At 44.4% G+C, this 230,686-nt stretch carries 151 protein-coding genes, 2 tRNA genes, 6 pseudogenes and 1 riboswitch (1 of these 160 cut by a window edge); of the genes and pseudogenes, 90 read left to right on the forward strand and 69 right to left on the reverse strand.

The window, feature by feature from the left end:
* Positions 1–233: 233 nt before the first annotated feature.
* Entirely contained in the window at positions 234–3,413 is a 3,180-nt protein-coding gene (locus C9I99_RS00005) for a chondroitinase family polysaccharide lyase (RefSeq protein ID WP_107346804.1), read from the reverse strand.
* A gap of 55 nt (positions 3,414–3,468) precedes the next feature.
* A complete protein-coding gene (locus C9I99_RS00010; protein ID WP_107346805.1) occupies positions 3,469–5,829 on the reverse strand; it encodes a hypothetical protein in 2,361 nt (786 codons plus the stop codon).
* A gap of 493 nt (positions 5,830–6,322) precedes the next feature.
* Here C9I99_RS00010 and C9I99_RS00020 point away from each other — a divergent pair, with 493 nt between their 5' ends.
* From C9I99_RS00020 to C9I99_RS00065, 10 genes are all read left to right on the forward strand, one after another.
* Complete coding sequence (locus C9I99_RS00020; RefSeq protein WP_107347799.1) at positions 6,323–7,249, forward strand: porin family protein; 927 nt, start codon at positions 6,323–6,325, stop codon at positions 7,247–7,249.
* A gap of 44 nt (positions 7,250–7,293) precedes the next feature.
* A complete protein-coding gene (locus C9I99_RS00025) occupies positions 7,294–9,495 on the forward strand; it encodes an autotransporter family protein (protein ID WP_107346807.1) in 2,202 nt (733 codons plus the stop codon).
* A gap of 58 nt (positions 9,496–9,553) precedes the next feature.
* The gene (locus C9I99_RS00030; RefSeq protein WP_107346808.1) at positions 9,554–12,655 is read left to right on the forward strand and encodes a chondroitinase family polysaccharide lyase; all 3,102 of its coding nucleotides are present in this window, start codon (positions 9,554–9,556) and stop codon (positions 12,653–12,655) included.
* A gap of 251 nt (positions 12,656–12,906) precedes the next feature.
* Positions 12,907–14,157, forward strand: a complete 1,251-nt coding sequence (locus C9I99_RS00035; protein ID WP_244916295.1) for an anaerobic sulfatase maturase — start codon at positions 12,907–12,909, stop codon at positions 14,155–14,157.
* Between the two features lie 36 nt (positions 14,158–14,193).
* Positions 14,194–15,798, forward strand: coding sequence for a sulfatase family protein (locus C9I99_RS00040; protein ID WP_107346809.1), 1,605 nt, complete (start codon positions 14,194–14,196; stop codon positions 15,796–15,798).
* Between the two features lie 58 nt (positions 15,799–15,856).
* Positions 15,857–17,350 carry a DUF2264 domain-containing protein gene (locus tag C9I99_RS00045; protein WP_107346810.1) on the forward strand — a complete coding sequence of 498 codons (1,494 nt, stop codon included), beginning with the start codon at positions 15,857–15,859 and terminating at the stop codon, positions 17,348–17,350.
* Positions 17,351–17,459: 109 nt separating this feature from the next.
* On the forward strand, positions 17,460–18,314 hold the full coding sequence (locus C9I99_RS00050; RefSeq protein ID WP_107346811.1) for a tagatose bisphosphate family class II aldolase: 855 nt from the start codon (positions 17,460–17,462) through the stop codon (positions 18,312–18,314).
* Positions 18,315–18,445: 131 nt separating this feature from the next.
* On the forward strand, positions 18,446–19,411 hold the full coding sequence (locus C9I99_RS00055) for a sugar kinase (protein ID WP_107346812.1): 966 nt from the start codon (positions 18,446–18,448) through the stop codon (positions 19,409–19,411).
* A gap of 16 nt (positions 19,412–19,427) precedes the next feature.
* Positions 19,428–20,003 (forward strand): DJ-1/PfpI family protein, encoded by a 576-nt coding sequence (locus tag C9I99_RS00060; protein WP_107346813.1) that lies wholly within the window; start codon positions 19,428–19,430, stop codon positions 20,001–20,003.
* A gap of 176 nt (positions 20,004–20,179) precedes the next feature.
* Complete coding sequence (locus tag C9I99_RS00065) at positions 20,180–21,652, forward strand: C69 family dipeptidase (protein ID WP_107346814.1); 1,473 nt, start codon at positions 20,180–20,182, stop codon at positions 21,650–21,652.
* A 98-nt stretch (positions 21,653–21,750) separates the two neighbouring features.
* Here C9I99_RS00065 and C9I99_RS00070 read toward each other — a convergent pair whose 3' ends face one another.
* From C9I99_RS00070 to C9I99_RS00080, 3 genes and pseudogenes are all read right to left on the reverse strand, one after another.
* Entirely contained in the window at positions 21,751–22,722 is a 972-nt protein-coding gene (locus C9I99_RS00070; protein WP_107346815.1) for a TAXI family TRAP transporter solute-binding subunit, read from the reverse strand.
* A gap of 60 nt (positions 22,723–22,782) precedes the next feature.
* Positions 22,783–22,992 (reverse strand): annotated as a pseudogene (locus tag C9I99_RS00075) (3-keto-5-aminohexanoate cleavage protein); the annotation flags it as partial.
* A 318-nt stretch (positions 22,993–23,310) separates the two neighbouring features.
* Positions 23,311–23,946 (reverse strand): alternative oxidase, encoded by a 636-nt coding sequence (locus C9I99_RS00080; protein ID WP_107346817.1) that lies wholly within the window; start codon positions 23,944–23,946, stop codon positions 23,311–23,313.
* A gap of 649 nt (positions 23,947–24,595) precedes the next feature.
* Here C9I99_RS00080 and C9I99_RS00085 point away from each other — a divergent pair.
* Positions 24,596–25,957, forward strand: a complete 1,362-nt coding sequence (locus C9I99_RS00085) for an ethylbenzene dehydrogenase-related protein (protein ID WP_107346818.1) — start codon at positions 24,596–24,598, stop codon at positions 25,955–25,957.
* 126 nt (positions 25,958–26,083) lie between these two features.
* On the forward strand, positions 26,084–27,091 hold the full coding sequence (locus tag C9I99_RS00090; protein ID WP_107346819.1) for a substrate-binding domain-containing protein: 1,008 nt from the start codon (positions 26,084–26,086) through the stop codon (positions 27,089–27,091).
* A gap of 97 nt (positions 27,092–27,188) precedes the next feature.
* Here C9I99_RS00090 and edd read toward each other — a convergent pair whose 3' ends face one another.
* Positions 27,189–28,985, reverse strand: coding sequence for a phosphogluconate dehydratase (gene edd / locus C9I99_RS00095; RefSeq protein WP_107346820.1), 1,797 nt, complete (start codon positions 28,983–28,985; stop codon positions 27,189–27,191).
* Positions 28,982–29,521, reverse strand: a complete 540-nt coding sequence (locus C9I99_RS00100; RefSeq protein ID WP_107346821.1) for a gluconokinase — start codon at positions 29,519–29,521, stop codon at positions 28,982–28,984. Before C9I99_RS00100 ends, edd begins: the two co-directional genes overlap by 4 nt.
* 214 nt (positions 29,522–29,735) lie before the next feature.
* Here C9I99_RS00100 and C9I99_RS00105 point away from each other — a divergent pair, with 214 nt between their 5' ends.
* From C9I99_RS00105 to C9I99_RS00115, 3 genes are all read left to right on the forward strand, one after another.
* A complete protein-coding gene (locus tag C9I99_RS00105; protein WP_107346822.1) occupies positions 29,736–30,353 on the forward strand; it encodes a bifunctional 4-hydroxy-2-oxoglutarate aldolase/2-dehydro-3-deoxy-phosphogluconate aldolase in 618 nt (205 codons plus the stop codon).
* Positions 30,354–30,478: 125 nt separating this feature from the next.
* Positions 30,479–31,966: a PTS cellobiose/arbutin/salicin transporter subunit IIBC gene (ascF, locus tag C9I99_RS00110; RefSeq protein ID WP_107346823.1), complete on the forward strand. Its 1,488-nt coding sequence runs from the start codon at positions 30,479–30,481 to the stop codon at positions 31,964–31,966.
* An 86-nt stretch (positions 31,967–32,052) separates the two neighbouring features.
* Positions 32,053–33,483 carry a 6-phospho-beta-glucosidase gene (locus C9I99_RS00115; protein ID WP_107346824.1) on the forward strand — a complete coding sequence of 477 codons (1,431 nt, stop codon included), beginning with the start codon at positions 32,053–32,055 and terminating at the stop codon, positions 33,481–33,483.
* An 81-nt stretch (positions 33,484–33,564) separates the two neighbouring features.
* Here the strand turns inward: C9I99_RS00115 and C9I99_RS00120 are convergent, their stop codons facing one another.
* Complete coding sequence (locus C9I99_RS00120) at positions 33,565–34,479, reverse strand: D-alanine--D-alanine ligase family protein (protein ID WP_107346825.1); 915 nt, start codon at positions 34,477–34,479, stop codon at positions 33,565–33,567.
* Positions 34,480–34,952: 473 nt separating this feature from the next.
* The gene (locus C9I99_RS00125) at positions 34,953–36,539 is read right to left on the reverse strand and encodes a Na+/H+ antiporter NhaC family protein (RefSeq protein WP_107346826.1); all 1,587 of its coding nucleotides are present in this window, start codon (positions 36,537–36,539) and stop codon (positions 34,953–34,955) included.
* A gap of 82 nt (positions 36,540–36,621) precedes the next feature.
* Positions 36,622–36,792: riboswitch (Lysine riboswitch) on the reverse strand.
* 187 nt (positions 36,793–36,979) lie between these two features.
* On the opposite strand from C9I99_RS00125, the gene C9I99_RS00130 reads away from it, so the two are divergent.
* Positions 36,980–38,896: a BCCT family transporter gene (locus C9I99_RS00130; RefSeq protein WP_107346827.1), complete on the forward strand. Its 1,917-nt coding sequence runs from the start codon at positions 36,980–36,982 to the stop codon at positions 38,894–38,896.
* Between the two features lie 126 nt (positions 38,897–39,022).
* On the opposite strand, the gene C9I99_RS00135 is transcribed toward C9I99_RS00130, so the two are convergent.
* Entirely contained in the window at positions 39,023–40,519 is a 1,497-nt protein-coding gene (locus C9I99_RS00135) for an alkaline phosphatase (protein ID WP_107346828.1), read from the reverse strand.
* 295 nt (positions 40,520–40,814) lie between these two features.
* Positions 40,815–41,939, reverse strand: coding sequence for a M14 family metallopeptidase (locus tag C9I99_RS00140; protein WP_107346829.1), 1,125 nt, complete (start codon positions 41,937–41,939; stop codon positions 40,815–40,817).
* Positions 41,940–42,113: 174 nt separating this feature from the next.
* Here C9I99_RS00140 and C9I99_RS00145 point away from each other — a divergent pair, with 174 nt between their 5' ends.
* From C9I99_RS00145 to C9I99_RS00155, 3 genes are all read left to right on the forward strand, one after another.
* On the forward strand, positions 42,114–42,557 hold the full coding sequence (locus C9I99_RS00145; protein WP_107346830.1) for an NUDIX domain-containing protein: 444 nt from the start codon (positions 42,114–42,116) through the stop codon (positions 42,555–42,557).
* A gap of 129 nt (positions 42,558–42,686) precedes the next feature.
* Positions 42,687–42,777: transfer RNA gene (locus C9I99_RS00150), tRNA-Ser, on the forward strand.
* A gap of 40 nt (positions 42,778–42,817) precedes the next feature.
* Positions 42,818–42,894 (forward strand) — tRNA-Asp (locus C9I99_RS00155).
* A 281-nt stretch (positions 42,895–43,175) separates the two neighbouring features.
* Here C9I99_RS00155 and C9I99_RS00165 read toward each other — a convergent pair.
* A pseudogene (locus C9I99_RS00165) lies at positions 43,176–43,734 on the reverse strand (IS110 family RNA-guided transposase); the annotation flags it as partial.
* A gap of 420 nt (positions 43,735–44,154) precedes the next feature.
* On the opposite strand from C9I99_RS00165, the gene C9I99_RS00170 reads away from it, so the two are divergent.
* Complete coding sequence (locus tag C9I99_RS00170) at positions 44,155–44,826, forward strand: MBL fold metallo-hydrolase (protein WP_107346833.1); 672 nt, start codon at positions 44,155–44,157, stop codon at positions 44,824–44,826.
* A 315-nt stretch (positions 44,827–45,141) separates the two neighbouring features.
* On the opposite strand, the gene C9I99_RS00175 is transcribed toward C9I99_RS00170, so the two are convergent.
* Together C9I99_RS00175 and C9I99_RS00180 are read right to left on the reverse strand one after the other, a co-directional pair.
* Complete coding sequence (locus C9I99_RS00175; RefSeq protein ID WP_107346834.1) at positions 45,142–45,687, reverse strand: GyrI-like domain-containing protein; 546 nt, start codon at positions 45,685–45,687, stop codon at positions 45,142–45,144.
* 584 nt (positions 45,688–46,271) lie between these two features.
* Positions 46,272–47,540 carry an IS4 family transposase gene (locus C9I99_RS00180; protein WP_107346835.1) on the reverse strand — a complete coding sequence of 423 codons (1,269 nt, stop codon included), beginning with the start codon at positions 47,538–47,540 and terminating at the stop codon, positions 46,272–46,274.
* 339 nt (positions 47,541–47,879) lie between these two features.
* Between C9I99_RS00180 and C9I99_RS27640 the strand changes: the two genes are divergently transcribed.
* From C9I99_RS27640 to C9I99_RS00245, 12 genes and pseudogenes are all read left to right on the forward strand, one after another.
* Positions 47,880–48,068 (forward strand): helix-turn-helix domain-containing protein, encoded by a 189-nt coding sequence (locus C9I99_RS27640; RefSeq protein WP_107346836.1) that lies wholly within the window; start codon positions 47,880–47,882, stop codon positions 48,066–48,068.
* Positions 48,069–48,608: 540 nt separating this feature from the next.
* Positions 48,609–49,391, forward strand: a pseudogene (locus C9I99_RS00190) (transposase).
* An 881-nt stretch (positions 49,392–50,272) separates the two neighbouring features.
* Positions 50,273–52,606, forward strand: a complete 2,334-nt coding sequence (fabD, locus tag C9I99_RS00200) for an ACP S-malonyltransferase (RefSeq protein ID WP_107346837.1) — start codon at positions 50,273–50,275, stop codon at positions 52,604–52,606.
* A 55-nt stretch (positions 52,607–52,661) separates the two neighbouring features.
* Complete coding sequence (locus tag C9I99_RS00205) at positions 52,662–55,766, forward strand: type I polyketide synthase (RefSeq protein WP_107346838.1); 3,105 nt, start codon at positions 52,662–52,664, stop codon at positions 55,764–55,766.
* A gap of 90 nt (positions 55,767–55,856) precedes the next feature.
* Positions 55,857–71,489 carry a non-ribosomal peptide synthetase gene (locus tag C9I99_RS00210; protein ID WP_166645331.1) on the forward strand — a complete coding sequence of 5,211 codons (15,633 nt, stop codon included), beginning with the start codon at positions 55,857–55,859 and terminating at the stop codon, positions 71,487–71,489.
* 182 nt (positions 71,490–71,671) lie between these two features.
* Positions 71,672–85,921, forward strand: a complete 14,250-nt coding sequence (locus C9I99_RS00215) for an SDR family NAD(P)-dependent oxidoreductase (RefSeq protein ID WP_107346840.1) — start codon at positions 71,672–71,674, stop codon at positions 85,919–85,921.
* A gap of 26 nt (positions 85,922–85,947) precedes the next feature.
* Positions 85,948–102,345, forward strand: coding sequence for an SDR family NAD(P)-dependent oxidoreductase (locus C9I99_RS00220; protein ID WP_107346841.1), 16,398 nt, complete (start codon positions 85,948–85,950; stop codon positions 102,343–102,345).
* Positions 102,335–102,931 (forward strand): DUF6434 domain-containing protein, encoded by a 597-nt coding sequence (locus C9I99_RS00225; RefSeq protein ID WP_107346842.1) that lies wholly within the window; start codon positions 102,335–102,337, stop codon positions 102,929–102,931. Before C9I99_RS00220 ends, C9I99_RS00225 begins: the two co-directional genes overlap by 11 nt.
* Before the next feature lie 122 nt (positions 102,932–103,053).
* A pseudogene (locus C9I99_RS00230) lies at positions 103,054–103,332 on the forward strand (transposase).
* A 183-nt stretch (positions 103,333–103,515) separates the two neighbouring features.
* Complete coding sequence (locus C9I99_RS00235) at positions 103,516–104,382, forward strand: 3-hydroxyacyl-CoA dehydrogenase (protein ID WP_166645332.1); 867 nt, start codon at positions 103,516–103,518, stop codon at positions 104,380–104,382.
* A gap of 3 nt (positions 104,383–104,385) precedes the next feature.
* A complete protein-coding gene (locus C9I99_RS00240; RefSeq protein WP_107346844.1) occupies positions 104,386–105,162 on the forward strand; it encodes a HEAT repeat domain-containing protein in 777 nt (258 codons plus the stop codon).
* A gap of 127 nt (positions 105,163–105,289) precedes the next feature.
* A complete protein-coding gene (locus C9I99_RS00245) occupies positions 105,290–106,012 on the forward strand; it encodes a 4'-phosphopantetheinyl transferase family protein (protein ID WP_107346845.1) in 723 nt (240 codons plus the stop codon).
* On the opposite strand, the pseudogene C9I99_RS27370 reads toward C9I99_RS00245, so the two are convergent.
* The 8 genes and pseudogenes from C9I99_RS27370 to C9I99_RS00285 all read right to left on the reverse strand — a co-directional run.
* A pseudogene (locus C9I99_RS27370) lies at positions 106,012–106,344 on the reverse strand (IS481 family transposase); the annotation flags it as partial. The gene C9I99_RS00245 and the pseudogene C9I99_RS27370 overlap by 1 nt on opposite strands.
* Positions 106,345–106,405: 61 nt before the next feature.
* Positions 106,406–107,556 (reverse strand): IS3 family transposase gene (locus C9I99_RS00255; protein WP_107346846.1). Its coding sequence is split into 2 segments (ribosomal slippage): positions 106,406–107,304 and positions 107,304–107,556, totalling 1,152 coding nucleotides; the frame shifts between segments, so codons are not numbered across the junction.
* A gap of 28 nt (positions 107,557–107,584) precedes the next feature.
* Positions 107,585–109,120, reverse strand: coding sequence for an IS66 family transposase (tnpC, locus tag C9I99_RS00260; RefSeq protein WP_107346847.1), 1,536 nt, complete (start codon positions 109,118–109,120; stop codon positions 107,585–107,587).
* 67 nt (positions 109,121–109,187) lie between these two features.
* On the reverse strand, positions 109,188–109,541 hold the full coding sequence (gene tnpB, locus C9I99_RS00265) for an IS66 family insertion sequence element accessory protein TnpB (RefSeq protein ID WP_107346848.1): 354 nt from the start codon (positions 109,539–109,541) through the stop codon (positions 109,188–109,190).
* A complete protein-coding gene (tnpA, locus tag C9I99_RS00270; RefSeq protein ID WP_107346849.1) occupies positions 109,538–109,861 on the reverse strand; it encodes an IS66 family insertion sequence element accessory protein TnpA in 324 nt (107 codons plus the stop codon). The genes tnpB and tnpA overlap by 4 nt, the downstream gene beginning before the upstream one ends.
* A gap of 331 nt (positions 109,862–110,192) precedes the next feature.
* Positions 110,193–111,224: an IS110 family RNA-guided transposase gene (locus C9I99_RS00275; protein ID WP_107346850.1), complete on the reverse strand. Its 1,032-nt coding sequence runs from the start codon at positions 111,222–111,224 to the stop codon at positions 110,193–110,195.
* A 145-nt stretch (positions 111,225–111,369) separates the two neighbouring features.
* Positions 111,370–111,450: pseudogene (locus C9I99_RS00280) on the reverse strand (helix-turn-helix domain-containing protein); the annotation flags it as partial.
* A 171-nt stretch (positions 111,451–111,621) separates the two neighbouring features.
* Entirely contained in the window at positions 111,622–111,834 is a 213-nt protein-coding gene (locus C9I99_RS00285; RefSeq protein WP_107346851.1) for a helix-turn-helix domain-containing protein, read from the reverse strand.
* 133 nt (positions 111,835–111,967) lie between these two features.
* Between C9I99_RS00285 and C9I99_RS00290 the strand changes: the two genes are divergently transcribed.
* The 3 genes from C9I99_RS00290 to C9I99_RS00300 are packed head-to-tail and all read left to right on the forward strand — an operon-like array spanning position 111,968 to position 113,626.
* A complete protein-coding gene (locus tag C9I99_RS00290) occupies positions 111,968–112,177 on the forward strand; it encodes a hypothetical protein (RefSeq protein ID WP_107346852.1) in 210 nt (69 codons plus the stop codon).
* Between the two features lie 10 nt (positions 112,178–112,187).
* Positions 112,188–113,360 (forward strand): site-specific integrase, encoded by a 1,173-nt coding sequence (locus tag C9I99_RS00295; RefSeq protein ID WP_107346853.1) that lies wholly within the window; start codon positions 112,188–112,190, stop codon positions 113,358–113,360.
* Positions 113,357–113,626, forward strand: a complete 270-nt coding sequence (locus tag C9I99_RS00300) for a hypothetical protein (RefSeq protein WP_107346854.1) — start codon at positions 113,357–113,359, stop codon at positions 113,624–113,626. The genes C9I99_RS00295 and C9I99_RS00300 overlap by 4 nt, the downstream gene beginning before the upstream one ends.
* An 86-nt stretch (positions 113,627–113,712) precedes the next feature.
* Here C9I99_RS00300 and C9I99_RS00305 read toward each other — a convergent pair whose 3' ends face one another.
* From C9I99_RS00305 to C9I99_RS00330, 6 genes are all read right to left on the reverse strand, one after another.
* Positions 113,713–116,730 carry a tyrosine-type recombinase/integrase gene (locus C9I99_RS00305; protein ID WP_107346855.1) on the reverse strand — a complete coding sequence of 1,006 codons (3,018 nt, stop codon included), beginning with the start codon at positions 116,728–116,730 and terminating at the stop codon, positions 113,713–113,715.
* Positions 116,723–118,951 carry a hypothetical protein gene (locus C9I99_RS00310; RefSeq protein ID WP_107346856.1) on the reverse strand — a complete coding sequence of 743 codons (2,229 nt, stop codon included), beginning with the start codon at positions 118,949–118,951 and terminating at the stop codon, positions 116,723–116,725. The genes C9I99_RS00305 and C9I99_RS00310 overlap by 8 nt, the downstream gene beginning before the upstream one ends.
* The gene (locus tag C9I99_RS00315; RefSeq protein WP_107346857.1) at positions 118,932–119,525 is read right to left on the reverse strand and encodes a hypothetical protein; all 594 of its coding nucleotides are present in this window, start codon (positions 119,523–119,525) and stop codon (positions 118,932–118,934) included. The genes C9I99_RS00310 and C9I99_RS00315 overlap by 20 nt, the downstream gene beginning before the upstream one ends.
* Positions 119,526–119,867: 342 nt before the next feature.
* Positions 119,868–121,001, reverse strand: a complete 1,134-nt coding sequence (locus C9I99_RS00320; protein WP_107346858.1) for an S-(hydroxymethyl)glutathione dehydrogenase/class III alcohol dehydrogenase — start codon at positions 120,999–121,001, stop codon at positions 119,868–119,870.
* 95 nt (positions 121,002–121,096) lie between these two features.
* Positions 121,097–121,357 (reverse strand): hypothetical protein, encoded by a 261-nt coding sequence (locus tag C9I99_RS00325; protein WP_107346859.1) that lies wholly within the window; start codon positions 121,355–121,357, stop codon positions 121,097–121,099.
* 175 nt (positions 121,358–121,532) lie between these two features.
* The gene (locus C9I99_RS00330) at positions 121,533–122,441 is read right to left on the reverse strand and encodes a LysR family transcriptional regulator (protein WP_107346860.1); all 909 of its coding nucleotides are present in this window, start codon (positions 122,439–122,441) and stop codon (positions 121,533–121,535) included.
* A 162-nt stretch (positions 122,442–122,603) separates the two neighbouring features.
* On the opposite strand from C9I99_RS00330, the gene C9I99_RS00335 reads away from it, so the two are divergent.
* The gene (locus C9I99_RS00335; protein ID WP_107346861.1) at positions 122,604–123,860 is read left to right on the forward strand and encodes an adenylosuccinate synthetase; all 1,257 of its coding nucleotides are present in this window, start codon (positions 122,604–122,606) and stop codon (positions 123,858–123,860) included.
* 86 nt (positions 123,861–123,946) lie between these two features.
* On the opposite strand, the gene C9I99_RS00340 is transcribed toward C9I99_RS00335, so the two are convergent.
* Together C9I99_RS00340 and C9I99_RS00345 are read right to left on the reverse strand one after the other, a co-directional pair.
* Positions 123,947–124,876 carry a universal stress protein gene (locus C9I99_RS00340; protein ID WP_107346862.1) on the reverse strand — a complete coding sequence of 310 codons (930 nt, stop codon included), beginning with the start codon at positions 124,874–124,876 and terminating at the stop codon, positions 123,947–123,949.
* 233 nt (positions 124,877–125,109) lie between these two features.
* On the reverse strand, positions 125,110–125,589 hold the full coding sequence (locus C9I99_RS00345; protein WP_243734261.1) for an Lrp/AsnC family transcriptional regulator: 480 nt from the start codon (positions 125,587–125,589) through the stop codon (positions 125,110–125,112).
* 161 nt (positions 125,590–125,750) lie between these two features.
* Between C9I99_RS00345 and C9I99_RS00350 the strand changes: the two genes are divergently transcribed.
* Positions 125,751–126,347, forward strand: coding sequence for a LysE family translocator (locus tag C9I99_RS00350; RefSeq protein ID WP_107346864.1), 597 nt, complete (start codon positions 125,751–125,753; stop codon positions 126,345–126,347).
* Positions 126,348–126,373: 26 nt separating this feature from the next.
* On the opposite strand, the gene C9I99_RS00355 is transcribed toward C9I99_RS00350, so the two are convergent.
* Positions 126,374–127,024 (reverse strand): Qnr family pentapeptide repeat protein, encoded by a 651-nt coding sequence (locus tag C9I99_RS00355; RefSeq protein WP_107346865.1) that lies wholly within the window; start codon positions 127,022–127,024, stop codon positions 126,374–126,376.
* Between the two features lie 50 nt (positions 127,025–127,074).
* Between C9I99_RS00355 and C9I99_RS00360 the strand changes: the two genes are divergently transcribed.
* Positions 127,075–127,287: a hypothetical protein gene (locus C9I99_RS00360; RefSeq protein ID WP_107346866.1), complete on the forward strand. Its 213-nt coding sequence runs from the start codon at positions 127,075–127,077 to the stop codon at positions 127,285–127,287.
* A gap of 205 nt (positions 127,288–127,492) precedes the next feature.
* Positions 127,493–128,641, forward strand: coding sequence for a conjugal transfer protein TraF (traF, locus tag C9I99_RS00365; protein ID WP_107346867.1), 1,149 nt, complete (start codon positions 127,493–127,495; stop codon positions 128,639–128,641).
* Positions 128,642–128,904: 263 nt separating this feature from the next.
* On the opposite strand, the gene C9I99_RS00370 is transcribed toward traF, so the two are convergent.
* Entirely contained in the window at positions 128,905–129,294 is a 390-nt protein-coding gene (locus C9I99_RS00370; RefSeq protein ID WP_107347801.1) for a universal stress protein, read from the reverse strand.
* A 130-nt stretch (positions 129,295–129,424) separates the two neighbouring features.
* Between C9I99_RS00370 and C9I99_RS00375 the strand changes: the two genes are divergently transcribed.
* On the forward strand, positions 129,425–132,727 hold the full coding sequence (locus C9I99_RS00375; RefSeq protein ID WP_243734262.1) for a mechanosensitive ion channel domain-containing protein: 3,303 nt from the start codon (positions 129,425–129,427) through the stop codon (positions 132,725–132,727).
* Between the two features lie 21 nt (positions 132,728–132,748).
* Here the strand turns inward: C9I99_RS00375 and C9I99_RS00380 are convergent, their stop codons facing one another.
* Together C9I99_RS00380 and C9I99_RS00385 are read right to left on the reverse strand one after the other, a co-directional pair.
* Positions 132,749–133,693 carry an endonuclease/exonuclease/phosphatase family protein gene (locus C9I99_RS00380; RefSeq protein WP_107346868.1) on the reverse strand — a complete coding sequence of 315 codons (945 nt, stop codon included), beginning with the start codon at positions 133,691–133,693 and terminating at the stop codon, positions 132,749–132,751.
* A 162-nt stretch (positions 133,694–133,855) separates the two neighbouring features.
* On the reverse strand, positions 133,856–134,545 hold the full coding sequence (locus tag C9I99_RS00385; RefSeq protein ID WP_107346869.1) for a VIT1/CCC1 transporter family protein: 690 nt from the start codon (positions 134,543–134,545) through the stop codon (positions 133,856–133,858).
* Between the two features lie 424 nt (positions 134,546–134,969).
* On the opposite strand from C9I99_RS00385, the gene C9I99_RS00390 reads away from it, so the two are divergent.
* From C9I99_RS00390 to napC, 7 genes are all read left to right on the forward strand, one after another.
* Positions 134,970–135,806: an alpha/beta fold hydrolase gene (locus C9I99_RS00390; RefSeq protein ID WP_107346870.1), complete on the forward strand. Its 837-nt coding sequence runs from the start codon at positions 134,970–134,972 to the stop codon at positions 135,804–135,806.
* A gap of 295 nt (positions 135,807–136,101) precedes the next feature.
* Positions 136,102–136,362, forward strand: a complete 261-nt coding sequence (locus C9I99_RS00395) for a chaperone NapD (RefSeq protein WP_107347803.1) — start codon at positions 136,102–136,104, stop codon at positions 136,360–136,362.
* Between the two features lies 1 nt (position 136,363).
* Positions 136,364–138,850: a nitrate reductase catalytic subunit NapA gene (gene napA / locus C9I99_RS00400; RefSeq protein WP_107346871.1), complete on the forward strand. Its 2,487-nt coding sequence runs from the start codon at positions 136,364–136,366 to the stop codon at positions 138,848–138,850.
* A gap of 17 nt (positions 138,851–138,867) precedes the next feature.
* Positions 138,868–139,635, forward strand: coding sequence for a ferredoxin-type protein NapG (gene napG / locus C9I99_RS00405; protein ID WP_107346872.1), 768 nt, complete (start codon positions 138,868–138,870; stop codon positions 139,633–139,635).
* On the forward strand, positions 139,635–140,492 hold the full coding sequence (napH, locus tag C9I99_RS00410; RefSeq protein WP_107346873.1) for a quinol dehydrogenase ferredoxin subunit NapH: 858 nt from the start codon (positions 139,635–139,637) through the stop codon (positions 140,490–140,492). Before napG ends, napH begins: the two co-directional genes overlap by 1 nt.
* A complete protein-coding gene (locus C9I99_RS00415) occupies positions 140,482–140,916 on the forward strand; it encodes a nitrate reductase cytochrome c-type subunit (RefSeq protein WP_107346874.1) in 435 nt (144 codons plus the stop codon). Before napH ends, C9I99_RS00415 begins: the two co-directional genes overlap by 11 nt.
* Positions 140,917–140,924: 8 nt before the next feature.
* Positions 140,925–141,521: a cytochrome c-type protein NapC gene (napC, locus tag C9I99_RS00420; RefSeq protein ID WP_107346875.1), complete on the forward strand. Its 597-nt coding sequence runs from the start codon at positions 140,925–140,927 to the stop codon at positions 141,519–141,521.
* A 294-nt stretch (positions 141,522–141,815) separates the two neighbouring features.
* Here napC and C9I99_RS00425 read toward each other — a convergent pair whose 3' ends face one another.
* Positions 141,816–142,940, reverse strand: a complete 1,125-nt coding sequence (locus C9I99_RS00425) for a multidrug effflux MFS transporter (protein ID WP_107346876.1) — start codon at positions 142,938–142,940, stop codon at positions 141,816–141,818.
* A gap of 296 nt (positions 142,941–143,236) precedes the next feature.
* On the opposite strand from C9I99_RS00425, the gene C9I99_RS00430 reads away from it, so the two are divergent.
* The 4 genes from C9I99_RS00430 (at position 143,237) to C9I99_RS00445 (ending at position 150,495) form a co-directional block, all read left to right on the forward strand.
* Complete coding sequence (locus tag C9I99_RS00430; protein ID WP_107346877.1) at positions 143,237–145,450, forward strand: bifunctional metallophosphatase/5'-nucleotidase; 2,214 nt, start codon at positions 143,237–143,239, stop codon at positions 145,448–145,450.
* A gap of 217 nt (positions 145,451–145,667) precedes the next feature.
* The gene (locus tag C9I99_RS00435) at positions 145,668–146,423 is read left to right on the forward strand and encodes an SDR family NAD(P)-dependent oxidoreductase (protein ID WP_107346878.1); all 756 of its coding nucleotides are present in this window, start codon (positions 145,668–145,670) and stop codon (positions 146,421–146,423) included.
* A 641-nt stretch (positions 146,424–147,064) separates the two neighbouring features.
* Entirely contained in the window at positions 147,065–149,284 is a 2,220-nt protein-coding gene (locus tag C9I99_RS00440) for a bifunctional metallophosphatase/5'-nucleotidase (protein WP_107346879.1), read from the forward strand.
* A gap of 62 nt (positions 149,285–149,346) precedes the next feature.
* Positions 149,347–150,495 carry a YibE/F family protein gene (locus tag C9I99_RS00445; RefSeq protein ID WP_107346880.1) on the forward strand — a complete coding sequence of 383 codons (1,149 nt, stop codon included), beginning with the start codon at positions 149,347–149,349 and terminating at the stop codon, positions 150,493–150,495.
* 80 nt (positions 150,496–150,575) lie between these two features.
* On the opposite strand, the gene C9I99_RS00450 is transcribed toward C9I99_RS00445, so the two are convergent.
* From C9I99_RS00450 to C9I99_RS00465, 4 genes are all read right to left on the reverse strand, one after another.
* Positions 150,576–151,889 carry a DUF1501 domain-containing protein gene (locus C9I99_RS00450; RefSeq protein ID WP_107346881.1) on the reverse strand — a complete coding sequence of 438 codons (1,314 nt, stop codon included), beginning with the start codon at positions 151,887–151,889 and terminating at the stop codon, positions 150,576–150,578.
* Positions 151,889–153,841 carry a DUF1800 family protein gene (locus tag C9I99_RS00455; RefSeq protein ID WP_107346882.1) on the reverse strand — a complete coding sequence of 651 codons (1,953 nt, stop codon included), beginning with the start codon at positions 153,839–153,841 and terminating at the stop codon, positions 151,889–151,891. The genes C9I99_RS00450 and C9I99_RS00455 overlap by 1 nt, the downstream gene beginning before the upstream one ends.
* 335 nt (positions 153,842–154,176) lie before the next feature.
* Positions 154,177–154,965, reverse strand: a complete 789-nt coding sequence (locus C9I99_RS00460) for a GGDEF domain-containing protein (protein WP_107346883.1) — start codon at positions 154,963–154,965, stop codon at positions 154,177–154,179.
* A gap of 156 nt (positions 154,966–155,121) precedes the next feature.
* The gene (locus C9I99_RS00465) at positions 155,122–156,000 is read right to left on the reverse strand and encodes a LysR substrate-binding domain-containing protein (RefSeq protein ID WP_107346884.1); all 879 of its coding nucleotides are present in this window, start codon (positions 155,998–156,000) and stop codon (positions 155,122–155,124) included.
* 99 nt (positions 156,001–156,099) lie between these two features.
* On the opposite strand from C9I99_RS00465, the gene C9I99_RS00470 reads away from it, so the two are divergent.
* The 17 genes from C9I99_RS00470 (at position 156,100) to ureG (ending at position 171,042) form a co-directional block, all read left to right on the forward strand.
* Complete coding sequence (locus C9I99_RS00470; RefSeq protein ID WP_338069651.1) at positions 156,100–156,411, forward strand: putative quinol monooxygenase; 312 nt, start codon at positions 156,100–156,102, stop codon at positions 156,409–156,411.
* Complete coding sequence (locus C9I99_RS00475) at positions 156,408–157,409, forward strand: Gfo/Idh/MocA family protein (protein WP_107346885.1); 1,002 nt, start codon at positions 156,408–156,410, stop codon at positions 157,407–157,409. Before C9I99_RS00470 ends, C9I99_RS00475 begins: the two co-directional genes overlap by 4 nt.
* Positions 157,410–157,594: 185 nt before the next feature.
* Positions 157,595–158,500, forward strand: a complete 906-nt coding sequence (locus tag C9I99_RS00480) for a VirK/YbjX family protein (RefSeq protein ID WP_275937907.1) — start codon at positions 157,595–157,597, stop codon at positions 158,498–158,500.
* A gap of 108 nt (positions 158,501–158,608) precedes the next feature.
* Positions 158,609–159,028: a GNAT family N-acetyltransferase gene (locus C9I99_RS00485; RefSeq protein ID WP_107346887.1), complete on the forward strand. Its 420-nt coding sequence runs from the start codon at positions 158,609–158,611 to the stop codon at positions 159,026–159,028.
* 349 nt (positions 159,029–159,377) lie between these two features.
* Positions 159,378–160,661 (forward strand): urea ABC transporter substrate-binding protein, encoded by a 1,284-nt coding sequence (urtA, locus tag C9I99_RS00490; protein WP_107346888.1) that lies wholly within the window; start codon positions 159,378–159,380, stop codon positions 160,659–160,661.
* A gap of 125 nt (positions 160,662–160,786) precedes the next feature.
* Entirely contained in the window at positions 160,787–162,412 is a 1,626-nt protein-coding gene (urtB, locus tag C9I99_RS00495; RefSeq protein WP_107346889.1) for an urea ABC transporter permease subunit UrtB, read from the forward strand.
* A 10-nt stretch (positions 162,413–162,422) separates the two neighbouring features.
* Positions 162,423–163,619 (forward strand): urea ABC transporter permease subunit UrtC, encoded by a 1,197-nt coding sequence (gene urtC / locus C9I99_RS00500; protein ID WP_107346890.1) that lies wholly within the window; start codon positions 162,423–162,425, stop codon positions 163,617–163,619.
* A complete protein-coding gene (urtD, locus tag C9I99_RS00505; RefSeq protein WP_107346891.1) occupies positions 163,616–164,467 on the forward strand; it encodes an urea ABC transporter ATP-binding protein UrtD in 852 nt (283 codons plus the stop codon). Before urtC ends, urtD begins: the two co-directional genes overlap by 4 nt.
* Position 164,468: 1 nt before the next feature.
* The gene (gene urtE, locus C9I99_RS00510; RefSeq protein ID WP_107346892.1) at positions 164,469–165,164 is read left to right on the forward strand and encodes an urea ABC transporter ATP-binding subunit UrtE; all 696 of its coding nucleotides are present in this window, start codon (positions 164,469–164,471) and stop codon (positions 165,162–165,164) included.
* Positions 165,161–166,072: an urease accessory protein UreD gene (locus tag C9I99_RS00515; RefSeq protein WP_107346893.1), complete on the forward strand. Its 912-nt coding sequence runs from the start codon at positions 165,161–165,163 to the stop codon at positions 166,070–166,072. The genes urtE and C9I99_RS00515 overlap by 4 nt, the downstream gene beginning before the upstream one ends.
* A gap of 61 nt (positions 166,073–166,133) precedes the next feature.
* Positions 166,134–166,436, forward strand: coding sequence for an urease subunit gamma (gene ureA / locus C9I99_RS00520; RefSeq protein WP_107346894.1), 303 nt, complete (start codon positions 166,134–166,136; stop codon positions 166,434–166,436).
* A gap of 51 nt (positions 166,437–166,487) precedes the next feature.
* Entirely contained in the window at positions 166,488–166,826 is a 339-nt protein-coding gene (locus tag C9I99_RS00525; RefSeq protein ID WP_107346895.1) for an urease subunit beta, read from the forward strand.
* 41 nt (positions 166,827–166,867) lie between these two features.
* The gene (gene ureC / locus C9I99_RS00530; RefSeq protein WP_107346896.1) at positions 166,868–168,571 is read left to right on the forward strand and encodes an urease subunit alpha; all 1,704 of its coding nucleotides are present in this window, start codon (positions 166,868–166,870) and stop codon (positions 168,569–168,571) included.
* A gap of 26 nt (positions 168,572–168,597) precedes the next feature.
* Entirely contained in the window at positions 168,598–169,050 is a 453-nt protein-coding gene (gene ureE / locus C9I99_RS00535; RefSeq protein ID WP_107346897.1) for an urease accessory protein UreE, read from the forward strand.
* Between the two features lie 36 nt (positions 169,051–169,086).
* Positions 169,087–169,659 carry a HupE/UreJ family protein gene (locus tag C9I99_RS00540; protein ID WP_107346898.1) on the forward strand — a complete coding sequence of 191 codons (573 nt, stop codon included), beginning with the start codon at positions 169,087–169,089 and terminating at the stop codon, positions 169,657–169,659.
* Between the two features lies 1 nt (position 169,660).
* Positions 169,661–170,374, forward strand: coding sequence for an urease accessory protein UreF (locus tag C9I99_RS00545; RefSeq protein WP_107346899.1), 714 nt, complete (start codon positions 169,661–169,663; stop codon positions 170,372–170,374).
* A gap of 41 nt (positions 170,375–170,415) precedes the next feature.
* Positions 170,416–171,042 carry an urease accessory protein UreG gene (gene ureG, locus C9I99_RS00550; RefSeq protein ID WP_107346900.1) on the forward strand — a complete coding sequence of 209 codons (627 nt, stop codon included), beginning with the start codon at positions 170,416–170,418 and terminating at the stop codon, positions 171,040–171,042.
* 86 nt (positions 171,043–171,128) lie between these two features.
* Here the strand turns inward: ureG and C9I99_RS27095 are convergent, their stop codons facing one another.
* From C9I99_RS27095 to C9I99_RS00560, 3 genes are read right to left on the reverse strand one after another with little or no spacing between them, the layout of a single operon-like run.
* A complete protein-coding gene (locus C9I99_RS27095) occupies positions 171,129–171,293 on the reverse strand; it encodes a hypothetical protein (protein WP_166645333.1) in 165 nt (54 codons plus the stop codon).
* 54 nt (positions 171,294–171,347) lie between these two features.
* On the reverse strand, positions 171,348–171,803 hold the full coding sequence (locus C9I99_RS00555; protein ID WP_107346901.1) for a hypothetical protein: 456 nt from the start codon (positions 171,801–171,803) through the stop codon (positions 171,348–171,350).
* A 4-nt stretch (positions 171,804–171,807) separates the two neighbouring features.
* Complete coding sequence (locus C9I99_RS00560; RefSeq protein ID WP_107346902.1) at positions 171,808–172,305, reverse strand: ElyC/SanA/YdcF family protein; 498 nt, start codon at positions 172,303–172,305, stop codon at positions 171,808–171,810.
* 516 nt (positions 172,306–172,821) lie between these two features.
* On the opposite strand from C9I99_RS00560, the gene C9I99_RS00565 reads away from it, so the two are divergent.
* Complete coding sequence (locus C9I99_RS00565) at positions 172,822–173,199, forward strand: hypothetical protein (protein WP_107346903.1); 378 nt, start codon at positions 172,822–172,824, stop codon at positions 173,197–173,199.
* Positions 173,200–173,203: 4 nt separating this feature from the next.
* Complete coding sequence (locus C9I99_RS00570) at positions 173,204–173,686, forward strand: invasion associated locus B family protein (protein WP_107346904.1); 483 nt, start codon at positions 173,204–173,206, stop codon at positions 173,684–173,686.
* A gap of 339 nt (positions 173,687–174,025) precedes the next feature.
* On the opposite strand, the gene C9I99_RS00575 is transcribed toward C9I99_RS00570, so the two are convergent.
* From C9I99_RS00575 to C9I99_RS00600, 6 genes are all read right to left on the reverse strand, one after another.
* Positions 174,026–175,492, reverse strand: a complete 1,467-nt coding sequence (locus tag C9I99_RS00575; protein WP_107346905.1) for an EAL domain-containing protein — start codon at positions 175,490–175,492, stop codon at positions 174,026–174,028.
* Between the two features lie 320 nt (positions 175,493–175,812).
* On the reverse strand, positions 175,813–176,328 hold the full coding sequence (locus C9I99_RS00580) for a DUF819 family protein (RefSeq protein WP_275937904.1): 516 nt from the start codon (positions 176,326–176,328) through the stop codon (positions 175,813–175,815).
* A gap of 124 nt (positions 176,329–176,452) precedes the next feature.
* Positions 176,453–177,811 (reverse strand): alpha-glucosidase/alpha-galactosidase, encoded by a 1,359-nt coding sequence (melA, locus tag C9I99_RS00585; RefSeq protein ID WP_107346907.1) that lies wholly within the window; start codon positions 177,809–177,811, stop codon positions 176,453–176,455.
* Positions 177,812–178,110: 299 nt separating this feature from the next.
* Positions 178,111–179,001, reverse strand: a complete 891-nt coding sequence (melR, locus tag C9I99_RS00590; protein WP_107346908.1) for a transcriptional regulator MelR — start codon at positions 178,999–179,001, stop codon at positions 178,111–178,113.
* A 79-nt stretch (positions 179,002–179,080) separates the two neighbouring features.
* Positions 179,081–180,814, reverse strand: coding sequence for a solute:sodium symporter family transporter (locus C9I99_RS00595; protein ID WP_107346909.1), 1,734 nt, complete (start codon positions 180,812–180,814; stop codon positions 179,081–179,083).
* A gap of 3 nt (positions 180,815–180,817) precedes the next feature.
* Positions 180,818–182,302 carry a sulfatase family protein gene (locus C9I99_RS00600; protein WP_107346910.1) on the reverse strand — a complete coding sequence of 495 codons (1,485 nt, stop codon included), beginning with the start codon at positions 182,300–182,302 and terminating at the stop codon, positions 180,818–180,820.
* Between the two features lie 181 nt (positions 182,303–182,483).
* On the opposite strand from C9I99_RS00600, the gene C9I99_RS00605 reads away from it, so the two are divergent.
* On the forward strand, positions 182,484–183,407 hold the full coding sequence (locus C9I99_RS00605) for a LysR family transcriptional regulator (protein ID WP_107346911.1): 924 nt from the start codon (positions 182,484–182,486) through the stop codon (positions 183,405–183,407).
* 40 nt (positions 183,408–183,447) lie between these two features.
* Here the strand turns inward: C9I99_RS00605 and C9I99_RS00610 are convergent, their stop codons facing one another.
* A complete protein-coding gene (locus tag C9I99_RS00610) occupies positions 183,448–184,605 on the reverse strand; it encodes a DUF819 family protein (protein WP_107346912.1) in 1,158 nt (385 codons plus the stop codon).
* Between the two features lie 106 nt (positions 184,606–184,711).
* Between C9I99_RS00610 and C9I99_RS00615 the strand changes: the two genes are divergently transcribed.
* The 3 genes from C9I99_RS00615 (at position 184,712) to C9I99_RS00625 (ending at position 187,173) form a co-directional block, all read left to right on the forward strand.
* Positions 184,712–185,125, forward strand: coding sequence for an OsmC family protein (locus C9I99_RS00615; RefSeq protein WP_107346913.1), 414 nt, complete (start codon positions 184,712–184,714; stop codon positions 185,123–185,125).
* A 258-nt stretch (positions 185,126–185,383) separates the two neighbouring features.
* On the forward strand, positions 185,384–186,772 hold the full coding sequence (gene dbpA, locus C9I99_RS00620; protein ID WP_107346914.1) for an ATP-dependent RNA helicase DbpA: 1,389 nt from the start codon (positions 185,384–185,386) through the stop codon (positions 186,770–186,772).
* Positions 186,773–186,921: 149 nt separating this feature from the next.
* Positions 186,922–187,173 carry an HPr family phosphocarrier protein gene (locus C9I99_RS00625; RefSeq protein ID WP_107346915.1) on the forward strand — a complete coding sequence of 84 codons (252 nt, stop codon included), beginning with the start codon at positions 186,922–186,924 and terminating at the stop codon, positions 187,171–187,173.
* Between the two features lie 82 nt (positions 187,174–187,255).
* On the opposite strand, the gene melB is transcribed toward C9I99_RS00625, so the two are convergent.
* From melB to prsT, 8 genes are all read right to left on the reverse strand, one after another.
* Complete coding sequence (gene melB, locus C9I99_RS00630; protein ID WP_107346916.1) at positions 187,256–188,683, reverse strand: melibiose:sodium transporter MelB; 1,428 nt, start codon at positions 188,681–188,683, stop codon at positions 187,256–187,258.
* Between the two features lie 223 nt (positions 188,684–188,906).
* Positions 188,907–190,253: an alpha-glucosidase/alpha-galactosidase gene (gene melA / locus C9I99_RS00635; protein ID WP_107346917.1), complete on the reverse strand. Its 1,347-nt coding sequence runs from the start codon at positions 190,251–190,253 to the stop codon at positions 188,907–188,909.
* A gap of 189 nt (positions 190,254–190,442) precedes the next feature.
* Complete coding sequence (locus C9I99_RS00640) at positions 190,443–191,246, reverse strand: ferredoxin reductase domain-containing protein (RefSeq protein WP_107346918.1); 804 nt, start codon at positions 191,244–191,246, stop codon at positions 190,443–190,445.
* Between the two features lie 2 nt (positions 191,247–191,248).
* Complete coding sequence (locus C9I99_RS00645) at positions 191,249–191,836, reverse strand: cyclase family protein (protein WP_107346919.1); 588 nt, start codon at positions 191,834–191,836, stop codon at positions 191,249–191,251.
* 296 nt (positions 191,837–192,132) lie between these two features.
* On the reverse strand, positions 192,133–193,035 hold the full coding sequence (locus C9I99_RS00650; protein WP_107346920.1) for a hypothetical protein: 903 nt from the start codon (positions 193,033–193,035) through the stop codon (positions 192,133–192,135).
* Positions 193,036–193,317: 282 nt separating this feature from the next.
* Positions 193,318–194,190, reverse strand: a complete 873-nt coding sequence (locus C9I99_RS00655; protein WP_166645334.1) for a glycosyltransferase family 2 protein — start codon at positions 194,188–194,190, stop codon at positions 193,318–193,320.
* Positions 194,191–194,323: 133 nt separating this feature from the next.
* Positions 194,324–194,803: a VanZ family protein gene (locus C9I99_RS00660; RefSeq protein WP_338069654.1), complete on the reverse strand. Its 480-nt coding sequence runs from the start codon at positions 194,801–194,803 to the stop codon at positions 194,324–194,326.
* 4 nt (positions 194,804–194,807) lie between these two features.
* A complete protein-coding gene (gene prsT / locus C9I99_RS00665; protein WP_166645335.1) occupies positions 194,808–197,567 on the reverse strand; it encodes an XrtA/PEP-CTERM system TPR-repeat protein PrsT in 2,760 nt (919 codons plus the stop codon).
* 170 nt (positions 197,568–197,737) lie between these two features.
* Here prsT and C9I99_RS00670 point away from each other — a divergent pair, with 170 nt between their 5' ends.
* From C9I99_RS00670 to C9I99_RS00690, 5 genes are read left to right on the forward strand one after another with little or no spacing between them, the layout of a single operon-like run.
* Positions 197,738–198,856, forward strand: coding sequence for a GNAT family N-acetyltransferase (locus tag C9I99_RS00670; RefSeq protein ID WP_166645336.1), 1,119 nt, complete (start codon positions 197,738–197,740; stop codon positions 198,854–198,856).
* Between the two features lie 33 nt (positions 198,857–198,889).
* The gene (locus tag C9I99_RS00675; protein ID WP_107346925.1) at positions 198,890–200,620 is read left to right on the forward strand and encodes an arsenate reductase/protein-tyrosine-phosphatase family protein; all 1,731 of its coding nucleotides are present in this window, start codon (positions 198,890–198,892) and stop codon (positions 200,618–200,620) included.
* The gene (locus C9I99_RS00680) at positions 200,610–201,575 is read left to right on the forward strand and encodes a polysaccharide deacetylase family protein (protein ID WP_107346926.1); all 966 of its coding nucleotides are present in this window, start codon (positions 200,610–200,612) and stop codon (positions 201,573–201,575) included. The genes C9I99_RS00675 and C9I99_RS00680 overlap by 11 nt, the downstream gene beginning before the upstream one ends.
* A gap of 10 nt (positions 201,576–201,585) precedes the next feature.
* A complete protein-coding gene (locus C9I99_RS00685) occupies positions 201,586–202,608 on the forward strand; it encodes a glycosyltransferase family 2 protein (RefSeq protein WP_107346927.1) in 1,023 nt (340 codons plus the stop codon).
* Position 202,609: 1 nt separating this feature from the next.
* Positions 202,610–203,392 carry a hypothetical protein gene (locus C9I99_RS00690; protein ID WP_107346928.1) on the forward strand — a complete coding sequence of 261 codons (783 nt, stop codon included), beginning with the start codon at positions 202,610–202,612 and terminating at the stop codon, positions 203,390–203,392.
* Positions 203,393–203,465: 73 nt separating this feature from the next.
* Here C9I99_RS00690 and C9I99_RS00695 read toward each other — a convergent pair whose 3' ends face one another.
* Positions 203,466–204,914, reverse strand: a complete 1,449-nt coding sequence (locus C9I99_RS00695; RefSeq protein ID WP_107346929.1) for a right-handed parallel beta-helix repeat-containing protein — start codon at positions 204,912–204,914, stop codon at positions 203,466–203,468.
* Positions 204,915–205,128: 214 nt separating this feature from the next.
* Between C9I99_RS00695 and C9I99_RS00700 the strand changes: the two genes are divergently transcribed.
* From C9I99_RS00700 to C9I99_RS00725, 6 genes are all read left to right on the forward strand, one after another.
* Entirely contained in the window at positions 205,129–206,049 is a 921-nt protein-coding gene (locus C9I99_RS00700) for a hypothetical protein (protein ID WP_107346930.1), read from the forward strand.
* Positions 206,050–206,057: 8 nt separating this feature from the next.
* The gene (locus C9I99_RS00705) at positions 206,058–207,524 is read left to right on the forward strand and encodes an oligosaccharide flippase family protein (RefSeq protein WP_107346931.1); all 1,467 of its coding nucleotides are present in this window, start codon (positions 206,058–206,060) and stop codon (positions 207,522–207,524) included.
* Positions 207,525–207,622: 98 nt separating this feature from the next.
* Complete coding sequence (locus tag C9I99_RS00710; protein ID WP_107346932.1) at positions 207,623–208,963, forward strand: putative O-glycosylation ligase, exosortase A system-associated; 1,341 nt, start codon at positions 207,623–207,625, stop codon at positions 208,961–208,963.
* A 65-nt stretch (positions 208,964–209,028) separates the two neighbouring features.
* The gene (locus tag C9I99_RS00715) at positions 209,029–210,057 is read left to right on the forward strand and encodes a GHMP family kinase ATP-binding protein (protein ID WP_107346933.1); all 1,029 of its coding nucleotides are present in this window, start codon (positions 209,029–209,031) and stop codon (positions 210,055–210,057) included.
* Positions 210,045–210,635, forward strand: coding sequence for a D-sedoheptulose 7-phosphate isomerase (locus C9I99_RS00720; protein ID WP_107347805.1), 591 nt, complete (start codon positions 210,045–210,047; stop codon positions 210,633–210,635). The genes C9I99_RS00715 and C9I99_RS00720 overlap by 13 nt, the downstream gene beginning before the upstream one ends.
* Positions 210,619–211,344, forward strand: a complete 726-nt coding sequence (locus C9I99_RS00725; protein WP_166645337.1) for a nucleotidyltransferase family protein — start codon at positions 210,619–210,621, stop codon at positions 211,342–211,344. The genes C9I99_RS00720 and C9I99_RS00725 overlap by 17 nt, the downstream gene beginning before the upstream one ends.
* A 71-nt stretch (positions 211,345–211,415) precedes the next feature.
* Here C9I99_RS00725 and C9I99_RS00730 read toward each other — a convergent pair whose 3' ends face one another.
* The 9 genes from C9I99_RS00730 to C9I99_RS00770 form a co-directional block, all read right to left on the reverse strand.
* Complete coding sequence (locus tag C9I99_RS00730) at positions 211,416–212,519, reverse strand: glycosyltransferase (protein ID WP_107346935.1); 1,104 nt, start codon at positions 212,517–212,519, stop codon at positions 211,416–211,418.
* Positions 212,520–212,583: 64 nt separating this feature from the next.
* Positions 212,584–213,750: a glycosyltransferase family 4 protein gene (locus tag C9I99_RS00735; RefSeq protein ID WP_107346936.1), complete on the reverse strand. Its 1,167-nt coding sequence runs from the start codon at positions 213,748–213,750 to the stop codon at positions 212,584–212,586.
* A complete protein-coding gene (locus C9I99_RS00740) occupies positions 213,747–215,000 on the reverse strand; it encodes a glycosyltransferase family 4 protein (protein WP_107347806.1) in 1,254 nt (417 codons plus the stop codon). Before C9I99_RS00740 ends, C9I99_RS00735 begins: the two co-directional genes overlap by 4 nt.
* Before the next feature lie 2 nt (positions 215,001–215,002).
* Positions 215,003–216,883, reverse strand: a complete 1,881-nt coding sequence (locus C9I99_RS00745) for an XrtA/PEP-CTERM system amidotransferase (RefSeq protein ID WP_107346937.1) — start codon at positions 216,881–216,883, stop codon at positions 215,003–215,005.
* A gap of 55 nt (positions 216,884–216,938) precedes the next feature.
* The gene (gene xrtA / locus C9I99_RS00750; protein ID WP_166645338.1) at positions 216,939–218,357 is read right to left on the reverse strand and encodes an exosortase A; all 1,419 of its coding nucleotides are present in this window, start codon (positions 218,355–218,357) and stop codon (positions 216,939–216,941) included.
* Between the two features lie 23 nt (positions 218,358–218,380).
* Positions 218,381–219,592, reverse strand: coding sequence for a TIGR03087 family PEP-CTERM/XrtA system glycosyltransferase (locus C9I99_RS00755; RefSeq protein WP_107346939.1), 1,212 nt, complete (start codon positions 219,590–219,592; stop codon positions 218,381–218,383).
* A gap of 3 nt (positions 219,593–219,595) precedes the next feature.
* Positions 219,596–220,636, reverse strand: coding sequence for a FemAB family XrtA/PEP-CTERM system-associated protein (locus tag C9I99_RS00760; RefSeq protein WP_107346940.1), 1,041 nt, complete (start codon positions 220,634–220,636; stop codon positions 219,596–219,598).
* Complete coding sequence (locus tag C9I99_RS00765) at positions 220,581–221,507, reverse strand: XrtA system polysaccharide deacetylase (RefSeq protein ID WP_107346941.1); 927 nt, start codon at positions 221,505–221,507, stop codon at positions 220,581–220,583. The genes C9I99_RS00760 and C9I99_RS00765 overlap by 56 nt, the downstream gene beginning before the upstream one ends.
* A 2-nt stretch (positions 221,508–221,509) precedes the next feature.
* Complete coding sequence (locus C9I99_RS00770) at positions 221,510–222,910, reverse strand: TIGR03013 family XrtA/PEP-CTERM system glycosyltransferase (protein ID WP_107347807.1); 1,401 nt, start codon at positions 222,908–222,910, stop codon at positions 221,510–221,512.
* Between the two features lie 173 nt (positions 222,911–223,083).
* Here C9I99_RS00770 and C9I99_RS00775 point away from each other — a divergent pair, with 173 nt between their 5' ends.
* Genes C9I99_RS00775 through C9I99_RS00795 form a run of 5 tightly spaced genes read left to right on the forward strand, consistent with a single transcriptional unit; the run spans position 223,084 to position 229,064 of the window.
* Complete coding sequence (locus tag C9I99_RS00775; RefSeq protein WP_107346942.1) at positions 223,084–223,731, forward strand: XrtA/PEP-CTERM system exopolysaccharide export protein; 648 nt, start codon at positions 223,084–223,086, stop codon at positions 223,729–223,731.
* Positions 223,732–223,743: 12 nt separating this feature from the next.
* Entirely contained in the window at positions 223,744–225,288 is a 1,545-nt protein-coding gene (locus C9I99_RS00780; RefSeq protein ID WP_107346943.1) for an XrtA system polysaccharide chain length determinant, read from the forward strand.
* Complete coding sequence (locus C9I99_RS00785) at positions 225,285–226,451, forward strand: AAA family ATPase (RefSeq protein ID WP_107346944.1); 1,167 nt, start codon at positions 225,285–225,287, stop codon at positions 226,449–226,451. The genes C9I99_RS00780 and C9I99_RS00785 overlap by 4 nt, the downstream gene beginning before the upstream one ends.
* Positions 226,426–227,877, forward strand: a complete 1,452-nt coding sequence (locus tag C9I99_RS00790; protein WP_166645339.1) for a TIGR03016 family PEP-CTERM system-associated outer membrane protein — start codon at positions 226,426–226,428, stop codon at positions 227,875–227,877. Before C9I99_RS00785 ends, C9I99_RS00790 begins: the two co-directional genes overlap by 26 nt.
* A gap of 2 nt (positions 227,878–227,879) precedes the next feature.
* Positions 227,880–229,064, forward strand: a complete 1,185-nt coding sequence (locus C9I99_RS00795; RefSeq protein ID WP_107346946.1) for an ExeA family protein — start codon at positions 227,880–227,882, stop codon at positions 229,062–229,064.
* Positions 229,065–229,136: 72 nt separating this feature from the next.
* Here C9I99_RS00795 and C9I99_RS00800 read toward each other — a convergent pair whose 3' ends face one another.
* Both C9I99_RS00800 and prsK read right to left on the reverse strand, forming a co-directional pair.
* Positions 229,137–230,477, reverse strand: coding sequence for a sigma 54-interacting transcriptional regulator (locus C9I99_RS00800; protein WP_107346947.1), 1,341 nt, complete (start codon positions 230,475–230,477; stop codon positions 229,137–229,139).
* Positions 230,459–230,686: the final stretch of an XrtA/PEP-CTERM system histidine kinase PrsK gene (gene prsK, locus C9I99_RS00805; protein WP_107346948.1), read on the reverse strand. The gene runs 1,851 nt beyond the window's last position; only the last 228 of its 2,079 coding nucleotides appear in the window; the start codon falls outside the window, past its right edge — the gene reads right to left on this strand; its stop codon occupies positions 230,459–230,461. The genes C9I99_RS00800 and prsK overlap by 19 nt, the downstream gene beginning before the upstream one ends.

Genomic DNA, 230,686 nt, shown 5'->3' on the forward strand with positions numbered 1-230,686 from the left:
CTCACTGCTTTATAAGTTGCTGGGTGCCAATTGGTGCTCTCGTGAAGGCTTGAGCCTAGTGCGGTGAAAGTTGCACGCTGGGTTCTTAGAGGGACGACACTTGGTAACAGGTGTCGTCTACTCGACAAAAACGAGTTAAAAAAGCAGGTTTATTAGCATTGTTATTTTAAGAACAGGCTTAATGCCGAGGGTATTGTGAATAAAGGGGCAACATTATTGCCCCCTAATTATGGTTATAGCTTTGCTCTTCTTGCGGCCAATATGGCTAGTATGAGCAGGCCATAGGCAGAGCTGGTTCCGCCGCTGCTGCCACCAGTGGCAGGTTGACCGGTGTTGCCATCGCCGTCTCCTCCATTGCCACCACCGCCGCTGTCACCTCCGCCGTTATCACCACTTCCGTTTCCATCATTGCCGCCATCTTGGCTCAAGGCGACGTTGACCGCTTGGCCGAATAGGCTTGAAACCGTCACAACGGTATTGTTGCCTTGGTAGTAGTAGCTGATCCCCTGGGTATCGACATCCCATTTCCCGGCCAGCTCAATGCGAATCGAGACCGGCTGGGTGGGGGCGTCATCTTCACCGATGTTGAGCGTCAATGAGGAGACGCTGAGTGACATCTCTTTTTTATCCTGCAGCACCAGCAGTTGGCTTGCACTATCCAGGTGTTTTACCGGTCCTTGTGTAAAATCGGTAGCCGCAAAGCTGGTGTAACCGTATAGGTTGTTAGCACGGTCATTAATGATGTGCCCGTTTGGGGTACGCTCGAGGGTACTAAACCGAGGTGTTGTGGCAAACGCACTGGCGAGGCTGGCCATCTCGGCAGGCGTGGTATCCATGACCATGACATATTGGTAGCTGGCATTGTTGGGCGCAGCGCCGTGATCTATCCATGCTGAGGAAAACTGCCCGCTAGTGTCTGCCTTGGTCTTGTTGTGGCGAGACTGCTGGGTGCCGCGGCGGACTTTCACCTTGCCAGCTTCGATCAAGTAATAGCCAACCCCGTTGTCATCAATGATCCAGTCGCCGCTGTTTAGCTCGGTGTTAAAGGTCGCGGCGTCATGGTGCTGGCCGTTGATCCAAATACCTGTCGTTTGCGGCGTAATTGCCAGCTGGAACAGGGTCGTTTCGGTAGCATTATGGCCGTCTTGGTTGCTGATCCCGTTGCCGGTCAGGTACAGCTGGTTGCCAGCGGCGAGCACATGCTTTTCAGCGACAAAAGTGGGCTCAAACTGGGCGAGGTTTTGCGGTGCCTTGTGCTTGAAACTGAACAGGGTATAGCGGTTGTCGAACGTGGTAGCCCCGCTCAAGCCCTCATCGGATCGCACCATGACAGTGGAAGACTTCGGGCTTTCAAGCTGATCATAGTCAAGGTGAATGGTGGTGGCACCGGGGTTGCGGTTCCAGTCCCAGCCGTCTTGCTGATAGCCACTGTCGACCGGGTTGCCTTCAGGCATAACGTGGACGCTGCCGTGACTTTGGTAGCGGCCGTAGCGGTTGTCGTTGGTATAGATTTCTGCCGACCAGACATCTTGATTGTAGCCTTTGATAACGGCCATGTTGTCACCGCTGCGGTGGACCGCAAATGCCCCCCCGTTGAAGCTCCAGCTACCTTGTGGCAGCAGAGCGGGCTCAACCTCCTCACCAAAAATAGCCTTGCTCTGCGCTTGGCTGTAACCACCGACTTGCAGGTGAATGGCGGCGAGGGTGTGATCCAATACCGGATAGCTCTTGGCCAGCCATTTGATGCCATTGTTGTAGCGACCGACACTGAGATCCGTAAACGGGTGGCGGCCTGAGAGGGCGAGGGGCACATACGGGTTGCTGTAGTGCCAACCGGCCACCATGGCATTTTTCAGCTTGTCCATTGCTTCAGCGCTGACGCCATATTCAGTGCCTTTGAGCATGTAAATAACATGGGCAGCGTGATCAAACGCTGGGAAGGCATAGCCGGGGTAGTGGCCGTGATGACGCCAGGCGGTCCCATCGTTACGCAGCCCGTCGTGGGTGCCTGGTGGGGTTTGAGCCAGTGCGCCGGAAAAGAAAGTGCTGAACTTATGCAGTAGGGCGACACGCTCCTGATCATCAGGATTGAGCAGTAACAACGCGAGGTGCTGGCGCGACAGGGTGTTGAAGTAATCCAGGTTAGAGCTGTCTGGCCGCAATGCCATATCAAAACTTTCTTTGAACTCGCGGGAATACCACAGCAGGGCTTGGTATACCGGTGCCAGCAGGTGACCGGAGGCCAAAGGCTGCTCCATCATCAGCGCAGAAATATACCACCACCGTCCGCTATACCCCCAGTGGTGGGTCGTGACAAGGCTGCTGCCATAGGTATAGCCTTGATCCAGCAAATGCTCCGTCATCAATAGATACATTTCTGCGATTCGAACCCTTTCGCTGACGAAGGCAGCGTGGTGATAGGCTTTGCCGAGATCTAACATCAGCTCTGCGTAGCCGGAGAGCTTATCGCCATTGCTGTCGCTCTCGCCAAGCACGGCATATTGGTCAAAGTCTTGTTTGTCGGCTGCCGAAAGGTGGCTGGGTTGGTAGATGACTTGTTGTTTGTCGGTAATGATATGGCGACCAGAGATGACGCCCTGCGGGCTTTTTTCAATGTTAAATTGGGCAAAGCGTGACTCTAGGCTGTCAATCGAGCCGGGATTGCCGGAAAACTCGTCGATCAGGGTTGCTTTGATCTGCTCGGCATCATCCAGTTCGGCTTGGCTGACTGCCGGCAAGGGTGAGCTCAAGTCAAAGTCAATTTCAGGTACGTCATAGCGGGTTGTGATCTGATTATCTGACCACTGATAGCGGTTGTCATCAATTGAAACCATAACGCGGTCGATGATCACCGAGCCGCTGGCAACGCCCCTTGGTGCCTGGAAGCGCAGTTGCTGGAGATCCATTGTTGCAGCGTGGGAGCCGCTGCTAGCAAGGTTGAAGTCATTGTTGAGCGAGACGCCGACAGCGCGCCAGCCGGTGAAGTTTAGGTTGACCGGAAACTCGTCGGTAAAGCTGGTGGCGTTCCCCAGCTTTATGCGTAAATCTTTGTCTTGCGCAGTGTCGTTGTAGATCCAGAAAGACAATACTTGGGTATAGCCGCTATAAACCCCTTTGGCATCGTTGGCCTGTTGGTCGCTCAATCGTGGAAAGTGACGTTTAAGGGTGATTGAGGCATCGGCCTGATCCCACGACCATGCGAGCGCTTGGTCACCCATTATGGCTCGCTCTGTGGTGAGGGTTGTGCCTTGGCCGCTTAAATCATTGGGTAACGTGCTGGCTTCAAAGCTTTCTATATGGGCGGTGAGTCCGGTATTGGCCTGGGTTGTCGGGGCCCATAATGCTGCGGCGACGCATAGTGACAGTATCTGGATAGCTCCCGGTAGGGGACGGGAGAGGGGATGTGTTTTCATTATTATTGTTCCTAGATGAAGAAGGGATGGCGCTGGCCATCCCTGTCGTTTTTGCTTAGCCTGCCGCGCGGATACAGGTAACAAAGCGGCCGTTACCGACGGCGTTGTTGCCTGATGAGCCGCTGTCGTAGAACTTAACTGAGTTAGCTTGCTCTAGGTTGGCGTTGGGCTTGGTTGCACTCCAGAAAGGGGTATTGCCTGCACTGTTTGTTACCCAACCAAATACTGGAGAGGCCGTATCTTGCAGGTTGCCCACGAGCCCTTGGCCGACGACCTGATCTTTGGTGTTGTAGATATTGGCCAGTTTGATGAGGTAGGTATTTACATCATCAACAGGGAGTTGGTTCCCCTGACCGTCAAAGGCATTTGGTGTGTAAGCACTGTCACTGCGGCTTGCCGGTAGGAACCAGGTGCTACTATCTTCTGGCTGTTGCTTATAAAGGTTAAGGCACACTTCCAGGCCTGGTTTCGTGCCGTCAGTGTGTTCCAGTTTTAGGCTCGCCCAGTCAATGCCCATTGCTGACTGGCTGTAATGGGCTTTTGGCATTAGCGGGCCGAAGTCACTGTCTGAGCCCGTTTCCATCTCTGCGATGGACAGCGGACGATGGTAAACGGCCCCTTTGAAGGTCACTTCACGAACCGGTTCAATAGCACGCAGGCTAAAGTCATCTTTGTTATAGAGCACCCCTCCGCTGACACCCGGTTGTGCAGATGCTAACAGGCATTGCTCGGCGGCTTCATCGGTGGTTACACACAATTGAACATCTTTACCGACATAATGGGCGGCATTAACGGTGCTGTCATTGACCACGCCTTGGCGCAATGCTTGGTCCCAGTCGGCATCGTCTATCATGCCGTTGTTATTGCCCTGTGTGCTTTCAAATTCTGGGGTAATGTGGGCCAAGACATCATGTCCGATGCTATAAACGGATGCCGTTGCTTTTTCTGTTTTGGCGGTATCACCGGCAGGGCCATCGGTGCTGGTCGTATCCACTTTCCATGAAAATTGTGGGTTGGTATAGCCGAAGGTTTCCGCTTCGAGGTTTTGCCCGAACTCCAGTTTGCCACTGATACGGATACCAAAAGTATCCATGGCCGGTGAGCACTGCTCTGCGCCTGTTTGGCTATCGGTCGCTTTAGGTGTCACACAGTAGGTTAGGGATTGGCCTAATTGCTGTTCGCCAATAGTCAGATCACAAGCTTGGCCGGTGGTGCAGGTTGCGCTGGCAATGACTTGGTCACCGGCCTTCCACACGGCCTTCGAATCATCGGCGGCACCTGAGCTTGATGGCTGATACTGGTAACTGCCGGTTAGTGTATCGCCGACTTGGGCGAGCTGAACATCACCGTCGCTGGTGACAACACCAAGGGTGATGGTTGGAACGTCGCCGACCGGCTCTGTCACATCGGTAATTGGGTCGGCACAGGTTTCGTTTCCTTGGGTCGGTAGGCCAGTTGCCGCGACCGGGGTAACACAAAATTCAACGCTGGCACCTTTATCACTTGCGGCCAGGGTATAAGTTGATGCGGTTTCGCCAGGCAGTTCGACACCGTCTCGCTTCCAGCTCCGCTGAGACTGGCCTTCTTTGTCGTTATCTGCATCTTCATAGCTGTACTGCCCGGTGATGACCGAACCCACGGTGTGATCGCCCGACGTTGTCACATCCGTCGCAACAGGGGCTGAGCCTGTTTTCGGCTTGACGGCAGCCGTCGCTTCCGAACAAGCCTGATCGCCCGTTACTGGGTAGTTAGGTAAAGCATCCGGGTTTTCTGAAATAGGGGTAACGCAAAACTGGATAGAGATACCTTCTTGGGTGGCTGTAAGGGTGAAGCCTTGCTGGTTAGCGCCATCAATGTCTTTGCCATTGCTCTTCCAGACAAACTGGCTAACGGCTTCTGTATCGCCGTCAGGATCACTGTAGGTGTAGTCACCTGTCAGGGTATCACCGACGGTCGGCTCCATGTTGTCGATAGAGACATTGTCCGCCTGGGGCTTTTCGCCGGCACCACTCTGTACGTTAACCGACGCCGAACACTTTTCTTCCCCAATGATATTCACGTTACCTTCCGCGGCTGGGGTAACACAGAAGTAGACATTCTGACCGAACTCACTATCCGCCAGGGCAAGTGTCTGGCTGTCACCGAGAACCTTGTCATTGCTTGTGTCTTCGTCTGCATCTGCCTGACGCCACTGGTATTGGCTTTCACCTTCAGGTCGCGGTGAGTAGTTGGGGTCGGTAAACGAGTATTTACCTGTCAACGTTGAGCCGACAAGTGCGTCCCCGCTGATAGCAACCGAGGAAGCAATCGGCGCTTTGAAATCTTGTCCGTTATTGCCTTGTGCGGGATTTTCACTGTCGGAATTACAGCCAGCTAATACTGTTGCGATGGCCAATGCGCAATATCTGAGTTTCATATTTCCATCCATGCAGAGTGAATTGCTTTGAAAGTAAGATGAAAGCCTAGGCTTTCGTTTTCTTTTGCATTGAGGTGAGTCTAAAGGGTAAAACTTGAACAGTGAATGCTTTCAATTGCTTTTGTTTTCAAAGTGTGATTCAGCTTTGGTTTTCGTTGTTAGAAAGGTTAATAGTGCTATATAGGTATGACAATTGATGTTGATTCAATAATTTCGGTATATACCATCAGTTTCATTGATGGTTTAACGTCTGGCTTGTTTCGTTTTTTCATCTGTTTTTCCATGTTAGGAAAAACGCGAAAGTTTGATTTGTGTTTTTGTTTTCTTTCGTTTGTTTTCGTAACTTTGCCCTTCATCACAGTTGCGATTAGAAAATAAACGTAATATCCAACTCGTCAATAGTGGCATTGAAATGCTATGGAAAGCAGCAGGACGAATAAAAATTTACGGCTGCTAATTGGATGATATTAAGTGGAAGGGCATTAGCATCGTTATGAAAACAGGATTGAGACCAACGTCGAGGGTTGTTTTGTGTGCAGTACTGGTTGCTGCAAGTATTCCTATGGTCGCACAAGCCGCTAAGGTGAATGCAACCTTGAGTTACGAGTCAGGGGATTACGGCAGTGATTATGACTATGCTGGCCCAAGGCTGGACATGAATATTAACCCCGATGGTTCTAACTGGTATTTCGACTTGGGCTATCGTAACCGGACGCACGATAGCAAGCAGGTCTATACCCGAGCAGAAATTCAGGCGTCATACCGGTTCCGGTTTGACGGTGGGTGGATTCAACCTAGCTTCAAAGTGAGACAGGATGTGACCAACTATGACAGTGGTTCTCGCCTGACCAATGACATTTACAGTAACGAAACCAAGTATATCTTTGACCTCAGCGATAAGTGGTCACTATGGGGTGAAGCGCAGTTTGGCCTGGAGCGTCAGGAGGATAAGAATGTCAGTGGTACGGTACGCGACAGTGATTATCTGGCGTGGGAAATCGAACCGGGGGTTCGTTATAACCTGACATCAAACCAGCGTTTAACCCTGTCTTACTACAACACGGGTAAGCGCAGTGATAAAGGGGAAACTTGGGGCCTGACCGATCATACCTACAACCAGCAAGCGCGTCTGTACTACTACTGGAATACTCCAATTGGCTTGGTGGTCTCACCGTACGTGCGTTACGCATTGGGCTACGGCGAGAGTTCGGCCTGGTATGACAGCGCTTACTACGATGAAACCAAAACCCAGAGCAAAGTGTCCCGCTATGCCATACAACTGGCCTACCCACTGACCGATTATCTGCGTATCCAAGCGGAATATTACATCGAGGATGTGGAGTACAAGGAAGGCTTCACCATGGGCAAGGAAGACTCTCAAGTTAAATATCTCAAACTCGGTGCCCGAGTGAGTTTCTAATTGTCCTTTTCATCTAATAAAACAATTTCTTGAGAGTATTTGATATGCAAATTATTCCAGTTTCTCAGCGTACAACGTTATCGCTGCTCATCGCTTCGTGCCTGATGTCTCCGCTGGCGGCTAATGCCGCAGATTGTCCGGAAAATACGGTCTGTGAAACCGTGGTAAAAACCGACGGTGATACCAGTTATAGCGGTGGCGACATCTTGGTTGCTAACGGTAACGGCCTTGAATACCAAGGGGGCGGCACCGCTTTTTCCAACCTGTATTTAAAAAACAATATCCGTGTTTCCGGTGAAGGGGCGAGCGGTATTTATGTGGATGCGGATTCAGTGTTTACCGGTAACCTGAATATTGAAGGTAGTCAGGTTGTGAGTGAAAACGGCACCGGGATCAAAATCGACGGTGATTTTGAGCAGGGTACTCCTACCAACCCGAACCGGGGGATCTACATCAAAGACGGTGGCTTGGTTAGCGGTGGCGACAGTGCCATCGACTTTAGCGCCAGCTCTAGTTCAGTGCGTATCGATGTCAACGGTACGATTAAAGGCGATATTAAAGGTAACGGGGTTGAAGGTAACAAAATCAACTTTGGCTACCAAGGCGGTGCCGGTAAGGATGCCACCTTTGATGGCAACAGTATCACTGGGGTCGACAAGATTGAAAACTACGGCAACCTGACGATTATTGGTCAGGATCAGACCATTGTTTGGGAAGCGGACTATACCAACAAAGCTGATGCGTCGATGGAGTTCAAGGTCGGTGACAATAGTGACTTGAATGATCCGATTTTGCTGGTAACCGGTAAGACGACGTTCAATGAAAACAGTACCGTGGCTTTCTCGTACACCGGCAGCAACGTCAATGACTTGCTTGGTCAAGATGTGGTGCTACTGGAATCAGAGGGCGGGATCACCGGTGGCGAGAACGTGACGGTGGAAGCCGGTGAGGGATTTGATAACGCGGAGTCGTTTGATACTTCACCATTACTTACGGTGGACGAGTCTTGGCTGGAGCAAACCCCGCCTGATGTAAACGGTGGAGTGGACGGTGATCAGCTCATTGCCCGCTATGCCATCAACTATGAGGGCGGTGACGAGTTTGTCGGGCAGGCTGCACAAGGCGGCGCGAATTCCGGTGAGGTCGTTGTTGCGGACTACATGGTCAACTACGCCTTGGATCAGCATAACAAAACGGGATCGGACGAATCTGGTGAACTGCTTGCACTATTGGCGTCTTCTGGTTCGGATGCTGAAGCCACGGCGAAGCTGGCTGACGAACTGACGCCGGATGCCGAAGGTAGCGAAGTCCGTGCCGCGATGCTGGTGGTCGATAAAATGCGTAGCCATGTTGATGATCGCACCAATGTATTGCGTAACGAAAGCCACTTGGGTAATGCCCACAACGGCTGGAACGCTTGGTCGAGCTTGTTGCTTGGCTACGGCAGTCAAAGCAGCGGTGATATTCACGGTTATGATCTGAACACCTATGGGATCAACGTGGGTATCGATCGGGTATTCGACAGCGAGAAGCTGCTGGGTTTCTCTTTTGCTTATGCCCGCTCTAACTCTGATATCAAAGACACCGGTAATAGCAAAGATATCGACAGCCTGCAGGGGATGATCTATGCCGGTTGGTTCAACGAGCGCTACTTTATCGACGGTAACGTCAACATTGGTACCAACACCATTGATAGTACTCGCTCAATCGGGACATCCACCGGCTATGAAGGCAACACCCAAGCCAAAGCGACATACGATGCGAACCAAGTGGGATACCAGGTCATGGCCGGGATGAAGTTCGACTTGGATATGGTGAAGATTGAACCTCGGGTTGCCTATAACTATCAGTGGCTGCGGATAGAAGATTACAACGAGACCGGATCGCCTGCGAGTCTCAAGTACGACCGTACTTCCTATTCAGTTAAGCAGTTGGGGGCCGGGGTAACCGCATTCAACACTTACGATATGGCCTACGGCCAGTTTACCCCGTTGTTCTCGCTCATGGCGTATTTCGATATGGATGACGATGAGAGGATCCGTGAAAGTGCGGCACTGACCATGGATGCGTCTACCGATCGTTTTGTGATTTATGGCGATGCAGTCGGCGGCGATATTATCGAAGCCAAATTCAATGCCAACCTCAACATGGGCAAAGGGCTGAGTGTGACAACCGGCCTGACTTACTACCAGCGTGATGACTATAAGGAAGGCTTCTTAGGCCTGGCTGTTTCTAAACGTTTCTAAGTGCTAAGAAGACGGGCGGCGACGCCCGTTACTGCCAATCATGAATAAAGGTTACGCAATGAATTCTCTACATAAATTCAGCAGGTTGCCACTGCTTATTTCGGCGGTACTTGGCATGACTGCATGTTCAGGGGTCACTGTTACCCAACCGCTTGAGCAAGCATCTCCACTGCCGGTGATGCAATCCCAGATTCTGGCGATGACCGGGGAAACTATGCCGGACTACGCCGAAGCTGGCAAAGGATCGGTCCTGTCACTGAGCAAGGCCCGTTATGTACTGGGCGAACAGTCCCTGCAGTGGGACTGGACATCGAACAGTACCGTGATTTTCCATCAGCCGATCCAACTGGTTACTGATATGGAAGGGCGTCGGGCATGGGGCCGGGCAGCGACACAAGTCCTGTCATTTTGGATTTACAACGAAGTACCGGTCGATGACTACATGGTGGTCGACTTGGGCCGAGGGCTAAGCGGGACATCGAATGCCGATGCTGGCTTCAAGGTGTACATGAACTTTACCGGTTGGCGTGCAATCGGGGTGTCGCTGCAGAATGACATTCAGGGCCGTGAGGTCGAAGGACTGGGGATCACCGACAATGCCGCCGGTGAAGGGCGCGGGTTGAACAGTATGCCGGGTGGCCCTCGGAGCGACATGGATAGTATACGCTTCACTGCGCCATCAAAGGCCAAGCAAGGCACATTCTACGTTGATCGGGTGATGATCTCGGTGGATGATGCCCGGTACCAATGGTCTGATGATCAGGTTACTACCCGTTATGATATTCCTGAAATCGACTTTGGCCTGCCAGCGCAACTTGAAAGCGCCCAACCGGAAGAAATTGCGGCTGCGGAATCTATCCGCGAGTCGTTGGTCGATGTCTTTATTGATGCCAAGCGGCTAAAGGGAGTTAAAGCCTTTAATAGCCTGGAGACAGTGCGTGATCAGTATGCTTCGCTGCGGATCAGGCGTGATGACCATGGGGTGCTGTCAGGCCGCCATATCATTACGGGCAAGCAGAAAGTGCTTTACCAGCCTGAATTTATGAAGGAAGAAGATAAAGCGCTGTTTGCCGATTATGTCACCTTGTCGGAATACTCCAATATTTTGTTCAACATCGGGCGCTTCTGGCACAACACGGATGATCCGGCGGTTAAGCAAGAGTTGGCCGATATGTATGTGTTGATGACGGAGCATATCCTCGATCAGGGCTTTGTGGATGGAAGCAGCTTAGTGACCACCCACCACTGGGGATACAGTTCTCGCTGGTGGTATATTTCAGCCATGCTGATGTCCGATGTACTGACCGAAGCCGAGCTGCGCCAGCCGATATTCGATGCCTTACTGTGGTATTCACGTGAGTTCAAGGCCAACTTTGATATGGTCGCAGGACCGGAAAGCTCGGATCTGGATTACTTCAATACGCTTTCTCGTCAGCATTTGGCCCTGCTTATGCTCGAACCGGATCAGGACCGCCGTATCGCACTGCTGAAGAAGTTCGGTAATTACATCAATATCGCCCTATCACAAACGCCGCCGGGGGGCTACGACGGTTTGCGCCCTGACGGAACCGCATGGCGCCATGAGGGGAACTATCCGGGGTATTCATTCCCGGCATTCAATAATGCCGCGCAGCTGGTGTATATGTTGCAGGGTACGCCTTTCAGCGTCAGTAGCGAAGGGCGTGCGGCACTGAAAAAAGCCATGCTATCGGCGTGGATCTACAGTAACCCAGAGGTTGGCCTTGGGCTGTCTGGGCGTCATCCATTCAACCCGCCGGCAGTGAGGCACCTTGATGAGTCCTACCGCTGGCTGGCGCTGACCGGTAACCCGGAAACCGGGGAAAAAGTGGATAAAGCTTTGGCTGCCGCTTATTTGCAGATCACCGGCAAAACCCAGGCCGATTCAGTTGCCCTGTTTGGTGAAACGATCACGCCTGCGGCCTTGCCTCAAGGTTACTGGGCCTTTAACGGCGGGGCGTTTGGTATCCACCGTTACAACGACAACATGGTGACCATGAAGGCATACAACAGTAATGTCTGGTCGTCGGAAATCTATTATCGCGACAACCGTTATGGCCGTTACCAGAGTCATGGCGCGGTGCAAGTCGTGCCGTTCGGCAAGCAGGCAGATATTGGCTTTAGCCAAGAGGGCTGGGACTGGAACCGCAACCCGGGGACGACAACAATCCACTTGCCGCTGGAGCAGCTTGATAGCCCGAACTCGCACACACTGATGTTGCGAGGTGATCAGCCATATAGCGGTGCCTCTTCACTCGACGGGCAATTTGGTATGTTCGCATTCAAGTTCAAAGCGCCGTCGATGGATAAGTTTGATAGTAGCTTTACCGCGAGAAAGTCGACCTTTTCTGCAGCCGACAGGGTGGTGATGCTAGGAACCGATATCAGCAACTCGAGTGCGGATAACGCGACCGAAACGACCTTATTCCAGCACGGAATTACCCCACAGGCCAACGCGATTTTGATTAATGGCGAGGCGGTTAGCGAGATGCCTTATCAAGCGCAGCTTGGCCAAGGCGATTGGTTGATGGACGGCCACGGCAATGGTTATTTGATCACCAGTGATGTGACGGTAGAAGTTAGGCGCCAGCATCAGCAGTCGGCCAATGATAAAAACCGTCAGCCTACCGAAGGGAACTTCGCGGTGGCTTGGATAACCCATGGCAATGCTCCGTCGGGTGCGGGTTATGAGTACCTGCTGGTGCTTGATGCGACAGCGGAGAAAATGACGTCGCTGGCAAGTGCTTATCAGGCCACCGGTGAGAAGCCTTACGAGGTGCTCCGCGATGATAGCAGTGTGCATGTGTTACGGGATAAGCAAACGGGTGTGACCGCCTATGCTGCCTTTGAGGGGGTTAGCCTAGATGGTGGCGTGGTCACCCAGGTTGCGCAGCCTGCCATCGTCATGACCCGAGAGTTGGCGAACGGTCAATTGCAGGTATCGGGGGTGACACCGGATCTCAATATGACTCGCTATACCGCAGCCAAGCCAACCAGTATCAGTGTCACACTGGCAGGGCAATGGCAGCCGGTTACGCCAAATGACAAGATCACGGTAAGTGCGGGCGCATCGTCGACCACCCTGACGTTTGAGATTTACTTTGGCATGGTGCAGGAGCTAACTCTGCAGCCTGTGCTATAACCCCGTTACCTGCCAAGCCGGATAAGAGGACTTATCCGGCTTTTTTCGTTCTAGCCTTTCCACTTCTGCGGTTTTGCGGTTCTTGGCACTGTAAGCAGGGAATTACCTTTCGGTTTGCGGTGTAAAACGCGTTGTTTTTTCTTTTTGCTTCATTTTGTGATCTTAACTGTTTTTGAATGTGCCTTTTTCACGTATATTTTCTTTCGTTTTCTTTCTTTTTGTTTTGTATGCTTTCAACGGTGCAGGAGTTTATGATGCCTACCTTTCGAACTAACCACTCTCGCTTTCATATGATGGCGAAGCCTGCCAGTTACCGCTGCAACCTTAAATGCGATTACTGCTTCTATTTGGAAAAAGAGCAGATGATGCAACCGGATATTCAGGAGAAAGAGGCCGCGTCCGATCAAATGTCAGATGCGATGCTCAAACGTTATGTGCGTGACTACATTCGCTCTCAAGATAGCGACATGGTTGATTTCGCCTGGCAGGGTGGGGAGCCGACGTTGGCTGGCTTGGACTTCTATCGCAATGCGGTCAAATACCAGCAGCAGTATGCAGACGGTAAAACCATTACCAATAGCTTCCAAACCAATGCCATCGCAATTAACCGTCAATGGGCGCAGTTCTTCGCAGAGCATCAGTTCCTGATTGGCGTATCGGTCGACGGCGCTGCTGAAGTGCATGATACATACCGTATTTCAGTCAACGGGAAACCGACATTTGAGCGGGTGAAGCATGCCATTGAACTGCTGAAAGAATACCAGGTGCCATTCAATACCCTAACTGTGATCAATGATCAGAACTGGGACAAGGGCAAAGAGACTTATCGGGCGCTAAAGGCACTTGGCTCCGAGCACCTGCAGTTTATTCCCATTGTCGAAATAGAGCCGCATTGCCAGTTGAGTTCGACGGGTCACTATTCACCGGCTGCTGATGCGACGTTGACACCGTTCTCGGTACCTGCCGAGGGCTACGGTCGTTTCATGACCGAGGTCTTTAATGAGTGGGTAACACAGGATGTGGGCACTATTTATGTCCGGATGTTTGACAGCATCCTGGCCACCTGGATGGGTTACCCCGCTTCGGTTTGTATCCAGTCGAAGAATTGCGGACAGGCGATGGTGATTGAAGCCAATGGGGATGTGTACTCATGTGACCATTATGTCTACCCAGCCAATAAATTGGGCAATATTACCCAAACCAACATCGCCAAGTTGGCACTGAGCAAACAGCAGCAGCGGTTTGGTCAAGCGAAATCGACCCGGCTTACCGAGCAGTGCAAGCAGTGTGAAGTACGTATGCTGTGCCACGGCGGGTGCCCGAAGCACCGCATCGTGCCGCAAGCCGGTGAAAAAAATCGGCAAAACTACCTTTGCCAGTCCTATCAGCAGATTTTCAAGCATACCGCACCGGCGATGCACCATATGGTACAGGCCATTAGAGGCGGTGGCATTGCGGCAGATGCCATGCCGGCAATGTCGACTATTTATACCCAAAGATAACGCATAAATTCTATTAAATTAATCAAGGAGTGAACCATGGCACTGTCCTCAAACAAGAAGACGGTATTGGCCGGTCTCGTTGCCGCGGCATGTGTGGCGACGCCAGCTATCTCGATGGCAAGCGAGTCGGTAAAACCGAATGTGTTACTGATTGTGATGGATGACCTCGGTACTGCCCAATTAGATTTCGCCCTCGACAACATTGATAAGCAGGCATTGGCGAAACGCCCATCACCGGAGCGGTATGACGGGGATTTCGACAAGCTGTATGACGCGGCTAAGCGCTCGATGCCGAATATCACCCAGTTGGCCAATGAAGGCGTACGTATGACCAATGCTTACGTGGCGACTCCGGTGTGCGGCCCTTCCCGTGCCGGTATGATGACTGGTCGCTTCCCTCATAGTTTCGGGATTTACAGCAACGATGATGCACATTCTGGGATCCCTCTCGATATCAAGCTGTTACCGGCGCTGCTTAACGAAAATGGCTACGCAACTGCCAATATTGGTAAATACCATAATGCCAAGGTGAGAAAAGAGTTCATCGACGAAGGTATCCAAACCCGAGATTATCACGATAATCAAATTTCGATTCCGGAGCCGGGCTACGGGCCGGAAGAGCGCGGTTTTGACTTTGCTTATAGCTACTTTGCCTCAGGGGCCGCGTTGTACAACTCGCCAGCGATCTTCCGCAATGGTGAAAATGTCCCGGCACCGGGCTTCATTACCCATAACCTGACCAACGAAACGTTGCAGTTTATCGAGCAGGCTAATGAGCAAGACAAGCCGTTTTTTGTCAACCTTGCCTACAGTGTGCCGCATATTCCGCTAGAGCAACCGGCACCGGCCAAGTATATGGATCGCTTTAATACCGGTAATGTTGAAGTCGATAAATACTACGCACACGTCAATGCCTCTGACGAAGGGATCGGCCAGATAATCGCCAAATTGAAAGAGATGGGCGAATACGAGAATACGATGATCTTCTTCTTGTCCGATAACGGGGCAGTGCATGAGTCACCGATGCCGATGAACGGCATGAACCGTGCTTTCAAAGGCCAGCGTTACCGTGGTGGTGTCCATGTTCCGTTTATTGCCCATTGGAAGGGCGTGTTGCCTGAAAACACCCAGAACAGCACCATGATTTCGGCAATGGATATACTACCGACTGCACTGGCGGCGGCAGGTATTACGATTCCGGCCGAAATGAAGGTTGACGGTAAAGATATATTGCCGCTGATGAAAGGCGATAAGCAACAGCCGCACCAGTACCTCTACTGGGCGGGTCCTCGCGCATTGCATTACGATGTGAGCAATGTGGATTTCTGGAACCATTACTGGAAATGGATCAGTTTCGAGGAGCAGGAATTCATCCCGAGCAAGCACATTGAAAGGCTGTCCAAAGGTGAGTGGGCGATTAAAGATCAGGAATGGTCGCTGCATTACTACGATGACGGTAATGACGGGTTCGAGCTCTACCACTACGCAGAGGATCCGGCCGAGTCAATGAACTTGGCGGCCAAGTACCCAGAAAAAGTCACCGAACTGAAAGCGGCGTTTTACGATTGGATCAAAACCAAACCGGCACCGTTGGGCTGGGGGCAAGACAGATACCAAGTACTGACCGACTCAGCCAAATAACCCTCTCTTCGTTATTTACAGGGCCTCATTCGAGGCCCTTTTCGATGGACACAGACCTATGCAAAAAGTCATCACTGCGACCGAGCGCCCTAGCATTCCTTACGAACACCCTGATGCGGCTATGTACTTAAAATTGATGAAGGAAAACCTGATTCGATTGCGCTACCGCAAACCGGCTTACTCCCGCCACGATGCTTATATTCGTCAGCAGTTTGCGGCCACGGGGCACTTGCAGCAGCAGTGTCACGATTTGGTACGCTACATTGCTGAAGCGTTCGAACACTATGCGGTGTGGGATTTTAGCCATGCCTATTACCCGGGCAGGCCGAGCCAGCAGAGCGCCAGAACGGATGCGATGGAAGGGTGCAGCCGGGTGCTACCGACACTGGCTGCTTGGTTGTCTCAGAATGAAGGCGTAACCACGGTACTCAATGGTTTGAATGGACAGCCGATGGACATCGGACTGTGGCTGAAAAAGGCGTTTTTGGCAGGGACGGATCCCCGTCATCCGGGTTATTGGGGCGAGCTTCATGATTATGACCAGCGGATTTGCGAAAGCGCTGATCTGGCGTTGGCACTGTGGATGAGCCGTAAGGTGGTGTGGGAAACCCTGAATCGCGAACAGCAGGGGCAGGTTATTGCTTGGTTCAAGCAGGTTAACCATTGCCAGACGGTAGACAACAATTGGCATCTCTTCCCGCTTACGGTGCAGTTGGTTGTTAAGGCCCTCACCGGAGATGATCATGTTGAACTCCAGCGTTATCAACGCATCAAGGAATTCTATGTCGGTGATGGTTGGTTCCGTGATGGCGCGAAAGGCAATTATGACTTTTATAACGCCTGGGGGTTTCACTATTCGCTGTATTGGCTACATCAAATTGACCCGTCGTTTGATCCCGAGTTTATTCGCGACAGCATGCAGTTATTTGCCAAAAGCTATCGCGCATTCTTTACTCCGGCGGGCTTGCCGTTTTTCGGCCGAAGCGTGTGCTACCGGCTGGCTGCTTCCGCGCCATTGTTAGCCGCGGCTGATATTAATTGCCTGCAGGCCCATCGTGGTGGTTTGCCGCTAGGGGAAGCCAAGCGGGCTTTTCGAACCAGCCTTGAATACTTTATCTCTCATGGCGCAATGCAGCATGGTGCTCCAACTCAGGGGGTGTTCGGGGATGATACCCGGTTGGTCGATAATTACAGCGGACCAGCCAGCAGCTTTTGGTCACTGCGGGCTTTAAATATTGCCCTGTATCGCGGGCAGCAACTCAACCTGTGGCAAGCGGATGAATGCCCACTGGAAGTTGAAAAGGGGGATTTTGCCTTTAATATCCCGTCCATCGAAGCCAAGGTGATAGGCACTTTCAAAACGAAAGAGGTCGTGGTGATTTTTCAGTCTGACTATTGCGAGTGGCAAGATCCGTTATCGCGCCGGTTAGAGCGGCAGCCATTGGCGAGAAAAGTCCAGGAGATCCTGACTGGCCGTGCTGAAAGACCGAAGAACAACCTGCTTCGTAAGGGGATTACTTGCTATAGCTCGAAGATGTCACATTTCTTTTAGTTTCTATTGCTTTCGATTTGAAAGGGTTTTTGTGATCTAGATCTTTTCTTTTGCTTTTGTTTTCGAATATCATCAAAGTGAAAGCTAACGAAGGTTTTGAGGTTTTTATATGTTTCTGGTTTCTACGCGCGAAATGCTCCATAAGGCACAGTTAGGCGGTTACGCAGTACCTGCTTTTAACATCCATAATCTAGAGACGGTTCAGGTCGTGGTTGAAACCGCGGCTGAGATGCAGTCACCGGTGATCTTGGCGGGTACTCCCGGCACATACTCCTACGCTGGGACTGATTATTTGGTTGGGATTTGCCAAGAAGCGGCTAAGCGATACCAAATGCCAATTGCTCTTCATCTTGATCACCATGAGTCATTTGGTGATATTCGCAATAAGGTGGAGGCTGGTATTAAGTCTGCGATGATTGACGGCTCGCATTTGAGTTTTGACAAAAATATTGAGTTGGTTAAGCAGGTGGTGGCGTTCTGCCATCGCTGGGATTGTTCTGTGGAGGCAGAATTAGGCCGCTTGGGCGGACAGGAAGATGATCTGGTTGTCGATGCCAAAGATGCACTATTTACCGACCCGGATACCGCTGTTGAGTTTGTGACCCAAACCGGCATTGATTCACTGGCCATTGCAATCGGTACGGCTCACGGCATGTATAAAGAAGAGCCATGCTTGGATTTTGACCGTTTGGGTATCATTCGCAGCAAAACCGATGTACCGCTTGTACTACACGGTGCGTCGGGCGTGCCAGATGCCGATGTACGTCGATGTATCGAGCTGGGTATCACTAAGGTCAATGTTGCCACTGAGCTGAAGATTGCCTTTTCTGATGCTGTGAAGCAGTACTTTATCGACAACCCTAACGCGAATGATCCTCGCCATTATATTGTGCCGGGTAAAGAAGCGATGAAAAAAGTGGTAATGGACAAGATTGCAGTATGCGGTAGTGCGGGCAAGCTGTAACCAAGCGTTCAATCGAACGTGAAACTATGCCCCCGTCTTTTTCTGGCTACATCGAATAGTGCTCTCTCAATTTATCGATGTAGCCATTATTTCCCCCTCTTTTAACTGCTTTATGTGATGGATAACAAGTAATGCCTTCGTCTTTGACGTTCAAAAAGAAAAAAATAGCCTTGATCGGTGAATGCATGATTGAGTTGAGTGGCCAGCCATTCGCTCAGCAAGCGCCGCTCTTTGGTGGGGATACACTTAATACCGCGTTGTATTTATCCCGTCTTGTCCCAGACATGCTCCCTGCTTATGTGACTGCATTAGGTAACGACAATTACAGTCGTCATATGCGTCAATGTTGGCAGCAAGAAGGTATGGACACTCAGTTTGTACTAACGGTTGACGGGAAGTTGCCTGGTTTATATGCAATTGAAAATACGCCCTGCGGTGACAGCCGCTTCCATTATTGGCGCCATGATTCTGCAGCTCGGTATCTGTGTCGCCATGAGCAGTTTTCAGCGGTTGTTGAGCACTTGCAGTCCTTCGATTTGGTTTACCTCAGTGGGATATCATTGGCTATCTTGCCGGATAAGGACAAACACTTATTGCTGAGGTCGCTGGCCACACTCAAAGAGGCTGGGGTACACATTGCGGTCGACTCCAATTACCGCCCAGCACTATGGCCGTCATCATCCGATGCCTGTGAGTGGATCGGTAAATTGTATCAAATGGCTGATATTGCACTGGTGACTGCTGATGATGAGGATCGGTTGCTTGGTATGCGCAATTCCCCGCCGGCAATCATTGCCAAACGTATGCACTCGATGGGCGTCAAGCAAGTGGTCGTCAAATTAGGCGCTGAAGGAGCACTATGGTCTCAATGTGGGCTTAGCGGTACGGCTAAGGGTAACAAAGTTGATCAGGTCATTGATACGACGGCTGCCGGTGATGCATTTAATGCGGCCTATCTGGCAGCGTGGAGCATGGGAATGGACATTGACGAATGCTGTCATTGGGGAAATAAGCTGGCTGCCCGGGTTATCCAGCACAAAGGTGCGATCATTTCGCAAAATTTTACCCGTTATATTACCGATCTAATGAATATTTGATTTGCAAGGAGATGTCATGAGCGAAAAACACGTTGCGGTGCTATTGGCTGACGGGTTCGAAGAAGCTGAGGCTGTTGTATTTATAGATATTATGCGCCGCTTAGACATTAAGGTCGATGTACTGTCATGCATGGACACCACTGTACTCAATAGCTATTTTGGTACACGCATAACGGCAGACGATACACTTCAAAATTGTTATGACAAAACCTACGATGCAGTGATGATGCCCGGAGGCCCGCAGGGAACGGACAACTTGTCGGCCAACCGGATGGTGATCGCGTTTATCAAGCGTCACATCGAGCAGGAAAAATGGATCTGCGCCTTGTGCTCTTCTGGTGCCAAGGTACTCGCGGCGCATCACTTGCTGCAAGGCCGTTGTTATACCACTGGAGATAAACTGGCCGATAAGTTTGATGATGGTGATTTCCAGTTGAAGAAAGTGGTCGTTGCTGACAACTTTATTACCGGCAGAGGGCTCGGGGTGAGTTTTGAGTTTTCGTTTACTGTCGCCAAAAAGCTGTTAGCAGACAACCCAGAGAAAGTGGATTGGCAAGCTTATCATATTTACTTTGATCATTGGCCGCTGTGAGTTAATTCCATCGTATCTCCTTATTCGTGATCTTATCAGCAAACATTCTGCTGATTTGCAATTACACTGCATTTTGATTAATAAGTCGATATTCGTGCTGGATTAATCGAAATAAATAGAATAAGTGAATAATATTTCATTCTTCCAGTAGGTGCTTACACCATAGGAGAGATACGATGAATAAAATGTCTATTACGCTGTTAAGTGCAGCGGTTCTGTCTGCACTGAGCCTGAGCGCCAATGCTTGTACTGGCCTGATTGTCGGTAAAGGGGCGTCGGTTGATGGCAGTATCATGATTGCCCGTAATGAAGATTTTGGTATTAACAACTGGAATAAACACCTTGCCTATCGTCCACAGCAAATAAATGAAAAAGGCGACTGGACCTTGGGGAATGGCTTGGTTGTGCCAATGCCAACGCAATTTTATGCCTATTCGGCGATTCCAGATTGGGATGCGCTAACGGTCGATAAAGACGGCAAATATTACGAAGAGCGGGGAATAAACCAATATAACGTTGCGGTTTCTGCCACCACCAGTGCCGAGGTGAACGACAAAGCGGCGAAGGCTGATCCATTGGTAAAACCGGGGATCATTGAAGCGGTGATCCCAACACTTATCCTGCCGCAGGTGAAAACCGCTAAGGAAGGGGTAGAGTTGCTTGGCCAATATATTGAAGAGTACGGCGCAGGTGAAGGTAACAGCCTGTATATTGCGGATGTTAACGAGGCTTGGTTGTTCGAAATTGGTTCCGGCCATCATTGGATTGCGGTAAAAGTGCCGGATAACAGCTACGCAATGATTGCCAATGGTTTGCGGATCCACGGTGTTGATCTGGATGCGAAAGGCGTGATGCACTCGACTGGGCTGTTGGATTTTGTTGAAGATAACCAACTGCTAGATAAGCCAGATTCACGTTCGTTCAATTTCGCCAAAGCCTTTGGTGTGATTGGCGATACCTATAATGTTGATCGCGAGTGGTTGGGGCAGGCGATGCTGACACCATCACAGGTACAAGATGTCCGCGAGCAACAATACCCGCTGTTTATGAAGCCTGATGATAAGATCTCGGTACAGGATGTGGCCAGCGTGCTGGGCTCGACCTATGAGGGGACCAAGTTAGCTGACAAGGGCGAACGACCTATCCGCGTCGAACGTCAGCTTGAATCGCATATTATCCAGCTTCGTCCAGACATGCCGAAAGAATTCCAAGGTGTTATCTGGCAAAGCTACGGCGTGCTGTCTGAGTCGGTATTAGTTCCGTTATACACTAGCCTGCAAGAATACCCAACGCCATACACCGTGGGGACTGATACTTACAGCGATGACTCGGCTTACTGGCAATTCCGTAGTCTGACGGCGCTGGCAACGGCCAACCCAGATAAATACTTGCCGATGCTGAAAGAAACCTGGGATAAGGAAGAGTCCAAACTGTATAAGCAGGTTAGCAATATGGATATGTTGCTAAAAGACATGTACAGCCAAGATAAGGCGACCGCAGTAGAAATGGCATCCGATTTCTCTTATGGCCAGCTCCAGCGTACATTGAGCATGGCAACGGAGATCCGCTATAAGATGATGACGGACATGACCAAGAGTACTGAGAAAAAATACAGCGAAGAAGAGTTCAAAAAGATCATGAGTCTCTGATTTCGTCAGCCCATAAAAACAAAGAGCGCATACGCGCTCTTTGTTATTCTAGCTACTATACAGCAGTGTTAACCCTGATCTTGCTTGTAATGTCGTCATTACATCAAGCCGACTTCTTTGTAGTATTTCGCGGCACCAGGATGAATAGGTGCAGACAGGCCGTCTCTGATCATCTCTTCTTTCTTCAAATGAGCAAAAGCTGGGTGAAGTTTCTTGAAGTCATCGAAGTTCTCAAACACGGACTTAACGATGTTGTACACCACGTCATCTGGCACAGAGGTAGAAGAAACAAATGTGGCACCAACACCAAAGGTGGTGACATCAATGGCGTTACCTTTGTACATACCGCCAGGTACTGTCGCAACACGGTAGAAGCTGTTGTCTTCAATCAGCTTATTCACTTTGTCGCCAGCAACGGTGATGATTTTGCTCTCACAAGACGTGGTTGCTTCCTTGATCGCGCCGCTTGGGTGGCCCACAGTGTAGATCATGGCATCAATCTTATTGTCGCACAGTGCTTTTGACTGCTCCGACGCTTTTAGCTCTGATGCCAGTTTAAAGTCCTCCATGGTCCAGTCATACCTTTCCATCAGTACTTCCATAGTACCGCGCTGACCTGATCCCGGGTTACCTATATTGACGCGTTTGCCCTTGAGATCTTCAAACGTTTTGATGCCGGAGTCGGCTCGGGCCACGATGGTAAACGGTTCTGGGTGGATGGAGAACACAGCACGAAGATCTTTGTACGCACCGTTATCGGCAAATTTACTGGTGCCGTTGTATGCATGATATTGCCAATCTGACTGGGCGATACCCAAATCGAGTTCGCCTGCTCGAATAGTATTGATGTTGTAGATAGAGCCGCCGGTGCTTTCTACCGAGCAGCGAATATTGTGATCTTTTCTGTTTTTATTGACCAAACGGCAAATTGCTCCGCCTGTTGGGTAGTAAACCCCTGTCACCCCCCCGGTTCCGATGGTGACAAAGCGACTTTCAGCAACGGCAAATGAAGATGCACCGAGCAGCACTGCGGCACCGGTGACAGCAAAAAGTTTGTTGATAGATCCCATAGAAGTCCCTTCATAATGAGTTTTACGCAATAAAGCTAAGCCAATGGATACGGCGTCTGGCTAAGCCGTGAGGAGCTGGCGAAAATGGTTAGCATCAAGGATCCCGAGGCCAAGGAGCTTGGCGGTATCGGCGATGTTAGCCACTTGTTCTGCGTTGCTTAAGGCTAATGTACCTTGATGATTAACATGGTTATTTTCAAAGCCAACTCGAATATCTCCACCCATAATCATAGACGCTGCTAGGCAAAGATGTTCATATTTTCCAAATGCACAGACTGCCCAGCGGCATTAGAGTCCTAGCTTATCAATAGATTGTTCGATTGCTGGACTAAAAGGGAAAGCGAGCAAACGAATAAAATTACAGAGGTATGAGAAAAAGGAATAGGGAGCGGAATGTATGTGTTGGCCGATAAGCGTTGAGTGATTTGGTCATTGAAACGACATAAAATCGTCCTTAATCGGTCATTCAAGACTGACAGGATAAAGGGGCTAAGAACCAGTGCCTTAAAGGTGCACTACGAAGACTCATAACGTTAAGGTTCCTTTCCGTTGGCCGCCCTTGGGCGGCCTCTTTTCTTAAATGTTACCTTAGTGCTGGTGCGCAGGCAGCGATTTGCTTTCGTAGGCATCAGCAAAGCCATGATTTCTGTCCCTGTGGCCTGCTTCGTCTTCGCGGATGCGCAAAATAACATCCCGCAGTTTGGCATTGGCTGCGAGCTGGTAGTAGTCAATTGCAAGAGCTGGTGCCGGGGTGTTTTCCACTTCACCTGAATCAATTTTGTCTAGGTACTCGGTGTAGCTTTTGCAAGCTTCTTCCTCAAAATAACCAACGACCCGGTGGGCTACTCGGGATGACAGCAAATAGATAAAACTGTAGACCACAATAAAGACGCCTTGGCCGAGCAATACCAGCATGCGTTCAATCCAGCTCGGCTTGGCAATATCAAGGAAAATCATCAAGTGCATCCGCTCGTTTTGCGCTTCATCCAGCAGTTCTTTGATCCAGCCTTCATCATCTTTCATTCGGCGTAGTGATTTGAGGTGGTTGAACATTCCCGCGACCATGCCGGGAACAGCGGCAATGGTTTCCAGTATTACCGCTCTTTTCGCATATTTTGTGCCATAGAACAGATTTAGGGAGAACTTGAGAAATTGCGTGATTTGATACGCGATACGCTCAGAGATCTTGGTGGCGCTCTTATGGGTAAGCTTGAAGCCTGACATGGTGACTCTCCTATTTATTATGAGGTATTTTATTGCTCGGCAATTAAAATACTTTCACAATATATAAAATAATCCTGTAACCATCTGTATCGATAAAATAATTGACGTGGAACACAGTAAGTTATTATGTCAGGTGTAAATAACCACTTGAAAATAAAGGTTTAAATTTTCAGGTAAATGTATGAAGAGGCTGGGGAAAGTGTTTTTTTTAAATGTAACACGTGTTTTGTGGTATGCTTTGCGAGTATAAAGATACGGTAATTTCCATGTTATCTCAATGGTTGTTTAAAAGCGCTAAGTACAGCTACTCCATAGCCATCAATGAATGTCATCACTATTCCTCATTAGCATATGTTTTATTATATTGCGTTAATAGTTTTGTTACATTACGGACGAGTCAAAAATCAACCTGTGAAATTTATTTATCTGGATTCTTTAGAGTATATTTTAATTGGTACTGTGCTTTAAATTGGCCACTAAATAAACTCAATTACGCCATGAAACATGCTGTCCGGACGATTGATTTCTCTTACCAGTTACATTCGATGATGGAAATTCTCTGTTACCTGCTTATTGCCCTGCACACCTGTTTTCCATCGACTAGTGTTTAAAGACGGTACTTTGGGTCGCATGATGGGAGTAAATAACGATGCGTAAGATTACTTTTACCCGTTACGCGCTAGCTGCAGCCTTTGTATCGGGTACGGCATTTAGCGCTCATGGTTATAATATGAGCGTTAATGATGTCGAGCCTGACATTGACTGGAATAAAGTCCCCGTTGTTGAGAAAACCATGTTCTTCCCCGGCTTGATCACCTATGACTGGATTAATTCGCCCGAGCACAAAGGGACGCTAAACAAGGATTTTAAAACTAAAACGTGTACCCATTGCCACCAAGGCGAAGAAAAAGCGATGGGTGAAATGCTCATCAAGCATGATCGCTTAGATACAATGGCCGATAAGCCAAGCTTTATCGATGTTGAGTTCCAGTTTGCTAATGATGACGAAAATCTCTACGTGAAGGCTACATGGGAAACCCAGTCACCCTTTCCAGCCCGTATGCATGACACTTTGTTATTCGAGAATGGTAAGTGGACGGTGATTGGTGGCGACAGGGGGAAGAACCCCTATACCCCGATTTATGAAGACCGCTTTTCTGTCATGATAGACGATGGCAGTGTTGATCAATTTACCCAGCAAGGTTGCTGGATGTCTTGCCACCGCGGTATGCGGGATATCGGTCAGGCGACCAAGCGTGATGTCCTGGCGTTGGATGTCATTGGTTTTGGAGGACTGAATAAAAAGGATGTTCGTAAATATCTGCCAGATACTCGTACCGAACGGTACGGTGTGAATTGGGACAAGGTAAAGACCCGCGATCAAATTGACCAGCTCAAAGAAGGCGGCAAGTTTGTTGACCTGATGCAGTGGCGCTCGACTCGTTCGGCACCGACTGGCAGTGCTGATGATGGGTATGTTCTGGAATATCGCCTGAGTGATGCCGGTACCACGGTTTTTACTTGGAACTTGGACAGAACTGCAGGACAGCCAAAGTACATGTACGATAAATCAGTAACGGGATTTTATGCTCTCAACAAAGCAGACTTCACTGATTTGAACATGAATATTGCGATGATCGAAGGTGTGAATACCATGTCGTACGATCCAAGCAAGATAGAAGACGGTCAGTACCTGCAAGGACGCTTGAACCGCCAAGGCGTTGGCTCGGCAGGGGATAACAGCCAAGTCCATTCGTCATGGGAAGACGGCAAGTACACCGTGGTCTTTACCCGTAAGCTTGATACCGGTAACCCCGAAGATGACAAGATCATGGCAGTCGGTGGGACGTATGATTTCAACATCGCCATCCATGACGGTCAGACGACGACCCGATTCCATCATGTGACTTTCCCCTTTACGGTCGGGATCGGTGACGGGGCAACTGGCGATGTGGTGACGACGCCAGTTAAGTCGCCAATCTACGATAAGCATCGCGGAGAAACGCAATAAAAGCTAGCAGGCTAACCCGACTCGCTTTTTTCCATGACTATCTTGTGTCTTACCATTGCTTTGATACAGAGGTAAGTGATATGTTACTGTAACATTTAAAGCCTGCCTGTAACGTATCTTATTGTTATGACACAAGAACAACGAAAAGCTCGCCCAACGCTGCAAGATATTGCTGACCGTGTTGGCATCACCAAAATGACCGTGAGTCGTTATATGCGCAACCCTGAGTCGGTCTCTGCTAAAACACGGGAAAAGATCGCCGAAGTGGTGGAAGATCTGGGGTACATTCAAAACCGCGCACCCGCCATGCTGTCGAAGTCTTCCAGTAAGGCGATTGGGGTATTGCTTCCTTCGTTGTCGAATCAGGTTTTTGCCAGCTTTGCCCAAGGTATCGAAGCTGTGACCAATGCCAATGGTTACGAAATTTTGATTGCCCATTTCAGTTACGATGAAGATGTAGAAGAGCGTAAGATCGCCTCCCTACTTTCCTATCAGGTTGATGGTCTAATTCTTACCGGGACGGCACATACTGAGCGTACGCTTCAAATGATAAAAACGGCAGGGATCCCTGTCGTTGAAGCGATGGAATTACCAGAAGAACCGGTTGATATGGCGGTAGGACTGGATCACGTCAATGCGTCGTACACCGCGGTTAAAACCATGCTCGACAAAGGCAAACGTCATATTGCCTACTTTGGCGCACGCTTGGATACCCGTACCAAGCTACGTATGGAAGGCTACGATAAAGCAATGGATGAAGCGGGGCTGGAAAAGTACCATATTCTGACCCATGAACACTCTAGTTTTACCCTAGGTGGGGAGCTATTGAGTCGAGCATTGGCCGAGTGTCCTGAGCTGGACGGCGTGTTCTGTACCAATGATGATATTGCGATCGGTACTATTCTGGCGTGTAACGAGCGGAACATTCAGGTACCGCAGAGCATTAGTGTTGTGGGTTACAACGCACTGGATATCGGTCAGGCCATTACCCCACGCTTAACCAGTATCTATACGCCGCGTTACCAAATTGGCGAAAAGAGCGCAGAGTTGCTGCTCCAGGCGCTGGAAGGCAAGCGTAGCGAGCGGAATGTGTTTGATATGGGCTTTACGATTAGCCGGGGCGAAAGTCTTTAGTTAATAGCTTGAACTAACGCATTGTTATTAAAAGGGAGTACTGTTTTCACAGGCTCCCTTTTTTACTTTGGCTTTATGCCTGCGTTTACAAATGGACTTAGAACAAGAAACTCGCGCCTTCATCGGCACCGCCGACATTTTCGCGCATGACTTTGAAGATATCTCGTCCCCAAGTAATTTGGCTGGCTTCTGTGTCTAATTGAACCGGTTGGCGCTGGTCAAACTGTGCAGCCACTTCCAGTAGCCCGGTTTGGCAATCGAGTTTGACGATATCGCCATCTTCAATCAGGCCAATCGCGCCGCCACGCAGTGCCTCTGGGGTGATATGGATAGCCGCAGGGATCTTGCCTGAGGCTCCGGATAGGCGACCATCAGTAACCAATGCCACTTGGTGGCCGGCTTTTTGGATATTGCCAAGGATTGGCATGAGTTTGTGGAGCTCTGGCATACCGTTGGCGGCAGGACCGTTGTGGCTGACCACAATGACACAGTCCCCAGTAAATTCCCCAGCTTGGTAGGCCGCTTCCACGTCGTGCTGGCAGCGGAATACTTTTGCAGGAGCTTCAATGAACTGGTGCTCTGCTTTTACCGCAGACACCTTGATAACGGCTTGGCCTAGATTCCCTTTTAGAACCTTGGTACCACCGGTTTGGTTGAATACTTGCCCGCTGGTCGCGATCACGTCGGTATTGCTACTTTCGCCAACGGGTTGCCATACCAGTTGGCTGCCACTCAACACTGGCTGGGCCAGTTGATCGGCAAACTCACCGAAAACGGTTTGTACTTTATCATTGAGTAACCCACGCTCATGCAGTGCTTTCATCAATGCAGGTACACCACCTGCCTGTTCGAAGGCGTTGATATCAGCCGGGCCATTAGGGTACATCTTGGCAAGCAGAGGCACGATGTCAGACAGTTCGCTAATATCGTCCCAAGTTAGCAGCAAGCCGCCAGCACGGGCGATTGCCAACATGTGAATAGTGTGGTTGGTACTGCCGCCAGAAGCGAGCAATGCGACCACGCCATTGACCAAGTTCTCAGCGGTAAAGACATCAACGAGCGGACGGTAATTCGGTGAATCGGCTGTCATTGCGGCAAGCGCAAGGCTGGCATGCTCGGTCAGTGCCGTGCGCAGTTCTGTGTTCGGTGGCACAAACGCGGATCCCGGCAACATCAGACCCATGGCTTCGAATACTAATTGGTTGGTGTTGGCCGTGCCATAGAATGTACAAGTGCCACCTGAATGGTAGGCTTGGCATTCCATTTCTAGCAGTGCATCTTTTCCGACTTCACCTGCTACATACTGCTGTCGTACCGCAACTTTTTTGTCGTTAGTGATCCCGGTTGGCATAGGCCCTGCTGGAATGAACGCCGTTGGTAGGTGGGCGTAGCTCAACGCGCCCATTAGCTGTCCCGGGGCTATTTTATCGCAAATGCCCAGTAGCAAGGTTGCGTCAAACACATTGTGGCTGAGCGAAAAAGCGGTGGATTGGGCGATCAAGTCACGGGAGAACAGTGACATGTCCATGCCCGGCTGGCCTTGAGTGACACCGTCACACATGGCCGGCACGCAACCCGCCACTTGTGCGGTATGGCCTAGCGATTTGAGCGTTGTTTTAATATGGTCTGGGTAGTTTTTATACAGCTGGTGGGCACTGAGCATGTCATTGTATGACGAAATAATGGCAAGGTTAGCACGGGTAAAGTCTAGGAGCTGGCCTTTTTCTTGCTGGCATGATGCGGCCACTGCGTGTGCGAGGTTGCCGCAGGAAAGGCTGGCACGCCCTTTTCCTTGTTCTGCTTGTTGCGTGGTCTTGGTTTCAAAGTTAGCGCGAAGTGTTTGGCTCCGGCTTTTGATACGCTCGGTGATAAGGGTGATCGTTGGGTGGATCATGCGATGATCTCCAGAGAAGTGACTGGTTCTGCTTGCTCAGTTAACGCTGACACAGAGCGATCCAGTATCGCTTCAATGCTTTGGTCAATATCGACAGTAATGACATCCGCTTCATCAATAGGCGTTTCAAGTACTGCAAACTGGCTGGCAATCATATTTTCTTTCATGAAGTGGCCCTGACGAAGGCGAATGCGCTCAAGGATCACCTCTTGCGATCCGGAGAGATATAAAAAGGCCAAATTGTGATTGCCTTCACGAATTTGTTCCCGGTAACATTTTTTTAATGCCGAACAGACAATCACACCGGTTTCATTTTTGCTTTCGATGCTGAAGGCCGCATCACGGATCCGTTCAAGCCAAGGCTCGCGATCGTGATCGTTCAGTGGCTCGCCTTGGGCCATTTTTAGAATGTTGGCTTTCGGATGCAGGTCATCACCATCAATGAACTTGCCGCCAATACGCTGGGCAAGTTCATAACCAATAGTACTTTTCCCTGATGCAGATACCCCCATCACGATGATGCTTTTTCCCGCCATGTAAGCTCCTTGAATCTTTTTCTGATCTAGATCTCATTTCTCAGATGATCTTCAAAATCGGGTTTATTTTATCGATGTTATTGGTAACATGTTACCCGTAACTTGATTGGTTGTGAACCACTGAATCAAGAATTCATTAAAACACCATGTTATGCACAGCGACAAAGTTGCTCCGGTTTTAGAGAGCGGGTTGTGCCATGGGTAGGGGAGAGAAATGGAACAAACTATCGAAAGTAAATTGAGTGCGATGAAGGTCGTGCCTGTGATTGCAATCAAAGATGCAGACAACGCACAACCATTAGCTAAGGTGCTGGTTGAAAACGGTTTGCCGTGTGCCGAAATTACATTTCGTACCGAAGCTGCAGCAGAGTCAATCCGTCTGATGCGCGAAGCTTATCCTGAGATGCTAATTGGTGCCGGTACCGTTTTGACGACAGAGCAGGTTGACCAAGCTGTCGAGGCCGGCGCTGATTTCATTGTGAGCCCGGGGCTGAATCCGACGACAGTAGCGTACTGCCAACAGAAGAGTGTTGCTGTTATCCCGGGTGTGAATAACCCGAGTCTGGTTGAACAGGCGATGTCGCTTGGCCTGAAAACACTGAAGTTCTTCCCGGCGGAGCCTTCTGGTGGTATTGGCATGCTAAAAGCGCTATCGGCGGTTTATCCGGTTGAGTTTATGCCTACTGGCGGAATTAGTCCTACCAACGTGGCTGACTATCTGGCACTTGAAAAAGTGATCGCCTGTGGCGGCACCTGGATGGTACCGAATAATTTAATTGACCAAGGCGACTGGCACGCCATTGGTCAACTGGTGAGTGAAATCAACCAGTAAGCAAAACAACAAATTATTGGTCACCAGTATTTACATTTTATCGGGTGACATTTAACGCATTTTATTGGGGAATAGGCGCAAAATACGCTAGCCAATTATTCTCCGTACACGCAGGAGTTTTGAAGATGTCTAAAGGTTTCAGCGCGGTAGCCCGCTCGGTTGTCGAAAAAGTGGGGGGAGCAAGCAATGTCGTTGCATTGACGCATTGTATGACTCGTCTACGTTTTGTTTTGAAAGATGAAGCGAAAGTGGATGCCGCCGCCTTGAAAGGCGTAAAGGGTGTAATGGGCATCGTTCACAACGGTGAGCAGTGTCAGGTTATCATTGGTAACAATGTGGCTGCTGCCTACAAAGAAGTGATGAAGCTATGTCACGTTGATGGCGTTTCTTCTGACGACACACCGGCACCGAAGGTAAAGCTAACACCTAAAGTCATTGGGGCAAAAATGCTGGATGCATTGGTTGGCACCATGTCACCGTTGATTCCGGCAATTATCGGTGGCTCGATGGTGAAACTTGCCGCAATGCTACTGCTGATGTTCAATATCTATGAGTCCGATCACTCAACCATTATCCTGCTGAACACGATTGGTGACGGTGCCTTCTTCTTCCTTCCTATTATGGTAGCGGCATCGGCTGCGATTAAATTTAAAACCAACATGTCACTGGCTATCGGTATTGCCGGTGTGCTGGTTCACCCAAACTTCATCGACCTTATGGCACAGGCGGCCGACGGCCGTGCAGTTGAACTGTTTGGTATCCCTGTAACATCTGTACGTTATACCTACACCGTAATCCCAGTTCTGATCATGACTTGGCTCCAATCGTATATTGAACGTTGGGTTGATAGCATCACGCCTGCTGTGACGAAGAACTTCTTGAAACCAATGCTGATTGTATTGATTGCCGCGCCGGTTGGTATCTTGCTAGTAGGTCCAATGGGTATCTGGATTGGTACTGCAATTTCTACGCTTGTCTATACGATTCACGGCGCACTGGGTCCACTGGCCGTCGCTATCATGGGGGCATTGTGGCCTCTATTGGTACTTACCGGTATGCACCGCGTATTTACGCCAACAATCATCCAAACTATTGCTGAAACAGGTACCGAGGGCATGGTAATGCCGTCAGAAATCGGTGCAAACATCGGTATGGGCGGTGCGTGTTTGGCTGTTGCTTGGAAGACCAAAAACATTGCACTTAAACAAACGTCAATGGCTGCGGGTGCATCAGCACTGATGGCTGGTATCTCTGAGCCTGCGCTTTACGGTGTTCTGGTTCGCCTGAAACGTCCTTTGATTGCTACGCTGATCACTGGCTTTATCGTTGGTGGTCTGGCGGGTATGGCCGGAATTGCGAGCCACTCAATGGCGGCACCGAGTTTGTTCACCAGTGTCCAGTTCATTGATGTGAATGACCCGATGAGCCTAGTGTGGGTGTTGGGCCTGATGGCACTGTCTGTTGTTCTTTCTTTTGTACTAACACTTGTCCTTGGTTTTGAAGATATTCCGAACGAAGAAGATGGTGAAAACCCAACGGCGAATAAAGAGTCGGCGAAAGAAGAAGCAGAAGAGATTGATACACCAGCCCCAGCAAAACCTGCCACGGCTTAGTGTTCCCCGACGCGTAATTTGAGCCACCTCTTTTGAGGTGGCTTTATGACAATTTGCGGTAATTTGCGATAAACAAGAGGCAAACCATGTCTGATACTACATTCCCAGAAGGGTTTCTATGGGGCGGCGCGATTGCGGCGAACCAATCTGAAGGTGCTTTCCGCGCAGGCGGCAAGGGGCTCACCACGGTAGATATGATCCCTTACGGTGACAACCGGATGCCGGTAAAACTGGGTCAGGTCGATTCGGTTGAATTAGACTCGAACGAATTTTATCCAAGCCATCAGGCAATTGATTTCTATCACCGCTACAAAGAAGATATTGCGATGTTGGCCGAGATGGGCTTCAAAGTTTTCCGCATGTCGATTGCATGGGCGCGTATTTTCCCGAACGGCGATGAAGAAACCCCAAACCAAGCGGGCATCGACTTCTATCGTTCTGTGTTTGAAGAGTGTAAGAAATACGGTATCGAGCCTTTGGTCACCCTTTGTCACTTTGACGTGCCTATGCATCTGGTCAATGCATATGGCTCTTGGCGTAACCGCAAGATGATCGCATTCTTTGAGCGCTATGCCCGTACCTGTTTCGAAGCGTTTGATGGCCTGGTGAAGTACTGGCTGACCTTTAACGAGATCAATATCTTGCTGGCGAGCCCTTTCTCTGGTGCCGGTATCTTGTTCCAAGAAGGCGAAAACCACGATCAGGTGAAATATCAAGCAGCCCACCACGAGTTGGTTGCGAGTGCCTTGGTGACCAAAATTGCCCATGAGATCAACCCGGAAAACCAAGTGGGTTGTATGCTAGCGGGCGGTCAGTTCTACCCTTATTCATGCAAGCCGGAAGATGTGTTCACGGCGATGCAAAAAGACCGCGAAAACCTGTTCTTCATTGATGTGCAGTCACGCGGTTACTACCCGTCATATGCTCAGAAGGTGTTTGATGAAAAGGGCGTGAAACTGGAAATTCATGAAGACGACGATGAAATCCTAAAAAATACCGTCGATTTCATCTCGTTCAGTTACTACGCCTCACGCTGTGCTTCGGCTGATATGAACGAAGGCAATACCAGCGCAGCCAACGTGGTGAAGTCGATCAAGAATCCCCACTTGGATGCCAGTGACTGGGGCTGGGTAATTGACCCGCTTGGCCTTCGTATCACCATGAACTCATTGTTTGACCGTTACCAAAAGCCATTGTTCTTGGTAGAAAATGGTTTGGGTGCCAAAGACACCATCGATGAGAACGGTGAGATCAATGATGACTACCGCATTGATTACTTGCGCTCTCACGTCGAAGCGATGAAAGATGCGATAGCTGATGGTGTGCCGTTGATGGGTTACACGCCGTGGGGCTGTATTGATCTTGTGGCTGCCTCAACCGGTGAAATGAGCAAACGTTATGGCTTTATCTATGTGGACCGCGATAACGAAGGCAACGGTAGTTTGGATCGTACCCCCAAGAAATCCTTCTACTGGTATAAGAAAGTCATTGCGAGCAATGGCGAAGATCTCATTTAAATGTGTTCTGTTGTCTGAGGGGAAACTCTGACAGTTTGCCGGTAAGTCCTCGTCAATCTAGGATTTACCGGCTTTTTTCGCTTAATTCACCTCGTCAAACGTTGCACTATCGAGTAGTGCGCCGATAGTCTCTTCAAAGTTGAGGCCTGCTTCCTTGGCCGCCATTGGAAATACGCTACGGGTGGTCATGCCCGGTACGGTATTCATCTCAATTAGCCAGATTTTTCCGCTGTCATCCAAGAACGTATCGACCCTTCCCCAGCCCCGGCATCCCAGGGTTTCGTACGCGGCCTGTGCGGCTTCTTGCATTTGCTTTTCCTGATCATCGGCTAAGTCTGAGGGGCAGTGATAGGTTGCACTTTGATCACCGAACTTGGCATCCCAGTCAAAGAATGTATCTGATTTGATTTGCACAACAGGTAGTGCTTTGCCGTTAAGGATGGCGCAGGTGTACTCTCTGCCGGTGATAAATTGCTCGACGAGGATGTCATCGTCATACTCAAAGGCATCAATCAAAGCTTGGTAGAGCTCCTCTGGGGAAGATGCTTTTGACACACCGATACTGCAACCCTGATTCAATGGTTTGACTACCACTGGGTAGGTAAGATCTGTCAGTGTCGTTTTGATAGTATCAGTTGGAGTGTGTTTATTTACCTTGATCCAATCCGCTGTTCGAAGGCCGTTAGAGCGCCAGATTTCTTTGGTTTTTAATTTGTTGAGGGAGATCGATGAAGCAAGCAGCCCACTGCCGGTATAGGGGATTTTGAGCAAATCTAGCAAGGCTTGAATATGCCCACTTTCACCCATGCCGCCATGCAGGGCAATGAATACTTTGTCGAGGTTGAAGAAGCCCTGCAAAGTGATATCAATATGGCGAGGGTCAATCTTGATAGCTTCGTGGCCCAGCGACTCAACCGCATCGGCAATACAATTGCCAGATTTTAATGAGACTGCTCGCTCACTAGAATCTCCGCCGTATAAAATTCCAATTCTCATGGTTGTGGTTCCGATTAAGCTTTGCCGTATAAAAAATTTAAACGGAAAGTGCAAACGATTTTGCTGTGAAAATGTTACATATCCAAGCAGGTAGGGATATAAAAGTGCTTGTATAGTGTTTAGTAGTGTATTGTAACGATGTGAATATAATTCTGGGCTTATATGTACTGAAAGTATGACAGTGAGCATAACTTTATTTTCATCATGGAAAAGGTTGTCTTATTTTTGAACTGGGGATGGAGTTGTTTTCAGCTAACACGAAATAAATATCCGGCTTGGGAGTGTTCAATAAACTGGCAATACTGGATTATGACACTTTCCCGTGGATACCCTGGGCAATATGGTTGCGAAAGGTAGGGCTATCGGATTAATCCCACAGGTAGGCATGATGTCATGGTCGTTTAATAGAGCGACAGCAAAAAAAAAAGAGCAAGGCCATAACCTTGCTCTTTGTCGTTGAACGGTTCCGTGTATTAACTTGTCACAGGTTCGGCTGCCATAACCGGCTTGCTCTTGCGAACAGCAAAGGCACAGAAGGCCAGGAACCAAAGACCACTCACAGCAACACCCGCCCAAGCAGAATGAGTGTAACCGATAGCGAGGTAACCCAATAGGGCACCGAAAGCAACCGAACATGCGTACGGTAGCTGGGTCATAACATGGTCCATGTGGTGACAACCTGCACCGGTCGCCGACAAGATACTGGTGCTTGAAATTGGCGAGCTGTGATCACCAAATACCGCGCCTGCCAACACCGCTGATAGCATCGGAAGCAGTAATGCGATGTCACTGGCAGCAGCAATATCACCGGCTAGCGGTAGCATAATACCGAAGGTGCCCCAGCTGGTACCAGTGGCAAATGCCATGGCACAAGATAGCAGGAAGACAACCGCTGGAAGCAGTTCAACAGGCAGGTTGCCGTTTGACATGGAAGCTAGGTAAATACCGGTTTGCATGTCACGGACAACGGCACCAATGGTCCAGGCAAAGAACAGGATGATGATCGCTGGCATCATGGCAGAAATGCCCTGTGGTGCCGCTTTCATCCAGCTGTCCGTACCCAACTTCAGGCGAAGAGCCAGTGTAATAGAAACCACTAGACTGCAAATCGCACCGTAGACCAGTGATGAACCGACATCGGTGTTTTCAAAAGAGCCAATCACGCTGAAGGCTTCGCCATTGGCAGCAAGTACATCTGCGCCCGATTGCACCATGAAAAAGACTGTCGCCATTGTCAGGGTCAGGATAGGCAATACCATATCGATCATACCGCCTTTGGCAGATTCTGGAACGTCAACCTCCAAACCTGCTGGCTTACCTTTGGATTCATCCCATAGCTTACCTTCCAGCGCCCATTTCTCATGCTTGCGCATTGGGCCGATATCAAGTTGGAAAGCGATAACGCACAGTACCATGACCAAGGTGAATACCGCATACAGGTTCATTGGCATCATCTCGACAAAGGCCGAGATAGGGCTCTGATCTGTCACGCCATGTGCCATCATGATACCGCCTACCAATGCGATGATATAGGCGCCCCATGACGAGATAGGCATCAGTACACAAACCGGAGCGGCTGTGGAATCAAGTAGGTAGGCCAGTTTTGCGCGGGAGATATTGAAACGGTCGGTAACCGGACGGCAGATAGCACCCACAGATAGGCTGTGGAAGAAGTCATCGATGAAGAAGATAAAGACCATCAAACCGGTAAGGGACTTAGCACTGCGGCGATCTTTGCAACGCACCGCCGCCCAGTCGGCAAACGCTTGGGTTGCCCCGGATACACTCATCAGGCTGATCAGTGCACCAAGCAGTAACATGAAGATGATCATGTTGACGTTGTCGCCATTCATGGTGCCGTCGACCCAGACAATTGCCAACACTTTTTCAACCAAGTACTGCAGTGACGCTAGCGGTGAGTAATGGTTTAGCATTAGTGCGCCAGCGGTAATACCTGCCCCAAGGGAGAGCAGCACGCGCCGGGTGGTTACCGCGAGGATAACGGCCAACATGGCGGGGGCAACGGACAACAGGGAGTCCGAAAAATCTACAAGGTTCATGATCTCATCACACCTACAACTTAAAGGTGGAGATCTACCGAAAGGAAGTGTAACTAAGACGCAGAAGGTATGACTTGTTACCCCTTCAGGTAGCGCTCCATAGGTAAATACTATGGCAGTTCTGTGCCTATTCGACACAGACCCAGCGACTGAGTTGATAGCTGCAGTCACTTCGGCGCTGACTCCTTTCTCCGGCTTCACAGGTATCACCCTCTGCTCGGTTACTCTTAGGCAGCGCGCCTCTACTGATTTAGGGAATATCACCGTTAATCCTACTGGATTTTGATGATAAGTCGAACATTATATACGGCTGAATAATTATGTCAGCTAATAATCAGCTTTTTTCATCGTGTTCATTAGAATCTTGGTTTGTACAGTTAGCCCCTTTTCTCTGATTATCTCATTTACCCATATCAGGGTTTAAATTTTAAGGAGCTACCGTGTTTTCTCGTAAACACTTTGAATTGATCGATAAGCCGACGTTTTTCGGGGCGTTGGGCATGCTGATCTCGGTTGTGGTGCCCTTGCTGCTGTTTCCAGTGCAAGGTGCCGAATGGATTGCCATCGCCAAAACCTTTATGACCGATAAACTCGGTTTCCTTTATTTGTCGCTCGGTGTCGCCGCATTTTTCTTTATGATCTACATCGTTTTTTCCGACATCGGCCAAATCAAGTTAGGTGATCCTGATGAAAAGCCCGAATTCACCACGGCATCCTGGGCAGCAATGCTGTTCTGTGGTGGTATCGGTGCCAGTATCCTGTACTGGGGTACGATTGAGTGGGCGTATTATTACCAATCACCGCCGTTTCAGCTTGAACCGGGGAGTGAAGAGGCGGTGCGCTGGGCGGCAACGTATGGCTTGTTCCACTGGGGACCGATAGCTTGGTCTATCTACTTGGTTCCAGCCTTGCCGATTGCGTATTTCTTCTATGTCCGTAAGCAGCCGGTACTGAAGGTATCGGCGGCGTTGATGCCGGTTATCGGTGAAGCCCGCAGCTATGGTTGGTTGGGTAAAGTCATTGATGTGTTGTTTATCTTTGGTCTGCTCGGTGGCGGCGCGACAACACTTGGTCTTGCTGCTCCTTTGATCACTGAAGGTGCCAACTACTTGTTTGGCGTACCAAAAGACACTGTAACCCAGATCATCGTTTTGATGCTCTGTACTGCAATCTTTGCGTATTCGGCCTATGCCGGAATGGAAAAAGGGATCAAGTTCCTCAGTAATATCAACTTCTGGGGTGCACTTGGTTTGTTGGCCTTTGTGTTGATCTCCGGCCCAACCATTTTCATGCTGGAAACCGGGCTTGATTCATTGGGCCGTATGCTGTCGAACTTCTTTGTGATGGCGACATGGGCCGAACCGTTCGGTGGCTATGGTTCGTTTGAGAATACCCACTTCCCACAGGACTGGACCATTTTCTACTGGGCGTGGTGGCTGGTGTTCGCACCGAGCATGGGCTTGTTTGTTGCTCGAATTTCTCGTGGCCGCACCATTAAACAAATGGTAACGGGGTCGATCTTCTTTGGGTCGATGGGCTGCTTTTTGTTCTTCATGATCTTGGGTAACTACGGTCTGTCGCTGCAACTGTCAGGCGCACTGGATGTTGTTGGTATCCTCAATAGTGAAGGGGCAACCAAGGCTATTTTCTCAATCCTTGAGCAACTGCCTTACAGTACTGCTGTTATTGCCGCGTTCACGTTATTGTGTTTGATCTTCACTGCGACCACGTTTGACTCGATTTCATATATCCTGGCATCGGTGGTACAGAATAATGTGACGGAAGACCCAATGCGCTGGAACCGTTTGTTCTGGGCCTTTGCATTGTCATTTATGCCGTCGGTGCTGCTATTTATGGGAGGCTTGTCGACCCTACAGACCGCAGCCATTGTTGGTGGCCTGCCGCTGTTGGTTATTGCGGTGATGCTGATGATATCGGCGGTGAAGGCGGCGAAGCTTGATCTGACCCACCAGGAAGGCTACGAAGATCCGGTGATTAATATCGAGGAACTGCCCGATGTTGACCCTTGGTCGAAAGAAGGAATGGCGCTGACCAAGTTTGACGAGCTGAAAGACATCGCGATGGCCGCTGCAGAAGCTGAACGTGAAGCCTTGTATAAAGTGTGGAAGCTGAAGAAAAAGATGCGTGCCGAAGCCATGGCGAATGGCGAGTCTGCTTTTGAACTTAGCGAGGCGCCACAAGAGCGACTGGATCAACTCCAGCAGTTGATGGACGACGCCATGTCAGCAAAAGAGAATAAACTGGCGGCTTCGGAAGAAGCACAGGAAGCGCGTAAGGTGTTTGATGAACTGATGCGAAGCCGTATTGAAGCGATGGTGGATCAAGCCGTTAATTAATGGGGCCGCCCTTTGAGCTGGAGGGCGGCAAGCAATCAGAATGTTATTCATCGTTGTGATTGACGCCAGCAAATGCTCTGATAAGGCCCACTGTTTTTACCAAACAGTGGGCCTTTTTTTTAACGGTTATTGACTGATGAGTGTTTTCATTAGGTCAAAAACGTTAGTGTTATCGATATAGTCACCCGTTGCGCCAGTGTTGTTATATTTATCAGCATATTGCGGGTCATTGCCGTTGATATATTGATTGATCAACTCAGTGCCAGCACCTCTGAGGTAGACACGAACCAGTTCATTGGTGTGGTCACCACTGTAGTATTTCACTGTTGGCATGACGTGCTTGCCTGGGTTTTCTACTGGGGCATAAGCATTTTGGTCTGAGCTACCACCCAGCACATAAGAGTTGCCGTGGTCGGTAGTCACGATAAGCAGGGTCTCCTCCCAGCTACTCTCTTTTTCGACCCAGTCTGCGACGGCCTGCACCGAGTTATTGAAATCAACCTGCTCTTCAATAATTCGAGCAGTGTCATTAGCATGTGCCGCCCAGTCTACAGCCCCACCTTCAACCATCAGGAAGAAGCCCTTTTCATTCTGGCTGAGATAATTGATAGCTCCCTGAGTCATTGTTTTCAGGCTGGGTTGGTTTGTCAGGAATGGACAGCCGTAAGCCGTTTGCTTTTGTTCGGTGGTACAGTTTGAACGGCTCTGTTGCAGGGTCGAGTCATTTGGTACCAAGCCAAAAAGCGGTCCCTCCATCGTGTTGTTATCCGCGGTGTTGTTCGCCAGGCGTTCAAACGCCTCTTTTGTTTCGATTAACGTCCAAGGCTGGGAAGCACCTTCGGCAAACATAGCTCCCTCTTTGACCATGCGCCAGTCACTTTCGCTGAGGTATTTGTGATTATGAGTCGCGCGCGGTGTGCCGTTGTTATCAAATTCAGGGTGGCCTGCGCCCATGATCAAGTCGGCCATACCGCCGGTCAGCATCTTGCTACCCAGGGTGGCGTATTCATTGCGGCTGGTATGTTGGGCTCCAAAGACTGCTGGTGTGGCATGGTTGAATTGAACGGATGTCACGATGCCGGAAGAACGGCCACTGCGGCGTGCTATTTGCGCGATAGTCTCAAGTGGCTGGCCGCAGTAATCAACACTGATCGCACTGTTATAGGTTTTTCGGCCTGTTGCCAGCGCAGTGCCTGCGGCGGCGGAGTCTGTAGCCCCTTTGTTGATATAGCTGTAACCCGAAAATGGTCGGGTATAGTTACCAGAGACTTCATCAACGATGGTTTCATCCCACACCTTTTCAGCTTCATAACTGATTTCAGGTGTTTCATCTGTCGTACAGTCTGCCGGATTGCTAGTGCTGCTTAGTGGGAAGGTAGTCATTGCCAAGCGCGTATCTATATCAACGTAGGGCGCTACATCGTTCAGTTTCTCGCCGTGTGTCCAATAAGTCGAAACATCCCAAGCCCCATCACTGGCACCATCAGTAATCATCAGAATGACATTTTTAACTGCGGGCACTGTGCCATCTTTCGCGTTGTTGTCACTGCTGGAGTTACACCCTGTGATAAGAGCGGCGCCAACCAATAGTGCGATGCATGATTTATGTGTTTGAAAAAACATATCTTTTTACTCCCTGTTAAGATGGTGGGAATTTAACCTTAGGAGTGTGACGGTTATATTAATAATAGAGCTGGTGATGTTGCTAAAGAGACTCTTGTTGAGCAAGATCTTCTGATTGGCGAAGTTCATCAAATTGACAAAAATCATTAATTCGGTGGTAACAGGCTATGTATTCTCGTTTGCGGCATGTTAGGGATACGGTGCTTTATAGATACCCAGACGTAGCCAATAGTCTTAATCGAAAAATGCCGAGTCACCATGACTCGGCATTTTTAATTGTTCAAGATAATCGGTGTTAGATTTGGTCTATTACCGACCTCACCGCAGCTAACACATCTTGGCCGAAGGCGACGCTGCGCTCTGGTGACCAGCCATAAAATTCATCGGGATGGCTGATGTGCTCCTTAAATGGCATCTCGATAGTGTAAGACAGGCACTTGAATTGCTCGGCGACCCAGTTCGAGCCAATGGTTAGGTTAGCTTTGCCCGGTTCGTCTTTGTCATAGCCGTGTGCGACCTGAAACTCAGGAGTGATGGTTAGCAAGGCGGCCTTGAAAGCATTCTCCAGTGCTGCGTGACGTTCATTGTATGACGGGATCCCCTCGCTACCTGCAACGAAGTTATAGGGAATCGCCTCATCACCATGGATATCAAGGAACATATCCACACCAGTGTCGAGCATGCGTTTGCGAACAAGGAAAACCTCAGGGCTTTTCTCCATTGATGGCGTTTGCCACTCGCGGTTGAGGTTGACGCCAATGGCATTGGTGCGCAGGTGGCCGCGGATACTGCCATCAGGATTCATGTTCGGTACGATATGGAACACCGCTTTATCGAGCAGGGCTTTGGCGACAGTATCGGTATCGTCGAGCAGGCGTTGCAATAGACCTTCGATAAACCACTCCGCCATGGTTTCCCCTGGGTGCTGGCGGCCAATAATCCAGATGTTTTTCTTCCCCTCCGATAGCTCACCAATGTTGAGTAAGCTCATATCGTTGCCATCCAAGGTTGCGCCAAGGGTCTCTAGTTTACAGTTGAACTGGGTTTGGGCTTGGTGCAGTAAATCTTGGTGGCGGTCATAACTGAATGGGGCGAAGTAAGCGAAATACATCGAGCCGTATTCCGGAACCACTTTAAAGCTTAGGGTATCACCATCAAACTCGGCCGGAATACGGAACCATTCTTCCCGATCGTAAGAGGCAACCACATCATAGTCTTGCCATCCTTCGGGGTAGGCAGACTTTGCTAAGTTTAAGATTGAAAACTGGTGCTGAAGCTGGGGTTGGCTTTCTAAGCGGAAATGAAACCACTGAGAGATCTCTGATTGGTTATCTGCAGGGATGGTCAGTTGGATGTTGTCTGGCGAATCGGCACTGACGATATGGATGTTACCACTTTCGAAATTGCTGAAAATTTTCATTGTTATCAATCTTATGTTTGTTGAGGTGAAAAGAGGTTAGCAATAACTATAGTCTTTCTGAAGCAAATAACCGTTACAGAGCTTTGATAACCCGACGAGTAAATACAATACGGGCTTCGGCCTAATTGCTTGCTGGAGTAACATAGGCATAAAAGTGATAGACAGGAAGGTAAGGTGGCTTTTCATTATGTTGCGCGTGGGTTGATCCGTGATGCTGACCATATCCTATTGGTCAGGGCGATTGGCGATACCATGACGTTCTTGCCCGGTGGTCATATTGAGTTTGGCGAATCAGCGTCGGTTGCTTTGGCGCGGGAATTGAGCGAAGAAGCGTCGATTGACGCCAAGGTCGGGACTTTTGTTGGGGCTGCGGAAAATGAATGGTTCCTTGATGGCCAGCTCCAAGCTGAGATCAATTTGATTTTTGACGTTGAAACGGACTTAACACACCAAAAGCCAGTGGTATCGAATGAAGCCCATCTTGAGTTTTTCTGGGTGCCTTGTGGATTAATTGACCAGTGGAACCTATTTCCTGAGTCTCTTCGTTCTTTGATAAGATCAAATCAACTACCTGAACACACATTTTGGGGGTCAGGAATCAAATTGAAATCAGGGTAATTGCTCTTTATTTTGTATTTTTTTGTACTTTAACTGAGTTATTTGCCCTTGTTTGTATGATGTGTGAGCAAACAAACGTTTTAGGGGTTTACAGGCATCAGTAGGCTTTATATTATACGCCGCACTTACGGAGAGATGGCTGAGTGGTTGAAAGCACCGGTCTTGAAAACCGGCATACGTTTGTAGCGTATCTAGGGTTCAAATCCCTATCTCTCCGCCACATTCTAAAAGTTTGACCAAGTCGAGCTTGGCAAAGAATTGGAGCGGTAGTTCAGTTGGTTAGAATACCGGCCTGTCACGCCGGGGGTCGCGGGTTCGAGTCCCGTCCGCTCCGCCAACACAACGAAGCCTCAGCAGAAATGCTGGGGCATTTTTGTATGCGTTGTTTGGTGGAAGTAACCACTTACAGATTTCATCGCTAAATCCCTTTCTCTATTCATAATTAAATATCGCAGTGACCAAAATGTGACCATCTGGTGACCAACAACGGGCTTGAGAAGTTACTTATCATAACTTACCGATCTCAGATGCAACTTGATGTTTGTAGCTCAAAGATGTTGTATCTTCGAGAGTGAATATTTCAGAAAAATCTTGAGTTTGAGCAGCAGTATTGTATTGGTCACCTATACTGGCAACAAGAGCGGTGGCTGTTATGGGGCCGATACCAGGGATCTCAGCTAATTCTCTTCGAATCAACATTCGTATTGTGCCAATGTTCAGTTTCTTTGGTTAAGGCACTAATTCGTATAGAAAAATCATCAATCAGCTCTTTCAAGTGAGCAACTAAAACCCGAACTGATAGCGTCAGGTTATTTTCAGCATCTTCTAGAATTAGGGGAATTTGTTTATTAAACGATGCATTACCTCTAGGAATAGCGATACCAAATTCAGCCAGTATTCCACGAAGTTGATTGGTTTGACCCGTTTTCATCGAAACGAGCCTTTCTCTAGCCTTGTGAACCGAGAGGATAGATTGTTGTTCAATTGTCTTAACGGGAACGAAACGCATGTTGGGGCGAGTCACCGCTTCACAAATAGCCTCGGTATCAGCGGTATCATTCTTATTCGACTTAACGTAGGGCTTAACAAACTGCGGAGGCATAAGCTTTACGTCATGACCAAATAGCTTGAACACTCTTGCCCAGTGGTGAGCACTAGCGCAAGCTTCCATACCAATATGTGCTGATGCCACCTTGCTCACGAACTTGTATCAAAGCGATTAAAAGTTGTTTTAAAAGAGATTGTTAGCAATTAAAAAATTGCTGTTTTAGAGGGGGTATTCCATATACAACATGTTAATGGATATAACAGTACGCTAAAGCGTTGGATTAATTGTACGCTCTGTAGTGTAGCGACGAAGAACCTGACCAAGTACTTAGGATGGCGACGCATACTGAGTGATGATTCACTATCTAAGGCATCATTCACAGAGAGAATAGCTAGATACTGGGCTCTCAACTAAGCTGCTGAACAGAGCCCGAACCAATTATAAAAAATCACAAAGTCAGGTGTCCGTTTGTGCTTGACCAGAATAGTTTGTCCGGTGACAGCGAAATGGATATAATTATAAATATCTGATAAATAGAAGCAATCACAAATGAATACAAAATTACACATAGTGAAATCATCTTTTAACTCGATTGTTAATTATTCCTTTCTAATACAATCTACTAGTGATAATACGGCAATTGCGATAGACCCAGCATGGGATCTTGATAAGTTTGTAGCCATTATATCGGAGAATAAGCTTAACTTAGAGGCAATATTGCTAACTCACTCTCACGTCGATCACGTTAATTTGGTGGGAGATTTAGCGAACATATTTAACTGCGATGTATATATGACTGCTGAAGAAGTGGAATACTACGATTTCTCTTGTAAAAATTTGAGATACATCACAAATGAAGATTCCTTAATAGTTAATACAATTAAAGCAGATGTGCTACTTACTCCCGGGCACACGAAAGGCGGATGTACCTATATCATTGATGGTAGAGCCTTTACTGGAGACACTCTGTTTATTGAAGGCTGTGGGCTTTGTGACGGTTACGGCGGTGATCCTCTTGAAATGTATAATACCCTACAGAAGATGAAATTCAATTTTAGCAATGATACACAAATATACCCTGGCCATAGGTACGGTAAAAATCTAGGATTAACATTTGAAGAAGTCATGAAACACAATGTATACTTGCAAATTGATGAATTCGAGGTCTTCAGGAAATTTAGAATGAGGAAAAACGCTAAAAATCAATTTAAATTCATATAAATATCAAAAGGTAAGCCGGGATGGTTTATATTAGATTTTTCCCCACTTGCGAACGTCTTTGCTTTCACAGTAAGGGTAATGAGGATGACTGCAAAAGTTTTCCTCAATGCGATCGAATAGACTTTTGGACTGGTCAGGTGAATGATTGTTTGGTTCCAACAGCTCTTTAATACACTGTTTTTGCTCAGGTGTAAGTCGTTGGATAGACTCTAATAGTTACGTAAAGTTGAAATCTTCTATGCAGGTAGCCTCAAGGAGTTAGCATATCTATCTATAATATAGTTTATCAACTTAAGTACTGAGCAGAGCCTATATTTAACGTTGCGAACGAACTAGTTCTGGTTTTGAGAGATTTGGATTTGAAGATCGGAATCCTACCGGAATAAGAATTTTAAGTTCTGAGTCATGTCTTTTCCAATGAAACCCCTTGCCGTATTCCTCAAAATGATTGACTCCTATTCTCTCTTGGTCTAGTGGCTGAATATTCATTTCCTTCAGATGTTTTCTATAAATCACTTTAACCGATGAATAAATGTCTTCAATGCTGCCTGTATGAATAAACTCGAGATAGGTCAGAGAAGGAATCTTTTTTTCTATGAAACCAGGCGGTGTTTGTTCGAATTTCAGGACAGGGATACATGCCATATAGTTGAAGTTTGTTCCTGTACTATTATAATATATGCCGAATTTCTGCCAGCTACTTCTATTTACTCTATTTTTAATGTTCGATAACTTGCTATTGAATTCTTTCCAAAGTCGCGAAACTTTAAAATAATTGCTTTTCTCATTCCGCGAACAGACAGCTTCCATACCGACAATGTTCATCTCTAATCGGTGTACTTGTCCATTATATGTAAGCATAATGACTAGAATCCCTTTCAATCATTGGTAGTAAAGTACTGAACTATTCGTTCTTTCCTTCTAGACTGACTGCATTATCAGGTATTTTTTTTTCTGTTGCAACAGAAAAAAATTAATAATATAAGCGGCCATTCCGCCCGTATTCTCTAAAAAATAGAAGATTGGTATCGATACCGCTCCTTTATAAGTGGATCTAAATTATGACACCCGAAGACAAGAGGAGCTTATGGAATCAATGTTTGCAACAGCAGGCTTAAAGCGGCCAGACTGTAAAAAGCTGGTGCGACGAAAATCAGATTGCTAAATCGCAATTTTATTACTGACAAAAAAATTACTAATCCACCGCAAGAAGCCGATCATGTCATCATTCCTATTTCGACGTCGTCATCTTCTGTTGCTATTGTCATCGAGACGCAATGATTACCAGGGCAGGAAAACACTTTGTAAAAAGCTGTAACAAGTGCTTAGCGTTTGAACATTCTGTCTCTTTCCGTTTCAATTACTGCAGGTATTAATATGGGAAATTACATATATAATCTCAATAGCTCGATATGTAATGTTAATGTGATTTCATAGACTGGACCTTAAGCATTAAGTTTCTTGTAAATGCCATCCAAGCTACTGTCTTGCCTAGATTTTCTTTGCTTCGATTTAACAGCGTTCTTCGATATATATTGAATAGCCCACTTCAGCCGGGCCATTATTTCTGACCAAGCTTGATGGATAATTGCCTCCAGAATCGGAAGTAACCATACATCCACGTTTTTGGCTGCCTTGAAGAGGGATACTGTTGGCTGTATTTGCATCGCGAGACTGCGCCTGACTATCAGCGCTAGCAGGCTGGCCCAGATAAGGCCTTCAACTATCGCTTTTTTCCCTGTCGCAAAACGCTTCCAGTTGGTATGTGATTTCAGCTCCTTGAATAGGAGTTCGACCTGCCAGCGGCAGCGGTACACGGCCATCACGTCATCTGCCGTGAACTCTGATATCGGCAGGTTGGTCAACCATAAGCAGTAGCGCTTTTCCTCGGCGAACCACCGTCTGATCAGGCGGAACTTGAACCTGCCGCGTTGGCAAGTCAAGTCGAGCACCTCGGAACGATTGTTTTTCCGGTTGATATCCCTGAGCTTTCTGCCTGCCAGTTTCGGCAAGAGTCGTCCCTTGCCATTGCGGGCCTCGATAATGAGAGGGTTGAGCGATTTTCCGCCCCGGACCACGAACGCCCCTCCATGTTGTGTAAGCGCCTCGAAATAGTCGAAGTCTACATAACCGGCATCGGCCAACAGAAGCTTGTTGCCAAGTGACTGGGGCTCAGGCAGAAAACTGCGCTCTGAGGTGGTGTCAGCCGTGACTGCCATTGCTGTGGGAGACTGGCTGGACAGCGACATGGTCATATGGCACTCAACAGCCGCTTTGGATTGCTTAAACCGGCTCGGAAAGACTCCGGCTAAGTCTGGATGTACGGCGAACGAGCTGCCGTCCTGCAGCAACACTTCATCGAACAGTGCGAGCTTTTTTGGTAGTGAGAGGGACGCCTTTTCGACAAACTGAATCATGGCGAACTTGACCAGTTCCTTCATGAAATCGGCAAAGGTCTCTTTGCGCAGCTGGTTATGGAAAGGTTTGTATGCCACATTGTCATTTTCACTCAAGCACATGCCATTGAACTGGCGATGCAGGTCAGCGATGGCGGTACAGTTCCCCTTACTCAGTGCCGCGAGCAGGCTCAGTACCAGTGGTTGTGGCTGAATTGCCCTTTCCCGCTGGATAAATCCACAACGTCTGGCAGTTCTGCCAAGAAAGTCTGCATTAAAGAATTGCGCTAACTGGTCTTTCAGAGAGATAATCGTCATCGGCTTCACGGTTGGTTAAGGTATTGAGTTTGGCGACGATTATCTGATCATAAGTGAAGCCTTTTTTCTATCTAAAATACAGAGTTAGCGCTTAAGATCCTGTCTATGAATGTGATTTAGCAAAGTATGCTCCTGCCCTGCAGTGGTTACCGGATCTCCGTCAATGACGGTACTGTTATGGGGTTGCTGCCAGACATCATCAAGACCTTACCATGATCCCGGCACTTGCTGGCAATGGGAGTGATCGACATGAGAAGTCCATCAATATTATGAATCAACACAACAAACAGTACCAACAGCTAACCCAAGTGCCACGATACCAGATTCACCCTCCGAAAAATGGGGATGGTGCTGAGAGAAATCGCCAAAGAGGTTGGCGTACACTACAGTACTGTTAATCGGGAGCTGAGGAGAAATTCGACCGAAACTGGATACGAGCCTATTACCTTACCGCTCACGAGCTTAATGATATACAAAAACGAACGTCGCTCAAAGTCAACAAACGAGATGACAGAACAGATGAAATAATTCGTAATTTTGTCATTTTAAAGTGGTCTCTATAGACTATCAGTCAGTGGATGGAGGTTGAATGTAAGGCCGGAGAGAAGCTTAGCCATACGACGATCTACAGGCGTATTGAAGAGAATAGGTTACAAGATGGCGCCCTGTACTGCCACCTTCCGAGGGTTTGGAAAATCCCGATGGGAAGGCGGAAATGCAATAATAAAAGCGGTGGTTAGGTTGATTACTGATCGAGTAGACATAGCAGACCGACTGATGTTGTAGATGCTCGGGAGCGACGAGGCGATTGGGAAGGTGACACTGTGGATGGCCAAAGGGCGCACCTTGTGACATTAGTTGATCGCACAGCCGCTTTACGCTAGCAAAGACGTATAATTAGCAAAACCAAAGATGAAGTTGCGTATGCGATGTTCGATTAAGTTCACTCAGTACTGACCGTGATGTTAGATAGTGGTGGATAATTTGCTGGTTACGTTCGGCTTTGTTGCCTAAATCAGTTTGAACCATTTAACTACTTACGGATCAGATCTTACTCATAAAACAGGAATGAGTAAGTTTAAATGGGCCAAAATTAAGTACAAAACCTCAAACTGGAAGCAGTACAATCAAGCGCTTGTTAACCGGGGGCGATTACTTTTTGGATAGATGAAGAGGCGATAGCCTCTTGGTGTTGTACTCAACATTGCCATCGACGTGGGTGAAGATATCAGTACTCAGATACTGCGATTACAACCGCATTACTGCTCAAGAGTATTTTTAAGCTGGCACTCCGCTCATCAGAAGGTTTCCATAATTCGATATCTTCGCTTATGAAATTACCCCTTCGTTCTCCTGGCTATAGATGTATCAGTAAACGAGCAAAAACCGTTAATGCTGACACGCATCAAATTATTGCAGTAGAGCTCTCTTTATCAAGTGTTACTGACGGAGAAGTACTGCCTAACTTACAAAACAAACATACCGTAAAATCAAAGCAATATCAGGTGATGGTGCCTCTGATACTCGGCGGTGTTATGAGGCGATAGCCAAGGAAAAGCATTACCTTTAATTACTCCACGATCGGGGGCCGCTTATTGGGAGGACAGTCATCCTCGTCACCGAGGTGTCGCTAATCAACGTATTCATGGCAGTAACGAGCATTGAAAAAAAATCAATGGATACCATGATTAGTCATTGTCAGAAACTGCGATGTTCAGTTATAAAACGCTCATTAATTCACCACTGACATTGAGAGATTACAATGCACAAGTAGGTGAAGTATACGCAGCTACTCGAGCTATGGCTAAGTTAACAATGCTGGGAATGCCAGTCACGCAGGCCGTCATCTAAGATATAAACGAAATGAAGTGATCTATCTGATTTTTAATTTAGGTAACAAAGCCGTTACGTTTGAGTATCAGAGGCAACGAGGAATCAATGAAAACACCAACGGCCGAATTAGGCGTTTCTGGTGGAAGAAATCCGACATGGTGACTCTTACAGAGAAGGAGATTGAGGATAGGCTCTGATCTGAACCTCACTCCTAGAAAATTTTTGTTTATGAGAGGAATAACACCCTTTTAAGTCTTTACTGACAAGCGTGTTGCACTTATTGCTTGAACCCTGCTGTGATTGAAAACAAACGCTTACTAAAAAGCAATTTTCGGCTTTCTTGCTGGATGCCTATGAGCTACGGTGCGTATATGCGGTCGATAATGGAATCAGTTCTGTGCTCGTTTCAGAAATATCCATTATCGTGAAGCTCGGCATCAGGAAATAAGGGGAATACCTCTTTACGTATTTAGGGTGAATACTGCATAACGATAATAGCTATAGCCTTTAGTAGGATGTTGGATGAAAGTATTGATTCGGTCAGGTGATAAAATAGTGAATTGAGCAGTTTAAAGGATTGAATCAATAAAATGCAATGCTAAGATGGATAAAATCAAATCATAGTTTTGTATACCATGGATTCGAGAAAATATTCTGTAGAATCATTAGATAAAAACTTAACGCCTCTTTATTCGAATAGAAAATAACGTATTTCGCTAATGCTACCCTCTAAGCCTACTCATCAGAGAATGTGTCGTTCCAACCGTTGTGACTTAGATTCAATATGTTACATGATGTAAGGCAGAAGTATAACATTATAAGTCGGTGACCCTCACTAGCATTCCTATGAGCGGTTCATTTACCTGTTAACAGGCCACAAGAATTCATGGAGTCGGAATATGAAGTGTGTGATTTTTCCTGGACAAGGGTCTCAGTTTCTAGGAATGGGAAAGGATCTATTTGATAAATTCCCAGAGGAAGTTGAGTTATACAACTCAATTCTCGGGTATTCCTTGAAGGAATTGTGCTTAAGTGACCCCAAGCAACAATTAAAGCAAACTAATTACACTCAACCATCTATCTTTGCTGTAAATCATCTCTCCTATCTAGAATATCTTAAAGAAAATGATGCCCCCGACTATTTAGCTGGTCATAGTCTAGGTGAATATAACGCGCTACTCGCAAGTCAGGTTTTCGACTTTGAAACAGGTCTAAGACTGGTAAAGAGAAGAGGGGAATTGATGGCAAATGCGACCGAAGGTGGAATGGCCGCAGTCCTAGGTATGCCACTTGCAAAAATAGTAGAGTTAATTGAGAAACATAGTTTAAATGATATAGAAATTGCGAATATAAATACCGATTTGCAGGTAGTCATTTCAGGTAAAAAGAAGGCCATTGAAGAGAGTGCAGAACTTTTCACATCTAACGGCGCACGATATGTTGTGCTTCCTGTTAGTGGAGCATTTCACTCTACTCTCATGCAAGAATCAAAGATTACGTTCCAGTCATTCCTGACAGAATATACGTTCAGCAAACCACAAATCCCCGTCATTTCTAATATCACAGCAAGGCCATATAAAGAAATAGCGATAGACAAGACACTGTCCGAGCAGATTACTAGCAGTGTTAAGTGGAGTGAAAGTGTTCAATTTATGATGTTCAAGGGTGTTAATGGTTTCGAGGAAATAGGACCTGGAAAAGTATTAACAAGCCTTGTTTCTCAGATCAAGAATAATGCAGTTGGTTTAGATCTATACTTCGATGAAGATGAAGAAAAAAAAGAATCAGAAATACAATATAGGTCAGAACTCCCAGAGACCAAACCAAAAGCTAACGTTGCTAGTGATTCAGGCAAATTATTGTTGGAGCTTACTCCTAATCAGCTCGGTAGTCCCAAGTTCTTAGAAAGATATAACGTAAAGTATCCCTATGTCAGCGGATCTATGTATAGGGGAATCGCTTCCAAAGAAATGGTTGTCGCTATGGGGCTGAATGGGTTTATAGGGTTTCTTGGGACTGGCGGCCTATCCGATAGTGTCATTGAAGAGTCTATTGTTTTTATTAAAGATCAGCTAGGTTCATCTCATCCTTTCGGAGTAAACCTACTGCATAACGAAGATAATCCGGATTATGAAAACAAGATGGTTGAGCTATATTTAAAACACGATATAAGAAATATAGAGGCATCAGCATTCATAACGATATCTGAAGCGCTGGTTCTTTATCGTTTAAAAGGCGTCTCAAGATTCCTCGATGGTTCAATTAGGATTAGGAATCATATTTTGGCAAAAGTATCGAGACCCGAAATAGCCGAGCTTTTCTTAAGGCCTGCACCTAAAGACATTGTAGATAACTTAGTGAGCACAGGCAAACTTACTAAGGAGGAGGGCGAATTATCGACTCATGTTTCTCTAGCTGGTGAAATTTGCATTGAAGCTGATTCTGGCGGGCATACGGATGCGGGGAATCTTTGTGTGTTGCTGCCGGCAATTAAATATCTCGAAGACAGGATCAGCAGAAAATATAATTATTCTGAAAAGATATTAGTAGGTGCCGCAGGTGGCATTGGGACTCCGTCAGCTGCGGCTGCTGCATTTATTCTAGGGGCAGACTTCATTTTAACGGGATCAATTAATCAGTGTTCGATAGAAGCAGCCATTAGCGAAGAAGTAAAAGATATATTAGAGACAATCAACGTCCAGGATACGGCATACGCACCCGCAGGGGACATGTTTGAAATGGGGGCTAAAGTGCAGGTATTAAAAAAAGGTGTGCTTTTCCCATATCGAGCAAATAAGTTGTACAACCTCTACAAAGAACATAATGGCATTGATGACATCGACAAGCTCATCCTTACACAATTGGAAAAACGTTTTTTCAAGAAAACACTTGACGAAGTATGGGCCGAGATCTCGACATATTTAATTCAGGGAAAGAAAGAAGAGCTTGAGATGGCAGAAAGAAGTCCCAAGTACAAAATGGCGCTCATCTTTAAATGGTATTTTAATTACTCTACGAAGATCGCACTTAGTGGATCCGTGGACGATAAGGTGAATTACCAAGTCCATTGTGGGCCTTCGCTCGGGGCTTTTAATGAGTGGGTCAGCGGTACAGGATTGTCATCCTGGAGAAATAGAAATGTTCATGTCATGGCACAGAAAATACTGAAAGAGACATGTTTGCTGCTGAAAGAACAGATTAAAGCTATGTCTTCGAAGAGCGAGCAGTATTAAATTAGTTAGTCATATCTAATGCGCTGGGGAAAAATGTAAGAAAGGTGTTTTACAGATGCACAAGGAAAAAGAAGTTGTAGTTACAGGATTATCTTTACGTTTACCGAAGACAAAAGATAAACAGCAGTTTTGGGATATGTTGACCGAAGGTAAGTCTTCAATAGCAAATTGCCATCTAAGAGAAGACAAACATAAAAAGGACGGTCTTTTCTCGCTGCTGGAGGATATCGATCTATTTGACAATAAGTTTTTTAATACTTCAGAGCGTGAGTCAGTAGCAATGGATCCTCAGCAGCGGTTACTACTAGAGGAATCCTATCAATGCATTCTGGATTCGGCTATTCCGTTAACAGAATTAAGTAAAGACATAACTGATGTGTATGTCGGTTCAATGGGCAATGACTATGCAGCATTGACTATGGAAATCCCTGAATTTAATTCATACAGTTATCTGGGTAATAACGCTAGTATCCTAGCCAATAGGGTTTCTCACTTTTTTGACCTCCAAGGGAAAAGCGTGCCGGTACAGACCGCTAGCTCTTCATCATTGGTAGCAATCGATTCAGCCATTAGAAGTATCAAAAATTCTAAATGTGAATATGCATTGGTGGCGGGGGTGACTTTAAACTTTCATCCCTGGAAGGCTAGATGTTTTGATGAATCAATGATGCTGAGTCATAAAGCAGGTAGCAGGCCATTTGATGGTGATGGGGATGGTTATGCTATTGGTGACGGAATTATAGTGATGCTCCTTCAGTCAAAGCAAAAGGCATTAGAAAACAATCAGAGGATATACGGTGTTCTTAAGGGTAGTGCGGTCTGCCATGGCGGGAAAGCATTGAGTCTGCAAACGCCGCAACTACACGCGCAAGAAAAAGTAATTCAACAGGCGCTTGATTCGGCACAAATAAATCCATCGATGATCAGTTATGTTGAGGCGCATGGTTCAGGTACTTCTGCTGGAGATCCTGTGGAATATGAATCCATAGTGAATCGCTATGGGAAAAATAGGAAATTACACTTAAATATTGGGTCCATTAAAGCAAACTACGGACACCTTGAGGCTGCAGCGGGAATATTAGGTTTAGCCAAAGTTCTGCTCATGTTGGAAAATGAACAAATTCCTCCAACGTTGAACCACGACGTTTTAAATCCATTATGCTCATTTTCTGGTCACAAGGCGAAAATATGCACTGAGCAGGTGGCTTGGCGAAGTAGCTCCAAGAAACAGGCATTGACCGCAGCAGTCAATTCTTTCGGGATCGGAGGTGTTAATGCTCACGTTATAGTGCAGCAATATAAAACTCAACGAGCAGTTAATCGACAGGAACCAGGAGTGCTTTTTGTTCCACTTTCAAGTAAAACAGAGAACAGCTTAAAAGAAGCTATTGAAGTATGGTCTGAACATCTACTAGACAATCATAACAATCAATATGACATCACGGGCAATCTTGTAGCCAAAAGAGAACAATTATCGTGGCGTTCAGGATGCTTAATAAGAAAGTGTGATGAAAAAGCTAAATTGATTTTCTCAAAACCAATTCATACCGGCAAACCAAGCGAGATGACGTCAGTTGAGCTTTGTTGCGATGATAAACACGATCATGAATCTTTGACAAAGTTTTCTGATGGTTACACGTGTGTAGAAAAACTGACGCAAAAGACACTAAAAAATCTAGAATCATGTAGTACTCTCAAAGAAGCACTAAAAGACTTTAATAGTGGTAAGCCATGGCCTGATGAAAGCCGAGTTATTTATTCTTTTCTATCAAGATATCTTATGTATTCGGTGCTGTTACAGGCTGGTGTAAAGCCTGAAGTTGCAAAAGGAAAGACAAATGATACTCTGCTGTTGCTTGTCTTAGCTGAGGTTATTAGTTTAAAAGAATCTCTGTGTTATATTGCTGATACACAGTATAGTATTGAAAACTATCACGCGCCTAAGTTCCCTATATTGCTATCTAGCAGCGATGCTGTAATAGATAGCTACCGTGTATCGTCTGCCTATATATCACATTTACTTAAAAGCGGAGTGTTTAGAAGCAAGGCAAATCTCCAGGAACTTATTCAGAATTTTAATACCCTTTACGATCATTCGGAGGGATTTAGAAGACTGACAGCTGAATTGGTAATTGAAGACATAACATTTAATTCATGGCTTGGATTTAAAAAGTCAACAAAGAAGAAATATGAAATGTTACATCAATATATGTTGTTCGGTGGCATTTTGTCTCTAGTGAAATATACAAGAAAGTGGGGTATCAGATATGAGGAAAAATATTTAAGTTCATATGGAATAGAACTCATTTCTTTGCTGGAAGATAATATAATTAACATGAGCCATGTCAAGGCTGTGCTAAGAAATGAAGGCTACAATGGCACAGTAATCAAAAGAATACCAACCTCACAATATAAGAATTACTCAGAGCTATACAGGTTTAATGAAGCAAGCACTGTGAAAACATTGAAAAGACTCATTGAGGCTAGTCAATCGAGTTTGGATCTCGATGAAACAAATAGTATTGAACACTACTTAAAATTGACAAAGCAGGGGCGTAGTCTTTTGTTTTCGTCGAGATTATCTCTTATTGAGACTCTGGGAACTTTTTGGGAGTTAGGCGTAGATATCGAATGGAATTATCTATTTCCAAGAGAAACGTATAATCATAAAGATATACCTGGCTATGTATTTGAAAGGCAGTCTTTTTGGCTAGAAAACAGTTACACTCAGTCAAATACCCATGAAATAATTAAGTCAGAACGAAATCCAGATCCTACTACGGATGAAACTGAGAATCTACCGCTGCAAGTTCTTAATATAGTTTCCCTGCTTATTGGAAGAGCTCCAGCTGAGTTACAATATGAACAGAGATTATCCGATATTGGTTTTGATTCAATTTTAGAGACAAAGTTGAAATATCAGCTTGAAAATCAATTTAACACAAAAATACCGATATCGTTACTTGCTAGTGACCTTACTATCAATGACTTAATGCAATATATCACATTAAATAGCAAAACTAGTGCCTCTGGTGACTCATTGACAGAGCAGTTTCTTAATAAAAATCTAAATATTGAGAATCTTACTGAGAAGCAAATGGACACTTTGTTAGTAGATGTCCTTAGCAAGAAAAGTGAGTTAATGGAAGAACTGCAATAACGTCTTAAAATGTAGACTGGAAAAGTGTAGAGAAATAATATGGACATAAGCACATACACATTGCAACAGAAAAAACAGCTACTACGAAGAATGCAAAAGAAGCTGGCTAATACAGGGAAACTAACAGACTCATCTACCTCTACATCATTCCCACTTGGTGAAATGCAAGAAGCCTATCTCATTGGCAAAAAACTTGGATTAGGGACCGATCCTGTTGGTTGTCATATGTATTATGAATTTCACTTTCAAAACCTTGATACTGAGCGGCTAAAAAATGCGCTAACAAAAGTTGTTGAACGACATGAGATGCTCAGAACGCTCATTAATAGTAACAATCAAGAGTTGAAGTCCGAATTTTCTATCCCAAATATAGAAGTATTCGACAAGAAAAACGACTCAATTGAAAATATTCATCGACATATTGCCCATATCCGAAATAACTTGAGTCATAAAGTTTATTCTATAAGTGAATGGCCATTAATGACAGTTAAAGTCACGCATTTGTCCGAGGTTAACAGTCTTATCCATTTTAGTATTGATGGATGGATAGTTGATGGGAAAAGTTTAAGAATACTTTTTCAGGAATGGTATGCATTATATGAAAACCCAACAGTAAAGCAGCCAACATTAAACTACCGTTATCGACAATTTTTAAAAGACAGCTGCATAGAAGAATGTGAGAAAAAAGAGGCTGAGAAGTATTGGTTGACGTCATTAAGCGATATTCCTCGTTCGCCATTTCTATCTATAAATACGCAGAGTAAGGGCTGTAGGCGAACACGAATTAAAGGGGGATTGGGATCAACTCAGTGGGACGCCTTAAAGAAATTAAGTAATGAAATTAAAGTGTCACCTACCGTCTTTATATATACTCTTTTCACGGAAACTATCCGGTTAGTGAATGGAGGAGACGATTTTGCTATTTTAATGACTTTATATAATCGAAAATCAACCGTGATTGAGATTGACAAGATTATTGGTCCATTTATATCGACAAACATTATAGAGACGTTGGGTAAACGTGCCGAAAACGGAAATATTGATCACCTATCTGTATTATATCAACAAAAAGTATGGGATAACCTAGATCATAGTCAAATCAGTGGCATCGAAATACTAAAACTTATAAAAGCAAACAAAGCAGTGCCGCGAAAATTCTCCATACCGATTGTATTTACAAGCCTAATTGGCGAATCCATTTCAAACAACCCAGAAGCAAGCATGATGGATCACCAGAGTTTTGGCGTGAGTCAAACACCCCAGATTTATTTCGACCATCAAATAGAAGAGAAAAATGGTACATTGATCTTTACTTGGGATGTGTTGTTGGATGTATTTCAACCGAATGAAATTGAGAATCTGTTTAAAATTTATAACAGAGTTTTAGCTGTTGTTGCAAAAGAACCGGAGACCGTAAGATTAACAATTAATGATATTTTTGGACAAACGATTAATAAATTCAGTCTTGAGTCGACGGCAGATATGCTGGAACATTATTCTTATAATAGCCTTCAAAAAGCATATCTATATCATAGGATCAGAAACCCCGACAAGCTATATCCCTTGGTCTACCAAGAAGTCCACATTAAGAACTTGGATAAAAGTAAGCTTGTAGAAGGATTTCGAAAATTACTTGTTATTCATCCAGTTCTCAATTGGGATAATGATAGTAATGAAGGAATACAGCAATTAACCGATGCTTATTACGACGATCTGACACTAGAAGATTTGTCAATGTATTCAGACGTTGATCAAAAAGACAAGTTGGTGTCCATTAGAAAGTCTGAATCAGAAAGAAGGTTTGATAAGAAGGCTCAACCATACATTCATCTATCGGTAACCAAGATAAATAAAGTAGATTACTTAATTCATATCACAGTGGATATGATGTTGGTTGATCTAAATAGTGCCTATCATATTATTAATGACTTTATAACTCTGTATTATAACCCAAGCGAGGCATTATGTGTCAATCGTAAATTTTTACAACATGCGCATGCGTTAAATGAATCTAATCATAATGCATCAAAGTCCGCAGAAAATTACTGGGAAACAAAATTCAAACGGATCCCAAGAGGTGCATTTAACCTTATTAAAGAATCAACTCAAGCTACGAAAGTCCGTCAAAGCATTATATATAACCATTACAGATTATTAGAATCGGTAGCTTGGTATAATGGGTTAGATATTGGTGTTGTCCTATTTACCGCATTTATGGAAGCTATTTTAAGAGAAAATGACAATACACCTACGACGGTCATTTATGTAAATTGGATAAGTGGAAATGCTCAAACACAAAGGGAGTCCGGAGAGTATACTTTTCTTAGCTGGATCACATCATGTAATAAGGATTTATCCTTCTTAGAGAAAGCGAAGCAGTACCAACTTCAACTCAATCAAGATGAAAGCAACTATCCTTATTCTGGATTGGATGTGCTAAGCAAAATGGGGATGGAAAATACGAAAGATCCTTCGTTTCCTCTTGTTTTTACCAACCTCATTTCTGCGCAAAAGCAAGGTAATAAATGCGAAAAACTTGGATATGCAAGCACTCAAACACCTGATGTATTTCTAGATAATGTCACTTATTATCGGGGTGATGATCTGGAGATTGGGTTCGATTTCATTAAGGAGCGATTTGATGGTATTTCGATAAAGAAAATACTAACAAATTACAAAAAAATATTGGAACGGTTTGTTGTGAAACCTTTCAGCTCCGAAGTAGTTAGAAATCAGGAGATTGATCATATAAATCAGGCAGGCACCCGATCAGAGTCGTCTGACTCAGTATCACCCAGCTCCTTGATTGAGACAATCTCTGGAGAAAAAAACAAGTTGCTTTACGAATGGAATGACACAAAAACGCCTTATGACAGCAGTAAGCTGATGCATCAGTTTTTCGAGGAACAAGCCGCGTTGTATCCGGAAAAAGTAGCAACAGTCAGTAAAGACTCGGAAATGACTTTTGGTGAGATAGAGTCAATGGCAAATCGCCTTGCCTGTCATTTGGAATATATAGGAATTAAACCAAGGCAATTTGTTGGTGTGTGCTTAGATCGCTCACACCAAATGATCATTACATTGTTTGCAATCCACAAGCTTGGTGCGGCGTATATACCAATTGAAACATTTTACCCAAGAAATAGGGTGGTTTCAATTGTTGAAACGGCTTCACTAAAGCATGTTGTTACCCAAGACAAACATATTCAAAAAATGGATGGACTTGGCTTAAATACTATATCTTTGGACCAATCCAAAGAGGAGATCATTACACGTGATCCGACGATAAAACCAAAAATTAAAATTACCTCAGAAGATATTTCATACGTTATATTTACCTCGGGCAGTACTGGGAAACCAAAGGGGGTTGTGGTTCAACACCGACCTGTCATTAATCTAATTGAGTGGGCAGCAAGTGAATTTAGTTTTTCCAATGATGACTATGGGATTTTTGTAAGTGCACTAGGCTTTGACCTTTCAGTTTTTGATATCTATGGAATTCTGGGCATGGGCGGAAAATTGTTCATTGTTAGTGATGAACAGACTGGAAACCCTGAAGCATTAAGCAAAATAATCACTGACCATGAAATCACATTTTGGAATTCGACTCCGGCAACTCTTAATCTAATAGTTCCTTATCTACAGAAAAAGGAATATATACATAACACGGCGTTAAAAACCGTTTTTTTAAGTGGTGACTGGTTGCCTGTTAGTCTACCAGATGCTATCAAAGACTTATATAAAGATGTAGATGTAATTAGTTTAGGCGGTGCAACAGAGGCGACGGTGTGGTCCAATTTTTATAGAGTTGGTGAGGTCTTACCTGAATGGAAAAGCATCCCTTATGGTAAACCAATTAACAATGCAAAGTACTATGTTCTAGATAGCAATATGCAGCCGCAGCCAATCGGCGTTGAGGGTGATTTATATATTGGTGGTGACTGTCTAAGTATGGGTTACCTAAATGCACCTGAAATTACGAATAAAAGTTTTTTACCTAATCCGTTCGAAGGCTCAGAGGGTGAAACACTTTACCGCACTGGCGATTTAGCTAAATACTACCCCGATGGAAATCTAGAATTCTTGGGTAGATCTGATTTTCAGGTGAAGATCAGGGGATACCGTATAGAGTTGGGAGAGATCGAACATTGTTTACGTAAGCATCCAGCTATAAAGGATGTCATCGTGGTTGTAAAAGAAGCAACCCCTGGCGATCAAAAGCTCATATCTTATTACATAAAATCAGATATGGAGCAGGTTAGTAGTCGAGAATTAAGGGATTTTGCCAAAAAAGACCTATCCGCTTATATGGTACCCAATCTGTTCTGTGAAGTGAGTACTTTCCCACTGACGTCAAATGGAAAGATAGATAGAAAGGCCCTACCGTTTCCATTACTGACTAAATCTAAAGTTGAGGAAAAAAGTAGTTTCCTTTTACAAAGCACGTTACTGACGCTTATAAAGGAAGAGTTAAATGTAGAGGATATACCACTGTCGGAAGATATTTTTGAATTAGGGGCAACTTCGCTCAATATTATAAATGTTGTTCAGAAATTCAATCAAGAATACCCCCAAATAAGTCTAACAGCGGACCTATTTCTCGAACAGTTTAACATTGCTGGCATTGTTGAACATCTTGATAAGCAAGTCTTTGTTGGCGATTTAAGCCAAGCAGTGTCTACAGATAATAAAGATGATCAGTTAAAGGAATACCTAGTTGATGTGTTCAAGCAGGAGTTAAACCTAGATGATATCTCAATCGAAGAAGATTTTTTTGATAGAGGAGCAACATCGATCAATGTTATTAATGTGATTGAACGAATTGCTCAGGACAAGTCATTAAGTGTTTCACTTGAAGCGGTTCTCGATGACTCTAGCATTCAGGGGATCGTGAACTCCTTTTCAGAGCTGGATATGGTTGTTATTGAACCTCAAGTTGTTGAGCGAACGCAAAAAGAAGATGCTGAATCATTACCTAATTTGTTGAATGTTCTTGACTTATTCAGGGCTTATGGTGAAAACAAAAATATCTATCATTATCCAGAGTTTGGTGGGACTCAACCAATTCAAGTTTTTGTGCAAATTCACTCAGAGAGCAAAAACCGATTTTCTCCCGGTGGATATTATTACAATCCGATTGAACATAGATTGGTTCAGGTTAGCGATCGACTACCTCAACAAATGCAGCCACTAGGGGAGTACACAATTTATTTTGTTGGTGAGAGTAAATCTCTAAGTCCTCTTTATGGTAAGCGAACGCCACAACTTCTATTGCTTTCATTTGGATATGTACTGGAAACCTTGTTCGAAAAAGCAGCTGAATTAGAAATAGGGCTATGTTCAGTTAAAGAGCTTAATAGAGAATTAATGAGAGATTACTTCGGACTCGAGGCATCTCAAGTTTGTATAGATGGATTTACTGTCAGTACGGATTTATCTGAGGCTGAATCATTTTCTAACGACGATAAATATTGTAGGGTACTAGATCAACTAAATTATACTCAATCGAATGTTAACTTCTTCTCGAAATCTGAGAGAGAGGAGTTTTATTCGACAAATCCTCATATATTTAAACCTAGACACATACTATCAAACCACAAGCTACTTACCAGAAAACTAGCAAACACAAAGTTATACACTGAAGCTATGCGTGCGGATTGGGACGCTAGGCCAGTATCTTTGCGAAAGTTGCTCGGTTTACTGGGTGAGGGGAACTATTCTGACTTTGGCCCATTAAGATTACTGGTCAGCATTAATACCAATATGGTTGATGAAATATCTTCAGGCATATATGAATACAATTATCTATCAAAAGAGTTAATCCAAGTTAATAAGGAGCAGCATGTCACTGCGACTGCACATTATCCGTTTTATAGACAGTTTAGCCAGTCTTCTGCGTTCAGTGTTTATGTAGTTATACCACAGAAGCTGTTAGATAGTCGGTTGGTTGAGTATTACCATATAAAAGCCGCAAGATTTTCGAAAGGGCTGGCCCAGTATCAGAACAAATCTGGAATTAAGCTGTATCCAATAGGAGATGTTAAGTTTGAGAAAGTAGCTTCGATATTACCAAAGAATGAGAACTATCAATTCATTCATTGCCTTTTTGGTGGTTCTATGAAGATGTTAAGTGAGACATGTTCTACAAATAAGTTAAAGAACCAAAAGACAGAGTTTGCAATTATAGGAATGAGTGGCCGATATCCTCAATCGGACACACCAGATGAATTCTGGGATGCGCTTCTGAATAAGAAACAGTGTGTGACCACTCTGGAGGAAAGATGGGGTAGTAGCCAAGACTCAACGAGGTATGCTGCTCTTATAAATAATGTTAAAAGGTTCGACAGTCTATTCTTTAACATCAGCCCTGCAGAGGCCAAAACCATGGATCCGCAGGAAAGGATTCTATTAGAAGTTGTCTGGGAATGCATTGAAGATGCAGGGTATATACCTCAAGCGTTAAATGATTCTTCTGAACGGGTGGGGGTATTTGTTGGTGCAACGTGGAGCGACTACAAGAATGTTGGTTTAGAAGCATTCAGTGAAAGCGGGAAAGCGGAGGGATCTGCTTTTCATTCCTCCCTTGCTAATCGAATTTCACATTTTTACGATTTTAAGGGGCCCAGTATTGCGATTGATACTTCGTGTAGTTCTGGGCTAACAGCTTTGCATATGGCATGTTCGAGTATCACAATGGGAGATTGCGACTCTGCTATTGTTGCAAGCGTAAATATTGTGTCGCATGAGTACCATTATGAGCTACTTAAAAACCTAGATTTGTTATCCAATTCGAATGAAAGCAATGCATTAAGTAGTTATGCATCCGGCTGGGTTCTCGGCGAGGGAGTGGGATCGTTCCTCATTAGAGGCAGAGGTCAAGCTGAACAGCTATTAGATAACATTCATGCAATTATTAAAGGAACTTCAATTGGCCATGGCGGCAGAACGTCAAGATTTTGGTCTCCAAATGCAACCGAACAATCGATTAATATACAGCGAACACTGGATAGAGCCGGTGTTTCATCTGATGATATTGATTATATCGAATTGGCAGCGCCAGGCGCACCTTTGTCAGATGCATCGGAATTTCAAGCCATTAAGAAAGTCTTTAAACATAGATTTAATGGGAAGAAAATATATATTGGAACAGTTAAGCCTAATGTTGGTCATGCAGAATCCGCTTCTTCATTAGCCCAAATAAGCAAAGCCATACTCCAATTAAAACACGATAAAATTGCACCTACTATCGTCCGTGGAGAAATAAGTCCGCTTGTTGACATTAAAAACACGCCATTCGAAATCAATAAAATGCTTGTTAAATGCCAACGAAAGGAAAAGCCATTTAATATTTTAGTCAATTCTTTTGGAGGAACTGGTACGTCTTCGCATGTGATCTTGGAGCAATATAAAGAGAAAAAGAAACGGTTAGAATCAAGCAAAGTAAGACTATTTCTTTTCTCAGCGAATTCCGATGAAGAGCTACTTAACGTTCTTGACCAATATATTCGTTTTCTAAACAAGAATAGGAACCTCGATGTAATCAACCTCGCTTATACTTTACTCTTCGGAAGGGCAGAGCTTCCTCATAGGTTTGCGGTTTTTGCTGATAATATTCCTACTCTAGTAGATCGCATGCTTAATTGCGTGAAAAATCGAGTAATTCATGAGAGAGTTGTTAATAGCGAGGCGTTTTCTATTGGAATAGACTCTGAAAATAATCTTGTGGCGTTAGCTACAGAATGGGTGGAAGGGAAGGAAATAGCGAAACACGAGAAATTTACGGAGCCCTACAAAAAAGTTTCGCTCCCCACCTATCCGTTTCTAAGAAATGAGCATTGGTTAAATGATGCGAAATTCAGTAACACTAACAGCAAACCAGTAAACAATATGGTGCCCCCTTCTAACTTAGAAGGGGATGTTCTATCAAGGACTGAGAGCTACCTTATTCAGTTATTTTCAGAAGCATCAGAAATACCCGAAGCTCAAATAAACGCGAATACGACACTCGATAAGTACGGAATTAACTCGATTATAATCCAAAGCATCAATGAGAAATTATCTCAATATTTTAGGAAACTGTCTAAAACATTGCTGTTTGAATATCAAACTATCAGTTCATTGGCTTTATATCTCACTGAGGCGTGTTTTAGTGAGTTACAGGACATGTTATCCTTAGACAGTGATGCAACCAAGTATCAGCCTTCAAAAATGTCGAAAAAAGGTCGCGATGTTCCGGCATTGCTTAAACATGATCCAAAGCAAGAGAATGTCGTTCTTGTTGGTCTATCGGGTATATATCCGAACTCAGAGAATATGGATGAATTCTGGTGCAACCTTAAACAGGGAGTTGATTGCATCAGCGATATTCCAAAGAAGCGATGGGAACTCCAATCGTTTAAAGCTAAAAATAAAGATGAGCAGATAGATTATAACCGGGGAGGTTTTATCAACCATGTTGATACCTTTGACCCATTATTTTTTGGTATTTCGCCAAAAGAGGCGATGTATATTGATCCGCAGGAACGCCTATTTCTGCAGGAGTCATGGAAATCACTTGAAGATGCAGGTCTGACAAAGGAGATCATTGCCAATGATTTAAACAACGAATTGGGTGTATTTGTCGGTGTTACCTATGGGGAATATCAACTGCATGGAATCGATGAAACCAATAAAGGTAATCAGATATCCTTAGGTTCCTTCTATGGGTCTGTTGCACATCGAGTTTCCTATTACTTAGGGGCAACTGGTCCTAGTATGGCTATAGACACCATGTGTGCTTCTTCGCTTACTAGTATGCACCTTGCGGCCGAAAGTATAAGGAGAGGTGAATGTAGTGCAGCCATTATTGGTGGTGTTAATTTATCCTTACATCCAAACAAATTCGTATTCCTTACGCAGGCTAGTATGTTGTCTGCCAAAGGACAATGCACGAGTTTTGGAAAAGATGGTGGGGGATATGTACCTGGGGAAGGTATAGGAGCGGTAGTTGCTATCAAAGAAAGCATTGCTAAGAAATTAGGCTGTCATATCTATGCCACTCTCAAAGGCTCGAGCATTAATCATGGAGGTAAAACAAACGGATATTACGTACCTAACCCTAATGCACAAGCAGAACTCATTAAAGCAGCGTTGAGCCAGGCGAATGTTAACCCGGAAACCATAACTTATGTTGAGGCACATGGGACGGGTACTAAACTGGGTGATCCGATTGAAATCAGTGGACTTAAAAAGGCATATGAACCTTATACGTCGGCGAAACAATATTGTGCAATTGGCTCTGTAAAATCGAATATTGGGCATCTGGAGGCTGCCGCCGGAATTGCAGGTGTGACAAAAGTCTTACTGCAGATGAAGCACAGAAAACTAGTACCTTCTCTACATAGTCAGGAGACCAACCCAAATATTGATTTCGAGGATTCTCCTTTTTATGTATCTCATGATTTAAAGGATTGGTCTAGGTTGGAGGGTGAACAGATAACAGATAACCCTTTAAGAGCATCGGTAAGTTCTTTTGGAGCTGGTGGGGCCAATGCGCATGTAATACTTGAAGAATATCAACAACCGCGAATCAACGATAACAATAAGTTAACCTTTGAGGCAGAATACCCATTTATTCTGTCTGCAAAAACAAATGAGCAGCTTAAAGTATATGTAGGCGACTGGCTGCAGTTTCTGCAGAGTAGGTCATTGAATCAACAAACATCGTCAAATCACACAAGCTTATCCCTTTTAAAAACCATTAATCTGGTGTTGGAAGAGGCGTCTCAGATCATGTTGCTACCAAGAGAAGAGCTAGACATGGATGAGCCGTTCGTGGATCAGGGTTTCTCCTACTTTGCTCTTCAGACGCTGTTAGACAAGATTAACCGCATTTTCTCACTTGACCTGTCCATGCAAGTGTTTAGGAAATACCAGAATGTTGGTGCAATTGCCAGGTATATTGTTGAAGATAGTAACCAATTAAGCACCAAAGGAGCGGAGAATAGCCAAGAAATAAGTAATCTAGTGTATACGTTGATCTGCGGCAGAGAGCATATGGATTATAGGTTTGCCTGTAAATTCAGTTCACTGGATGAGCTTGGTCAAAAGCTGGCTGATTATATGGCAGACAAGGTTATTGGCGATATATTCGTATCAAAAACCAAACCTAGTGACAATATTGTAAGTAATCTGACTAATATATCACTTAATGAGAAATTACAAGCATGGGTTATCGGGAATAAAATCGATTGGAGTAATGGCCAAACAGAGTTAAAAGGTAAGCGAGTTTCGCTTCCTACATACCCTTTCGCCAGGGAGCAATACTGGATACCTCAAGGTGTGGCTTTACAGAAACCAGCGTTAGCTAGCAATGGTGTCGCTAAAAGTTTAATAACTGAACTATGTGGTACACGAGAATGTCCAAAGAGCATAGTAGAATTGCGACATGATGAGTTCTATTTAATGGATCATGTTCTTGGGAAGGAACATATCTTACCTGGCGTAGCATTCATCGAAATGGCATTTCAAACATACGCGCTTACAACATTAAAAAAGAAAGTTGAACTGAATAATATTGTATGGGTACAGCCAATCAAATGTTCTCAAGGTGAGGAGAAGATAAGAGTTAACTACTCGGAGGAACAGGGACGGCTTAACTATACAATTTCGTCTTATGAGAACTCTGGGTTAATACATGGTCAAGGGCAAATTGGAAAGAGTCTTGAAAACGAAGAGTTGCCTGAAATCAATATTGCCAATGAATTTGTTGGTCTAAACCAAAGAATATCCCATGATGAGTGTTATGCATCACTTCAAAGTCAACAATTAAACCTAGGCAGCTCTTTTAAAGTAATTAGGGAAATATCGACAAACGGCAAGAAAGCAATTGGGAAGTTGTCCTTAAATGGTTTAGCTGATACTGCAAATTATCACTTACATCCAACACTGCTTGATGGCGCTTTACAGACTGCCATTGTAGGGCTTAATGTGGATTTGGAATCAGGACTCTTTGTGCCTTTTGCACTTAAATCGGTAAAGATTTACAACAAAATTCCCAGCGAATGTTACGCGATAACGAAAACAATATCGGCTGATTCCATGTCAAGGAAATTCAGTGTTGAAATAGTTGATATGCAAGGGCATACCGTATTATCCATTGTTGAATGTACTTCTCGCTTGTATCGCCAAAATACTTCCGAAAGGATTGATGACCATCAATTATTGTGTAAACCAGTATATACACATGAGCCTGTTTCTATGGATTTCTCGGTAAAGCCATTATCCATCGTTTTTACTTCCAAAGAGAGGGCAGAAAAGCATGGTTCCAGTTATTCTAATACTCGGTTTATCGTACTTGAAAACGGGATAAGTGAAAATAATAATGTTTATTACTTCAATGGGGTTGGCTCGCCAGAACTGAACCAGTTTTTAACATCTCTTAGTGATCCGATTAGTATGATTTGGTGGGATGGTATTGCACTCAAGTCGTTGTATGAATACATGGATGACTTAGTGGAACATGAAGTGCTCGATTTCCTAGAGCTATACAAAAAACTGGTATCTAATACAATAGAAACTTCGCTGTTCTATTCATTTTCAGAAGATAAGTCGTCGTTGCCTGTGCAAAGTTCTATTAAGGGATTGATTAATTCATTGCAAAAAGAGACGACAAAAATTAACTATTGCAGTATTTCTTTTCAACAGAAGTTGTCCTTTAATAAGTTATTTAACATTATCTCGTCAGAGGTAAATAGGGTTGAAAGCCATAAACTGCTACACCTCCACTATGAAGGAACCAAGCGACATGTACGGAATTTAGTGCCAATCGATAAGGTAAAGGCTAATTCATTGGCGATCAAACGGAATGGAGTGTATCTCATCACTGGAGCGTTTGGTGGCCTAGCAAAAATTTTCGCCCAGTATTTATTTGAAACATATCAGGTACAGCTTGTTTTGACGGATCTTGCTGAAGGAATTGCTGAGGACGATAAGGTCTATCACCAATTAGAAGAGCGAGGTTGTAGTATACGATACAGAAAATGTGATCTTAGCCAGCCGACGGAGGTGAAATCGCTTTTTGATGGATTGACTAAATTAGACGGAATTCTCCATTGCGCGGGAATAATCGATGATGGGTACGCACACAAAAAGGAACGTCGCGATTTCAGACGGGTCATTCAGCCTAAGATGAATGGTACTATCTATCTAGAAAAGTATTGTATAAACCTCGATGTTGATTTTATTGTTTTGTTTTCATCCATGGCATCAGAATTGGGTAATCAGGGACAATCGGATTACTGTTATGCCAACAGCTTTCTAAATGAATTCTCTCGTAGTCGTGAAAAACTCTATCAACAAGGCATTCAAAACCATAGAACGATTTCGATTAACTGGCCTCTTTGGAAAAATGGAGGATTAAAAGTTGATGCAGAAGTGGAGAAATACCTGGAATCCTCCATGAAGATGAGAGCGATATCAAATAAAGATGGTCTAAATGTATTTGAGCAGTCCCTGTATTACGCAGAAGCAGAGACCATGGTACTCAATGGTGATAAGGCCGCTATTCAGACACATATTATGGCAACGACTGCTTTAGCGAAAACGAAATCAGCGCCGCTCGTATTAATCGACAAAAACGAAACATCTAGGGTCTCAAAAGTCATTGAGGATATCGTAATAGATATCGCAGCGGTACCAAGGGCAAGATTAGATGTCGATGATGATTTAAATAACTATGGTTTTGACTCGATCTCATTCACGAGTTTAGCCAACAGGATTAATACAGCATTTTCTATCAATATTACCCCCGCACTATTTTTTGAACTTCAAGTGACCTCAATTAAGGGAATTACCACTGAATTAACCAATCAATTTCCAGAGTCATTCATAATAAACAAACAGCCACCAAAATTTGTGCCGGATCATCAAGAAGGAGAAAATAAACCTATCGAAATGACGCCACCGACACAAAAAAGTCTGCCAGTATCGGGAAAGGTGGAAGAGGACATTGCCATTGTTGGTATGAGTGGTGTATTACCCAACTCAGCAAGCTTGGATGAGTTTTGGAATCACTTAGTTGAAGGGAATAATTTGGTATCTGAAATACCAGAACAAAGATGGAAGTGGAAAGACTACTATGGAGATCCTAACAAGGAGATCGGGAAGACCAATATAAAGTGGGGCGCATTTATGCCCGATATTGACATGTTTGATGCGGAATTCTTCAATATATCGCCTAGAGAGGCTGTATTAATGGATCCTCAGCAAAGGAAGTTCTTGGAAACTGTCTGGAATGCAATTGAGCATTCAGGACATTCACCTAAGGAATATTCTAATACTCGAACTGGCTTGTTTGTAGGTGTTTCTACTTCAGAATATAGCCAAAAAATCAAGGCGGCGAATCTTCCGATTGATGCCTACACTTCAACGGGAAGCTGTCATAGCATTACGGCAAACAGAATCTCTTATCTTCTCAATTTACGCGGACCCAGCGAGCCCGTTGATACGGCATGTTCATCCTCATTGGTTGCTATTATAAGAGCAATTGAGTATATAAAAAAAGGAGAATGTGATTGTGCAATCGTTGGAGGAGTTAATGCGCTAATTTCACCGGATTATTACATTTCCTTTAATAAGGCGGGAATGCTTTCAGAAGATGGGAAATGTAAAACGTTCGATGAAAATGCCGATGGTTATGTGAGAGGCGAAGGTTCTGCGGCCCTGATATTGAAACCGATCAGTAAAGCGGAAGCAGACAATGATACCATTTATGGTGTTATCAAAGGGAGTGCTATTAATCATGGGGGTCATGCAAACTCCTTAACAGCACCGAATGCGCAAGCCCAAGCAGATCTACTGACTAAAGCGTATTCGAACGCAGAAATAGATCCAAACACGATTACCTATATCGAAGCGCATGGAACGGGCACGCGAATTGGTGATCCTATTGAAATCAATGGGATTAAAAAAGCATTTGCAACACTAGAGAGTGTGACAAAATCCGAAGTGGATCAGCCGCTTGCTTGTGGTATTGGTTCGGTAAAAACTAATACAGGACACCTAGAGACAGCAGCTGGAATTACTGGGCTAATTAAGATTCTCTATGCGATGAATAAAGGAGTGATTCCAGCTAGTATTCACCAAAACAAGAAGAGTTCGTATATCGAGCTAGATAATACCAAATTCTATATTGTGGACAAAAATACTGCATGGAAGACAGGCATTAATAAGCACGGGCAAACAATCCCGAAAAGAGCTGGTATTAGTTCATTTGGATTCGGTGGGGTGAATGCCCATCTCGTGATAGAAGAATACAGAGGGTTGTCATCAGAAGTCGCTCAGGAAATAGGAGACCAACTTGTTGTGCTTTCTGCCAAATCAACCGCTGCTCTGTATCGCAGTGCAAATAATCTAGACAGATTTGTAGCAGAAAACCAAAAACTGGGCCTTGCTGATATTGCTTATACGACCCGAGTTAGAGATGCAGGTTACGCATATCGACTAGCCATTATCGTGAACAGTTTAGATGATTTACGAGAAAAACTTAAGAGCTACCTCATTGGTGATGGTAAGTACGGTTCGTCTATTTTCTACAACAAGCAACTTGAACCGAATCAGACGATTTTGCGTCTATTAGAAGGACCGGAAGGTGAAGAATTTACTAAGATCTTAGTTGGAAGAAATAAGGTTTCGAAACTTGCCCAGCTTTGGGTAGATGGCGCGGGAATTGATATTCTTCTTAGAAGGTATAAGCGAGTAGGACTTCCTGGGTACCCATTCGAAAAAGAGTCTTACTGGATTAAGGAAGATGTTAAAAAGCACGCCAATAATGCAGTGATCAGTGCTATTAATCCACTAATTCACAAAAATACATCAACATTATCATCACATCAATATGAGAGCACATTTAATAAGGATGACTTCTTTTTGAAAGATCATCGACTTAATGGCGTTTCTATTCTTCCTGGTGTTGTCTCGATTGGCATGATGGGGGTAGCGCTAGAGAATGCATTACCTGATCGTAATTTTGTAATACGTGACACCAATTGGTTGCGACCCTTATTTGTGGATGAGGATAACGTGAATGTTTATGTTCGCATTAAAACTAACAGCACATCGTTTTCTATTTCGGTCTTTACCAAAGAGACAGACGGAAATGAGGTTGTTCATGTTAAGGCCAAGATTGATGAAATTCAACAATCAGTGGCTGGACGAGTTGATATCGCAGCCATAGAGGCCTTGTGTTCGAAGGAATTGAATGTTGACCAACAGTATAGAGAGACTCTAAGAAAGGGACTGAACTTAGGCAGTAGTTTCAAGGTCATCAATAAGATTAAGATAGGCAGTGGCATGGCACTAGCGCGATTAAAGCTAGCGGATTCGATGGATCTATTCGATTATCATCCCAGCTTATTAGATGGCGCCTTACAGTCGGCTATTCTGTCAGGTAATTTTTCCCAATTATGCGTGCCTTACGAAGTTAAGGCAATTGAACGATTTCGCCCGTTAACTCGTGATTGCTGGGTATATATTGAGGAGCAAACGGGATCCAATTGTTTCAACATTTCAATCACGGATCCTGAAGGTAATTTGCTTGTAAAAATACATCGATTCTATCCACAAGTGATTCAAGATGAAAAAGAGGTGACTTCTGAACTGGCTCATATAGAGGCTATGTTGATCGAATGTGCGGATGGTCGCCGAAGTGAGGAAGAATTGAAGGCCGAGCTTGATGCTTTATAGATCAAGAAATTATCATTTTGTGAATTTGATGAGGGTGTAATTCACAACATGAGGTAGAGACAATACATGCTAATTCATCCCTTCAATACTGAGATGACAGTTTACAAGAAGGACATGGGTCCTAGATCTGAAAACACTGATAATAATTAGGGCGCCATAGAATAGCGTTAAGGAGAACAAACATGATGAAACGGATTGTCAAACTTCTTAAAGAGGCATTGGTCTCTTCTGAGGCAGCGGCTCACCTTGTGGCATTGGCAAAACACAAATGTTCCGATAGTGCGACTTATCTTGAAAAGCAATGGGTGCGCACTGAAGTGAATAGCAATACTACCGATGGTGTGCTGCTTGTTTTTTCAAATAACGAACAAAAACACGACGTCTGGATGGAACAGCATTCAGGCATTGTCATTACCATTCTCCACAGTGAGCAATACGAACAAGTAAGAGAAAATGTTTTTGGTCTCAATTTAACAGACGAATGTCAAGTCAAACACCTGTTAACCGCTCTAGTAAAAGAAAAAGATACAGAATTCAACATTATTTTCGATTATAGAACGGACAGTCGATCTGATGCTGAGCACATTATTTCTGGATGGTTACAATTTCTGCATGCAATGACACAAGAGCATAGTCTGCTCAGTATTAATGGTGTAGTACCCGTTGCTGATGATATTACTGGGCCTAATTTACACTATTTATCTTTGTCTGCCTTATTCAGAGTTATGCAGAAGGAGCATCATGACTACATACTCAGAACTGTAAAGCTTTCTAGTGAGTCAACAGAAGAAGATGTGATTCAAGAGTTATATTCAAAACAGACTTCCAGCCTAGAAATAAAATATGCCAAAGGATCAAGGTATGAACGGCATTTAACACCGGCCACTATTCCAAAGAATACGCATCCTACACTGACGATAAGTGAAAATCAGACAATACTTATCAGTGGTGGAGGTGGCAAAATTGGCTTCTTAATCAGCCAATGGCTGATAACGACCTACAATTGCAGTGTTGTACTGATAGGAAGGTCGCCCGAAGCTGATGTAAACAAGCACTATCCGCTCATAGAAGCCAGTAATGGCGTTACCTATATCCAGCAAGATGTCACGGCAAAGAATCCGAGCTTGCCCCTCAGAAAGGTGTTAGATCGCGGTATTCATGGCGTTATTCATTTAGCTGGAAGCCTTAACGATGGTCTATTTCGACATAAAGAATTGTCAAATTGGAATGAAGAGATAAGCAGCAAAATTAAGGGGATAGAAAATCTAGATGCATGGACCGTGAGTCAGCCACTTAGGTTTTTCATTGCGGGATCATCACTCAGTGCAGTACATGGTTTTAGCGGACAATCTTCTTATTCATATGCTAATGCCTATTTGGATCACTATATTGAATGCAGAGAGCAACTAGTCAATAGAGGTGAGAAAACGGGTGCTAGTATCAGTCTTAACTGGAGTCTTTGGAAAGATGGAGGTATGTCAGTCTCCGATGAACAGAAGAGGCAATATAAAGCATTATATGGGATTGAAGATGTCTCATTGATAAGTGGAATCACTTCAATTGTAATGGCAATTAGTCAGCAGAAATCACAACTCGTTGTGATTGATGGTGATGGTTCTAAAATTCTGAGTTCATTTAACACCACTCCTGCGCACGTAATGGCAACAGGAAGTAGACCTTCTAATACATATACTAAGGAGGATGAACACTATACTGAATTGCTCTCCGGATTATATGATATCGTGGAGGAGTTAATGAATGTTAAACGGGAGAAACTAAAGCCGAAAACAGAGTTAGCGCACTATGGTTTTGACTCAATTAGTTTTGCGGATTTGGCTAATAAAATTAATCAGCGGTTCGCGATTAATATTACACCTTCTGTATTCTTTCAATACCTTCATTTAGACGCGATCACGCGTTACCTATTAGCCGAATGTGATATCGCATTGGAGGCTGAGCAAGACAGTATCGATGAAAGTCCATATAGAAACAGGGGGACACGCTCTGCAGATTTCGATGAGGATCAATCTGTATCCGATGACGCCGTTGCCATCATTGGAATAAGCGGGCAGTTTCCAGGTGCTAACAATCACGAAAGTTTATGGAGTCGACTTGTCGAGTCTGCCGATTTGGTCGGCGAAATACCGGAAGATAGATGGAAGTGGAAAGAAATATTTGGCAATCCCAAAGAGCGAAATAACCAAACCAATATTAGGTGGGGTGGATTTATATCGGATATAGACAAGTTTGATAGAAATTTCTTCAAAATATCCGCACGTGAATCTGAGTTGATGGACCCTCAACAGAGACTATTTTTACAGTGCTCGTGGTCGGTTGTGGAGGATGCCGGCTACAACATCAATGAATTAAGGGGAAGTAATACGGCAGTATATGTCGGTGTGGCATCAACAGACTATACCGATTTGATCATTCGAAACAATCTAGAATTGGAACCTCATTATTCTACTGGTACTGGGCATTCTATCGTTGCTAATAGAGTATCGTATTTATTCGATTTTCATGGTCCAAGCGAAGCAATCGATACGGCTTGTTCGAGTTCTTTGATAGCCGTTCATAAGGCCGCAGAGAATATACGTAGTGGTGAGTGTGATTTAGCCATCGCCGGAGGGGTGAATGTGTTGCTAAACCCTAATCTCTTCATTTCATTTTCTAAAGCTGGCATGCTTAGCTCAGATGGTAAATGCAAGCCATTTGATAAGGATGCCAATGGCTATGTCAGAGGTGAGGGGGTAGGAGCGGTACTATTAAAATCCTATAAGCAAGCCTTGATTGATCATGATCATATTTATGGTGTCATTAAAGGATCAGCTGTCAATCACGGTGGGAAAACCCAGTCGCTGACGGCACCGAATCCTGAAGCTCAGGCAGAAGTGATCCGCACGGCGCTTCGGAAATCTAGACTAGATCCTTCTGCAATATCTTATATAGAAGCACATGGAACAGGCACTAATTTGGGAGACCCTTTAGAAACGGAAGGTCTAAAAAGTGCGCTATCAGCTTCTTCTTTTGGCAAAAAGTCTATAGGTATAGGATCAATAAAGAGCAACATTGGACATTTAGAAACAGCTGCAGGTATAGCCAGTGTGGTGAAAGTGTTAATGTCATTCAAATATGAGCAAATACCCTCCACAATACATTTTAAAGAACTAAATCCTTATGTGAATTTGTCCAATTCACCGTTATATGTGGTTGACCAACTTCAACAATGGGTGCCTCAGCATTCAGAGCAGTCTCCTCTTACTGCTGGCATTAGTTCTTTTGGGTTTGGGGGGGCAAATGCCCATATCATTCTTCAGAAACCAGCCCGAACTCAAGCATCATCAAATGAAGCGCAAGATCAACTTATACTTATATCAGCAGAATCATCATCATCTTTAAGAAATAGTATAAGAGACTTACGACACTATTTACTAAAATATAAGAGCACTATTTCACTTGTTGATATTGCATTTACCTTACAAAAGGGAAGAGTGCATCATCAGAAAAGGCTGGCTTTAGTTGTTAGCTCTGTCAACGATCTCATTGTGCAGCTTGAATCACAAGATGAAAAGATTCAGGAAAGCGAATTATCGTTTGATTCATGTTGTAGTACAGGAAAGCTGGCGTCTACATATGATCGTAGATCTCAGCTTTATGGTATAGCTAAGCAATGGATGAACGGGGAGACTTATCGATGGGAGCAGCTCTATGATATACAACCCCATCGCATATCATTGCCAACATATCCGTTTGATAAAACAAAGTGTTGGATAGATACCAATAACTCACTTGAGAGTGTTCAACACTCGTCATATAAATCTTCACTATCAAATGAAGAACATCAGGTTGTTCGTATCAATCAAAAACTAGTTGCTGCATCTTGCGACAGAATCAGTAATGGCGTGTCTAGGAAATTACTCGTTATTCGTTTTTTGCAGACGCAAGAAAGCAAGCTGATTGAAGAATTGCGCAACAGTTTTAACACTATAGAGGTACTGTTGTCCTCACTTTTATCGGATGCCTATGTAGACCAATTGCTGCGCTCCTTTATAAATGACGATGAAGTATTAATACTAGTTGAGAATAATGAATGCCAAGATCTTCAAGATGAGGGGCGGGCATATTACGGTTTACTAAAGCAGCTATCAAATCTAGCGCGATACGCAAACAGTGGGCGAAAGAGGACAAAGCGACTACGTTTTAAATTCCTACATTATTTTCTAGAAGATGCTCCTAGATATCAGAATCCACTTACCTCACTGTTCAAAAGCTTTGTTTCTGAACAACCATCTTTTTGCTTTAAAAGCGTATCACTAGATGTCTTGGACCCCACTATTCTTGAAGCAGAGCTATCAGCGCACTTCAACAATGATGAGATTATTTACACAGCTGGAAAGCGACAAAACAGGCAACTGGTTCTTGATGAACCGCTTCAGGTACCTGTACTTGATGGCCGCTTTGTAGAAAGGGGGGTCTATCTGGTCACCGGTGGCACTGGTGGTATTGGAAGATCTATCTGCAAAGATATTACGATGAAAGGTGGAATCGTTATCGCGGTTGGACGTTCAACACTAACTAGTCAAGCAATCAATGAACTTAAAGAGAACGCGATCATTGCTGACTATATTTCATGTGATATTTGCGATCACAAGTCTATCTCCATCATCGAAGAACATGTAAGCCATCATTATGGGCAATTGACGGGTATTGTTCACGCCGCTGGCATTAATATTAATCGGACTATTAACAACTCAATTGATACGGATTGGGAGCCCATAGTGGAGACCAAAGTCTGCGGGTCCCAGCACCTATTGACGTTAGCTGAACACTTTCGAACCGATTTTTTGGTGTTGTTTGGCTCAATGGTTGGTATTACTGGAAATGCTGGACAATCCATCTATGCCTATTCAAATGCGTGTTTAGACCGGATTAGTCGTTCGATCAATGAGCGTGACTTACATCTTGATTGTTATGCGATCAATTGGCCGTTGTGGGATTCTGAAGGAATGAAAATGCCCGCTTCTGTTATGCAGAAATACAAGGAAGAATATGGTTTTATTGCACTATCAGTGGAAGAAGGACTGAGAATATGGGAGAAAGTGCTGAAGGCGGCTCCTGGCAACTACTCCTTTCTTTTTGGAGAATCACAAAAGATTAAGCAGTATGTGCAAATGGTGAATGCGGGTCTCAATGTTAAAAGCGACCATATCAAAGAGGAGTGGTCAAATGATAGAGAGACGTATATTCAATTGTTTGTAGAGACGTTAGCTGGTGTGTTGCGCGTTTCCAAAGCAGAAATTGACATTGATGAGACATTTGAAAACTTGGGGCTTGATTCACTACTTATCAATCAATTTTGCGACCAAGTCCAGATAGAGATAGCAGATTTCCAAGTAACATTAATGTTTGAATATACGACGCTTCGATCTTTATCAGAATACTGTGAAAGTCAGGGCATGATCCAAAAGAATATTCGAATTAACAATCAAGCAGATAATCAAAGATGTCAATTACGTGGAAATGTAAATAATGGCCCGGCTCCCGATGATATTGCCATTATCGGAATACATGGGCGATATCCAGATGCAAATAACATGGATGAGTACTGGTTAAACTTGAGCGCGGGCAAAGATTCAGTGTCCGTAGTGCCAGAGGGCAGATGGGACAATGCGGCGTATTTCAGTGAATCAGTACAAGAAGCGGATTGTGATAAGTACTATTGTCAGTGGGGTGGGTTTCTTAGTAATCCGGATTATTTTGACCCTGGTTTTTTCGGTATATCTCCAAAAAATGCTGAAGTAATGGACCCACAAGAGCGGCTGTTTATTCAGTCTGCTTGGAACGCGCTAGAGGATGCGGGCTATATACCGTTGTTAAAGGGATCGGAAGATTCAAAAATTGATCGCAATATTGGCGTTTTTACGGGTGTTACTACGCATACTTATTCATTGTACAATGCCGATTTTAACTCACGTGGAAGCTATGCAATTCCCAACAGCCAGCCTTGGTCTATAGCAAATCGAGTCTCCTATCTGTTTAATTTAACAGGGCCTAGTGTACCAATAGACACGGCTTGTTCATCTTCACTGGCAGCGATCCACTTTGCCTGTAAGAGCATTCAGAGCGGTGAATGTAATTTGGCAATAGCAGGCGGCGTTAATCTCTACCTCCATCCCCAAAAATACATACACCTTTCCAACTTGAAGATGCTTTCACCTACCGGGAAGTGCCATGCTTTTAGCGAGAAGGCGGATGGTTTTGTTCCCGGAGAGGGAGTCGGAAGTATTGTTCTTAAGCCTCTAAAAAAGGCCATTCGGGATGGGGATCACATTAGAGGAGTTATAAAAGGATCTGGGATCAACCATGGTGGAAGAACGAATGGTTATTCGGTACCAAGTACCACTTCACAGGCAGATGTAATTGAAATAGCCTTGAAAAATGCCGATGTAGAGCCAAACAGCATTCGTTTTATTGAAGCGCATGGCACGGGAACTTCCCTCGGTGATCCGATAGAGATTGCTGCATTAAATAAGGTTTTTCACAAGCATTCGCGTGATAGTGAGTTGTATGTTGGTTCGGTGAAATCGAATATCGGCCATGCTGAGTCAGCAGCTGGTATTGCCGGCGTTTCAAAAATAGTGCAAGAATTTTCTCAGGAGCAGTTAGTGCCGAGTATCAACTGCACGAACTTTAATCCGAAAATAAAATTGTCTGGTGGATCGGTCCATATTCAGAGAGACGCACTTTCCTTTGATGAGTTGAGGAAAGACACAAAAGTACCTTTGCGCGCTGGTGTTAGTTCATTTGGAGCCGGCGGTACGAATGTACACTTAATCTTGGAAGAGTATATCGACCATCGTTTGCATAGCAAGCAGGATGCGGTGCCCGTAGCCATTATTCTCTCTGCAAGAGATAAAAAAAATCTGAAACAATACGCAAAAGACATACGTGATTTCATAGTTAGAAGAAGCGATAACCAGCTAAAGCAAAACAGCCTCAATCTGGACAACCTTGCCTATACATTACAATCAGGTAGGCTGCATATGAAAGAGCGCTTGGGGTTTGTTGCCAAGGACCTCGGAGACGTTATTAGGCAATTGGAGAAATACTACAATGACGTGCAGGATGATAGGATCTTGCAATCCACTCTCGTAGATAAAAGGAAAAAAGGAAAGATTGTTCAGGTAGAGACGATACAGGATGCACTAAGTTCCTGGCTAGAGGGTGACTTCCCGTCTTGGGAGAGGATGTCGACAGAGAGCCATATGATCTCATTGCCAGGTTACCCGTTTGTTGGTAAGTCGTATTGGTACAACGGTGAGCCAGCATTTCAAGATCGTCAAACAAAGCAGTGCCAAGGTAATCACTATTTCGATAAACGCGTTATCGTTGTAGAGCCGAATAAGGAATACAAACTATCGTTGAGCGATGATGCATTCTTTGTAGAGGATCATATTGTAGATGGGGAGAAAATACTGCCTGGATCTGTCTATCTTGAGATGATGCGTTTTATCTTTGAGGAAAGTACAAGAAAGTCCAGGCCTGTACTGAAGAATATTATGTGGTCACAGCCGCTTGTATTCATGGATACGCAACACCGACTTAAAATTGAGTGTAAGGGAGATGAGGAAGACCAAAAGTTAACGATTAAAGGTTCAAATGAGAGTACAGGTGAAAGCATTTATGCACAGGGTCAAGTTGTGTATGAAAAGCAGTCAATTCAACCCGAACCCATAGCGGTGCTTAACAAGCAGAAGTATCGGGAGAGCCCGTCGTATAACAGAGAAGATATTTACAGTTTCTTTAATAGAATGAAATTGCAGTATGGCCCTGCTTTCCAGGTGATTGACAAACTGTGGAAACAAGAGAATGCGGTAATTGCAGAGCTCAATGTTCGTCCCGCGACAGAAGATGAGCACTTCGTGTTTCATCCTGCCATTTTAGACGGGGCACTACAGGCAATCATAGGTTTCTATATAGAAGACCAAGAGTCGATTGCTAAGGATACATTCCTTCCCTTCCTCATTAAAAAGATACAGATTTTTAAACCAGTCAATCCCACTTGTTTCGTATACATAGAGGAGTCGACCGTTGGTAAGGATCAATGTTCTTTCAATATCAAAATATGCAACAAACAAGGCGATGTATGCATCTCCATCCAGGATTTCGTTGTTAATAAATTAAGTAACAACAATAAAAGGCAGCATCCTCAAGAGTTGCTGCATTTAAAGCCAATATGGGCCAGTAGTAAGTTAACTATTAATAATCTGCAAGAAAAGGCGCATAAAATTGTGGTGTTTAGTGATAGCAAAGACATCATGACTGCATTAAATTTTAAATTGCCAAGCGATACGAAATTCACACTCGTCACTCCAGGTGAGCGCAACAAGCGGATTTCAACTGATCATTTCGAAGTAAATGACAAAGATTACGCACACTATGATGAATTATTACGGATGCTTAAGTTGGAAGGGTTTATTCCAACAGCAACCATCTTTTTACAACAGAAGGGTACTCAATCCGAGAATATTGAAGATAAGCTGTTTACAAGTTTTTATCGCCTATTCAATTGGTCAAAGTGCATAATAAAATCAGATCAAAAGTCGGAAGTAAAACAAATTGTATTGTTTGAAGATTGTTCTAATACTGATTTCTTCAGTAGCGGACTGTTTGGCCTGGCAAAAACAATATCAAGAGAATATCAGAAATTGGCCACAAAGGTAGTTGAGGTGGCGCAATCAGATAAGCTGTCATCAGATGATATTGCGGATATCATTTCTCACGAGCTAAAAGACAATGCTTTGCATGAGATACGATATGAAGGAAAAAATCGCAAGAAACTGCAAATGACGCCTGTCGTCCTATCTGGCGACGACAATCGAATAATGAGACGACAAGGAACTTATCTCATAACCGGTGCAATTGGGGGGCTAGGTAGAATGCTTGCTTTTTATCTAGCAGATAAATATCAAGCGGATGTTTTGCTTACCGATATCGTTGAACCGGGTAGTAAACGAGTTGTAAGCCATTTAGCCAAGTTAAGAGATAAGAATGTAGCGGTTAACTATATTCAAGCGGATCTATCGAATAGAGTGTCAGTAGAAAGCCTATTTAAGAATGTCGCTAGGAACGACATCAACGGTCTATTTCATATAGCCGGGTTTATCAAGGATGCTTTGGTGCATGACAAAACAGAACAAGAGATTCAGTCAGTCTTTGCACCAAAGATCAATGGGACCATGCTGGTGGATGAGTGTTCTAAACATTTAGATATTGATTTCTTTGCGGTGTACTCATCGATAGCCGCTTTCAGTGGTAACGTGGGTCAAGCAGACTATTCTTACGCCAATCGTTTTCAAAATGCGTATTGTGAATACAGAGAACAATTACGCGAAAAGGGACAGCGCGTTGGCAAGACGGTTGCCATTAACTGGCCTTTGTGGGAAGAAGGTGGAATGCAAACCAGTGCAGAAACACAAGAATATTTTGTAAAAAGCACAGGGATGCAAGCGCTATCAACAGAAAGTGGTTTAAAATCATTGGAACTGGCCTTAAACAGTGATGAAAGTCATCTTATTGTCGTGGAGGGTGACAGAGACAAAATCTACCAAACATTGCAGGTCACGCAACAACAGACTACGAAAACAAGCTGGCCGTCGCCCATCAATAAAAGAAACCACATCACCAAAATCGTAAAGGCACAGTTAACAGCAATCACGAATGTTGATGAAAAAGACATAGATTTACGAACAGAAATCAGTGACTACGGACTTGATTCGGTAGCATTGACCAGTTTTTCAAACCGCTTAAACGAAGAATTTAAGTGCGATTTAACACCAGCTACTTTCTTTGAGTACTCCTACATCGATGAGCTAATCCAACACTTAGAGACTGTGGTAGAAGCGGTCTTAATTGTTGAAGAGCATGAGCAGCAAGGGTCCATGGAGAAGAAGAGTCTTATTCAAGACGGCTTGCAACCGGAATCTAAAAAAAACTGGCCGTCGCCCATCAATAAAAGAAATCACATCACCAAAATTGTAAAGGCACAATTAACAGCAATCACGAATGTTGATGAGGAAGACATAGATTTACGAACAGAAATCAGTGACTACGGACTTGATTCAGTAGCATTGACCAGTTTTTCAAACCGCTTAAACGAAGAATTTAAGTGCGATTTTACACCAGCTACTTTCTTTGAGTATTCCTACATCGATGAGCTAATCCAACATTTAGAGACTGTGGTAGAAGCGGTCTCAGTTGTTGAAGAGCATGAGCAGCAAGGGTCCATGGAGAAGAAGAGTCTTATTCAAGACGGCTTGCAACCGGAATCTAAAAAAAGCTGGTCGTCGCCCATCAATAAAAGAAACCACATCACCAAAATCGTAAAGGCACAGTTAACATCAATCACGAATGTTGATGAGAAAGACATAGATTTACGAACAGAAATCAGTGACTACGGACTTGATTCGGTAGCATTGACCAGTCTTTCAAACCGCTTAAACGAAGAATTTAAGTGCGATTTAACACCAGCTACTTTCTTTGAGTATTCCTACATCGATGAGCTAATCCAACACTTAGAGACTGTGGTAGAAGCGGTCTCAGTTGTTGAAGAGCATGAGCAGCAAGGATCCATGGAGAAGAATTGTCTTATTCAAGATAACTTACAACCGGAATCTGTCACTGTGTCTAAGGATGAAAATCAAGCAATAGCCATTATTGGTATCAGCGGTAAATTCCCGTCAGCTGACAATATTGATGACTTCTGGGAAAACATTGTTTCAGGAAAAAGTCTGATGAAAGAGATTCCTAAAGAACGGTGGGACTGGTTGAAATATTTCGGAGACCCACAAGAAGAGGTTAACAAAACATTTGTTAACAAGTGTGCATTTATGGACGACGTTGATAAGTTCGATGCAGGCTACTTTAAGATTTCGCCAAGAGAGGCAGCTCTGATGGATCCGGTTCAACGAATGTTTCTGGAGTGTTCAATATCGACTATAGAGAATGCGGGCTATAAGGTATCCAGTTTTGCAGACTCAGATACCGGACTTTACGTTGGATTAATTAATCCAGAATATGCTGATCTCATGGTAGAGCAAGATCTTCCCATTGAAGCACACATGGCTACTGGCGTGTCTCGGTCAATTGTCGCCAACAGAGTGTCCTACCTACTTGATATAAAAGGCCCCAGCGAAGTTATTGACACTGCGTGTAGCAGCGCACTAGTAGCTATTGATAAGGGTGTAGATAGTATCCGTAATGGTAGATGTAAAATGGTACTTGCTGGCGGGGTCAATGTCATACTGAGTTCGAGAGTACACTTGTCATATAGCAAAGCAGGCATGCTAAGTCCTGATTGTGAGTCTAAAGCATTCGATGATAGTGCCAATGGATATGCGAGAGGTGAAGGGGTTGGTGCAGTATTGCTGAAATCATTGGATCAGGCAGAAAAAGATGAAGATCACATTTATGGCATTATTCGAGGTAGTGCAATCAACCATGGTGGACATGCAAATGCACTAACTGCGCCAAGTCCTAACTCTCAAGCGGCACTGCTTATAGATGCGTACTCACAAGCCAACATTTCACCGGAGACAGTAAGCTATATTGAGGCTCATGGAACCGGTACGAGCTTAGGTGATCCGATTGAAATGAACGGCCTAAAAAAGGGCTTCCAATATCTTTACAAAAAGCATAATTTAGACTTTGGTTCTGGTCACAAAATCGCCGTTGGTGCGGTAAAAACCAATGTAGGACATCTAGAAGCGGCTGCTGGTATCGCCGGACTGTTTAAAACCCTCCTGAGCATTCAAAACAAGACGATTCCAACGAATCGTAATTTTACTAAATTAAATCAGTATATCGATATTGCAGATACCCCCTTTTATGTTTCCGACGAAACCGTAGCATGGCCCGCGCTTGAGGATAAACACGGAAAAAAACTTCCACGTAGAGCTGGTGTGAGTTCTTTTGGGTTTGGTGGTGTTAATGCTCATATGGTCATAGAAGAACATATGTCAACTGATACATCAGAAGACAACGGAAAACCACAACTGGTCGTCTTATCTGCCTTGACGCAGGCAGGACTAAAAGACTACGCCGCTTCTATTGTTAAATATTTGTCTGTGAGGGAAATTGAGTTTAGGGAACAGGGTCTCGAAGAAGAGCTTATGCTTTCTTTCATTGATCATGTGGTGAGCCAGATCAGCATTATCACCCAATTACCCATTGATGAAATTGATGTAAATGAAGGTATAGAAAATCTGGGGCTAGATCAAGTAACGGTAGAGACAGTAATAAGCGACATTAACAACACGTTCAATTTAGCCATTAAATCGAAACAATTCTATCAATTAGAAACCATCGAGAAATTCTGTCGCCATTGTGTCAATTCTTATGCCGATGAAATAGGTAGCCGTTTGACGCAGGGACTGGACAAAGTGAAGAGTACTGGTTATAGCATTAAATTGGTCGACCTTGCTTATACACTCTATCACGGTAGAGATCATCGTTCAGAGAGGCTAGCTATCATAGCCACTTCGATTCAGGAATTGAGAACGACTCTCGAGGATTTTCTTTTAGGTAACGTTGAGAGCGGTCTTCTTATCCATCATAGCAGTTCGAAGGAATCGATTCGAGGCTCTGTCAATGCTCCGCTACAGGAGATTGCTCTATCATGGGTGGCAGGAGAGGATGTATCTAATGCAGTGCAGGGGATAGTGTCTGCAGGAAGAAAGGTGCCTTTGCCAACGTATCCTTTCTCTAAAGTCAGGCATTGGATAAAGGCAAAGGAATGTACGCCAGAACAGGAAAAATCAATCAATACCGCTGCACCGATTAGTAATAAGAGCGCAAGGATAATTCAATTTGAACAAGAAAGTTCTTGGGTCGAAAGTAACAGTATAGAGTTACTTATTCTTGCTTTAGACAAAACAGACCTTTTTCGCTATTTACTAACACCTCATCATATAGATGACATAATGCACCAACAAAAAATAAAGGCGAAATATATAAGACTAGTCCAGGCAGTCATCAACATTCTTGAGAAGGAAGGCGTGTTGTTGACTAATGGAGAAAAGGAAATTGTTTTACACAGTAATTTTACGCCAGAAATACTTCGGCAAAGAGCAAGTGATGCCCAAGCGCGGTTGGGCTCTATTCTTACTGATAAACCTAAATATAGAAATCATATGCGTTTGCTACAAACGTGCACAGAAAATCTACTCAGAATACTCCGAGGTGAGCTACTTCCAACCGATGTTATTTTCCCAGACTCGAGAATGGATTTGGTAGAAGATGTGTATAAGGGCAATATCAGCGCAGATTACTACAATAATCAATTAGTCAATAAGCTGAACGACCTGATCCTAGCGAAGCAGTCAGGTCATCGTTCAGGTGACAAAATAAGGATCTTGGAAATTGGTGCAGGCACGGGTGGGACATCGGAGTTAGTTCTTAACCGGATACAGCATTTCCAGAACATGGAGTACTTTTACACTGATATTTCTCTTGCCTTTGTGAAATACGGGAAGAATAAATATGGAGCGCATCATCATTTCCTACACGCACAAACACTTAATGTTGAAGACATCGAAGACGTTAAGAAATTTCGAGGCAATGGTTTTGACATAGTAATTGCTGCGAATGTCTTACATGCAACGACGGATATGAACCGAACTCTAACCAATATTAATTATTTGTTGAAAAGAGGTGGGGATCTGGTCGTTAATGAGTTGGTCAAAAAGAAAAATTTCTTAACTCTTACCTTCGGGCTACTAGATGGGTGGTGGTTATTTAAAGATGAAAACATTCGCATCGCCGATACGCCTCTGATTAAAATAGACCGTTGGAGTTCCTTGCTTGATAATTTAAGATTTGACAATACTGTATTTCTTGGTGTTGATGATTTAGAGAATGCCGATCAGGCGATTATCGTGTCGACAAAAGTGGAAGACTTAATTGCCATTGAAGACGACATTGAAACTGAGTCTATATCGACCAACGTCACGAACAATTCACGATTCGATTCAGAATACAACTATATTACCTCTAGTATTGTGCAAGTTCTTGCAACAACATTAGACCTCGATCCACAGGTTGTAAAAACTGATAAGCCTTATATTGATTTCGGAGTAGACTCGATATTGGCTGTAGAAGGTGTAAACCGAATTAATAAAAAGCTAGGGATAAAACTGAGAACCACAGATTTCTTCAATTACGTCACGGTACAAGATTTAAGCCAATACATCCGTGAAAATTATTCTATTTCGAGTCATGAGGTAATCCAACAAATAGCTGAGCCGGATGATTCTGTGGATCGTGAGGCGAGTAAGAAAGTTGAAGATGTAGAGCTATTAAATTTGTTATGTGATCTACAAAATGGAACAAAGTCAGTTGAGGAAGTTGATGAAATAATTTTATCGACGTCGTAATTCACTATTTTTTTGGTAAAGGTCGTATGGAAACGAAAAGCAACAGGAAAAAATTACTTGAACTTATCAAAAGTGGTGAACTTTCGCCGGAGAAAGGATATGAACTGCTAAAAGTATTGCTGCAAGAGAGCCGTGAAGGCAATGTAGACATGAGCGCTAAAGTCGATAATAAGGAAGACATCGCCATTATAGGGATGGCGTGTAAATACGCTGGCGCTGATAATATCGATGAATTTTGGGCTAATCTAAAGAATGGCGTTAACTGTATTACAGAGATACCAAAAGACCGATGGAATGTTCAATCGTTCTATGATCCAAAAGGTGAGAGACCTTTCACTAGTATTTCTAAGTGGGGTGGGTTTGTAAACAACATTTATAACTTTGACTGTGGTTTCTTTAATATATCACCACGCGAAGCTGAACTAATGGACCCACAACAGAGACTTTTTCTTGAGGAATCATATAAGGCGTTAGAACAGTCTGGTTATGGTAAAAGCACCAAAAAAGGGCTTAATTGCGGTGTTTTTGTTGGTTATAGTGATGGAGACTACAAAAATGTGCTGTCTGATTACAACATTCCGCCAGATGCCCATTATTTTATGGGGAATTCTGGGTCCATTCTCGCTGCACGTATTTCATATCACCTCAACCTAAAAGGTGCCAGTATTGCTGTTGATACGGCTTGTTCATCTTCGCTGGTTGCAATAAATCTTGCCTGTAGAAGTATCGTATCAGGTGAAACGGATATGGCTCTTGCGGGTGGAATCACGTTATTTACTACGCCAAACATATACTACCTTACTAGCAAGTCAGGCATGCTTTCAATTGATGGGAAATGTAAGACATTTGATAAAGAAGCCAATGGATTTGTGCCAGGAGAAGGTGTTGGAGTCGTTGTTCTTAAGAGGCTAAGCAAGGCGCTGGAAGACGGCGATTGCATTCACTCTGTAATTAAAGGCTACAAACTTAACCAAGATGGAAAAACAAACGGAATAACAGCACCCAATTCCAACTCACAAACTCAGCTAGAGATGGATGTATATCGGGAATTTAACATTAATCCAGAAACAATCGCTTTTGTCGAGGCTCATGGTACTGGAACAGTGTTAGGAGACCCGATAGAGATAAATGCATTAACGGACGCATTTGCTAAATTTACGTCAAAGAAGAACTTTTGTGGCATAGGGAGTGTAAAGTCCAATATCGGCCATGCGCAATTGGCTGCCGGAGTTGCAGGTGTAATTAAAGCATCGCTGAGCCTCAAACACGAGGTAATAGTACCCACGCTTAATTTTAGTCAGCCGAATCCACACTTGAACCTGGAAGACAGTCCGTTTTATGTAAACACCAAGCTAGAAAAAATTAATGTAACTCAAACAAACAAAGCGACAGTAAGCGCATTTGGTTTTAGCGGCACAAACGCTCATATTGTTATCGAATGCTCCCCTCATAGTGAGAAATCACAAAGTAGCCCCGGCCATTGGCCCATTTGTATTAGTGCTCGAAATGAGGAATCACTGAAACAAAAGGTCTTCGACCTTCTTAGTTGGATTCATGGTGCTGATCACAATGAGGTTAACCTAGCCGATTTGTCTTACACCTTGCTGGTTAAACGAGAGTTATTTCGGTTTAGGAAAGCTTGGGCGGTCAATACGCTAGAAGAGCTGAGGGCCTGTTTGGCGAAAGAGGTGGAGAGCATTGCTACCACGGAAGTAAAATCAGTTGATAGCCGAGACCCTGATAGGCAGCAGATTGCTGAATTCGAACAGCTAAGTAATGCGAAGAATAGCAATTACAAAGAAGTGACACGAATATGTGATCTCTTCAATGAAGGGATTGATTGCCCCTGGCATCTATTGTTCGCAAGTCAATCCGCTCGAACCCTCAATATTCCTACGTACCCGTTTTCTGGCAAGGTGCACAAGATTCAGCAGAATGTCGAGGCTCTGACAGTTGCAAAGCAATTGCAGCATAGGATTGAGTTTAGTGGTAATGAGTTCTTTCTAGAAGATCATACGGTAAACCAGGCTAAGGTTTTGCCTGGGGTATTGTACCTGGAATACGCGCTTCAAGCGGCAAAACGACTTGGATTGCCGGTTGCTGATAAAATTGAAAATGTCGTATGGTTACAACCCTTTATTGTTAACAATACGTCCAACGTGATAACTGTGGAGTTCGTTAAAAAAACACTGGGATGGAATTTCAGGTTTTTTAGCGGCGCAGACTCACAGGTTATTGATCATGCACAGGGGCTTCTTAGCAATGAAGAGAAGCGTTCTGATAAGTCAGAATTACTAGATTTTAATATCCTACGTAAGAATTGCATCGCCAAAATATCCAGAGAGGAACACTATCGGCAATTCAAAACAAGAGGAATAGAACACGGACCACGTATGCAAGGTGTTCAGGTTCTTCTTTGTTCCGATGATGATGCACTTTCTGAGATATCGGCTGTTGGTTGTGCTGATCTCGAGGAGTCAGACTTTCTACTGCATCCGACAGTTTTAGATTCCGCTTTGCAATGTATAACTGCAACTCTGGACAATGAAGAGAGGCAACAAAGGCACTTATATTTACCGTTTGGCATGAAGAATATAGTCGTCTACAAGAAACTCAGTACTATTGCGCTTGCACATGTAAAACCGAACGTCAAGAAAGCAGGCTCGTCCATTTATTCCTATGACATCACGCTTGCAGATAAAAACGGAGTAATACAGGCAACTATTAGCGAATTTACAATGAGAAAGGTGCAGGCAGAAGTAACCGCTGATAAAAAGGAGACTGCGGAATTAGTGACCTACGAGCGTCGCTTTATGCCGGAAGCTGCTAGAAAACGGGAATCGGCTTTAAGTAATGTGATTGTTTATGATCTGAGGTCAGAGGCTAAAGACCGTGACATCGGGTTCGATAAATCCAGCTATGTACTGACCGAAAGTGTTAGTTTTTCTCAATCATCTAACATGTTTAGTGGGGCGTGGCGTAATCCGAAACACATTCGACGGCTTGTTTCTAATCTGGGTCTGAAAGAAATCAATCTTTTGCTAACTGTTACGGACGAGGGTTGTGACATTGATGCAATTATCAGCCTGATACTGGCTTGGTGCCAATACGCCCATACTGAACGGAATAATCTACCTCTAACTATCGTCTGTAGCGTTGAACAGTCCCAACCGGGTTTAGCAGTAAATTTAGCTGCTCTTGAAAGCTTTGCAAAATCCATAAAACTAGAGAGAAAGAATATTCATGTCAGTGTTGTTTTCCATAAACAACCCTTGTCTGAGATAGTGGAAGAAATTGGTGGAGAATTTCGGGAGCACGTACATCACTTAGTTAAGTATTCCAACGGAAAGCGATTTATACAGCGTTTAGTTCCCATTACCCTGCCAGAAGATACTATTGAGTCGTCAATAGAAGATGGAAAACTGTATCTCATTACGGGAGGGGCCGGCAGTCTAGGCCTCATTCTAGGGCAGCATATTGTTCAGCACTATCATTCAAACGTCGTTCTCGTCAGCAGAAGTTGTAGTGAAGAAACTAAAGCTACCTTAAGTGAATTAAATAGTAACGCAAAAGGTACAATCGAATTTCTGGAGGCAGATGTTTCCAATGATGCGCAGCTACACAGCGTAGTTGACAATTTAAAGAAAAAATATGGTGTGATTCATGGTGTGTTTCATATGGCTGGCGTTATTGATGATTCCTACTTTTGGAATAAATCGATGGAAGCTTTTGCGAAGGTGGTCAGCCCTAAAGTAGTCGGCGTCCAGAATCTAGATAGATGTACTACTGGCGAACCTTTGGATTTCTTTGTTTGCTTTTCATCTGTTACGGCCATTACGGGCAACGTAGGGCAAATCGACTATACCTATGCAAATGGATACTTGGATTATTGGGCAAGAGAACGAAACAATGATGTCAGCAAAGGTTTAAGTAATGGAAAAACAATTTCTATTAATTGGCCTTTTTGGGGTGAAGGAGGAATGCAGATTGATGAGAAAGTGGAAGAGCTCCTCAAAAATAATGCAGGAATTCACCGTCTACAATCGGATGATGCTATTCACTTCCTCAAACAGTGCATTCAATCAGACTCTAGCCAAATAGTACTCTATAACGGAAATAAAGAGAAAATACAGCGCTTATTAGGACAACAATTGGAGCAGAAAGTAGTGAAGGTTTCAGCAAATCCCCGTAATGATTTCAATCAATCACAACATCTACGATTGGCAATACAGAGTCAATTAAAAGAAATAATTACTCAACTACTAAAAGTTAGTGATGATGAATTCCGCTTGAACAAAGAAATGAGCGAATACGGGTTTGACTCGATAAGTTTTACAACTTTTGCTAATTCCTTAAACGAAAGATATAGCTTGGAATTAATGCCATTGGTGTTCTTTGAGTACCCTACGATCCAAAAATTAACGGAGCATTTGCTTTCCAATCACCATAAGCACGTAGAACAAGTTCACGGGCAGGTAACGGTGGATTCACAACAAGAAGCGACACCGATAGTTGATAGTCAGCAGGCAGATCGAGAAGAAGCATGCCCGGGGACGCTTAATAATGGCAAGTATGATGCGGATGATATAGCCATTGTTGGTATGAATGCGGTACTACCAAACTCTGCTAATATAACAGAATTTTGGAACCATCTCGTCAACGGAGATGACATGATTAGTGAAGTTCCAAGTGATCGTTGGAATTGGAAGGAGTATCAAAAAGAAACAAGCGAGGATAATTTTCGAACCGAAATCCATTGGGGTGCATTTATGGATGAAATCGACAAATTTGATGCGCCGTTTTTTAATATCTCCCCAAGAGAAGCTCAGTTGATGGATCCGCAGCAACGTCTGTTCTTGCAAACGGTATGGTCTGTGATCGAGGATGCAGGCTATAAAGCCAGCGATTTGGCCGGCTCCAAGACGGGTCTCTTTGTGGGTGTTTCAACACTGGATTACGCGCAATTACTCAATCAGCATCAAGTGCCCATTGATGCCTACACGACGACAGGAAGAGCCCATTCGATTCTTGCCAACAGAGCATCATATTTTTTCGATTTTAGGGGACCAAGTGAGCCTGTTGATACTGCATGCTCTAGTTCACTCATCTCTGTTATAAGGGCGGTAGAGGCTATCCGCAGCGGGAGTTGTGATCAAGCGATTGCGGGTGGGGTTAATGTAATTGCTTCTCCGGAATTGTATGTCGCCTTTAACAAAGCGGGTATGTTGTCTCCTGATGGAAAATGTAAAACGTTTGATGAGTCAGCAAATGGTTATGCAAGAGGAGAGGGTACGGGAGCTCTGTTTCTAAAGAAGTTGAGCAAAGCCACTGAGGACAAGGATCAAATATATGCTGTCATAAAGGGTGGCGCCATTAATCACGGTGGTAAGGCTAATTCATTGACGGCACCAAACCCAGCGGCTCAGAAAGATTTGCTAGTTGATGCGTATTCAAAAGCGAACATATCTCCAGAGAATATTACCTATATCGAGGCGCATGGTACTGGTACAGCACTGGGAGATCCGTTGGAGATTGAGGGATTAAAAAAGGCCTTTAATGAGCTGTTCTTGCGCAGCAATAGCGAAAAACCATCACAAGCTTATTGTGGTATCGGTGCTGTTAAGTCGAATATTGGTCACCTCGAAGCCGCAGCCGGTGTTGCTGGACTCATAAAAACCGCGCTTGCCATCAAATCTAAGACTATTCCACCATCCATCAATTTCCATAGGATCAATCCTTTGATTGATCTGGAGGGGTCTCCTTTCTATATTGTTGATAAATTGAGACCGTGGGATAAGCCTGCTAATTCGCCACGAATTGCTGGTGTTAGTTCATTTGGTTATGGAGGTGCAAATGCTCATGTGGTGCTACAAGAGCACACCCAGTTAACGAGTAACAACGGGGCTTTAACGACGCAACTTATCCCACTATCAGCAATAGAGCCCGAACAATTGCAATCTATTATTGAAAATCTTTATCACTTTCTTATTGATGATAGGGATGCTCTTCAGGAGGAGGTGCTGTCTGATGAGCATAAGGATATTCAACTATTCTTAAGTCAAACGATTCAAAGGATAGGCAAAGTACCTTCTGTTAACGCTAAACAACATCTCGTACAGATAATAAAGGGCCATAAGAACATACAAAAGCTTTGCAAACTAATAGAAGTGGAATATGACATAAGTGTGGATACTACGCTTATTTTTGATTATCCCACCATTGATGATTTAGTCGGTTATATCACGCAAGAGACAACTGGTCAGGAAACATCCATTACAGATAAAAACACTCAAACAAGCTTGGATAGCATCGCTTACACCTTGCAAGTTGGTCGAGAATCAATGGAATACAGACTGTCTATCATTGCCTCTAGTATTGATGAACTAATTCAGAGACTAGGGGAATACGTTAGTGACGCTTCGTTACTTAAAAGAGACTATAGCGACCTAGTGAATTTTGATAAGTCAGAGCAAATGACGTTAGAACATCAAAATGAAATTGAAAAAGCGTTGGCCGACAGTAATATGCCGTCGATTGGTAGATTATGGAAGTCTGGCTGTAATATTGATTGGTCGAAGCTCTATCAAACAATTGGCACGCCAGTGAAAATGAGTTTGCCTACATATCCTTTTGCAAAGGAGCGATATTGGTTCACTATGCCAGAGAATGTGAATAGAACAACCGTTATGCCAACGGTAAGTTCTATACATCCACTTTTAGATGAAAATATTTCTAATATGAACCAACTTTGCTTCAGGAAGACTTTTGCTCCTGAACAGTTCTACATTCATGATCATAATATTGACGGCAATACGATATTACCGGGCGTTGCCTATTTGGAAATGGCCAGAGCCGCGGGAGAACAGGCTGCTTCCCACTCCATTAACCTCATCAGTAATATTATCTGGGGCAATCCAATATTAATACAAGATGAGCCGTTGGATGTGAAGATAGAACTAGTTCAAACAGGTAATAACCTGGCCTTTTCAATAAAGAAAAATGGGGTTGAAAAGGATGTTCTCTATTCGAAGGGTTTGTTGACCAAGTCAGCAGAACTATCGCCTCTGGCAGAACTTGTTAATATCGATGCTCTCAAAGAGAAATGTCAGACACACCATGATCACAATAAACTCTATGAATATTTTTCATCAATGGGCTTTCACTATGGACCCGCTTTTAAGGTATTAGAAGAAGTCTATGTCGGAAACACTGAAGCACTCGGTAAACTCAAGTTTCCAGATGCGGTGCTTGATTTAGCAAACCAGTTCAAGTTACACATTCCGCTTATGGATGGTGCTCTACAAACTGTTTTGGCTATAAATGCAGGCAATACGACGGGGGCAGCTAAAACCTACATTCCGTTTTCCCTTGAAAGACTAGAAATACACAGGGAAATAACGTCTGATTGTTATGCGTTGGTCAAGCTTACGCATGATAAAAACGACATCAGGAAATTTAATATAACCTTGCTTAATAATCGAGGTGAAACCTTAGTACAGTACATCAACTTTACCGCACGTGCGCTTGTGAAGCCTGGTACGACATTAGAGAATAAAAATAATACACAGAACAATGCAGATACATATCTATACAAAAAAGTACTCGAGAGACAATTCATCCAAGCTGCGGACAACTACGACAGTCAGTTATTGTGGTTGGAAGGTATAAATACAGAAGATAATGAGATCGTGTCAGAATTGAGTGGAGATGTATGGCATCTGAGGTCTGACTCCACCCCACTCACGTCTGGTAGAGTATTCGTTATCGATTCAACCAGTGTATCTAAGTACGAGCTACTTCTTGAAGAAATAGTAGAAAACGGTCAGACTAAAATCGACATTGTTCAGGTTTTCAACAACCTTTCAGGTGCAGGTGATAACAGTTCGGACTTCCCTGATTTTGAAAATAAAGTAATGAATAAGCTTTTCTTTCTATCACAACGGTTCACCAAAGACACACCAGATTTACGTATTAACTTTCTATTTGTGGATATCTCGGGTCATGACCAGCACACACCAGCTCATAGTATGTTAGCTGGATTCGGAAAATCGTGTCGAGTTTTTAATCGAAATATTACTAGCAGGAATGTAATAATATCCTGTCAGGAGTTTGATGCGGGTCAGGTTGCCGAAATCATCCGAAATGAACTTATTCAACAGAATGCAAAGACAGGGGAAGAGATCGTATATCACAACGGGAATCGGTTTGTGACTCTTTTGCAAGAGACCGTTGCTGCGACGACCCAGCCGTCGCCAATTAAAGCAGGTGGCACTTATATCATTACAGGTGGAGTAGGTAAGATCGGACTAGCGTGGGCTAAACAAATGACGAACCTATACAATATCAATCTGATTCTGACGGGACGAACTGCACCGACCGGGCAGCAAAATGAACTAATACAAGAAATGTCAAAAAAAGGCTCATCCGTTATATTTCGTGTTGCAGATATCAGTGATAAAAAGCAGGTTAGCAGTTTAGTTCATGCGGTAGAATTAACTCACGGGTCGATCAACGGTATTTTTCATGCCGCCGGTAGCATTTCCGAAGTTCAATTACCTAATATGAAGTTAGAAGAATTTAAGGCGATATGGAAGGCAAAAATATACGGTGCGCAGAACTTAAGTGAGGTTTTAGCGAATAAAAACATAGATTTCTTCGTGATGTTCTCGTCAGTGTCCTCAATTATCGGCGATTTTGGAGCCTGCAATTATGCTATGGCTAACGCATATTTAGATGCTTTCTGTCTTAAACGAAATAGTGATCCACAAAGCAAAGGGATAACGATATCATTAAGTTTACCACTCCTAGATGAAGGTAACATGCAGATACCAGAAAGGTATAAATCTTCATATGTAGCATCTACTGGAATGACGACTATGAAGGTAGCTGAAGCTTATTCTGCATTTAATCATGTTTATGGTTCTGACAACCGTCACGTAATCATCGTAAAAGGCAAGAAACAACAGATAGAGAAAATGTTGCTTCCTGCAAGGAAGTCTACTGACGTGCATGAAGCAGAGAGTGTTCAAGCTCCGGCCACTAAGCAGATACCATCAAATCAAAATCTTACACTAGACGATGTTTTGACATATTTAAAGGATCTGTTTGCCAAGACCCTTAAAATGAGCCCTGACTCATTTCAGATAGGAACCCCTTTTGAAAAATATGGAATTGACTCAATGATGGTCATGGAGCTCAACGACATATTAGGTAAGCATTTTGAAGCGTTGCCACAAACGCTATTTTTCGAGTATTTCAACTTAAAAGAACTCGCTGGCTATTTCTTTGATGAGTATCACACGGTGCTTGTTAAGCTGATTAGCAAAACTGGTGAGGGTAATAATGAGATAACTGTGGATGTGCCGGAAAAAGCAGAAGAGAAAGCCGGCTTCTCAGATGAGGATTTGTTTACTAAGAGCCAAGAACTGTTGAGTGGTTTATTGGCGGAAACGTCAAAGTTACCAATTAATAAAATCAAACCGAATACACCTTTTGATAAATATGGGATCGACTCCATGATTATCATGGACTTAAATACCAAACTTGAGAGTTATTTTAGTGAGGTTCCGCAGACACTATTTTTTGAGTACCAGACTATAAAGGAACTAACAGCGTATTTTGTTAATAATGAAAGAAGTCGTCTCTGTGAGATATTTGACATTAATACCCAGAGCGGCAGTCATCCGCAAACCGCAACAGATACTTCCAAAGAGAGTACTAGCGAAGCTACGATGTCATCGACCCCCGCTTCTAATAAACCTGGTATGGGACTGAAGAAAAGTAACAAGTTGGTTGACCGCGAAGTAGGAGATATCGCAGTTATCGGTATGTCAGGAAGATACCCAATGGCTAAAGACCTTGAGGCGTTCTGGGACAACCTGTCGCAAGGGAAGGATTGCATCGAAGAAATCCCAATTGAACGGTTTGATCACCGTGAATATTATGATCCAGAGCCGTACACGCGCGGTAAGAGCATAAGCAAATGGGGTGGTTTCATAAACAACATAAAGGATTTCGACGCAGATTTTTTTAATGTTATCCCTCGTGTCGCTAATATGATGGATCCCCAGGAAAGGCTATTTCTGGAGACGGTGTATTCAACGATTGAAAACGCAGGGTACTTTCCAAACAAACTAGTTAACATCCCAGATTCCACCTACAAGACAAACGTAGGGGTATATTTGGGTTTTATGTACGATGACTACAAGATGCTGGAAGCTGAAGAAGTAATGAAGGGGAACCTAGACGCTATTACAGGGTATTGGAATGCGTCACTTGCTAACAGAATATCGTATCAATTTGATTTCACAGGACCTAGTGTCGTGTTAGATACTGCTTGTTCATCATCACTTATCGCAATTCACATGGCGTGCGAAAGTATTCGCAATAAAGAGTGTTACCAAGCGGTTGCAGGAGGGGTAAACCTGTCTTATCACCCTTCTAAATATGTCCGTTTGTCGCTAATGGGGATGGCTTCGTCCGATGGTAGATGCAGAAGTTTCGGTGAGGGTGGAGATGGTTACGTTCCTGGTGAAGGTGTTGGTGCTGTTTTACTCAAACCTCTTGATGCGGCCATTAGAGACAATGATAACATTATGGCTGTCGTAAAAGGATCTGCAGTGAATCACGGCGGTAAAACAAACGGTTTCTCTGTACCTAACCCGAATGCGCAAGCAGAGGTTATAGAGATTGCTCAGCAAAATGCGCAGATTAAGCCGCGGGAAATAAGCTACGTAGAAACACATGGAACGGGCACGCCTCTTGGGGACCCGATTGAGATTCTTGGGCTTAATAAGATATTTAAGAAAAGCACAAAGGACACGGAATTCTGCTATTTGGGGTCAGTGAAATCAAACGTAGGCCACTGTGAGGGTGCTGCTGGTGTTGCTGCTTTCTCCAAAACAGTGCTACAACTTAAACATAAAAAGATAGCACCATCCCTGCATTCTTCTGAGCTCAATAAAAAAATCGATTTTCGTAAGTCGCCTTTCACCATTAACCAGAAACTAAAAACATGGAACAGACCCGTTATTGTGTCTGATGGTCATGAGCCAAAAGAATTGCTACGTACGGCCGGTATAAGCTCCTTTGGTGCCGGAGGCGTAAACGGTCACATCATCATACAAGAGTGGCAACAAGAGGCTTATCGTCGGATTGCAGGGGAAGAGAAAACGCTCATTGTACTATCAGCCAAGAACCAAGACCGGTTAATTGAATATGTAAGAAGCTGGGATAAGCATATATCTAAGCACCAAGAAGAGTTGAGTTTAGAGCAGGTTGCCTATGTCGCGCAGACGGGAAGGGAGTTCTTTAAATGTAGACTGGCTGTAATCGCAAGCAGCCTAGAGGAGCTGCTGAGCCTACTAAGGGACTACTTAAATGACGAAAAGAAGAGTGACCTCCTTTATGGTGAAGCTGAAGACGGCGAAGAGTTGGAATCAGGCATCTATGATGGCGCAGTAAGCTCAGATACCATTCGATATCTCGCTGAAAGGTGGGTTAGTGGTGCCAATGTTGATTTCAATAAGCTCTACACTCAGGGGCAACCGAGGAAAGTAGAATTACCGGGTTATCCTTTCACAAGGAAAGAATACTGGATCCCTATTGCCGGAAAAGTTGAATTACAACCTGTTGAGGACAGAGTAAAGGCAGCCGAACTCATTCCGAAAAGGAAGTCAACAACTAATACCCAATTAGAGGAGCAAAAGAGTGGAACAACTACAGATACATCCTTATTGGAGATTAAAAATAAGCTAAAACACATTCTTGGAGAGATAACTCAAATGCCTGCAGATGAGATATCAGACACCATTGAATTCTCCGAACTGGGCATTGACTCCATTACGATTCAGCAGTTTAGTAAGAAATTGCTTGGTGAGTATAGCGACTTAAGTGAAACAGCCGTTTTTGCCTATCAGAGTATAGGGGAGATGGGCGGTTACATTCTGGAGAATATGAGTCAGACGGTCATTGAGAAGCCGCAAGCAATTGCAGCGCAGGAGAAAGTGGACGTACAGATTAGCAAAAGTACGAATAACTCGCTTGAAGGTACAAAGAAACGGCTTACTAATATGCTCGCTGAAATAATTGGTCAAAGACCGGAAGAGATAGACTCAGATACGCCTTTCTCTGAATATGGTATTGACTCCATTACGATTGCACAATTTACAGCAAAAATACTGAAGGTATTCGAGGACGTTAGTGAAACTGCCTTGTTTGCTTACCAGACTATCATTGAGCTAGCTGAGTATTTGGTACTAACCGAAGCATCGACTCTTGCAGAGAATGTTTCGGTCGACGCACCGATGGAAGAAACAGTTGCAGTTGAGCAAATGACAGAAGTGGCTCCAACAAAGACCGTTAACAGTTCGTCTAATGACATTGCCATTATTGGTGTATCGGTGAAGGTACCAGGGGCCAATGGAATTGACGATTTGTGGGCTAATTTACTGAATAAAAAGACCAGTATTAGTGAGATAAAAGAAGATAGATTGAACCTAAAAGGTAGCTTCTCCAAAGACAAGGAGGACGGAAAAACATATTCACGTTGGGGAGGGCTGATTGAAGACGTTGATAAGTTTGACCCGCTCTTTTTTAACATTTCCCCTAAAGAGGCAGAAGTTGTTGATCCACAAGAACGATTGTTTCTTCAGTCGGCGTGGGAACTACTTGAAGATGCCGGGTACACGAAAGATAATATATCAAAATCGAGAAACGTTGGAGTATTTATTGGTGTTACTACGCCAAGTTACAATGTCCTGGGATTGGAAGAACAATTCAAAGGCAAAAAAAATGTGTTTTCGAGTGTTTCATTTGCATCCATAGCGAATCGTGTATCTTATGTTCTAAATCTTAACGGGCCTAGTGTTGCAGTCGACACAATGTGTTCATCATCGCTGGTGGCAATTCATGAAGCATGTGGAAAATTATTATCCGGTGAGTGTGATACTGCAATTGCAGGCGGAGTCAACCTCTATCTTCATCCTTCAAGAATAGTCGATCTTTGCAGAACAAAATTGCTTGCTGATGATGAGCTAAATCGTAGCTTTACTTCGGGGGGGATCGGCTTTGTACCGGGTGAGAGCGTTACTAGTATTTTGCTAAAGCCACTCAAGCAAGCAGAAATGGATAATGACCATATCTATGGCGTTATCAAAGGATCCGCGGTGAAACATACTGGTAGAACTAACGCGTACTTCACGCCCAACCCAAAAGCTTATGAACAAACTATTAAAAGTGCGCTGGAAAATGCACAAGTTGATCCAGCTACCGTGAGTTATATAGAGGCACAGGCAACAGGATCTGAATTGTCAGATGCCATAGAACTAGAAAGTATTCAAAATGCTTATGCTTCTGGTCGAAAAGGTACAATCAAGATTGGGTCCCTAAAACCAAACCTTGGTCATTCAGAAGCGGCATCCGGAGTAACGCAGCTTGTGAAAGTCTTGTTGCAGTTTAAACATGAACAACTGTTACCAACTATTCTTCACGGAAAGCTCAACCCAAGATTCAACTTTGGCAAGTCAATTGTACATATTCAAAAAGAAACAGAGAAGTGGAGTACCTTTTCGTCTGATTCTACTCGGTTACGAGCTGGGGTGAGTTCGTACGGTGCAGGGGGGACTGGTGGCCACATTATCCTTGAGAGGTACAACCAACAAGAAAAACATAGTTCCGCTTCCTCAAATATATTCAATTTCTCGGCCAAAACAGCTTCCTCTTTGAAAGCTTACCTAATTCGTTTCCGCAATTTCTTGGAAAATAACGAGGATATCAATTTATCAAGGGTAGCAAGAACGCTTCAGGTGGGAAGAGAGCAATTCAAATGCCGAATCGCTGTTGTGGCAGATGATATATACGAATTATTAGGAAAGCTAAAGAAGATAATCGACCAAATACAAGCAGGCGATGCTAAGTTAACACCGGTTAAAATGGTGAGAAAAACAGTAATTGATTGGAGTATCTATCGTCAGCAATTTATTAATGCAGAGTTCGATGATTTAATTAAACTTTGGTTGGATGGCGATAACATAGATTGGCAGAGTATATATGGAGAAGAAGAGATCACACGAATATCGCTTCCTACATATTCATTTGATGAAAGAATATGTTGGGTAACGCAGAGCAAGGACAGCGATACCAATGTCAGAGCCGAGCTAGCTACTAGCAATCATAACGAAGTTAAAAAACCGGAAGAGAGTTACCTGTCAACAGAACTGGTATCCGGTGAGAGCATTGATGAAACAATAGAGTCCAATCTTTCTGACGAAGAAAAGCAACTGTTGCAAGGTCAGTTTATGATTTCCAACTATTTAGGCTTATATTTACTTCAGAAAATGCAAGATAGAAGGGTATTGTTTGGCAGCGGTATGTACAACTTGGACGAAATAATCGAAGCACTGCAAATGCCTGGGCAGTATTGGTACGTCATAAGAAATTTCCTGAACTTACTCGAAAAAAATGGACTTGTGGAACAGGATAATGAGCAGTACACATTAACAGCATTGGCCTTATCTAAAGAATGTAAGGACCAAATGAGGAACATTAACTCAAGAGATCAGCTTATTTTAAGAGCTATGCCTGAATTCACACCATTCATTCAGCTCTTCAAAGCATTTAATGGCACCATTGGTGAACATAATGCAGAGGAGAAAAATGTTGTTAGGTTACTTCAATCAGAGGAAGTACAGGCAGCTATACCTCATGTATTGAGTGGAGAGCATAGGCTTTCAGCTGCTCTAAAATATCAGCTGAATCTGCTATTGAGTGAAAAATATTCTAATGTTGATAGCGAACTTGCAATCGTTGATTTTGGTATTCAAACATCAATGATAGGCAATACAATAATTAATGCACTATCTGAGAAGTTTAATTCAATCCGATATCATGTAAAGGATCATCCGCTGCCCAATATTAGTGCTGCTCTATCGATAGGTAAGGAAAATGTGTTGATTACACCATTAAATGAAGAGTTTGGTGAAATTAATGCCCCACATAAAATACTGCTGTTACCATTCAAATGTGACGAAGACATTACCATGTTTGTCGACTCCAATACGCTCGTTATTAGCTATATGCCTATTGAGACTGAGTTGTTGGCACTTACTTTGGGATGGCAACGAGAGTCTTATGCTTCAATTCCTATAGTTGGTGCTGAGAAAACGTATTTCACCAGAAACCGCTATTCAGCTTTGCACTTGCAAGCCAGACTTAAAATAGGAAATTGGTTGACAGTTTATGACTCCGAAACAATTGATTCAGATAACGATGAGTTAGTCCATCTGGTGTTAGAAGAGTTTGCAGGCGTTCTTAATATGGATGCATCTGAAATTGATGAAAACGCTGATTTAAGTGAATATGGCGTCAATTCCATTCTCTTCACCAGGATTTTCAGCTCTTTGAATGAGAAAAACGGGAACAATTTGGATGCATCAGCGTTCATTGAATGTAAAACCGTTGCGGAAGTCGCAAATGTCATAGCGCTGACGGAATCAACTATGGAGGTTGCTAAAGATATCATACACTCGGTGCAGCAAAATACATCAATGATCGATATCCAAAGTGATTTCTTCCAGGCAAAAAGTGGCATCAATTATGAGATCCATGTTGAAGGTAGCGGCCAACCAGTCGTGTTTCTTACTGCGTTGGCATTCACGTTTGGCATCTGGGAAGAACAGCTCAACTATTTCAAGGAAACGAATCAAGTCATTCTGCTTAACTTACCTGCTCACGGAAATAGCGGCTATGATGGGCAGAAACTGACTTTCGATCTTATTGCAGATGATATTGCCTCTCTTTTAGATAGCTACAGCATTGTTAAAGCACATGTCGTAGGCTGGTGTATGGCAGGCAATATAGCGCAAGTATTTGCAAATAAATATCAATCGAGGATTTCGTCATTGGCGTTGCTGAATACAACGGCAGAAGATGCGGGGTTACGAGGTATCAATGGGGAAGATCTAAAGAGCTACTCTAACGATCCGTTAGCCACTTATGATCTCGAATTTCAAAATATTTATCAAGGAGAATACTTTACCAACCCCGGTAAGATCCAAAAATATCTAGGAAAAATCAGATGCGCGCATAGTTCAGTAAATCTCACCGCTCTAATGTATTATATAGATAGTCTTTTCCAATTCGATTTCCTCTCTCAATTGAAAGATATTAACGTGAGAACACTTGTTGTTGCGGGATCGATGGATATCACATACCCACCCGAACAAGTTAAGGCGCTACACAATGAGTTACCTGATTCTGTATATATTGAATTTAAGAAAGGGGGTCACATGCCATTTCTAAATGAGTATACAGATTTCAATCAAGTGCTAAGCAAATTTATTCATGATGATGCTGTAGAAGCCTTTGCGGATAATTCGGTAAATCTTCTGATCGAAACAGCGAAGAGGATGGAAAATGAGTGCTAATTATCAGAAGCCTGCATTAGACAACAGGATATCGGTAGAAGACTTTCAGCAACATTATTGGCTGAAAAAAGAGTTGGCAAAATTTTGTGTGGAAAACAATCTTGGGACGTCAGGTTTGAAAATGGAAATGGAAACAAGGATTATTACTTTTTTAAAAACCGGTGAAAGAGTTGCTGTCAAACCGGGAAAGATACATAGCAGGAATGAGCCCATTGTTAATTATCACAAAGGTCCATTTTCAAGGGCAACACCGATTACGTCTACTCTTAAAAGGACTCGGGTAGTGCGGGAGTTCTTTATCCAAGAAATCGGTACCAAGTTCCATTTCACCATTCGTCTGAATAAATATTTAAGAGAAAATATAGGAAAAACATTTGGAGACGCTATAGAGGACTGGTTGAAAGAAGATCACCTTAAAAACCAACCTGGCTATAAATCGGCCATTGTACCTCAATGTCAATATAATCAATATATCAGAGACTATATGGCAGAGAAGCCAGAGAGTAGTTTTAAAGAGGCTGTTGAGAGCTGGAACAGTATTAGAGACCAGAAAGGGGATCACAAATTTAGAACTACCGTTAAATGAAAAGAATAAATAGCTTTATGGGTGTGATTATTATTGCAACTCGAGATTCTGAACGCGTTTGTATTATCCATTGATAAACCCCAGCTTCGCTGGGGTGACTCGCATACCGATAGGTTTGGCCCATACAGGTTGGGATTATCCCTAAGAAGGGGAAATTGCTCTATGGTACAATAAGAAAGCATCTAGGTACGACTTGTAAAGTATTTGATAACAAATGTTGTAGGTTACTCAAAAGGGAAGAGTGCAATTTTAATTGCAAAGAATCTCCGAGGTAGGCATAGAAATTTTAAAGGAGAATGGCTTTGGCTCGAGGGTACTTTGTTTCAACAGTTGGCTAGGATGAATATGAGGTTATAAAAGGTATACGGAAAGAAGAACAAGACGATGAGCAACGAGATTAACTGAAGTTAGGTATATAGTGGCGCCTTTTAGCCCTTGAATTGCGTAATCAAATAAGCCTCAGGCTTGCTGGCGGTCATTAAACTATCGTATCGAACAGGTAGAATTCAGGAATGAACAATGGGACTGTGATCTGTGATCAAAGCAGAAAAATAACAGTCTACCTAGAATTAGGAGAGGGAAGAATGTTAGGAAATATTACTTGTATTGGTGCAGGCCATATGGGACAGCAAATCGCTTTACAATGCGCTGTAAACGGATTTAACGTTTCGCTTTTCAGCAGAAAAAAGGAAGGGCTAGGTAAGGCAAAAAGCAGCATCCAAGCCTTTTGCTTACGATTGGTTCACTTAAAAATTATTGAGCAGAATCAGATTAATGAGATAGTACAAAGAATTAATTTCACAACCGATCTAATCGAAGCTACCTCAGATTCCGATATACTAATCGAATGCGTTGTTGAGGACTTGGAAATAAAGCGCAAGCTTTTCAAGCAGCTTGAATCTATCTGTCCCGAGAAAACCATTTTCTGCACAAATACATCAGCCATTGTACCATCTAAAATAGCAAGCGTATTCAACACCCCTGGACGCTTTATTGCAGTTCACTTTCATACTTATGTATGGGAAATGAATTTCGTCGATATCATGCCGCATCCCCAGACGGACCCAGAGACATTGAAAGTCATTAAACAGTTTGTAATTAAGATTAAACAGATTCCTATCGTAATGAGCAAAGAATCAGCCGGATATATATTCACAGCCCTTCTAAGCTCTCTCAATAATACCGCGATTAAGTTGGCAAGAGAAGGCGTGGCCAGTGTGGGAGAGATTGATAAATCCTGGAGAGCTGCCATGAAAATGCCTATGGGACCTTTCGGTATAATGGATTACATCGGTCTTGATACGCTTCGTGATATTTGCCAGTATTGGGGGGAAGAGCGGAATGATAGTGAAGCTCTTAAGAATGCAGATTACTTGAATGAATTTGTTTCTGAAGGCAATTTGGGAATCAAGTCTGGTAAAGGATTTTATGATTACACGAAGAAGAGATAAAGTATGATTTCTGAAGCAAGAAAGAAGCGAGGCGAAATCGACGCGAGTTACATTAAATACCATCAAAGTTTGTTCAGTAATCAGTTGGTGTTACTTATCAATGATAAAGATCCGCAGAAAAGAAGTGTTGCCGCCACAATCTTAGGAGAGCGAAAATGGCAACAAGCTACACCCATACTATGTGAAAGATTGAGCAAAGAAAAATCACTTTATAGCAAAATCGCAATTTCTGATGCAATCGTAGAATTGGGCTCGGGGAGCATTCCCGAGCTTGTAAGCTATATTGGGAAAGTAGGTAAGAATCAACATCACAGATTACCTGATGGTATTTTTAGAAAAAAAAGTTATCCACTACCCAGAGATATCATTATAAGAACAATTATCAGGATGAAAACGCCTGCGCTACCTCATCTTCAGGCGCTGCTGGTTAGCAGTGAGCCAAAAGTATTATTAGAAGTTGTGGATGCTATTGGCTTTATTACCTTTTATTCAAAGGATTATCGGGCTTTAGATGACATGTTGTCAACGTTTGACCTCAGTTTTGATTCAGAAATTCTGCGTTGGAAAGTCATTAGATCTTTTCAGAGTTTCCCAAAGAAGGAAGTTGTTCATAAATTGGATCGGATATTCAGAGAGAGTGATATCGCAGCTCATCGTTGGGAAGCAGTTAGAAGTTTGGCTCAAATACGTATTCATGGAGCGTTAGACATTGTTCGAGATGCTCTGCAAGATTCCGATGAATTCGTGTCAGAGATGGCGGAAATAGCGTTGAGGTGGTAGAAGGTTGCTATGTTCATAAAACGTGTTGGCATGCTTTGTATCTAGTGATCAAGGATTCAATGTTAGCTCGCAGCCGACCGGATACTAGCGTGCAATTCCTACTTTATAATTAAGCTCGGCAAATAAAATGATGATATTAGGTACAAAACCATTTATTTTAAATACGCAGCGTTTTAGAAAGTTTGCTACAAGTGATGCGATCATATATCTGAGCGAATTTAATAAGGACTCATATTGTGATTCAATGTTTAAACGACTTGGAGTACATTTCCCTCATCGTTTAAATAATGCTGTTGATAAACGGAAAGCCGAGTTTTTAACTGGACGCTACTGTGCAAGCAAAGCGTTGCAAGAAATTGGAGTTAAAAACTACACAGTGTCTGCTGATGAGCATCGGTGTCCGTTATGGCCAGAACACGTTGCTGGCTCGATATCACATAGTCACAATATTGCAGTTGCTGCAGTTGCGTTTAAAACAACTATATTTGGTATTGGCATTGACATAGAGAAAATACTTTCTGCAGAGATGGTGAATGGTATTAAGGAACAGGTTCTTTTTGGTCACGAGAGTGGACTACTTGATATAGACTATATATCTAATGAAATAATGGTTTCACTTATATTCTCAATCAAGGAGAGCTTTTTTAAAGCGGCATACCCTTCAACTGGCCATTATTTTGGTTTTGATGCCGTCAGTATCGATTACTTGGATTTCACTTCCAATATTTTCCGACTGACTTTGTTGCAGGATCTAAACAAATTACTAAGGAAGGGTGCTACATACGCAGGTAAATTCACTTTTCTTAACGGACACGTTTTTTCGATATTAACCATTCAGAAGCAATCATAATGACCTGGATGGACGGTTTCTATCTCACCGCAGGCTTCCTCATCATCCTTTTTCTTCTCAAGGGCTGCGACTTGAGACTCGGTTAGGATGATGCCTTCCTTAGCGACTTTGCGTTCCAGAGCTAAGAGGCGTTGGTTCATATTGGCAAGACCGTGCCTTAACCAAATGCTACGAACACCGCTAGGTGACACAAAAATAGTTTGTTTACGAAGTTCATTGCTAGTTCTAGTCTGGCCGTGAGTGAGTTCTTCAAGTGAGTAATCTAAGACGGCTTTTCCGACGACTTCGTCCACTCGGTTTTTATGATTTGGTTTACGTCTGTTCTTATGTATGCGCCCCATGATCCCACGGGCGCAATATTAATGATCTGCACCAGTAAAATTGGACACTCTGCTAAGCGATATGTTTAAGTTCAAAGTTAGCTGGGCTTAAATACCCAAGAGCACTGTGCCTTCTTGTTCGATTATAATCAACCTCAATATATTCAAAAACAGTTCGTCGCATTACGTCACGCGTCATGATCGGTTCGTATTGGATCGCCTCTACTTTCAGTGAATGGAAAAAGCTTTCAACGCAGGCATTGTCCCAACAGTTCCCTTTACGACTCATGCTTTGTCTTAACTGACATGAAGTTATGATGTCGCGATAATCTTGCGAGCAGTATTGACTACCACGATCACTGTGGACGATTACATTCTCAGGGAAGCCCCTGCGGAAGAGAGCCATCGATAACGCATCACAAACTAAGCTTGCTGTCATTCGAGTATCCATTGACCAGCCAATCACTTGCCTTGAGTACAGGTCAATGATCACAGCAAGGTACAACCAACCCTCGCTGGTTGCCAGATAGGTGATATCTCCAGCCCACTTCTGATTCGGCGCATCAGCACTGAAATCTTGCGCAAGTAAGTTAGGCGCGACTGGCATCGTATGTTTGCTATCTGTCGTGCTCTTAAATTTACGCGCAGCCTTTGGTACCAAATTTTGACGCTTCATGCTTGCAGCAATCGTCTTAATATTGTGCGTATCGCCATTCTCTGCCAGCTCTTTTTGAATGCGCCTTGAACCATCACGCTCCTTACTCTCGTTGAAAGCGTCGTGAACCTTCGAGTCGAGTTCTTGTTGGACAACCATACGTGGTGGCGTGTTGTGCCGATGCTTAAGCCAATAATAAAACCCACTTCGCGAGACCTGGAGCACCGCTGTCAAACGCGTAACACTGAAGTACAGCAAGTGCTCAAGGATGAATTCGTAACGCTCTACTTTAGATTCTTGGCGAAGTAGGTGGCGGCTTTTTTTACGATATCTAGCTCCTCCGCCTGTTCGGCTAGAAGCCGCTTTAATTTTGCATTTTCAGCTGCCAGTTCTTTTTCACGATCACTGACGCTGCTTGTCTGTCGAACCGCCTTACGCCAATTGTAGAGCTGAGATTCGTGAAGAGATAACTGCTTGGCTGCTGTGGTCACCCCAACTGTTTCAGCTAGCTTGAGGGCTTCAGCTTTGAATTCAGGGGTATGCATTGTTCGTTTTTTCTTGTTTGTCATAATTCACCTCGTTAGTGATTGTACTCACTTAACGCGGTGTCCAAAACTGTTGGGGCGGATCATAATGTGAGAAGTTCCAGGGAAGAAGTGATTCGATATCTGGATCAGGCTTGGCCATCTCTTTCATACACTGGACGAGGTAATCGTAAAGGATAAGATCATTGGCTTTGGCCGTTTCGATGATGCTGTAGAGCATTGCATTGGCATCCGCACCCTTAGGCGTATCGGCGAAGAGCCAGTTCTTTCGCCCGATAACCATGGATTTGATTGCACGTTCCGCTCGATTATTGTCGATAGATAAGTGACCATCTTCCACATACCGAACCAGCTTAGGCCACTGACCAGTCGTATATTTAATTGCCTTACCCAACTGGCTTGAGCCCACCACTTTCTGCGATGTCAGCCACTTATGCAGGTCATCAAGCATTGGCTTCGCCAGTTTCTGCCGCTCTGTCAATCGCTCCTGGGCAGCATTACCTTTCAGACGCGTTTCTAACGCATACAGTTTTTGGATTTTCGCCAGGGCGACATCTGCTTTTCCTGTCTTGCCTTTACCTTGCAGCTTCTTGGCATCCATGAACTTACGGCGGGCATGAGCCAGGCAGCCCAGGTGCTTGACCTTTGGCAGTCCATCATAGGCTTTATAACCATCCGTTTGTAAGTAGCCCTTGTATTCACCAAGGAAGGCAACAGGGCACGCCCTCGAACGACCGTTTTGATAGTCGAACAAGACGATATTTTTGACATTTTTTAATGCAGCTTCAGGTGAGTCTGCGCCCGAGCAGTAGACCCACATATAACACTGTTTATCTTCTTTCAGTACATTGAGTGGCGTTTCATCCGCCTGAACCACCACTTGTTCCAGCAGGTGCTTTTGTAGCGCCTGATAAAGCGGAGTAAAGTGCTCGCTGACCTGCATCACCCAACGTGCCATCGTGGTTCTGGATAACTCAATACCAGATTGTTTAAACAGGCTTTCCTGGCGGTACAGTGGCAACGCGTACTGGTATTTACCGAGGATGATGTTGGCCAGCAGACTTTCAGTGGCGAAGCTCTTGGGGATTAGGCTGGCGGGGGCAGGTTTTTGGCTAATGCTGACTTTATCCGCTTCCCTCTCGCACTGGCGACAACCGTACTTAGGGCACACATATTCTAGTACTTTTAATACAGCGGGCGTGAACTCGAGCTTTTCACTGCTATCTTCACCGATTTTATGCAGCGGATGCTGGCAACATGAGCAGACTTTTTCTTCATCAGCCAAGTCCAGAACGATACGTTCACGTGGCAGGTCTTTAGGAAGAGGCTTGCGTTTACCACGCGCTTTTTTGGTCGTTGTGGTAGTGACCACCTCCTCCTGCTCTGGGGCAACCGCTTCGCATTCCACCTCATTGAACAGGTCACCCTGCGCTTCGTCATACGGCTTGAGTGCTTCTGCACGTTTGGCGAACTGGCGGTCGATAGCCAGTTTAAACTGCTCAAGAAGAGATGCCTTTTCAGCCATCAGGGCTTTTACCATCGCTTGAAGCTCGGCAACATCTTGACTGTCAGGGTTAATATCGGGCATCTTTTCATGGCATCCATTATACTAAAAATGGTTCGTAACTGCCCGGCATATCTGACTTTTATGATGGCTAACTCATTGTAAAACTGTGTATTTTCATGGGTTTATGGCCGATAATCGTAAAGCCAGACAGCAGGCGTTCGAACTCCTCACCGCTTAGGGTAAAGACCTGATGTTTCTCCCTGGATGGCCACTTAAACTTGTCTTTTTTCAGGCGCTTGTACCAAAGGGCGAAGCCTGTGTTATCCCAGTAGAGTACCTTCATTTTGTCGCGCTGTTTGTTGGTAAACAAGAACAGCGCCCCTGAGTCTAAAGACAAATCGGTTTCGGACTCGACCAGCGCTGCCAGGCCGTTGATGGATTTGCGGAAGTCAACGAACTCACGGTACAGGTAAATGGCAGGAGGACTGATTAACCCTTTCATGACTGGAGAGCGCCAATAAGCTCTGCCAGATACCCCACAGGTGTACCTTGCGGAATGCTTAGCTCGATTTCATTGATGCTGAGCGTCATATTTGCCAGGGCGGGTTTGGTGAACTGGTAGTGCGTTGTCTGCTCAACCACTTCTGCACGAACAAACGCGCTTTGATGGCTTTCATTGGATAGTTGCAGCGAACGCCGTTTAGCAAAGAAGGTTGAAGGGCTGAGATTGTTCTGTCGGCAGAACTCTCTTTGGGTCAGGGAGCTGTTTTCGTATTGCCGAAATATTGCCAGCCATTCCTGGTCGCTACGTCGATTGGCCATGATCTTGTCTCCTCATGTGTCGGAATTAAGATCATAAAAGGCTCATCATCCTATTTGAATGCGCGGTTTATGGGGCGTGTAGGACACAGCCCTTATTGCAAGTAAAAATTTAACGAAAATGAAGGTTTGATTGCCTACGTGTATTCGGTCTTCATAAGTGATGTCGTTATTTACATCAGACCTTAATGGCTTCATTTGCTACATTAACTCCCAAGCGCTTACACGAGCTTTAAACTCTACTCATCGCCCCAAGTCGGGTTTGTTAGTGTCGGTTCAACCTGTTATCCATCAAGCTTTACTCTGCAATTCATTTAATTAATCAATGATCTATTTACGCCGAAGCTAGTTTTTCGTCATAAGTTTCATTTTTTGCCACTAATGCCCACGCGATCCTTGCCAGCTTATTTGCTAAGGCCACGATGACCACATTCGCATGTTTTTTCTCACTAAGCCTCTGTATCCAAAGACTTAAAGAGTCAGACTTTTTCTTTGAGTGCCGATAAGCAGATCTGGCACCATGCACGAGTATCTTTCTTATATAACCATCACCTCTTTTACTGATACCCAGCAATGTATCTTTGCCTCCTGTGCTATGCTGTCGTGGTGTTAAACCCAGTGACGCCGCAAAATCACGTCCGTTCTTAAATTGTTTTCCATCAATTTCTAAAAGTAATGCACTACATACCAATGGCCCTATCCCTGTAACTGCAAGGAGTCGTTTGCTTTCAGGTTTGGATGAGATCCGTTGTTTTATCATATTTGTTAAGGTTTCAATGCGTTCGTCTAAACAACTTAGATCCTCATATAAAAGCGCAAGCAAGTGGCGAAACTCACATGTTAAGGCATTTTCACCATCTTCTAACCAAAAAGGAATTGCTTGACGTAGATTACCGATCCCCCATGAAGCAACGATGCCATACTCACCAACAAGACCTCGTATCTGGTTCACTTTTGCCGTTCTTTGGCGAACTAGATCTTCACGAACACGATGAAGCGCTTGATCATCTTGCTGCTCTACCGTTTTTACCCTGACAAACCGCATTTGTGGACGCCCAGAGGCTTCGCAAATAGCCTCAGCATCCACCTTATCGTTCTTGTTCGTTTTTACATATGGTTTCACATACTGAGGAGCAATCAACTTAACTTGGTATCCTAATGCAGTTAACTCTCTAGCCCAAAAATGTGCTGAGGCGCAAGCTTCAAAAGCAATGACAGCACTAGGTGGGACACGTTTAGCAATGGCCTTAATCCAGGTATCACGCTTGTATTTTCCCTGCCAGACTATTTTATCCCGCTCATCAACTGCGTGAATATGGAAAATATTCTTTGCCAGATCAACACCAACTCTATTGATACTACTCATAAAACCCACCTTGTTTTCATTTTTACCTTATCTTCAACCAATTTTAGTTGAGCATCGGGCTATTGAGGTGGGCGGTGTCCATACCATTGCTTACGTTCTTATCAAGAAGGGCTTCAACCCCACCATAATCGATAGCAGATTTTTAGCGATAGAAAGTATCTCTGGATAATCCCATAACTTTGCAAGCTTGAGATACATTTCCTAGTTGCTCGGCCAGATTGAGCAGATGTGGTTACAGGAGATGTGCTTCAGTTAAATAGATAAGGATTATCCAAAAAAGTCACAGAGCCTTGAGCTCTGTGGCTTTTTGTTTTTTACTGCTTAAAATTTGAGTTGTTAAGCGGGGGGATTTAATAGATTGTAAGTCGCTCTGATTGATAGCTACTGAGCATAGCAACTACTCAGATTGATTCTTGCCCTTTTCATAAAGCTCTCCAACTTCAATATCTAAATATTCACACAGCTTATCGATTGCTTCAATTTCTATGCGTGTCGCTGTTTCATTATAGATACGTGTGATTGTGCCTCGATTGATACCGGTATCTCTAGCCACATCGGCAATTTTTAGTCTTCGCTCTCCCATAATACGAGAGAGATTGCACTTAATCATGTTCTTCTCCGATAAAAAATGACCTCCTGAAGATTAAAATGGCTTGCAAAGAGTGATTTTTGTGATACATTTCAATCTACAGAAGAACATTTTGTCTTTTTGTGAGTTATTAAGTTGTATAGGAGATTGTAATATGGCTAATACCTATCTGACAACAGAAGAACTTGCTTCACGTATCAAATACGATCCTCGTACTATTCGTGAGCAATTGAAAGATGCGGTTTTAATTGAAGGCGTTCACTACATACGCCCATTCGGCGGTCGGAAGATCTTATTCATCTGGGAGCGTGTTGAAGATCAGATGCTGAATGGCTATGTCGATATTATTCCTATGGCTATGTAAGGAGGATTTCATGGGAACAGTTAACGGTCGAGGGAAAAAGCTTTATTTAGATTTTCGCTATCGTGGTATTCGTTGTCGGGAACAGACAAATTTAGATGACACTAAAGCAAACCGAAAGCGCGCGGAATCATTCTTAAAGCGCATTGAAGCTGAAATGCACTTAAAAACATTCCGCTACGAAAATCACTTTCCGAAGAGCAAAAAAGCCGAGAAGTTTCGGGCAATGGAGCTGATGGAGCTAGCTTTATCAAGTGGTGAGGTGCTTCACTTCGCGGAGTTTTCAGAAATTTGGTTAAAAGAAAAGAATGCTGAATGGCGTCTTTCACAGCAAAAAACTGTTGAAGATATCTTCCGTATTTACCTCATTCCTGCCTTTGGAAAACGCCCAATCAACACCATTAAAAAGACTGACTTGATGGCCTTTCGTGGGGAATTAGTTGCGAAAAATGTGAAAGGGAAATCGCTGTCAGCTTCAAGAATTAATCACATTATGTCGCCATTAAGGATGCTTATTAATGAAGCGGCGGATAGACATGGCTATGAAACGCCTTGGCGAAATATTAAACCGCTGCCGATCCCAAAGTCAGATGTAAACCCATTCACTTTAGACGAAGCAATGAATATTATTAATAATGTTAGGGAAGATTTCAAAGCTTATTATACCGTACGTTTTTTTGCAGGACTGCGGACGGGGGAGATTGATGGCTTAACCTGGCGAAATATTGATTTCAAGCGTCGTCAGATTCTAATCACTCAATCATTAGTTAACGGTGAACTGGGTCCAGCTAAAACTCAAACATCCCATCGCTCTGTAGATATGTGTCAGATGGTGTATGACGCCTTAGTGAGTCACAAGCAATTGATGAGCGGTAAAAGTAAATTTGTATTCACTAATGCCAACGGTAATCCGTTATTACACCGCAATGTGACTCGGCGCATTTGGTATCCTTTACTTGATTTTCTTGAAATTGAACGGCGTAATCCGTACCAAACTCGCCATACTGCTGCGACTTTGTGGTTGGCTGCAGGTGAAGCTCCTGAATGGATAGCCAAACAGTTGGGTCACTCTAATACTAATATGCTTTTTACTGTTTACTCTCGCTTTGTACCGAACTTAACTCGCAGAGATGGTAGTGCTTTTGAAGCATTTCTAAATCGTCAGTTAGAAGGAGACAGCAAATGAAAAATCCTGTATCGCGTTCAGTTGTACTGACACCACAACAGGCTATGCGGGTGGCACACTGCCTTTGTAACTACTATTCGATCCCAGCTTTAGGCGATCAGTTCGTTGCTTTGATTGGTGAGGGTTATGAATATCAGAATGTCGCTGCAATGATAAACTGGGTTCAAAAGCAGGCAAATAAGGTCAGAAATAAGAGTGATATTTCTGAGTGGGCTGCTTTGCTTAGGAGTGATCTCGAGAGCTTTGGGATTGAGTTGATGGATTGAGCCAGAAATAAATAATGAGCCAGATAGCCAAAGAGCACCTCGATGTATTTAGGTGTTTTTTGGCTATCTGCTTTTCTCGAATATTTTCAGGCGGGAGGTTCTGATTTAAACATCATGATCCCCATCATGTGGAATAGATATATTAATGCGTGAGAAGAAAACTTCTTGAGCTTTCCTTGATTGCGAATTTTCTTTTCATGTGGATGGCGTAGCTCAAGTCGAACGGTGCCTTGGCCGATACGACCAAAAGATGAACCCTTTTTACCCCGACGTGAGCTAATACCTGAATAGGCATCTTTCCACTGACGACGTATTGGACTTTGTTCTATGTTATGAACAACAACCCGCCAGTAACACTTTGAAATAACAAACTCAACAGCTGAGATAAAACGGGTGAGTTCACCTGGTTGGTTAAAGTTAATCCCTGACTGATTAATGTTTGTATGGTTCAGTGCATACAAAATTGCCCAATTGATCTCATCTCGTTGTTCCTTGTAGTGTTGCCGGAAGCTTATGACCCATTTGCTCACCATTCTTCGCTCTTCACTGCTTTGCAACATGCCTGGAAGCAGCTTGTTTTGACGGGCAAGGGAAAACCGACGCGGTTGGCTGTGAGTGTTTTGGGTGTGTAGTTGTCGAATATAAGTCGCGTTTGCGACCCATCGGTCGATTAAGTTGCTATCAAGACGGAATTTGAATGCAATCTCTTGGATATCCAGACCATTGTGGATATGGTCAAGTACGGTATAGCAGAGTTCGAGCGAATACTTTTTATCCTGTACAGAAGTGATGTCAGCTGTATCTACTTCATCATGTGGCTGGTTTGAATTTATCAGTGCTATGGGCTTGAGTTTAGTCGTGAGATATGGTCTGAAATTGTCGGGAAACAGTACTGTTTTTTGTGCTTTAAGGTTCAGGAAATGCCGTCTGCTGCACAGGCTCATACTCATCGCTAATTGCTTTGATACTGGTAATGTGATCATGCTTAGTTTCCATCCTATGAGCCAATCAGAAAAATGGAAGTAGTTATTGAAGCAGGTTTCTGGTGATGAGTGTCCGGCAAAAGCCGCTAGGGCGTAGTAACGGTTCCGGGGTGAATAACCAAAAATTAGGTGGCTGATCTTGCTTTCATGTACCAAGGAATAAGGAACAACATTGGGTATGATTTTTTGTGCATGATCAATTTCCGCCATAACTTGAAGACGGCTTAAACAACTGTGACGTAGGTGGTGGAATACCAGGTGCGATAATCCTGATAGTTCTCTCAACACATGTTTAGTGAAGTTGGAAATCAGAAACTTATCTATGGGGAGGTAGCTATCCTGACCCAGTGTAAAAACAAGATTGGTTTTTCTACTGGCTTTGGCACGTTTCAGCATAAGGTGCTGATTAACAATTTCCGACTCATGATCAAGAAGCATTGGAAATAGAGGTACTTTTCTTAGTGCTGATGCGGTTTTATTGTCTCCAAACGTGTTATTGCGAATCTCAATCCAACCGATACCCGAATTTTCAATATCGCAAAGCCGGAGTTTGATCAGCTCACCCAACCGTAATCCGCAGCGGTAGCCGATGATCAGTAAAGTCAGCAGGGTGTTTTTTTCTTCATGATTCAAATCACAGAGTTGGTTAATCTGTCGTAATAGGGCTGAAAATAACGTCTCATCGATAAAGCCGGATCGTGTATGTTTTCGTTTATCAGAATCTGGTTCTATAGGGTTGAGCAGGGGCGGTAAGTCATAACGGTTGACACCAAAGCCGTGTAGTTGAGTTAACCGAGCTGAAAGATAGGTTTTAGCCTTGAGGGTTGCAACATCATCGATTAAGGATTGGTAGAGGCTTTCAAAGTCATCAGCATCCATGTCTGTGAGGCTTTTTCCTTCTGTTGCAAATAGCCAGCGACGGGTCAAGGAAGAATGATAGGTGGCGATGGTGGATGCCTTGCAGGTATGACTCTTGACTAATAACCATTCTATTAACAACTGCTGATTGAAAGGGCGCGTTGTGGTGTCGATTTTGTTTAAGCGCTCTCGAACCTTGTCAGGTGATAGCTTTAATTTAGGGCTCTCTCTTTTTACGACATCGGCCAGTACCGAGAATAAGTCTGAAGGTGCCGAGGTAGGGATTGTCTTGTATGTTGATGATGTGGGTACGATCACGCTTCTGAAATCATAAAAGTGAGTAATAGCACAGTTACTTACTTGGGTGAATTCGACTCTAGCCAGATTGCTCGGCGGCAGCGAATATGATTTTGTATTACCAATTGAGTATTCGATAAGTGCCTGGCTTAGATTTGCGTTGGGAAGTTGCTCTGTCACGGAAATTGCACAAGATGCTAATTTTTTCAGCGTATTGGGAAATTTGTCACTGATCCCGCTGAGGTTAGTAATGATAGCCAGGTAGATTTGTTGACGATCTGCAGGATGCTTCCATTTTTTATGGTCAAGTTTAACCCATAGACGAATGAGTCCAAGGGTAAAGGGGGACAGGTAGCAAATGTATTGGGTGATTGCGGCATCATGGTCATGAACATTGGTATTAACTCCTTTGGCATCAACTGTCAGAGTGACGAAAGGTAGCCCTGTGCATTGATAGAGGTCTATTGGCTCTGCCAGTAGCATTGAAAATGCTTCAAGCAAATGGATGTTACAGTGACCAGATTGGCACATAAAGGAAAACATTAGCGCTTGGTAGCACTTCTCTGGTGTATCGAGATGCGATTCATTTAAAGTATTGAACCAAGATTGATAAACGTATTGGAATGCCCATGCCTGCTGCAACCACTCTCTAGTTCGTAATTGCTTTTCCGCCTTTTGCGTAAAAAGATAGGTAGGTGAACTGACCTTCCACCCATTAACCTTTCTATGCTTTTCGATGAGGTGAACAAGGTGGTTGAAAGCAAGTCTGTAATCACGAATAGAACCAAATGATTTTTCGAGTGTTGTAGTTATGCTTGCCCACTTCTTCAGGAAAAGCGTGTTACTTGGGACTATATCTGGGTTGGGAAATTCCTTGGTGAATATTCGCCGAGCCAGTGTTTTGATCTTTTCAATTTGACGAATACGTTCTTTATGTCGATGATCGGCCCCGATGTTATTAGCCATATTGCACCACCTTAATACCGTTTTGGTTGAGATGATGGTTGATGATTTCGGCTATCTTATATAACTCGTTAAAGTTCAAGCTGCTGTATTGTGCAAAGGATGCTTCCCCGATATCTGCATGTCCCATCCATGCCGCGATCAGTTCTGAATGGATATTTGATTGATGTAGCAAGGTTCGAATATGGTGGCGGTGCCAGTTAGGAGGAAGCGGGAAAATGGAGTCAAATATTGGAGCCATAGTTTTGGGCGAGACTTCATCCCAGTGGCTTTCTGAACGATAGAAAAATAGGTGCTCTTGGCCTGATGCCGCTTCTCGGTATCGCTTACATAGCGGTGTATCAGTATTGCGTAAATGGAACGCTGCGGCGTTAAGAAACGCAGTATATTGCTTGATATACTCAAGTGCAATTGGTGGCAAAACGATGACACGACTGGCGTCACCGAGACGGTTTTCTTTATCTGAAATCCAGAATTGTCCGGTATCTAGGCTAATATCTGTGATTTTTCCCAACCAGCCGGTAACGGGTCGATAGCCAGAGGATAGTGCAAGTATCATTTGTACGTGGACAGTGACTAAATTGTGATAGCTTGCTGGGAAGCCTTGCTCACCAGGTGAATCAAGCATTTCTAGTCGCTCAGTAAGTGCAGAAAAGAGTTGATGTAACAACTTGTCATCTATGGCTAATGGTGTACCGATTATTTTATTTCCTAATGTGTTAGTTGTAAGGCTTAGTTCCTGGCAAGCACTGATTTTCGATAAGAAATTGAGGTAACGTTGATAGGTGGCGAGTAAGCTATTTGATTCCAACTGTGTGTAAGACAGTGCAGCAAGTTCGCTGGGGGCAGATCCTTTAATCAATTCAATGAGAACCGGATCAATGCCTTCTTGTTTCAGTTTATGGCTTATGAAAGTGGATATTTTTGTTTGGGTAATGTGGGTTTCATGTTTCTTGTTGATGTGTTGTAGATAATTTTTGATATCCGCATCAGTGACATTTTTGAATTTCAATGAGCGCAGTGATTCTGTAATAAGCGAGGGAACTGGAAATATAATTGAGGTATCAACTTTTCTGAGTAAGGGAGTGAGTTCATCTCTTTGTTTTTGAGAAGGTAGCGTATGATCACGTTTGACTCCAGCAATTTTACGCTTATGCTTTTTGTTTCTCATTGCTCTGATTTGATCACATTGGTTACCAAAGATCAGCATGAATATAAGCAGTTGGGCTGTGTCACACTCTTCTGTGTGCAGTGAGGCAATACATTCTTTGAGCAGAATTTTAATTTCGAATAGGCTTGCTTGGTAAATGTCGCATGAGAGAGATAATTTCTTTTTTAGCAAGCGGTTACTGATGGCCTTAGCTTGCATTGCTCGGGATGCATAGCTGGCAGACGTGAGGGCTGAGAAGGTGACTGCACGGAGCTTTCTTGTTTGTCCTGAATCACCTTCTTCTTTTTCCCAACTATCACTCTCCGTGGAAGAGATGGATATCTCACGTAGCTCAATGACAGTTTCATCACCATCATCCAACTGTTGTTTGGAGCTTGAGTTAACGATTCCATTTTTTCTGAATTCTTTCGGAGAAACATTGCGAGTGATACCTTCTTTGAACTCGTAGCTATCGCGGTAGGAGACATGAAATTTTCTTAACTGATTATTTACTTGCTTAGTTTTATCATTATTGGCGGTATCAGTGCGAAGTCGTTCTAATTCTTGGATTAAACTCGGAAAGTTATGGCGTAATACATCGGGTAGCCAGGCTGCAAGGTTTTCTCTTCGACCATCTGAAAATAGCCGAATTTCATCACATACTCTTTGTACTGCGGGCTCATGCCGTCCCATCATAAGGAGGCGCACGGATACAATAAGTGTCAAGGCCTTGTATTGTTCAAAACGGGCTTTGTCATAGGATGTTCGTTGAAGTTCACAACTGAGAAATGCTGGTAGGTAGTGTATGCCTAATGTTTCCTCTTTCTTAATGCTGGAAAAAACGTCTTTGAGAGCTGAAGGAGGGGAAATCATTCGTCGGTGAGCTTCAGCGACAACGAACTTGAGTTCGTCAAATTCGCATTTATACTCCTGTCGGAGTATCGCCGCTAATCGTATGATTTCTGCCCCTAGTGATGCCAATGCTTCTGGGGCAAAACTAATAGGAAAGAGCAGTGATAGGCAACGCTTGATATTTCTGCGCTCAAAGCTCTGTTCAATCTGAGCATGATTCATCCTGGCCGCCTTTGATTAATTGTTCAAAGATTGTCACTTTGGGAGTTTTAGTCATTTGCGGTTTCTGAAGACGTTCTCTTTGCTTGGAAATCGTTGATCGAGTGGTAGAACTAATTTCGGCAAGCTTGGGTTCAGAAAGATAGTTTTTACCGAACAAAATAGGCATTAACTTTCGGGGAAGATGCTCGTTAATTTGCTCATATAACTGACCAAGAGAGTCTGAGCGAATAGATGAAAAAACAGTGGATAGGACGCCACGCCATGCTAATTTTTCAATGTCATTAGAGTCAAAATCTGATGGATAAATGAGTATGTTGGAATGCGAAAAAATCGTCTGACTGATGTCAAAAAAACGATGTTCAAATCCAGCAAACAGATAGAATTCAGGTGCGCTGTTTCGGATGGCATGAAGGGTTTGTCCGTTGTGAAAAAATGCTTGGCATCGTTCTGAATCTAATTGGCTAGGATCAAATTGATGACTCAATGACTGATAAAAATCGAAGGCATTTTGAGCGGAAGGATGGATAACAAACGATAAGTTTTTCTTATCTCTTTGGGGTAATAATCGGATCATAAAGCCAACTAGATTGCATGATAATCGTGCAATAATTATACGTGTGCTTGTGACCATATTTGTGATTGAACCCATAAATATGGTGAAAAATGGCTTTAATCGTCATTGAGGTGTTGAACGCTAAACTTGAAATAACTCTTTGATATACCTGATTATAACAGTTAACACCATTTAGCCTACGATGACACCGTTTGGTTGGGTTCGGCCTGTCACGCCGGGGGTCGCGGGTTCGAGTCCCGTCCGCTCCGCCACTACAACGAAGCCTCAGCAGAAATGCTGAGGCTTTTTTGTATGCGTTGATTTTAGGCGTTCGCCCTTCGGTCGAATGAGTCCCGCTGTTCACTAAGACTTGTTGTAGTGGATAACACTACGGATACTCTTGCCTTCATGCATGAGATCAAAGGCATGGTTCACATCTTCCAGTCCCATGGTATGGGTAATGAAGTCGTCCAAGGCAAATTCTCCAGCCATATAGCGTTCGACAATTTCGGGTAACTCAGAGCGGCCTTTTACCCCACCAAAAGCCGAACCACGCCATACTCGACCTGTGACCAATTGGAATGGACGGGTAGATATTTCTTGGCCGGCACCAGCAACCCCAATAATGACCGATTCGCCCCAGCCTTTATGGCAGCACTCAAGGGCCGACCGCATGACGTTGACATTACCGATACACTCGAAGGAATAATCAACCCCACCATCGGTTAGATCTACGATGACATCTTGAATGGGTTTGTCGTACTTCTGCGGGTTAATACAGTCGGTGGCACCAAGCTTGGTGGCCAACTCATATTTACTCTCATTGAAATCAACGCCAATGATGCGGCTGGCGCCAGCCATCTTGGCTCCGATGATAGCAGAGAGGCCGATCCCCCCAAGACCAAACACCGCAACGGTATCGCCGGGTTGGACTTTGGCGGTATTTAACACAGCCCCCATACCGGTTGTGATCCCGCACCCTAGAAGGCAAACCTCTTCTAGTGGGGCTTCTTTATTCACTTTAGCCAGTGAGATTTCAGGCAATACAGTATATTCGGAAAAAGTTGAGCAGCCCATATAGTGATAGATGGGCTTACCGTCTTTATAAAAGCGGGTTGTTCCATCGGGCATCAAGCCCTTGCCTTGTGTCTCACGAATCTTCTGGCACAGGTTGGTTTTGCCTGATAGGCAGAACTTACATTCTCCACACTCAGGGGTATAAAGAGGGATGACATGATCGCCCACTTCAACACTCGTAACACCTTCACCAACCATTTCTACAATACCACCACCTTCATGACCGAGAATGGCAGGGAAGATCCCCTCAGGATCATCGCCTGAGAGGGTAAAGGCGTCAGTGTGGCATACGCCTGTTGCGATGATGCGTACCAGCACCTCTCCTGCACGAGGGAGCATTACATCCACTTCTTCCATCGTGAGAGGTTGTCCAGGGGCCCATGCAACAGCGGCTTTTGATTTGATAAATTTATCGGTCATTGTTTTCCTCGTAGGTGCTGAAGGTAAATACACGGTTAAAGTATAGAGAAGGAAATTAAACTGCTGGGCAGTACGTGTAATGGAGAATTCGCGATTTAAATATCGTATACAGATAAAGAGTGATTATTCTGTTGCTTACGAGCGTCTTTCAGTGACTGCGGTATATAGAGTTGATTAACTTTCATATTCTTAGCGCGGGCTTCAACTCTGCGGCTATGCGGTAAAGGGCTCATTTCATTATTTTTCTGATATGAAACCTCGGTCCAAGAACCCGATTCGCTTCGGCTGATATTCAAGTCGGCAAGGGTTGCTGTTGAAAATGCCAGAAGCACTGTCGATATAATTAAACGATTCATCTTCTACCTTTTTGATATTCATACGCAGCGAAAATTGCTTTGTTTCGATAGGGAGATTATGGATTGTTTTACTTTTAATGATAATAACGTTAAATCTTAAATGACTTTTACAGGTTGGTAATAATAAAGTCGCCGTAATGGCGACATGGGATCACTTGATAGCTGCAGTACAAAGCTATTTCGCAGGATTACCATGGGGTGAGTTAGTGATCTCCTCACACACCCATTGCAATAGCTGTTTGATCGCCCGTGATAACACTTGGTTCTGGCGCACAATGTAGCCCAAGCTGGTGGTTGGGAAATCAGGTAGTGGCGTGATAGTGCTAGTTAAGTTGAGTTTTGGGTGTAGCGAAAATGCCGGGACAATGGCGATGCCAAATCCAGCTTCGGCCCAATCGATCTGCGCGTCGACGCTGCCGACTTCCATGATTCTGTATTTGGGTAACTTCAAGCTCGGGAGTGCCATATCGATCAAGTCGCGGGTTCGGGTATCGTGACCCAGTAAGATCAATGTCGGCTCGGCCCCTTTTTCAGGCTCTTGTCCCTGCTCGGTGAGCTGTTGCCACTTCTCCAGCCCGTCTCCAAGCGCACACCAGCGTACCTGTCTGAGCTCAGTAAAGTGCAGAGGCTGGCTCTCTTTCTGGGCAATAACAAATCCCAAATCCGCTTTTGCGCTTTTGACCAGTTCGGCGGCTTGGGTAGAGGTGGTATTGAACAGTGAAAGATCAATTCCTGGAAATTCATCTTTGAATGACTGGAAAGGCTTTATTAGCAGTAGGCGGGAAATAATGTCACTGGCGGCTATGGATAATGTACCTTGTGACAAGTCATTGATCGCATTGAGATCCGACTGGCACACCTGCAGCTCTTGCAGTGTTGATTGAGCACTTTGCAACAGGCGTTCGCCAGCTTGGGTCAGGCGAAAGGGATTGCGCTCGACCAGTTTTATACGGGTGGCTTGCTCCAGTTGCTTGATGTGCAAGCTGACATTGGGCTGGGTCATGTGAAGTTCTGACGCCGTTTTACCGAAATGCTCTAATTGAGCCAGAGTGACAAAGGTATTAAGCCAGTTGAGATCTAGCATAAAGACTCGCTTGTTGAACCGCTAACACTGAATAACCCGTATTCTACGCCCTTTGTCACAAAATCCCATATGAAATCCTTATCGGAGTTATAACGATTATTAATTTTTCTTATTGGCTGAGTGGCCTTAGCATAATCGCATCATTGTTTGGGAGAGTTAATTATGTCGTCTATCGTTGTTGTTGGTGCTAACTGGGGTGATGAAGGTAAGGGCCGAATCGTTGATTTCCTTGCCGAGCAAGCTTCTGCGAGTATTCGTTTCCAAGGTGGTAACAATGCTGGCCACACCGTGGTTAATGATTTGGGAACGTTCAAGTTGCACCAGCTACCAAGCGGCGTATTTAACCCTGACTGTCTTGCGGTGCTAGGTCCTGGTATGGTTATCAGCCCTGAGCCTCTTACTACCGAGCTGGCAGAAGTCGCAGCTGCAGGGGTTAACGTTAACCTTTGTATCTCAGACCGAGCTACCTTGTGTCTTCCACTCCACGCTCTTGAAGATACGTTAGAAGAAGTGCGCTTGGGTGATGCAGCCTACGGTTCAACCCGTCAGGGCATAGCACCTGCTTACGGCGACCGTGTTATGAAAAAAGGTATTTTGGTTGGTTGGCTAAAGCAACCTGAAGTACTGTGCGAGCGCATCCAGTTCTGGATGGATTGGAAATTGCCACAGCTTAAAGCCCTATACCCAAGCTTCGAGTTTAGTCAGACCGCCCAAGAGATGACTGAGTGGTTGCTAGAAGTGTCGGCGCCATGGCGTGATGCGATTTGCAATGTGAGCTTGCCGCTTAAAGCCCTACAAGCTGAAGATCAGAACCTGCTATTTGAAGCACAGCTAGGTGCTGGCCGTGACTTGACGTATGGCGAATACCCATGGACAACATCTTCTAATGTTGTGTCTATGTATGCGGGTATCGGTAGTGGTCTGCCAGCCCTTCGCCCTGAGCGAGTGATTGCTGTCGCTAAAGCGTTTAGCTCATCAGTCGGTACCGGTACGCTGATCACTGCGATGGAAGAGCAAGATGCTTTCCGTGAAGCTGCGGGTGAGTTCGGTGCGACGACGGGTCGTCCACGTGACATGGGTTACTTTGATGCTGTAGCGACCAAAAACGGTGTAGAACTTCAGGCGGCGACTGAAATTGCCCTGACGAAGGTCGACTGCTTAAGTGGCCTTAGCGATCTGAAAATTTGTGTTGCTTACGATGGCGACCACAGCGAAAATCCAATTTGGCCGCAAACGGCTTCTCTAGCGCCTGTTTATGAGCAAATGGAAGGTTGGAGCGAAGATATCACTGACTGCCGTAAGTTTGAAGAGTTGCCAAAAGCGGCACAAGATTACGTACTGCGCATCGAAGAACTAATGGGGATACCGGTGAAAATGGTGTCTGTTGGCCCGGGTCGCGAACAGATGATCATGCGCTAATATAGATCTGATACTCTATTTATACTGAAAAGCCAGCACCACTAGGTGCTGGCTTTTTGCTATTCGTTTGTTGCGATCTATCAGTATTACACTGGCGATTTGAAGGAGTCAGGCTTGAGCGTCAAGACCGAGCAACTTAGCTGATTGATCATAGACTCTGCGGTGTTGCCCATGAGGAAACCGGCAATACCGGTACGTGAGAGTGAGCCCAGAATGACGACATCGACGCCTTTAGCAGAGGCATATAGAGGTAGTACTTCCCGCGCTTCACCTTCTACGATTTCTATCTTGGTATTAACCGTACTCTTTGAGTGAGGGGTTAATAAAGACTTCAGTCGCTCGATCCTTTCATTTTTCATTTTCCGCGAGAGCTGCTCGATATCGTTATCGTCATAGCCACTCCACTTTCTCAGATAGCCTTCAGAGTCGAGTCGCCATGCATGACATAGCGTTAAATCGGCACCGGTTATTTCGCAATACTCCAACGCCAGCGCAACGAGTTTGGTATTAAAGTCCTGATACTCAATATTGCTAAGGTCTATAGCCGCTACAACGTGATCTATCGGTTTGGAATAAGAGCTGATTGACCAGATAGGAATTTCCGATTTTCGGATGATGTTTAAGGTATTGCGACCTCGTTGGCAGGCCAACTTCTTGTCATCCCTTGTGGAATCAATAACCACCATACTGACTTGTGATGCTTTGGCTTCTTTGACTATTTCTATGTGTGGAATACCAATGCGAACCAGGGTTTTGAAGGTAATGTTGGGGTATTGAATATGCAGTACTTCAACATGATGCTGAAGTTGCTTATGGAAAAACTTCTCCGCTTCATCAATGATATTGACCGCGGTATTTGAATGCACAGCCACTTCCTTTAACTCGCATAACTCTTCAATCACGGTTAATAGGGTGACTTGTGCAGAACATTGATTAGCAAACCAAAATGCCTGATGAAAGGAATCATTAAGAGGTTGCTCAGGAGCAATGGTAACCAATAGTCGATTGAGTTTCATAATGCCTCCTTAAACATGCACAAAAGTTGTGGTAATAAGTTTTAGTGTATATCGGTTGTTTTTTTATTGCCTGCTTGGTTCATGTTTGGTAACAGAAAAACGCATTTATGAGACGGATATGAGCGGTCGATCGACTTTGACCCGTGGAGGGTTAAAAAATATCTCTGTGGCCACCAGATAGTGGCCTAAAGGATCTGTGATGTTGCCTTGACTAAATAGTCATTCTAATGAGTTTACATACTGTCTATTGGTAGTTTATGGGTGTTTTTTATTTCTTTAATTGCAATACTCGAATTTATAGATGTGACATGGGGAATACACCGGAGCATTGAAACTCTCTCGTAGTATTGTTCAAGATCACGAGCAATAACCTGTACGACGTAGTCAGAGTCACCGGCAATGCAAAAACACATTAAGACCCAATCGAGCTGCTCTATTTCCTTTTCGAATTGTTCGGTGTCTTCAACGTGATGACTGGCTAATTGGATTTGGCTGAAACCAATCACAGATAGATTGAAAGCCTTCTTGTTCAGAAGTGCGCCATATCCAGAGATGTAGCCTTCTTTTTCCAACTTTTTCCATCTTCGCCAGCATGGTGTTTCGCTGATATTCACTTTGTCAGACAGCTCGCCGATAGTAATACGGCAGTCTGATTGCAAGGTATTGAGGATCTCAATATCTGTTCGAGAAAGTGCTGAGGAATAATTTTTCACATTTATACCTGTAGTGGAAATAATATTTCTAATTCATAGGAAAACTAAGGCTAAATGGCAATGCTCTTGCTGCGATAGCGTGAAACAATACTCAAAATAATGAATGGTGAGGCGAGGATTTTGGCTTTTATTTCATTTTCACGTTAGGCAGGAGGCTTACAATGATTGAGTTATACACTTTGATTGCGATTACATTGGTGACTGTTATTACTCCTGGCCCCGATTTTCTGATTGTGGCACGAAATACCATGGTAGGTTCAAGGAAAGCGGGAATGAAAACCGCCTTTGGGATCTCAACGGCAATTTGGGTTCATATTGCTTACTCGATTGTTATTGTTAACTTAGCTTCAGCCCATTCCGTGTGGGTAGTGAACATGATGAAATATGCCGGTGCTGGTTATTTATTTTATCTCGGGATTAATGCTTTAAAGAGCCAAGCAGGGTCAGTGGTTGCTCTCGCTGAGACGGTGAGCTCCAGACATTACTGGCGACAAGGATTTATCAATAATGTGTTGAACCCCAAGGCAACGCTGTTTTTCTTGAGTGTCTTTAGCCAATTAATATCGCCTAGCACTGAGATCATGGTTCAACTTGGCTATGGCGTAGTCATTACCTTGATTTGTTTGTGCTGGTTCTCTCTTGTCACTGTGCTGCTATCGGTACCGAGGGTAACGCCGTATCTAAATAAGGTGATGTCGCCCTTTGAAAAAGTAGCAGGGGTGTTGTTTATCAGTTTTGCTGTGGCGATTGTGATTTAATTAGGCCCCCAGAGGGGGCCTAACGATTAACCGGCCGTCACAATCAAGCCCAACGGTTCGAGTAGTTGCTCTTGTTGCCAGTCACAGATCATGACCCCTTTGAGGTTCACTCGTCTTGGGTCTAGTCCGGTTAAATCAACATGGCAGAGATTGCACTCCTCAACATCAAATTGCCCCCAGGTCTCTGGCGAGAATTCTCCTCGGCTAAGATCTGAGCCTTTGAGTGAAGCACCTAATAAGTTGGCACCGGTCCAGCGGTTTTCGAATAACTCACATTGTTCTAATTTTTGGTTTTCGAGATTGGCATAGGCCAAGTTGCTAGCCGAAATATAGGCCGAGCAAAAGTAGTTATTTTGAGTCAGGTAGTTGGCAAAGCTAGCAAGGGAGAAGTTAGCTCCTTTCAAATTACAGGCTCGTATCTCGATGCCAAAACATTGTGCGCCTCGGAAGTTTGCCATGCTGAGGTTACAGTCTTTGAAGCTGGCCTCTCTGAGTTTGGTATATTCAAAGCGGCATCCTTCGACGTCACCCCGCTCGATGAACTGACAAGCGATGAATTCAGCCTCACTGAAGTTGGCTCTGCTGAAGTTGCAGCGGATGAAGGTACAGTTTTCGAACTGGGTATATTCAAAGTCTTGGTGGGAAAAATCGTGGTCGATATAGGTTTGGTCTTTCATTAGAAGTTGCCAGTCTTTGTTGTCTTTATGAAGGCAGGTTACCTGCAATAATGGTTGTAAAGCCAGAAAAATCACTGCTAAAAAACAACTTTTTTGGCGGTGTAAAAATGGCGAATATAAGGGCTAAAAATAACAACCTGGGAGGCTTTCTGGGATTAATCGGATGTCCGGTGGTGTTTTTTGATTTGATTAAGCACAGGGATTTTAGGTGGGTTAAATTAGGCATGATAGGAAACGGTACTTTTACTTTAGCTGCTGGCTAATATTTCAATATCGGTGTGGTTGAAATTTCATCGCGGGTGTCTCCAGCCTTCTTGGAGTAGACCGATGATTTCGGCTCGTTGATCTGTTACCTCCATCACTCTTTATCAACTTGAAACAAAAATGTGACTAGCCCCTGCATCCCTCGGCATGGTTTAATTGCACAATATTCAAAAGAACAAATAACAATAGACTTCAGGGACTAACATGGTAACAGTGAAAAGAGCAGCAGCAGGGATAGCAATGGCTTTTTTGTCGTACTCAGCAGCGGCTTCAAACACGCTCTCTGATACGCGCAGTGTTGGTATGGGTGGCGTTGGCGTTGCATCTGCCAACTACCTGACGGCAAGCTTTCATAATCCGGCATTGGCAACGCAGAATAAACGCCATGATCGTTTTGGGATGATCCTCCCGGTAGTAGGAGCTCGCGTATACGATGGCGGTGATCTACATGACCGAGTAGATGCGTTTCAGGATTTGAATGATCTATTGGCCGCAAACCCCAATGACCCTGCTCTGCAGGAACAATGGAGAGCGGCACTGCTAGATCTAGATAATGAGCGTATTGATGGTGATGTTAATGTTGGAATGGTCATTGCTATCCCTAACCGTTTGGTCAGTACCAACTTCTTTGTGTCTAGCCATGCCATGGCGTTGTTGACAACGGATATTGACGAGAACGATCTCAACCACAATCAGATCGTGAATTCTAATGCTCAGGGCGTTATGGGTGGAACGGTCGATATTGGCTTTACCTTTGCCAAAGAGTTTATCTTTTTAGATCGCGACCTAAGCTTGGGTATTTCGCCGAAGTTCCAACAACTATTGGCTTATAATTATCAAGATAACATCGATACTTTCGATGATGATGATTTTGATTTTAGTTCTGATTATGTCGATAAGTCTGCGTTTAATGCCGATGTAGGGGCCGCTTATGCGCTAAGCCGAAATGTGATGCTGGGCTTGAGTGCGCAGAACGTATTCTCTCAGTCACTAAAAACCAATATTAGCAACGGGAACCAAGCGACTTTTGACGTTAATGCCCAATATACTGCAGCGGTTGCTTATAATCACCCACGTTTCACTGTAGCAGCAGATGTCGATTTAAACAGCAATAAGCCATTTAAAGAGCAGGCTTACAAAACCCAGTTTGCCCGTATCGGTTTTGAAGCGGATGCATGGCGTTTGGCTCAGTTGCGTTTGGGCTACATCCATAGCATGACTGATTATGCCGATGATCTGTTTACTGCTGGTATTGGCTTGAAGCCCTTTGGCAAGTTCGGGTTAGATATCGCAGCTATTTATGGCAATGAAGATAACTACGGTGCATCAGCCCAGTTAGTTTTCCACTTTTAGTCTTACCTGAAGTGAAAAAAATAGGCGATTGTTTGTTAGCATTAATCATTGGCTAATTATAACAATCGTCTTTTTTTGTACCTTTCTTAAATTAAACCGTCATTATTTTGAGTGATCCATGCAGCCTTGTTCCTCAAGGTAGTGACACTCTGTCACTGAATTGTCGACGACGGGAAAAGACCTCAGCGGGCTTGGTCTTTGGTTACGGTATTTGAGGACTTTAATCTAAGAGAAGCCATCACGTATGGTAAGAGATTTTGCCATTAGTGGTCGAGATAAACCACTAACAAGTCGGCTTCAACGGCGTTGGCCAACTTGGGTACTGATGAGAATAGCCGGCTGAAGAATTTATGATGATGGCCGCAAACCACTAAATCGATATCCATTTCTTTAACAATTCCAGACAGTTTTATATGCAGATCACCAACCACCACCAAGGTGTCTGTAACCGGGTAATCACATTGATCCGCCAGTGTTTGTAACTTTTCCTGTAAGGTGCGTTTTTCTTTTTGTTCCAAAACGACTTTATCAACACCGACGTATACAAAGGATAGTTTGCAGCTGGCCCCTTTAGCTAATGAAACAGCTTTATCAATCACGATTTGGCTGGATTGAGATAAATCAACAGCAACTAAGATATGCTCATAGCTCATCATGTTTTTCCCCGCTCTTTGTTTTGTGCTGACATTAAGTCTAGCCTCTATTAGGTATTAATCTTGATACCCCCCGTATAACAGCAACTTCTACACTTTAACATTATCTTTGATTGCGGGGGCTGTTTGGGTGTGGAGCCTGGTTAGAAAGCTCATTTGTTGGCTTGGGCTGTCGCTGTTACTGACATTGGGCGTCGGCGCGCAAACGCTGCCGGATATCGACTTTGTTAATAGTGAAATTGAGCGCCTGAACAACGAGAACCCCAAAGATGAAAATCTACTCCGCCAGTATCAAAGCTTGGCTCAAAGCTTGAGTGATCAGAACGCCTTGGTACAAGAGCAAGCTAAGCTACGGGCTCTCGTTACCCAGTTTCCGCAACAGAGAAGGCTTCTTCGTCAGAAGATCAATGAGGCCGAACAACTTCCCGTTTTTCAAACAGAGCAACTGGAAACCTACGAAGATTTATCACAAGCGCTGGCAAGGTTGCGAGCTTCGCTCAGTGAATGGCAAACCGCGAGGAAGGACAATGCCGAACAACGGAAGAGACTCAATGATTCCAGGGTTTCGTTACCCAATGAAATCGTCAGCCTCAATACCCAGCTGGAACAGGCGTCGCTAACTGTCAGTGAAAGTACGGATAAGCTGCAATCATGGTTGGCTCTGGCCAATGTTGCGACTCTCCAGCAAGAAAAAGAGCAAAAACTGTTGGCGCAGCAGACGTTGGATGAACGCAGTGAACTACTACAGCTAGCGCAGGACTTTCTGGTAAAGAAAATAGACGTGGCAACGCCCTTACAGGCCGAGCTGCAAAGACGTTTGACCGAGATAGAGCAGGGTTCGGCTAGGGCTTTGATAGCCAAAGCCGCGCAGCTCAATTCAGAGCTTCATAATTCAACGGGGGGACCTGAGGAAAGCATCAAAACACTGCAGGAGCAAGCAGCCAAACAGTTGAAGCTTGCGAAAGAGCTAGAGCGGGTTTTGCTCCGTGTGGATGACGCGCGTATTGAGATTCACCGTATCCAAGCCGAAAGGCAAAGCCTCAACGATGAACAAGTACTCATCAAGAATAATTTGGACTGGCTGAGAGAGAGTACCGCATTCGGCGCTTCAATCCGGGCACAATTACAGCGCTTGCCAAGTCGTGTTTCCGTCAGTGCCATTCCGGATCAAATTGCCAATGCCCATATCCGAAAATATGAGATCAGCCAACTTCGGACCGATACCGCTTTCGGCGACCAAGAGGGTAGCAGTACGATTATTCAGGAGGCTGATTCTGAGGTTGCTTTAAAGCTCAAGAAGCTACACCAAGAGCTTCTGGAACGGCTTAAACAAGAGTATGACAAACTGATCACCGAATTGAGCCGCCTTCAGGCCGCGAGCATCCAATATAAGGATGAAGTGACTACTGCCCGTTCTTTTCTACGTGAGCAGCAATTGTGGATACGCAGTAATCTGCCGTTATGGAAGAACCTCACGCGTTTTGAGATGAATGTGTGGTTCGGTGCCCATACGCCCCTAAAGGTCCTGTTCGATCGGACGACACAACAACAACAGATGACATTGGCGTTATCTATCGCTGCTTATACGCTGATCTTCATTTTTGTGAGAATAAAGCTATCGCGCCAAGGTGATCAATACCGCTTGGAATACAAAAGTCTGTTTGGCCACCCGCTGAAGGATAAATTCCGTTACACCTTGATTCTCTTTTCATTAGCCTTGCTCTGGGCGATTATTTGGCCACTGTGGTATGGATTGACCGCCCTTGGCATTTATTGGCTTTGGCCGGTGCCCACTTCTGGTGATCTCCCCTCAGTGATCACTGCCAGTGCATGTGGATTGTTTGTACTGGAACTCTTTCATGGCTTAACTGCGAAGGATGGGGTGCTGGATTTGCATCTTAATTGGCCATCAGAAATTTGCCGCTACCTCCACCGTGAAAGCCGCCGGCTTCGCTGGCCGTTAATCGTGATTCTGCTTGCCTTGTATTGTTCTGAGCTGGTGTCTGGCGAGAAGGAAGCCGAAGCATCTCGGGTGCTATTCTTGTTGTTGGTCAGCTGCATGACCTATATCTACGCCTTTTTGTTCAAACGTGAGCGGTTACCCCTGGTGTTGCCGTCACCGCTACACCAGGGCTTACCGTTGATATTGATCCGCGGTTTAGTTATCGGCTCTTTCTTTGGCATTATGTTGATGTCGATCCTAGGGCTGTATCTCGCCTCGTGGGTGCTTTTGAATTATCAGCAACTGACGTTGTTCATGATGCTGGGCGTCTTGCTGGTTTACCAGATGGGGGAGCGATGGCTAAAGTTGGAGCACCGCCAGCTGAGCTATCAACGCCTGTTGGAAAGGCGAGAAGAGCTGATTGCCCAGCAGCAGGAACAAGCCAGTGAGCCGCCAGAGTTGGCAGAGTTGCGGGAGGTGATGCCAGAAGTCGAAGAAGACAGCCTAGATGCCGAGCAGGTTAGTGAGCAGTCGCTGACCCTGCTAAGGGGACTATCTCTGATTGGGTTGGTGATTGCCATGTTGACCTTATGGTCGAGTGCTCTTGAGATGACCAGTTGGTTAAGTAAAGTGGTTGTATGGCAGGTGAGTGAAGTGGGTGAAACCGGTGTGGTGATGGTAGATATCACGTTGCGGTCGTTGATTTATGCGCTGATCACCTTGCTGGTGACTTTTATTGCGGTGAAAAATTTGCCTGGGATTTTGGAGTTGCTGGTATTGCGCCGGCTCGATTTATCACCGGGAACAGGCTATGCCGCTACCACTGTTCTGCGTTATCTACTGATGCTGGTGGGGGTGTTCAGTGCCTGCTCATTAATCGGTTTTCAGTGGTCGAGTTTACAGTGGTTAGTGGCGGCATTCGGGGTCGGGCTGGGCTTTGGCCTGCAGGAGATTTTCGCCAACTTTATCTCGGGTTTGATCATTCTGTTTGAGCGTCCAATCCGTATCGGTGACATTGTGACGATCAATGATTTATCGGGTACAGTGAGTAAAATCAAAACCCGGGCGACCACGATCATAGACTGGGATAACAAGGAAATCGTTGTGCCCAACAAGGTTTTCATTACTGAAAAGCTGATCAACTGGTCGCTGACCGATCCTATCACTCGTATCGTGATCCCGGTTGGTGTTGCCTATGGCTCTGATATCGAGCGCGTCGAGCAGCTTCTTTATCAGGCAGCCACTAGCCATCCGCTGGTACTCAAAGAGCCTCCGCCTTCGGTGTATTTTCTTGCTTTCGGGGCCAGTAGCTTAGATTTTGAATTGCGGGTCTATATCACGGCAATAGAGCACCGCCTATCGACTATCCACCTGATCAATAAGAGCATTGACAGTTTGTTTAAAGAGCACGGTATTGAGATAGCCTTTCCGCAATTGGATATCCACGTGAGGGATGTGAATCCGGAAAAAGGTAAACCGAGCGGCGATTAGGGAGCCATACCAGCAAGGGGCCTACAGTTTTAGCATGATTGACAGCGGGCAATGGTCACTGAGTTGATATTGCTTCAGTTGTTGTTCGGTATAAAGATATTCAGAAAAATTCACCTCGGTGATGTCATTTTTGTGTATTCGGCTATCGAGAATAAAGTGATCGATAAATCCGGGATATTGCCTCACCTCCCATGTCCGTTTACGCTTGTTATAGACCTGCGAGCGGCATTGGCTTGTTTTCCCTTTGGTGGCCAGTATCGGATCCGGTGACAGTCCAGCGGTGAGTTTATTCCAAAAGTTATCCCCTTTGTTTGCCAATCGGCGGTTAAAATCCCCCAAAATAATAAAGGACTGTTGTTGTTCTTGCCGTTTGGCTATCCAGTTTTTGAGTACCTCGAATTGCTTTTTTAAAACAGTACAGTTCTTGTTGCGGTGACGGTTACTGTAACACCCGCTTTTGAGGTGGACAGCCAATAGTCTTAGGGACGGTTTTCCTTGTTGAAAAAGAGAAATATCGACACCATAACGTAGGTATTGGTTATTCCATACATCCAGCTGTTGGAGATCAGGATGGCGCTGATACTTTAATTCTTTTCGGATCGCAAAGCCGACAAATTGCGGCCAGATCTCGTCATTGTTTGTATCTTTCCTATTCGAGAACTCGATCTGATACTTGCTCAGAGGAATGACTTTGCTTATCGACTGACGGTCAGCGACTTCCTGAAAGGCGAGGATGTCAGGTGAGATTTCATTGATGATGTCTGACAACGCTTGGTAGTCGTTGTGAGTTCTTGCTGGAACGCGAGGTTGGCCTTTTTTTTTCGGCTCTTCGTCAGTGAGCCAATTGAGGTTCCAAGTTGTTAGAGTTAATGAATTGCTGTCGTTGCTCGCTACTGCTGCAATGGGTATTGCAGTAAATATCACAAGCCAAAGTAAGAGCGGAAGCAGTCGGTTCAGTTTGGCCATAGTAACGATGAACTTTTGTGGTTGAAAGTATTATCTTGGCAGTACAGGGACAAAAAGGCGACTAGCCTAGATGGTGGTGTGCGAAGGAAAACAGTTCGAATGAAATGACGTCAGCGTTGCAGTAAATTGTGCTTGTTGTTCGAAAATGTTCCATGAACAAGCTCAGGCAACGACACCAAAGAATTGACCGACCAACGCCGTCAGCCCCATGGCTAAGGCTCCCCAGAAAGTGACCCGTATTGCGCCTATCGTCATTGATGCCCCGCCTGCTCGTGCGGCGATGGCGCCGAGAGCGGCCAAAAAGACCAGAGAGAAGCCGGCAACCATGGCGATGAGCAGTGATAGGGGCACCATCCATGCGACTAGCAAGGGAAGGGCGGCGCCGATTGTAAAGGTGGCGGCAGAAAACACGGCGGCTTGTACCGGATTTGCCCCTTGGTTATCCGACAGTCCTATTTCATCTCTGGCATGGGCCCCGAGTGCGTCATGGTCCATCAGTTTTTCAGCAACCTGACGAGCCAGTATCTGATCGAGTCCTCGCCGTTCATAAATTTGTGCCAGTTCATTGATCTCGTCTTCGTAATCTTCTTCGAGCGAGCGTTGTTCGAGTGCCAAATCGGCTTTTTCAATATCCAGCTGTGAGCTTACTGACACATATTCGCCAGCCGCCATCGACATCGCACCAGCCACTAAACCGGCAATACCTGCCAGAAGGATACTATCTTGAGTGGTATTGGCCGCGGCAACGCCAATAATCAGGCTGGCGGTTGATACAATGCCATCATTGGCACCCATCACAGCCGCTCGTAGCCAGCCAGCACGGTGCGAACGGTGGTTTTCCTCATGGCTCATTCATCATCCCCCCTTAGGTCTCTCGCCCGGTAAATTAAGCATAAATCAATAATCATAAATAAACGCAGTGTATTTGGGCTGGAGGCGCCCGAGTTACAATCGGTTCAAGCAAGGTTAGTTAATAATGCCATCGCTTTGCACTTAATCGTTATTTTACTCTGTGAAAAATAGCAATATGTTTAGGTGGTGATGAATACACATAAAATTCAACAGAAATAAAATTATTCCATTGTGGGTTTTGCTAGGTAAGTATCTGTTTTTATTGGTTATTTAATCATGGTTGTAGTTTTTTTCTTAAGGTTTTTATATTCATGTAATTATTCTTTGGTGTTCTTTTTTTAATTATTAAAATTGTTACGTTAGTACAATTAAATTATTTGCCATCACCTTAGAATACGAGTAAATGCAGGTAGGAAGGTGAAAGATGAAAAGCCAGAGCGCTATATATTCTGATAGAGAGTTTGAATATTACTTTTCCAATTGTCAGCAAACAAGCTCCCTTCCTCCCGTTGTTTTTATTCACGGTATCCTTAGCAGTGGCCAGCTATTTACCCATCACATGATGCCTTATTTTGACCCGCTGGGTTTCACTACTTATTCTCTGACTCTCCGTGGCCATGGCTCTCATTCCGGCAAGCCGTCATCACAGCCCTTTCAAGATCACATTGATGATGTGGCTACCTTTATTGAGTTTGTCTCTTTGCAAGAGCAAAAGCCCGTGGTAGTTGTTGGATATTCTCTAGGTGGCTTGATTGCTCAGCATGTTTGCCTGCGCGAAGAGCTGAGTTCTAAATTAGCCGGCTTAGCATTGATGGCATCTGTACCACCACAAGGGTTTAGTCAACTCAACCAGGCCATGTGGTTTGATCATCCCGCGCTATCAATGGTGCTGGGTCAAGTGATGGCAATGCCCAACTTGGCGCTGCTTAACCCGTATTATCGCCATGTGTTAATGGATGCGTTATTTGCGACTAAGCCTAGCCAGCAGCAACTGGACTCCTTGCTTTCAGAGTTGAAGGCTGAAGATCTCCGACTGTTTTTACAGCCACATCCTATTGCTGTTAACTCCCCCCTAAATTTTCCTGTACTTGTTGTTGGTGGTAAAGAAGATAAGCTAGTACCTGCTTCCCAAGTACAAGCCACGGCGGATTTTTATGGTGTTGAGCCGGTGTTTTTTAGCCCGATGGGCCATGCCATGCCCATTGAAAAAGAGGTGACCAAGTTTGCTGCTCATCTTGCCAATTGGTGCCGCACATTGTGATGTTTACTATGCTACGGGGTTTACATCTTTTCCTTGCTCACATTCCTTCGCTCTATGTCCGGTGCTGATAACTTACTGTTTTACTGTAATGTGAGCTCGGTATTGCTGCTTTATTGATCTAAAACAACCAACGCCCCTTATACCCCTTAATGGGTATCCAATCTATCCGAATTAGGCATAAATTAATCAATAACCACTAAATTAGTAAGTGTTAATTACTGCACCTCAGTTGGACGAGGCGAATACTTACAGATTTAGGACGGATTCGGTGGTGTGCCTTGAGGAGGGCTTTGTTGTGAATGATTTCCATGTCTGCAGCTTGATTGTTTACGTTGTGGCTGAGCAGCTTGAATCAATAAAAAAAACGATAGAAAGCCTACCGGGGGCTGAAGTGCCGATTTTTGGTGAATCAGGAAAATTGGTTGTCGTGCTTGAGGGTGAACAGCAGAACAATATTGTTGGTCATTTTGATGTGATTAAGCAATTGCCTGGAGTGCTCGATACCACGCTGGTTTACCACCAAATGGAAGAACAATCTGAGCTAAAGGAAGCGTAACATGACAGTTACTAGACGTAGTTTCTTAAAGGCCAATGCAGCAATAGCCGCAGCCAGTGCAGCAGGGTTAACCATTCCTGTGTCGGTGGCTAATGCGGCAGGCGACGATCAGGAAGTGAAGTGGGATAAAGCCCCATGCCGTTTCTGTGGTACGGGCTGTAGTGTACTGGTCGGTACCAAAAATGGCCGTGTGGTTGCCTCGCAAGGTGATCCGGATGCACCGGTAAACAAGGGCCTCAACTGTATCAAAGGCTACTTCTTGCCTAAGATCATGTATGGAGAAGATCGCCTGACTCAACCGATGTTGAGAAAGAAGGATGGAAAGTACCACAAGGAAGGAGAGTTTACCCCAGTCAGTTGGGATGAAGCCTTTGATGTAATGGCTGACAAATTCAAGCAAGCCCTGAAAGACAAAGGCCCATCGTCCGTTGGGATGTTTGGCTCTGGTCAGTGGACCGTCTGGGAAGGCTATGCCGCCGCCAAATTGTACAAAGCGGGTTTCCGCTCTAACAACATTGACCCGAATGCCCGCCACTGCATGGCCTCTGCGGTTGTCGGTTTTGCCCGTACTTTCGGTATGGACGAACCTATGGGGAGTTATGACGATCTCGAACATGCCGATGCATTCGTGCTTTGGGGATCCAACATGGCAGAGATGCACCCGATCCTATGGACCCGCCTGACCGATCGACGCTTGTCTTCCGACAAGGTGAAAGTGGCCGTATTATCAACCTTTACCCACCGCAGCTATGAGCTGGCGGATAACCCAATCATCTTCAAGCCACAGACTGACTTGGCCATCCTTAACTTCGTTGCCCATTACATTATTTCGAATGACAAAGTGAATCAGGACTTCATGGACAAGCACGTTAACATCCGTAAGGGTGTGACGGATATCGGCTATGGTTTGCGACCTACCCACCCATTGGAGAAAGCAGCCAAAAACCCGGGCAGTGGCGATTCTACGCCGATGAGCTTTGACGATTATGCCAAGTTTGTCTCAACTTATACCGCCGAATATACCTCTGAACTGACTGGTGTACCGGTAGACCAGCTTAATGAATTGGCTGAGATGTATGCCAATCCTGAAACCAAAGTGGTGTCTTACTGGACCATGGGTTTCAACCAGCATACCCGTGGTGTGTGGGCCAATAACCTGATTTATAACATCCATTTATTGACCGGTAAGATCTCCAAGCCGGGCTGTGGGCCGTTCTCGTTGACTGGCCAGCCTTCTGCCTGTGGTACTGCCCGTGAAGTCGGCACCTTTGCCCACCGTCTGCCTGCCGATATGGTGGTGATGAATCCTAAACACCGCGAAATGTGTGAAACCCATTGGGATATCCCAGAAGGCACCATTCCGCCGAAACCGGGCTATCACGCTATTCTGCAAGACCGGATGCTCAAAGATCGTAAGCTCAATGCCTACTGGGTAATGTGTAACAACAACATGCAGGCTGGTCCGAATATCAATGAAGAGCGTTTGCCTGGCTATCGCGATCCGGCCAACTTCATCGTGACCTCAGATCCTTACCCAACAGTAACGGCAATGGCATCGGATTTGATTTTGCCAACGGCTATGTGGGTGGAAAAGGAAGGGGCATATGGTAATGCCGAGCGTCGTACCCAGTTCTGGTACCAGCAGATCTCTCCGCCGGGCGAAGCGAAATCAGACTTGTGGCAACTGATGGAATTTTCCAAGCGCTTCAACGTTGAGGAAGTGTGGCCGCAGGCGCTGATCGACAAAAAGCCAGAACTCAAAGGCAAAACCTTATTCGAGGTATTGTTCAAAAACGGCAAGGTCGATAAGTTCAAGCTCGATGAAATCGCCGCTGATCAACTGAATGATGAGTCCCGTGACTTTGGCTTCTACGTCCAAAAAGGCTTGTTCGAAGAATATGCCTACTTTGGCCGCGGCCACGCCCATGACTTGGCACCGTTTGATATGTACCACCAATCCCGTGGTTTGCGCTGGCCTGTGGTTGATGGCAAGGAAACCGTCTGGCGTTATTCAGAAGGTTATGATCCGTATGTGAAGAAAGGCGAAGCGTACTCTTTCTACGGTAAGCCAGATAAGAAAGCCGTTATCTTTGCCCTGCCATATGAGCCAGCAGCAGAATCGCCAGACAAAGACTATGACTTATGGCTCTCGACCGGACGGGTATTGGAACATTGGCATACTGGTTCGATGACGCGACGGGTACCTGAGCTATACCGCTCTTTCCCCGATGCGGTGCTGTATATGCATCCTCTGGATGCCAAAGAACGCGGACTACGTCGTGGCGATGCAGTGAAGATTGTTTCGCGTCGGGGCGAAGTGCTCACCCATGTAGAAACTCGCGGGCGAAACCGAGTACCGCAAGGCTTGGTGTACATGCCTTTCTTCGATGCCGGGCAGCTGACCAACAAACTCACGCTTGATGCGACCGATCCTATTTCGAAAGAAACGGACTTCAAGAAATGTGCGGTAAAGGTGGTTAAAGCCTAACGATTGGAAACAGACTGATGAAGCGTTCACCTCTCAAATCATCACAAAGCCGTCGCCGCTTCCTTCGGGATGCCGCGCGAACGGCGGTGGGTGTGGGAGCGGCAGCGACCGTACTCGGACTACAAAGCAAACAGAGTCAGGCTGACAGCAGCGGGGTGCCGATAAGGCCACCGGGTGCATTGTCTGAGCCGGAGTTTTTACAGGCATGTTTGCGTTGTGGATTATGTGTTCAGGCATGTCCCTACGATACCTTGAAGCTGGCAAGCTTATTGTCGCCAGTGGCATCGGGTACGCCGTACTTTACCGCCCGAACGATACCGTGTGAGATGTGTGAAGACATTCCCTGTGTGGCGGCGTGCCCGAGCGGCGCGCTGGATCATGGCTTGAAAGATATCGATGACTCCCGAATGGGAACGGCGGTATTGATTGATCATGAAACCTGCCTCAACTGGTTGGGCTTACGCTGCGATGTGTGTCACCGGGTCTGCCCGCTGATTGATGAAGCCATCACCCTTGTGCCAATCCGTAACCAACGTACCGGCTACCACGCCAAGTTTATCCCGACCGTGCATTCGGATGTCTGCACTGGTTGCGGTAAATGCGAGCAAGCCTGTGTGCTGGATGAAGCAGCCATTAAGGTTGTACCCACGGCATTGGCAAAAGGCGAACTGGGCCATCACTACCGCTTGGGCTGGGAAGAGAAGGCCAAGAAAGGGGAAAGTTTGGTCCCTGACGATCTGACTTTGCCTGCTCATAAGCCGAGTAACAGCGGAGGAGGTCAGTAATGGCTAAGCATTTGGCAAAAGATGCCGGTAAAGCGGCTACCGCTTCACTGGGGTGGTGGAAAGCACATCGCTTTTTGCTGCTACGTCGCAGTTGTCAGTTGCTGATCATTGCGCTGTTCATGATCGGCCCGACATTGGGCGTGTTACGGGGTAATCTGTCGGCAAGCACCTTGTTCGATACGATTCCGCTGACCGACCCGCTGATCTTGTTGCAGACCATCGCAGCAGGTCACTGGCCAGAACTGGCTGCCCTGCTGGGCGGCGCCATTGTGGTGGGATTCTATGCCTTGTTGGCACCACGGGTGTTCTGTGCCTGGGTTTGCCCGCTCAATATGGTGACGGACCTAGCCGCGTGGCTGCGTCGTAAGCTGGGGATCAAGCTCAGTTACCGCTGGCCATCAAGCTTGCGCTACTGGTTGCTGCCTGTGTTGCTGCTTGGCAGTGCGATCTCCGGCACGGTGCTGTGGAGCTGGATTGACCCTGTGGCAGCGCTGCACCGTGGTTTGGTGTTCGGTATGGGCGCAGGCTGGGTGTTGATTCTGCTAGTGTTCTTGCTTGATCTGGTACTGGTCGAACATGGTTGGTGTGGCCATTTATGCCCGCTTGGGGCGACCTATGGCGTGATCGGCCGAAAGAGCTTAGTGCGTATCACCGCGACCAACCGGGAAGCCTGCAATAAGTGCATGGACTGCTTCAATGTATGCCCAGAGCCCGAAGTGTTGCGGCAACCGCTAAAAGGTGGGGACCGTAAGGTGATGAGCCAAGACTGCATCAGTTGTGGACGCTGTATCGATGTCTGTTCCGAGGAAGTATTGGAATTTAAAATAAGAATTGGAGCCAATAAAGATGAAGGGTAAGTATGTTGTGTCTGCGCTGCTGGCGGCTGTTGTAAGCCTTGCAGCATTTGCAGAAGTTACCTCGTTACGTGGCGCGCAGGAAATAGCGGATACCAATACCGTTGCGCCCATCAAGCCGGTGCCAAAAATGCAAGATAAGCTGGCCTTGGAATATGTTCATCAACCCCCATTGATCCCGCACTCAACGGATATGGTGCAGATCAACCCGAGCAACAATGGCTGCTTGCAGTGCCATGACGTCGACAAGTACCGCAGGACGGGAGCCCCCCGGGTGAGTTCGACTCACTACATGGACAGCAACAATAAGGTCCTAAGTGATGTTGCACCGCGTCGTTACTTCTGTCTGCAGTGCCATGTACCGCAGGCTGATACTGCGCCGCTGGTGGAAAATACCTTTAAACCGGCTGGTAAATTCGGCCAATAGGAGGGGCTATGGAGAGTCAACGACCTGGTATCATCCGGCGTTTTTGGCAGTGGTTCAGAAAGCCCAGCCATTTTGCAATTGGCACACTCCTGACCGTGGGTGTCGTCGCGGGTGTGATCCTGTGGGGCGGCTTTAACACTGCGATGGAGTACAGCAATCAGGAAAGCTTCTGTATTGGTTGTCATGAAATGGAGAACAACGTTTATCAAGAGTACGTTGGGACGGTTCATTACAATAACAGTAGTGGGGTAAGGGCGACCTGTCCGGATTGCCATGTACCAAAAGAGTGGGCACCGAAAATGGTGCGTAAGATCCAAGCATCGAAAGAGCTTTATGCCAAAGCGCTAGGCATTGTCGATACACCGCAGAAGTTCGAGGATCACCGGTTTGAAATGGCCTCCCGAGAATGGGACCGCATGAAAGCCAATGACTCGCAGGAGTGTCGTAACTGCCATAACTTTGAGTATATGGATTTCAGTACCCAGAAATCGGTGGCAGCGGGGATCCATAGCCGGGCCATTGAAGACGGCAATACCTGTATTGATTGCCACAAGGGTATCGCCCACCAATTGCCGAAAGGCCATAAGATCGAAAGTGCTATCTAGCTTCTTTTGATTGGTGTAACTAAAAAATCCCTAGCCGAGTGATTGGCTGGGGATTTTGTATTTTGGTGATCTTGGCCGCTACGTTATCGTTAAACAGTTATCCCCAAAGCTGGAGAGTAAAGTTCAGCAGTGCCATCACATTATCCACCTCAGAGATCGCCATTCCCCATTTACTGAATGGTGGTATCAAGAGCTGAAAAATATATTCAGTGAAAATAACAATTAGTTTGTGGTGTTATTAGGTTGGAACAAGAAAAGCCCTCTTGATAAACTGAGAGGGCTTCGATATTGAATTTATGCCTCTTTGCGAAGAAGCAAAAGAAGTGCAGTCATTAGACCACAGGCAGTTAGTACCATGCCTAGGTTTTGTGCGATGCCAGCCAAGCTTAATCCGCTGCCTATCATCAAGTAATACATCAGCCCGAAAATGGCCCCGGCACTTCCAGCTTGCTGCTTGTAGCCAATCAGTGCACTGCTCAATACATTGGGAATAGCAATACCGAAAGCCATCACCACCAGAAGCATAGGTACAATGAACCAAATACTATCAAGCATTAATGTAACAGCTATACCGCCCACTAAAAGCAGTATTGCCGCCAGCCACAGTAGCGTTTTTTGCTGCCATTTTCTTGCAATGAGCTGTTTGTTCAAATAGCTGCCAAGTAACGTACCTATCCCTAATACAATGCCACTATAGCCAAATTGTTGGGCATTAAAACCAAGTTGCTCAAACGTAAAGGCCCCTAGTTGGTAATAGGCAAATAAGGCGATATTAAACAAAGCCACTAATAGTGCTGATTGCCAAATTTGTACATCTTTAAACATGCGAACGGCGAGAGCACGCAGTTGTAAAGGCTGTTTGAACTGTTGGGTTTCAGGTAACTTGGCCAAGTTGTACACAAACAACAGGACGGCCATTACTGTCAATGCCATAAATACAGCACGATAGCCGCCGGACTGCGATAGCTGCCCACCGAGTAACATGCCGAGTACCGGGCTAATCGAAATCCCCATCCCCATTATGCTAAAGACTTTCCCCAGCTCTTCACCGTTGTAGCTGTCTCTTAGCATGGTTTGGGTTACCACAGAGCCGACAGCAATACCAAATGCACTCAGTGCTCGGGCTATCATAATGACGGTAAAATTATCAGTCTGTATTGCCAATAGCGTCGCTAAACCGTAGGTCAAGAGCCCCAATAACATGGTTGGCCTTCTGCCGATCTTGTCTGCCGCTACCCCCCAAACCACCACTCCGATTGCAAACGCAGTGAAGTATATTGAGAGGGTCTGGGCGGCTTGTGCATAGCTGACCGAAAATGCTTGGGCAATTGAGCCTAAAGCCGGGCTGTAAATGGTTTCCACGATTTGAGGAAACATCAGCATGATCACCATCAGCGATAAAGAAGGTTTTGTTTTCATTTTGGTGTCCCCAATGTCTTAACGTGGGGAGATTATAGGGAGAAGAGTGGTGTAACTATTAGCAACATAAATACAAAAAACATCAAAATAAGGACGAAGTACATTTTTGCTAACCGCCCGTTGTTCAATTGTTGTTTTTTAACGAGCGTGCAGCATGAAACGGTTTACATTTAACCGCGCATTTATCCAACTTACTGAATTTACATTTCGCAACAGATTGCGTGGTTTTTACGTATTTATTCTATTTTTTTTCCTTATATTGCCTAGGTTTATTCCAAGACATTAGGCTCTGTGAGATGAAAAATAAAACCTTTAAACTTGCGACGTTAAGCGCAGCTATCCTACTGGCTTCTACTGCCAGTTATGCGAATGCTAATAATCAAGCGCCTGCATCCATCGCTGAATGTAAAACTTTTGAACCGACGCCATCGGTCATCGTGAAAGGCACCAATAACGAATTATCAAGCCAGACGATCACCATTGGTGCGACCGGTGACATGCATGGTCGTATCTTCGCTTATGATTACGCGCTGGATGGCGTAGATAGAAATGCGGGTTTCTCAAAAATTGCCACCCTGCTACGTGACGAGCGCTCAAGCAATGACAACTTCTTGCTGATCGACTTGGGCGATACCGTTCAGGGCAACTCGGCAGAGCTATTCAACAACGATCCTGTCCACCCAGTTGTTGAAACCATGAACACCCTAAACTACGACTTGTGGGTGCCGGGTAACCACGAGTTTGATTTCGAGCGCGCCTTCCTTGAGCGTAGCCTTGAAAACTTCAACGGTTCGGTAATTTCTTCTAATGTTATTTGGGATAAAAACTCGGTTGACTGTAAAGCCAACGAAGAAGAAGTCCCGTTCCTACGCGGCTACCAGATCTTCAATTACAACGGTGCCAAAGTGGCTGTTGTTGGCCTAACACCGTCTTACGTTAAAGTGTGGAATGCCTCTAACCCAGAGAATTTCCGTAACTTGGACTTTAAAGATGAACTGGAGTCGGTCACTGACACCGTAAATTCGGTTATCGAGCAGTACCAGCCTGATGTGGTGATTGGTGCTCTTCACCACGGTCGTAAAGAGCATGGTCGCGGTGTTCATGAAATTGCCTCTGAGCTAGCTGATAAGTTCGATGTGATCTTTATGGGTCACGAACACGCTCGCTTCATTGAGCAGGTTGAGAAAGGCGCTGATTTTACCGCGGAAATGCCTGAAATTTCTGTCGACGGCAACAGCGAGCTGGAAGATAAGACCAAGTCAGGTGTCTACAACGCTGAAAACCGTCATGAAAAAGTCAAAATCATCGAGCCGGGCAACTGGGGCTGGGCACTGGCCAAGGCAGAAATCGAATTAGAGAAAGATCAGCAAGGCAAGTGGCAGATTGTTGATACTACGCTGTCCAACCGCAAGGTTGAGAGCGTACAAGAAGACAAGACGCTACAAGAGCAAATGCTGCATATCCATGATACCTCTGTTACCGATGCCAACATTAAAATTGGTGAAGTAAAAGGTAACTTCACCAACTCTAAAGGTGGTTTTGCTGATGAAGCCGTACTTGAAGAGCAAGTGTTGAACAGCGAAGGTCTCCGCCTTTACAGCTCAATTCATACCGGCAAGTTGTCGGACATGCCGATCACGGATTTGATCAATCAGATTCAGATCATGAATATTGAGCAAAAAGGATCTGATTCTGAAGGCAATGCAATTGCCGTCGATGTATCGGCAGCAGCCCTGTTCTCTGACGGCTCGAATCTGTTCGACGGTCAGGAATACCGTAAGAAAGACAGTGCTAACCTTTATATGTACGACAACCAGCTGGTTGCGGTAAGCATCAAAGGTGAGCAGCTTAAAGCGTACATGGAGTGGTCTTACGGCTACTTCAATACGCATCAAGAAAACGATATTACCGTTTCTTTCAATCCTGCTATCCCGGCCTATAACTACGACATCTTTGATGGCTCTATCCAATATACCGTGGATCTGAGCAATGCGGTGGGCGAGCGTATTGATATCACCGAGATCCGTGGCGGTGAATTTAATCCTAATGCCGACTATGTATTGGCAATCAATGACTACCGTTTAGGTACTCTGCTAGGCGAACAGTGGATCACCCGTGAGCAGGTGATCTGGGACTCATCAAACGAGCCGGTTTACGCGGTACGTGACATGATCACCGAGTACGTCGAAAACGAGGGTGTCTTGGATCGTAGCAAGTTCGAAAATGTGAATTGGTACATCAAACAGTATGGCCCAGCGAATGCTGCAGGCGCTGTATCCGAGCCTGGCGATATCCTGTCGCTACGTGAAGGCGCTGGTGCAGAACTTTGGAGCAAGCTGCAGAATAAAGAGATCTGTGTGATGCGTTCAGGCCCGGGTGCACGTAATTCTATCAATGTGTCGGTAAACCTTGCCGATGAAGATACCTGGTTTGCTAACCCGAACTATTCTGCAGAGGCGACTCAGGAAGCCTTGTATGAAGGTTGTGCGTACAGCAACCAGCCGAAGTAAGACTCTCCCATTACTCTAATTCAAGGCGCTTCGGCGCCTTTTTTTATTTATCCCTATTGGTATTAAACCAGACGAAGATCACGATTGATCCTTACCCAAGGTTTGAATTCTTTGATTTAGGTGTTATTGTATTACAATATTAATTATCGGCGGTGTCGAGGGATAGTCTGTTTAGGCTCTTGGCATCGCCATTAACTAACGTAAAGAGAACATTGATATGTCTAATAAAGTCGCATTTATCTCTGGTGCTACAGGTGGGATCGGTTTCCAGGTGGCTAAGCGCCTGGGTCAAGATGGCTACACGGTGATCCTCAACGGTATCGAAGCGTCGAAAGGTGCAAGCTGCGTTGCTGAGCTAACTGGAATGGGCATCGAGGCCGAGTACCGTGGCTTTGACGTGACAGATGAGCATGCCGTGACCGAAAATATCAATGCGATCGGTGATAAATTCGGTAAGATCGATGTTGTCGTTAACAACGCAGGTGGCCTAGGTGGCCGTAGCCCAATCGAAGGCATGGAAACTGATTTCTTCCGCAAAGTTATGGCGCTTAATCTTGATAGTGCATTCTTTGTTTCTCGCGCTGCAATTCCGTTCCTGAAGAAGTCTGACAACGCGTCAATCATCAACTTCACTTCTAATGCAGCTTGGAACGCAGGAGGCCCAGGTGCGGGTATCTACGGTACATCCAAAGCCGCGGTTCACACGCTTACGCGTGCGCTTGCTAAAGAGCTAGCACCAGCTAACATCCGTGTTAACGCTGTATCTCCAGGTACTATCGATACGCCGTTCCACGCGCAAATCAAAGAAACGAAGCCAGAAGTGTTTGCTTCTTGGGCTAACAGCATCATGCTGGGTCGTCTTGGCCAGCCAGAAGAAGTGGCTTCTGCAATTTCTTTCCTAGTAAGCAAAGACGCATCATTCATCACAGCTGAAACGCTACAGATCGGTGGTGGTCAGGCGCTGGGTATCTAATCACACGGCATATAAAGCCGCTGGTTGGCTTTATTTGGCAGTTTGATAAACACGGCAGATACTCGTATCTGCCGTGTTTTTATATAGGTATATCTTCAGCCTATTTTGTCTGTGCATATCATTTTAAAGTCCCACTGCTGTTTCTACTTTTCATTTAATGTAACCCCTTACACTGATTTACAAACTGCCTCTCAATCCCACTTGCAGGGATAAGAGAATGAAAGCAAGTGCCTATAAATGTGCCCTTTTGGTTGAGGTTTGATCGCAATCTTTCATTTTGTAAATCGTCACGCTGTTAACTTGTGGGTAATGGAATATTGGCTGAGAGACCTTTGTCTGTGATTTTTATCACGTTTCCTCTGTTTTTGTTATTTGCTCTGCCGGTATTTTTTGGGATTAATATCACATTGGCAATCGTTTGCTTGTGTGTTTTTTGAACGCTTTTGTGTTGTGTGATTGTTGGCGGTTAACGTTTGCTTAGCATGCAAAGGTTTACAATTAACGATTCATTTATCAAATTTACTGAATTTACATTTAGAAACCTTATCGTTGGTTTTCGAGTTTTTATTCTATTGTCAGGGCGTATATTTGACCACGTTTCCATTTTCCCTTTTCCTTTTTTATTTTTTGATTGCCTAACTATGACTAAGAATACTATTAAGGTTGCAACGCTGAGTGCAGCGATTGTTACCGCCCTAGCCGGATGTAACAGCAGTAGCAGTGATGACAAAACACAACCATCACGTCCATCAATTGCTGAATGTAAAACCTATGAGCCAACGCAACCAGTGATCGTTAAGGGTGATAATGAAAACCTTAACTTCCAAACGATTACTATCGGTGCTACAGGTGACATGCATGGCCGTATCTTTGCGTATGACTACGCATTGGATGGTGTGGATGTGAATGCAGGCTTTACCAAGATTGCCACGTTGCTGAACGAAGAGCGTGCTGCCAACGACAATTTCTTGATGATTGACTTGGGTGATACCGTTCAGGGTAACTCAGCCGAGCTGTTCAACGACCTACCGGTTCACCCTGTGGTTGAAACCATGAACTTCATGGATTACGACGTATGGGTACCGGGTAACCACGAATTCGATTTTGAGCGCGCTTTCCTTGAGCGTAGCCTTGAAGGTTTCAACGGCTCAGTGATTTCTTCCAACATCATCTGGGACAAGAATTCTGCCGACTGTAAAACCAATGGCCAAGAAGTACCTTTCCTACGTGGTTACCAGATCTTTGACTACAATGGCGCGAAAGTGGCGGTTATTGGCCTGACGCCTTCATATGTAAAAGTATGGAACGCTTCTAACCCAGAAAACTTCCGTAACCTGGATTTCAAAGAAGAGTTTGAATCACTGGAAAACACCGTTGATCAGGTGATCACCCAGTACCAGCCAGATGTGGTTATCGGTGCACTTCACCATGGCCGTAGCGAATCGCATGCCCGTGGTGTGAACGAAATTGCTTCTAAGATGGCTGACAAGTTCGATGTGATCTTCATGGGTCACGAACATGCTCGCTTCATCGAGCAAATCGACTTGGGCGCACCTTTTGAAAACGGGATGGACGATATCTCGGTTTCGGGTGACAAAGCTAACCAAGTTGAAGACAAGGCGAAATCTGGTACTTACAACTGGCGTAACCGTGACTCAAAAGTGAAGGTTATCGAACCGGGCAACTGGGGTTGGGCATTGGCGAAAGCTGAAATCGATCTCGTAAAAGACCAAGAGGGTAACTGGAAGATCTTCGATACTACGCTTTCTAACCGTACCGTGGCGGATATTGAAGAAGATGCCGCACTTCAGAACGAAATGCAGCATATCCATGATGAATCAGTTGCTGATGCCAATATCGAAATCGGTAAAGTAGTGGGTAACTTCACCAATACAACGAACGGTAAAGCTGACGAAGCGGTATTGGAAGATCAAGTACTAAACAGCGAAGGTCTTCGCCTGTACTCGACAATCCACAGTGCTAAAGTGTCTGACATGCCACTGACGGATCTGATTAACCAAATCCAGATCATGAATGTGGAAGAGAAAGCCGGTATTGAAGTGGACGTTTCTGCCGCGGCCTTGTTCTCTGACGGCTCGAACCTGTTTGATGGTGAGACTTACCGTAAGAAAGACAGTGCCAACCTGTACATGTATGATAATCAGCTAGTTGCGGTCAATATTACCGGTGAAAACCTGAAAAAGTACATGGAGTGGTCTTACAGCTACTTCAATCAGTACCAAGACGGTGATATCACGGTTTCGTTCGATGAAACAGTTCCGTCGTTCAACTACGACATCTTTGATGGCCACATTGACTATGTTGTCGATCTAGCCGAAGAAGTCGGCAACCGTATTCAGAATGTTAAGATCCGTGGTGTGGAACTCGATCCGACGGCGACTTACGTGCTGGCAATCAACGATTATCGCTTTGGTTCGCCAATGAAGGATGTTGGTTGGGTGACTGAAGAAGATGTGCTTTGGGACTCATCTGCAGAGGCAATCTACGCTATCCGTGACATGCTGACCGATTATGTTGCCAAGAAAGGCGAACTAGATCGCAGCGAGTTTGAAAATACCAACTGGTACATCAAGCAGTACGGCCAGTCTGATGCGAACGGCGTGGTTGCTGACGGTGAAAAAGGTGTAATCTTGCAGGCGCGTGAAGACGGCGGCGAAGGCGAAGCGTTATGGAATCGCTTGAAGAACAAAGAAATCTGTGTGATGCGTTCTGGTCCTGGTGCTCGTGATGCTATCAATGTTTCTGTAAATTCTGGTAACGAAAGCTCTTGGTTTGTTAACCCGAATGCAAGTAACCCGTACGAAGGCTGTACTTACAGTAACCAGCCTAAGTCTGAGTAATTGAAATTATCAAAATAGAATAAAGAAGGCGCTCCGGCGCCTTCTTGTTTTGGAAGATTAAGATGTTAAAACGATTATTATTTCCTTTTGTGGTCTTTCTTATTTCGACGGCCATTTTGTGGTATTCGCCTGCAGTGAGTGAGTCATTTAGACCGAAAGCATACAGTAACCAAGAGTTTGTCCGTGCGAGTGTGATCGACGTTTTAGCTGAGAGTACTCAGTCAGATCCTTTAGTGCCTTCAGTTAAGACAGGACGTCAACGCTTATTGGTGGAATTACGGGAAGGGGAAGACAAAGGCAAACAAGTCGAAGTCGAGAACCAACTTAGCCGACTGCATAATGTGTATGTTTCCGCAGGTGATAATTTCATTCTGCTGATCCGTGAACAAGGCAGCCGCACTATCTATTGGCCGTATAACCATGATCGTTCTTCCGCGGTGTATTGGATGGTTGGCATCATTGTGTTGTTAACAGTGTTGTTTGCAGGTCTGCAAGGGGTGAATTCGGTGATCTCCTTGTACTTTACGGGTGCACTGTTAATTGGCGTGTTAGTTCCCGCGCTGTTTGCTGGCTGGAACCCGATCCTCGTTACGATTGGCTTGATGGCGGTGAAGATCGTGGTCAATTTCCTGTTGGTCGCAGGGTGGAATAAAAAGTCTCTGGTTTCGATGCTCGGCACCCTTGCCGGTGTCGTTATGGCAGGCTTGATGGCACAGTTTTTCGGGGAGATGGCTCAACTCAATGGCCTATATCTTGAGAAAGGCGAAGATATTCTTTATCTCGGCGGTGAAGCTCAAGTGCAAGTACGTTGGCTTCTGTTTGTTGCTATCATGATCTCGGCACTGGGAGCAGTAATGGATGTGGCGATTTCGATGGCATCGTCATACCATGAGCTTCGCGAAATATCGCCGGAGCAACCGGAAAAAGATCGCCTGTGGGCAACGATCCGTATCGGCCGCGATATTCTCGGTACCATGACCAATACGTTGGTATTGGCCTTTGCGGGTAGCGCACTCACCACGATAATGATGGTATGGGGCTTCCAAATGCCGTTAATGCAGTTTATGAATATTCCGGCGCTGTCGCTGGCTATGATCCATGGTCTGGCCGGTAGCATCGGATTGATCATGACGGTGCCTCTGACGGTACTGATCGCCAGCGCGGTATATCAGCGAGATATCAAGAAAAGACAGAGTTTGGTTAATCCATGAAAATAGCCGCGGTGCAACAGTAGTTGCATCGCGGCTTTTGCTTTCTGCTATAACTCCTAGCTACGTCATTGAATAATGAATTAGCCCATAAAGCCTAAGTTCATGGTGCCGAAGTTGGCGGAGGTGGTAGGGAAGACAGTTTGCACACCCGCATCACTGACCCCAAACCAGCTGGCGAGGGTTGCAGCCATTTGCTCATGGGCAAGTGTAGGTATTAGTCTTCCTTTACCATTGTCATCGGCGCTGCCGACACTGAAATCGGGGTAGGCGCCATAGCAACCGCTTAACACGCTACCACCAATGACCAGCTGGTTACTGCCCCAGCCGTGATCGGTACCATCATTGGCATTATTGTGCATGGTGCGGCCGAAGTCCGACATGGTAAAGCTAGTGACATTGGATTGCAGAGAACCCTGTGCCTGCGTGAATTCTGTCAGTGCCGTATCAAGTTGGCCGTAAAGTGATTGATGGCGTGGAACTTGATTTTTGTGAGTATCGTAGCCACCTTGATTGACGATAAAGACTTGTCTTCCTACACTGCCAGAAGCCACAGAGGCATCTATGATCCGCTTCACGGCAGATAATTGCGAACCGATAGAGCTGTTACGGTTGATGATAGGGTCCAGCTCCGTTGAATCAATGAGTGAGCGGAAATTATTGTAAGGTGCCAAGAAGTCTCCGTGCTGCTTCAAGTATTGCTGGTGGAAGGGTGAGAGATAGACTTCATCAACCATCTCATTGTATTCAGTCTCAAGTGTCCCTGACGCGCTGAATGCGTTAACGGCTGATACTGAACCTTGGGTATTGGTACGAAGGTCGCTGACATTCATTCCGCTTAACCAGCTATTACCACCTAGTGATACCAGCTCAGGAATTGCCCCCCCTTGGGCGAGCAAGTCCATTAACAATCCTCCCCAACCATACGCGGCATAAGCATTGGAGTGCCAAGTGCTCTCCCAGGCATACTGTTGTTTGGAGTGGTTGAACAAGCCGGTAGGGTTAGGTGCTCCTGATCCGGTAGGGCCGACAAGGGTACCTATGTTAATAAGTCCTGCGGCTAAACCATCTTGAAACAAGGATTGTATCCCCGGCATATTGGGATGAAGGCCAATGGGGACACCATTACTGTCCGTTTTTCCTGTCATCAACAAACTGGCTTTATCAATGGCTATATTGGGGCGGCGAGCCGCATATTTGCCATAGAGGTCATCATCACCTGCCATCATCATGTTGAACGAGTCATTGCCTCCTCGTAAGAAGACACAAACCAAGGCCTTGTAATCTTCAGCGGCATAGGCTTTGTTTGAAAGTGAAAATGCAAGTGGCATTGTTGTCGCCCCTGTCATCAGGGCGCTGTGTTGTAAAAATCGACGTCGCGATAATTTCATCATCATTACTCCTGAATCTGGAATTCGGGTGACATGGCAGCAATCCAGAACACTTTGTACATATTGTCATGGTTGGTTTTGGGCATAGCGTCATAGACATCGCTTAAGCGCAGCTCAAGTTGTGGGCTGAGCGAGCCATCAAACAGGATATCTGCCAGCAAATTGAGGAAGCTCTCCTTGTCATCCGTCGTCCAAATCCCGGTAAAGGCGGAATAATCGAGAATCAATTTGTCATCAGCCAACCCTGCTATATCTCCGGTCAGCGTGGTGTCGTCTTTCAGCTTACGGAAAATCAGGTTGGACATATGGGGTATTTCTGCAGATGTGTAAAGAGCAAACTCAGGGCCTATCAATCCATTATCTTCCAGCGGGCCGCTTGGAGTGTAACCGGCCGGAAAGAAATTGAAGACCGATGGTGCTGCCAGTGCGCCCTGAGAGAAGCGGTGTCCTTCAGGTGAGTATTGTGCATCAAAGCCGTAGCCCAATGTCGTGTCCCTGTGGTGTGGGTAGTTGTCTCCCATTTGGCTGTTAAACGCACGGTATAGGGCTGTCATGGTTACAATCGGCTCTCGTGCTTTCGAAACGGTGATAGGATTCGACTCGTACGGCTGAGGGTCAGTCAGTATGGCTTTGACAACAGCGGCAAGATCACCTTGTGTGTTGTTAAAAGTGCGTGCGACACGCTCAACATAATATTTGTCAGGGTTAGAAGTAACGAGTTGCTTAATAAGGTGAGTACTGACAAACACTGCTGTTTCACGTTTAGAGACGAGGATATCGAGCAACCTTTCTAGCTCTTCATCTGCGGTCTCATTTCCGGGGAAGTTGCGGCCCAGAATACGTTTAGGATCCGTGTCATGGTTACTGGCTGTAACCACCATAGGGCTGAGCAAGCCGTTATCTTCATCCCAACCGGTGAATAGCCTCGCCAATTCTTGGACATCGGCTTCGGTATAGGCGGGAATAGGCTGACTGGTTTCTTTGTCTTTCTTGATTACGCCTTTATAGCTTACCTTCCATTCGCCCAGAGCAAATAATTGCAGTAATTCGCGAGCATAGTTTTCATCAGGATACTGGTTATTTTCAGGATCCGGCGGCAAGTTTCCGGCCATAGTGAGATAGCGTCCCATGGCTGGCGAGTAGGTGACATCACGGATCAAGTCTTTGTAATTGCCGAAGGCGTGTTCAACCAAAATATCGTAGTAGATTGCTAAGCCTTTAGCTTGATCATCACCGGATAGCCCCGCATCGTTTTGCGATACCACGACCATTTGGCTCAAAGCGAAAGCGACGCGTTGGCGAAGTTGATCTTCACTGTTAAGAGCAATACCCCACCAAGCATTACTGCGATAGTTTCGGTGCTCCTGGCTGCTACCGTTGTGATCTGCCCTGATCGCCTGGATCCGTAGATACTCATCTAAATGATAAGAGGGTGCTGTAGCGATTTGTGCTTCAACCCATTGCTCGGCAGTGAGGCCAACGGTTGTACTGATATCGGTTTGTGTTGGACCAAACGTACCGCGCTCAAGCAAGCGAGAGGCATTGTGAAAATCTAATACTTGCGGGATGTCTAGTCGTTCAAAACGAAGGCTATAGTCAGCGGATTCTGCCCAGAGGTTATTCTCAGTTTGTGATTTGCTAGGGAGTACTGTGCCGTCTGTTTGTAATTGACCAACAAGCACCATTGTACTGTTGTCATTGATGCATTGACCAATGTGATAAGGCCATTGTGCTTTGCGATTGTGGCTGCGCTTTGAAATTTGGCATTCAAAGGTTTCTGTAGCGGTATTATTTTTTAATACGGTAACTTCGACAGAGTATGGAAAATAGGTGTAATTAATGGCTTTTTGAACGCTACCATTATCAATCAAATCAACGGCGTATGCATTAGATGCAATAATTTGAAAGAGCAGTACTACGATAGCTTTTTTCAAAAAACAAAGGTTTTTGAAAAACATCGTGTTGACTCCGAATATAGTTAATTAGAGATGTTGTTTAATTTATTTTTTTAAGTGTTAGCAAGTAACTGATTTACATTAATTCCTTTTAGTTATTCTCCTTGAGGTGTGTTTTATTTGATAAATAAATGGTAGCAAATAAATACATCTTGTATATAAAATCGGACAAGCTATTATCCTTTAAAATAATTCATTTGCTAAATTTGTGAGCTTAAGCCAAGGATGGTTTGAAATTGATATAAATATAATTTAGCTACTTGAGTCAAGAAGGTGAACTTACTATTTATACTGGTGGTATTTTGACGGATTGATGTTTTTCTGTCATTACATACTCATCAAGGAGACTGTGTTGGAGAGTGTTTAAGATGTTTCATTCGATATAGCTCTTCGTCGGAGTGATTTATCGCTTCGCGTAAATTCCGTCTGTCGCTATTTGGTGCAATACCGTAGCTGTATGAAATGTTGAGTACAGATAAGGTAGCGTCAATGTTTTCAAGGAATGTATTGGCACGATATGGCCGGAGAATAGCGATAAACTCATCGCCCCCGAAGCGGATGATCATTTCCTTTGGCAAGGTATGTTTTTTTAACCCTTGGCTAAATAACAGAAGCACACTGTCACCAAATTTATGTCCATGCTCATCATTGAGTTGTTTGAAGTTATCGAGATCAAAAAAAATCAGATCAAAATTTTTGAGTGAAATGCTTCCAAGCGCCTTTCTATTAAACACACCTGTCAGTTCATCAATACTCTGGCCACACTCATATTTAGTGATGATGTGTTTTATTGCGAGGGCTAGGAAGCCAATACCAATCAAAATACATCCGTCATCAAGAAAGATAGCTATAGGAGAAGGGAGTACATCGATGGTTTTTTTCAATGGGGTAAATTGTTCGATCATGTGATAGATATTTTCTGTACCGATAAATATCATGCCGACAAGTGCTTTTTTTTCTTTTTTGAAAACAGGATAGGCACACACCGAGATGGAAACAATGGAAAGTAAGATCAAGTACTCGATTGCAAATTCAGCTTTGGAATAGAAAAATGACTCATCAATTTTCATGATAAGCATGAGAAAAACCAATCCTGTGCAGACAACTGTCGATACGGCCTTAACCATTGAAACCACCTTTTACGTCATATAGTTAATATGCCTCTTAGTGCATTTATACTCCATGAGCATTGCTTTTGCTTGATAGGTGTCAAAAAAATGACAATTGGTGAAGGGTTGGAGTGAGTCGATTTATCAAGACGTTAAAAGGATCAATGTATGTCATCACGTTGAGAAATGTTTCTCGAAAAAGAAGTCAATGAAAGTCCTGACTTTCAATGGCTGTGATTTTCTTTTATACAGCAGGTGGATAGGTTTCGATTCAGGGCGGTATTCCGCAAGGCATTCTTGGAGTGAACCTTGTTCAATCTCGTTTTCTAGCAGTAAGGCCGGTTGCAAAATAATACCTGCACGGTGGAGGGCTGCGGTTTTGAGGACATCACCGCTGTTGCTGCTTAGCCTTGATTGTTGACGGCTGAAATAGTGCGATTCTTGCTCACGTTGCTGGGGCTGAATATCTCCGTAGTCAAACCCTAAGCAATGATGGTTACTTAGCTCCTTGATATGTAGGGGAGTACCGAAGCGTTCAAAGTAAAACGGTGAGGCACAAAACAGCAATTGGTAATTGCCGACATGCCTGGCAATAAGGCTGGAATCTTCCAACTCACCGATACGGAAAACCAAATCAAAATGGTCGTGGAGAGGGTCGATACGGTTGTTGTCGAGGATAAGTTCTACATTGATATGCGGGTGTTGCTGGAGAAATTGAGCAATCATAGGAGCGACAACTGTGTTGCCATAAGTCACTGGGGCGTTAACCCTGATTGTACCCATCGGAATATTGGTTAACGTTTGCAGGTTCTCTTCTGCCTCCTTGATGTCATCAAGGATCCGTTGGCACTCACGAAAATAGATCTCGCCAGCTTCAGTGAGTGACTGCCGACGCGTGGTGCGGTTGAGAAGTACGGCACCGAGGCTCTTCTCTAACGCTTTGATGTGCTTGCCTATCATGGTTGACGTAACGTTGAAGTGAGCTGCTGCTTTCGCCAAGCTTCCTCGTTCTACGACATCGACAAACACCTGCATGCTTTTCAGTTTATCCATATTACAAACTATAAGTTGATAAATAGCGGAATAGATCGTTATTTATCAATCTTTAGATGTCAATTACATTAGCAATATATTGTGTTGTTACGAGTTAAGATGATGTTTGAGCAAGGGCTATTTATCACAGCTGAGCTACGTGTGAAGGATGATGTATCAGTTGATGAGGCAAAAGTGGCGATAGCGCAGTTTTGTCAGGGAATGAACAGCGAGCATGGTTGCTCTCTGGCGGTTGCAATGCAGGACAATAATGACCCGCGTCGGTTTATTTTCTGGGAGCGGTATGATGATCAAGCAGCCTTTGATGCACACTTTAACGCTAAGCATACCCAAGCGTTTATTGCATTAGGTTATACCCAGTTAGAGCAGGCATTTGAAACCCATTTGATGGAAACGGGAGCAGGTCAATGAGCCAGGCAAAGAATGAAATAAAGCAGTGGGGCATCCTAGGAACCAGCTTTATCTCTGGTGTGATGGCTGAGGCAATTCGCCAAGATGGTCAGAGTCGTATTTATGCTGTAGCTGGACGTAGCCCCGAGCCGCGTGAGTTACTGGCGGCTCAGTATGACATTCCAGTACAACATGATAACTATGATGCGCTGATTGCCGATCCCAAGGTCGATATTATTTATATTGCCCTTCCTAATCATCTTCATCATGAATATGTGATCAAAGCTGCTAAAGCGGGTAAGGCGATTCTGTGCGAGAAATCCTTGTCGGTCGATATGGAAAAAACTGAAGCGGCGCTAGCAGCGGTTGACCAGCATGGGATCTTTTTTGCAGAAGGGCTGATGTATCTGAATCACCCGTTTACAGCTAAGATACTTGAGGTGATCAAGGCGGGTAAGATTGGCGAGTTGCGTTCGATCCAAGGTCAATATACAGCGGCAATTTCTCAGTTTGTGAATCCTGACAGCAAAGGGGCATTATACAACCTCGGCTGTTACCCGGTGTCATTGCTACATCTTATTATTCAGCAGTGTGGTGGCAATGAATCTGCTGAAAATTACACCCTTTCTGCAATGGGACGTCGAGGCCTGGACGGGAATATCTGTGAGACGCAAGCGAACTTCCGGTTCGGCAATGGCGTTATGGCGCAGCTTCATACCGCTGAAGATTATGGCCTGCATGCAGAGTTTACCGTGTTGGGTTCTACTGGTAGTTTGCAGGTAACAACGAACCCTTGGTTACCTGCAACACAAAATCAACTGACTATTACTCAATACGAACAACAGTCAGAAGTGGTTGAAGTCACAGCTGACGGTGACGGTTTCTTGTACCAGGTTAGGGCGGTATTAAATGCATTGGAAAATGGTGATGCTGAGTTAACCCGACCTGCAGCAGGACCGGAAGATTCAAGGCAGATCATGAAATTACTAACAGACTGGGAAGACGCCGTAATCGCTTAAGGCTTCTATTGCCTTTGCTGGCTATACAATTCCGTACATTGTATGTGCACATTTCGACAGAAATTTCACCAAGGTAATTGTACGCTGTTTGGAATTTTGTATTCATTTAGCTGTGTGGTTATTCTGTGCGTCCCTTTATCAATCAATTCGACTACTTTCGCCGTCTTCCTCAATTAGCCAATACGGTGTATCCCAATAGCAAAGGGCTCAGGAAGATAAAGAAAACTGTGCGCTTTTGTCTCTGGGGTATGGTGAATGGCGATGCGGTGAAGGCGATGTCGGAAGTTTTTGCACACCCTGAACTGAAACCAGTTCTACAGCAGAACCCAAAAATATTTGAAAAGCCTCTTAAACCGTATCTTTGTGTGAACTGGTCACGTAAAGAGAAAATTGCACGTCTGCGTGAGCATTATCTTTTTCTAAAAAATACCTTCGGTTCGCACACGCAATCTGTTCTGTCGCAACACGGTGTCACTATCTTTCAATTCACCGATAACCAAGGCGATGCTTATAAGGTACAACTCTGTCAAGGAATGAGTCGTGAAGGGGCGCTAGGGCTGTACTTGGTTGATAGCAATAACCGTAATATCTATTCGCTGACTTGCCACATTGCAACTGGTGAGAAAAAGACGTTGTATATTGGTGCATTGCAGGGGCCTAAAGAGAATATTGAAGATCGCAACCAGATCATCAAAACCTTGACGCGTTCGCTACATGGCTTGCGCACCAAGGCATTAATGACGGAGTTGGTGCTGATTGTCGCTAATGCTCTAGGTATGGAAGAAGTACGTGGAGTATCGAACAAAGGTCATGTTTATCAGGCGCTGCGTTATGTTGGTTCAAAACGAAATGCAGTGACTTTTGATTATGACGATTTGTGGCAAGAGTATGGTGCGACAAAAGAGAGTGCTTACTTTTATCAGCTGCCATTGCTGCCACCTCGTAAAGATCCCTCTAGCTTGAAGAAAACCAAACGTCGTTTGTATACCAAGCGTTACCAGTGGTTGGATGAAATTAATCTGGAACTTCAGAACAATATCCGATCGATGATGACAGATAAGGGTTATACGCAAGATATACATTTAAATTAAGCAATATCGTGATTCCCCTTCGTTCTGACGGCAGGTTGTCATAATCGGTGAGTAATATATTCCCGAATTAATTGGTGTTATCACTGTTTTAGTTTAATGGGGGGAAGCATGGAAGTTATTCTGGCAACGACGAACGAAGAAATCATTGAAATTGCACCTATCATACAGCAGCTTCGGCCCAAATACACATTGGAGAAGCTGAGCGATTTAATGCATCAGCAGCGAAAAGCCGGTTACCAGCTTGTTTATGTCTGTGAAGGGGATACTATTTTGTGTGTCGCTGGGTTCGTGAAAGGTCATAAATTGGGCTGGGGTAAGTACTTGTATATTGATGACCTAGTGACCGATGAAGCGCAGCGCTCAACTGGAGCGGGTAAGTATTTGATGGAGTGGTTTAAAGACTATGCCCATATCAACCAGATAGATCAGATCCACCTTGATTCCGGTGTTCACCGCTATGGCGCGCATAAATTTTATCTAAAAGAAGACTTTGTGATTGCCAGTCATCACTTTGTTTGCCAGTGCTGATTATTTTCCGAAATTAAATAGCCACTAGAATGCCAATAAACTTATATATAAAGGGGATTGGCTTACCGGTTGGTTGTTTTTGCCTATATTCCTCGAAAAGTTGGTTTATTTAACTTACCTGCCCCGATTTGATTCAGATTATAACCGCTCATCACTGTTATGGGGCAAGTATGTTTTTTTTGCACCAATATGCGCTCAGGGAATTATTGTTTTCCTGATTTTCTAAATCGAGAGTGTAATAAAATTCATTAATAATTAATGGTTTAAGATATTTCTCTCCGTTTTGTCTGTACTGGCATTGATTTTGATTGGGTATGGATGAATGTTTATTACAACGGAGATGTTAAGTATGACCACGAAGTCCAAACTGAATCTTGCTGCACTTGGCCTGAGTGTATCGTTACTCTCAGCTGTTGCATCAGCTGAAGAGACGATCAAGGTAGGGGTTCTCCACTCACTGTCAGGCACTATGGCGATCAGCGAAACCACGCTGAAAGATACGGTATTGATGCTGGTTGATGAGCAGAATAAGAAAGGAGGCTTGTTAGGAAAGAAACTGGAAGCCGTTGTTGTTGATCCAGCTTCTAACTGGCCGCTATTTGCTGAAAAAGCCCGTGAGCTAATCGAAAAAGAAAAAGTGGATGTGGTATTTGGTGGTTGGACGTCGGTTTCGCGAAAATCAATGCTGCCGGTATTTGAAGAGCTCAACAGTATTTTATTCTATCCGGTGCAGTACGAAGGTGAAGAGTCATCGAAAAACGTCTTCTACACTGGCGCGGCACCTAATCAGCAAGCGATTCCTGCCGTTGAATACTTGATGAATGAGCTGGACGTTGAACGCTGGGTATTGGCGGGAACCGATTATGTATACCCACGTACCACCAACAAAATCCTTGAGTCTTACCTAAAAGCTCAGGGGGTCGCCGATGAAGACATCATGATCAGCTACACCCCGTTTGGCCATTCAGACTGGCAGTCGATTGTGTCTGATATCAAGAAGTTTGGATCAGCAGGCAAGAAAACCGCCGTGGTCTCAACCATTAACGGTGATGCGAACGTTCCCTTTTATAAAGAGCTAGGTGCCCAGGGTGTCTCCTCTGAAGATATTCCTGTTGTCGCGTTCTCGGTGGGTGAAGAAGAACTCTCAGGTATGGATACCTCTCCGCTCGTTGGCCACTTGGCGGCTTGGAACTACTTCATGAGTGTCGAGACCGATCAGAATGAAGAGTTCATTGATGGTTGGCAGTCGTTTATTAAAAGTGAAAAGCGTGTGACGAACGATCCAATGGAAGCCCATTATATCGGCTTCAACATGTGGGTTCAGGCGGTGAACAACGCCGGCACCACCGATTCAGAAGCGGTGCAAGATGCCCTTATCGGGATTGCGGTACCGAACCTCTCGGGTGGTTACTCGACCATGCTGCCAAATCACCATATCACTAAGCCTGTGCTGATCGGCGAAATTCAAGATGATGGCCAGTTCGATGTGGTGTGGGAAACCACGGGGTTAGTGGCGGGAGATGCGTGGTCTAAATATCTACCTGAGTCTTCAAAACTGTATTCCAGCTGGTCAAAACCTTTCTCTTGCGGGGCCTTCAATACTGAAACCAAGAAGTGTTCCGGTGCTAATTAACGCATTGTATTAAGGGCTTTTGCTCTTTATTGATGGCGCTTCAGATTTAGGCTGAAGCGCTATTTTCGGTGGGTATTTTATTTACCCGCGTTGGAAGTGGTTAATTGTCAGTAAGGACACAAGAAATGACACCTTTAATGACGTTCGTTAAAGCGCTCATTGTTCTCTTGTTGTGTACTCCCATGGCGTTTGCTTCGGTCAGTTCGACAAATGAATTTGATCAGGTATTAATTGGGAAAAATAACAACGATAAGGAAATCGCCATTGAGTGGCTAGTCGATAACCAGCCTGCCGCAACGGCAAAGCCTATTCTTCGGGCGTGGTTGGAAGGCAACCTGTTTTATTACAAGAACAAGAAGAGTGAGGATTACCAGCAGCTCTTTATTATCGCCGCTAGAAACGGGAAGCAGGCTGAGAGTATTTGGGAATCGAAGCAATTGGTTGTTTCGCGCTCGCGCGACTTTGCCAAAGTTCGGGTGAATAATAAATTGCGCAGTCTTATTCGGGTACAGTTGGCCTCTCTCGGGCTGAACTCGCCTGATGCGGTAATTCGTTTACAGGCCGTCGATGGATTGCTTGGCCAAACTGATGGTGAGATCATTAAAAGGTTTGCTGCGCAGTTGAATGTTGAGCCGGATACCAAGGTACAGCAGAGGCTGCAATTAGCGCTGTCGGTCAGTACGGCGCTAGATAGCAGCGCGCCAACGCCAGTGCGGACTGCGGCTGTCAACACTTTGTCTGATTACAAACAAGCGATCGTGCTGCAAACCCTCAATAAATTACAGCCACAATCACTGGATCCTGATCTTTCGGCAGCGGTCGAAAGAGGCTTGGATAAATACCACCAAAGCCAGCGGCTTTACTCCGGTGTCGAGACCGTCTTTTTCGGCCTCAGCTTAGGGTCGGTACTGGTGTTGGCCGGAATAGGCTTGGCCATTACCTTTGGGGTGATGGGGGTCATTAATATGGCCCATGGCGAGCTCATCATGATTGGTGCATACACGACCTATGTGATGCAGCAACTTCTTCCTCAGCAAAGCGGTACCGCCTTGCTGCTGTCTATCCCGATGGCTTTCATCATTTCCGGCTTGGTGGGCATTGCGATTGAACGGAGTGTGATCAGGCACCTCTATGGTCGGCCACTTGAAACGTTATTGGCTACGTTCGGGATCAGTTTGATCCTCCAGCAAGCGGTACGATCGATTTTCTCTCCGCTTAACCGTTCTGTCAGCACGCCCGATTGGATGGCGGGGGCGTGGGAGCTGAACCCAATGCTGTCACTGACCTATAACCGCTTATATATCATTTTGTTTTGCGCCTTGGTGTTCATTTCGATGGTTATGATCTTGAAGCGCACGCCGCTGGGGCTGCAGGTGCGGGCGGTTTCCCAAAATAGGGCAATGGCTAGGGCGATGGGGATCCGTTCCGAGCGGGTTGATGCCCTGACGTTCGGGCTGGGCTCCGGTGTGGCGGGTGTCGCAGGCGTTGCGTTGTCACAGCTGACGAATGTTGGGCCAAATATGGGTCAAGCCTACATCATCGATTCATTTATGGTGGTGGTGTTTGGTGGGGTCGGAAACCTGTGGGGCACCTTGGTTGCTGGTCTAGGGCTTGGGCTGTTCAACAAGTTACTGGAACCTTGGGCGGGTGCAGTACTGGCGAAGATCTTGATGCTGGTCTTTATCATCCTGTTTATCCAGAAACGCCCTCGTGGATTATTCCCGCAACGTGGCCGTGCGGCTGAAAGCTAAGGAGCGCTTGATGCAGTCTAAATCAATTATTCTTTCGGCCTTGGGACAAGATCGGGGCGGTAAGATCGTCCTCGCATTACTGATCTCTGCCGTCATTTTGGTCCCGATGGCTAACCTGTTGCTGCCCGTCGGTCACCCGCTACATATCGAAACCTTCACTATTTCTCTGATGGGGAAATACCTCAGCTATGCCATGCTCGCCCTCGCGGTAGATTTGGTATGGGGCTATCTCGGGATCCTGAGTTTGGGCCACGGGGCATTTTTTGCCCTAGGAGGTTACGCCATGGGGATGTATTTGATGCGCCAGATTGGCGATCGGGGCGTGTATGGTAACCCCGTGCTGCCCGATTTTATGGTGTTTTTGAATTGGCAGGAGTTGCCGTGGTTCTGGCAAGGGTTTGATCAGTTCTGGCTCGCTTGCCTGATGGTGGTGCTGGTTCCCGGTGCTCTGGCTTACGTTTTTGGCTATTTGGCTTTCCGTTCTCGGGTGTCAGGCGTATACCTGTCGATCATGACCCAGGCCCTGACTTATGCCCTGTTACTGGCGTTCTTCCGCAATGAAATGGGCTTTGGCGGGAACAACGGTTTAACCGACTTCAAAGATATTCTTGGTTACAGTTTGCAGCAAGATACAACCAAAGTCGCGCTGTTTGTCTGCACCGGTTTGGCGCTGGCTGTGAGTTACGTGGTGTGCCGAATCATTGTCAGCAGTCGGTTGGGACGAGCTGCCTTGGCTATCCGTGATACTGAGTCGCGAACACGTTTCATGGGTTACGACGTTGATGGCATCAAGCTTTGGATCTTTGTACTGTCGGCCGTCATCGCGGGGATTGCCGGTGCGCTGTATGTACCGCAAGTTGGCATTATCAATCCCGGAGAATTCGCACCGCTTAATTCGATTGAGGTTGTGGTGTGGGTTGCTCTCGGCGGTCGGGCGACATTGTTTGGTGCCATCATCGGGGCCTTAATCATTAATTACGCCAAAAGCTGGTTCACGGTCGAATTCCCAGAAGTGTGGCTGTTTGCTCTGGGGGGCTTATTTGTGCTTTCCACCATGTATTTCCCGAAAGGGGTGATTGGGTTTATATCCGATATAACGGCTCGCGTGAGTCAGGGGAAAAAGGGAAAGTCTTCTCAGCAGTCAGGGGGCTCCTCGCAATCAGGAAAACCTCAACAAGAGTGCGGCGTTAATGAGGTGGTGTCATGACAGTATTAGAGACGGCAAAGAAGCTAGGCACATTTGCTCAAGAGATGACCAAACGGGAAGAAACATTTTCATTTCTTGTTCCCGATGAGCACCCCTTGATAGATACCAGACATAACATTTTGCTCTATGTCGAGGGCGTCAATAAGAGCTTTGATGGCTTTAAAGCCATTAACGATCTCAACCTGTATATCCGTGAGGGCGAACTACGCTGCATTATCGGGCCAAATGGCGCCGGAAAGACCACCATGATGGACATTATCACCGGCAAGACGACACCGGATTCCGGTCAGGTGTGGCTCGGATCAAACATCAATTTGTTGGCTATGAATGAATCACAGATTGCCAATGCCGGCGTCGGCAGGAAGTTCCAAAAGCCAACCGTGATTGAATGCCTGACTGTTTGGCAGAACCTAGAACTCGCGATGTCGGGGGTTCGGACGGTTTGGGCGACATTTAGGGCCAAGCTAACAGCAGAGCAGAAGGACAAGATTGAGTCTGTTTTGGTGTTAATTAACTTGGCAGATCACGCCGCCTTATTGGCCGGTAATTTGTCCCATGGCCAAAAGCAATGGTTGGAAATTGGCATGCTGCTAATGCAGAACCCCAAGCTGTTGTTGGTCGATGAGCCAGTAGCGGGGATGACCCACCAAGAGATGGATAAGACCTCGGAGTTATTGAATTCGTTGGCAGGTAAACATTCCGTGGTTGTCGTTGAGCATGATATGGACTTTGTTCGTTCGATTGCCAGTGATGTGACAGTTCTTCACCAAGGCCATGTATTAGCTGAAGGCACCATGGACCAAGTACAAAACCATCCTGAAGTGAAACGGGTTTATCTAGGGGAATAGCATGTTAGAGATCAAGTCACTCAACCAATATTACGGTGAAAGCCATACATTGTGGGATTTGGATATGCAGATCCCCGAGGGTAAATGCACGGTGTTGATGGGCCGTAATGGTGTGGGTAAAACGACGTTATTGCAGTGCATCATGGGGTTGGTTGGGCCAAAAAGTGGCGATATCACGTTTAATGGGCGCTCAATTCTCGCGGAATCGGCAGAATCCCGGCCACGGTGGGGAATCGGGTATGTGCCGCAAGGGCGTCAGATTTTTCCGATGTTGACGGTACAGGAGAACCTAGAGATAGGTTTGCCTATCCGTGCTCGGGGCGATCGTAAAGTTCCTGACTTCATTTTTGATCTGTTTCCGGTTCTAAAGGAAATGCGTCACCGCCGTGGTGGCGATTTATCGGGTGGTCAACAACAGCAATTGGCGATAGGCCGGGCGTTGGTGGTGAACCCTAAGCTATTGATTTTGGATGAGCCAACAGAAGGGATCCAACCCAATATCGTGCAAGAAATTGGCGATATTATCAGGATGCTTAACGAAAAAATGGGACTTACTGTGTTGCTGGTTGAGCAGAAGTTACCTTTTGCTCGCCGGGTGGGTGATCAATTTTGCATTCTCGACCGAGGACGCCATGTTGCCAGTGGGGAGATGGCCGAGCTCGATGATGCCTTGGTTAAGGAGTACCTCACCGTATGACAGAGTATTTATCGCCTGTTGCGACCAACCCGACCGCAAGTCAAATCGCCCAGCATACCCATCATGGCTGGCAGGCTAAATTGAGCCTGTCCTACCGAGATAGGGGCGATAAAACCGTACTTAAGCACCGAGAGCAAAAAGGCCCGTTAACGGTACAGCAAGCGCTCTACCCCGAAGGGGAGGTTTGCCACAGTTACCTGCTTCATCCACCTGGTGGTGTCGCGGGTGGCGATACACTTGATGTCCGCGTCGATGTTGGCGCGGGTGCCAAGGTGTTGGTGACAACCCCCGGAGCCACAAAGTTTTATCGTTCTGAGCGCCGTTTCGCTAAGCAAACCCAACACCTGTCAGTTGCTGGAGGAGGCCGGCTGGAATGGCTGCCTCAGGAGAATATCTTTTTCCCTGATGCCCATGCTCAACTCAATACCGTTATCCACCTCGAGAAAGGTGCTCAGTTTGTGGGCTGGGAGCTGCACTGTTTTGGTCGCCCTGCACTAAAAGAGTGCTTTGATAGCGGCAAATTGATTGGAAAAACAGAGGTTTATGTTGATGGGCGCCGGGTGCTGACTGAAGGTTTGAACATGTCTGGTGGTGATAAGGTGCTGATTAATATAGGAATGCAGGGATTCCCCATGATGGGGACCCTGTACTTGTCCGAAATGGGGCAAGATTTCTATCAATTGGTACAGGCCTTGCTACTAGATATACAGCGCGAAATGGATTTACAGAGTGGGCCAGGTGGCAAAAAGCTCATTGTGGCCGTAACGCGGGTCGAGGGGCTCATTGTGGTCAGAGCGTTGGGGCATTGGAGCGAAGATATTCTGCATTGCTTTACCCAGGTATGGCAGCAAGCGCGAAACCAGGTGACAGGTGTTACCCCCTATCCCCCACGCATTTGGGCCACTTAGTTGCCTATCTCTTAGTTTATACAGCAGCTTCGTTACTTAGCGATAGTGGAGGGAGAGTGACATGGAATTGACACCAAGAGAGAAGGATAAGCTGCTCATTTTTTGTGCGGGGATGCTCGCCAAGCAACGCAAGGAGAGAGGGATCAAACTCAACTATCCCGAATCCATCGCCTTTATCAGCAGCGCCATTCTTGAAGGCGCGAGAGACGGAAAGAGTGTCGCAGAGCTTATGGATTATGGCCGGACGTTGCTCTCTGTGACGGATGTGATGGAAGGGGTAGCGTCGATGATCCCCGATGTCCAGGTAGAAGCTACCTTTCCCGATGGCACCAAATTAGTGACTGTGCATGAGCCGATTGTGTAGTTGTTTGATGGTATAGCGGCATAGTATCTCGCAGATAAATAAGGAGAAAAAATGGCAGGGAGTGGTGCATTCAATACCTCCGCGTTTGTGCCCGGTCAAATCGAGACCGAAAGCGGGGAGATCGAGCTCAATGCTGGCAGGACAACCCTTACCGTTAAAGTTGAAAACGTAGGGGATCGGCCAATTCAGATAGGCTCGCATTATCACTTTTTCGAAGTCAATGATGCCCTCAAATTTGATCGGCAAGCCTGCAAGGGGTTTCGCCTCAATATACCGGCAGGGACTGCTACCCGTTTCGAGCCGGGTCAGTCCCGGACTGTCGAGCTGGTTGATTTCTCCGGTAAGCGTGAAGTTTACGGATTCCAAGGCAAAGTGATGGGCAAGATCTAGCGCCCTCATCGCCTTCTCTAATAAATAAACAAGGAATAGTTATGGCAAACATTTCACGTCAGGCTTATGCCGAAATGTTTGGCCCAACAGTGGGTGATCGTGTGCGTCTTGCCGATACCGAGTTGTGGCTTGAGGTTGAAAAAGATTTCACTGTCTATGGGGATGAGGTGAAATTTGGCGGTGGCAAGGTGATACGTGATGGTATGGGCCAGAGCCAGCGCCCAAGTGCCGAAACACCGGATCTGGTGATCACCAATGCCATCGTGCTCGATTATTGGGGCATCGTTAAGGCCGATGTGGCGGTGAAGAATGGGCGGATTAGTGGCATCGGAAAAGCCGGGAACCCAGATATTCAGCCGGGTGTCGATATCATCATTGGTCCGGGAACCGAAATCTTAGCGGGCGAAGGTGCAATCCTAACCGCAGGGGGAATTGATTCCCATATTCATTTTATTTGTCCGCAGCAAATTGAAGAAGCATTGGCGTCCGGGGTGACGACCATGATTGGTGGTGGCACGGGGCCTGCAACGGGTACTAATGCGACCACCTGTACGCCTGGGCCATGGAACATGGCACAAATGCTTCAAGCGCTCGATGGCTTTCCGATGAATTTCGGCTTGCTGGGTAAAGGCAATGCCAGCCAACCAGAAGCGTTGCGCGAGCAGGTGGCGGCTGGCGCGGTAGGGCTAAAGCTTCACGAAGACTGGGGGACGACACCGGCGTCAATTGATACCTGTTTGTCGGTTGCCGACGAGATGGATGTTCAGGTCGCCATCCATACCGATACCCTGAACGAGTCCGGTTTTGTTGAATCGACGTTGGCGGCAATTGGTGATCGGGTGATCCATACCTATCATACCGAAGGTGCGGGTGGCGGGCATGCCCCTGACATTATCCGTGCTGCTGGTGAATCGAATGTCTTACCGTCATCGACCAATCCGACTCGTCCTTACACGGTCAATACCGTTGATGAGCATTTGGATATGTTGATGGTATGCCATCATCTGTCTCCCGCTATTGCAGAAGATGTCGCTTTTGCTGAATCCCGTATTCGACGCGAAACCATTGCTGCCGAAGATATCCTGCACGATCTGGGGGCTTTTTCGATGATTGCCTCGGACTCTCAGGCGATGGGGCGGGTGGGTGAGGTGATCACCCGAACCTGGCAGACAGCCCATAAAATGAAGGTTCAACGTGGCAGCTTGGCGCAAGACACTAGTTACAGCGATAACTTTCGCCTGAAGCGCTATATCGCCAAATACACCATCAATCCGGCAATCACTCACGGCATGGCACATGAAATTGGCTCGATTGAAGTAGGAAAGTTAGCGGATTTGGTGTTGTGGAAGCCAGCCTTCTTTGGGGTAAAGCCAAGCGTTATCGTCAAAGGCGGCATGATAGCCATGGCCCCGATGGGGGACCCAAACGCTTCTATTCCGACCCCACAGCCTGTTCATTATCGCGCGATGTTTGGCAGTTATGGCAAAGCGGCGATGAATACTTCGATGCTGTTTATCTCGTCGGCAGCGAGTGACGCTGGCGTGGCCGAGCAACTCCAGCTTGGCAGCCAGATTGGTATTGTCAAAAACTGCCGGACTATTAGCAAGTCAGATATGAAGCTTAACGATTGGCAGCCTCGTATAGAGGTAGATTCTCAGACCTATCAGGTGCGTGCCGACGGCGAGCTTTTAGTGTGTGAACCTGCGGAAGTACTTCCGATGGCTCAGCGATACTTTCTATTTTAAAGCAAATAATAACAAAGGAATTGTGAATGATTGAGTTGGTTGAAGTGAGTGCAGAGGCAACATCGCAGCCCGATGCGTATTTGAGTTTACCAATTGATAGCCGGATCAAGAGTCGGTTGAAGGTGGTATTGGATGATGGCCGCGATGCAGGCCTGTTTCTGCCAAGGGGCCACATACTTCGCGGCGGCGAACAGTTGAAGAGTCGCTGTGGTGAGGTGGTGGTTGAGATCAAGGCCGCCACCGAGCAGGTGTCGACAGTATATTGTGATGATCGCCATTTGCTGACTCGTGTTGCCTACCACTTGGGGAACCGTCATGTTCCTCTTCAGGTTGAAGCCGGCTGGGTGCGTTACCAACATGATCATGTCTTGGATGACATGGTCGTAGGGCTGGGTGCCCAGGTCACGGTTGAAAAGGCCCCCATTGAACCGGAAGGTGGTGCTTATGGTGGTCGTTCTGGTGGTCATCACCATCACTAACAAGAGAGTTAACGTTTTTTGCAAAAGGACATGACAATGAAAACAACCCGTATTATCTCATCGTTGGCAACGCTTAGCCTGATATTACCCGCTTCTGTACAAGCGCACTCTGGACATGACCATTCCTCTTTTTTTAGCGGGCTAGTACACCCTGTTACCGGTATTGATCACCTCATCATGTTGCTCGCATTTGGCGCATTGGCATTCTTGGCGGTCAAGAAAACCTCGACCCAATTAAGCTTATTGGCCGCAGCACTAGTCGCTATGGTGGCCGGAATGGCTGCTGGACTGAATTGGGGAGCCATAACCGGTATTGAAGGGGCGATTGCCGCTTCGCTGTTGGTTGTCAGTGCGGCGCTTTGGCAGGTGTTTTCTGGTAGCCAAATGGTAACCCGAATGGCGGTGGCACTGTGTGTTGCCCTTATCTTTTGTCATGGCTATGCCCATGGTATCGAGGCTTCAGGAAATGTGTCGATGTTTGCTGTCGCGATGGCGATATCAGCATCAGCCTTGCTGCTGCTGGGACACAGGCTAGCGGCATTGACGTCAAGCCGTTGGCTATCTGCTGGGGTTGCTTCTGCCAGCCTCGCTTATTTGCTGGTGGCTTAATATGGCGGCAGAGGAGCTGAGAATACAGGAAGTCGAACGAGGTGAAGGCTCTATTGCTACCTACCGTTTGTTTCAGTTAATAAGCCCCTCGCTGCCAATTGGTGGGTTTACCTATTCGCAAGGGCTGGAGTGGGCTGTCGAGGCGGGGTGGGTAACAAACAGGGTATCGATGGTCCTGTGGTTGGAGAACATATTACGCTACAGCGTGGCCACACTCGAACTCCCTCTTATCGATAGATTTTACCAAGCGATTGAAACGCGGGACATACCGAGCATCGAAGCATTGAGCAACCTGCTGTGTTCAAGTCGGGAAACCAAGGAACTGCGGGCTGAGGAAATCCAGCGGGGCAAAGCGCTGAATGTGTTGCTGAAGCAGTTGGATATTCCTGTGGATGATTACCTTGGCAACAATGCAGATCCTAATCAGTTGGTCGGTCTGTGTGTCGCAGGCTACCTGTGGGGGATCAGCCCTGAAGCGATGAAGCAGGGATATCTATGGAGCTGGGCTGAAAATTTGGTGATGGCGGGGGTGAAATTGGTACCGCTGGGGCAAACCGATGGCCAGCGGGCCTTGATGACATTGACCCAGCAGTTTCCCGAGATGGTTTCAATCTCGACACAAATCGATGAGGTGATGATCGGCAGTTTTACACCGGTTGTGTCGCTAGCCAGCAGTCTGCATGAAACACAATATACTCGTTTGTTCCGTTCATAAGCCTGATGTGCTTTGTGGGCAATAAGATAATAAGGAATGTTATGGAAACATATAAGCAGCCACTTCGTATTGGGATTGGTGGTCCGGTGGGTTCCGGTAAAACCGCATTACTTGAGGTGTTGTGTAAAGCGATACGCGATAAGCTGAATATCGCAGTGGTGACGAATGATATCTACACCCAGGAAGATGCCAAAATCTTGACGAGGGCCGAGGCCCTTGATCCTGACCGGATCATTGGCGTGGAAACCGGTGGGTGTCCCCATACCGCCATTCGTGAAGATGCCTCGATGAATCTGGCTGCGGTGGAAGAGCTAGCCAAGCGGCACCGTAACCTTGATGTGGTGTTTGTTGAAAGCGGTGGTGACAACCTCAGTGCGACGTTCAGCCCGGAATTGGCCGACCTCACTATCTATGTGATTGATGTGGCTGAAGGTGAAAAGATCCCCCGCAAAGGTGGTCCGGGTATTACCCGCTCAGATCTGCTGGTGATCAACAAGATTGACCTTGCGCCCTATGTAGGAGCGTCACTGGAGGTGATGGAGCAAGACACCAAACGGATGCGGCCTAATCGCCCTTATGTCTTTACCAATCTCAAAGAGTCCCAAGGGCTAGAGACAATCATCGACTTTATCATTACCGAAGGGATGTTGACGCCGAAAGGTGAGTAAGCTAATTGGCTACGGGATCTTATTTGCCAGAGTTTTGATAAAAAAGCGCCCAGATGGGCGCTTTTTAGTAGTATTTAGGATTGGATTTAAGGGGTTTCGTTGCGGCTGACGACGATACCTTCATCGTTGAAGCCGAGGAAATCAAGTACGCCACCTTCATCGTGGTCGTTATCAAGCCAACTTACTTGAGGGGCAAAAAGTACCATCCTCTTGCTGAAGAGCGGCGTAAATACCGCTTCGGCCATAGACAACCACGTCAGCTAGCCCATTCCTATTGACGTCAGCAAGAAGGCGGTTAGTGAGATTTAATTCATTACGGAAAATGCGCCTGAGTCGTCATCTTCGATAATTGAATCCAGACCGTTGTTATTGACATCAATAGCGACGAAATCATGGATGGAGGCGTTCCAACCGTTATCAGTTGAGAAGTCTTCACCCCACAGCTGCATTTCTTCGAAATACTTGCCGTTAGACTTGGAGACATACACGCCATCAGTGGTTACAGCGATCAGGTCGGCCATGCCGTCACCGTCGCCAACCAAGCGAGTCATTTCGTTGTCCCAGCCTTGTGCATGTTTTGGCAAGAAGTTAGAAGCCCACACCGTTTTCTTATCGAAGCGCTTGTTCTTCGACTCCGCGACATAGACTTCGCTGCCTTTGAAGGCGACAATATCAGCCGTGCCGCTGCCGTTTACATCAGCTAGGTACACTTGACTATTGGCTGGTGTCCACTCGGTTGCCCGGAATGAGTCACCCCACATTTCATCAGGGAGATAGCGCTTGAGGTATAGCAGTTGTCATGCTCAAAGGTGTCATCACCAAAGAAGGTGTTAAAGTCACGGATTGCCGAACCGTCACTACCGTCAATGTTGCCACGGTAGATGTGGTAGTGGTTGAGTTCTCTTCTAGGATGATTTGATCTTCTGGAACGTCGTATTTCTCCATCAATATCTGCTGAATGGCAGCGGCTTCTGTTAGCCCACCTTGCTCGACACCGGTCTGAACCAATGTTGGGTTGCCTTTACCTGTGGCCATAAATACTGGGTTTGGTAGAGATTGCGCAACCTCATAAACGCGGTCAACACGATATTCCATTAATTGGCGGGGAGTACAATATTTATAGTTAACTTGGAGGCCCAAGTTGAACACCAGGTCAATTGGGAGGTTTTGCTCATTTGCCAGTATATCAGACGCCACTGCGTGTGCGGTGGCACCAATCAGTAGCGCACCCAGGATAGACTTTGCTATTACACTCTTTTTCACGTTATAAACTTTTTTAAGATATGTGGGAGGCTGTTAACCGCTTATTATTTAACCTTGGTTGGCTTGGCGTGAATATATCATTCTAGAGGATGTGTTTGGCACTCAGGGAGTGGATCTTGATCGTATTATTCTCACTGCGAATAAAGTGATTTCCGAATCGGTGATCCTGCTTCTGGAAAGGTTACATTAATGATTGATGCCGAATTTTCCCTGTTGGATAAAATACATTTCGCAATGCATTTAAGGCTATAAGGCTTATAACCTTTAATTATATCGGTAAGGTCATTGATTTTAACATGAAAAGATATTTTTAATAAATTTAGAATTGCCAGATTACATTAAGGATTCTTGCGTTATGATTTCAATACCCCTTAAAGGTAGGTAACGGGTGTATAACATGGCTTGTCTAAAACTATATAGATAACATTCATTGTTAATGGGAAGGTTTTTATATTTCAAATAGTTTTGGTATTAATGGTGTATATGTTTTTTTGAGTAAAAATACAAGGTGAAGGTATGAGCAACGTAAAGAAAATATTGGGCGTTAAAACTAACAAAGATAAAAAGTATGCAGAACGTCTTGAGACCGAGTTTAATATTTTAATAGCGTATGTTAATGGGTTCCACAATGGCTATGTTAAAAAATGGAAAGACGGAAAGCCTGTTCAGTTTTCAATGATTAGAGATGAGGGTTTTCATGATTTTGCCGATAAGGTTGAATATGATTACGCTTCATTATATGAATCACTTTCAATTTATTATGACAGTGCAATTTCAGCTTATGAAAACAAGCGTTCTGCTGAGCAAGTAAGAATATACAGTAATAAAGTTCACGATGTGATAAAGAGTATGACCCGCCTTGAGTCTTATGCGTGGTCAATCGCCAATAGGTAAAATAATGACAAGAAAATTATTAATTGCAGTCATTCTATCCGTTCCTATATTAGCTCAAGCTAACGATCAGATGCAGTTTGGAAACTGGGTTGTCAGTGAAAAGGTTGATAAGTTCAAAGATGAAAAGTTGTGTTCTGTAACTCATGTTGAATCATCAAACAGAATGGCAAAAGTTATCTTTAACCCAACACATGATAGCCCCCATATGATTTCTTATGAGGTTATTACGGGTACGCTAGGCGAAAGAGTAAAGTATCAAATTGATGGTGGGGATGTTGTTGAATTTGGCCCTAATACTAGCACTAAAACAGGACAGGTTTTATATCTACAAGAAGTAGGGCTTGAAAAAGCTGTATTTGATTTCAGTTCGGGTGAATCACTAGTAATTGAAATTATCCCTGAAAATCGCTTATATCCAAACGAAAAAACAACAATTTCACTGTCTGGATTCGCTGAGGCTTACGCCTTTGCTGAGAAATGTGAATAACAACAAAATGGACAAAGTTATGCGATCAGTTCACTACATTTCAGCGATAATGTATGCGGCGTTTGATGTTAATCTAACCGAAAGATCTTAACCTACATATTACTCCAATAGAATGTCATATATTGGTATCAATGTTGACTATATAAAGATTAAATATTAAAGATAAAATTGAATTGTTCTTGCTATGGTAAGAATTTATTTATGTGTATTATTATAAGTAACTTAAAATCATGAGTTTAAAAGGGGGATCTGCCAACCACCAGATCCCTTTTATTGTTATTAATACCAACATGACTAAAAATGAAGGCAATTAACACTTCTACCTTGGCCAGTTGTTTTCTATTCACCGTCAGATAAATACAGCTCATCTATAAGTGTTGGCTTTGCATAAAGGTAACCCTGGTGAAGAGTGACGCCTTGAGTGAGAAGGTATTGCGCTTGAAGATCCGTTTCTACGCCTTCTGCAATAATGCCGACATCAAGCTCATTTGCTAAATTAATTATCGCGTTCAGAACTGGCGTGTTAACACTTTGATGGCCAATCGAATCAACGAAACATTTATCAATTTTTAGGTAGTCAATATTAGTTTGCTCTAATACTGAAAGCGATGTTTGCCCAGTGCCGAAATCATCGATAAGAATGTCGACACCACTAGCACGTAGCCTGCTAATGCTTTCGCAAGCAGCGTCATCGAGAAACTGTCTCTCGGTGATTTCTAAGCCAAGAGATACACCAATGTCGTCAAATTTTTGCTTGTATTGTTTTAGTAAGTAGATACTTTTTTTGTCTGATAAATAGCCGGGTGGAACATTAATGCCTAGGTGTTTACCATCTATGAAGCCTTTTCCGACTAGGTCGTGATAAGCGGTATCAAGCACATAATCTGTTAATTCATTCATCAACCCATACTCTTCCATCAGCGGAATAAAAACATCTGGGTATACAACACCCCTTACAGGATGTTGCCAGCGAACCAACGCTTCCACACCGAAGACACGACCAGAAGAAGCATCAACGTGGGGTTGATAGTGAAGGAAGAATTCACGCATTTTGAGAGCAAGCTTTACTTCCGTGTACATACTTCGCTTATGACTAAACAAGTACTGCGCATAGTACAAAGTTAGGTATACGACCAGTGTAATAGGGATAAATAAAAGGAAGTAGAATGTTTTGCGCTCTGATGTGAATTTATCACTAGCCTCAAGTAATACTTCATATTGGTATAAATCTGATGTGGCAATATATTGAGGGTTACTGCCGACTTTGGTTTGTCCTACTGGTGCGCTAGCTTCACCAATGAAAATAACCGCTCGCTTGAAACGATCATCCAGCCTGTAACCTATGCTTGACCTAATATAAGCCTTATCAATAGATGATACTGCGTAATATCCTTTACTTAATATATCTTTATTTATGACAGATATACTTGCGCCTGTAACACTATAAGGGTCAGGAATGATTAATAACGTTGAAGGCAGCTCTTCAGTAGGTAAATATATTGGCTGTGAATCAATTCTGTCCCCCCGTGATGAGCAAATTATATCTTTGTTAAAAATAATTTGCATTTCTTCTATATCATGCACATAGCGTAAGTTCTGCTCAAGAAGCACACAGTTTTCGGGATCGAGTAGTGCTGTTTTATTTTCAGATTCAACATCGGAAAAAATTTCGTCGGCTTCTTGAATATATCGATCTGTAGTGGTGACTAAAGCCTCGTGGATACTGCTATGGACCATAAATGATCCTGTGGCAAAAATGACCACAAGAGGTGATAAATAAACAATAAATTTTAGATATTTACGCATTTGCTTATTCACCCAATAAACACTCTATTGAAATTGACTCATCTTGGAGGTTACATTAATTATGTATGTTACAAGAACATACAATCTTAAATTGTATCGTATATTAATTGAAAAAATAAGATTAAAATGGTGTTGTTAACATAATTGTGTAGATGGATGTTCTAGCAATAGAGTTTTAAAGAGAAATGCTCATTGAGATTTATAAAAAGATATACGTTTAATATAATCTCCTGATTTACGATGATAAAAAGGATCTGAAGAGTACTTCAGATCCTCAATAGCAGATAAGCCCTTGATGAAATGCTATTTCACTGAAAGTGTTAGCTCAGCATCACAATCACTTCACTCACCGTCAAGCCAACAAATGAACCTAGCATTGAACCGATCAGCGCCATAATAACAGCAACCGGGACCAGGTTTTTGTCGTAGGCGGCGGCGACGACAGCGGCGGATGGTGCACTACCGATGTTGGCGATAGAGGCCAATCCTATCAGATGTAGGTTCATCTTCATCATACGGCCGATAATGAGCATGAGGACGCCGTGGATGGCAAGGATCATAAAGCCTGACATGATGTACATCGGCGCTTGGCCTATCGCACTCAGGTTCACTTCGGCACCAATCAAAGCCACAACCACATAGAGCATCACACCGGAGACTTCATTGGCCCCGGTCATTTTGCCAAGCGCTGTTGGCGCAGCAAGAATACCGAGTAGCGATGAAATGATAATCGCCCAAATCATTGGATTTAGCAGACCCATAGCGGCAATGGCCTGGCCGAGGTGGCGGCTGATTGAAGAGATCACCAAAGCGACCCCCATTTTTTCAGCCCACAAGGCATCTTGTAGCTCTGCACCGGATTTATTTTTTAGACCACACTCTCATTGGTATCGTAAAAAGTAGAGACAGTATTTGTCTCTACTTATTTATATTTATTTTTTATACTCTAGGTATTTATGATTAATTGTAGATCCACTCTGGTAGCCATCCTTTATGGCTCGCAATGAGATCATCAACCAAAGCGTAAATTTCATCGATACTCAACACAGCCGCTGTGTGTGGGTCTAGCATCGTTGCGTGATAAATCGCTTCTTTGTTTTCGGTTAGGATGGCTTCTGTCACCAGCGTTTGTACGTTGATGTTGGTCTGCATCAATGCCGCAAGCTGAGACGGTAGTTTGCCAACTTTTGTCGGGTGGATACCGTTGTTATCGACGACACAAGCCACTTCAACACAACAACCTTGTGGCAGGTTATCAATAAGTTGATCGTTACGGACGTTGCCATAAATGATGCTTGGCGTACCGGTCCAGATTGAGTTGATGATCTCACTTGCGTATTCGTGAGACTCAGCCACGTCAATTTTGTCTGCTGACTGATATTTTTCCATATCATTTTTCCAGCTGGCAACTTGCTCTTTACAGCGTCTTGGGTATTCATCCAAAGGAATGCTGAATTTCTCAATCAAATCAGGGCGATTTGGTTTGATGAAATACGGCGTATATTCGGCAAAGTGCTCTGAAGACTCGGTGACAAAGTAACCAAGACGCTTGAACATTTCATAGCGAACCAGGTTCTGACAACGCTGGTTCTGTGCTGTGTCAGTTTTGTGTTTCGGGATCGCCCCTTGTTCGTACTTCTCCAGCATCTCAGGGTATACGCTTTCGAACTCGCCGTCTTCGTTGCGTTTTTCCAGTGTCAGGTAGTAAGCCATGTGGTTGATACCGGCACAGGTGTAACGCAGTTCGCTTGGCTGGCAGTCAAGATCGTGAGCGATCTCTTCTGCTGTACCCTGAACAGAGTGGCAAAGGCCTACTTGTTTGATGTGAGGGAATTTTTCGAACATTGCCCAAGTGTTAATTGCCATTGGGTTAACATAGTTGAGCATGGTTGCGTCTGGACAAACATCTGTCATATCCTCACAAATACTCCACAGGTGCGGAATAGTGCGAAGGCCACGCATGATACCGCCAGGGCCCAAAGTATCTGCGATGGTTTGCTCTAGACCGTATTTTTTACATACGTCAAAGTCTGTCACGGTGCATGGCTCGTAGCCGCCAATCTGGAATGCAACAACGACAAAGTCGGCATCTAGAAGTGCATCTTTCTGATTTAGGTGGCATTCGATCTTGCCCGTTGCATCTAAGCTATCCATGAGCTTTTGGATGACGATGCGTGAATCTTCAAGGCGTTGTGCATCAATATCCATAAGTGCAATCGTCGCCGACTTAAGTGCGGGCTTATGGAGGCAGTCTCCAAGGATATTTTTAACAAAAATGGTAGAGCCAGCACCAATAAAGGTAATCTTAGGGTTTTTCATAATATGAGCCTTTGAACGTTTATACCTGATGAGTTGATTATCCTAATTTTTAATATTGAGATCTTCCCATTACACGGGTTTAGTCTCCCGTTTTATAAGAAAAAGTGTTTTTTCTTGTTAGGAATGTGTAAATGGCAATAAGTATCACTGGAACAACTGTTATGAATGATTAATACAAGATTGATTTTGTCGTGAAGTATATTGTGATGGGATTGGGGGGGAATTAATATGATATTACTTGTCGATGGATGATAAGGTAATAGGCCATAAATTAAATCATAAATTATAGCCCTATCAATTTAAATTGCTTTTTTATTCCTACTTATATCTCTAAACTGAGTAGGAGTCATGTTCAAATATTTATTAAAATTATCATAGAATCGACTGGTGGAGTTAAACCCTACAGATAATGATATATCCATGATTGTTCTATTCGTATCGACAAGCAATGCTCTTGCATGGTTAATTCTCATTGAAGTAATATATTCCTTTATTGTCATATTCATTACTTTTTGGAAGAAGCTCATGACGTAGTTAGAATGAAGACCAACATGATTAGAAATATCTCTCACTGTGATAGGCTTGTTATGGTTGTTAGAAATAAAGTCTAAAATTTGTTGTACATAATACTGTGACTGTTTTGAAACTTGAGTTATTTTATTATTAATCTTATTTTTGCATGTTTGAGTTTCCCACCCTGTTAATGACATACGTTTGATCATGAGTGCAATCTCATCGATCATTAACTGTCCGAAGGAAATGTCTGTTCCTGTCGATGCCTTCACCCAACAAGAAACATGCTCTTCGGTGATAAAGCATTGGGCTGCTGACTGTATAACAGCACCATGAGTGATCTCTTTAATTAACTTTTTATCAAGTGGTAAAGAGAAAAGCATGTGGGTCGGTAAATTAATGATTGCCACATTTTTAGTATCATTAGTATTAACCAGTTTATGAGGGGTTGTACCCCAGAAGAGCCCAATATGCCCATCCTTAATTGTAAAGGCATCGCCATTAATTAAATATTCAACATCACCTTCGAATGGAATGTTGACTTCAACCTGTCCATGCCAGTGGTAGCTATCCATACAATGGGGTTGACGTAATTCAACATATATTTGCTCATAGGAAGAGTAAAGGCCAAGTGGGCTGATATAGGCTTCTTCTTTAATTAATGTGCTTTCTTTCATAAGGTGTAGCCTCAGTCAATACTGAAAATAAGGAGGCTTATTATTGAGCCTCCTGAATCCGGCCTTAATGGTAGTTAAGTTAAGATTGAGTACTTTCTACTGGTAATAATGACCAAGATCTACGTCTAAGATACTTCTTGCAAAGTAAATTAAGACCAAAGATGGAAATAACCGATGCTACGCAGATGACAAGCACATTGCGAAGAATGTTCTCTGGCTCAGTAACAATACCAATCGGGGATGCTAGGGCATAAGTTGCGACCATAATTACCAAGATAACGATATTGGCTAACCGCAGGTGCTTCCAGTTTTTAACTTCAACCGGAGCATCTTGTTTGATAACAATCTCTTCTTTAGCGGGTTCAATGTGAGTCATAACCAGAGTCACAATGGCACCTATAGTAAAGAACAATGCAGATTGGTGTAAGAAGTGTAAATCCAAGCCTTGGTACCCAAACTTAAAGAATAGGTACAAGGCAACGTATGTTGCACCACCGGAAATCGTTGCTTTCGGAGTTGCGCGCTTAGATAGCATGCCAACAATGATCATTAGCAACATAGGCACTGTCAGGATTGAGTTGAACTCCTGAAAGAACATATAAATGCCATCAGGTGCATTCTTAATATAAGGCGCAACTAAGGCGGAGAAAATACCTAGGAACGCACCGAAGTATTTGCCGGCTGTAATGCACTTCTCTGCACTTGGTTCTTTTTTGCACAGTGGCTTATAGATATTGAGGGCAAAGATGGTAGAGCAAGAGTTAATGGTGGAGTTGAATGTTGAGATAACGGCACCAAATAGAATCGCGCCAAAAATACCAATCATGTAACTAGGCAGCAAGCGGTTGATGAGGATTGGGTAAGCCTCGTCGCCATGGATACCTTCATGGCCGTATAAGTGGAATGCTATGATGCCCGGGAAGATAAGAATAGCGATACTGATGATCTTGATTAGTGCTGCAATCAGTACGCCTTTTTGTCCTTCTTCCAGATTCTTCGCGCCCAGAGCTCGTTGAATGATGACCTGGTTGGTACAAGCAAAGTAAACATTCACCAAAATCATGCCAGTGAACAGGGCTGAGAATGGCACGGTTACCGTAGGGGCCGTAACAGCGTTAAGCATATGCTGGTTTTCGGTGACAAGCTTATACATCCCGTCACTAAAATCACCCCCTCCCAATGCTTGCAGGGCAACAATGAGAACAAGGATACTACCGATGAAAAATCCAATGCCGTTGATGGTGTCTGAGACAACGACCGCTTTCAATCCACCAAAAATGGAGTAGATACTACCGATTAGTGTGATCAAAATAATTGAAAGAACAATCGCCGATGAATCTGAAATACCCAAGAGCTCAGAGACATTGAAGACTTTACTCATACCCAGTGCGCCAGCATAAACGACTGCCGGAAGGGCTATCGCAGCCATGTTGATCAGGATACAGACGGCAATAACATTACGCGTGGTCGCACCAAAGCGTCGCTCGATGAGTTCAGGAATGGTTGTAATACCGGTTTTCAAGAAGTAAGGCAAAAATACCGTAGCCATTAATATAAAGGCGATGGCACTGGTTACAGGCCAGCCCATGTTAGACAGACCAAATGCGTAACCCTGTCCATTCAGGCCGATAAGTTGGTCTGCTGACCAGTTGGTCAACAAGATTGAGCAACCGATAGAGATACCGGTTAGGCCTCTGCCACCGAGGAAGTAGCCGGAGCTTGATTTAAGATCTTCTTTTTTGGTTGCGATCCACGATACGACGGCTACAAAGGCTGTGAATAGAACAAAAGACACTAATATCCAGGTATTCATTGTTTAACCTTCCTGAGTCGAGTATGCGTAAGCAGGACCAAACTCGGCCAATCCTACCATGATGTACGGGTTCAAGCTTTGATCTTCGGTTTTCGATGCAAAAGACCACATTTGTTTGAATAGTTCTTTCTTTGCTTGCTGGGTAAGATCGCTTTCGCTGCCAAATAGATTTGTCAGCTCATCAGGATCATTGGCGAGATCGTACAGTTCATCTTCATCAAATGTATTGTGAACGAGCTTCCAGCTGTGATTGAATACAGTACGCTGTATTCCATATACTTCGTTGCCGTTGGTTTGGGTGAACATATAATCACGCCACTCACTAGGCTTAGTGTCATTGATAAATGGTAAGAGGCTTTGTCCGACAACATTTTCTGCGACGTCTTCACCCAATAGCTCAGTGAATGTTGGCGAGAAATCGGCCAGTGAAACAAACTCTGCGACAGTTCTGCCAGGGTTTTTGATGCCATTTTTCCAGCTCATGACGGCCGGAATATGATAGCCGCCTTTAAATGCTGGCAAACCTTTACACCACAGGCCATGTTCACCGTTGTAATCGCCATGATCACTGGTAAAGAGGATCAACGTATCATTATAGTCTTCCCTGGTTTTCAGCTGGTCCAAGACTAAACCGAAGAGGTAATCTTCGTAGGTACAGAAGGCCATGTAATGGCGGATCGCTTCTTTCTTCTCTTTAATAGACAACTGGTTGAACAGACGTTGAGTGCGGCGATATAGGGTAGGTTTGTCCTTCAGTGTATCGAAGTGGATGTCAGTCAGTGCGATCTCAATGTCTTTGTACATATCCAGGAATCGCTGCGGAACAATATAGGGGTCGTGAGGCCCAAGTGTTCCGATGTACATCATCCATGGGGCGCCACCATCTTCGATATTGGCAATCTGTGACAGCGCAGAGTCAATCACCCCCATATCATCGAATGGGTTTTCATCAAGGCCGTAGTGCACGTACTCCGGGTAGCCTTTGCGGCGGATTTCTCCTTCCTTTTTCGGTGCTGTTTCTTGTGTTTCAAGTTGAGCGGCCAGGTTCTGGTACATTTCCCAGCCTGGGCTCATAAGGGCAATCGTTGGGTCGTCTTTGGTTATTTTGTTATTGGTGACATGCAGCTCTTTGAAGCCATAGTCTTCAGGACCTGTTTGCGAACAGACGTGCCATTTTCCGGCATAGTACATATCGTAGCCTTTGGCATCAAGCAGGCTTGGGAATAGTTCTGTGCCAGGGTTTAATCCTTTTGACAGGGTATTTTGCACGCAAACGTTATTCCATACACCATGCTGTGATGGGTATAAGCCAGTAAAGAAGCTTGCCCGCGATGGACAGCAGTGCGGCGATGGGCAATAGGTATTTTCAAAGTGGACGCCTTCACGCATCAGGGAGCGGATATTGGGCATTATGATCCGTGGATCGGTAAGGGTATCCCCCCTCTGCTGATCGGTCATAAATACAAAGATGTTAGGCTTGATGGTCATCTATTATCTTTCCTTTTCGAGTTTTCGCCGCAGAAAATATCCAAGCCATGATGTTATGTTATAGATCGGAGTCACAGATAGACGGCCTTATAAACTCAGCTAGCTAGAATTGTGACTTAACAGCTATTAGTATTCAGATTCGTGTTAATAAGCTATCAGTTTTTTTTATGGATTCGTAAATATGAACAGAGCACTAGAGCATTTCAAATATGTGGCTGATTTCCAAAATATTTCGTTAGCAGCAAAAGCTTTGGAGTTATCTCAACCAGCATTGAGCCGGAGTCTAAAGCTGCTGGAACAGGAGTATGGCGTCCCACTTTTTGAACGCCAAGCGCGAGGCGTAACCCTGACCGATGCCGGTAAAATCCTCTACACAAGAATAGAAAAAATAGAGTTAGAACTCGCTTATGCTAAGCAAGAACTCGCTCAAATAAAATCTAAAGAGCGCACGATGATCAACATTGGGGCGGGGCCGGCTTGGGCGGCCTATTTACCGACGGCTTTACGAAAGTTGTCCCATGAAAGGCCTGATATCAATATATCAATTATCTCAAATACCATTGATGTCTTATTACCTAAAATTTCGAACGGCGAGCTAGATATAGCATTAGGTGGTGATGATAAGTTTGATGAAAAGTCGTATCAGGATTTAGCGTTTCTACCTTTAACTCAGATTGATACCAATGTGGTCGTGCACCATACACACCCTTTAGCTCAGATATCAAAGCCAGATCTAATGTCGATGCATTTGTTTCCATGGGTTTCTCTTACCAAAGGAGAGAAAACACTGAAACAGCTGAATCTGTTCTTCCAGCGTAAGAACTTACGCCAAATCAGTTTTCAGATGGATACTGATGTGATTGATTATGCGCTAGATATGCTGGTGCACGAGCGGGCTATCATGTGCTCAACAAGACAAATGTTTAGCCGCTTACCGAAGGGAGAGTTTGTTTCGTTAGAGTTAGGTGAACCCATATGGAGGCATCAGGCCGGTGTTTGGTACCAGCCATCGAGTCGTAATTCGCCAATTGTTAATCGATTAATAGAGCTACTTGCGAGCGTTGTTAAGAATATAGATGCAACAAATAGAGAAGGGTCGATATAAGATCCACTTTCTTATGAAGGTGGATCTTGATGTAAATTAGCTAGCTCAGCATCACAATCACTTCACTCACCGTCAAGCCAACAAATGAACCTAGCATTGAACCGATCAGCGCCATAATAACAGCAACCGGGACCAGGTTTTTGTCGTAGGCGGCGGCGACGACAGCGGCGGATGGTGCACTACCGATGTTGGCGATAGAGGCCAATCCTATCAGATGTAGGTTCATCTTCATCATACGGCCGATAATGAGCATGAGGACGCCGTGGATGGCAAGGATCATAAAGCCTGACATGATGTACATCGGCGCTTGGCCTATCGCACTCAGGTTCACTTCGGCACCAATCAAAGCCACAACCACATAGAGCATCACACCTGAGACTTCATTGGCCCCGGCCATTTTGCCAAGTGCTGTTGGCGCAGCAAGAATACCGAGTAGCGATGAAATGATAATCGCCCAAATCATTGGATTTAGCAGACCCATAGCGGCAATGGCCTGGCCGAGGTGGCGGCTGATTGAAGAGATCACCAAAGCGACCCCCAGCATCAAGAGGATTGCCTGAAGATCGGGCTTTTCCTTCTTTTCAAGTGAGCCCAGCTTAGACAGAATTTCATCTAAGCCATTGTCATTCGCTTTAAGTACGCCGTTGAAGCGCTCCTTCATCGGCTTTAATGCCACAATCATGATCAGCCAGACGGTATAACATAGCGCTCCCATCAATAGGGTGTAGGCCATGGCAGAGTCCGTGACTGACAGCGCTTCTTTTACGGCGACAAAGTTTTGCGTGCCGCCGGTCCAGCCGGCAGACATCACACCGAACGTTAGCGGTGTTTCATCGCTCAAAAAGCCGCCCATCATGCTATGGACAATAATAAATCCGGCCATGATGGTAGCCGTAGAGGCGAGGAAAAGAATAATGAGTCGAGCACCCAGTTTGCGAATAACGCTGAGGTTAAAGCTGAGCGACATGAGGAACAACATGGCGGGAATGGCATTGTCTCGCACGGTCGCGCGGGCGGCTTTTACCTCGGGGGTCATCTCCCACATCCCGAAGGTATAGAGGGCCATTGAGCCAAACATTACCAGTACGATACTGGGGAACCATTTGAATAACTGGCTGGGGTATCGTTGCTCTAGCCAGACGAGTAAACCGCATAAGCCGAACATCACGGCAATAAAATCAAATCCTTCTGTGATCATAATCTTCCTTTGATATAGAGTGTTGAATTAATTGAGCATAATTGGTATTTGTAAGACAAAATTTAATTTATTTATATCATTGTTAATTCAATAGGGAAATATAGAAATGAAGATTGAAACTCGCTGGGTTCACGGAAAGTGTTTTGTCAGTACGGTTGACCAAGGCCATGCGGTCATTACCGATGCCCCGGCACAATTCGGCGGGACCGACAGTGCACAAACCCCGATGGAGTTGATGCTCAGTGCGGCGGCAAGCTGTGCCTCAATTGATGTTACCAGCATTATGGCGAAGCAGCGTCAGCCACTCGATAGCTGTCGCGTCACCGTCAGTGCTGAACAGGCGCCGACACCACCTAAAGTTTTTACTAAACTGCACTTTGAATTTGAACTCTCTGGCAGCCAGTTAACGGAAAAAGCGATTGAGAAAGCGATCGAGATGACATTTGAAACCCATTGTTCTGTCTCTATTATGATTGCTCGTTCGGGGGCTGAAATTAGTTGGAAATATAACGTCTTATAATGTTGCTGCACAGTGTTGGTGTACGGCCTTGCTGTTGATGGCAACATGACAGGGGGGCTAACTACCGCTGAGAGGCGTCGATTGGCGAAAAAGAGACGAGTTTAACCGCCGAACTCTATCTTTTTTTCCACAAGACTGATAGTGTCGCACCCCTTGCGACAACAGGGTGGGGTAGATGAATGTCTTGCTGGTGTTGTCAGTGTTTCTTAAGCCTGTGAAATAGTCTTTCAACGTACAGGCGATGACAGGATATTACCCGTGAGCAAAAACGCGTTTTCAACTTTGAATCTAAAACCTGAGCTGGTCTCTAACCTAGAAACGATGGGTTATGAATCCATGACGCCTATCCAGAGCCAAAGTCTGCCACATATCTTGGCGGGCAAGGATGTAATTGCTCAGGGTAAAACAGGTTCGGGTAAAACCGCTGCTTTTGGTCTGGGCTTGCTTGATCACCTCAATGTTAAGCGCTTCCGCATCCAGTCACTGGTATTGTGCCCAACGCGTGAGTTGGCTGATCAGGTTGCCAAGGAAATCCGTAAACTGGCACGTTCTATCCATAATATCAAGGTACTGACCTTGTGTGGTGGTATGCCGTTTGGTCCGCAAATTGGCTCTCTTGAGCACGGTGCCCATATTATTGTTGGTACACCGGGCCGTGTGGAAGAGCACCTGCGTAAAGGTTTCTTGTCGCTAGATGATCTGAACCTGTTGGTACTTGACGAAGCTGACCGCATGTTAGAGATGGGTTTCCAAGATGCCTTGGATGCCGTTGTCGATGCAGCGCCAGCCGATCGCCAAACGCTGCTATTCAGTGCAACGTATCCGAAGCAGATTGAATCTATCGCTCGTGAAATCATGCACAAGCCGGTGATGGTGAAGGTAGAATCTACCCATGATGAAAACACCATCGATCAGCACTTCTACCATGTAGACTCTAATGAAGACCGTCTGACGGCACTTCGCTTGTTGCTGTCACTGCACAAGCCAGAGTCGAGCGTTGTATTCTGTAATACCAAGCGTGAAGCACAAGAAGTGTCTGATGAGCTGGAGTATTACGGTTTCAGTTCAATGGCGCTGCACGGTGATTTGGAGCAGCGCGAACGTGACCAAACCTTGGTGCGTTTTGCTAACAAGAGTACCTCTGTGCTGGTTGCAACAGATGTTGCTGCGCGTGGATTGGATATTGAAGCGTTGGATTGTGTGATCAACTATCACCTTGCCCGTGATACCGAAGTCCATGTTCACCGTATTGGCCGTACCGGCCGTGCGGGTAGCAAGGGTGTTGCTTGTTCTTTCATCAGTGACAAAGAGCACTACAAGGTTGCTCTGCTGGAAGATTACCTGGAGAGAGACATCGTTGGCGAGGAATTGCCTTCCGAGTCGTTGCTGAATCAACCGACTTTCCGTCCGGTGATGACGACGCTGCAAATTCTGGGTGGTAAGAAGCAGAAAGTGCGTCCAGGTGACATTCTTGGTGCACTAACGGGTGATAACGGTATCCGTGGTGATCAAGTTGGTAAGATCAATGTCTTCGATATGGTTGCCTATGTTGCTGTGAAAAGTGATGTCGCTCGCGTAGCACTGAAGAAGCTGGAGAACGGTAAAATGAAAGGCCGTTCTTTCCGTGTTCGTATTCTTAATCGTTAAATATCGCTTTTAATTTTGCATAAAGAGCCATGGCTAGATCCCACTTTAGGGAATGTCATGGCTTTTTTGTTTCCATCTTGGCCTCATATCTCAGATTTAATCAGAAATTATCGGTACAAAAACAAATAGATAACTACGGAGAGTGCTATATGTTTAAGAAAAATGCCCTGATTACTGCTGAAAGTGGCCTTCATACTCGACCTGCTGCCCAGTTTGTGAAAGCGGCCAAAAAATATGCCGAAGAAATTGAAATTGTGTCTAATGGCAAAACAGCAACAGCCAAAAACTTATTCAAGCTACAGACTTTGGCTCTTGTCCAAGGGACGCAAGTAACGGTGCAATCGACCAACCAACAAGCAGTTAATGAGCTGACGACCTTTATCGAAAACGTCACGGGGTAGTTTTGCTTGATTCATGTCTTGCACTGAAAAGCCCGCTCAATTGAGCGGGCTTTTTGTTTATATTGAGTGCGTATCTTGCTCCCTAGCGGCTTTCCTGTGCCAGTTGTGGCTCGGGAGTGAGCGGTGTATTGCCCGTTTCGGGCTCTTCATCGCCGTATTTCTGCATCAGTTTATGCTGTACTTCATTGAGCAGCGTACCGTTGAGCTTGTAGTAACGGAAGTAGATGTACAGAGCAATGGCAAAGAAGAAGCTCGGCAATCCTATCATGATGCATTGCATACCAAAGATAGTGTCGGCATTTTGCTCGACGTTCGGTACATAATCGACAATAGTTAGCGCAATACCGATGAAGAAGGCTGCAAAGGCTGAACCGGCTTTAACCACCAGAGTCTGTACCGAGTAGGCGATACTTTCACAGCGCACACCCAGCTTATATTCGCCATAGTCTACGGTGTCTGCCACCATGATGACATTGAGTACCCAGAACAGCGCGGTACCGATTTGTAGCAAGATACCGGCGGTAGAAATTAGGATGATACTCTGTGGATCATACATACCAACGTAAATCAGTACCAAACTACCAAGGATAGGGAAGCCTGATGCGCCAGCCCAAAGTACTCGGCGGGAGAAGATACCTGCCAGTTTCGGGAACAGGACCAAGGTGATCAGGTTAGCAATACCGGCATAAGCCATATAGTACGGGAACAGCGCTTCATTGCCGACGACGTAGGTGAAGTAGTAGACCGCAAAGGCTGTAATGATATTGGTAGCCAGGTTGTATGCCAGTGCCATACACAGCACGCTGCTGAGCTGGCTGTTTTTGTGGATGAGGCCAACCATTTCTTTTAGAGATATTTTTTCTTGTACCGGGCTGCCTTCAAGATGCGCGGTTGAGTAGCGCTCTTTGACATTGCGTAAAGTGATGTAGGTTGAGACGGCAAAGCAAGCAATGAGGAGTATTGTAAAGACTTGGAAACCATAGCCTTTGTCGTCGCCCCCGACGTAGTTGATGAACGGCATCGCAATGGCTGCGGTAACAATCCATGCCAGGCTGGCAAAGAAACGTGGGTAGGGAACCAGTTCTTCACGTTCGCGTTTATCGAGGGTCAGGGTTGGTACCAGCGACCAGAATGGAATATCCATTAAGGTGTAAGTCATGCCCCATAAAATGTAAGTGACTGCCGCGTAGGCAATAAGCCATGGACCTTCAAAATAGTGGGCGTTGAAAAGCATGTAGAGCACAACAGAATTGGCAATGGTACCGATCAAAATCCAGGGTTTGAACTTACCCCAGCGGCTGCGAGTATTATTGACAAGCCAACCCATGATTGGGTCATTTACCGCATCCCAGATACGAGCCACAAGGAAAATGGTACCGACAATACCCGCGGAAATGCCGGCGACATCGGTGTAGTAAAACATCAGGTACATATAAACGATGGTGATGGCAAAGTCCTTGCCGAATGCACCAAAGCCGTAGCTTAACTTGGTGTTCAATGAGACGCTCATAAAAGCTCCTTGTTCCTTTTCCTTGTTTTATACCGATCTAAGAGATATTGGTATTACAGCTTTTTTAGGAAAGGTAATTATTGTTGTTTCACGTAGAGTAAAACCCAAGTGTTTTAATCGCACTGGGAGAATATTTGCTTCTTGTTTATCACCATCACGCCTTGGTTTATTTTGATATCGCAACCTTGGACGTGATGGCGTTATTGTTTTCAACGCTGGTGGCTTAAATCCACTCTGGCAACCAGTCTTGCTGCGCTTCAATCAGTTCATCAACCAAGGCATAGATTTCCTCGATACCAAGCACTGCTGCAGTGTGAGGGTCTAGCATGGCGGCGTGATAAATACGTTCACGGTTTTCGGTCAAAATCGCTTCGGTTAGTAGTGTTTGTACATTGATGTTGGTCTGCATCAGGGCGGCAAGGTGGCTTGGCAGTTTCCCGGCAGCCGTTGGCTGGATACCATTGGCATCAACCAAGCAAGCCACTTCGACACAACAACCTTGTGGTAGGTTGTCGATCAGCCCTTCATTCTTCACGTTGCCGTAAATCACACTTGGGGTATTGGTCCAGATGGCATTCATGATGGTACTGGCGTATTCGTGCGACTCTTTCTGCTCAATACGCTCGGCTTGTTTGAACTCCTCGAGATCTTTTTTCCAGTTGGCGATTTGCTCTACACAACGTTTCGGATACTCGTCCAAAGGCACCTTGTAGCGTTCAATCAAGTCAGGGCGGTTAGGCTTGATGAAGTAAGGCGTGTACTCGGCAAAATGCTCGGAAGATTCTGTGACAAAGTAGCCCAGTTTCTTGAACATCTCGTAGCGCACAATGTTTTCACAGCGTGGGTTACCGTGAATATTCGGCTTCGGTGCTTGTCCCATTTCGTAAGCTTTGAGCAGGTCTGGGTAGATGCTGACGTATTCGCCGCTCTCGGTTTTCTTCTCCAGCGTCAGGTAGTAAGCCATGTGGTTGATACCGGCACAGGTATAACGCAGGTCGCTGTAATCCATTTCCAAGTCACGTGCTAATTCTTCCGCGGTACCTTGTACCGAGTGACATAGGCCAACTTGTTTGATTTGCGGGTATTTCTCATACATCGCCCAGGTGTTCATCGCCATCGGGTTGACGTAGTTGAGCATGGTCGCTTCAGGGCAGACATTCGTCATGTCTTCACAGATCTGCCACAGGTGAGGAATAGTACGCAGTGAGCGCATGATGCCACCCGGGCCCAAGGTATCGGCAATGGTCTGCTCTAGACCGTGCTTTTTACACACCTCAAAATCAATCACGGTGCAAGGCTCGTATCCCCCAATCTGGAAGGCAACCACGACAAAATCAGCCCCTTTCAACGCTTCTTTCTGGTCGGTGTAGCAATGAATGTCACCGGTCGCACCAGCAGACTCCATCAATTTACTGACAACAATTTGCGACTCTTCAAGACGGACTGGGTCGATATCCATCAGGGCGATTTCAGCCCCTTTGAAGGCGGGTTTATGGAATACGTCACCAAGGATGTTCTTGACGAAAATGGTAGAACCGGCCCCGATGAAGGTAATTTTAGGGTGATGCATGGCTGTTCCTTTGTATGCTTGGTTTTGATGGATACATCTTCATCGAATTCCATGCTGGTATCTTCCCTATAGTGGGTAAATATATCCCGTTTCCTAAGATTTTCTCCTTGGCATCACAGATCTGCTTTTGGTGCTAAGGTTGAAAAAATAGAAGCAAGGTAATGCCTTGCCTCTATTTGACTAATGAGCTTATACGTGATTTTTCTCTCGTACACTTTGTGGCGGTAGTGCATCGGAATGAACACGATTTGCCAGCTCAGGGTTGATCGCTACTATTTGCTGGTATGCCGTTTGAACCATTTGGTAGCGGCCACAGAGGTAAATATCTTGTTCTTCCTTCAACGAGGTGTTGGCAAAAAAGATATCAAGTAGCTTGCCTTGATGCAGCTTGGTAGCATCGCCCGCTTTCGCTTTGCTCTTGCTAGAGAGCGATTCAACAACCGGTACATACTCAAACTGCGGGTGTTGTTTGCTTAACGCCATCATTGCCTCATGCTCATACAAGTCGGCAAGGCTTTTGGCTCCCCAGTACAAGGTGATACTTGATGTATCTGGCTGTGACAGCGCCTCTAATACCACGCTTTTGGCATAGCTAAAGCCTGAACCACCTGCGATGACAGTTATTGGGTTATTTGTTTCTCGAAAGTAAGCGTCTCCTGCCGCAGGGCCTAGAAACAATGATTGTTGATGAAGCCAATGCGACCGAAATTGCGCAATATCTAACGCCAAGTCAGAGTTTGGCAAAACCCCGCCAATTTGTATCTCGATAGCCGCGTGATCATTTCCTTTTTGACCCTCTACCAATGTCGGTTTACTTGCGATAGAAAAAGGCATGCTCTTTTGGCTAGCGGGAAGAGGCAGAGCGAGATACTGCCCCGCTCGGTAAGGATAAGGCCGCTCGGGTTGCAGTTTTAGGCTCAATGTATGGGCATTGAGCCATTCCATACTGACAAACTTAAAGGGAGTCGTTGATTGAGTAATTGTTCGTTCCATGCTTACAGACCGAATGAATTGAAAGTTGCGGTGACTTCACAGCGTTTTCCTGTCGAGGCACTGTTGGCATCGAACATAATATCGAGTTCGATTAGGTTATCTGCCATTTCGCTACTTAATATGACATTTTCAATCACAAAACAGTTGTTTTCTTCACAGCGTTTATCGAAGTTGATGTGCTCGTCACCGTGTGCGCCGATGCCGTAGCTATCGATAACAATGAAGGCGGGCTGCTTGGCCAGCATGGCATCAAGGACTTCGCTACAAAGCGCGGTATCCGCTTTGCCGTACGCCGGCGTGCCGTAACCGTTGTTTTCAAGGTTTCCGGTAAACAGCACCAAGGATTTACCGGCAATATCGAGCGGTTCGATGTCGTTTAGGCAAGGCATTGAACCGGTGCAGTCTAGCAAGACGGTATCAGTGGTGTAGTGGTTTTTGGCGGGTACCTTGGTATAGCAGTCGATATGGGTGCCAATATGGCCGAACGCATTCACCGAGTCCGATTGTTTCTTTGCCCACTGGTAAGCAGGGTGTTGTTCATTGATGGCTAGGCTGATGCACTGGCGTGTAAGGTTTGTTTGATAAGACATACAAAGGCTCCTGTTGGTTGTTGTTGATGTCGGGAGCCATTTTAGGGAAGTTATTATCTGTCTGTTACAAACATTAAGACGCTAAATATCAAAATAAGGACAGTGTGATTATTGCCTTATGTTCATGGTGCCTTGTTGCCCGACGGACCTTAGGATTGAACATCTCAGGGCGAATGATGCTAAGTTTGAAGGGCTAATCTTGGCGGGGGTAATCGTAGAGCTGCCTCGTTGGTGCTCAACCAATGAGGCAGCTTTGCTGCTATAGGTATATCTTGCGTAAAGAAATAGCTAAACGTTTAAGATGCGCAGTGCTCCTGGCATAATTTGGTGGTTGGTGAACGGCGACGAACCGTAGCAAGACCGAGTAGGCATGCTGAAAACAGGGCTAGGGTTTCAGGTTCGCTGACAACAACCGCCGGTCCTTCGAAGTCAATCCACACGTTACCGTCTATAGCACTGAATACACCGTTATCCAAACTGAAAATATCTGCAAAAGTGATTGACTCGAACTGGAGGGTGAAATTGCTGGTGTTGGCATAGTTTAGGAGTACTGCGCCAGAGGGGTCATCTTCATTAAAGTTGGTACCTGGGCCTTCAAAGAGGATCTCGGAGCCGAGGTCGGTTGCTGTCAGGCTTGCCGGGGTATTTCCGGTCGTATATGAGAACAGGCCATCGCTCTTAAATACCCGCAAGTCTTCGCTCTGCTGATTTCCTATGTTATCCAGCTCTCCATCCACATCATATACAATGATCTCAAACTCATCGGCAACAAATGGGTCGGTATACGTGTTTGACTTGGCACCTGTACCATCGAATAATTCAAATAAGTAGACGAGGCCGCCTTCAGCCTGAACATTGGCTGGTAAATTTGCATCACGTCTATACAAGAAACCGATATCACCGTTGGGTTCGGTAACCGTCGACGACTTATAGTTTGGAGCTTGATAATCAAATACATAGTCACCGAATGCCGTTGCAGTGACCCTTGCATCTAAAACGTCTCCCCCTGCGCTGACCCCTACATTGGTAAAGTTCATGACGGTGCTTGTGGTTGCTGGATCAGCTGGACTGAAGTGAATGACAGTATCTAGGGTGACCGAAAAGGGCGTATCAAAGGTGAGGTCGATAGGTGCAGCCTGGACCCCTCCGGTAGAGAGGGCTGCGAGAGACAGTAGCGCTACCTTAAGTGATGTTTTCATGTTTAGCTCCTGTTGTATAAATTATCAACTTGCTTTGTTTTGTATTTTGTTGTGCATTGTTTATTAGCAATATCAAGGCCAGTTTTTTTCATTTAATTTCAATGGTTTATCTTCGCTTGCTTTCTGGCTATGTAAAAAATATTGACAGACTGAATTTGCAAAATGCAATGGGGGAAAGGTGTAATTTCAAAATGAGTTGCAATCTGCAATTTGATGGCCTGCAACTAATCCGAACCTGAACGAATCTCGATATGAATTCAAAATTAAGCAATGTAGTAAAAGCTACTTTTTGCATAATTTGCTGCGTTGATGATCGATAATTACCTTCGAAATGACATCAAACAAAAGGTTGCTACTGAACCAGCGAATTTTACTTAGAGGGGCAGTGGTCTCTTTAATGGCAAGGTCAGGCATAGCTTGGATGCCAGATCGCTTAAGGTTAGTGACAATAGAATGTTGTTGAAAATAACGCAGAGAATAGCGCAGTCTGCGACGTAAGTAGAGTTTACAATCTTGCCAGCTAAGAGGGTTCAGTGAGTCGTAGATAAAGATTGCATTCGTACAAACACCGATCCGTTGAATAGGTAAATCAGTTCCGCTACAAATATCGGTAGCAGAAAGGTAACCAAGCATACTATCGTCACCGATAAGGCCTACAGGTAATTTAACATCTTGATCAATAATTTTATCTATAAATCGGGGGGATAGAAGATATAAAGCCCCGGTAAATTGGTGCTCTCTAAGCAAATTGTAACGCCATTGCTGGCTGCTTCTCCCTTTATCGCAGGGGAAACTAGAAATCGCATTGTAGTGAGGATTACGAAAATGAAAATCAAGAAGGTTATTTATAGCGTTTTCTTCAAAACATAGATCGCCATCAGCAAAAATAGCCAGCGATGATTTTGAATAATATTGAAAAATGAAAGTATTCCATGCGTTGGACTTATCACCTAACTCAATGTTAATAGGATGAATATTAGGGTGATCTTTTGCTATCTGAGAGACAATGGAGAATGTATTATCTCGGCATCCATTAATCATAACATAAATGTCAGGAGTATATTCTGAACAGCTATTGATTAGATTAATAATGTTACTTTTAATAGTTTTTTCAAGATTGTAGGCAAAAACACAAATTTGAATGTTGTTTATCATGGCTAAGTCCATTTATATTACATGAAATTATCACTTAATGTAATATAAAAATAGCTCATGATATGAATTTAACCACTAAAGTTGAATGAAAGTTAATGTGATAAAATTCTACATATAAAAATGAAACGACACTTTATTTTTTAGAGTGCATGTAATATAAGCTAATGTTATAACCAATGATAACTCCAACAATATTAGCAATAGCATCTTCAATTGATCCCATTCGAGATGGAATAAAAGTCTGTTGAACAAGTTCTAATAATGTGCCGTAGAGAGCAATAGCAAAACATAGAATTCTATATAGGTGCTGAGAGGTCAAGAGTAAAAAAGCTTGGATAGCAAAAATAGCATAAGCAAGGGCATGAGATATTTTATCGAGGTATAAAATACCGTAGCTATTCATATCGAGTGTACTGTTTTCCTGAGCACCTGTTGAAAGCGAAAGAACTGTAATCAAAATAGTATAAAAAACAAATGTTACTCTATAGGCTACTTGTTTTCTAAATATAACCAGTTGGGTGTTTTTTGTAGTCATTATTTTACAGTTTCGCTTTTTATCAAAGTTAAATATGATAATTAAATAGGTGTAAATCCATTGAAAATGGTCGGGCAGACCATTATCTGCCCTTTATTTTTTGGTAGAGGTGGTTTTTCTGTTCAATATGTTCTTTTTCAACAGGCTTAAGGCTATTTAATATTCTCTCAGCTTTCACCAGTTTGCTGTTTAAAATAAGACTTTCCGCATAATGAAAGCTAATATCGATATTGTTTGTTCTACCCTCGTATGCCATTTTTAAAGGTGTCATAGACTCTTCGTGCTGACCAGATTTTAATAAGCAATAACCATAGGTATCCTGAATCTCCGGAGCGTCAGGTGCATTATTATAAGCTCTCATTGCAAAATCACATGCGTTATTAAAATCACGGTTGCTAAAATATATCCAGGCGGCATTATTAAGCGCAATAATATTATTAGGTTCCTTTTCAAGTATGGAAAGATAAGTTCTGAGTGCTTCATCTGGTTCAACGGTATTCTGGATTTGGGCGAGAAACAATGCTAGTGCGCCTTCTGACTCTGGGTTGTCGTTGATTCTTCGTTTTAGCAAATTAATTGCGTCAGTATATTGATCGTTAGCAACGTAAGCCGATACAAGATCTTTAGCCGTGATGGAGTTAGGCAAGGAATCATAACGCTTTTGGGCGAACGAAACACTTTTGGCATAGTCTTTATTACTATAGGAAACTTTACTCTGTAGTTGTAAGAAGTAACTGGTTTTTTTAATGTTTTCAGGGAGTTCATCTAGTACGGCTTGACTAAGTATTGGTTGTTGGTTCAAGAGTAATAAAGTCGCACGCATTAAAGGGAAATAAGAATGTTCAATAAATATTTTTTCTGCCTCTAAGGCATATTTGATCCCTTTATCAAAATTTTTGGTCAACTCACTAAGTTGGACAAGCCTTAAATATGCCTCAGGATTTGTACGATCTAACTTTATCCATTTTTCGGCAGCTAGGAATGCATTACGGTAGTCATGGATCTGAAAATAAAGCAAGGTCTCTAGGCTTAGAGTATTAGCATTCTCTTCTATGCTCGGTAACTCTTCAAGCAGTGCAATTCCTTTGTCCTGCTGCTGGGTACTTGAATAAATTCTCACCAGAAGCATGCGGAGTTTGGTATTATTTTGATCTTTACTTAACAAATCACTGTAAAAATTGATTATTTTATCAACTTGATCGGTTTGCGACGCGAAGCGATACAAAAACATAGCAATGGCAAAGTTATCAGGGTGTTGCTTAGCTAAGAGAAGGGTTTCATCAAATGATTTTTTGCTATTACCCGCGAGGGCCTCTATCTGTAATAAAGATAATTTAGCTTTCACATTACTAGGGTCTAAATCGAGGGCTTTATTAAACATTGATTTTGCAATGCCGTATTTCTCCTTTTTTATAGATAAATAACCTTTAAGTAGAATTGCTGTAATATCATTTTCATTACTTATTAGCCATTTATCTATAATATCCTCACCTTTTTCAATGTCACCGTTAGATAGGTGATAATATGCCAAGCTAACATTTGCCTCTAATTGGTCAGGTTTAATTTTCAAAATGTTTTCTAATTGACTTATACCCTTTTGATCATTATTTGCTGTTCGCAATAGGCCTATCCGTAGCTGACTCATTGTTGTCGAATTAGCTTCAGCCTTTTCAGCAAGAGCCATAGCATCATTATTTCTTCCGATAAATGAATATTCTAGGCTCATCTTAGTAGCAAAATCGTTATAGTCCTTATTTGATAGATCAAAACTATTAATTTTATCTAACGCTTCATTAATTTCCCCTATCTTAAATTGCGCAGCAACAAAAATCTTTTGTAAAAAAAGATCATCATGCAAATAAGGAATGATATTTTTAAGGGTTTCATAAGTGTCTTCGTAATCATTTTGCATATAAGCCGTAACACCTGCGATGACAAGTGTGCTGGTACTATTCGAACCTTCTCTAATCGCTATTTTTGCATGTTTTCTTGCATTGTTGTAATCGGACTGAGAGTATTCGACTAATGCTTTAAGATCATGGGCAAGCCTGTTTGATGGTGCAATGTTGAGAATATCATCGATATATGGTTCTGCATCTGAATACTGTTCATTTTTTACTAGGGACTGTGCAAGTAGAAGTTTATATTTTGGATTGCCTTCTGATGTCGCTAAAACCTTTTGGTATATTGTTATGGCTTGAACGTGGTCTGATTGGGCAGTGAGTACCATCGCTGTCAATAGTAAAACGTCAACGTTTTCAGGCTGAGATACCAACATTCTCTTTAATATTTCTATTGAACGTTGAAATTCTTCTCTATACGCAAAAAATTGTGCCTGAGAAAGATTGAAATAATGACCTTTAAATCCTAATTCTTTTGTTTCCTCTAATATAGAGCTAGCTTTGTTTTGCTCATTGTTTCTCATCAATGCGATAGCATAGATTGAAAGTAGTTCAGACTTGAACTTCAACTGATGAGTGTTATTTCGCAATGCTAATTCTTCAATCGCTAAGATATCATCTTGTCCTAAAAGTGCTTGTGCCAATAAAATTTTTGTTTTGTTATTATTAGAGTCACTTTTCAATGCAGTAGAAAATTCTTTCTCTGCGGCTGGATATTCACCGCGTAGAAGATATATTTCACCGAGCATAATTCTTGGTTCTATAGCTCTCTTGTCTTTTTTTATTGCATTTTTTAACTCAATAACAGCAGAATTTAAGTCGTTATGTTCTAAATTATTTTTTGCATTTAAAAGGTGAGCTTCAGGTGACACATCACTGCAAGCAAGCAAATTTATGGACAAAAGTAACATAAAAACTGACATTAATACTTTTCTTGACATACTGACTAAGTCCCTAATAAAAGTCCTATGACACATCAAAAAAAGCATAGTCTTGATTTATCTTTTTGTGTGAAAATTTATTTATTATCGAAGCACCATTATCAATGATAGTGACTATACTGGGTAGTGAATGGAGATTAGGACTAATTGGATTTACTCTTGGTGTACTAGTGAATAGACAAAATAATGCAATAGAATCTGAAGTTTACTTTTGTCCTGATCGGGAGTGGTTAAAGCAAGCTTGGACAGAGTTGGAAAACCATTCAGAACCTAACGTATTTCTATCTTGGTTATGGATAGGAAGCTGGTTTGAAAGCCTTGTTGATGATTACTATGTCATTGAGGCGAGGAGAAATAATGAAGTTATCGGATTAGGTATCATTGTCCTTCAAGCTGACTCATACTACCGCTACTTTAAAGGAGCTTCATGTTATTTGCATCGTTTAGGTGACGAATTACTTGATCAGGCATGGATCGAATACAACGATTTTTTGATGCTTAAAGGCCATGAGGTTGATATTCGGCAAGCAATGATATCAACTGTGATGGATGAGATCGTAGGAAACGGTAAGTTTGTCGTCGGTGCTAGTCATCACACTGTTATTGATTGTTCGTTGACCGAATATGGGGTAGAGGCGGTATGGGAAAGCTTAACGTACCAAGTTGATTTAGAACAATTAAGACAGAATAATCAAGCGTTAAGCAATGTAATTTCACGTAGCGCTCGCTATCAAACTATGCGTAGTGTGCGCCGCTATCAAGAGTATGGAGAAATAAAGGTTTCGACTGCGAAGTCAGTCGAAGAGGCGTTGTCCTATTTTTCCATGGCCAAGCCCCTACATATCAAGCGGTGGGGAGACCAATCCGGACAGAGCGGGTTTTGTAATCCCTATTTTATGAAATTTCACGAGGCATTGATTCGAAATGGCGTAGTCTCGGGTAACGTTTGTCTGCACAAAATTACTGCCGGTAAAGAGTTGATAGCTATTATATACAACTTCCATTGGCGGGGAAAAGTCACTTTTTATCTCTGTGCATTAAATTATGAAATGCATGACAAACATTTAAAGCCCGGTCTTGTGTCACATTATTTTCTTATTAACACGGCAATGGATAATGGCTTTAGTCACTATGATTTTATGGGGGGAAGCGATCGATATAAAAAGACTTTCGCTAATTCCACATCATCTCTCTATGTTTACGAAATACGAAAATCAAAAAATGTTTTGGCTTTTAAAAATAAGTTACGTTATGTAAAGCATCAATTATCTGGCTATTATTCAGGATAATTTAACGAATATGTCGATGCGCAGGGGAAGTGAATGAAGGGAAAGGTTCAGCAAAAAGTATTGGTCATTGGAGAAGATACACGTAGCTTCTTAGCCGTGATTCGGTCCTTAGGGAAAGCTGGCTATGAAGTCCATGTCATTTGCTACGATCGAACTAGTGCGGCGCGCGGGAGTAAATATATTAGGACCGCCAAATTCTATAACTATCAATCTCATACACAAGGTGATTGGCGAGAGGCCGTAGTTAGGTTGATCAACCGCTATCAGTTTGATCTTGTCATACCCTGCGACGAACGTGCGTTATACCCGCTTTGGCAAGAAAAGCATCGCCTTCCAACCAAGACGGTTTTGGCGATTGCCAATGAAGAGGCTCTTGATATTCTGTTTGATAAATGGAAAACCAAACAGTTAGCAGTGTCATGTGGTATTCCTGTTGCAGAGGGAATGAAGATTGATCCGGATACCGTAAATTATGATCAACTAGCGGATAAATTCGGAGATCTTTTTGTTATTAAGCCATTGCAGTCATTTAATCAAGAAGCGTTAAATCGTCGTCATAATGTCGCTATTATACATGACGCTTCTGATTATGAAGGTGTTCGATGTAGCCAATCGCCAGTAATGGTTGAACGTTATTTTTCCGGGGTTGGTGAAGGCGTCTCAGTATTTTCGGTAGACGGGGATGTTAAAACGGTATTTTCCCACCGACGTGATGCGGAACCTGGCTGTGGTGGAGGGAGCTCATATCGATACAGTATCGCCGTTGACCCGCAGCAATTAAAAGCGGTGGAGAAAATATGTAAACAAGTGCGCTATACCGGTGTCGCTATGTTTGAATTTCGCCGTGATCTACAAAGTAATGCATGGGTTCTTGTCGAGGTGAATGCGCGCTTTTGGGGATCGCTACCATTAGCGGTAGCCTGTGGCGTCGATTTTCCACGTTATTATGCTGATTATCTACTGATGAAAAGCAGGCCAGAAACGTTGCCCAAGCGTTATCCAGTCAATTATTACGCACGTTCGCTAACAGCCGATCTGTACCATATTCGGAGTTTGAGTGGTACGGCAAGAGGTTGGTCAAAGATTATAGGACGGTTTGCACAGTACGGTCGAATCATTATAGGCAGGGAAGTTATTGATAGCTATTCTTGGTCTGATATCAGGCCTTTCTGTTCTGAAGTTATAGCAATAATTAACCAGCTGACAATATCGTTGACCAAGAAGGCTCCAGTACTTTTACGTTTTCGTAGTTTGTTCACCCGGTATCGGCTTAAAAAGTTATTCAAGGAGAGGCCAGAACGACGCATGATTTTTATTTGTTATGGCAACATAATGCGCAGTCCTTTTGCTGAAGAGGTACTGAAAAATCTGCTTTTGGACCAGTCCCAAAAACTTGTGATTGAATCGTATGGGTTTCATGCTCCAGAAAATCGCCAAAGCCCTAAATCGGCTCGGCAAGCGGCTCAGCAATTGAATTACAACCTTGAGCAACACCGCTCTCGATGTTTGCGACAAAGTGATCTTCATAGTAGCGATATAGTTTTCTTTTTTGATGAGTTAAATAAGTCAACATTGATCTCTCATTATAACGTGAGTAATGCATTTTTTATTAATGATCTCATTCCCATGAATAAAATAATGAGCTATGAAGTAACAGACCCTTATGGATTGGATGTTGAAGGAGTCCGGCAGTGCTATGAACAAATTGAACTTTCGGTAAAGCAGCTGATTAATTATAGTAAGGGTGGACTATATGGGCGCTAAACTTGCTGTTGTTATACATGCTGAAGAAGAGTTTGACTGGCACGGCGGCTTTTATCGTAGTAATACTGCTGTTAGCCATCACGTTGAGTTAATTAAACTTATACAGGCTATGCTTGATTTAGGCGCACATGTAACCTTGGCAATGGACTACCCTTTTGTGACCAGCAAGGGGGGAGAAGAAGTGATCCATTTTTGCAAGGGATGTTCAAACGGAACGATTGAGTTTGCCACTCACCTCCACCCTTGGGTCAATCCACCTTTCGAAGAGCCTTTAGATGGCAACCAAGTTTCGAATCGGCATTCCTACCCTGGTAACCTTTCTCCTGACCTTGAATATCAGAAATTGAAAGTGCTTACGGATAAGATCGAGGAAGTGACGGGTAGCCGGCCTGTTACCTACCTTGCTGGCCGATATGGGATAGGGAGGAATAGCCAGGAAATACTGAGATCACTGGGGTATGAAGTTGATCTTAGTATTAGTGCATTCAGTGACTTCTCTCATCAGCAAGGGCCTGATTTTAGCCAGTACAATAATGCGTTATTTTCCAAGGGTGGTATAACTTATTTACCACATACTTGCTGTCGTATATCGCGCTTCAAATGGCTAAGCAGTTGGTTGCAAAAGAATCCATCGTATTTAAACGGGCGAGATATCGTGAGTCGGGTTGTGAGAAAAGTGTTTGGTATTGTGACTTATCGTCTATCACCTGAAGGCGTTGATCTTAATAACCTGATCTGTGCTGCCAACCATCAGATAGAGATGGGTCATGAATATTTGATTTTGTCTTTTCACTCACCATCAGCCAAACTGGGTCAGACCCCATATGTGCAGACACATGAAGATAAGCTTAGGTTTGACGCCGTCACGCTTGATTTTATCGAGTGGTTCATGCATCAACCGGATGTGGAAGTGTTTACCCCACAACGACTAGCTAGTCTCAAATCAATAGTCTAGGGAGAGCAACATGTCTAATACATCTGTGCCTTACTTTAGCGTTATTATCACAACTCGTAATCGGCCCAAATTATTTCAAAAAGCGCTTGAATCAGTATTGAATCAGGATTTTAGCGGATATGAAGTCATTGTGGTCAATGACGGTAGTTCGCCCCATCACCTGCAGTCGTACCAAGATGTGTTGAGTTGCTATCAGGATAACGTTCGTTTCACATCGTTGATCGAGCGAAAGCAGGGACATGGCCATAGCTATGCAATGAACCACGGTGCCATGATTGCAAATGGGCAATACCTTTGTTTCATCGATGATGATGATTACTGGATTGATATGCGGTACTTAAGTCGTTTGTATAACAATATTCAATCAGAACAAAGCCAAGTCGACCTCTATATATCGAATCAGCGGGCTTATTACAGTGATGGTACTCAGTCAAAAGAAGACATTTGGGTTGAGGACTTGGTTGATAAACTGGGTTTTAATCACAGTGTCTCAAAGAAAGCTTATTTGATTAGTCTTGAACAGTTGTTGAATAGTGATGGTTTTGCACACTTAAACTGCCTTGTTTTTAGGGCTGACTATTACAAATTGATTGATGGCATGGATGAAAATCTGAGATATGAAGACGATCGTGATATTTATTATCGCGCTATCGATCGTGCTGAATCTATGCTTTATGATCCTACTGTAATATCACACCATAACATTCCAGATCAAAATAAAAAAATTAATTTATCAACGAGTTGTGAACAACTACAGAAACGAATATATCAACTACGGATTTATGAGAAGGGAATTCTGTATAGCGAACATGTGAAGCTGAGGAAGGTATGTCGGCATGGGAAAAGTAATCAACTTAAGATAATTGCAGAAGATCTAAGGAATCGAGATAGGTATCGGGAAGCGGCATCATATGCGTGGCAGGGGCTTGCAGTCAGATTTAGCATTAAGTGGCTGCTCTATTCAATGTACTTAAGTTTGCGCTGCTTATTTGTCAAAAGTACAAAATTGATAGTAAAAGAAGATGGAGTATAACGTGGAATCTGTTAGGGATATTTTGTTAAAAACTCGGCTTCTTACGCCGAGTAAGCACATTTTGCTGCTCAGTCATATGCGTGCAAATAGTACTTTGATTGGACACCTTCTCGGTTCTCATCGTGATGTTTCAGGCTACTATGAAATGCATATTGGTTATTACAGTTGGAAAAGCCTGATTAATCAAAAGCTACATTTTCATCAGGGTGATCCTGGTGAACCGTTTACAAAGTATTATTTTGACAAAATTCTTCACAGTGAGCATCATGTCAATGTTGATATATTATCTCACGATAATGTGATCACCTTAATATGTTTACGTGAACCCTTACAGACGATAAACAGTATCGTAAAATTATACCGTTCCAAACATCCTGATGATGATTTTACTCGCCCAGAGTTTGCCGCTCGATACTACATAGAACGTGCTAATACAATTCTTTGTATAGCTAAAAAATTGGTGAAACAAAAAGAGAGCTATTACTTCTATGATGCTAAAGATATCATAGATAAAACACAGGATATATTAACAGATATTCAAACATATTCTGGACTGAAAACACCTATTTCGACACGTTATAGAAAGTTTGATAAAACCGGCGCTCGCTATTTTGGCGATTCATCAGAATATATTCATTCAGGCGTTGTTGTTAAAAAAACAAGCGAAACATTAAACCTGGATATTGATTCAGAACTATTGGATGAATGTAATCGAGTCTACAGAGAGTGTAGAGAGTATTTGCTTGAACATGCATGGACGTCTTGTATTAGTCAAACTGCGTAATTGCATTTACATCTATCTTCATGTCAATAACAGTAAGGCTTATCGCATATCAGCGATAAGCCTATTTTTTACATCAATATGAAGGTTTGAAACAGCCTGTTTCATCATAGATTGCGCCAACATAAGACTGACCTGCTCTCACTGTGCTGTTGCAAAAATCAACGCTGGATTCAGTGAGTGCTGGTGCATCGAGTATTGCTTTGCGCAAAGCTTCTAGTTGTTTGAGTCTAAAATTCCCTTGATTGGGATCCTCGAAGACCGTTTTTAAAGATAAGCTGCTAGAAAATAATGAATTATTGTCAATGTAGTTATTTTTCCTATCGGATTTTGCGCTATCTCTATCTTTAATTCGTCCGTCAAGGATATTGTTGAATATCGCTGCTGTTGAACCCTGAAACCTAATATCGATGCCTAGTGTATTATAAAGAATATTATTATTGATTACGATATCCTTCACTCGTGGGCTGTAAATACCCACATCATTACAATGCATGATGATGTTGTTCTTCATAACTGAATTTGTCACTTCAAAGTCTGATTTCCCTCGCCGATCTTGTTTATTCATACCACCACCACCAAATGAGAGGCCAACTTGACTTCCACGAAATTGAGTCGGTTTAGTATTACAGATGATAAGGTTTTGCTCTATGGTGCCACCGTGTATGCCACCTTTCATGTAGGCGCCGTAACTAATTTTGTTGCCATCTAATTTGATAAAATCATGGATCAAATTCTGTCTGATTTGCCAATTATTGCCATGGTCAAGGTTGATGGGGGTGACTGAATGATGGGTATGCCGAGGTTCATTCATTCCGAAAATATTACTCTCAACAATACCATTATCTGGGTATATGTTATTTAATTCATTGATTTTTAAGGCAGCATTAAAATCATAGAAAGTATTGTTACGGATAACTGTATTCTTTGCTGCCCCAACGATATGTAAAGCATGTTCACATCTTGAATGGTTATCGCATTGGCCGATGAAATTTATCCCTTCAATCTGCCAGTTTGGTTGGTCTATGACAAAGCCTTCGACCGCATCAAGGTATAAATTTACGCGCCCCAATGTTGCGGCTCGAACGACAATCGGAGTATGTGGTGATGTCCTTGCCTCACTGATAACGAAGCGTTTTCCTTCAAGCAGGTAGTTTCCATTTTGGATTACGATCTCATCACCTGGCCGTGCGTTTTTGATTGCTGTTATCAGGTCGATTTCGCTGTTGACATGGACAAACCGGTGAGTGTTGAATAGCTGATATTGCTTTTGAGGACCGACTGTTGGCCATTGTGTTGGTCGAAATTTGCCTTTGTAATAATCCTCTGTTTCAGGTTGTTCCGTTAGTGTACTCAGGTAGTGAGCAGACTCAGGAGAGTAGGCGTTGATCTTATCGCTGACCTTGCTGGCAGCCTGACTTAACTGCGATGGTATTTTATCAATAAATAAAATAAGCGCAGTAAATAAAAAGGCATTTGCCATTAAACCACAAAAAAGGAAATATAGTTTTAGTACTTTTTTCATATTTTTAAGTATCCGTTTACCTGTAAAGTATATATAAATCAGAAGGTCAGGATATATTAGGTGTCATAGCATTGAAAATCTTAACATAACTATAGCCGTATATTGCATTTTTTCACTGATTTAATTGGCTGATTTTATGTGTCTGTGCCATGATTATTTTGTTGCATAATTTTATTGTTAGAACCAAGATTATGAAGTTCACGGAGGAAGTAGAGTGAGCGTATTGTTAGATAAAATCACAACTAAAATTAATAAATTTAAGTGTGACAGAGCGTTACGTAAAGTTGCAATGACGGTTCCTGCGAGTTTTTCATCACCTCACAATGTTGTCATTTTATCTATGGTCGGAAAACGCGTGATTTATGACTACCTGGTCGCGATAAAATCATTTCTTTTATACATTGGTGTTAAAGAGGTTCATGTGCTAAGTGATGGTACATTGGATGATGAAGATACCTGTATCCTAAGTGAGCATGTACCGGGTATTGTTATCCATCATGCTGATGAACTTGATATGTCTGAGCTCCCCAGAGGTAACTGTTGGGAGCGGTTGGCCATGTTACTCACTTTAGCGAAAGATAACTATGTAATTCAGCTCGATGCCGATATCGTTATTAATGGTGAATTGCACGAGGTATCCCAGGCTATAGGCGATAACCGTGGATTCATTCTGGGTAACGAAAAGTGGAAGAAGCCAGTCAGCATGCAAGAAATGGCGAATATTGCTAAGCAGTGGGACTCATGCCACATTCAAGGGTTTTCTGAAAAACACTTCGACCGCTTACCACTGTTTAACGAAAGTGATTGCCATTATTTTCGTGGCTGTGCGGCATTTATCGGTTTACCAGCTTCAGAGCACTATTTACCAATATTACGTAAATTTTCAGCACAGATGGAAAATGAAATTGGTGATAAATGGAACCTATGGGGTAGCGAGCAGGTTTCATCAAATGTTATATGCTCTCTTTCACCAGGTATGTCGATGTTATCTTGGCCAAAATATCAGACTTATCAATTTCCGCTTTCAAACGAACCTGTTAAAAAAGCATCGTTAATTCATTTCATGGGAACATACCGTTATCACAATAATATGTATAAAAAGATTGCCAGCGATGCAATATCCAACATGAAGTAGGTGATTTAATGCATGTTACAGATAATGAGGGATTATTTCATAGTGCAAAATGGGCTCTGATTGCTAATTGGTATGGTCGACTGATTGGTATTGTAAATACGCTGGTATTGTTAAAGTTATTGACACCGGCTGATTTTGGTGTTGCAGCATTGTCGACTTTTTTTGTATCCATGTTTGTCGCTTTTTCACATGTCGGGGTGGCACATTTTGTTATATCTTCAGATGATATGTCAGAAGGTGAGCTAGACAGTATCTGGACCTTAGGTTTAGTTACTAAAACACTAACTGCGTTGTGTTTATATCTATCCGCCGGTTGGATTGCTGATTATGTCAATAATGCTGAAATGTCGGAAGTTATTCAGATTGTTGCTATTATTCCGTTCTTGTCTGGACTGAGGAATGTGGCGTTAGATACCGCAGAAAAGCATTATAAATTTAAATTCGTTATCGCAACAACGATGGTTGCAAGGACAGCAGGAGCCCTGATCTCTATTATTTTGGCCATATATTTACAGTCATACTGGGCTTTAATTATAGGGGTTATTACCTCGGCCACAGTCGAAACTCTTGTTGGGTATGTTTTTTTCCCCAGACGACCCAGGTTATCCTGCCGACACTGGGGTGCTCAGTGGGGATTTTCTAAATGGTTATATATAGGTTCTGTTGTAGGTTATCTACGTTCAAGGGTTGATGTTTTATTACTTGGTAATATATCTGATGCAAGAGGGGTTGGTTTATATAGTATATCAACAGAGTTTTCTTGGTTGCCATTTAATGAGTTGATTGTTCCTATCAACAGAGGATTCTTTTCTGTTGCCTCAAGAATCAAGAATGATAGTGTAGAGTTCTATCAACGCTTGATTCAGCAACTTACCCTAAACATGCTGATTGTCATTCCATGTGCTTTTGGCATGATGGCAATTGCTGACCCTTTTACTGATTCGATTTTGGGTGAGGATTGGATAGATGCCAGCAGTCTTATTTATACATTGTCACCATTGATGATAGTAATGTCAGTTTATGGTGTATTGAATACGGTGCTGACTATAAAGAAAAGAATGAAGTTGATCATATTTTCGGATTTACTATTTTTATCATGTATTGTTTTTTATTTTATATCATATCAGAGTTCAGGTATTTATATTCTAGCGCAAGGTCGGTTATGGATAGGGTTACTATTCCTTTTATGGCTTGTTTTACTTTATATAATAGTAGTTAAGCTAAGGATTAGTGATGTTGTGTTGCTATTTATACCTCCTATGGTTTCCAGTTTGATGATGTATGCGTTTGTGTCCTGGATGATCAGTTTTTTTAACTCAAGTGCAATGCAGTTAGCTGTTGCCATTCCTTCAGGAATAATAATTTATTCATCACTTTATTTGTTTTTATCCTATCAATGTAGAACATTATACCCATATCATTGGAAATGTTGTGAATATGTGTTGAGTAAAATGAGAAGATATCATGCTTATTAATAGGAGAGGTGAATGGAATCAATACTTTTTTTACTTAGTTTGATCGCTTTAGTGGTGTATACCAAAATGTCTATTAATGAGGATGACAAGGATTCTTAATGAGGGATATTGTATTTGTCATCTTTTTTGCTTGTTTGATGGTGTTTGCATTCAGGCGATCATATATCTCGGTATCCTTATGGCTATGGGCTGGATTGTTCGTGCCTGCTTATTGGTTATATAGCTTTGCCCATGGTATTAGCTTTCAAACGATCTTGGTTGTCGTTACTGTTATAGTTTACTTATTTGATAGAAATAAAAGTAAATTTAGTATTAATTTTCTTTTATTTACAGTTTTACTGATTTACATGCATTTTACTATTACTACTTTCTATTCGCTAGGAATAGAGGAGAAGGTATGGTTAGAATGGCAGAAATTTTCCAAGATAATGCTATTGATGCTGTTCATTGTCTTAATAATAAGAAGTAAAGTTCACTTTAATTATATACTAATGGTTTTTGTTCTTTCTCTGGGAGTGATGGGAGCCATCGAAGGTTTGAAGTTTATTGCTTCTGGCGGTTCTCATCATATTAAAGGGCCAGATAATAATATTCTTTCCGATAACAATCACTTTGCCTTAGCGCTTGATATGGTCCTGCCATTAAACATTTATCTTCTTTCTCAGTATAAAGGATCAAAAATACGGCCGTTTCTGCTTATCACCTTGGTATTGAGTATCTTGTCTGTGTTAGGTACGGCATCTCGTGGTGGCTTTATTGGTTTAGTGTGTGTGGCTTTATATTTTCTGCTTACGACTAAGCGAAAAGCGTTGACTGTTATTGCCTTTGCCGTCGTGGCAGGATTGGCTTCGTTGATCCTCACTGATAAGTGGTATAACCGAATGGAGAGCATTGATACCGCCAAGGATGACGGGTCGTTCATGATTCGGGTGAAATCGTGGAAGATGTATACCTTGATGGCGATGGAGAGGCCGTTGCTTGGTGCGGGTTTCCGGTCAGTCGAAGTGGGTTATGTCTGGCGCTCTATTGCCCCGAATTTCTACAAATTATCCTTTATTGAATCTCCAGAGCCTGGCGAGAAGGCTTGGGCTGCTCACAGTATCTATTTTCAGGTACTTGGTGATCATGGGTTCGTTGGATTAGGGCTGTTTATGTTAATTCTAGCAACCGCATTCCTAACGCTTATGAATATAATGAGAAAGATAAAAGATATAGAAAGATTAGAGTGGCAATACCAATTAGCAAAGATGTTCAGAGTTTCATTGGTTGCTTTTTCAGTCGCCGGAGCTGCACTGTCTCTTCCATATGCTGAAATTTTTTGGGCATTAATTGCGATCATCATATCCCTCGATATATCCGTCAGGGAGAGTCTTGCAGTAATTAAAAAAGAACAGAGTTGTAAACCTAAAGAGAGGCGTATTAGAAAAAGCCATGCATAGATGAGCGACATTAATTAAACCAGTTACATTGTGTGTTCAATTATTTTAACGAATAGGAACTAATAATGAGAGTGAGATCGCGATCACCGTTGCGCTTGGGTTTAGCAGGGGGAGGGACGGACCTTTCTCCCTATTGTGATAAGTATGGTGGCTGTATCCTGAATGCGACGATTGATATGTATGCACACTGTACGATTGAATTGAATTCTTTAAAGCCGGGGGTCAGTTTCTACGCGCAGGATATCGATGAACAGTATCATTCAAATTTAACGGGTCTCTTACCATTGGATGATAAGTTGCTGCTCCACAAAGCGGTATATAACCGAGTGATTGCTGACTACAATCATGGCAACCCGCTTCCAGTGACTGTCTATACCCATTGTGATGCGCCGCCAGGCAGTGGGTTGGGGTCGTCATCTACGCTAGCTGTTACGATGATCAGTGCCTATCAGAAGTTGTTGAATTTACCATTGGGTGAGTATGATATTGCCCGTCTGGCTTATGATATCGAGCGTGTCGATTGCCAGTTATCCGGCGGAAAACAAGATCAGTACGCGACAACCTTCGGTGGTTTTAACTTCATGGAGTTTTATGATCAAAATCGCGTCTTAGTGAATCCTTTGCGGATACGCCGTTCCATTCTGAATGAGTTGGAATCCCAACTTATCCTTTATTTCACTGGTGTCTCTCGATCTTCGGCCAAGATTATCGATGAGCAAGTAAAAAATACCAATGATAATACAGACAAACCACTACAAGCGATGCATGAAGTGAAGCAGTTGGCGTTCGAAATGAAAGAGCGATTACTTCACTCTGATATTTCTGGAATGTCAGAGTTGTTTTATCAATCATGGGTCGCAAAAAAAGCGACCTCACCGTCTATCTCCACTCCGTTGATTGATCAAATCGAAGATCGCGCTATGAGTGCGGGGGCGAAATCGCTCAAAATTTCGGGTGCCGGTGGTGGGGGCTTCATGATGATATTCGTTGATCCGCTCAGGCGAATCGCCGTCGAGTCGGCATTAGCTGATCTCGAAGGGGAAATTCGCTCTTTTAAATTTACTCAAGAAGGCACGCAATCATGGAAAGTTTAACGTATTTTCAAAGCAGTGTGGCTGATTCTATAGCGGTGAAGCAGCGTTTGCTTGATAGTCCCGATGTCTTAGCAACAATTACGGAGGTTGCTGATCTCTGCTTAGCTGCTTATCAGCGGGGAAATAAGGTTATTTTGGCTGGCAATGGAGGAAGTGCCGCCGATGCGCAACATATCGCCGCAGAGTTTGTTAGTCGCTTTCATTTTGATCGCCCAGGGTTGCCTTCAATGGCATTAACAACCGATACATCAATTTTAACTGCGATCGGTAATGATTATGGGTTTGATAAGCTATTTGAACGTCAGCTACAGGCAAATGGGCAACCTGGTGATATTTTCATTGGTATCACGACTTCCGGTAATTCGCCCAATATCATCAATGCAATGACTTATGCCCGTCAGCATGGGATTACCGCGGTCGGTTTAGCCGGTCAAGGTGGTGACATTCAATCATGCAGCGATCTCTGTATAGCGGTGCCATCCGGGGATACGCCGCGAGTTCAGGAGTCACATATTCTTATTGGTCACATGATTTGCGGTTATGTGGAGAAGGAGTATTTCCATGAGTATCGAAGATGAGGTTGTTGCCATCGTGCTTTGCGGTGGGCTTGGCACTCGACTCGGTGCGATGACGCGGGATCAGCCCAAGCCAATGGTGGAGGTTGCCGGACGACCTTTTATCGAGCGGATACTGGATAATCTGGTCGAGCAAGAGATCTCTAAAATTGTCTTGGCCGTCTCCTACTTGCGGGAGGTAATACAAGCGCATATCGGCCCTGTGTATCGAGGTGTACCGATAGAATACAGCGTTGAAGAAAAGCCATTAGGAACCGGCGGGGCTATCGTTAATGCGATTAGGCAGCTTAACCTCGAGCACACGAACTTGTTGGTTGTGAACGGTGACAGTTATTGTAAGTTTGATCTAAGCGGTATGATCAGGCAGCTTCCCGATGTTGATATTGTAATGGTAACCAAGTATCTGCATGATACGGGGCGGTATGGTACGGCTCAAGTCAACTCTCAGGGAGAGGTGACGGATTTTATCGAGAAAAAGCATAGTCGCTCTGGGTATATCAATGCCGGGATCTACTTGTTTAGTACTTCGTTGGTTGCAGGATGCGGCTTGGAGAAGTTTTCGTTTGAAATGACTTTTCTTGAACAGGCCGAAAGTCGTAATATAAAAATAACGACTCAAATTTCTGATAGTTACTTTATTGATATTGGTATCGTTGATGACTATATGCTCGCGAATGACTACTTTCGTCAGCATGACGCCGTCGAGCAATAGCGTTTGATTAACAATGAAAAAGCCGACATGCCGTCGGCTTTTCATTGTTTGATACTTTATGACAAACAGCACTAGGCGCTACACTGATACAGTTTCTTATACTCACCAACCATCGCAAACTCGCTAAAATTCTGTTCAATCCTCGCGCGAGCAGCTTGCCCCATCGCTGTTAATTCCGATTTTTGATGGTAGAACTGCAAAAAGGCATCGGTCAATGCTGCCTGGTTTTGGGATGGAATACTGACACCGGTATGTCCTTCGACGATCACTTCGCCAATTCCCCCAACCTTGGTCACTATATGTGGTATACCCATTGACATAGATTCGAGGAGGGTGAGGGGAATGCCCTCTGCAATAGATGACAGAACGAACGCATTAAAGAGGCCATAATAATGGCGTACATTAGTCTGGCTGCCAGCAAAAATAATGCGGCAATTACTGTTAGTGTTGGCTGCAAGCCGCTCAAGTTCTGGGCGCTGATCGCCATCACCGACCAGTACTAACTGGGTATGGGCTGAAAACATAGGGCTACGGTGACAGGCTTCTTGGTAGGCAGCGATGAGCATCGGTTGGTTTTTGATACTTTGCAGTCTGGCAACATGACCAAATGTAAAGACAGCAGCCGTGCTGGGCTTGAGTGTTGGCTGAAAATAGTGGGTGTTGATACCGTTTCGAATCAATATAAGCTTTTTCGGATTGATACCGACATCATGGGCTAGCCAGGAATATAAGTCGTCTGAGACTGCGACAATTTGATGTATCCAAGCAGCGCAGATCTTACGTAAGTAACGGTACTTTTTGACTGCCCCATTCGGGTCATAGCTGTCTCGGCCATGTTCAGCATGAATCCGTACGGGGACCCGGGCCAAGGCTGCCACGCACTGGTATTCAATGGTGGCGAGGTTATATGTTTGGACCACATCAGGTTGTAATTGGCGAAGTTGCTTAAATAAGCGGTAATGAATTCGGAGGCTGTTGCCTGGAGGCTTATTAAGCGCAATGGTTGTGACTTGTGGGGTGATTTGCTCAATAATATTCCCAACTGTGGTAAGGCTTATAATCGTGTGGCGGTAACCATCCCCCATTTGGTTGATGCAGTTAACAATCAGCTTCTCTAACCCGCCGATGTGGAACCCATGAACGATGTGAACAATATGAGTCAGTGACTGGGGCATTGCGTGCGTTCTCCATGCCGATTACGTTTCTTCTGCTGCCAAGCTATTAGTGAAGTACAACGTTTTATATATGTTCGGTTGCCAGCTGTTTGCCCGTGCTTATTTCAGTGAACAGGTGAATAATTTTTTCCCCGTTGCAATCCCAGGTTAGCTGTTTGTCATCGATTGTCTGGCTTGCCGCATGTTGGAGTTGCACACGTAGTGCTGCGTCATCAATAATTCGCTCAATAGCATTTAACATGCTGTCCATATTGCCATTTTCGAACAATAGGGCATTGTGGTTATCGCTGACTAATTCTTTGATGTTGGGAGCGTCGGGGGCGACAATCGCTTTACCCGAGGCCAAATATTCAATGAGCTTGAGAGGTGAGCACCAGGGCGTGACGGCAGGCTGTAAGGCAATATCGACTTGCGCTAGCCAGTTTGGCATTTGATCGCGAGGGATCAAACCAATGATATGAGTTTGTGCTTCTATGTTCAGTTGTTGAGCCGTTTTTCTCAGATCATCAAGCACCGGACCATCTCCAATGATCAGTAAATGCACGTTGGGATTGTTGAGGCTGGCTAGCCTTGTGATGACTTGGTCCAACTGGTGCCATTCTCGGCAAAAACCGACAAAACCGATCACCGTTTTATCCCGAAACGGTGCCATCCGTTCAGGTTGTCTACGAGTGTTGAAATGTGCCGGGTCGATCCCATTGGGGATAATAGTGACTTGATCTGGGCCGACGCCGGCCTGATACACATAATCAGCCAGCACGTGGCTGACCGGCAAAACATGGTCGGCATTGCGCCAAGTGTAATATTCAGACCATCGAGCCAGCATCGGCAAATGGATACCAGTATAGTCATGGCGTTCTTGATACAGTGGTGAATTGACCTCGAGTAATAGCGGTAGCCTGAAGAGTTTTTTTGCCCATATACCTGAAGGTAAAAAAAGATTATAGCGCTCATAGATAGCATCGGGACGATGCCTTTTTATTGCCCGGTAAAGCAGCATAAAGTCGTAGAAGCTATAGCCAAACTCCATCAACTCAGCGATAGCGCCGGGTAGGCGGCGTCGTAACGTGGATACCCAGCCACCGTTGTCACCAAACTCGGTCTGTTCGCTGATCGTCGGTGCCACTACAATTACCTCGTGCCCCTGCGCTTCCAGCGCATTAATGATTGCTTCAATGTGGACGAATTGACCGTCGCGTGACGCAACACGGTGGTGGTAGAGGATCTTCATAGTTGTGTTTCCTTGTCTGCGTGGGGAGTGACCAACCGCTGTGATTGAGGAGGCATCGAAAGGTGAGGTGGCGAAACCAATTGTGTGAACAACTGGTAGAGAAGGTGGGACGTCTCATCCCAAGAAAACTGCTCGGCATAGCGGCGAGTAGCCTGTCTGTCGGGTAGGTGGGCAAGGAGTTCTCCAATCCCTTTAGCGATACTCTTGCTATCTCGCTCGACTAACAGGCCAGCATCGGCGGTTTTGACGACTTCCGGTGTACCCCAAATGTTGGTCGCGACAACAGGCGTGCCGCAGGCCATAGATTCGAGCAGTACATTGGCCCATCCCTCGCGGTTGGAAGCTAAGATAGAGAGATCGCTTGCACCGAAATAGCGGGCTAATTCTGATTGATTCAGCGCACCCAGAAAGGTGACACGCTCATTCAGGTGTAGCTTGCGGGTCAATTGCTTGAGGTTGTTGAGGTTCGGTCCACTGCCGGCAATCAGCAAGTGGGCGTCAGGGTGTGCTGCCATGGCCTCGATAACCAGGTGATGCCCCTTTCGCTCGATCAATAAACCGACAGACATAAATATGCGCCCCTGGCTAGGTAAGCCCAGTTTTTCTCTGAGCGCATGTTGATTCTTTTGTTCGGTCAAGTGAAATAAGGCCAAATCAACACCGTTACGAGCTGTAGTGGTTTTAGCTGGATCGGCCCCGTGTTTGATCATGGTCTGGCGCAGGGCCTCACACACAGCAAGGTTGTGGCTGCTGTGTTGTAACACCTGTTTAATTTGGTGCAGCGGACGTGGATATTGCGGGATTAAATTAATGTCCGTTCCACGTGCAGTAACCGTAAATGGCTTATTGAGCTGTTTGGCAATATTGGCGATGGCAACCCCATCAGGGAAAAAGTAATGCCCATCAATTAAATCAAACTCAAGCCCTTCTTGCTTTAGCGCGTTGATTTGTTTTCTCAAACACGCTTCTAATGTATGAGGTGTCAACTCCATTCCAATCTTGGGTATAACGGTGTAGCGAGGATGGTAAACCTTGATACCATATCGCTGTTCGACTCTCGGTACGGATGCGAATTGAGCGTACTGGCCAAAAACACGATGGCGAAATGGGAACCAAGGGACGGGGGCTATTACAGTACACTCTACATCAGGGTGATGGTGACGGAGTTGACGCAGCCTGTTCTCGACAAATATCCCATGTTTGGGATCTGCCGCGTTGGGATAAAGCGTGGTGATAGTTAGTAGCTTCATGTTTATTGTCTCACCATAAATTGAGAAAACATCAGCAGGCACCATAGGGAGGCACCATGATCGCGGTAACCGTGCTGGTGCTCGTGAACCATTTTTTCCAGCCAGTCCACATTGAAAAAGCCACTGTCAAACATTGACTCAGAAAGAACATGTTTGTGCAGGCTAGGCTTCAAACTGGTTCGGAACCAGTGGGAAATGGGCATGCTAAAGCCCATTTTGGGGCGATAGAGAATGTCGTTGCTGACATGGGATTCAAGAGACTTCTTGAAGGCATATTTTCCCTCGTTGTGTCTGATATTGTCACCGCTATCAATACTGAATGCCCATTCAACAAATTCATGGTCGAGCAGTGGTGCCCTGACTTCAAGGGAGTTAGCCATGCTGGCACGGTCTACTTTAGTGAGAATATCACCCGCCAACCATGTTTTGATATCGAGGTACTGGATCTGCTTGAGTGGGTCATCCGTGGGGAGGTGGCGGGCATGTTGATGAAGGATCTCGATACCGTTATAGCCATTGAGCTGCCGCTGGTATTGGTGGCTGAATAAATGCTTCCTTTCATCATCGCGCAGCTTAGAAATTGAATTAGCATAGCCTTGAACCATATCCATCGCTAAGGATTGGAACGTGGTTTTCGCCCTGAAGTGACGGGGTGCCCAGTCTGCTTTGGGGTATAGGTGGCCGAGTGAGCCAAACAGCGGTTTGCGGATCCGGCGGGGAATTGCATTACGCCACTTTTCCTCGGCAAGGTGCATGCGGTGTCGGCGGTAGCCCCCGAATATTTCGTCGCCACCATCACCTGACAGCGCCACTTTGACCCGCTGGCTAGCTAATTGGCAGACTTTATAGGTCGGAAGGGCTGAACTGTCTGCGTAAGGTTCATCATAGATACCGGCAAGTCTATCAATCAGACTAATATCATGCGGGCTAACAATTTGTTGTAAGTGTTGTGTTTGGTAGCGATCGGCTATCTGCTGGGCATAATCGCTTTCGTCATACTCTTGCTCGTCAAATCCAATAGCGCAGGTATTTACCGGATCACTCTGGAGTTCCGACATCAGCGAGACGATAGCACTGGAGTCTACACCGCCAGAGAGAAAGGCACCGAGAGGAACATCAGCGATTAACCGAATATCAATGGCTTCTTTGAGTTTTTCCACTAAAGTTTGTTGGGTTTGTTCCCAGCTGAGGGTTTGTTCCGGTGCGCGTAAATCCCAGTATTGACGCGGACTAACAGGGCTACCGGGCTGGAGAGTGAGTGAAAAGCCGGGCTGTAGCTTGAAGATCTGTCGGTAGGCACTATAGGGATCTGGAATATAACCATACATGAAGAATTCTTCGGCCATTTCAGGGCGAAGGTGCTTGTCGACATCGGGGTGAGCGAGCAGAACCTTGAGCTCAGAAGCAAACAAGAACTGCCCGTGGCGGGTTACCGTATAATACAACGGTTTTTTCCCCAGCCTGTCTCGGCCGATGAATAGCGTCCGAGCCTTTATGTCCCAAAGTGCAAATGCAAACATACCACGAAACCGTTTGATGCACTCTGCGCCCCAAGACTCCCAGGCATGGACGATGACTTCAGTATCGCTGAGGGTACGAAATTGGTGGCCTAATGCAACCAGTTCGTCCGCAAGCTCTTTGAAGTTGTAGATCTCACCGTTGAAGACAACCACAACACTGTTATCTTCGTTGAATAATGGCTGATGGCCCCCGGCTAAATCAATGATAGATAGACGGTTGTGTGCCAGTGCAGTGTAGTCGTCAAAGTAATATCCTTCATCATCAGGTCCTCGATGGCTTTGAAGGCGGCTGATTTTGCGAATTAACGCCGGCTCAATGGTATGAGGTTGATGCAGGTTGAATACGCCGGAAATGCCACACATAGTTTCAACTCCCTGTAGTTACCGCTTTTTGTTACGGAAATGATGATTTTTAGCGTTATGGGTTCGTGTTGCTTTCTAACAGCCATCGCCTAGCTTGCTGTTTGGCGATGTTGGGATCGTGACTGGTAATAGCGAAAACATCGGCATGGCCTTGGCCGCCGGTGATCAGTAGTCCAGCTTGGAAAAGTTTGATTGTTATTGGGTCATGACTACAAAAGCGATTAACACAGTACCAATACACGAGCTGTATTTTCTTCCCCGTCTTGCTGGTAAGAGAGAGGCTGTTAGCTTGGGTTTGAGTGTCAAGTTCGAGCGGTATGCTTTGGCCTACGGACCAGACATCTTTGTCAAATAAGGTGTTTTCACTGCTGATAAGCTCACCTTTATTTTGCCAAAGGGAATAGCGCGCAGTGTAGAAATAGGTGTCTGTTTCGCGGTTAACGGCTGATTGTGATCTTGATGCATGGGGGAAGGTGATCCCCCATGTTGAGTGGTCGGTAGGTTGACTGTCACTGAGCATGGGTGTGGTTGCCAAGATAACCTGTTCAGACAAGCTGATACTTTTCCCCCACAATGCGAAGCTGAGCAGAAGAGCGCTGACTAGACCGACGGCCTTGATGGGGGGGGCACTGATTGGCTGGGAGGTTGCCGAGGGGTTGGCTGAGTCAGGTAAGGGGTCAGCAAAACGGTTGGCGACCAGAAAGATGCAGACAATAACGATGCTGAAAAAGACCCATCCGTAAACAAGATGATCTGCGCCGGTTGCATGTGCCATATCGGTGAAGTAACCGATTAAAATAATACCTGTTGCCCGGATACCATTAGCGATGATGGGAAAGATAAAAGAAAATCCCATAAACGCAATACGCTTCCAGACTTTAGTAAATTGGAAGTAGGCAAATAGACAACCTATTGCCAGACTGGAAATCAGAAAGCGAATACCCGAACAGGCTTCAGCGACATAAAAATGCCCATTGGGAATAGTGATGGACAGACCTTCATGATAAGCCGGAATATTCATGAGGCCCAAAAAGGTGATAGCCAGCTCGGCCGTGATTTCTTGGAGCGGTGCGATGAGTTGCTCACCGAAAGGGACGCAATAAATGAGATAGCAAATGGGGAACCACATGACTCTAGCGCGTGGCGTGCCTAATAATGCCCATAGCATAAGCTGTAAACTGGTAATTGCCGCGATATGCTCGAATAAGGCAAGATCAGCGGCATACCCGACAAGCCACAACAGGTTTGGTAGAGGTAGCAGGAAAATGGGCCACCATGCAATGTCGTGAGGTTGCGCGAAAAATTGGCGACGCTGCAGCCAGGCGACCCACAGACAAATTGGGATAATGAAAAACCCATGCTCATAGGTTTTTGATGTACTCCATATTGAAATCATGTCTAAGAATGCTTGGTTATAGAGCAGACCCCAGCTGACTATTGGAAGTATGAACAGCACTGTCTTATTTTTTCCCATTACTCGTCTATCCTTGCTTTTATTCAGTACGGCTGATTGAGGTAACTGAGTAAAGGGCTCAGCTTGGCATCCCAGCAGTAGCGTTGTTCGACCCATTGGCGTAGCTCTAAGGCATTGATCGGATTTTGCTCCAGCTTAGTGATTAGCCAATTGGCAATATCCGCGGGATCGTCCGAAACAACAAGATTGCCTGATGGGCAGCTATCCATTCCTTGAATGGTCAATGATGAGACGATTATTGGTTTAGCCATGGCCATCGCTTCCAGCATCTTATTCTGAACGCCACGGGCTATTCGCATCGGAGCAATTGCTGCCTTGGCATATTTTAAGTAAGGACGAACATCCTCAACGCGGCCTGTAACGATAATGCCGGGCAGGCTTGAAAGTGCCATAACGTCTTGTCCAGGGCTACTCCCCACAAGATAGAGCTTGGCATCGGGTTGGGTCTGATGAACCTTTGGCCATACATGCTGAGCAAACCATTTCACTGCGTCAGCATTTGCCCAATAGTCCATCGCACCTGTGAATACGATGTAATTCTCTTCGGTGAGCGGATAGGGTTCACTGAGGTGCATTTCTGCATTGGGCGAAAAGAAATGGTTATCTAAGCCATTTTCTAGCGGCAGGATTTTATCTTGTAACGCGGGTTCCAGCATGGATTTAAAGGTATCGGTTTCCGTTTGCGTAACAAAGCAGCTTACGTTGAATGCCTGCGCAACGGCCTTTTCATAGTCCGCCAAGGTTTTGTGTTCACGCTGGTAAATAGCCTTCATTATCCCACCGGTTTTTAGTGCATACTGCCGCCATTTATCTGAATCGATATCGGCAAAATGCATCACGGTATGCAATGGTCGGGGGGGATTAATGACATATTGGGCCATACAACCGGAATAAATGAAGGCTTTGTTGATCTTATATGTTGCGATAGTAGCATTGACCCACTGCTGCATCGAACGGCGATGATAGAAAGGGAGCGTAATAGGGTCACCGCTAAGCAGTGCCGTTAGGCTCTTTATTTTGCTGTATGTCCTCGATAGAGGGATTAGCGTGTAGCTTGCACAGAAATGTGCCACTTGATGTTCGTAGCGATCATCGTACCTATCATCGATAAAGCAGCCGAGGTGGATGTCATAATGGCGGCTGAGAAACTTCAAAATATTGAAGGTTGTGATTTTATCCCCTTTGTTCGGAGGGAATGGGATCCGGTGGCACAGATATAGCAGAGGCTCTTTCATAGTTCACCCTAGATATTTTGACAAAAAAGGCCCCATTGTCTGGCTTAGCTTCACTGGAAGTTTTTGCCAGAGTTTAATGAAATACTTGTACTTGGGGTTATTGGGGGAAAGGTTAGGAAGCGACTTGGCTTTTACCAATGCAACGCGGTAATGCAACGGTACTTCAGTCATCCCCCAATGCTTCTTGTATTTATATGAGCCTGAATTGACTTTACTGCGGCCGAAATCAAAATGTGTAATGCCCTTTTCGTGGGCAATGTGCATTAGTTGAAAGTACATAAAATCATTGCTTTTTAACTCTCGAGATTCGTATTTCCCACCGCCGTAGTAGGGTAGTACTTGATTTTTATAGTAAAAACTCATTACACCAGAGACCGGGCGATGTTCTTTGTCTTGTATGATCAACGTCTCGCAGCGATCACCAAATGTGTCTTTTAACGCCGTAAAAAGTTTGCTGGAAAAAACAGGGGTGCCCAAATTACGGACACTTTCAGCATACAAATCGAAGCACTCTCGTGGATTGTCACTGTTATCCCACTGAAGTTGGCTTTTTTGTGAGTGACGAATCACTGCCCGTTGCTTTCGCTTGACGGTGGTGAGGATAGCATCAGGATCCGTAGGCAGTGGGCTGTGAAAAGAGGCATGATGGCAATGGGTTACCCACGGGGCTTGCATCTCGACAGGTTTTTTGTCTCTGAGTTCAACATAGTCGACACTCAGTTGGCACCCTAAATCATACGCAGCGGTTTCGAGCCTTTCCCGTACAGATGTGTTATCTGACAGCACACCGCCGTAGACACAAAATGGCGTTGAAATAAGAGCATGGCCAAATATCCAGCTCTTTTGCTCAAATAAAGGCAAGATCCCCACTAATTCGGTGTCTTGCTCTGCCAATAGATAATGATGCTTATGGCCAAACACCGAGTGAATAACATCAAGCCAACCCGAAAGATGGAAAAAACTACCTTCTGGATGATTATCGACGTAGTTATCCCATAATGGGTATTCGTTTGGAGTTAGTTTCCGTATTGTTAGATTTTGCATTGCCTTCATGCCTTTGTAGTTGATAAACCGTGTTCATCGAATTCCATTTAAAATCCTGCAATAACCGATTGAGGCGTCGCTCCATGCGGTTAAGGTTGAGGTAATGCCGGAACTGGGATTTTCTTGATATATTTGCCACTTTCGGCTGTCCAGGATCTATCTCCCACGGGTGGAAGTAGAAACTATAGGGCTGACCGGTCTGCTTATGGAAGGAGCGGATCAGGTAGCGGCTTAATTTATAGGGATAAAACCTGAAATATCCCCCACCTCCGATCGGAATATTCTGACCGAGCTTGGTTAAGGTTGGAATCGGGATTTCGATGATTCCTTCGCGACGTTGATATTTAAATCGCGGCCAATCGGGAGCGCCATAGTGGTCATGATTTACAGGGTAAGTACTGCTTGAGTATATAAATCCCAATTTATGTAAAGTCTCAAAGGCCCAGGGATTGGAGTGGTCAATAGAAAAACTTGGGGCGCGATAGCCATAAACGGCCTGACTGGTCAGATCTTCCAGCATGTTTTTAGAGCGGGCGACATCAGCATGAAATGTACTTTGGCTCTGTTTATTGGCTGGCTGATGGGCAAAACCATGGCTGGCAATTTCATGCCCTTCAGCAGCAATGGCCTTAACCAGTTGTGGACACTTCTCTGCGACCCAACCCAGTACAAAAAATGTGGCATGAACACCATTTTCATTAAGTATTTGTAAAATGCGGTGTGTGCTTGCCTCTACTCGAACGGGATATTTCCTCCCCCACTCATTGCGGGAAATAACAGAGGAGAGGGCTGCCACATGGAAATAGTCCTCGACGTCAATTGTCATTGCATTTGTGATTTGTCCTAGAGGAGATTCAGAGTGATTAATCATAATCAACGTCCTTTACCAAAGATAACAATCTCTGATGTCCTAATAAGAATGAGAATATCGAGAATGAGGCTGCGATGTTTGATGTAATAAAGATCAAACTTTAACTTTTCCCTCGCATCGTTAAGGCCATCACCATAAGGGTACTTGAGTTGTGCCCAGCCTGTTAGTCCTGGTTTGACATTATGGCGGTGTGAATAGAAGGGAATAGAATCTTCAAATTGTTTGGTAAATTGGGGCCTTTCGGGGCGAGGTCCGACAAAACTCATATTGCCAATAAATATATTGAATAACTGAGGTAGTTCGTCTATGCGATATTTACGAATAATGCGCCCAACACGTGTGATTCGTGAGTCTGACTTTCCGGACATTTGCTCGCCAGATAGTTCGGCATCTACAACCATACTTCTGAACTTACAAATTGAGAAAACCTTCCCTTTAAGTCCAACACGTTTCTGAGTGTAAAATACAGGCGCTCTTAGCCCGTCTTCAATTTTTATACAGATTATAGTCAGTATGATTATCGGCCAAGTTACTGATAGAATTATTAATCCGATAAAACTATTGAAGATCCACTTAAAAAAATTGAACACCCAGTTGTCGCTACTTTTTTTATTGTAAAGTATAAAGGACGGATAGATATGGTTAACGGCAATTTGCCCTGTCTCTCGTTCAATAAAATCAATCACATCAGTAATTTGGATGTCGTGCAACTTGCAGTAGAAAAGACTTTCACTGGGCAAGTTATTACGACGCTCATCTAATGCGATCACAACTTCGTCAATATTCTCTTCAATTATATATTTTTCGAGGGGAACAGAAAGATTTATTTGCTTAATATTCCTATCATCAACAACATTATCTCCAGCAAATTTAACATAACCAACGATTTCAAAATTAACGCGGTCAGTTGCACGGCGCATTGTACTGCTTATTAAATTTGCACGCTTCCCATGCCCCAGTAGTAGTATACGTCGCTTTCCCATGTGCTCATATTTACAACTAACTGCAATGAATCGGGTCACAACGATAGCGGTAAAAGCTGTAATATAGAGAAGTTCAATGGGCTGGCTGGAGAAATAGATTGATGAGGAGATAAGAGATAAGGTTAAAGAAAATAAATACGATAATAAAAAAGCAACAGAAAGTCGGACAATAATACCATTGAAGTTTTCGCGTATCTTTTCATTGTATAAACCTACGGCAAGAATAGTTAGTTGAGTCGGCATTGTAAAAAAGATGTATTGGGTGGTTATAACGAGATATTTCATAACTTCTTGATTGTTTGAGATGCTTGCATTGCTTATTTTATGGAAAAAGTAGAAAACCACACTAAGCACAATTAAATCAGTAAAAATCAATGTTGCACTACTTATATTTAGATCGTGAAATTTTGATTTTCTCATTATCATTACAATTTTCTTCCACTGCGGGGCGTATAATTACGACAAATTTGGTTTTAAGAGTGTAGTTGAAAAATTTAAGTTGAAAAAATTTGCTAAACAAAAAATTGGTATATAGTTAGAAAGTAGAATCTGTGTAATGCATTCATTGGAAAGAATCAGAAGGGATACTGAGTATGATTAAATGTGGATCGGTAACAACGCAACTATTTGTTTTGGTATCATTATTATCAGGCAGCATGATAGGGTGTTCATCAAGCAATTTATCATCACTGCCAGTTGCGACACCACATGCGTCATTAACAAAAAATATCAATGATTACAGCTATTTAATTGGTCCTGGTGATAACCTTACCGTCTTTGTGTGGGGGAATTCTGAAATAACCGGTAGTTATACGGTTCGCCCTGATGGAATGATCTCAACATCTTTGGTTGAAGATATCCCTGCGTCTGGTCGAACACCAACCGAATTGGCTCGTAGTATTGAAGCGCACCTGGCTGAGTACATACGTGATCCTATCGTCACTGTGATGGTTGCAGATTTTGTTGGGCCATATAGCGAACAGGTGAGAGTGATAGGAGAAGCATCACAGCCGCAAGCAATTAGTTATCGTGAAAATATGACTTTGCTTGATGTAATGGTTGCCGTTGGTGGACTGACGGAATATGCCGATGGTAATGATGCTAGGCTGATTCGGGTAGTGAACAGTCAACAAAAAGAATATGCAATACAAATCGGTGACTTAGTTAGAGACGGAGATATTCGAGCTAATGTCGATATTTTACCGGGCGATATCATTATCATTCCGGAGTCTTGGTTCTAACATAGGTGTTTTATGAAGGAGCAACTTGAGTTATTGCAGCAGTACCTTCAGGGTATTTGGTTTAAACGTCGTTTGGCAATAATGGCTATGTGGATTCTATGTCTCAGTGGTTGGGCGATGATCACATTATTGCCAAACGAATACACGTCTGAAGCGCGCGTGTATGCAGATACAAGAACAATACTAAAGCCATTACTAAAAGGTATTGCAATCAATACTGATCCAAGCCAAGAGCTGCAGTTGATGGTAAAAACATTGTTGAGCCGTAAAAACCTTGAAACCATAGCAAGATATAGCGAGGCTGACTTGAAGGTAGATACGACTGATGAGTACGATGATTTGCTTGAAGAGTTGAAAACAAATATTACTATTAGATCGGCAGGGGAAGAGAATCTATTTACCATCAGTTATTTCGGTACTGATCCTAAATACGTGAAAGATGTCGTTCAAGCCGCACTTGATGTTTTTGTTGAAAATGCTGTTGGGCATAAAAAGGAAGATACGAGAAATGCTCATGAATTCTTAGCTTCCCAACTCGCACTGTATGAAGAGCGTCTTCTTAAGTCAGAGAACGAACTTGCCGAGTTTAAGCGATTGAATTCAGGTTATGTGTCGGGGTCTGAGCACAGTTATACACTCAAGGCTGAGAGTCTTAAATATGAGATAGAAGAAACTCGTCTGGAACGGAAAGAAGCGCTTTCTGCATTGGCGTCTGCAAGGAAGCAACTGAGGAATGAAACGAGAGTTAATTCAAGTCAGTTTTCATCGATTAAAACTGAGTTTGATATACGTCTTGAGACGTTACAAGCAAGGTTGGATGAGCTGTTGTTCCGTTACACTGAAAAACACCCAGATGTAAAAGAAACACGTCGACAAATTAATTTGTTACTTGATGAGCGAACCTCAGTGATTAGCGGTGGGCGCGTATCCAAACCAGATAGCCCAATGCAGCAAGAAATTAAAATGACTATCAGTCATTTCGAAAATAAAATTGCATCGTTAACAGCACGTGAAACTAGTTTATTAGATAAATTGGAAGAGGTGAATAGCAAGTTATTGAAAATGCCTAAGGTTGAAGCACAGCTAACGAGTTTAATGCGCAATTATGAAGTAACGAAAGAGCAATATCACTTGTTACTCGAAAGGCGTGAATCGGCATTGATCTCTCAAGATGTGGATACAAAGTCAGACCAAATATCATTTCAGATTATAGATCCCCCTATGTCTCCTCGTCTGCCCTCTGGTCCCAATCGACCATTATTGCTGATATCGGTGCTTGTCCTGTCGGTTGGTGTAGGTTTTTCTCTTGCCTTTTCAGTTAGTCAGGTATGGCCTGTCGTGTATTCATCAAACCAGCTGGTGCGTAATATTGAAATGCCGGTTTATGGGGAAGTATCTACAATCGGATTGTCTGGATCCAATGGTTACATGCGTAGTCAAATCGCCAATGTTATTTATCATGGTTTGTTATTATTAGCGTTGTTTGTTGTATTTTATATCGTAAATAGTATGTCCATTGTGCAGCTTTTAGTGCTGAAAATTAAGGAGGTATTATGAGTATTATTGAAAATGCGTTCGATAAAGACAGTGGAAAAACAAACAACGCACGAAGGGATGATCTCTCTGAGAGTCGTACAAATACTTCACAACATGATGATAATTCGTTATTAAATAAATTGGCTGCTTATCATGAACGGGTTGGAGTAAATAATAAATGTATCAAAAGTTCAACACCTCAGAAAAGTGAGAATATCCCCCGACATATTGAAAATATAAGTCATGACGTTAGCAGTAAATTCATTCAAGAGCCAACTGAAAAAGTTATTGATTCGTTAGAGCAAAGAGATAAATCTCTTGTTTCATCAGAGTATCGCAGTGGCAATGAACAACTTAAGGAAAATAGCTATGATAACGTTCTTGCCAAAGAAGAGAGTCATACTCCGAGTAAGAGTACAGAGGTAAAAAAAAGATTACCCAGTGAAATGCTGTACATAGACTTGAAGGCATTCAAGGAGCGAGGAATGGTATCTCACGAAGATGACCAAGCTAACCCTGCTATTACCTATGAGTACCGCTTAGTTAAACATAAAATACTCGCAAATATTCAGCAAATGGCGACTGATGAGCTGCCAAATTCTAACCTTTTAATGGTCACCAGTGTCAATCCTGGTGAAGGAAAAACCTTTTCAGCCGTTAATATGGCATTATCTATTGCTTCTGAAAAAAATCATACAATACTTTTAGTCGATGCAAATATACATAACCCAAGTCTGTGTGACTTTTTAGGTGTAGATAACCAAATAGGTTTGATAGATTACCTACTGGGTGATGTCAATGATATTGGTGATGTCATATATAATACCAATATATTGAATTTAAAAATATTACCAGCAGGCGCAGAGCACCACCTGAGTAATGAGTTGTTAGCAAGTGTCAAAATGCGGGATCTCTCTGAGGAGCTATCCCATAGGTATAGTGATAGGGTGATAATATTTGATTGTCCGTCGTTACTTGGTGTTGTAGAAACGGTCACTGTTTCTAAATTAGTTGGTCAAGTCGTTGTAGTTGTTCAACACTCTAAGACAAAGTTATCAGATATTGAACAAGTTGTTTCAGAGCTGGATGATGAATTAAAAATAGGGTTTATTGTTAATAAAACAATAGGCGGAACGTATAGTCGATATGGATATGGCTATGATAAAAAGATATCAAAAACTTAATTATGTGATTTATTTTACCATCATATGGACTGGATGTTCTTTTGCGGAAGAGACCTGGTTTCACCCTTATGTTGAAACTGGTGTTTTATATACTGATGATGTCTATCAGTCAGCTGAAAATAACAAATCAAGTGTCGTGAGTTCTATTGAGGCAGGCATGTACAGCCAATTAATTAGAAACGATGCATCATTTATATTTAATTATGATATCGAACAGTTACTTTACAGCCATAGCTCGGATGAAAATGACACATATCAAAGCTTGTTATTATTTGCAGATAAAAAAGTGGCCAATACTGGACTGAAAGTGGATGCAACTGCGACCATATTGAATATTGCAGAATCTAATGATAATAATGCCAATGCTAATATTATCTCAAACAATACTGTTGAAAGTAAAAATGCGGAAATTGGATTGAGCTTTACAACTAATCCGAGGAAGGATATCGATTTAAATGTTAGAGGGTATGGTATCATAACCGATAATGAAGATGATATTGGTAATTATAAAGGTTATGGCACAACGTTGAATTTTTCTAATGGTTTAAATCAGAAGCAATTATTCTGGGAGTCCAATGCTTTATATGATAAAAAGACAGATCGTCAAGATGATACAGTAACGGAGAGAAGTTATTTTAAGGGCTCACTGGGCTTTCAGACGATTAGTAAAATATCCCCACTTGTACGGATGAATTATGAGAATTATGAAGGGGTCAGCTACCAGGATACCGAAGAGACTTTCAGTTGGGGACCCGGTGTTCGATACTTTTTAACTCAAAATTCGTTTTTTGAACTTAGTTATAATTTTGTCGAAAAAGGTGATATATCCAATTTTGTTGGAGGGAGATTCAAATTAGAACCATCGCCCAGGCTTCTCATCAATTTCTCATATGATAAGCGCTACTTTGGGGATGCCTATGATTTTACCCTGATCCACCGTTCGAGGAGAACAGTCAACACAATCAGTTACACGGAAGCTACCAATAACTTCCAACGTGAGTTTTATAGTAGCGATGAAGATATTGAGGTGTTTACACTGAATCGTCGACTTGAGTGGTTGACTGAGTTAACAGGGAGGCGTGAAACATATGGCTTTAAATTATTTTACCATGAACAAGAGCCTCTAAAAGGTAATAGTTCGCGTCAAGATGAAACAGGTATTGGTGCTACTTTGCTTTCTAGTTATGAGTTATCTCGAAAGTTAGAACTGTCAGGTGAAATATCTTACAGCCAATATCGTTTTAATCGCACAGTAGATCAGAATCAAGAGGATGACTATTGGTATTTTGTACTTTCTAGTAGTTATAAAATCTACCGAAATGTTTTCAGTACAGTAAAGTATGTGCATGATAGTCGTAAATCTAATATAAATAGCCGTGATTATGATGAGAATCGTATTTCACTAGATGTCAGGATGGAGTGGTAACTATGTATGAATCATTTTTTGGCCTTAATGATAAGCCGTTTAAGCTCACTCCAGATACACGTTTCTTTTACGCTAGTTCACATCACAAAAAAGCAATGTCATATCTGCACTATGGGTTTGAGCGTGGTGATGGGTTTATTGTTGTTACTGGCCCATCCGGTGCAGGGAAAAGTCTAGTTGCAAGAAACTTGATCAGTGCTATTGACGAGGATACCACGGCTGTTATTCAGATAAGTACAGCAGCACTTGCTTCATATGATTTATTAGAGTTGATAGCTTTAAATTATGGGTTACCCGTTCAAGGCTTGAATAAGCCTGAGATATTGAGGCGGTTGGAAAACTACTTTAGTGAGTTGCATTGCAAAAATATTCGATCCCTGATTATTATAGATGAAGCACATCACCTAACACCTGAACGACTAGAAGAGTTGCGAATGCTCTCAAATTATCAAGTCGATAATACCGCATTGGTTCAGTTTATTTTGTTTGGTCATGATGAGCTTGAAACAATGATCCGTCTGCCGAAAATGGAACAATTTAGGCAGAGGATTATAGCATCCTGTAAGCTAAAGCCATTTAATATTAATGAAATAAAAGAGTATATTGTATGTCGCCTCACCGTTGCTGGTTGGCGGGGAACACCCGTATTAGACGGTGCAATATATTCAATGATAAAGCAGCAAACGGCGGGTATACCTAGAAGAATTAATTTGTTAATGGAGCGTGTATTACTTTACTCTTTCCTTAGCGAGATACAATGTATAAATAAACGTGTTATTAATGATGTGATATTGGATATGCGCAATGAACTTTCATCTTCTATTATTGCCGATGATAATTCTAGCACGACAAGCAATGAATTTGTTGATAGTACACGTTCAGTTAATACATCTGATACATCTGATACATCTGATTCATCGCATTCTGAGGATAATCAGCCAGAGCAAAGTATTGAGCTGGTATTTGATTCGCTTTCTACCAAGCAAAGTGATGTTGATGCTGATGTTGAAAAGGTGCTCAAAACGCTAGATTTGGTCAGTGATGTTTTAGATAAGGTTATTGTGCGGAAGCTTGCGACTATTCAGCATTTTGAAAAAATGATTACAAAAAAACGTCGTGAGGCAGCAAATGTAATTAGAGGAAAACAATTGGATGAAAACATCTTGAACGATGCTGATGTAAAATAAACACAGAGGGTGTTTTTAGCTATATTAATATAACAGGGTGGATAATAGCCACCCTGTTGTTTATTTAGTGAGTCAAGTTTGTATTTTACCGAGTGAAATCCCATGCTTTTCAACTAAGGTATAAAGTGTTGGACGAGTAATTCCAAGTAGACCTGCCGCTTTAGATATATTTCCATTGCTAATTGTAACAGCTTGCAATATAGCTTTCCTTTCAACATTTTCACGAGCGGAACGAAGGCTAAGTACCGGTAATGTATCATCTTGATCTTTTTTGTCAGTAAAAGATAAATCCTTTTTAGTAATAAGTTTTCCTCTAGAACACCTGATTGCTGATTTTATCGTGGCATTGAGTTCGGTTAAATTACCAGGCCAATGATAGTGACACAGAGATTGGATGGCATCATTAGAAAACCCATTGACCCTGCATTTATTATTTGCTCTTTCTTGCTGTAGAAAATCTTGCGCTAATATTAGAATATCTTCGCTTCGCTCGCGAAGAGCGGGAACAATAATTCTACTCAAGCTAAGGCGTAAATACAGCTCGGAAATAAATGTATTGTCATTAACTTTTTCTTCCAAAATGTATTTACTGGTGCAAATTACTTTGACACTCACGGTTAATTTTACATCTCTGTTACTGTAAGTGATTATTTTGGTTCGAAGAAACTGCAATAAGCGTAGTTGAGATCTAAGAGGTAGCAAGCTAACTTCGTCAATGACGATGGTTCCATTATTAGCCTCTTCTAGTACCCCCTTTGTTGACCCATCGATGTCATCTCCAAACAAATGCGATTCGATGGCGTCTGGCTTGAATAAAGCACATTTGAAAACAATGATAGGGTGATCACAGCGCTGGCTTTGCATGTGTATCTTATGGCTTACCGTTTTTTTTCCGGTACCGGGCTCTCCGACGATTAATATCGAATTATTCTCCAAGGCTGCACGCTTTATGGTTTGGTTGATCCCCTGTACTTGTTCGGAGCAACCGATTATACCGCTGATATTGTGATTCTGCTGTTGCTTCAAACTTTCAAGCTCTAGCTTGGCGAGCTTAAAAGCTCTATCGATAATGACGTTCAGTATATTGCTATCAATGGGCTTCTGGTAGTAGTCGTGAGCACCATCTTCAATGGCTTTGAGGGCGTACTTTTTATTATCGTTGCCGGTAATAACGATGACTTTTGTATCAGGATTTAGGCTGAGGATTTCTTTTAGTGTCTGTAATCCTTCAGAGGCATTGGTTTGATCGGGTGGCAGGCCAAGATCCAATGTAACGACTTTGGGCTCAAACCGACGTAAGGCTGTAATGCCTTCTTGGCGAGTCGTTGCAAAAATAAGGTTATAATCGGTTAAATGCCATTTGAGCTGTTTTTGAATTCCAATATCGTCTTCGATTATGAGCAATGTGTCCATGCGTTGTCTCTTGTTATGGATACGTTTTTGTTAAAGGGAAACGTCAAGCTAAATCTTGTCCCTGTCTTTAAAGCGGAGTCGACGTTTATCGAGCCGCCTAGTTGGTTAACAAGTACTTTGGCATCGTAGGCTCCAAGTCCCATTCCGGCGTTGCCTTTGGTACTGTCGAATGGTTTAAAAAGCCGGTGCTTTATGAAATTTTGACTCAT

It is taken from the genome of Photobacterium lutimaris, from assembly GCF_003025555.1.
Classification (GTDB): Bacteria; Pseudomonadota; Gammaproteobacteria; order Enterobacterales; family Vibrionaceae; genus Photobacterium; species Photobacterium lutimaris.

Excerpts from the sequence above, each read along its gene's own strand:
- melB (WP_107346916.1), bottom strand. The coding sequence starts at position 188,683 with ATGAGCGTCTCATTGAACACCAAGTTAAGCTACGGCTTTGGTGCATTC.
- urtE (WP_107346892.1), top strand. The coding sequence starts at position 164,469 with ATGTTAGAGATCAAGTCACTCAACCAATATTACGGTGAAAGCCATACA.
- C9I99_RS00065 (WP_107346814.1), top strand. The coding sequence starts at position 20,180 with ATGAATAAAATGTCTATTACGCTGTTAAGTGCAGCGGTTCTGTCTGCA.
- C9I99_RS00655 (WP_166645334.1), bottom strand. The coding sequence starts at position 194,190 with ATGATAAACAACATTCAAATTTGTGTTTTTGCCTACAATCTTGAAAAA.
- prsT (WP_166645335.1), bottom strand. The coding sequence starts at position 197,567 with ATGTCAAGAAAAGTATTAATGTCAGTTTTTATGTTACTTTTGTCCATA.
- C9I99_RS00380 (WP_107346868.1), bottom strand. The coding sequence starts at position 133,693 with ATGGCCAAACTGAACCGACTGCTTCCGCTCTTACTTTGGCTTGTGATA.
- C9I99_RS00170 (WP_107346833.1), top strand. The coding sequence starts at position 44,155 with ATGAATACAAAATTACACATAGTGAAATCATCTTTTAACTCGATTGTT.
- C9I99_RS00715 (WP_107346933.1), top strand. The coding sequence starts at position 209,029 with ATGAGAGTGAGATCGCGATCACCGTTGCGCTTGGGTTTAGCAGGGGGA.
- C9I99_RS00415 (WP_107346874.1), top strand. The coding sequence starts at position 140,482 with ATGAAGGGTAAGTATGTTGTGTCTGCGCTGCTGGCGGCTGTTGTAAGC.
- C9I99_RS00240 (WP_107346844.1), top strand. The coding sequence starts at position 104,386 with ATGATTTCTGAAGCAAGAAAGAAGCGAGGCGAAATCGACGCGAGTTAC.
- C9I99_RS00525 (WP_107346895.1), top strand. The coding sequence starts at position 166,488 with ATGGCAGGGAGTGGTGCATTCAATACCTCCGCGTTTGTGCCCGGTCAA.
- C9I99_RS00430 (WP_107346877.1), top strand. The coding sequence starts at position 143,237 with ATGAAAAATAAAACCTTTAAACTTGCGACGTTAAGCGCAGCTATCCTA.
- xrtA (WP_166645338.1), bottom strand. The coding sequence starts at position 218,357 with ATGGGAAAAAATAAGACAGTGCTGTTCATACTTCCAATAGTCAGCTGG.
- C9I99_RS00310 (WP_107346856.1), bottom strand. The coding sequence starts at position 118,951 with ATGAATCATGCTCAGATTGAACAGAGCTTTGAGCGCAGAAATATCAAG.
- C9I99_RS00035 (WP_244916295.1), top strand. The coding sequence starts at position 12,907 with ATGATGCCTACCTTTCGAACTAACCACTCTCGCTTTCATATGATGGCG.
- C9I99_RS00105 (WP_107346822.1), top strand. The coding sequence starts at position 29,736 with ATGGAACAAACTATCGAAAGTAAATTGAGTGCGATGAAGGTCGTGCCT.
- C9I99_RS00450 (WP_107346881.1), bottom strand. The coding sequence starts at position 151,889 with ATGATGATGAAATTATCGCGACGTCGATTTTTACAACACAGCGCCCTG.
- C9I99_RS00070 (WP_107346815.1), bottom strand. The coding sequence starts at position 22,722 with ATGGGATCTATCAACAAACTTTTTGCTGTCACCGGTGCCGCAGTGCTG.
- C9I99_RS00780 (WP_107346943.1), top strand. The coding sequence starts at position 223,744 with ATGAAGGAGCAACTTGAGTTATTGCAGCAGTACCTTCAGGGTATTTGG.
- C9I99_RS00460 (WP_107346883.1), bottom strand. The coding sequence starts at position 154,965 with ATGGTTAAGGCCGTATCGACAGTTGTCTGCACAGGATTGGTTTTTCTC.
- C9I99_RS00740 (WP_107347806.1), bottom strand. The coding sequence starts at position 215,000 with ATGAAGCTACTAACTATCACCACGCTTTATCCCAACGCGGCAGATCCC.
- melR (WP_107346908.1), bottom strand. The coding sequence starts at position 179,001 with ATGAAAGAAAGCACATTAATTAAAGAAGAAGCCTATATCAGCCCACTT.
- C9I99_RS00465 (WP_107346884.1), bottom strand. The coding sequence starts at position 156,000 with ATGGATAAACTGAAAAGCATGCAGGTGTTTGTCGATGTCGTAGAACGA.
- C9I99_RS00055 (WP_107346812.1), top strand. The coding sequence starts at position 18,446 with ATGCCTTCGTCTTTGACGTTCAAAAAGAAAAAAATAGCCTTGATCGGT.
- C9I99_RS00645 (WP_107346919.1), bottom strand. The coding sequence starts at position 191,836 with ATGTCTTATCAAACAAACCTTACACGCCAGTGCATCAGCCTAGCCATC.
- napG (WP_107346872.1), top strand. The coding sequence starts at position 138,868 with ATGAAGCGTTCACCTCTCAAATCATCACAAAGCCGTCGCCGCTTCCTT.
- ascF (WP_107346823.1), top strand. The coding sequence starts at position 30,479 with ATGTCTAAAGGTTTCAGCGCGGTAGCCCGCTCGGTTGTCGAAAAAGTG.
- C9I99_RS00235 (WP_166645332.1), top strand. The coding sequence starts at position 103,516 with ATGTTAGGAAATATTACTTGTATTGGTGCAGGCCATATGGGACAGCAA.
- C9I99_RS00725 (WP_166645337.1), top strand. The coding sequence starts at position 210,619 with ATGAGTATCGAAGATGAGGTTGTTGCCATCGTGCTTTGCGGTGGGCTT.
- C9I99_RS00770 (WP_107347807.1), bottom strand. The coding sequence starts at position 222,910 with ATGAGAAAATCAAAATTTCACGATCTAAATATAAGTAGTGCAACATTG.
- C9I99_RS00605 (WP_107346911.1), top strand. The coding sequence starts at position 182,484 with ATGAACAGAGCACTAGAGCATTTCAAATATGTGGCTGATTTCCAAAAT.
- C9I99_RS00210 (WP_166645331.1), top strand. The coding sequence starts at position 55,857 with ATGCAAAAGAAGCTGGCTAATACAGGGAAACTAACAGACTCATCTACC.
- C9I99_RS00640 (WP_107346918.1), bottom strand. The coding sequence starts at position 191,246 with ATGGAACGAACAATTACTCAATCAACGACTCCCTTTAAGTTTGTCAGT.
- fabD (WP_107346837.1), top strand. The coding sequence starts at position 50,273 with ATGAAGTGTGTGATTTTTCCTGGACAAGGGTCTCAGTTTCTAGGAATG.
- C9I99_RS00370 (WP_107347801.1), bottom strand. The coding sequence starts at position 129,294 with ATGAGCTATGAGCATATCTTAGTTGCTGTTGATTTATCTCAATCCAGC.
- urtD (WP_107346891.1), top strand. The coding sequence starts at position 163,616 with ATGACAGTATTAGAGACGGCAAAGAAGCTAGGCACATTTGCTCAAGAG.
- C9I99_RS00775 (WP_107346942.1), top strand. The coding sequence starts at position 223,084 with ATGATTAAATGTGGATCGGTAACAACGCAACTATTTGTTTTGGTATCA.
- C9I99_RS00080 (WP_107346817.1), bottom strand. The coding sequence starts at position 23,946 with ATGTCAGGCTTCAAGCTTACCCATAAGAGCGCCACCAAGATCTCTGAG.
- C9I99_RS00705 (WP_107346931.1), top strand. The coding sequence starts at position 206,058 with ATGCATGTTACAGATAATGAGGGATTATTTCATAGTGCAAAATGGGCT.
- C9I99_RS00040 (WP_107346809.1), top strand. The coding sequence starts at position 14,194 with ATGGCACTGTCCTCAAACAAGAAGACGGTATTGGCCGGTCTCGTTGCC.
- C9I99_RS00275 (WP_107346850.1), bottom strand. The coding sequence starts at position 111,224 with ATGAGTAGTATCAATAGAGTTGGTGTTGATCTGGCAAAGAATATTTTC.
- C9I99_RS00205 (WP_107346838.1), top strand. The coding sequence starts at position 52,662 with ATGCACAAGGAAAAAGAAGTTGTAGTTACAGGATTATCTTTACGTTTA.
- C9I99_RS00555 (WP_107346901.1), bottom strand. The coding sequence starts at position 171,803 with ATGTGGGGTGACTCATTCCGGGCAACCGAGTGGACACCAGCCAATAGT.
- C9I99_RS00475 (WP_107346885.1), top strand. The coding sequence starts at position 156,408 with ATGAGCCAGGCAAAGAATGAAATAAAGCAGTGGGGCATCCTAGGAACC.
- edd (WP_107346820.1), bottom strand. The coding sequence starts at position 28,985 with ATGATCCACCCAACGATCACCCTTATCACCGAGCGTATCAAAAGCCGG.
- C9I99_RS00045 (WP_107346810.1), top strand. The coding sequence starts at position 15,857 with ATGCAAAAAGTCATCACTGCGACCGAGCGCCCTAGCATTCCTTACGAA.
- ureE (WP_107346897.1), top strand. The coding sequence starts at position 168,598 with ATGATTGAGTTGGTTGAAGTGAGTGCAGAGGCAACATCGCAGCCCGAT.
- C9I99_RS00760 (WP_107346940.1), bottom strand. The coding sequence starts at position 220,636 with ATGCAAAATCTAACAATACGGAAACTAACTCCAAACGAATACCCATTA.
- C9I99_RS00315 (WP_107346857.1), bottom strand. The coding sequence starts at position 119,525 with ATGATCCGATTATTACCCCAAAGAGATAAGAAAAACTTATCGTTTGTT.
- C9I99_RS00340 (WP_107346862.1), bottom strand. The coding sequence starts at position 124,876 with ATGAAACTCAATCGACTATTGGTTACCATTGCTCCTGAGCAACCTCTT.
- C9I99_RS00390 (WP_107346870.1), top strand. The coding sequence starts at position 134,970 with ATGAAAAGCCAGAGCGCTATATATTCTGATAGAGAGTTTGAATATTAC.
- C9I99_RS00330 (WP_107346860.1), bottom strand. The coding sequence starts at position 122,441 with ATGCTAGATCTCAACTGGCTTAATACCTTTGTCACTCTGGCTCAATTA.
- C9I99_RS00215 (WP_107346840.1), top strand. The coding sequence starts at position 71,672 with ATGATGAAACGGATTGTCAAACTTCTTAAAGAGGCATTGGTCTCTTCT.
- C9I99_RS00575 (WP_107346905.1), bottom strand. The coding sequence starts at position 175,492 with ATGCGTAAATATCTAAAATTTATTGTTTATTTATCACCTCTTGTGGTC.
- tnpA (WP_107346849.1), bottom strand. The coding sequence starts at position 109,861 with ATGGCCAATCGACGTAGCGACCAGGAATGGCTGGCAATATTTCGGCAA.
- C9I99_RS00610 (WP_107346912.1), bottom strand. The coding sequence starts at position 184,605 with ATGATCACAGAAGGATTTGATTTTATTGCCGTGATGTTCGGCTTATGC.
- C9I99_RS00220 (WP_107346841.1), top strand. The coding sequence starts at position 85,948 with ATGGAAACGAAAAGCAACAGGAAAAAATTACTTGAACTTATCAAAAGT.
- C9I99_RS00735 (WP_107346936.1), bottom strand. The coding sequence starts at position 213,750 with ATGAAGATCCTCTACCACCACCGTGTTGCGTCACGCGACGGTCAATTC.
- urtC (WP_107346890.1), top strand. The coding sequence starts at position 162,423 with ATGCAGTCTAAATCAATTATTCTTTCGGCCTTGGGACAAGATCGGGGC.
- C9I99_RS00695 (WP_107346929.1), bottom strand. The coding sequence starts at position 204,914 with ATGAAAAAAGTACTAAAACTATATTTCCTTTTTTGTGGTTTAATGGCA.
- C9I99_RS00300 (WP_107346854.1), top strand. The coding sequence starts at position 113,357 with ATGAAAAATCCTGTATCGCGTTCAGTTGTACTGACACCACAACAGGCT.
- C9I99_RS00470 (WP_338069651.1), top strand. The coding sequence starts at position 156,100 with ATGATGTTTGAGCAAGGGCTATTTATCACAGCTGAGCTACGTGTGAAG.
- tnpC (WP_107346847.1), bottom strand. The coding sequence starts at position 109,120 with ATGCCCGATATTAACCCTGACAGTCAAGATGTTGCCGAGCTTCAAGCG.
- C9I99_RS00515 (WP_107346893.1), top strand. The coding sequence starts at position 165,161 with ATGACAGAGTATTTATCGCCTGTTGCGACCAACCCGACCGCAAGTCAA.
- ureC (WP_107346896.1), top strand. The coding sequence starts at position 166,868 with ATGGCAAACATTTCACGTCAGGCTTATGCCGAAATGTTTGGCCCAACA.
- C9I99_RS00445 (WP_107346880.1), top strand. The coding sequence starts at position 149,347 with ATGTTAAAACGATTATTATTTCCTTTTGTGGTCTTTCTTATTTCGACG.
- C9I99_RS00115 (WP_107346824.1), top strand. The coding sequence starts at position 32,053 with ATGTCTGATACTACATTCCCAGAAGGGTTTCTATGGGGCGGCGCGATT.
- C9I99_RS00085 (WP_107346818.1), top strand. The coding sequence starts at position 24,596 with ATGCGTAAGATTACTTTTACCCGTTACGCGCTAGCTGCAGCCTTTGTA.
- C9I99_RS00140 (WP_107346829.1), bottom strand. The coding sequence starts at position 41,939 with ATGAAAATTTTCAGCAATTTCGAAAGTGGTAACATCCATATCGTCAGT.
- urtB (WP_107346889.1), top strand. The coding sequence starts at position 160,787 with ATGACACCTTTAATGACGTTCGTTAAAGCGCTCATTGTTCTCTTGTTG.
- melA (WP_107346907.1), bottom strand. The coding sequence starts at position 177,811 with ATGAAAAACCCTAAGATTACCTTTATTGGTGCTGGCTCTACCATTTTT.
- C9I99_RS00135 (WP_107346828.1), bottom strand. The coding sequence starts at position 40,519 with ATGTTTTTTCAAACACATAAATCATGCATCGCACTATTGGTTGGCGCC.
- C9I99_RS00800 (WP_107346947.1), bottom strand. The coding sequence starts at position 230,477 with ATGGACACATTGCTCATAATCGAAGACGATATTGGAATTCAAAAACAG.
- C9I99_RS00305 (WP_107346855.1), bottom strand. The coding sequence starts at position 116,730 with ATGGCTAATAACATCGGGGCCGATCATCGACATAAAGAACGTATTCGT.
- C9I99_RS00565 (WP_107346903.1), top strand. The coding sequence starts at position 172,822 with ATGAGCAACGTAAAGAAAATATTGGGCGTTAAAACTAACAAAGATAAA.
- traF (WP_107346867.1), top strand. The coding sequence starts at position 127,493 with ATGGTAACAGTGAAAAGAGCAGCAGCAGGGATAGCAATGGCTTTTTTG.
- C9I99_RS00295 (WP_107346853.1), top strand. The coding sequence starts at position 112,188 with ATGGGAACAGTTAACGGTCGAGGGAAAAAGCTTTATTTAGATTTTCGC.
- C9I99_RS00745 (WP_107346937.1), bottom strand. The coding sequence starts at position 216,883 with ATGTGTGGCATTTCCGGCGTATTCAACCTGCATCAACCTCATACCATT.
- C9I99_RS00615 (WP_107346913.1), top strand. The coding sequence starts at position 184,712 with ATGAAGATTGAAACTCGCTGGGTTCACGGAAAGTGTTTTGTCAGTACG.
- C9I99_RS00795 (WP_107346946.1), top strand. The coding sequence starts at position 227,880 with ATGTATGAATCATTTTTTGGCCTTAATGATAAGCCGTTTAAGCTCACT.
- C9I99_RS00020 (WP_107347799.1), top strand. The coding sequence starts at position 6,323 with ATGAAAACAGGATTGAGACCAACGTCGAGGGTTGTTTTGTGTGCAGTA.
- C9I99_RS00650 (WP_107346920.1), bottom strand. The coding sequence starts at position 193,035 with ATGAAAACATCACTTAAGGTAGCGCTACTGTCTCTCGCAGCCCTCTCT.
- C9I99_RS00570 (WP_107346904.1), top strand. The coding sequence starts at position 173,204 with ATGACAAGAAAATTATTAATTGCAGTCATTCTATCCGTTCCTATATTA.
- C9I99_RS00685 (WP_107346927.1), top strand. The coding sequence starts at position 201,586 with ATGTCTAATACATCTGTGCCTTACTTTAGCGTTATTATCACAACTCGT.
- C9I99_RS00025 (WP_107346807.1), top strand. The coding sequence starts at position 7,294 with ATGCAAATTATTCCAGTTTCTCAGCGTACAACGTTATCGCTGCTCATC.
- C9I99_RS00595 (WP_107346909.1), bottom strand. The coding sequence starts at position 180,814 with ATGAATACCTGGATATTAGTGTCTTTTGTTCTATTCACAGCCTTTGTA.
- C9I99_RS00730 (WP_107346935.1), bottom strand. The coding sequence starts at position 212,519 with ATGCCCCAGTCACTGACTCATATTGTTCACATCGTTCATGGGTTCCAC.
- C9I99_RS00245 (WP_107346845.1), top strand. The coding sequence starts at position 105,290 with ATGATGATATTAGGTACAAAACCATTTATTTTAAATACGCAGCGTTTT.
- C9I99_RS27640 (WP_107346836.1), top strand. The coding sequence starts at position 47,880 with ATGGGGATGGTGCTGAGAGAAATCGCCAAAGAGGTTGGCGTACACTAC.
- C9I99_RS00355 (WP_107346865.1), bottom strand. The coding sequence starts at position 127,024 with ATGAAAGACCAAACCTATATCGACCACGATTTTTCCCACCAAGACTTT.
- C9I99_RS00710 (WP_107346932.1), top strand. The coding sequence starts at position 207,623 with ATGAGGGATATTGTATTTGTCATCTTTTTTGCTTGTTTGATGGTGTTT.
- C9I99_RS00180 (WP_107346835.1), bottom strand. The coding sequence starts at position 47,540 with ATGACGATTATCTCTCTGAAAGACCAGTTAGCGCAATTCTTTAATGCA.
- C9I99_RS00335 (WP_107346861.1), top strand. The coding sequence starts at position 122,604 with ATGTCGTCTATCGTTGTTGTTGGTGCTAACTGGGGTGATGAAGGTAAG.
- C9I99_RS00225 (WP_107346842.1), top strand. The coding sequence starts at position 102,335 with ATGAGTGCTAATTATCAGAAGCCTGCATTAGACAACAGGATATCGGTA.
- C9I99_RS00435 (WP_107346878.1), top strand. The coding sequence starts at position 145,668 with ATGTCTAATAAAGTCGCATTTATCTCTGGTGCTACAGGTGGGATCGGT.
- ureG (WP_107346900.1), top strand. The coding sequence starts at position 170,416 with ATGGAAACATATAAGCAGCCACTTCGTATTGGGATTGGTGGTCCGGTG.
- C9I99_RS00545 (WP_107346899.1), top strand. The coding sequence starts at position 169,661 with ATGGCGGCAGAGGAGCTGAGAATACAGGAAGTCGAACGAGGTGAAGGC.
- napH (WP_107346873.1), top strand. The coding sequence starts at position 139,635 with ATGGCTAAGCATTTGGCAAAAGATGCCGGTAAAGCGGCTACCGCTTCA.
- melA (WP_107346917.1), bottom strand. The coding sequence starts at position 190,253 with ATGCATCACCCTAAAATTACCTTCATCGGGGCCGGTTCTACCATTTTC.
- C9I99_RS00350 (WP_107346864.1), top strand. The coding sequence starts at position 125,751 with ATGATTGAGTTATACACTTTGATTGCGATTACATTGGTGACTGTTATT.
- C9I99_RS00455 (WP_107346882.1), bottom strand. The coding sequence starts at position 153,841 with ATGTTTTTCAAAAACCTTTGTTTTTTGAAAAAAGCTATCGTAGTACTG.
- C9I99_RS00100 (WP_107346821.1), bottom strand. The coding sequence starts at position 29,521 with ATGGCGGGAAAAAGCATCATCGTGATGGGGGTATCTGCATCAGGGAAA.
- C9I99_RS00030 (WP_107346808.1), top strand. The coding sequence starts at position 9,554 with ATGAATTCTCTACATAAATTCAGCAGGTTGCCACTGCTTATTTCGGCG.
- C9I99_RS00765 (WP_107346941.1), bottom strand. The coding sequence starts at position 221,507 with ATGATTAATCACTCTGAATCTCCTCTAGGACAAATCACAAATGCAATG.
- C9I99_RS00675 (WP_107346925.1), top strand. The coding sequence starts at position 198,890 with ATGAAGGGAAAGGTTCAGCAAAAAGTATTGGTCATTGGAGAAGATACA.
- C9I99_RS00425 (WP_107346876.1), bottom strand. The coding sequence starts at position 142,940 with ATGAAAACAAAACCTTCTTTATCGCTGATGGTGATCATGCTGATGTTT.
- C9I99_RS00125 (WP_107346826.1), bottom strand. The coding sequence starts at position 36,539 with ATGAACCTTGTAGATTTTTCGGACTCCCTGTTGTCCGTTGCCCCCGCC.
- C9I99_RS00290 (WP_107346852.1), top strand. The coding sequence starts at position 111,968 with ATGGCTAATACCTATCTGACAACAGAAGAACTTGCTTCACGTATCAAA.
- C9I99_RS00320 (WP_107346858.1), bottom strand. The coding sequence starts at position 121,001 with ATGACCGATAAATTTATCAAATCAAAAGCCGCTGTTGCATGGGCCCCT.
- C9I99_RS00325 (WP_107346859.1), bottom strand. The coding sequence starts at position 121,357 with ATGAATCGTTTAATTATATCGACAGTGCTTCTGGCATTTTCAACAGCA.
- tnpB (WP_107346848.1), bottom strand. The coding sequence starts at position 109,541 with ATGAAAGGGTTAATCAGTCCTCCTGCCATTTACCTGTACCGTGAGTTC.
- C9I99_RS00785 (WP_107346944.1), top strand. The coding sequence starts at position 225,285 with ATGAGTATTATTGAAAATGCGTTCGATAAAGACAGTGGAAAAACAAAC.
- C9I99_RS00720 (WP_107347805.1), top strand. The coding sequence starts at position 210,045 with ATGGAAAGTTTAACGTATTTTCAAAGCAGTGTGGCTGATTCTATAGCG.
- napC (WP_107346875.1), top strand. The coding sequence starts at position 140,925 with ATGGAGAGTCAACGACCTGGTATCATCCGGCGTTTTTGGCAGTGGTTC.
- C9I99_RS00050 (WP_107346811.1), top strand. The coding sequence starts at position 17,460 with ATGTTTCTGGTTTCTACGCGCGAAATGCTCCATAAGGCACAGTTAGGC.
- C9I99_RS00005 (WP_107346804.1), bottom strand. The coding sequence starts at position 3,413 with ATGAAAACACATCCCCTCTCCCGTCCCCTACCGGGAGCTATCCAGATA.
- C9I99_RS00755 (WP_107346939.1), bottom strand. The coding sequence starts at position 219,592 with ATGAAAGAGCCTCTGCTATATCTGTGCCACCGGATCCCATTCCCTCCG.
- C9I99_RS00625 (WP_107346915.1), top strand. The coding sequence starts at position 186,922 with ATGTTTAAGAAAAATGCCCTGATTACTGCTGAAAGTGGCCTTCATACT.
- C9I99_RS00285 (WP_107346851.1), bottom strand. The coding sequence starts at position 111,834 with ATGATTAAGTGCAATCTCTCTCGTATTATGGGAGAGCGAAGACTAAAA.
- C9I99_RS00790 (WP_166645339.1), top strand. The coding sequence starts at position 226,426 with ATGATAAAAAGATATCAAAAACTTAATTATGTGATTTATTTTACCATC.
- C9I99_RS00360 (WP_107346866.1), top strand. The coding sequence starts at position 127,075 with ATGGTTGTAAAGCCAGAAAAATCACTGCTAAAAAACAACTTTTTTGGC.
- C9I99_RS00090 (WP_107346819.1), top strand. The coding sequence starts at position 26,084 with ATGACACAAGAACAACGAAAAGCTCGCCCAACGCTGCAAGATATTGCT.
- C9I99_RS00010 (WP_107346805.1), bottom strand. The coding sequence starts at position 5,829 with ATGAAACTCAGATATTGCGCATTGGCCATCGCAACAGTATTAGCTGGC.
- napA (WP_107346871.1), top strand. The coding sequence starts at position 136,364 with ATGACAGTTACTAGACGTAGTTTCTTAAAGGCCAATGCAGCAATAGCC.
- C9I99_RS00385 (WP_107346869.1), bottom strand. The coding sequence starts at position 134,545 with ATGAGCCATGAGGAAAACCACCGTTCGCACCGTGCTGGCTGGCTACGA.
- C9I99_RS00540 (WP_107346898.1), top strand. The coding sequence starts at position 169,087 with ATGAAAACAACCCGTATTATCTCATCGTTGGCAACGCTTAGCCTGATA.
- C9I99_RS00060 (WP_107346813.1), top strand. The coding sequence starts at position 19,428 with ATGAGCGAAAAACACGTTGCGGTGCTATTGGCTGACGGGTTCGAAGAA.
- C9I99_RS00680 (WP_107346926.1), top strand. The coding sequence starts at position 200,610 with ATGGGCGCTAAACTTGCTGTTGTTATACATGCTGAAGAAGAGTTTGAC.
- ureA (WP_107346894.1), top strand. The coding sequence starts at position 166,134 with ATGGAATTGACACCAAGAGAGAAGGATAAGCTGCTCATTTTTTGTGCG.
- C9I99_RS00120 (WP_107346825.1), bottom strand. The coding sequence starts at position 34,479 with ATGAGAATTGGAATTTTATACGGCGGAGATTCTAGTGAGCGAGCAGTC.
- C9I99_RS00600 (WP_107346910.1), bottom strand. The coding sequence starts at position 182,302 with ATGACCATCAAGCCTAACATCTTTGTATTTATGACCGATCAGCAGAGG.
- urtA (WP_107346888.1), top strand. The coding sequence starts at position 159,378 with ATGACCACGAAGTCCAAACTGAATCTTGCTGCACTTGGCCTGAGTGTA.
- C9I99_RS00440 (WP_107346879.1), top strand. The coding sequence starts at position 147,065 with ATGACTAAGAATACTATTAAGGTTGCAACGCTGAGTGCAGCGATTGTT.
- C9I99_RS00175 (WP_107346834.1), bottom strand. The coding sequence starts at position 45,687 with ATGCTTACATATAATGGACAAGTACACCGATTAGAGATGAACATTGTC.
- C9I99_RS00485 (WP_107346887.1), top strand. The coding sequence starts at position 158,609 with ATGGAAGTTATTCTGGCAACGACGAACGAAGAAATCATTGAAATTGCA.